Consider the following 230686-nt stretch of genomic DNA (forward strand, 5'->3'; position numbering starts at 1 on the left):
TTTCTCGAGGAACCCGCCGTCCTTGCTGCCAAAGATGACATCACCAACCGCCACGGGACGCGCCGTCCCACTGTTAGCACGCATTCTCAGCGTCCCCGCGGCAATCTCCTCCGGCGTGGACAGGACGGTGAACGACGTGTCGGACGAAATCACCGCGTCGCGGCGCTGCACCTCCATCACGGTGATCCGCGCCGTTGCCGAAACACCCTGGGCGGTGGCGACGATGATGGCGAATCCCGGTGCGATCGCCACGAACCGTCCGCTTCCCGTGCTGCTCAGGACGGTGGGATCGGAGGAGGTCCAAACGACCGGGAAGTCCTGGATGGTCGCGCCGCGGCTGTCGCTGACGGTCGCGGTGAGCGTGGTTGTGTCGTTAACGAGAAGTTGTGCGGTGTCGAGCGACAGACGCACCGCTCGCGCGAGGACTGGCGGAGTCGTCGCTGGCTTTGGAGGATCAACGAGCGTTTCGGAGCACGCGGCGACCACCAGACAGGTCAGCGTCAGCCTCGCGAGATGGCGCTGTAGTGCACGGCGAGCGGGAAGCGTCATGGCAGGGCGCACGGACGAAAGGTGAGCAGCGACCAATCAATCGCGAGGCGCCTCCGGAGCGATTCTCCGGACGCCTCTTCGATACCATGGTGCGGGCCCAGCCTTCCTGGGTGTGAGCGTGAGGGATCCCGATCTCTTATCCCGGCATCCCGTGGTACGCCGACGCAATCCTCTGGAACGGTGGCGTACGCTTCGCGACGGCGGGCATGCCGGAGGCGGTCCTATATTCTCCGCCGATGCCGCCCATGCCTTTCGTGGTTCTCGTTGCGTTGGCCGCCGGTGCCCTGACGGCGCGGCTCGGTTCGGCCCAAGAGGCACCAACCTACTCGGACCGGTATTTCACGACGCGCGACGGGCTCCCGAGCCAGGCGCTCACGGGCATTGCGCAGACGCGCGACGGATACCTCTGGGTGGTCGCCGGTGGGCTGCTCTCTCGTTTCGACGGGGTCGTGTTCCGCTCGTATTCGGCAGGCAGCAGTGCGCTGCTGCAGAGTCGCGTCCTCGCCATCGGGGCGGGGCTCGGCGATACGCTATGGATCCTGGGTCAGTCAGGGGCCGTGGTGGCCTTTGCCAGTGGGCGTTTCTCGGAAGTCGTCCCCCCGACGCCGGGACCGTTTCGGGCGATCGCACAGGATGCCCGTGGCGACCTCTACGCGATTCGAACACCGAATGTGGTGCGATTTGCGCGCGAGCGCTCAGCGTGGGTTGAGGTCAGGCCGGGCGTGGGTGTGCGCGAGATGGGGCTCCAATCGCTGGGGATCGACGGCCGCGGCGATCTGTGGTTCCTGGACTCCCTGAATGCCCTGCACCGCGTCAGCGGGCCGACGGCTGGCGTGCGGCCGACCCTGGGAAAGGCAAGCCTCGTGTCATCTGTGACCGGGAGAATACTGAGCGCCGAGTCTCGCAACGGGAGGCATCGCATCTTCGATGCAGAAGGCGAGGAGAGTTGGTCGTACCCGGCTCCCGGAAACAGGAGGCCGCAGCTGGTGGACGGGGAGGGTCGTCTCTGGGTGGCGACCGACACATCGTATGAGGTGTATGGGCGCGCCAGCGAGCGCCCGGTTGCCGTGGTCGCCAGGCAGCGCAGTCCGCTGGCACAGCTCCACCGAGGGGCAGCGGGTTGCCTGTGGGAGACGGGTATCGCGCTGCGGCAGATCTGCCGGACAGCGTTCCGCAGCGTGCGGTACGGTGGAGCGTACATCGGCCGGGGGCCAGGTGCGTCGGTCCTCCGCCGCGGCCCGGTCGGTTACCTGGTGGCTGTGACGGCCGACGGCTTTTCAAGGCCATTGAGTACCTGGGAGGGGTTGCGGTACGCGAACGCGCATACGGACGCGCGTGGTGTCCTCTGGTGGTCGGCGAATACGGGGATGAACGCGTGGCTTCGGCGCTCACCAGCTGAACACGAGGGCGCGCGGCTGTTACCGCATCCGGGTGCGTATGCGTATGCCGAGCATGACCGCTTCCCAAGTGTCTTGTGGTACGTGACCGACACGACGCTTGTACGCTACGACCATGCGGCGAGTGGCGAGTCGGTGGACTCGGTGGGATTGCCCGGACGGGTCACCGCCCTGTCGGTGGCGGCTGACGGCTCGGTTTGGCTCACGGTGATCCTGCCGGATGCCACCTCGCGACTCTTGCACGTGGAGGGACGTGCCGTCGTAAGCTACGGACCAGGCGACGGGATGCCACTCGTTGAGCTGCGCGCCGTCCGGGCGATGGACGACGGGAGCGTGTGGGTGGGCACGTATGGTGCGGGCCTCGTGCACGTGCAGGACGGCCGCGTGCGGTACGTCACCACGCGTGATGGACTGGCAGAGAACGTGGTGACGAGTGTCTTGCTCGATGATACGGGGAATCTCTGGATGGGTGGGAACCAGAGTATTCACCGCGCGCCGCTCACCCAGCTGTCGGACTTCGTCGCGGGGCGTCGTTCGCGAGTGAATGGGGTCGGCTACAGCGACGCCGACGGGATCGACACGCCCGAGACGTCCGGGGCGCCCGGGTTCCGGGATGCCATCGGGCACCTGTGGTTTCCCACCATCGATGGCACCGTGGAGGTCGATCCGGCGTTGGCGGTGGCGATGGATTCCCTCCTGCCCGAGGTGCGGATCGATGAGATCGTGAGCGTGGACGATTCGCTGCCCCGGTCGGACGCTCCCCTGCGCTTGACTCGCGGTGCTCGCCGCTTCACGGTGCGTTATGCCGGCGTTGTCATGCGCAAGGCAGATGCGGTCAGGTACCAGTACCGCATGGACGGGGTGGATGGCGACTGGGTGGATGCAGGGCATGTGCGCGAGGCGACGTATAACTCCGTTGGCCCGGGCACACACACCTTTCGGGTCCGCGCCGTGAGTGCCGCCGGAGTCCCCGCGCCGGACGAAGCAACCGTTGAGATATTGGTGCCCGCCTTCTTCGTCGAGACGCCGCTGTTCTACCTGTTGCTCGCATCCGCTGCAACCACGCTATTGTGGGGAGCCATTCGCCACCGTGAGCGACGGCACCTGGGGCACCAGGCCGCCCTCTCGCAGGCCGTGAAGGTGCGGACAGCGGAACTCTCCGACGCGCTCGAGACGGTAGGCGCCCAGGCGGCCCAGCTGCGCACGCTCGATGAGGCAAAGTCGCGCTTCTTCGCCAACGTGAGCCACGAGTTTCGCACGCCGCTGTCCCTCATTCTCGGTCCGGTCGACGACCTTCGCGAAGGGCGCTTCGGCGCCCTCGGGGCTGCGGCCGTCCGGCGCCTCGACGGCGTGCGAGCGAATGCCGAGCGATTGCTCCAACTGGTCGATCAGTTGCTCGATATCGCCCGCCTGCAAGCCGGGGCCTTGACGTTGGCGGCGAGGACGCAGGACCTGGTGCCACTCCTCCGTCGCATGGCGGATTCCTTCTCGTCTCTCGCGGAGCGGAAGGGGATCAACTTCCGACTCTCGTGCCCGGTGTCAGGGCTCACGGTATCGTGCGATGCGGACCAGATGGAGAAAGTGGTCGCCAACCTCGTGGGCAATGCACTCAAGTTCACGCCGCCCGGCGGGTCCGTGGAACTCCTGGCGACCGTTGAGTCCGCGGAAGGGGCCGTTGTTATCCAGGTGGTGGATACCGGACCCGGCATTCCCCAGGAGTACCAGGCCCGCGTTTTCGAGCGCTTCTTCCAGGTGAACGACTCGTCGACCCGGTCGCATGAGGGCACCGGCATCGGGCTGGCCCTTGTCCGCGAGATCGTCCAGTTGCATGGCGGGATGGTCGAGCTGCAGAGCACCGTTGGGGTCGGGAGTCGGTTCAGTGTGCGCCTGCCCCTGGCCCACGCGGGGCTCCGCGCCACCGGGGAACAGCGCCGCGAGACTCCCGAGGAGCTGACTGCGGTGCGGCGTGGTCCGCTACCCTTGCCTCGGCCGCGAGACGTTGCGGCAGACGCGGTGACGGTGCTCCTGGTGGAAGACAACGCCGACCTGCTGGAATACTTGCGGGAGCACCTGGCCGATCGCTTCCGTGTCTTGGTGGCTGACAATGGCGTCCGTGGGTTGGAGATGGCTCGCGCCCATCACCCGGACTTGGTCGTCAGCGACGTGATGATGCCGGAGATGGACGGCCAAACCCTCTGCGAGGCGATCAAGGGGAGCGCCGAGACGGACTTCATCCCTGTCATCCTGCTCACCGCGAGGGCGTCGCGTGACTCGCGCCTCCATGGGCTTGCCCAGGGCGCCGACGACTACCTGACCAAGCCCGTTGACCTGCAGGAGCTGGTCATTCGGATCGAGAACCTCGTGGCGTCACGGCGCCATGTGCGTGAGCGCCTCCGTGCCCTCGACCAGTCCCTGCCAACCATACAGGTCCCCCTTGCCGCCCCACCGCGTGACGCGACCGAGCGCGCGCTGGTGGAGAAACTGTCTGGCGAATTGGCAAAGCACCTCGCGGATGCGGACTTCGACGTGCACGCCCTCGCCCGCGCGATGGGGATGGGTCGCACCACGTTGTATCGCAAGCTGACGCCGCTGCTCGGGATGTCGCCCCTGGATGCCTTGCGCGAGTATCGGTTGGCGCAGGCCGCGCAGTGGCTGGCCGAGACGCCGATCACGGTCAGCGAAGTGGCCTATGGCGTCGGCTTCCGGAGCGTCCCGCACTTCAGCGTCTCGTTTCGCGAGCGATACGGTGAGTCACCTTCGGCATACCGCCAGACGCGTCGCCGAGTGCAGACCGGATGACGCCAGACCGGCGTGCCCACCCGCAGCTTTACTCGCCGGTGGCGTTCCGTCAGGCCCAGAGTTAGAGCCCCATCTTCTCCAGGTGGTACGGCAACATCTTGCGCCACCAGGGCCAGTCGTGCTTCACGTCGTGCCCCCAGATGTCTAGCCAGTGTGGGATCCCCTTGGCGTCCAGCAGGGCCGACAACTCCCGCGACCGGTCCGGCGCCTCGTACGGGCCCTGACCGGTGACAATGACGATGCGCGAGCTGCCGCGGAGCAGCTCCAGCGAGTGTCCACCCAGGTTGGGGAGGTACCAGGCCGGGTTGTTGAAGTAGACGTTGTCGTCGGTGTAGCCGTTCAGGTAGCTCCGGTCGAGGTCGTAGAACCCGCTCATGGCGATCGTCCCGCCAAAGAGGTCCGGCCGGCGGAGGAAGGTGTTCGCCGCATGGAAGGCACCGAATGAGGCCCCGGTGGTCAGCGCCCGGGCGTTCCGATCCCCGGAAACCTGCCGGATATACGGGGCCAACTCCTCTTCTATATAGCCCTGGTAAAGGGCCTGCCGACGGGCCTTCTCCGGGATCGGCACGTGCTTGTCCATCCACGCATGCGCATTGATGCTGTCGATGGAGAACAGCCGCACCTTGCCCGCCATGATGTGCTCCTCGATCGCCTTCACGAGGAAGAAGCGCTCGTTCTCGAGGAAGTCGGCGGCCGCAGTGGGGAAGAGCAGGATCGGGGTGCCCGCGTGGCCATAGGTCACCACCGGCATGTCGAGGCCGAGTCGCGGAGACCGCCACCCATCTATCACCTTGGGGAGCGCGGGGTCAATGTATTGGATGGGCATGTCGGTGCTGCTGGGCGGTGGGGCGGAAACTAGGCCCTCCACGCAGGCGGCGCGAGCGATCCACACCCGAAGACACGGAGCACGCGGATGCGAACGGAGCGGGGATTCACCCGGATGACGCTCGAGGAGTTCGAGGGCTGGCTGCCGGCGCAGCAGGTCACGCGCACGGTGCTGTCGGTGCAGCAACACCACACCTTCCTCCCCGCGTACGGGCACTTCACCGGGTCGAATCACTTCACGCTCCAGCAGAACATGAAGCACCACCACGTGTCGGCCAACGGGTGGGCCGACATCGGGCAGCACTTCACCTCGTTCCCCGACGGGACGATCGTCACCGGGCGGCCGCTCGAGTCCAATCCCGCGTGCATCTTTGGCAACAACCAGCACGCCATCTGCATCGAGCACCTCGGCAACTTCGACGCCGGGCGGGACGTGATGACGCCGGCCCACCGACAGGCGATTCTGCGCATGACGGCCGCCATCTGCGAACGGTTTGCCATCCCGGTGACGGCGGACCGGGTGGTTTACCACCACTGGTATGACCTCGCGACCGGTGCGCGCACCAATGGCAGTGGCACCACCAAGAGTTGTCCCGGCACGGCGTTCTTTGGCGGGAACTCGGTGGACCAGGCGCAGCGCAACTTCCTCCCGAAGGTGCGCGCCCTGCTCGACGGCGGCACGGTGATTGAGGCGGCGCTGCCCGCGCGTGGCTACGTCCGCGTCACCGCCGACTCGCTCAACGTGCGCCGCGGTGCCGGCCCCGGTACGCCTCGCCTCCGGGCCGTCACGGCGGGGACCGTGCTCCGGGTCTACGACGAGGCGAACGGCTGGCTGCGCGTCTCGAACGCCCAGGACGAATGGGTGTCGGCCAAGTTCACGGCGCCGGTCGAGCGCGCGACGGTGCGGGCGAGCAGCCTCAATGTGCGCAGCGCCCCGGACCGCACCGCCGACAAGGTCGCGGCGATCACCCGCGGACAGGAAGTGTTCATCCACGAACGCGACAACGGCTGGTGTCGCATCGGCGCCGAACCGCGCTGGGTCCTTGGCGACTTCCTCGTTCCCGCCTGACGCGCTAGAAGGCCTCGCCCAGCGCCACGTACAAGCCGCCCCCGTGGCGGCCGCGGGCGTAGTCCACGCGCACGGTCAGGCGGTCCGCCGGCTGAAGCGCGTACCGCACGCCAGCACCAACTGCAGGAAGCAGCTGCGCACCATCCGTGCGGCGACCGAGCGCGTGGGACGCCCCCAACCCGAGAAAGCTGGCCCACCCCACCCGATGCCAGGTCGCGCTCCGATACTCCACCTCGGCGGCGCCAACGAACCGGTCGCGGACGCGACCGCGCACGTACCCACGCAGCAGGGTATCGGCACCGGCTGAGGGCACGAGGTCGAACGGCGCGTTGCCGGCGATCGCTTCCCCGCTCACCCGCATCGCCACCACGCCACGCCCGAATGATTCGTACCGGCGCAGGTCGCCGGCCAGCCGCATCGAGGAACGCTGGCGGTGGTCCGGGGCATGATCGCGGGCCCGTGTCGCCCCAAGCGTGAATTGCCGGAACACTCCCGTCGCCGGGCCCAGGATGTGGTCACGCGTGTCATGGATGTCCACAACCTGGGCGGTGAGGGCGGCGCTTCCCACGAGGTCGGGCGCATCGGCCCTGCTCCAGCCCGCGAGGTCGATCCCGGAGACACGCAGGTCGCGCACGCGGAGCCCAATCCCCCGGTACCGTGCGGTGTCTGTGCGCCAGAGCTGGAGGAGCGAGAGCTCAGGTCCCCGCGCCGTGAACTGTGCCTCGCCGTCGGCGCCACCTTCAGCAAAAAAGGGCAATGGGAATCGCTGCCATTCACCCCGGACGCGCGTCCGCGTCGTGTTCCCCGTGCCCCAGCGGTCCAGTTGCACGAAAGCCCGCTGCTGGTCGTGCGCCGTATTGATGGCGTAGAACTGCAGCTGCGAAGGACGGGTGCTGGCAGTCGGCCCGGTGCGAAAGACGCGCAGGACCGTCGCCCCGTATTGCGCCCCTGTCTCCGGTGCGGATCCCAGGACGGGCAGGAACGCGAACTTCGCCCGCGGGACCGAATCCGCCTGGGCTGCGAGCGGGGAGGTGAGGGCGGTGAGCGAGGCCAGGGCTGCCAGGAGGCGGGTGCGCATCGAGTCGTGGTGAGGGTCACCACGAGCTTCGCGCTGGCCGGCACGTCATCCCATACGCCGCATGACGTAGTTGTCGGTGGCAGGAGGGACGCGACGTCCACCGAAGTCCTTTCGCACCAACAGGTTAGGAGGTGTCGTACTGTGCGAGCGGACGGTGACCGGCGGCGCGGTCAGGGCGCCAGGCGGCTCGCCCTACGAATCGATCAACGACATCTCAAAAGGTTGCGCGCCCTCCCAGAGCACCCGTCGCCCCAGTTCTCGCAGCTGGTCCATTCCGCTCGTCAGGGTCAGGAAGTGGCTCCCCGCGAGTTGGCCGACCTTGCTGGCGAAGACACACGCCCCGTACGGGAACAGGATCTCGCACTCGCTCGCCCCGGCTGGGTGGAACAGGATATCCCCGCGCGATGGATGTGAGGTCGGGTTTTCGAGCGGCACGTTCAGCTCGAAGTCGCCGAGGGGAATCCAGGCGGATTCTCCGCTCCAGCGGGCCTGGATCAGTTGGCTGCGGAACGGGAGGATCGAACGAAAGGCGTCGCAGGTGCGTGGAGCGGCGGCTTCCTCGAAGCGGGCCGTGAACTCGAGGTCGGCAACGCGAATGCGGACGGTGCTCATAGCGGGGATTCGAGGGTGCGCGGGAAGATACCACGCCCGCGCACCCGCGCTCCCTAACGTTCGTCATCCCGATCGTCGTCGCGTTCCGGCGAGCGCCCCTCATTGCTACTCGCGAGCGGCGCTGGTCTTCCATCGCGCGGGCCAGACGCGTCGGCGGTCGCATAGGCACCGGCTGCGCCCTCGCGATACGCCAGCGTCCCACCGGTGTGCCCGACCTGCCAGCCAGCTCCGACCAGGGCGAGGGTCCCCGCGGTGGCCACGCCACGTGCGACCATACCGAGGCGACCGTTCAGGAGGCCGGCCGCGCCGACCAGCAGGACGACGCCAGTTGCGAGGAGAAAGGCCTCAGCCGCTTCTTCGTGGCCATGGATCGCGGACTCGGAGACGACATCCTCGACCATCTCTTCTTCCCGTTCGCCGGTCTTGAGCGCCGCCCAGGAGCTGCCGACCAGGACCGCCATGAGCGCGACCGTGATTCCCCAGGCGCGACGAGGGGTTGTACCACGGCGGATGGCCACGAGGGCCCCGACGGCAAAGGCCGGGATGAGCAGGGTGAGGGCGATCGGGAGATGAACGAACAACGGGTGCAGGGGTGAGGGCAGGGTCAGCATGTGGTACCTCCGGTTGGCTGTCCTATCCAAGAGTCAGCAGAAGTCCGGTTGCGCCCTATCCGGCAAGTGACTTCCTTGGCATCCGACAAGTGACGCATCCCGATTTCCTTCGCTTCGCCACCAATGACGCAAGCTGATGAGTGGCAAGGAGTTGACGCTCCCCCGCGCGATTCGGGGCCGCCGGGCACGTTCGAGGGGCCGTTGGCCCCGGTGCTGGCCGTATTCCTTGTCATGGTCGTGATCGGTGGTACCATCGACCTGATCCTCGATCGCCCCGCTTCGTGGCGCTCGCTTCACGTGGCGTTCGAGGTCGCCATGGTGCTGGTGAGCCTCGGCTTTGCCATCGCGCTGTTCAGCGGCTGGCGAAAGACGGCCGTCGAACTCCGGAATACCAGGGCCTCGCTCGCGGTGTCGCGTCGTGACCTCGCCGCGAGGGTCGCTGAACGCGACGAGTGGCGGCAGCGGGCCGAAGCGGCGTTGGTCGGGTTTTCGGTCGCCATCGATCAGCAGTTCGACGCCTGGAAGCTCAGTCGTGCGGAGCGCGAGGTCGCGCTGATGCTCCTGAAGGGGGAGGGGCACAAGCAGGCGGCGGCGCATTTGGGGCGATCCGAGCGCACCGTGCGACAACAGGCGGTTGAGGTCTACCGCAAGTCGGGACTCCAGGGTCGGGCGGAGCTTGCGGCGTTCTTCCTGCAGGACCTCGGACTCCCCGGCCCGACTCCCTGAGCCACTGTCCCGGCTCCGTTTCCTTGCCCGGAGCCGGACGCTGGCGTAGGATCGCGCGGTGATGCGACGCGTCGTGCTCTCCCTGCTCTGTGCCAGCGTCACACCCGTGCTGGCGGCGCAGGACGTCGTGGTGGAGAAGAATCTCGAAGCGCGGATGCGCGACGGGGTTGTACTGCGCGCCGATGTCTACCGCCCACGCACCGACGGACGGCGGCCCGCCCTGCTGCAGCGCACGCCCTACTCCAAGAACCCGCAGGATCCCAACTCGCAATACCATCGCCTCGCGCGTGCGGGGTTCGTGGTGGTCGTGCAGGACACCCGCGGCCGATACATGTCCGAGGGGGTGGCCATTCCGCACGATGAAGGGGCGGACGGTTACGACACGGTAGAGTGGGTCGCGCAGTTGCCGTGGGTGGATGGGCGTGTGGGAATGTTTGGCGGCTCGTACTCCGCCACGACGCAGCTCCTCGCCGCGCCCCTACGCCCACCGCACCTCGTCGCCTTGTTCCCGTCGGCGTCGTATGCGAGCCGGTATGACATGGTCTTCCAGGGGGGCGCCTTCTACCTGATGGATGGCCTCTCGTGGAACCTCGGCCAGGCGCAGGACGTCAAGCGGCGGCAGCTCGAGCCCGGAGTGAACCGGGATGGGGAACTGGGGATGTCCGCGGCCCAGCGACGGCTGATGCAGGAGGAGTGGTTGCGCGCACTTCCGCTGCGGACTGTTGGGGGGCCGCAGGTCACCGGCGATCCCGCCGCGGAGCTGCGCCGGTACTCGCCGGGGTACTTCGACATGCTCGCCCATCCGTCGTTCGACGACTGGTGGGGCACCTTCGACGTCGCGGCGCGTCATCCGCAGTTCCAGGTACCGGCCTATCACCTGACCGGATGGTACGACGCGCTGTTGACGGGGACCCTGCGCAACTTCAGTGGACTTCGGCAGTCGGCGGGGAGCGACCGTGCCCGGAGCAACCAGCGCTTGATCGTGGGTCCGTGGACGCACGCGCGTCCGACGGCCGCGTCCACGCGGATCGGGGACGTGGCGTACGGGCCGGCTGCCGGCTTCAACTCCGAGAGCCTGATCGTGGCATGGTTCCGTCACTGGATGCCGGCGGCGGCGCGGGCCGGCGCGCGAGTCGAAGACTTTCCTGTCTCCCCCGTGCGGCTCTTCGTGATGGGAGAGAACCGGTGGCGTGACGAAGACGCGTGGCCCCTCGCCCGCGCGCGCGCGACCCCGTGGTACCTCGCCAGCGACGGCACGGCCAACTCCAGCGCAGGCAATGGACGGTTGGGGATGTCGGCCGCCGTCGGCGCGCCGATCGACACCTTTACCTATGATCCCGACGCGCCGGTGCCGACCGGGTCGTCCGGCGCGTATTCGCGGGCTCCGCATGACATGCGCGAAGTGGAACGACGCGCCGATGTCCTGGTCTACTCATCGGCGCCACTCACCGCGTCGATCGAGGTGACCGGGTACATCACCCTTCACCTGTGGATCACCTCGTCCGCCCTCGACACGGACTTCACGGCGCGTCTCGTCGACGTGCACCCGGACGGGACCGCGCGTGCACTCACCGACGGCATCCAGCGCGCGCGCTACCGGAAGAGCCGCACGACCCCAGAGCTGCTCACCCCCGGGCAGCCCACCGAGGTGACCATCGAGGTGGGGGCAACCTCCAACGTCTTCCTGCCTGGGCACCGCATCCGGCTGGAAGTGTCATCGTCCAACTTTCCTCGGTATGACCGGAACCCCAACACCGGGGAGCCGTTTGGCGCGAGCGCGAAGGTTGAGCGTGCCCGCCAGGTGATCCACCACGATGCCCGGTATCCGTCGCGCCTGGTGCTGCCGGTGATTCCACGATGAGGCGCGCCGCCCTCGCTGGCCTGATGCTCGCGGTGCCGGCGACTGCGCAGGAGTCGTTCCTCGGCTACCGCCCATCTCGTCGGGCCGAACAGCAGGCATTGGAGCAACGGTTCCACCAGTTGGTGAACGCCGACTCGATCTCGGCCATTCATCGCCCGTTGAGTGCGCGGCCGCATCCGTCGGGGAGCGACGGCTCACGTGCGGTCATCGCGCACCTCGAACGCACCCTGCGCCGCTACGGGTGGCAGGTGGAGCGGCACGACTACCAGGCATGGCTCTCGGCGCCACGAGAGGTCGCCGTCACACTGACGGCTCCCGCCGCGCGCGAGCTCTCGTTGCGCGAAGCCGCCGTTGCCGAAGATCCGACGTCCTCGCATCCGGAACTCGGCGAGGGGTACATCGCGTATTCGGCGTCGGGCGACGTGACGGGCGAGGTAGTCTATGTGAACTATGGGCTCCCGGCAGACTATGAGGCGCTCAGGCAATTGGGCGTTGAGGTGCAGGGCCGCATTGTGCTCGCGAGGTACGGACGGAGTCACCGGGCCGTGAAGGTCCACACGGCGCAGGAGGCCGGCGCGCGAGCCATCGTCCTTTACTCGGATCCCGCAGACGACGGCTTTGCGCGTGGCGCTGTATGGCCGCCCGGTTACTGGCGCGGTGAGCAGATGCTCCAACGTGGCAATGCGAAGATGTCATGGTTCTTCCACGGCGACCCCCTGACGCCCGGCGTGGCCGCCACGGCGGGAGCGATCCGTCTCGATCCCGCGAGGGCGCCGACGCTGCCGAAGATCCCGGTGGTGGCGATCAGCTGGGGTGAAGCGCGCCATGTCCTCGCGTCGTTAGGCGGCGCCGGGGCCCCCGCCTCGTTTGTGGGACGCGTGCCCGGGGTGACCTACCGGACCGGCCCGGGACCGGCCGCGTTGCGTGTGCGGGTCCGGATGGACGATGGGTTGCGGTCGATCTCCAATGTGGTGGCGACCTTGCGCGGGCGGACGCAGCCGGAGCGGGTGATCCTGTTCGGTGGGCACCACGACGCCTGGACCTTTGGTGCCGTGGATCCCGGGACCGGGAGCGCGGCGCTGCTCGAACTCACCCGCGTCCTTGGCCGGATGGCGCGGACCGGATGGCGCCCCGAGCGCACGATTCAGGTGGCGTTCTGGGACGCGGAGGAATTCGGGCTGGTCGGGTCCACGGAACACGCCGAGCACTTTCGGGAGCAGCTGAAGGAGCGGCTGATCGCGTACGTGAATATTGACATGTACATGCGCGGCCGGTTTGACCCGGGCGGTGTGCCGTCGTTGCGCGACTTCGTGGCGGATGTCGCGCGGAGCGTCGCGACCGACAGCGGGAGCGTGTATGACGGGTGGGCCGCAGAGGCCGCCCGCCGCGAGGCGGGGAGCGCGCCAGACCTCAAGGCGCTCGGCAGCGGCGCGGACTTCGTGCCGTTCCAGGACTTTCTCGGTGTGCCGACGCTGTCGATCGAGTTCATCGGGGCCAACGGCTACGGCTTTGGCACCTACCACACGAACTACGATTCGCGCGCGTATGTGGAGCGCGTGGCGGATCCGGGCTTTCGACAGGGCGTGACCATGGTGCGAACGTTAGGCGCGCTGGGATTGCGACTGGCCAACGCGGATGTCCTGCCGTTCCGCTTTTCCCACTATGCCGGCAAGCTGGAAGCGGCGGTGGCCTCCGTGGAGGAGGCGGTGCGAGCGGCGGGGCCGCGAGCCCAGACGGTTCCGGTGCCGGAGTTGCATGCGTTGGTGGCACGGGTGCGCGCAGCTGCGGTGGCACTCGAGCGCGCGACCGATGCCCATCTTGCCATGGGGAGACTCCGCGTGGCGCGGCGGGCGCAACTCAACGACCAGCTGGCGCGGTTGGAGCAGCGCCTGGCGGACGACGCTGGTGCTGGCGATCGCGCATGGTTCCGCCACGTGTTCCACGGCTGGAACATCTATTCCTTGTATGATGGCCAGCTCTTCCCCGGCATGCACGAGGCGTTGCGAGGCGACGATCGGGCCCGGATCATGGCCGAGGCGATGCGGCTGCGCGGAGCACTGGATCGCATGGCCGGGAGTCTTGAGCAGATGACCACCTTCGTCGAGGGTTCGCGGTGAGGATGCTTCGTGGAATGGCGTTTCAACCTTCCCTGCCCAGGGCGGTCCTCCTCGCCGCTTGCCTGGTCACCACGCCTGTGCATGCGCAGCGGGCCCGCGACCTTGGCATTCCGTTCGACGGCACACCGGGACCGCGCAACGCGATCACCGATGTTGCGGGTGTTGAGGTGGGCCACCAGACGCTGGTGCGGGGCACGGGGCGCGCCAGCGTCCGGACGGGAGTGACGGCGATCCTCCCGAAGGGGAAGCGATGGGAGCCGGTCTTTGCCGGGTGGTTCGCGGGGAACGGGTTCGGCGAGATGACCGGTGCGCCGTGGGTGGTGGAGGGCGGGACGTTAGGCGGCCCGGTGATGATCACCGGCACCTATTCGGTCGGCGTGGTGCGCGATGCCGTCAACAGCTGGTTCGCCGAGGTGGTGAAGCAGGATATCCCGTGGCACCAGCCGGTGGTGGGCGAGACCAGCGACGCCTTCCTGAACGACAGTCCGGGCCAGCACGTCACGAAAGCCGATGCCTTTGCCGCGCTCGACGCGGCACGGAGTGGTGCGGTGGTCGAAGGCAGCGTGGGTGGCGGGACGGGGATGGTCGCGCACGGCTTCAAGGGCGGGATCGGGACGTCGAGCCGCCGGGTGGCCGGCGGGTACACGTTAGGCGTGCTGGTCCAGGCGAACTATGGGACCCGCGAGCAGCTGACGATCGCCGGGGTGCCGGTGGGCCGGGAAATTGTCGGGAGCGAACGCTCACGGGGCGACCTTCCGCCGGCCGATCGTGAGGGATCGATCATCGTCGTGGTGGCCACCGATGCGCCATTGCTCCCACATCAACTCGAGCGCGTCGCTCGGCGAGTGCCCATGGGCATTTCGCGCCTTGGGGGCACCGCATCGAACGGGTCCGGCGACATCTTCATCGCCTTCTCGACAGCGAACCCTGGTGCAGCAGCCACGAGTGGTGTCACCCCCCTGCAGTGGCTACCCAACGGCGACCTGTCGCCCTTCTTCACGGCCACCGTCGAGGCGACGGAAGAGGCGATCGTGAATGCGCTCGTGGCGGCTACCACGATGGAAGGGGCGCATGGCACCGCGCACCGCCTGCCGCATGACCAGGTACGCGAGATCCTGCGGCGCTACAACCGGCTGGCGCGTTAGGCCGCGGTCGGGCGCGCATACACCACGGGCCAGCGCGCCGGTGCACGCTGGCCCGTGGTCTCGCGTCGTGCAGTCCTAGAACCGCACGCCCAAGCCGGCGCTGAGCAGGATCGGGTTGACCTGCACGGCCGAGATCGTCGTGCTTCCAGCCTTCACGTCACTACCGATCGTGACGTACTTCGCGTCCAGGTTGAGGAACCACCCCTTGCCGCCGAGGTCGATGTCCGCGCCGCCCTGGAGGGCGAAACCGACGCTCGCGTCGTCGAGTGTCAGGGCGCCAACCCCCGGCACGTTGAGCGCGACGTCCGAGATGAGCGTGAGGTTGCCACCTGCGCCGATGTAGGGACGGAACTTCGCGGATGGTAACAGGTGATACTGGAGGAGCAGCGACGGCGGGAGGTGCTTGAAGGTGCCGATCTTCGTGCCGGACAACTTGACGTCGTGCTGCTGCGGATAGGTGAGCACCAGCTCTACGGCCCACGACTTGTTGATGAAGTACGACAGGTCAACCTCGGGGAAGATCTTGTCCGATACCGTGATGGCATCGGCCGGTACGGCCGGGGAGGCGATGGCGTCGGACTTGTCGGCGGGGGTCAGCGACAGGGCGCGGACGCGGATCATGAACTTTCCGTCCGGGTTCTGCGCGGCAGCCGGTGCAGCAAGGGCAAGGGCCGCTAACGCGGCGAAGGCAACACGTCTCATGGAAGACTCCGTTTAGGTGGAACAGGCCCCCCATGATGAGCTGTCGTCGGGTGACCCGCTGCGGGAGTACTTCCCGAAATCGTCGTCAGGCGGCTGCCGCGGGTGCGGCGACGAATCCCCCTTGCGTTTGCGGAATGTCAGGGAGGATGCCGACGGGGGAAGCCCGACAGCCAGGGCCTCAGACAAGGCAACGGGACGCTCGCGAGTCGTGGCATGTCATTGGCCGCCGAGCGGCGGACCTCATGCGCCACCTGGGAGGTGCGCCCAGGCGTGAGGTGAGCCACCAAAGCCCAAGGGCACGTCTCTCACTGAGACCGAGCGATCAGCGGGGGCCCCGGCGACGGAGCCTGGCACGGACGCCGGTTCCGAGACGCTCCCCCTCTTGTGAGGCTCCCATGAAGATCCTGGTCCCTGCCGGTGTCGCTTTCCTTGGTGCCCTGACCGGCTGCAACGGTGCGGCGGACCTCGTGCGACCGTTTACGCCCGAGTTGACCGCCCATGCCGCCGTGGCTCCGTCCCAGCCCCGTTTCACGTCACCCCCGTTCGCTGGAAACGCTCCGCTGCGCAACTGGTTCGATCACAACACTCCGCAGGAGGGGAGCAACACCAACGGCTTCGTCACGACGACGTGGGGTGAGCGCGTATCGACCGCGAACATCGGGGTCGACGGGCACTCCGGGTACGATTGGTCGCTGCCTACAGGCACGCCGATCCGGGCGGTGGCGGCCGGGACGGTCACGTTCGTCGGGACGGACCCGCCGTTCCTTTGCTCTGGCTTGGGGCGAGTTGTGAGCGACCAGCGCCGCGTGATCCTCCGGCACGCACCCGGGCTGTTTCAGCCAGCGATCGAGAGCCACTACGTACACCTCGACAACATGCACGTCACGGTGGGTCAGCAGGTGACCGCGGGTATGCGAATCGGTGAGTCGGGAAGCACGGGCTGCGCACTCGGTCCGCATCTCCATTTTGAGGTACGCAAGGTCGTGCAAAATGGCACGATTGCGATCGATCCCTATGGCTGGACGTTGGCGACCACCACGGATCCCTGGTCAATCCACTCCAGTGGCACGGCGAGTATCAACCTCTGGGCCGCTGGCGTGGCGCCAGCGCGCTTTCGGGAGGAGCGCTTCGCGCCGAACGCGGGTGGCTTCTCGGCAGTGGTACCCATAACGGCTGTGCAGTGGATGGGGGTGGATGACCGGCACAACCCGAACAACGAGTACATCGAGCTCACGCTCGACCCCAACGTCGCATCGACCGCCTCGCTGAACGGGTTCCAGATTCGTGGCGACAAGTCCGGCTTCACGTACAACGTCCCGCCGGGCATCACGCTGACCACGGCGAGCCCCACCCTACGGATCCACAGCGGTGTCGGGGTCAACACGGCCACGCAGATCTTCATGGGGCGCACCACGCCGATGTGGAGCAATGCCTTTGACGATTGTGCGCGGCGAGTGAACACCAATACCAACCCACCGCTGCAGTACGTGATCAGGCTGGGGGCCCCAGCCTCCACGTGCAGCCCCTGACGCCCGCGGGAACTGTCATGCTCTCCACAGTCATGTCCAGGCACCACTCCAGAAGCTGGCTCCTTCTTTTAGCATGGTTGACCGGGTGCGGGGGCGGCAGTGACGGAGGTGGGACGACGCCCCCTCCGCCAGCCCCCGCAGTCGTTGCGACCGTCGATGTCGCGCCGGCCACGACTTTGCTCACGATCGGCGCCACGGCACAACTCGCTGCCACACCGCGGGACGCCGCGGGGAATGCCCTCTCAGGTCGCACCATCGCCTGGGCCAGCAGCAACACCTCGATTGCCACGGTCAACACCACGGGACTCGTAACCGCTGTGGCCGCCGGATCCACGACGGTCACGGCGACCGCTGACGGACGCACTGGGCAATCGACCATTACGGTGACGCCGCCTCCGGTGGCCTCGGTCGTGCTCGATCGCGATACGGCAAGTGTGCTCGCAGGTGGGACCGTGCAGCTTACGGCGACCGCGCGCGACGCCGCCGGCGCCGCGCTGACCGGTCGTACCATCACTTGGTCTTCCTCTGCAACGGCGGTGGCTACTGTCAACGCCGCCGGGCTGGTGACCACCCTGGCTCCGGGCACCGCCACGATCACGGCCACGAGCGACAACCGCTCCGCAACGGCCACCCTCACTGCCGTCGACCCCCTGCGGATCCCGACGTTCGTCCGGCCGTTCGCCGCCAATGTCGACTACTACACGACCAACTTCCATGACCACGACGTGCCGCGGTCGTTCCAGGACAACGGGCGCAAGGTCACCTTCTGGGGAGAGCAGATCAACGCGACCGGCTATGAAGGACACGAAGGGTACGATTGGCGGATGGACACCGGCACGCCACTGTTGGCCATCGCTGATGGCACTGTGATCTCACTGTCAAGCCCGTCCTTCTTCTGCCCGCTCCTTAACGCCACGATTCCCGCCGATGGCAACGGGCTGGTGATCCTCGAACACCTCCTCCCCGGAGGCGTGCGGGTGCGTTCGTACTACGCCCACCTCAGTCGCAAGGACGTCCAGGTCGGGGCGCGGGTGACCGCCGGGCAGCAGATCGGACTCTCTGGCGGCGTCGGCTGCTCCCTCAATCCGCATTTGCATCTTGGCATCTTCCGCATGACCCAGACGAAGAACGGCCAGGCGTCGATCATCGACCCCTACGGCTGGGAAGGCCCGGGCACCGATCCCTGGCTCAACGAGGCGGATGGGGCCACGAGCATCTACCTCTGGAAAGCAGGTGAGGCGCCCGCATTGTTTACCCGGACGGCGGTCGACTTCAACGCAGGTGGAGGGACGACCTTCTTTGGCCTGAGCCTGGTGCAGGCCATGGGGGTGAAGGATGACCAGAACCCGAACAACGAGTACATCGAGGTCTCGCGCGACCCCCGGTTTGCACCGGCCAGTGTCGCGCTGGCCGGCGCAACGATCCGGACCAAGGCGGGTACCGTCTTCACCTTCCCGGCTACCGCGACGCTCACGGCCGCTGACGCAACGATCCGCGTCTACAGTGGAGCAGGGACCAGCACGGCCTCCACGATCTACCTCGGGCGGACCACCCCGGCCTACAACAACCTCCACGAATGCGTCGAGGTGCTCAACGCGTCCGGGCAGCTGCGCGGACGCGCGGGGTGGGGCACCGGCTGTACCTGAGGCCGGCCACTTGATGGGTGCCATCTCCCTCGTCGGGATGGCACCGGACCGCCACGCGAGTGCGGCACGTCGCCCGCGTTGTCACGGGTGGGCTCGCAGAACGTCGAGCAGGGCGACACCTTGTGCTCGTCCTTCGCACGCACGGTGTTGCGCATGTCGTTCGCCAGTCCCCCACTCGCTCACCTGCACGTCGCAGGCGTCGTCCCGCACTCGTCGGACGGCGCCCGCGTGATCGATGGTCCCCGACCCGGCTCGATCACATGAGCCGGCTCGCGGCGCGCGAATCCCCGCTCGGCACCTTCACCCAGTCTTTGAGTCGGCTCCCAACGTTGCTGCGGAGCATGGACCCCACCTGGACCCTCCGATCGGTCGCCGACATCGACCCCGCCTTCGTCGCGCGGCACCGCATCACGGCGTTCATCTGGGACATCGACGGCACGCTCACCGCATATCATGCCAGGGAGCTGCTCCCGATTGCCGCGGCGCCGTTCGCGGCGCTTCGGGCGATCCCTGAGGTCCGGCACGCCATCCTCTCGAACGCCCCGGAATGGCGGGTTCGCGAACTCGCCGGGATCTTCCCGGATCTCCCGGTCATGCGCGGCTACGCCCAGGACGGGGCCATCCTCAGTCGTCGACTGTTGGGGAGCGACGATTCGTGGACCGCGGAGGACCTGGCATCGCGCCTCGCCGCGGGTGCGGTTCCCCTCCGAAAGCCGAGCGCCGACCTGGTGCACCTCACCGTCGCGGAGCTCGGTGTGGACGCGGCCGGTGCCGTGATGGTGGGCGACCAACACTTCACCGACATCGCGGGCGCGAACCTCGCAGGGATCCGCAGCATCAAGATCGCCAATCCGTCCCCGGCGAGTTTTCCGCTTTCCATCCGGATCATGCAACAGGTCGAGGCCGTGGCCTATCGTCTTCGACCGCCAGCGTGGCGACGACCACCTGCTACCCGGGATCGCTGACCCCTTTTCTGTCAAGCAGGGATTGTCCGCGATCGACCTCGGGGGACGCCGGATCGCCGCACTCGCGCTCGCGCGACACTTTCCATGGATCCTTCCCATGGAGCGCTCATGTCGCTGGCCCTCTCCCTGCCTCCCCTCATCCAGGGAGGCATGGGTGTCGGAGTCTCCAACTGGACCCTCGCCAACGCGGTGGCGCGCTGCGGACAACTAGGTGTTGTCTCGGGCACGGTGCTGGACACCTTGCTGGTCCGCCGGCTGGCCGCGGGTGACCCGTGCGGCGCGATGCGGCGCGCCATGGCCCGCTTTCCGGTGGCGGGGGTCGCCGAGGAGGTCCTGCGACGCTACTTCCGGCCCGAGGGACTCGCCCGAAGAGCCGTACCCGCTCCTCCCGATGTGGCGCCAGACGGTGAGTCGCTTTCGCCAACAGGTGGCAATGCTCGCCGCGTTCGTCGAGGTCACCCTCGCGAAGGAAGGCCACGACCGGCCGATCGGGCTCAACCTCCTGACCAAGGTGCAACTGCCGAACCTCGCCACCCTGTACGGCGCCATGCTCGCTCGGGTCGACGTGGTGCTCATGGGTGCAGGGCATTCCCCGCGAGATCCCCGGGGTCCTCGACCAGTTGGCCCGGCATGAACGCGTTGAGCTGCGGCTGGACGTTGACGGACTTCCGGCGGGGTCGACCGAGACGTTCGCGCTCGACCCGTCCGAGCACACCGTGGACCACGCGGAGCTGCCGCGGCCGATCTTCCTGCCCATCATCTCGGCGAACTCGCTGGCGACGACGCTCGCCCGCAAGTCGAATGGACGGGTAGATGGTTTCGTCGTCGAAGGGCCAACCGCGGGTGGCCACAACGCCCCGCCGCGCGGCACCCTCACCCTGGATGAGCGAGGGGAGCCCATCTATGGAGAGCGTGATGTCGTGGACCTCGCGAAGCTCGCCGAACTGGGGCTGCCCTTCTGGGTCGCGGGAGGCGCAGGGACACCCGGTGCCCTCGCCGACGCGCAAGCCGCCGGGGCGCGCGGTGTCCAGGTGGGGACGCTGTTCGCCTTCTGCGACGAATCGGGGATCGATCCCGGTCTCAAGTCGCAGGTGCTGACGGCGCTATTGCAGGATGACGTGCGGGTCGCGACGGACCCCCGCGCCTCGCCGACCGGCTACCCCTTCAAGGTGGTCCGCGTGGACGGGGATGGATCGGAGGCCGCACTGGCGACGCGTCCCCGCGAGTGCGACCTCGGCTACCTCCGCACCGCGTACGCGCAGGCGGATGGGCGGCTCGGCTATCGATGCCCGGCAGAGCCGGTGGATGACTACATCGCGAAAGGTGGCACGCTGGCCGACACCGAGGGGCGCCACTGCCTCTGCAACGGCCTGCTGGCGACGATCGGGTATGGGCAGCGCCGCGAGCACGACCGGGTGGAGCCGCCGTTCATCACCTCGGGGAGCGACCTCGAGGCGTTGCGCACGATGCTCGGCGGGCGGTCGCGCTACACCGCGGCCGATGTCGTGGCGTGGGTGACGGGGGCGCCGGCGGCCTGACGCGCGCGGCGCGCCGTCATCACTTGGGGGTAATGGCGAAGTCGATCAGGACGCCGCTCACGAAGCTGGCGGTGACCTTCATGCCGTCCATCGTGTAGCTGCGCTTCATGACGGTCATCGATCCCTGTTGTTCCTCGCCGGCGGTGTCGGCGGGGCCGAGCAGGGTCTCGACCTCGCGGATGGTGAGCCCCTTCTTGAGCTGTGAGAGGCCGCCAGTACCGGTGGGAGCCGTGGATGGCGCGACCACCGCCGCCGCCGCCTTGGCACCCGTCGCGGCAAAGTCCACGTAGTTTGCCAGCGCGGCCATGACCCCCTCGGGCGTCAGGGCTTCGGGCGGGATGCCGTCCTTGTACCGAATGTTGAACCGACTGCCGCCCTGTTCGCGCTTGACGCGCAAGTTGGCCTCGCGCGCCGCATTGGCCTGTGCCGCCTCGGCGCGCGCCTTGTCGTTCTCGCGCTCACGCGCGGTGCGGGCATTGGCCAGTTCCTTCTCCAGCTGCTTTCGGCGAGTAGGGCCAGGCGCCGTCTTGATCGAGTCCTTGAGCGCCTTCTCGCGCGTCGACTCGCTTTCGGTGTCAGCCGAGATGAACGACGATCCCGCGTCATCACCGAAGGTGCCGAAGCCGCCGCCGCCGAGTTGGAACTCGATGTGCGAGTCCTTCTTGACCACGACCTTGGTCACCATCACCTGGTCGCCGATCTTGAGGGCCGTGCCAAAGTCCTTGATGCGGTCGGCCACCTGGCGGAAGTTCACCGCGGCCTGCTGCTGCGGATTCACCTCGACGCCGCGGCTCGTGCCGGGCATGGCCATCTTGACTGACACTAGCTTGCCCTCGAAGGCCTGGCGGAGTGCTGCTTCGTTCTGGGCCGCGAGGAGGGATGGAGTGAGAAGGAGGGCGAAGACGGTGGTTCGCATGTGCGTCGAGTCTTGAGGTCCTGGTGCTACCCGGGGACAGAATGTGCGGTCCGGGGCCCGCACTCAATGGGTGATTCGACCCGGCCCGTCATCGGACACGGCGGGACGGATCGCCCGATCCTGGGCCGGGGAGTAGGTTCCGCTGACCCGCTCCCCGGAGGTGCAAAATGCGCACCGCGCCTGTCCTGATCGCCCTCGTCGCCGCCCTCGCTGACCTCGGGGCGCAACCCCGCCCGGCGCCGGGTCAATCTGTGGTCCTCATCACGGGCGCCACGAGCGGACTCGGCCGCGAGGTGGCCCAGCGACTGGCGGCTGCCGGCGCCCACGTCATTGTGCATGGTCGCGACTCCGCCCGCGCCCGCGAGGTGCTCGATGCGATCGCCCAAGGGGGGAAGGGGAGCGCCCGGTTCTACGCGGCCGACCTGGCGAGCAACGCGGACATTCGCCGCTTTGCCGGGGAGATCCTCCGCGACTACTCACGGCTCGACGTCCTCATCAACAACGCCGGCATCGGCTCCACACCAAACGAGCGGAGCGTGACCGCTGACGGGGTGGAGATGCGGATGCAGGTGAACTACCTGAGCAATGTGCTGCTCACCCGGCTCCTCCTCCCGCGGTTGCTGGCGAGCGCGCCGGCCCGCATCGTCAACGTCTCCTCGTTGTCAGCGTCGCCGATTGACTTTGATGACGTGATGATCGCGAACCGCTTCAGCGGGGGACGGGCGTACGGGCAGAGCAAGCTGGCCCAGGTGATGTTCACGATCGACCTCGCCGCGGAGCTGGAGGGGAAGGGAGTGACGGTCAATGCGCTGCATCCGGCCACGATGATGCCGACGGGGATGGTGCTGCGGGGCGGGTACACCCCCCGATCCACCATCGACGACGGCGCGCGGGCGGTGCTGCACCTGGTGCAGGACGCCGACGTCGGCACCGGGCAGTTCTTCAACGGGCTGAATCCCGGGCGCGCGCATGCCCAGGCGAGTGATGCGGCGGTCCGGGCGCGACTGCGCGAGTTGAGCGAGCGGCTGGTGGGGCTTCGGCCGTAGCGGTTCGCGCTTCCGGGAGCGGCGACGCGACTGGACGGCGGCACACGATACGCCCAGCTTTCGCCTCCCTCCGTACGGTCCAAGCGCATCATCATTCCATGATCATCATCGGGTTCACCGGGCGGAACGCCTCGGGCAAGACCACCGCGGCGGAGCTGCTCGCCCGGCGTGGATTCACCAGCCTGTCCCTGTCGGACGTCATCCGTGAGGAGGCGAAGCAGCGTGGCCTCTCCCCGGTGCGTGAGAACCTCATCGCACTGGGGAACGAGTTGCGCGAGCGCCATGGCCCGGGCGCCCTGGCACAACTCACCGTCGCCCGCATGCTGCCGGACCGCAACTACGCGGTGGACAGCATCCGGCACCCCGCAGAGGTGGAGGCGCTGCGCCGGGCCGGCGCGGGTGCCTTTTCGCTGTTCCATGTCTTCGCACCGCTCGAGGCGCGGTTCGCCCGTTCGCTCGCGCGCCAGCGCGAAGGAGACGGCGCGACCCTGGAGGCGTTCATCCAGCAGGAGGAGCGGGAGTTCGCCAGCAGCAACGCGGCGGCCCAGCAGCTCCTGGAGACCGAGCGCCTGGCCGATCGCGTCATCGACAACGACGGCACCCTGGATGAATTCACCGCGCGACTGACCGCAACGCTGCAGGTGCTGGAAGTCGCGTCCAGGCGCCCGTCCTGGGACCAGTACTTCATGGACATCGCGCGGACCGTGGCGACGCGCTCCAACTGCATGAAACGCCAGGTCGCCGCGGTGATCGTCTCCGATCGCCGGATCATCAGCACCGGGTACAACGGCACCCCGCGCGGGGTGAAGAACTGCAACGAGGGTGGCTGCCCACGCTGCAATTCGTTTGGGGAGAGCGGGAAGAACCTCGAGGAGTGCCTCTGTTCGCACGCCGAGGAGAACGCGATCGTCCAGGCGTCGTACCACGGCATCGCGATCCGGGATGCGACGCTCTACACGACGTACTCGCCGTGCCTGATGTGCAGCAAGATGATCATCAACGCCGGGATCCGGCGGGTGGTGTTCAACGACGCGTACCCGCTGAACGACACCGCGACCGGGATGCTGAAGCAGGCCGGCGTGGATCTGGTGAAGCTGAAGGTGTGACCCATCGGTGGGACGGAGTGAGCGGTCGGCGTGGCGCTCGCCATCGGGCAACCCATAACCGGTCTGCGCACCACGACTGGCGAGTCGATTGACGAGCGGGGCACCGAGCATACACGGCGCCTCCACCCGCTACCATGTGCGCGCCCGGAGGGCATCGTGACTGACAATGTCGTGGCGTTCGACTACATGGAGAACGGCTCTGGCCCCGTCATCCTCTTCCTGCCGGGGAGCTTCGGCACGGGCGCGGGCTGGAAGGCGGTTATCGCTCATCTGGGCGACGGCTTCCGCACCGTGACGACAAGCCTGCTTGGGTATGGCGCTACGCCCGACATTCGGCCGGACGGCAATGCCACCCTGGCTCAGCAAGTCGACCTCATCGACCGCATCATCGACCGCATTGGGACGTCCCCGCATATCGTGGGGCACTCGTATGGCGGTCTGGCCGCCCTCGCGCATGCGCTGACCGGGCGGTGTCCTCCCGCGAGCCTGGTGCTCGTGGAGGCGAATCCTCTGGGTGTGCTGCGATCGTCAGGCGACCTCGATCACCACGGAATGTTCGCCGCAATGACGGCGTCGTACTTTGCTGACGTCGCCAGGGGGGATGCCGAGGCGGCCCGGCGTGTCATCGACTTTTACGGCGGTGCGGGGGCGTTTGATGCAATGCCGGCAAAGGTGCGCAGCTACGTCGTTGCCACCACGGCGGTGAATGTGCGCGACTGGTCGTCGGGTACACCGTTCGAGCCAACGAAGGCGACGTTGCAGTCGATCGTTGTTCCCACGACCGTGGTGCGCGGGGGAGACAGCCATCCCGCGATGCTCAGGATCGCCGAGCTCCTGCACGATGCGATTCCCAGGGCCCAGTTGGTCACGATCGAAGGCGGGAGTCACTTTCTTCCAAGCACCCATCCAGCCGAGATCGCAGCATTGGTGCGGCGCCAGGTCGATGGAACACGGAACGCATAGGCGATAGGATGGCCAAGGCAAACTGGCCGACGTGATGCTGCTGGGCGCGCATAGTGACAAATCATGGAGAACTTCCAATGACCAAGGTGACACCGTTCCTGATGTTCAACGACCAGCTCGAGGCGGCCATGGCGTTCTATACCGCCACCTTCCCGGACTCTGAAATCCGGAACGTTGCTCGCACCGGCACAGACGGTCCCATCACCTCGGCCGAATTTGTCGTCGGTGGCCAGGTCTTCATGGGCTACAATGGCGGCCCACACTTCACGTTCTCCGAGGGGTTTTCGCTGTACGTGGACTGCCAGGACCAGGCCGAAGTCGACGCGTATTGGGACAAACTGGTCAAGGCTGGAGCGACACCCACCGCGTGCGGCTGGATCAAGGACCAGTTCGGCCTCTCCTGGCAGATCGTGCCGCGGCGATTCATGGAGCTGATCGGTGACACAGACGCCCGAAAGGTGAAGGCGGTGATGGCGGCCATGCTGACCATGGTGAAGCTCGACGTCGCGGCACTCGAGCGGGCGTACAACGAGGTGCAGTAGGTGCGAGCCTCCAGGCCTCCCTGGGCCGCACAGAGGGAGTGGACGCCGGTGCGATGTTGTGGATGTGCCGCCGAGTCTGGCCGCGTCTTGTCGCGTCCAGCGGCTGACAGCCGCCGCCCCCAACCGACGGCTATCGCTCCAGCTTGAACCCCGGATCGATACCCGGTCGCTGCGGCGCGTTGGCCACAAACCACCCGGTCAGGTACATCCACTGCGCCATGCGCGTGAGCTTGGGATAGTCGATCCGTTCCGGGGTGTCACGCGGCGTGTGGTAGTCATCGTGCAGGTTGGTCGTGTACATCAGGGCTGGCACGTTCGCTCTCGCATACGGCACGTGGTCGCTGCGGAAGTACCAGCCTTCCGGGTGTGTCGGGCGGTCCCAGAGCGAGTCGAGCGTGAACTTGCCCGTGAGCGCGTTGGCGCGGAGGGCCATCTCCACGAGCGTGGTCGAGTTCCGGTGGGGTGGCTGCGCGCCGAGCACTGATGCAGAGTCCGGGTGGTTGCGCCCGATCATGTCGCCGTTGAGCACGGCGACCATCTGCGACACCGGCACGACGGGATGCGCGATGTGATAGCGGCTGCCGAGCAAGCCACGCTCCTCGGAACCATGGTTGATGAACAACACCGATCGCTTGCCGGGCTGCCGCACAAAGGCCCGCGCGGCCGCCAAGTGGGCCACGGTCACCGATCCGTTGTCGTCGGCGCCGGCATGGACGGAATCGCCCTCGAGCGTGGCGCGCACGCCATTGGCGTCCTGGTGCGAGGAGTAGATCAGGTACTCATCCCGCAGCTTCGGATCTGTCCCGCGCACCATCCCGATCACGTTCACGCTCGGTGTCTCGAAGCGCTCCAGCTGGACCTTGATCGTGGACATCGGCGTGTCGCGGAGCATGGCGCCCATCGACGCGCGCACGAGGAAGGCCGGCGTCTGTCCCGTGCCTAACGCGGGGACGGGGCCGATGGGACGCGGCGGTCCCCCGGTCCGTGGCATGGCATTGGCGACGTCGTACCCTCCACGCGAGCGTGCGGCAACCATCGCGTCGAAGGCGCTGTCCACCCGTGCGTCCGGCACGATGATGATCGCCGCGGCGCCGCGCCGCGCCAGTCGATTCGTCGTCGCGTTGAGCGCTGCGTCGGTGTAACGCACCGCAAAGGTGTAACTCGTCGAGCGGATGTTCGCGGGCGCGGGCACCACGACCGGCGTCGCCACCACCCGGCCGCGGATGTTCACCGTGGTGTCGCTGGCGTCCGCGAGCCAGTACACCGGCCCACCGGCCTCCACGGGCACGGTGCCTAACGGGATGATGTCCTGGAACAGTCCAACGGCGCGCCCATTGAGCGCCACGCTGCTGGTGACGGTCGAGACCCGCGTGCGCGTGAGGTTGAACCACTGGTACCAGGTCCCGCCTTCCCCCGCGGGGACCAACCCGATCTTGCGATACTGCTCGGCCACCCAGGCACTCGCGGTCATCTCGTCGAGGGTGCCTCCTTCGCGCCCGCGCATCGCCGGACCGGCCATGGCATACAGGTCTCGCTTGAGGTCCGCTTCGCGGATCAGCGACATCGCGGCAGGGATCTCACGCGACCCCCGGCCCTGCGCGGACACGGCAAGGGGAAGGCAGGCGACCAGGGTGGGGAGGTACGTCAGCTGCAGGCGCATGAGCGGGCGGGGAGGAATGGTGACGACGATATGCACTCCGGGCCGCCGCGGTACAAGCCTCCCGGCCTTGACGGTCCGGTGGCGCCGAGCGTACGCTCGGCGTGGGAATGTTGCTGTTGGCGCTGGAATGATGAAGCTCTTCCGGCGGGTATCCACGATCCTCGGGCATGGCGTTCACTTGCCCCTCGCCGAGGAGTCACCCCGCATGCACATGGTTCTCGAACCGCGCCGTTGGACCCTCGAGGAGATGCACGCACTCCCCGAGGACGGCAACATTTACGAACTCATCGACGGGGAACTGTTGGTGAGCCCGGCGCCTGCGCCTCGTCACGAGGGCTCGGCGACTCGGTTGGCTCGCCTCCTCGACAAGTACGCCCAGGACGAACAGCTCGGCTTCGCCTATCGTCCCCAGGCCGTGTTCCGTATCGGCCGCCGCGTCGAAGTCGAACCCGATGTGCACGTTCGGGCCGAGCTCGACGAGGACAAGGACTGGGAAGACCAGCCACTGCCCCTGCTGGTCGTCGAGGTCCACAGTCCCCGCAGCCGAAAGGTGGACCTCACCAAGAAGCGTGACGTCTACCTCGGTGCAGGGATTCCGGAGTACTGGACGGTGGATCCCGCCGCGCGAACAGTGACGGTGCATCGGGCGGATCGCGAACCCGAGGTCAAGACCGGGGAGATGACGTGGTGGCCTGCCGGGGCGAGCCAGGCACTGGTGTTTGATGTGAGCGCCTTGTGGCCGAGGCCGCGGAAGTAGACAAGGCGATCGGTCGCGCGGCGCGGGACTGGACGAACCGCGGTCCTCGCATAGTATTTCATGCACGCTGGCCCTCAACGTCCACCCTGCATGCGAGGAGGTGATCCATTGTCTACTGGCCCTAGTACGGCGCGGATCGCTGGAGACCGCTAAGGCAGCAACGCTGCCTGACCGGCGCACCGCGCCGACCGGACAGATATCGGGGTCCCTCACGCGTTAGGGCGCGCGGGGGGCCCCGAGTTCATGTGGGAGCCTCACGCCAGCGTCGCGACGGCCTGCGCTGCTCGCGATGGGTTACTGCGGATGCTGCACCGCGGTTGTGTCGGCCGAGGTGATGCGCGCGCGTCGCTCCACGCGCTGCCGCGGGTGACAAAACCGAACAAGTCGCACGACCTGGTGGATCCTCGCTTCCATGGTCCCCTGGACCGGAAACGGCTCGTTGGCCTGCAGCAGCGCATCCACGCGCTCATGGCGATCGCGGCGCACATTGGTGTACTGCGCTTCGCCATCGAGTCGCAACGCGTCTCCGGATGCGTAGTCGAGGACCACCAGGGCAAAGCGTGGCGACTCGCGGAGGTTGCCGGTGCTCACGAACATCCCGTCGCCAAGATATTCGGTCCAGGCAATACTGCGCCCGACGGCATCGTAGCGGAGGAACCCCGGCTGCCCGCCGCGATGTGATACATCGGCCACGCCGTCGGGCGTCACGGTACAGAGGAAGGCCGTTTCGCCACGCGCGATCGTCTCGAGGACCCACGCGTGGTCAACGGCGAGCTCCTCGCGTGTTATCGGCCCCACGTGTGGTGACGCGCCGGTGGAAGCCGTCGGCGTCATGTACTTGCGACAATTCGTAAAGGCGACGGTGCAGGGGATGTCGACGAGAGCACCGTTAGGCGCTGGGCGACCGGCGACGCGCGAGCGGCGGGCCGTCGCTGGATTGATCACGATCCCGCCCCATGGTCCATCGAGGGGGAGGAAGGCTGCAAGGTCACCGGGGAGGGAGACCGTGATCTCTCCGTCTTCGGCCGTGGCGGTCGCGAGCGGCGCCGGTCCTGAGAGGGCGGCGACATGCAGCGTGTTGGCGTCGGCGCTGGCGAGGACGATCAGGTCGGCTTCGTTGGCGTAGTCCGCGACGGGGCCGACCCAGGTCGAGAGCTTGTCCGCGGCTTTGAGAGAGTTCGCTTCTCCCTGAATGTCGCGCTGGCCGTCGTGATAGTGGAACGGACGCATGGCAACTCCTCGGTTGAGGTGCTCCAATGAGGCAGTGACGCGATCGGGCCTACGCTGCAAGTGCGTGATTCGAAGCGCAAGCGGAGCGCACCCCATCCTCCCGGGGTGCGTGTCTGCGACCGTGAGATTGACGCTCGGCGCGAACGGTGCGGCGCTTCGTGGCCCGCGAGGGGACCAATCCGAGAGATGTGGTGCCCGCGGACACGCCGGGGGCACGGTGGCACCCTGCCTGCGGCCGGGGGATTCCCACTCCCTGCCGCACGAGTGGCCGGGCCATTCATCTGGCCGTAGTATTGCCGCCATGACTCCTTCCCTCTCCCTCCCCGGCCGTTCGCCCCTCCTCCGGGGCCTGCATGCACTGCGTGCCCATGCCCGGGATCGCTGGCGACTACTCGGCGCGTTGTTGCTGCTCGTGCCAGCCGGAGCGATGCGGCAAGGTGTCCCGGTCGACCTCGCGATGGTGGCGAAGATCCGCGAGGAGGGGCTCCAGCGCTCGCAGGTGATGGAGTATGAGGGTTACCTGGCCGATGTGCTCGGCGCGCGGCTCACGCTGTCGCAGGACATGAAGCGCGCGCAGGCGTGGGCGTCGGGTGAGATGACGAAGATGGGGCTGATCAATGTCGCGACCGAGCCCTTCATGGACTACGGCGTTACCTGGGATAACGAGTATGTCTCGCTGCACCTCCGCGAGCCCGACTACACGCCGATGGTCGGATATCCCATCGCGCATACGGCGGGGACCAACGGCCGCCAGGTGGTGCCGGCGGTGATCGTCGACCTCCTCGTCAAGCAGGACCTCGCGAAGTACCGTGGGACACTGAAGGGCAAGGCGGTCCTCGTCACGCCGCCTGCGACCATCGACATTGCGGCCATGACCCGTGGGGTGCCGCGCCTCACGCCGCAGGATCTCGAGGCCATCGAACGTACGACGATCGCTCCCCAGCGACCGGCGGCCGCCCGGGCGGTGCCTAACGCGGAACTGCTCACGGCGGAGGAGAAGGTCGCGTTCTACGCGAGCGAGGGTGTGGCGGCAGTGCTCCAGAGTGAGAGCGGGTGGTTGGGGGCGGTACGCGGCTTCTCGCGCCCGGGTTCGCGAACAGACCAGTGGTCGCGCGCCGGGATGCTCGCTTCGCCCGCCATGATCGCCATCACCCCGGAGCATTACAACCGGATGTACCGGATCCTCAAGCGCGGGATCCTGGTGACGGTCGAGGTGGAAGTGCGCAATCGCATCGGCGACCGCGTGGAGCAGGCGGCGAACGTGGTCGGGGAGATTGCCGGGAGCGACCTGGCCGACGAAGTCGTGATGATCGGTGCGCACCTGGATTCGTGGCACGCCAGCCCCAACGCCAGCGACAACGCATCCGGAGTGGCCGTGATGCTGGAGGCGATGCGTATCCTGAAGACGGTTGGTGCCAAGCCGCGCCGCACCATTCGCGTGGCGCTGTGGGCCGGGGAGGAGCAAGGGCTCTTTGGGTCGCGCGCGTATGTGCGACGACACTTCGGCGATCCGCGAGATCCGGCCGTTGGGCTGAAGCCGGGCTACGAGAAGCTCTCGGCCTATTTCAACCAGGACTATGGATCCGGGCAATACCTGGGCATTTACCTGCAGGGGAACGAACAGGCGCGGGAACAGTTCACCGGGTGGATGGCGCCGTTCCGCGACCTCGGCATGACGGTGGTGTCCAACCAGGGCGTGGGGAGTACCGACCACATTGCCTTCGACGAGGTCGGCCTTCCCGGCTTCCAGTTCCTGCAGGATCGCACGCCGGGGCAGGGCGGTCACACCAACCTGGACTTCTACGACACGATCCAGGCGGGCGACCTGATGAAGAACGCGGTGATCGTCGCGTCGTACGCGTACCACGCGGCAAACGCCAGCGCGCGGATTCCGCGGAAGCCGCGGCGGTAGGCCTGGCAACCGTGCGGTGAAGCCAAGGCACCGGGCGGCAGCCCTCCGGGCAGTGTCGTCCTTCCGTGCTCGTCGCGACTGACAACGTCGCGGGCGGAAGTGGCATGTGCGATTCGGGGGCCTGCGTCGGGAAGTCCTCCCCGGGCGGGTCCGGGCCGGGTAGGGACCCCAGCGGCGCGCCGCGGCGGCGCGTAGCGTTCCCAGTGTCTACACACCTCGAGGTCTCCATGGTGCTGCCCCAGCCCTTGCGCCTTGCACGCGCGGCGTTGCTGATCACCCTCGTTGGCAGCGCACAACGCGCAGCCGCACAGCCCACCGCGATCCCTGACGGCGCCCTGGTCATCCGTGGGGGGTGGCTGTTTGACGCCGTGGGTGATGCCGTCCGTCGCAACACGGGCATTGTGGTGGTGGCCGGGAAGATCTTCGCGGTTGATGCCGCCGTGGGCTCCGGCGCGCCGCCTAACGCGAGTCGCGTGGTCGACCTCGACAACGACGCCTACGTCATCCCCGGCCTCATCGACCTGCACGCCCACTACAACGTCAACCTGTTCGGGGGGCGCCGGCGGGACGAAACCACGGTGCAGCCGGTCGTCTTCCTGGCCAACGGCGTGACCACCACGTTCCCCGCTGGCGAATACGACCCGGACGACATGCAGGCGCTGCGCCTGCGCATCGAGCGCGGTGAGACCCCCGGGCCACGCCTCATGAACTCCGGTGCGTACTTCGGCAGCACGCGCGTAGGGTGGAACCCGGACATGACCGCGGCCGAGGTGTATGCGGATGTCGACAAGTGGGTCGCCCGTGGCGTGCGCGGCTTCAAGGCGAAGGGGATCGGCCCCGGCCCCCTCAAGGCGCTCATTGAACGCGCGCACTTTCACGGCGCCACGGTCACCGGGCACCTCGATTCCGGTTTTCGCGGGAGCGTGAACCCGCGCGACGCCATCCTCATGGGGATCGACCGCATCGAGCACTTCATGGGGGGCGACGCCATGCCGGCGACGCAGTCGGCCTACGCCTCGTACGTGAACCTCGACCTGTCGTCGAAGGCCGTGAAGGACGTCATGCAACTGTTCATCGATCGACGCGTGAACTTCGATGCGACGATGACGGCGTTCGGGTACGCCTCCAACCGCGACGAGATCTTCGAGAAGTGGACCGACGAACGGCGCTTTCTCGCGCCCTATGCGCGCGCCGAGTTCGACAAGAAGCCTCCGCCGCGGATCAACGAGCAGTTCGACCGCATCTACCGCGTGAAGCCGCGCGAGATCAAGCAGTTCTACCACATGGGGGGCGGCCACCTGATCACCTCTGGCACCGACTACCCGAGCACCGGCGAGTTCCTCCCCGGCTTCTCCACCCACCGCGAGATCCACGCCTTCGCGCGCGCCGGGATCCCCAACGCGGCGGCCATCAAGATCGCCACCATCAACAATGCGCGCGCTTTTGGTCTTGGCGATCGGCTCGGCAGCATCGAGGCCGGGAAGTTCGCCGACCTCGTCATTGTACGCGGCAATCCCCTGGCCGATATCCGCAACACGCGCAACGTGCGGTGGGTGATCAAGGGCGGGCAGGTCTACGATGCGGCCGCGCTGCTGAAGTCGGTGGAAGGGAAGCTGGGTCCCGCAACGGCCGCCGAGGCGGCGGTGTGGCGGTAGCGACAGCCTAACGCGGGTCCTGCTTGCAGACCGAGGCGTCGGGCTCCGTCAGGCACCGGCGCGGCCAGGTGGGGACGCGCAGTCCGTACATGTCCTCTCCCTGGAATCCCTTGCACGCCGCGTCGTTGTAGCGTCGGCCGGCATCCGGCAGGAGGGAGCGTCCGCTCTTGAGGTCGCACGCGCCTTCGATCGCCCCCTTGGGGTCGCGGGAGTCGTGCGCGACGGCGCGCGCGAGGATTCCCTTCTCGAAGTAGAGCGTCGCGAGTCGCCGCATGTTGTCGAGGTCCACGACCCACAGCGCCTTGCACCCGGTGTAGCTCTCGGTGAGCGCGTCGTTCCGCGGGTGGACCATCACGAAGCCGCCGGGCGTTGCGACGAGGCCGGCCGTGGCCGGTGGCGGCGCAACCGCGCAATTGGTCGCCGTCGCGGGGACGAAGTCGGCGAGCGACTGCGCGCGGGCCGAGGACGCGATCACGATCGACGCGCTCAGCAGGAGGCACAGGCAGCGCAACGGCAAGTGCGCGGCACGAGCAGCACGAGGTTGGTGCAGCACGCGGCACGGAGAGACGCTCAGGGCTCGTGCTGCTCGGGCTGCCCGTGCTTCTCGTACCGCATCAGTTGTCGTCATCTGGCATGAACGTGAGAAGGGTACCGCGCCGCACGAAAGTGGAGCCGCACGCGACCCACCGCGGTGTCCGTGCTCCGCGTGCCGCTCGGGCTGCCCGTGCCGCTCGTGCTTCATCTGTTCGTAGTTATCCCTTCCCTTTCACCTTCTCCCAGCTGTCCTTCAACGTCACCGTCCGATTGAACACCAGCGCCCCAGGCGCCGAATCCGGATCACTGATGAAGTAGCCCGTCCGCTCGAACTGGTACCGCGACCCGATCGGGTCCGCGCCGACCGATGGCTCAACCTTCGCCCCCTTCACCGCCACCAGCGACTGCGGATTCAGCACCGACAGGAAGTCGTCGCCCTCGGGCACGTCATCCGGATCTGGGACGGAGAACAACTTGTCGTACAGCCGGAGCTCGCAATCGAGCGCGTGCGCCACGCTCACCCAGTGGATCGTCCCCTGGACCTTGCGCCCGTCGGGAGCGTTCCCGCCCTTCGTCGCGGGGTCGTACGTGCAACGCAGCTCAACGATGTTCCCCGCCGCGTCCTTCACCACCTCCTGGCAGGTGATGAAGTACCCGTACCGCAGGCGCACCTCGCGCCCCGGGGCGAGCCGGAAGAACTTCTTCGGCGGGTCCTCCATGAAGTCGTCGCGCTCGATGTACAACTCGCGCGAAAACGGGACTATGCGGGTGCCGGTCTTCGGGACGTCGTGCGGGTAGTACGACGCCTCCAGCTCCTCCGCCTGGCCCTCGGGGTAGTTCGTCAGCACCACCTTGAGCGGGTTCACCACGCACAACACGCGCGGCACCCGCATGTTGAGGTCACTGCGGACCGCGTGTTCATACGTCGCCAGTTCGGTGCGCGCCGATGCCCGCGCGATCCCGACCACCTCGGCAAATGACCGAATGCCTTCGGGGGTCACGCCACGGCGCCGAATCCCGGCTATCGTCGGCATCCGGGGGTCGTCCCATCCGGCGACGTGCCCCTCGTTCACCAGGCGCAACAACTTGCGCTTGGACAGCAGGGTGTAGTCGAGTTGCAGGCGCGCAAACTCGGTCTGCTCCGGCGGCCGCTCGAAGCCGACCTCGCGGACCAGCCAATCGTAGATGTCCTTGTTGTCCTTGAACTCCAGGGTGCATAACGAGTGCGTGATCCCCTCGTGCGCATCACTCAACCCGTGCGCATAGTCATACAACGGATAGATGCACCAGGCGTCCCCGCGACGATAATGACTCGCCTTGCGGATCCGGAGCAGCAGCGGATCCCGCATGATCATGTTGGGATGCGCCATGTCGATCTTCGCCCGCAACACATGCGCGCCATCGGCGAACTCGCCCGCCTTCATCCGGCGCAACAGGTCGAGGTTCTCCTCCACGCTCCGCTCCCGGTACGGTGAGGGCGTGCCGGCCTGGGTGACCGTCCCACGGCCCGTGCGGATCTGCTCCTCGTCCTGCGAGTCCACGTACGCCTTCCCCTTCAGCACCAGCCGCTCGGCGAACTCATAGAGCAGCTCGAAGTAGTCGCTCGCGTAGAACTCGTTGGCGGGCGCGAAACCCAGCCACGCGAGGTCCTCGCGAATGGCATTGACGTACTTGATGTCCTCCGTGAACGGGTTCGTGTCGTCGAACCGGAGGTTGCACGACCCGTCGAACTCGCTTGCGATCCCGAAGTTGAGGCAGATCGACTTGGCGTGCCCGATGTGCAGGAATCCGTTGGGCTCGGGGGGGAAGCGGGTCTTCACCGGCCGGCCGTACTTCTGGCTGGCCACGTCGGCCGCGACCATCTCGCGCACGAAGTCACGTGGGCGCGTGGGTGAATCCGGGGACGGGGGCAGGGAGGGATCGGTCACGCGTGGGGAGTCCGGTGTGTCTGGTCTCCCCAACTTACGCAGGCCGCCCCCCCCCACCCAACTGGCCGCCGCCTAATCCCGGGACACGGGGCGTCTGGCCGCAGCGCGCCCGCGGGTCAGCACCTCGGGGAGGTCGCGGATCGAGGCTCCATACGCGGGGAGCGTGAAGGTCCACGACACCGTGCCATGGGCCGTGGTCGCGGTAATGGTGGCGACGGCGGGGCCGAACTCAGCGGCGAACGCGCGGGTGGTGGTGGCCGAAAAGGGGTTTAGCTCAATCAAGGTACTGTTGGAAGTCGAGAAGGTCGCCGCAACGATGATGCCACCTGTGGTCTTGACCCCCAGGGACACCTCGGAACCGACCGGGAATTGCGTGATGGCATCCATGCAGATTGCCGTCCCCGGCGCGGCCGAACCTGGGGTGCCAAAGTCTGCGTTGGCGTCCAGGCCCACCATGCACTGCAACGTGAGCGCTCCCGACACGGTGACGGTTGCTGTGGCTGACTTGGTCGGGTCTGTGGCGGAGCGCGCCGAAATCGCAACCGTCCCCTCGGCGACCCCGGTCACCACACCCCCGGCGCTCACCGTGGCGATGGCCGCGTTCGAGGTCGACCAGGTCACGGCCTGGCTGACTCCGGCATCACCCACCACCACGGCCGTGAGCTGGCGCGTGGCGCCGATGTCTACCGTCGTTGGGGTGGGCGACACGGTCAGGCTGGTCACTCGGGCGACCACGTGTACCGTCGCCGTGCCGGACTTCGACGGGTCTGCAACCGAACGCGCCGTGATCGTGGCGGTCCCTGTGCTCACCCCCGTCACCACACCGGTCGCTGTCACGGTCACCTTGGCGACGTCCGAGCTTGTCCATGTCACCGCCTGCGAGACGCCGGCGTCGCCGCTGACCGTGGCGGTGATGGGCAGGCTGCCACCGATGAAGAGCCCCTGGGTCACCGCAGGACCCAGGGTGACCCCGGTGACTCGCGGCGCCACCACCACCGTGGCGGTGGTCGACTTCGTGGAATCCTGGACCGAGACCGCCGTCATCGTGACCTGTCCGGCGCTCACACCCGTCACGAGCCCGGTGCCGGAGATCGTCGCGACGGCTGGGCTCGCGCTGCGCCAGGTCACCGCGCCTGACACCCCCGGGTCCCCGGTCACCGCTGCCACCAGTTGGACCGTTCCGGCGACAAAGATCGTTGAGCTGTCAGGGGCGATGGTCACCGTACTGACGCGCGGCATGATGGTGAGTGAGGCGGTTGCCTTGCGACTCGTGTCCGCCGTGGAGGTTGCGGTCACGAGGACCTGGCCAGCTGACAGGCCCGCAACCAGCCCGCTCGCACTGACGGTCGCGATGGTGGGATTCGCACTCCGCCATGTGACCGACGTGGCAACACCCGAATCGCCGGCCACCGTTGCCGAGAGCTGCCGAGTCTCCGTCACGCGAATCGCGACCGCGCTCGGTGCGACTTGCAGGCCGGTCACGCGCGGAATCACCGCGAGGGTTGCGGTCGCGCGGCGGGTGGTGTCTGCCTCGGCGATGGCCGTGATCGTTGTTGTGCCCGCGGCAACCCCGGTCACCACGCCGGTCGCGTTCACCGTGGCGCGTGAGGGGTCCGAGGAGGTCCAGCGGACGGTGGTCGGAGTTCCGGGATCGGTGGTCAGCTCCGCGACCAACGGAATCGTGCCGGTCACGGGCACACTCGGTCCGGACGGACGAATGGCGATGGTCAGCACTCGCCCGCTCACCGTCACGGTGGCCGACGTCTGGTCATTCCGTCCGACGAGCTTCGCCGTGATCGTTGTCGTCCCCACGGAGAGCGCCGTCACGCTCCCGGTCGACGTCACCGATGCCACCGCGGGCTGGGACGTTGAATACTCGAGCGCAGGCACGGTGACTCCACAATTCGCGGACGCCACGGTCGCGGGAATGTTGATCGATTCGCCGACGCGCATCTGCGCAGACAGCGGGTTCATCGTCACGCCGGAGATCGTACAGGCGGGGCCGGAGGAGTCCTTGCAGGCAAGGACGGCGAGAAGCGCGAGCGCGATCGGTCGGGAGGGGTGCATGCGTCCGGGGGTGTTGGTACCTCTGGAGGCGGAAGAACGGCGGAAATCCGGCCACATGGCTTTCATCGAGGCCGTATGGCCGACGCCAGGTCGAGGACAAATGGGCCGTGCCTGGCCATTCCCCGCAGAGTGTGCGGTCGATTGGACCGAGGCACAGCGTGAGGTCACGCGGTGCGCCTCGGGTCGTCCACGAAGAAACCGGCTGCCAAGTGCCGGCCTCGGTTGACGTGCCGGCTCCGCCTCCTCGATACTTCGCCATGGCATCCCCCGCGCACCTTCCCGCTTCACGCTGGGGAGCCGGCCTCCGTATCGTCCTCGCCGCCCTCGCATTCGGGGTCGCGACCGGGCTCCTTCACGCCGCGGTCCTTCAGGTCGAGCACTTTGGCTTCGGGCGCTTTACCTGGTTCTCGAGGGAATTCCCCTGGATGGCGCCCGTGGCGTACACGGTGGTCTTCCTGGTCGGAGCCATCCCGCTCCTGCTCGCGGCCGTCGTCCGTCCGGCGCTGGCCACCCCGCAGGTCGTCGCCTGGTGGTTTGGGGCCGCGATGACGTTCGGTCTCCTGCTGCCCTGGTCGCAGCTCGGACGGCTGGCTTCGCTTGTCCTGGCCGCCGGTGTGGCCACGCAGCTCGCGAGGAGCGCGGGTCGTCGAGCGGCCACGTGGGACCGGGGCCTCCGACGAACGGCAACCGCCGGAATCGGAGTGGTGGCCGCGATCGGGCTGCTGCAGCCGGTGGCTCGCTCCTGGCGCGAACGACGCGACATCGCCGCTCTTGGCGCCGCGCCAGAAGGCGGAGCGCCGAATGTCCTCCTCATCATCCTCGATACCGTCCGGGCCGCGTCGCTGTCGCTCTATGGTTTTCCGTGGCCGACCACGCCAACGCTGGAGCGACTCGCGGAGAGCGGAACGACCTTCGACTGGGCGATCGCCCCAGCGCCATGGACCCTCCCAACCCACGCCTCGATCTTCTCGGGCGTGTATCCCGGCGAGTTGACCGCGGACTGGACCGTGCCGATGGACAAGCACACTCCCGTCCTTGCCGAGGCGTTCCGCGAGCGCGGCTATCATACGGCGGCGGTGGTGGCGAACCTGGACTATACCGCGTGGGACTCCGGGTTGCAGCGCGGCTTTGCGCACTTTGTCGACTACCCCGTCGCCTGGCGCCAGCTCCTGTTCAGCTCGTCCTACGCACAGACCGCGACGGGCCGACGCCTCCTTGGCGCACGCTCTATGGCCGATGTCCGTCTCGCACTGTCCGACCTCGACCTCTCGATCGATCCCAAGCATGTCGGGGCGCCGCGCCGCGCCGACGCGGTCACGCACGAGTTCCTGGACTGGCAGGCCGAGCATCGGGACCGCCCGTTCTTCGCTTTCCTCAACTACTTCGACGCCCACCAGGGGTACTTCGCGCCCGAGAGCTTTCCGGAGGTTGGTGATCCCTCGCGCAAGGCCATCCGGTATACGACCGCCATTAACTGGATCGACCAGAACCTGGACACGTTGTTCACCGAGCTTCAGTCGCGCGGTGCTCTGGACAACACGATCGTCATCGTGACCTCGGACCATGGTGAGCTGTTTGATGAACATGGGCTGCGCGGGCACGCGAACAGTCTGTATCGCAACCTCCTCCGCGTGCCGCTCCTGGTCCGGTACCCGGCGGCCGTTCCCGCCGCGCGACGCATCACGCGGCAGGTGTCATTGCGTGACCTTGCGGCCACGATCGTTGACCTTGGCGCCCTCCCGGCGGGCACCTTCCCGGGCCGCTCGCTGCGGGCCGCGTGGCAACCGGCCGGCGACAGCCTCAGCGATGTCGTCGCCGAGTTGCGGCAGGCGCCTAACGTGAGTGAGACGCAGCCCAACGCAAAAGGGGGGCTCGCCGCGTGGTTTGACGACTCCACGCATTACATCCGCCACCTGCCCAACCGGCGTGAAGAGGCGTTTGACTACCGACGCGACACGACCGAGTCGCGCGACCTTGCGGGGGACCTCACTCGACTGGGACCGGTGCGCGCGGCGCTCGACGTTCACTTCGCCGGTCGCAAGGCCCCGGCGCCGAGGCGTCCTGCGCCCTGAGGCCCGGCCCCGCGGCCGTGCCGGAAATCGCGCTAAAACCGCCAGCTGAGCGACAGGTACCCCTGGCGGGAACGTCCGAGGTCGCCCCGCTCCTCGTAGACGGACGCCATCACGAACAGCGAACGCCATAACGCGGCGTCGGCACTCAGGTCGCGCCAGGTGAGGGTACGGAGACCATCGGTGACGACCTGCGCATCGACGCGGGTGCCGCCGCCAAACTCGATCCGCATCACGTTCCACGGATTCACCTCGACAGAGGCGGATTGCAGTCGACCGTTGGCGATCGCGCCGGTATACCGACTAAAGCGCCCTTGCACCCCCGCGCCGAGTCGTGTGAGGCGCACCAGCGACAGCGATCCTGTCACCGTGGTGGCGTCGCTGGAGGTCGCGCCGCGTGACTGGCGCGCGTCGGCGTTCAGTCGCACGTGACTGCCCGGTGTCACGGAGACCCCTGCCCAGCCGCCCTGGCGAAAGGTGTCGTCGAACTCGACCTCCGGATCCACGAAGTCGCGATACAAGCGCACGTTGCGTCGATTGTCGTAACCCAGGTTCACGCTGAAGGCGTCGACCGGGGCCAGCCGGAGCATCGCAAAACTGGAGGTGGGAGTGGCCGCGCCGCCCTCGAGGTCACGCTTCCACCCGCGATTCACGTCGAGTTCCTGGGTCGCGAACAGGCTGACGCGACGGGTGGTGACCATGGCCTGCGCGTAACCATACTCGCGGTCGATGTTTCCGCGGTCGTACGACCCGATCCCCGCCAGCGTCACGGACCACGAGGCCGGTTCATCAGGGGCGTTGTGCGCCTGCACCCATGCCCCGTACTCGCGCACGATGCCTGACAGCCCGAACGAGATGGCGTCGGGCTGGGCGCCGGCGACCGTGCCGCCGCTCACGTGCTTGCCCACGGCCTCGACGGTCACTCCATCAAAAATGCCCATGGTCGACAGGGCCGGCGTGAGCTGTCGGCCGACGCTCACCTGCATGGGGCGGTTGGGCTGGCTCCAGGTCAGGTGCCCCTGGTACACACGGGTGGACGCGCCGGCCCCTCGCCCCGTGGCACCTCGGCGCTCGCGATACGCCCGGATGTCCGCCACGACGCCGAGTGGCGTCCCACCGAGCTGGCTGCCATCGAGGCGCAGGTCGAGCGCTGGCTGCGACCAGGATGGACGTCCCTCACCGGGGTCAACCATCACGTACCGCAAACCGATGCGCCCACGCAGTGCGTCGCGTCGACGGCGTGTCGCGGTCGACGCGGCTGAGCCGGTGGACGCGGTCACCGCGGGTTCCGGGGTGGCCAGGAAGCGGACGGAGTCCCCCACGACCGGCGCACTGCTCGATGACGCCACGGAGCAGGCGGCGCGCGTCGACGAGAGGAAGTCGACGGTCAGCTCCGCCACGACGTTTCCGCCACGCACGACCTCCATGCGATCCCGTTCGCGGAGTCCCTGACGGCTCCCGGCGTCCACGTAGATGGTAGCACCGGAGATGTAGGTCACCTGCGCCCATTGCGGCGCCGGCTGGGCACCCGTTACGGCGGCGAGGACGGCCATGGCCCAGGCGAGTGCCCGCATCAATCGTCGCCATCCGGGTGGCAGGCCAGGCACTTCACGCTCACGTATTGGTACCCCGACTTGCCCTTGTGATCATTGTCGACCTTGGACTTGTTGCTGTGTTCGTGGCACAGGATGCACTCGAACACCTTGTAGTTGGTCGCGTTCACGTGGCAGTCGCTGCACCGTGACCACTTGCCGCGGTGCTTCCCCGAGTAGATCGGGAAATAGGCGCCGTCGTGGTTGAAGGTGGCGCCGAGCCACTGGTTGGTTGTGTGGCACGATTGGCACGTCGTCGGGAAGCTGGCCGTGGCATGGCGCGGGTTCGTGGTCGCGTTGTAGTCGGCCAGGTGGCACGACACACAGGACCCCGGGAGCCCCTTGTACACCTTGGACGCATGGCAGCTGATGCATGGCGTGGGCAGGTGTGCCCCGGTGAGCGGGAAGGCGGTCGCATTGTGGTTGTAGGTTCCGCCCTTCCATTGCGTGGTCGTGTGGCAGGTCTGGCACTGCGTGGCAAAGCCGGCGGCCGCGTGGTGCGGGTTCGTGGACGCGCTCCAGTCGCTGTTGTGGCAGGTGATGCAGGTCTGCGGCTTGCCCTTGTAGACGCCGTCTGCGTGACAGTCGAGGCAGGTGGCGGCCTGGTGCGCACCGGTCAGGGGGAACGCGGTGAGCGCATGGTTGTACGGTGCGCCCTGCCAGGCCGTGGTGGTGTGGCAGGACTGGCATTGCGTCGGGATGCTCGATGGGCCGTGGGGCGGACGGGTGGTGGTGTTGTAGTCCACCTGGTGGCACGAGACGCAGGTGGTCGGCTTGCCCTTGTAGACCCCATCCGCGTGGCAGGCGACGCAGGTGGTCGTCGCGTGAGCGCCGGTGAGCGGGAAGAGGGTCGCGCTGTGGTTGAAGGTGGCGCCGGTCCACTGCGTGGTGGTGTGGCATCCCTCGCAGGTCGCGGGGAAGCCGAGTGTCTTGTGGTTGGGGGATGTTGTACCGTTGTAGTCCGACTGGTGGCACGAGACACAGGTGGTCGGCTTGCCCTTGTAGACGCCGTCGGCATGACAGCTGGCGCAGGGCGAGGCCCGGTGTGCGCCTGTCAGGGGAAAGGCGGTCTTCGCGTGGTCAAAGACCGCACCCGGCCACTGGGACGTGGTATGACACCCTTCGCAGGAGGTCGGGAAACCCGCCGCCTTGTGGTTCGGCGTCGTTGTCCCGTTGTAGGTCGTCAGGTGGCAGGAGACGCAGGTGGTCGGCTTGCCGTCGTACACCTTGTCGGCGTGGCAGCCGTCGCAGGTGGTGGCGCGGTGGGCCCCGGTCAGCGGAAACTGCGTGTTTGCATGATCGAACGGCGCCCCGCTCCACTGGGAGGTGGTGTGGCAAGCCTCGCAGGTCGTCGGGAACCCGGCGGCCGCATGGGCCGGTGCCTTCGTCGCGTTGTACGTCGCCTGGTGGCACGAGACGCACGTGGTGGGCTTGCCGGCGAACACGTTGTCGGCGTGGCACCCCGTGCAGCTTGTGGCGCGGTGGGCACCGGTGAGCGGGAACTTCGTCACCCCGTGATCAAAGACCGCTCCCTTCCATTGCGTGGTGCTATGACACGTCTGGCACGTGACCGAGAAGCCCGATGAGCGATGGTTGGGCGTGGTCGTGCCGTCAAAGTCCCGCTGGTGGCACGAGGCGCAGGTGCTGGGCTTGCCGACGTAGACCCGATCGGCATGGCAATCGGCGCACGTTGAGGTGCGGTGGGCGCCGGTCAGCGGGAAGTTCGTGGTCGCGTGATCGAAGGTCGCTCCCTTCCATTGCGTGGTCGTGTGGCAGGATTGGCAGGTCGTGGCAAAACGGGCGGCGACGTGGGGCGGTGTGGTGGTCGCGGTGAACGCGGCCTGGTGGCACGAGGCGCACGTCGAGGGCTTGCCCCGGTAGACGCCGTCGGCATGGCAGGTCGCGCACGTCGTGGCGCGGTGGGCGCCCGTCAGGGGGAAGCGCGTCGACGCGTCATGGTCAAACGGGGCGCCCTTCCACTGGGTCGTGGTGTGGCAGGACTGGCACGTGGTGGCAAAGCCGGCGGCCGCGTGTGGCGGAGTCGCTGTCGCGTTGTAGGCGGCCTGGTGGCACGAGAGGCAGGTGGTCGGCTTGCCGCGATAGACGTCGTCCGCGTGGCAACTCGCGCAGGTGGCGGTGCGATGGGCCCCGCTCAACGGGAAACGTGTGGCCGCGTTGTGGTCGAACGGCGCGCCCTTCCACTGCGTCGTGGTATGGCAGCTTTGGCAGGTGGTGGCAAAGCCGGCCGCCGCGTGTTTGGGGGTCGTCGTGGCGTTGTACGCGGCCTGGTGGCACGATGCGCACTGCTGGGACTTGCCGCGGAAGACCTTGTCCCCATGGCAGCCGTTGCACGTGGCCGCGCGATGTGCGCCCGTCAGCGGGAACTGCGTCGACTGCGCGTGATCGAAGCGGGCGCCATTCCATTTGTCGGTCGTGTGGCACGATGCACACGTGGTCGGAAACCCCTGGGCGTGTGGTGGGTTCGTGGTTCGGGCGTAGTCCTTCTGGTGGCAGGAGCTGCACTCCATGCTGCGACCGTGGTACTGCTTGTCCGCGTGGCACTCCGCGCAACCCACCGTGCGATGTCCGCCGGACAGAGGGAACAGCGTCTGCGAGTGGTCGAACGCCGCTCCCTTCCAGCTTGATGTCTTGTGGCACGAGGTGCAGTCGCGCGAGAACGACGGCTCCAGGTGAGGTGGGGCATTCGCCGTGCGGAACGTGGCCAGATGGCAGCTCGCACATTGGGCCTGGCCGCGGACGAACTGCAACTGTCCCGATCGTGTGGGCAGGTGGCACGACTCGCAGGCAACCACGGCATGCGCCGCCCGTAGCGGGAACCGGGTCAGCTGGTGCATGCGCGTCATCGCCCCGCGGTCCGCGAACGAACGCGCCGTGTGGCACCGTACGCAGTCGGTGCCCAGCTCGCCCTTGTGCACGTCGCTGTGGCAGGACGCGCAGGTCTTGGCAGCGACCTTGAAGTCCAGGGTCTTGTGACAACTCGCGCACGGGGCGCTCGCGTGAGCCCCGGCCAGGGGGAACGTCTTCTCCGCATGCGCAAACCCACGAGCCACCTTCGCCGGCTTCCACGCGTTGGCGGTGTGGCAGGTGGCGCACGCGCGTGTCAGGCTGGCCCCATGCGGGTTGTTCATGGTGGCGCGCGCCGGCACCGCCGTGCGTGGCGCCGCCTGCGCCCCGATCCCAAGCGGGAGCAGCGCCAGCCACAGGGTCACCAAGAGCCTAACCACGAGCTGAGCCCCCATGGCAGGACTCGCACCGGGCCGACAACCCGCGCCAGGCCACGGGCCCGCCACCTGGTGTTGCCCGATGACACGAGCCACACGGCACCTTCTCATGCGCGCCCTTGAGCGAGAAGGTGGCCTCGCGTTCATGGTCGAACCGTGCTGGCACGAACGACGCCACCACGTGACACCCTTCACAGGCGCCGCGGTCGGCCCGGTGCGCAAACTGCTCGCCATGGGGTGTCGCGTGGCAGCTTGCGCAGGTGGTAGCGCGCTTGGTGGCGAACGGGAGGGCCGTGACGCCGCGCGCGGACAGGCGCAACGTCGCGGTGGCGGCGGGCTTCCCGAAGTCGGCGTGACATCCAATGCAGGAGACAGCGCGATGTGCACCCTCGAGGGCATACCCCAACGCGGCATGCTGCGCGACCGTCGTCGTGGCAGGCCGCCAACGCGCGGCATCATGACACGCCGCACAGGGTTTGCTGGCCCCCGGCGCATCGTACCGACCCGCGTGCGGATCGACGTGACAGGCGGCGCACGTCACCTCGGGCACCCGGAGGGTCGCACGCGCCTTGCGCCCGGCCGGCGTGGCCAGTGGTGGGAGCCCCGGCCGCTGCGGGCCATGGCACGCAGCTGCACGCCACCTGTCCGTGTCGCCCGTCCAGGGTGACCGCTAGGGTCGCGTGTTCCTTCACGCCGAACTGGCTCGGGACAAACGCTGCGGTGGAGTGACACGCCTCGCAGGTGCCGGGGGCCGCCGTGCGCGCGAGGTCGCGTCCGTGGGCGTCCTCATGACACCCACTGCACGTGCGGGTGCCCAACGTGAGCCGCGCCGCCGGCCGTGGCCCGCGGCGTGCCGCAGGGGCGGGCGCCTTCACGGGGGTATGGCATGCCGCGCACTTCGTCGTGACATGCTTCCCGTCCAGCGGGTAGGTCGTGCGAGCGTGCTGCGCCACCGTGAAGGTGCTGGGCGTGAACCCGCTGACCGCATGGCAGGTCGCACAGTCACTGCGTGTGGTCGACGCCTCGTGCGGGTCCTGGTGACAGGTCGCGCATGTGGCAAACCCCGGCTTGCGCGTCGCGAGGTTGGTGCCATGGCACCCCTCGCACGATACCGCTGCGTGCCGCCCACGCAGGGGGTAGTTGGTCACCTGGTGGTTGAACCCACCCCGGTTGATGGCATCAAACGCACGCGTGACATGACAGCTCGCACACTTGGCTCCCAAGGCGCCGCGATGCGGGTCCGTATGGCAGGAGGAACATTCCTTGAACGGCACCGGCTTGAAGGTCCCGACGCGTGTGCCCTGCGCGTTGCGATGCACCGGCAGTCGCGACGTCTCATGGCACGCGGCGCACTTCACCTCGACATGCGCCCCGGTGAGCGGGTAATCCGAGCTGTCGTGCTTGAACCCGGGCGCGGGAGCCCACCCCTTCGCGTCATGGCATGAGGCACAACGCGCACCCAGGGAGCCGCGATGGGCGTCGTCCGGCTCATGGCAGCTGGCGCAGGTCGTGTTCAGGCCGATCCAGCCGGCCGTGTTCTTGCGCGCCGAGAGCGCCGCGACCGGCGCCGTGCGGTACTTCGGCGCATGGCACGATGTGCACTTGGCCTCCTGGTGCTTGCCCTCCAGGGCCCAACCGGCCTTCTGGTGGTCGAACCGCGTCGACGATCCACCCGGCCATTCGATCATCTCGAACGAAGCACCGGCATGGTCCGGATGGCACTGCGCGCAGGTCTTGCGCGAGGCGCGTCCTTCCCGCCCATGGTAGCCACGCCCCTCACGCTCGAGTGCGCCGACGTCCTTGTGACACGACACGCACATCACGGACATCGGTTCGCGGTTCAGTCCGTGACACTTCGCGCAGTTAGTGGCACCTTCCAGCGACTGGTGCGCGCGCGCCAGGGGCCCGGGGGAGATCTGCGCCCCACTCCGCGCGGGCGTCATCAGCATGATGAGTCCCACCGTCGCGGTTGCGAGCCACCGAACGCACTGGGCATCGCGCGTCATCCTGCCTTGGCCGGGGCGATCGGGACATCCTTTGGCACGAGCCGCACCCCGATCTTCTCCAGGAAGGTGTACGGGGCCTCTCCACCGATGCGCACGATCACGTCGTCGTTGGGCAGGATCGTGGTCTGCCCGTCGACCTCCAGCACGACCACCTCGGGCCGGACCTCGCGGAGCTGCGACCCCAGCATCAGCCGCACGGTGCCACGTTCGACAGCTGCGCCAAGTTTGTGCCGGTTGCGATCCTTCACGCGCCCGAACTCCTGCCCCCGGTACGAGAGGATGACCTCGGTCCCTGCCTGGTTGGCCAGTCCCACTGCCGACTCGATCGCGCTGTCGCCGCCGCCGACCACGAGGACCCGACGCCCCGCGAACGCTTCCATCTCCACCACGTCGTAGAAGACCTTCGCGAGGTCCTCGCCGGGGACGCCGAGCCGTCGGGGAGTGCCCCGTCGGCCCAGGGCGAGCACTACGCGCCGCGCGCGCCACTCCCGCTCCGGCGTGCCGATCACAAAGGCCTCCCCATCGCGCGCGATCCGCTCCACCTTCTGGTAGGTCTGTACCTGCAATCCGGTGTTGGCGACGATCGTCTCCCACACCTGCAGCAACGTCTCCTTCGACGCGTCCGCCACCCAGAGGTCACCATACAGCGGGATATGGACCGGCTCGGCGAGGAGCAGCTTGTGCCGCGGGTACTTGCGCACCGTGTCGCTCAACGACCCCTGCTCCAGCACCACGTATGAGAGCCCACGACGCAGGGCTTCGAGTCCTGCGCTGAGTCCGGCGGGGCCGGAGCCGACGATGCAGACGTCGACGGTGTCCTCGCGTCCGTCGGGCCGCACCTCCCCGGGAGGCAGTTCGCGCGCGACCTGCTCGACCGCAATCTTGCCCTCGTTGATGGCGTTCTTGATCAGGCCGCGGCCACCCAGTTCGCCGACGATGAACACCCCGCGCACATTCGACTGGAACCCCCCGTCGAGATCGGGGACGACGACGCGATTCACGGCCGTCCCCGCATTGACCGAAATGCCACCGACCGGGCAGGCCGCCACGCATTCGCCGTGGCCTACGCACAGTGCATCGTCAACGACGGCCAGCTTGCCACGCATCGTGATGGCGCCGACTTCCGGGCACGCCGCCACGCAGGTGCCACACCCCACGCAAATGTCCCCGCGGACCATGGCCCGGAGGGCACCCACCGCGCCTTCCGTCGCTTCTCGCCGGGACTCCGGCGCGCTCACCAACTCGTACATCTGCTGGGGAATGCCGCAGGATGGGCAATACGTGGACCCCTCCGGGACCGACGTCTGACATCGCGCACACGGTCGGCCACGCGGGGCCACCGGCGCGGCGGCGGACGCACTCGCGTGTGACCCGCCACGTCTGAGGTGCAACCAGACAAAGACCCCCGTGAGGGCAAAGAAACCGAGGGTCGTGAGCAGGTCGCCCATCAATAGAACCAGGTCGACCCGACCGCGACGACCACGACCACATGGATGACCACTGCGACCAGCGCGGTGATCGCAAACGGTCGGTGCGCCACGTGCCAGAACCGGAACACGCGGTGCGTCGCGTCCAGCAACCGGGCCTGCTGCGTGAGCGCGATCTCGCGCCGGGCCAGGCGGACCGCCTCGCGTGCAGCATCCGCGTGCGCGGCATCCACCTGGCCGCCCATCGCGGCCCATCGCTTGGGCAGGTCGTGCGCCAGTCGCCATCGTCGCCAATCACCAACGACGAGCTGCGTGAGCGCGGACCACGCCGTGATCGGTGCCTGCGCTTCCGCATCCACCTCGAGCGTCTGTGTCACTGCGGGGGCCGGCAGTCCCGTCAAGCGGGCAATCTCATCGACGAGGGCCGTGCGCTCGCGGGTGACCTCGTCGCGGGTCAGTTCCACGCCCGCACGCGTCCTCGGGATCCGCGTGTAGAGGTAGCGCCCCACGACGCCACTCGCGCACACCACGAGCATGGCATCGAAGCCCAGCCCGATCAGCCCCTGCGAGCGCCAGGCGGCATGGAGAGTGAGCAGGAGGGGAAGGCCAATGGCCGCGAAGACGTGGACGTCGAGCCAACGCCCCACCGACCCGGTCCAGGACAGGCGCTTCCAGCGCTTGCGAAGCGGATACAGCCAGAGAAACAGGAAGACGACCAACGCCACGAGTCCCGCCGACTGCCCCACGGTGCCCGAGGGGCGCAACAACTCGTGCGAGGCATGTCGCACCTGTTCGGCACGAGGCGCCAGGTAGTACGACGCCCCCGACAGGTTCGCGGCGGCCAGCAGTGTGAGCAGGATCACCACCGGCCATGCACGTGCGCGAGCGCGCGCCGCGGGGACGGCCGTGACAGGGGCGCCGCGATGAACAGGACGCGACGCCGCCGATGGCGATGTGGGTGCTGCCGGCGCCGTGGGGGAGACGCGGACAGCGAGGTTCGATTGTGGCATATCGGTTTACTGCCAGGACGCCACGGGAGCAACGTGGCCAGGGGCGCAACGGCAGGCATGACGCTGCACCCCCGCATCAGGGTATCACGAATCGTGGCACCCCGATGTGATGCGCATCATACGCTGGCCAACGTGAACCCTCGATGAACAGCGCCTAACGCGACATCATCGCTATGGACGCGGCATGTGCACACGGAGTCACCGCGTAATGAAATGCCTGACGAGCAGGCCGAACGGTGGAGCGGCGCGGCGTCGCACCCCGGCATGCCCTTCGTTGACGCACGGATACGCCGCGAGGGCGCGGGCACGCGTGGGAGCTGGCTCTTGCGCGCACACCATCCCCGTGCGTACGCTCGGCCATGACCCGTTCACACCAGCCTGTTGTCGTCGCCCGCACTCACGCGAGGGGCCAATGACCGAGCGCCAGTCGACCCATCGCACCGGCCTCGCAGACCCGGCGCTCACCCAGGCCCTGGTCGGTGAGACTTGGCGCGCCACGGAGACCACCTTTGAGGTCCGCGACCCGTGGGACGGGTCACTGGTGGCGCGAGTCGCCGACGCGGGCGTTGAAGAAGCCCGCGAGGCGGCCGACCATGCCATGGCAGCCTTCGAACGCTGGAGCCGCACCAGCGCCTGGGAGCGCAGCGCGATCCTCCGGCGCTGGTTCGATGGCATCCTGGCGAACGAGGGCGAGCTGGCCGGGCTGATGGCGCGCGAGATGGGGAAGCCGGTGACCGAGGCGCGCGGCGAGGTGAAGTACGCCGCTGGTTTCGTGGAGTTCTACGCCGAGGAGGCCAAGCGCATCCATGGCGAGACGATCCCGAGCCAGTTCGCGCACAAGCGGTTGCACACCAACCTCAAGCCCGTCGGACCTGTCTACGCGATCACGCCGTGGAACTTCCCGGCGGCGATGGTGACGCGAAAGGTTGCGCCCGCGCTCGCCGCGGGCTGCACGGTCATCCTCAAGCCCGCGGAAGCCACCCCGCTCACGGCCCTGCGTCTGGCGGAACTCTGGCTGGCTGCCGGCGGCCCCAGTGGCACGTTGCAGGTGCTCCCCTGCCTGGACCCGGTCCCCGTGTCGCGCGTGCTGATCAACGACCCACGGATCCGGAAGCTCACCTTCACGGGGAGCACGGAGGTGGGGATGCGCCTGTATGCGCAGGCCGCCTCGACGATGAAGCGGCTCTCGCTCGAGTTGGGTGGACACGCGCCGTTCATCGTCTGCGCCGACGCCGACGTCGATGCTGCCGTGGCCCAGGTAGTGGCGTCGAAGTTTCGCAACGCTGGACAAACCTGCGTGTGCGCCAACCGGATCTATGTCCATGCGGACGTGCACGACGCCTTCGTCTCCCGTTTCGTGCTGGCGGTGCAGGGCCTGAAGGTCGGCGACCCGCTCGACCCCGCGACCCAGATCGGTCCGCTGGTGAACGCAGACGCGCTGGCCAAGGTCGAGGCCCACGTGGCGGATGCCCGCGCGGGCGGAGCGCGCCTCCTGATCGGCGGAGGGTCGACCGGAGGTTCTTCTTATACGCCGACCGTACTGACCGGCGTCCGCGACGGGATGAAGATCCTCGAGGAAGAGACCTTTGGCCCGGTGGCCCCGATCATGGCCTTCACCGATGAGGTCGAAGTCCTTCGCGCGGCGAACAGCGTCCCGGTTGGGCTTGCGGCGTATCTCTGGACGCGGGACCTCGGGCGCGCGTACCGGATGGCCGAGTCGCTCGCGTACGGCATTGTCGGGATCAACGATGGTGTGCCGGCCACGCCGCAGGCGCCCTTTGGCGGGGTGAAGAACTCCGGCCTCGGACGCGAAGGGGGACACTGGGGCCTGCACGAGTTCCTGGACGTGCAGTACGTGTCGACGGCCATCGGCTGAGCGTGCGGCTCAGCCGAGCTGTGACACCCAGGCGATCATATCGCGCTTGACCTGCTCGCCCTGTGGCTCGACGAACAGGGAATGGCCGCCCTCCGCATACTCTCGCACCGTGGCGCCGTAGCGGCGAGCGGCAGCGCGCATCTGGCCCGCCGGCACCAGGCGGTCCCTTGCTCCAATGAGCGAGAGCAAGGGCACACGCACCTTGAGCGGGTCGACCGAAACGGCGCCCAGCATGATATCCCGCAAGGCGGAACCCGACTCCGGCACAAAGGTGTCGAGGATGCGCTGCTGCAACGCGGGCTCGACCTGGCGCAGGGAAATCCCGCGCAGGTCCTCCCGCGGCGGGGCGACGGTCGCGCCCATCAGGATCCGCGGCAGCAGCTTCACGAAAACCGGGAGCGACGCCGTGGTGGGCCGCACCGCTGCCGGCGGTGCAGCCGCCACGAGGATGGCACCCCGGCAGTTCCCGGTCTCGGCCACCTTCAACACCACCAGGCCACCCATCGAGTGCCCGAGCAGGATCGGCGGGGCGCCCAACTGCCGGATCATCGCCAGTACGTCCATGACATAGTCGGCGATGCGAGCCCCATCCACCCGGTCGTCCGGACCGTGCCCGCGCAGGGGGAAGGCGTAGGCCGGGATTCCCGCGCTGCCGAACGACTCCACGAGAGGCCGAAGCTGCTCGGGACAACTGAAGGCCCCGTGGACACAGAGGACGGGCACCCGGTCCGGCGCGCCGGGGGCGTGAAGTCCCCTGAAATTTCCGAGCTGAATGGGCTGGGCGGTCACGGGCACAAGCTAATTCCTCGGGGTCGCGGTCAAACTTGGGGCCGGCTGGAGCCGTTATAGGGAGAAGGAATCCCTACGCGGCGGACCGGGGTCTAACGTCCGCTTGAAGAGCGCGTCTATAGAATGCCGTAAGTTTGGCCTCAGTCGTTCCCCCCAATCCAGAATCGTCGTGCCTGCTTTCGCACTCCGGCCATCACAGGCCGTGCAACATGTTGTCAGGAAAGTACTTACGCTTGTGTTGGCACTGGCCCTTGTGGCGCCGCAGGTCGCCGCCCAGGCCGTAGACGTCATCCGTGGTCGTGTCACCGGACCGGAGCGTCAACCGCTGGAAGGGGTCGAGGTCACCGTCACGACGCTCAGCGGTGCCGTTTCCCGCAATGGGCGCACCGACCGGAACGGGCGCTTCATGATCACCTTCCCCGGGGGCGACGGCGACTACTTCGTCTCGTTCCGGTCGCTGGGATTTGCGCCGCGACGCTTTGAGGTCAAGCGCATCGCCGATGAGGAGATCCTGATTGCCGATGCGCAGCTTTCGCGCACCACGCAGACGCTCGGTGAGGTTCGCGTCACGGGGGACCGCGGCCGGGTCAATCGCAATGAGCAGGCGCAGGACGTGGCCGGTACCGAGCGGGTGGTGAACCCGAACAACCTCGCGGCCGGCCAGCAGGGCGATCTCGCGGCCATGGCTGCTGCCACGCCCGGTGTGCTGTATGTCCCCGGGGCGGATGGCGATCCGTCCGGATTTTCCGTGCTGGGGCTCGCGGCGGACCAGAACAGCACGACCCTCAACGGCCAGAACTTTGGTGGCGCCGACCTGCCGCGTGACGCGATGGTCTCGGCGTCGTTGAATTCGTCGCCGTACGACGTCTCGCGTGGTGGCTTTTCCGGCGGGAACCTCAACCTGCGGACCCGGTCGGGGACCAACTTCATCCTGCGCACCAATTCGCTCAACCTCGATTCGCCCGCCTTGCAATGGACCGATGCGGCGGCGTCGGCCCTGGGGCAACAGTACTCCAATGCGTCGTTAGGTGGGCTGGTCTCCGGGCCACTCCGGCTCAACGCGGCCTTCTACAACCTGGCCTACCAGTTGGGGCGCCGCTCCAGCGACCTGCAGACTCTGCTCAACACCGACCCCGTCGGGTTACAGGCTTCGGGTCTGTCCACCGACTCCGTGGCGCGCCTGATGTCGATCCTGGGGAGCCTCTCGGTCCCGACGACGATGGGTGGCATCCCCTCGGATCGCCTTTCGGACCAGGGATCGCTGTTCGGGGGGCTCGACTTTTCGCCACCGTCGTCGCGGGCCGGCTCGGCCTACTCCATCGGCGGCAACGCGTCGTGGAATCGCTTCAACCCCGTGGGCGGGCAGGTGACCGAGTTGCCGGCCCACACCGGTCGTCGCACCAACGTCAATGCCGGGCTGCAGGGACGTCACTCGACCTACTTTGGCTTTGGCGCGTTGAGCGAGACGGCGGTGTCCGTCAACCTGAACCGCAGCGAGGGGAACCCGTTCCTCGACCTGCCCAGCGGCAGCGTGCGCATCAATTCGCAGCTGGGCGACGGCACCAACGGTGTGCGCACGGTCCAGTTTGGGGGAAGCGCGAACCTCGACAATGCCTCGACCACCACCGGGCTAAACTTCACGAACCTCATGTCGTGGTTCAGCAACAACAACAAGCACCGGATCAAGCTCTCGACCGAGCTGCGGCGCGACGCCTTCGAGGTCGACCAGTCGAACAACCTCCTGGGCAGCTTCTTCTTCAACTCGCTGGGTGACCTCGAGGCCGGACGCGCGGGGTCGTACTTCCGCCAGCTGGAGCGCCGCATTCGCTCCGGGAACCAGGTGACGGGCGCCCTGGCCCTCGGCGACTCCTACCGGGCGACGCAACGGTTCCAGCTGCAGTATGGCGTGCGCGTGGATGGGAACGTTTTCGGGACATCCCCGGAGCGGAACACGGCCGTCGAACAGGCATTCGGTGTGCCGAACAACGAGGTGCCTAACGGGCTCTACGTATCGCCCCGCGTCGGGTTCTCGTGGTCGTATGGCCAGGCGCCGCAGATTGGCGGGTTCGAGGGGGCGTTCCGTGGCCCCCGGGCAGTCGTGCGCGGCGGGGCGGGGATCTTCCAGGGGACGCCCGGCACACAATCGATCGCGGGGGCGCTGAACAACACGGGCCTCGCCGATGGCGTCCAGCTGCTGAACTGCGCCGGCCTCGCGGTGCCCAACCCGCAATGGTCCCGGTACCTGTCCGACCAATCGCAGATCCCCGTGGAATGCGCCGATGGGACGACGGGAACCGTCTTTGCGAGTGGGGCGCCGAACGTCTCCATGTTCGACCCCAACTTTCGTGCGCCGCGATCGGTGCGCTCGAACCTGAGTTGGAGCGGCGCGATCCTGGGCAATCGCTTCAACGGATCGTTTGAGGGTACGTATTCCCTGAACCTCAACCAGCAGGGGTTCATCGACCTCAACTTCAACCCGGTGCAGCGTTTCGCGATCGCCGGCGAAGGCGGGCGGCCGGTGTTTGTCTCGCCGAGCAGCATCGACCCCAACACCGGCCTCATCGCCGCCCGCGATGCGCGCGTTGACCAGGCGTTCAATCGCGTCACGCAGTCGCTCTCCGACCTGCGTTCGGAAAGCAAACAGCTCCGGGCAAGCATCTCACCGTTCACGTTCAACACGCGCTACAACTGGAGCCTGACGTACGTCTACTCCAACGTGCGCGAGCGGGTGCGTGGCTTCGGCAACAACACGGCCGGTGACCCGCACGCGGTAGAGTGGGCGCGCAGCAACTTCGATTCTCGTCACCAGGTGCAATACTCGCTGTACTGGAACGCCTTCGACCTGATCCGCGTCAACTGGTTCGGGAACGTGCGCGCCGGATTGCCGTTTACGCCGCTGGTCACTGGCGACGTGAACGGCGACGGATACTCCAACGACCGCGCGTTCATTCCGTCGTTGGTGAATCCGAGTTCCTCGGTGCCGGCCACCGGGGTACACTCGTTGATGGAGACCGCGAGTGACCGTGTGCGCGATTGCCTGCGGTCGCAAGCCGGGACGATTGCCCGGCGCAATTCGTGCCAGGGCCCATGGACGCACACGGCGAACCTCTCGGTCTCGTTCAACCCGATCAAGGTGCGCATGCCGCAGCGGGCGACCTTGTCGTTCAACGTCTCCAACCCACTAGGCGCCGCGGACATGATCGTGAACGGCGACAACCTCAAGGGGTGGGGCCAGAACCCGAACCCCGATCCGGCCCTCCTGGTCGTGCGCGGCTTTGACCGCACGAACAATCGCTACATCTACGACGTGAACCAGCGTTTTGGTGCCACCGACCCACGATTCACCGCCTTCCGTGCGCCGGTGACCGTGACCGCCATGCTGCGGTTTGACGTGGGCCCGACACGGGAACGTCAGTCACTGATGCAGCAGCTGAACCTCGGGCGCAACATCGAGGGGAACAAGATTCCCGAGGCGATGCTGAAGGCGATCTATGGATCCGGCGGCTTCGTGAACCCGATCGCGACGATTTTGCGCCAGGTCGATACGCTGCAGCTGACCGTGCCGCAGGCCGATTCCCTCGCCACGCTGAATCGCTGGTACCTCGTGCGCAACGACAGCATCTGGACGCCGATCGCGAAGTCGCTGGCCACGCTCCCTGATCGCTACGATTCGGACGAGGCTTATAGCACGTATCGTCAGGGTCGTCGGGCGACGGTGGACCTCCTGATGAAGGTCGCTCGCGACGTGCGCGGCCTGCTCACCGCCGACCAACGCCGCAAGCTGCCTCCGTTGGTGGCGAGTTACCTCGACACGCGGTACCTCGCGTCCATTCGCTCCGGCACGGCTGGCGCTGGCGGTGGTGGCGGCTTTCCCGGCGGCGGCCCGATCTTCATGGGAGGCGGAGGTGGTGGTGGCCAGCAGGTGATCATTCGTCAGTAGTGAAGTTGGCAGTGCTCCGGGGCCCCCGTGCCCCCCCCCCCGTGCTGCTCGTACCGCTCGTACCGCTCGTACCGCTCGTGCTGCTCGTGCTTCGCCGTCGTCGCGCTGTCACATCGCCGTCGCATTCACAACCAAGGACTCTTTATGAAGGTCGCTCTAACGTTCGCCTGCATCGCGCCGCTCATGCTCGGCGCCCAGACCGCAAAGCCTCCCGCTCCCCGCGCCATCGCCACCGCCGACGCCAAGGCCGGCGAAATCCTTGGCGCCGTCTCGCAGGCCCGCGGACTCCCTGATGGACGCGTGCTCGTGAACGACGCCATTGGACGGCGCGTCCTCCTCTTCGAGAAGGACCTGCAGAAGTTCACCGTCGTCGCGGACACCACGCCGGCAACCGGCAACGCCTACTCGGGTCGTTTCGGCGGGCTCATCCCGTATCGCGGCGACTCCACGCTGTTCGTCGATCCGCAGGCGCTCACCATGATGGTGATCGACCCCACGGGCAAGCTCGGGCGCGTGATGTCGGTTCCACGCCCCAACGAGGCGCAGGCGCTCGTCGCCGGTAACAATGGCTTTCCCGGTTTTGATGGACAGGGACGCCTGGTCTACCGCGCCCCGCCGCAGCTCCGGATGGGCGGCCCGGGCGGTCCCGGTGGCCCAGGGGCCGGCGGTGGCCAACGCGTTGAGGTGCGCACCGAAGGAGGAGCCGCCCGCGGACCAGGGGGAATGCCCGCCGGGTTCCGCATGCCCGACTTCCCAGACTCAAACGCCGTCGTGCGTGTCGAGATGGCCACGCGCAAGCTGGATACCCTGGGCTTCGTCAAGGTCCCAAAGACCAAGCTGGAGATGACCACCGACACCTCGGGCCGGATGATGGTCGCCCCGATCATCCACCCGTTGCCACAGGTGGACGACTGGGCCGTCCTCGCCGATGGGTCGGTCGCTCTGATTCGCGGGATCGACTACCACATTGACTGGACGAAGGCGGACGGCTCGAAGGAAGCCTCCGATCGCCTCCCGTTCGAGTGGCGGCACCTCAACGATTCCGCCAAGGCCGCGTTCGTCGATTCCGCTCAGGTGGTGATGAACAAGATGCGCGAGGAGGCCCAGAAGCAGATGCGAGACAATCCCGGCCAGATGCCGCGCGCCATGCAGGAAGGCGCGGCGATGGTCGGCGCCCCGATGATCACCATGCGCTTTGAAGGACGCGCTGGTGGGGGTGGACCCCCGGGCGCTGACGCCCCCCGCGGACGTAACGAGGCGGGCCCGGGCGCCGGGATGAACTTCCAGATGCCCCCGCTCAAGCTCGTGCCGCCTAACGAACTCCCGGACTACGCCCCGCCATTCAACACGGGCGCCGCCCGTGCGGACATGGACGGCAACGTATGGGTGCGGACGTCAATCATGGTGAATGGTGGCCCGATCTACGACGTCATCGACGGCAGCGGCAAACTTGTGGATCGTGTCTCGCTCCCGGCAGGTCGCGTCATTGCCGGCTTCGGCAAGGGCGGCATCGTGTACATGGGCGTGCGCGAGACGGCGGGCGTGCGGTTGGAGCAAGCGCGGCGGAATACGACGATGCTACCGTAGCGGAGGGGAAGGGGAACAGCCAGGACGAAGCACGGGCAGCACGAGCGGCACGCGCAGTACGGGGGGCACGGGGCACGGGCAGGACGTGAGGCACGGAGCGCGTGCTCCCCGTGCCCGTGCCCCCCGTGCTTCGCCCTATTTCATTGCCCGCTGCACGTCAGGCCGTCCGCAGCCGCTCGACGCCCCGCCGCAGCCGATCCCTCCATCGCACCGTGGCCGTCGTCCCCGCCGTTGGAACGCCCCGGTACGCCGCCAGCTGCTCTTCGGCGCGCGCGCACACCTCCGCAACGTCGCCCTCCGTCAACACCTGGAATGGGGCGAACGGGAAGGGGTCGCGTCGGCGTTCCTCGCGGCACGCAGCGATCTGTGCCCACTCCGCCGTTAGCTGCGGTGCGAGCTGGAGCATGGCCGAGAGCAATACCTGAAGGTTCAGTTCCGGGCCGAACGCGTAGGCCAGGTACCGCTCTTCGACCAGCTTCCAGAACGACGAAGTCTCTGCCGTGATCGTCTCGGCCTCAAACTCGAGTGCGGTGCAGATCAGCCCCCAGAGAATGTCCTTCTCTCGCCCCGCGCGGTTGCGCGTGGGAGAATCCGGGGCGCGTTCCCAGTGGCGAAGGTATGGGCCGTCCATCACGTAGCCCGTCGGGTACCCCAGTCGCCACAGCCGCAGATTCAGCTCGGTCCACTCGCCCCAGAAACGTCGGCGCTGGTTGAATCCGCCAGCGTCCAGCAGCAGGCGCCGGTATCCGGCGACGAGCATCCCCTGAACCGTCATGAAACGGACGTTGTCACGCGTGATGCCTGGCGTTGTTTCGCGGGGCTTGAACGGGACCGCGGTGTCGTTCACAAGGGAGGGGATGCCCACCAGTCCCAACGGCGCCCGCTCCATGGCGTCATCGAGGGCGTCGAGCAGGTCGCCGTGGACCGTCACGTCGTCGTCGATAAAGGCAATCCGCTCGGTGCGACAAGCGTTGAGCTGCGCCTGGCGTCCCGACGCGATAGTTGGCGAGGTCACGTTGAAGCTCACGTCGATCGGCGCGCGTCCGCACGTTCGGCGGAGGTGGCGCTCAACCTCGGCTGGGGCCTCGGGCACGTCGCGGTTGAAGACAATGTGCAGCCGAGCCCGCCGGTCAACGCGTGCGTCCATCAGGGAATCCACGAGCCGTCCCAGCCATTCCTCGCGGCCGGGGATGGTGAGGATCGAAATCGTCCACCGATGATCAAGCATGGAAGGCCTCCTGTGCGCCAAGCAGCGTTGCGATCTCATCCCACGCATCCGGGCCTCGCCCCTCCGGGACCTGCAGGTTGGGGATGCCAATCAGAGAGGGATGGACGCTGCCATCGGGACGCCGGACGGCAATGCGCACATCGGCCATTTCCAGCATCGGGCGGTCGTTGGCGTGGTCGCCCACGGCAATGACCTGCGGCCGGCACCGCTGTGCGTGCAACATGTTCCGCAGCACACTGGCCGCTATCCCCTTGTGGCTGCCGCACTGGACGACCTGCCATCGTCCCCCAGGGACCATCGACAGCGCGCTCCCCGCCAGGGTCGCGTTCAGGAGATCCCGCTGGCGCCGGGTGCCAGACACCTGGACGAGCACCGAGCGCAGGCGCGTCGACGCGTCGTCCAGAACCACGAGGCGTCCCCGCCCCTCATGGGGGCCGACGTCCAACTCCGCGTCCTGAGTGTATTCAATTTCGAGGTTGCACACGGCCGCAACCTCCCGCATCATGGCAAGGACCGGCGAGCGCCGGGACCCAAGTGCCACCACGCGCACGAGGTCGCCATCCACTTGCTCCATGCGCCCGGCCAGCACGCCAGGCCAGTCCATGCCGAGCACGACCATGGAGCCATTCTCGGTGATCAACGGCCCGTGGACTCCGAGTGATGCCTGCACGGCCAGTAGTTCCGTGGTCGTGCGGCTGGAAGCGAGGGTGAACAGGTCGGTCGTCTCAAGGGACGCAAGGAATCGCTCCCATCCACTGGGGGGATTCGAACGCTCGTCGAGCAGGGTGCCGTCGACGTCGGATAGGATCAGGCGGGAGATCATCATCTTCGTTTCGGTGAGGGAACCCGAACGCGACCACCGTGTCGCAAGGTCATGATCGTCCCGGCCACTCAGCCCGGGATCACGAAAGGATCAGGTGACGCAACTCGTTCGTATTGCAGTACTTGGAGGCTTCCGGGTCGAAACCGGAGGGCAGGCGCGGGAAGAACGACTCCCGCGCAAGCTGGCCGCGCTCGTCGGTATCCTCGCGGTAGCGGGGAGCCGCGGGGTGGCACGCGAGCGTCTGGTCGCCCTCCTGTGGGGTGATGCGGACGAGGAGAAGGCGCGGCACGCCCTCGCCCAGTCGGTCTACTCGCTTCGCCGATCTCTCGGGATAGAGGACCTGGTCCAGGGTAACGATCGCCTCACCCTCAACGAGCAGGTGGCGGCGTCAGACATCGGGGAGCTTCGCGCGGCCATCGCCGCCGGGCATGCGGATACAGTGCTGCACCTCGGGCGGGGGCAACTTCTGGATGGGATGACGGTTCCCGGCGCGGCCGGTTTTGAGCGTTGGCTGGAGGAGGAGCGCCGAGACCTTCAGCGGGTCCTCGTTCTTTCGTTGGACCGAATGGCGGAGTCCGCGACAGACGCGAGCCGTGCGGTCGAGCTTCGTCGGCGGCGGGTAGAGCTCGATCCCCTCGACGCCATGGGGGCAATGGCGCTCATGCGGGCCCTCGCGGCAGTCGGTGACCTCCCCAGTGCCATCCAGCATGCCCGAGTCTACGCCGAACTCGTGCGCCAGGAACTCGAGTTGGATCCGGACCCCAGAGTCGCGCGACTCGCAGTGGAACTGCAGGACGCGCGCGTGGAGTCGGTGGCCGTTCCGCATCGGGCCGTGACACGCGAGACGCCCACCACGTCGCCGGTCGCAATTCGCGCGACCCTCATGGCAACCCTCGGTGAAACACGTCGTCGTGTGCGCCACGCCGCCCGGCGGGTGCCGTGGCGACTCGTCAGGCAGGCAACCGCCGTCGCCGTCTCCGGGGTCGCCGTGCTCCTCGCCCTCGCGCACTACGGCACAGAACACATCGTCCCGGAAGCGCCGCCTCCTCGGGTCGCCGTCCTGCCATTCACCGCCGCTGGCGCCACGCCGGAGCTTGAGTTCCTACGATTAGGGGTCGTCGACCTGCTCGGGTTTGCCCTCGCCGAGCGTGACACGCTTCCCATGGTTGGTGTCACTGAGGTGACCGACCGCTGGCCCACCACCTCGACCGCGCCGCCCGTCGATTCCCTCAGGGCGGTCGCCTCAGCGTTAGGCGCGGACCGCCTCGTCACCGGCACGATCGTGGGCAACGCCCAGCGCCTCGTGGTGCGGGCCCATCTCCATGACGCGCGCGCCACGGCCCTCGGCACTGTCACGGTCAGCGGCCCGCTGGACTCCCTGGCCCCCATGGTGCGGCGCGCCGCGACCCAACTCGTCGCGGCAGCTCACGGGTCGCTCGCCTCGGTGGGACCCCGCGAGCTGGCGCCACGCGTCCTGCGCGCCTGGCTGGACGGTCGCGACGCCTACCGTCGTGGGCGCTGGACCGATGCACGCCGAGCCTTCGCCGCCGCACTCGCCGGCGACAGCACCTTCCACGTCGCCGCCGTACATCTCGCCCTTGCGGCCGACTGGCTCGACGATGTCGTCACGCGCGAGCAAGCGCTGCAACACCTCGCGGGACGGGTGGCCAACCTGCCAGCGACCGAACGAGCGATCACCCTCGCCCTGCGTCCCCCGCGCTACCCGGTGCCGCCAAGTGCCGAGGAGTTCTTCACCGGATGGGAGGAGGTCGCCCGGGGCGGGGACCTCGCCGAGTGGTGGGTTGAGGTCGGGCGCCGCTACCTCGCGGATGGTGCGGCGGCCGGTATCGAGGACGCGCGCGGGCGCGCCGCGAAGGCGCTCGCCCGTGCGTGGGCCATGGACTCGACGGATCCTGCGGTCGCGACGCTGTTGGCGGCCGCTCCCGGGGCCTCCGACGTGGGCACGCCAGACCCGGATCTCGCCACTCGGTGGCGAGCGGCGCTGCAGGCCGGCAATGCGGAGAGCCTCGCGCGCCTCCGCACCACCCTGGGAGGCGTCCCCGACGCCGAGGTTCGTGCCGTGACCGTCGCCCTCCTCCGTGACGGGGGGTACGCGAGTGGCCTGGAACACCTCGTCGAGCACCGCACCAATGCGGCACTCAGTAGTTGGGCGCGGCAGGATGCTGCGGCGGCGGCGCATGCCACCGCCCTCGATCGCGGGGACGGGGCGCGCGTCCGTGACGCCGTCGCGCGCGTAAATCAGCTGGCCTCCTTTGGCGCCGGCGAACGGCTCGCGGTCCTCGATGCCCTGTACGGCGGGGCAGACACCGCGGGGATCGCGACCGTGGTGGCCCTGGTCGACGCTCGCCTTCGCACGCCGTCGGTCACCGCGGACCAACGACGGGAAGCGACCGCCGACCGGTGTGTCACCGAGCAGTGGCGCGCCTGGGGGCGGCAGCCCGCTGCCTCCGGCGCCCTCGCACAACTACAGCGCGACACCCTCGGCCCGGGAACCCTCGCCGCTGCCGTAAGCGGCCCCGCCTGTGCCGCGCTTGTGGCCGCCATTCGGGATCGCACCGCGTCGCGCACCCCGCTGGTGGCCCTGCAAAGCGCGGAACAGTTCGCTCTGGCCGGCCCTGCGGCTGGGGATCTGCGGCAGTATGCCACCCTGGCCCTCGCCAGGGTGCGCCACGAACTCGGCCATTACGAGGCGGCCTGGCGTTTGGTCAAACGACGGCCAGCAGGTCGCGGCTGGCCGCGGTACCTCGCGGCGTATGACCACGTGGAGGGTACGATCGCCGCCGCACGCGCCGATTCTGCCGCCGCGCGTGCGGCCCTGCGTCGGTATCTCGCACGTCGGGCCGATGCCGATAGCGCGTTCGGTCGCGACCTCGACCTCGCGCGCCGCGAGCTGGAGCGTCTCGGACCGGAGCCCTGACCCGAGCCGTCCAAGCACCCCCCCTCGTGCTTCCCGTGCCGCCCGTGCTTCGCCCTGGCCCCGCTTTTCTTCCCTCTCGGAAGTCCCCTCTCGGAAGTCCCCTCGTCGCATGGCCTTGCGACCGCCCAGTCCCCTCGACAGCTTGGACTCCCGGCGACGATCCACGCCCAACCTCTTCGACCGCGCCCCAGCCGCGGTCCTCGCGAGGCAAAGGGGGGCACACCCTCGGATTGGCATCGCGACCCTCGCGTTGTCGCACGCCCGCTGCTGGGGAGTTGGCGCGCGACCTTACGCAGGGACACAACCGCCGATGACCAATCACAAGGACTTCAAGCGCGTTGTTCGGACGCGCATGCAGAAGACCGGCGAATCGTACACCGCCGCCCGCGCCGCCACCGTCGCACGCACGCGCGCTCCCGCCGCGCGCGTCGCCCCGGAGATCAACTACGAACAGCTGGCCGGAATGAAGGACGCCACCATCTCCGCGCGCACCGGTCGTTCGTGGAAGGAGTGGACGGAGGAACTCGACGCCAAGAAGGCGTTAGAATGGACCCACACCGAGATCGCCCGGCATGTTCACACCGCCCTGGGCGTGGGACACTGGTGGGCACAAACCGTGACCGTGGGCTACGAGCGGATCAAGGGACTGCGCGCCATCGGCCAGCGGCGCAGTGGGACGTTTGAAGTCAACAAGTCGCGCACCTTTGCCGTCGACATCGCGATGCTGTACGCGGCGTTCGAGAACGCGCGTCGCCGCGCGCGGTGGCTCACGGGCGTGAAGCTCGTCGTGCGAAAAGCCGTCACGAACAAGAGCATCCGCATCACCTGGCCCGACGGCACCAGCGTCGAGGGATGGTTCATGGGAAAGGGGCCCAACAAGTCCACCGTCTCCGTGCAACACACCAAGCTTCCCGATCGGGAGGCCGTAACACGTGCCCGCACCTTCTGGGGCGAACGGCTGGACGCACTCGCTGAGTTGTTAGGCAACAGGTAGTGGCCGCACCGACGCTCCCGGGAAGCACGCGCGGTGCCCGCAGTACCCCTCGCGTGCTCCTCCTGTCGCCCGTGCCCCCCCCCGTGGCCCCCCCGTGCCCCTCGTGCCGCTCGTGCTGCTCGTGCTGCTCGTGCTGCTCGTGCTTCGCCCTGGCTTCTTGCGGTTCCCCGACTTTAGCGCCCCTTCCGTAGCTCCTCCAGTAGCCGTTGCCCCGGTCGCCCCGTCACTTGATGCCCCAGCCGCGTCTGCTCCGCCCGCACCGCCGCGATCACCGATGACGTGAGCACCGCGGTCGGCCTCCCCACCGCGTGCCCGCGCGCACCAAGCAGCGCTTGCATCTCTCGTCGGTCGGCGCGGGAAAGACCGAGGTCGTCCGTCGGCCACGGAGTCGCGAGCGGCCCCTGGCCGCGAATGCGATCCGCGAGGTGCACGATCGCGAGCGCGTAGGACTCGGCGGCATTGTAGCGAAACACCGCACGAAAATTCTGGAAGACGAGGAAGGCCGGACCACGCACCCCCGCGGGGAGCAGGAGCGACGCGCGTGTGGTTGAGGCCAGGCGCGGCGCCGCCGTCGAGTCGACGGGTCGGATCCCTCGCGCACGCCAGGCCGCGAGGGTGGCCTGCACCTGTCGTCCGGTCCCCTGGCTGCTGAATCCCGGTGGAACGAGGACTTCGTACCCCCACGTGGCACCGGGTTGCCACTTTCCGGCTCGCTTGAGGAAGTTCGCCGTGGACCCCAATGCATCACCGATGTTGTCCATGACGTCGCGGCGGCCGTCCCCGTCATGGTCCACCGCGAGCCACTCAAAGGTGCCGGGCATGAACTGGGTGTGCCCAAAGGCGCCGGCCCATGAGCCGGTCAGGCGGTCCGGGGCGATGTCCCCGCGTTGCAGGATGCGAAGCGCGGCGAGGAGTTCTCCGCGGAAGTACCCCTGTCGCCGTCCCTCACAGCTCAACGTGGCCAACGACTGCACCACCGGGCGGCCGCCGCGGCCGCGGCCGTAGTCCGACTCGATGCCCCAGATGGCGACGACCATGGCGGGATCCACGCCATATGTGCGTTGGAGGTCGCGAAGCAACGTGGCGTGGTCGCGCAGCATCTGGCGGCCGTCCAGGATGCGTTCGTCGTCCGCCATCACGGCGAAGTAGTCCCAGATGGCCAGCTTGAACTCCGGCTGCGCGTTCAGCGACGTGAGCACGGTGGTGTCCCGCTGGACCGTGCCGAGGTGACGTTCCCAGGTCGCGGCCGTGATCGTGCGCGCGGCGCGCGTGGTCCGCAAATCGGCGAGGCATTGGGCCATGCTGCGCGACTGCGCAAGCAGGGCGGTGGCCCCGAGGGTGAGCAGGAGCGAGAGTGCGGCCTTCAGCATCGGGACGCTCCCGTCACGGCTGGTCGGGAACCGGTAGTCCCCCGCGCGGCATGGTGAGGATCGCCGCGAGCAGTTCCACGCCCTCGAACAGGTTGCGCAACTTGAGGTTCTCGTTGGGCCCGTGCTGGTTGTTGTCGTGGTTCACCAGGGAGACGCCGACTGTCGGCAGCTTGAGGTCCTCGCTGAACGCCCCATACGGCATGGAACCGCCTAACGTGGGAAGTTGCACCGGGGACACGCCATTCCGGGTGAGGGCGGCCACAACGCTCCGGGTCATTGGTTCGTCCATGCTGGTGCGCGGTGCGGTGGACCCACGCCCGCGGTCCACGCGAGCCAGCAGCGGGTGGGCCAACCGTTCGGCGTCGGTCGGGGCGCGATTCTCTACCACGAAGTAGCCTTGCTTGCGGATGTGCGCGACCACCAGGTCGGTCATCGCCGCAGGTTGGTTGCCGTGCACGAGCCGCATCGCGATCCGCGCCCGTGCGAGGGCCGGAATGGCCGTGCGGGCCGGCGCGTCCAATCCACCCGCTGCGTCCATGGCCAGCACATTGAGCGTTGGCTCGTTGAGTTTCTCCTCGAGGCGTGTCTCCGGTCGCTCGGGCCGCGCGATCCCGAAGTCCTTCGCCAGCTCGGCTTCCACGCCGGGCATGGCGGCAAGGGCCCGACGTTCCGTGGCCGTGAGCGGCGTGGTGCTCGCGTAGAAGCCGTCGATGGTCACGCGTCCGGTCGTGTCCTTCATGCTCGCCAGCAGCCTGCCGAGCCGCACCGACGGGTCCGGGGCCCAGTTGCCGTAGTTCCCGCTGTGCAGGTCCATCTTGGCGGTATAGACCGTGACGGTGACCTGCGCCCCGCCGCGTACGCCGTAGTACATCGTCGGACGCGTGCTCGGGTGGCGCGGGCCGTCGACGGTGATTGCCAGGTCGGCCGCGAGTTCCTTGCCGCGCTGCTCGACAAACTGGTCGAAGTTGGCGGAGCCGGCCTCCTCCTGGCCGTCGAGCACCACCTTCAGGTTCCAGGAAGGTCCCCCCCCGGTCGCCCTCAAGGCATCCACGGCATTGAGCAGCATCACGATCGGTCCCTTGTCGTCCGACGTCGACCGACCGTAGACGCGCCACTCGGGGTCGAGCTTCGTGTCAGGGGCCAGCGTCACCTTTCCGTTGGGGCCCTCGACACACGGCGCAAACGGGCCACAGCGCCACTCGGCCGCGTTGACCGGCTGGCCGTCATAGTGTATGTAGAGGGTGAGGGTGCCTTGCGGGTTGGCCGCGTTGAGCTGGGCAAGGATGACCGGGGCGGATGGACCGGCGGTGCGCTGGACCGTAAAGCCGCGTTGCTCGAAGAGTTTCTGCAGCAGGTCGGCGTTGGCCATCATGTCCGCGTTGTTGCGGGCCACGTTGGGGAGTGACACCACCTGCATGAGTTCGTCGAGGATGCGACGCTCATTGCGCGCGCGCCACTCGGCGACGGTACGGGGGGCACCCTGGGACAGGGCGACGGCTGGGGCCATGAGCCCCACGAGGAGCAGGGAATGGAATCGACGCATACCGAGCAACCTATGAGCGGGACGGCGGGGGGCAACGTGCCACCCTGGTTTGCCTCTGGCGAGGAGCGCGATCTCGCGGGGCGCTGGGCGCTCTCGAGTGCGGTCGCCACGCTGAATGTCTGGTGGTTCAGGGAGCAGGGCTTCGAGCTGCTGCTGCTGTTGTTCCTCTACCAGCTCTTCCTTGCCATCAGGTCCTATGCGGTCACCGGTCGACGAGGCTTTCTCGCCATCGGCGCCATTCCCCTGCTCTTCGCCCTTGCGGCGGTGGCGCCCCACGAGACGGTCCTGCTGCCTCTGTCGGTCGTGGCGGTCCTGGTCTGGCCGGTGCTCGGCCTTTGTGCGCTGGGCGCTCTCGTCAACCCGCAACGTCACGGACGGCAACAGCGGGAATTCGAGATCGCGGCATCGGTCGCCGGTGTGGTGCTGTACGCAAAGTCGGTCTTCATGCTGTCGCCCGACTCGTTCCGGACGCTCGATGGGGCGGAAGTGTCGGGGTGTTACCGGCTGGTGCGGGGGGTGTCCTTTCCTCTCATGGAGCATCCACTTCCGGTCCTGGTGAAGCTGGACACGGTGCGCTGGACCGTTGCGGATAGCGCGGCGACGCGGCGGACCGCGGTGTTTGTCGCTGGCGATCACAGGGCGAGCCCAGCGCTTCCTGGTCTCACCGGGCACTGGCGACCGGAAGCACGGGGACTGGTGCTCGTCGGCTGGACGGCACGACGCCGTTGGGGTTTCCGGGGACTGTTTCGCCGCGATGGACGCGACCTCGTCGGGCGCCTCGTTCAGTATCAGGACCACCATGGAGCGTTCCCGCTTCCGGTGTCGTCCGTGCGACTCAAGCGAGCGGAGTGTCCCGCCGGGGTATCCGGCGACCTTCCGGAGCCGCGACGCACCGTCGTCGGGCAGTCGACCAGGCGGTAGGCGGCCCCTCGCGCCGCAACGGTTCCAGCAACCGCCGCGCTACTCCCTCAGGTGTCCGGACACCGATCGGGGCACGAGACCTCTTGCCGGCGGCGGAGTCGCGGAGCAGCATCACGGCATGCGCACCCTCATCGCCTCCGTCCTCCTCGCGGCCCCCCTCGCCGCGCAGGACATCACGGCCATCGGCCGCGACCTTGACACCTACATTCCGAAGGCGTTGTCGGAATGGCGCGGTGCCGGCGTCGCCGTCGGGATCGTCAAGGACGACCGCGTGGTCTACGCCAAGGGCTTCGGCGTCCGCGAGGTTGGCAAGCCCGACCCGGTCGACGACAAGACCATCTTCGCGATTGGTTCGAACAGCAAGTTCTTCACTGCCGTGGCCGCCGCCATGCTCGCCGACGATGGCAAGCTCTCGCTGGACGACAAGGTCACGAAGCACCTCCCCTGGTTCCAGCTCTATGATCCGTGGGTCACCCGCGAGTTCACCCTGCGCGATGCCATGTCGCATCGCAGCGGCCTCGGGCGTCGCGGGGATCCCCTGTGGTATGGCACGGGACGCTCCCGCGATGACCTCGTCCGACTCGTCAGGCACCTGCCACCGAACTCCTCATTCCGCACGGAGTACGGCTACCAGAACCTGATGTTCATCACGGCGGGGCAGGCTATCGCCGCCGCGGCCGGCATGTCGTGGGACGACGTGATCGCCCGGCGGATCTTCTCGCCGCTCGGGATGACCGATTCGCGCACCGCGATGGCACAACTCAAGGCGCAGTCCAACGTCGCCATGCCGCACGAACTGTCGGGTGACATCCCCCGCCCGCAGGTGATCCCCTGGCGCGAGATCGACAACGCCGGCGCTGCCGGGTCGATCACCTCCAATGTGCAGGACATGGCGAAGTGGATGCGTTTCATCCTCGCCCGCGGCGTCCATGGCGCCGATACCCTGCTCAAGCCCCGGACACTCGCCGACATCACCGGCCCACACTCCATCCCCACCCGGGTCGTCACCGACACCCTTGGACTTGGCCGGCACTTCTCCCTTTACGGACTCGGTATCGGCCTCAACGACATGCTGGGGGTGAAGGTCCTCCAGCACACCGGCGGGATCGACGGCATGCTCTCGTTCGTCGCGATGGTCCCCGAGCGCAAGCTCGGTGTCGTGGTGCTCACCAACGTGAGTGGCCACAACGCGCTGTATACTGCACTTGGTCAGAAGATCCTCGTCGACCTGCTCGGTGGACCAAAACGCGACTGGAGTGCGATCGCACTCGCCGAGATGCGCAAGGGAGAGGCCCAGGCTGCGGAGCAGGCAAAGACGCGGCTCGATGCGCGGGTGGCGAACACGCAGCCGTCGCGGCCACTCACCGACTATGCGGGCACCTATCGCCATGAGATGTATGGGGACGTGGTGGTCACCCTGGAGGACGGCGCCCTGCGGGTGCGCCACGGCCCGGAGATCGACCTCAGGTTGCAGCACTTCCATTACGACACGTTCAACGCGCGTGCGTCCGGGCTGCTGCTGGGTGACACGGCGTGGGTGAGCTTCTCGCTGGACAGCGGTGCCAGGGTCAACACCATCACGGTCGAAGGGCTCGCGGAGTTCGATCGCGTGCGGGTACCCTGACGGGTGCTTGTGGCCTCGTGAGCCGCCGAGCGCGGCGTGGCGCGTTGCGGCGGCTCCTCGCAGCCGGTCTGCAAGGCGCCGGATTGGGAACGCTGCTGGCCATCAGGGCCTTGCCCGCACAGGGCGTGCCGTCGTCCGATCTGCTTCGCGCCGTTCCCCTGACCGACGCCGGGGCGCTCAGCGAACGCGTCACCTTTGTCGTGATGGCCGACGCGGCCGGATTCCTCTGGAGTGGGACCAACGACGGCCTGGTCCGCTTCGATGGGTACCGTACCACCACCTGGCGGCACGACCCGCGTGATTCCACCTCGCTCGCGAACAACACGGTGCGTCGCCTGCTGGAGGATCCGACAGGGAACCTCTGGATCCGGACCGAGTCGTCGCTGGACCGGTTCGATCGCACCACCGGTCGGTTTCATCACTATCCCGTGGTGGCCCGCGAACTGCTGCTCGACCACGACCGCCGCGTCATCGTCGCGGCCGCCACCGGGATCTTCGCGTACGACCCGCGAGGTGACTCGCTGGTTCGCCTGGTGCAGCTGGACAGTACGCCGGGAAGCGAGGACCCGGTCTGGGGGGTCCTGCAAACGGCCGATCGACGGTTCTGGGTCACCACCGCCTCGGGACGACTCGGGGTGACCGATGGGCGCCATCCGATGCAGTGGCAGCAGCTGCCGTGGCGCTTGCCGGTGTTAGGCTACCAGGATGCGGCCGGCGCGCTTTGGGTTGGCCATGAGCGAGGCATCGGCTCCTTCCACCCCATGCGCCGCGACGTCGTGGATCTCACGGCGAGCGCCGGCCTTGCCGTGGCACCGGTCCTCCAGGTGCGACCGGCGGCTGACGGGTCGATCTGGGTCGCGGGCGAACGGAGTGTGGTCCAGCTCCGGCTCACGCCGCAGGGGTTCGCTGGAAGAACCGTGTGGTCACCGACGGGACTGGAACAGCCGGCATGGTTTGTTGCCGAGGACCCCCGCGGGGTTACGTGGATCGCCGGGGGACGCGGACTGCTGCACGTTGATCCGTATCGCAACCCGTTTCGAGCCGAGCCGATGACGGCGGGCTCGACGACGAGGCCGGCCGCGGTCATGGCTGTCGCGCGCGATCCACGAGGACGACTGTGGGTTGGTGCCCTGGGCTCCGGCGTCGTGCGCGCCGATGGCGGCACCGGGGCGCGGGTACCCGACACGCCATGCGGGCGCGACGTGTGGTCCCTCGCGTGGCGCGCGGAGCAACTCTGGATTGGCACCTCCCGTGGTCTCTGCCTGTGGGATTCCCGGACCTCGCTTGCGCGCTCCGTGGGGCTTCGTTCGGATGGGAAGCCGCCACCGGCGGTCCATGCCCTCGTCGTCGACGCGTCCGGGACGCTGTGGGTGGGGAGCAGCGGCGGGTTGTACTCGGTGCGTGGAGCGGCCGTCACCTACCACGCCCTTGCTGCCGAGCCGCCAGCGGCGCGGGTGGAGGGGCTGGCCCTCGCCTCGGGCGGTCGACTCCTCGTGGGGACTTCCAACAGCAACGTATACGTTGTGACCCTGGCCTCCCGTGAGGTGCGTCGTGTGGCCACGGGCGACGCGCCATCCCTGCGCGGGAGCGAGGGTTTCTGGGCCCTCGCGGAGGCCGCTGATCAACGTTTCCTCGCCGGTGGGGACCGGGGCCTGTACCAGGTGGATCCCGCGACGGGTCACCTGGTCGCCCTCGGCGCGGCGCAGGGGGTGCGTGCGCGCACGGTGTACGCGCTCGCACGCGATGCGACGGGCTCGCACTGGATGACCACGGAGGCCGGGCTGGTGCGCTTGCGGCCGTCGCCCGGAGGCTACACGTCGCGCACGTTTACCGCGGCGGACGGGATCTCGATTCGCGAGTTCAACCGGCGCGCGGTGGCGATCGCCGGTGACACCGTCTCCGTCGGTGGCATGGGCGGCATCATCGAGTTTGTCGCGTCACGGCTGCGTGACAACCCGGTGCCTCCTCCGGTGCGGATCGTGGCCGCCGAGCGGCTGGGACCGGACGGCGCCACGGCGATCCCGACCCACGGGCTGGCCGCGGTGCGCCTCGCGCCGGGACAGCGCGGCCTGGCGCTGGAGTTTGCCGCCCTGGGCGCCACGGATGCGCGGCGGGTGCAGTATCGCTATCGTCTGGACAAGGTCGATGACGCATGGGTGACGGCCGACCCCGAGCGTCGCGTCCGGTATCCACGCCTCGCGCCCGGACGGTACGACTTCGAGGTGCGGGCCACAACCGATGGCCTGGCCGAGAGTGTGCTCCGGCTGCCGGTGATCGTGGCCGCGCCCTGGTGGGTGAGCTGGTGGTTTCGCCTCGCCGCAGTCGCGCTGGCGCTATGGGCGACGGTCGTCTCGGTGCGGCGCGTGGCGACCCGCCGGCTGCGCGAACGGATCCGCCACCTGGAGGTCGAGCGACGGGTACAGGGTGAGCGCGAACGGATCGCCGCCGACCTGCACGACCACGTGGGCGGGCAGCTCGCCACGCTGATGTCCGGGATCGAGCTCGCCCAGCTGTCCGAAGCGAGCGGGCAGCACGAGGTGGCGGCGCGGCACCTCCAGTCGCTGGCCGGCGATGCCCGGGAGACGTTGAACCACCTGCGCGAGGCCGTCTGGTCCCTTGGGACCTCGGGACTCACGGCCAGTGGGCTGGCGGACTACATCGCAGAAGCGGTGGAGCGCCGCCAGCGCTATCAGGCGCGTCCGGCGGTGACGGTCCGGCCGGCGATCGCCCGGGACCGCGCGCTGACGTCGGCCGAGGCGATGCACCTGTTTCGCATCGCGCAGGAGGCCGTCACCAATGCCCTGAAGCATGCACAGGCATCTCGCATTGAGGTCGTGGTTGAGGCGCGTGAAGATCACCGTCTCGCGTTGACGATCCGCGACGATGGCCAGCACGCGGTCGCGGCGTCGGCGGATGGCGGGGGATTCGGGGTCCGTGGGATGGCTGCACGCGCGGCCCACCTCGGGGCCAGCTTCACGTGGGGCCCGGGCGACGCTGGTGGGACGTGCGTCACCGTCGTCACCCCGCCGTCGCCACCGTGAATCATGCGCCACCGGGTCACCGGTTTCGGGGATGGACCCGCATGGCGTCGCGGGAGAGACTTCCACACCGGAGGTGAGCGGTGGCCATCCGCGTGCTGTTGCTTGACGATGATCCAGCCTTTCGCCATCGGCTGGCGCAACGACTCGCGTTTGCACCGTCCGTCGTGGTGGCCGGCGCCTTCGCGACCGCGCGGGCGCTGTATGCCCAACTCGACAATGCGCCCACGAGCGCCGACGTCGCCCTCATTGACATCGGACTCCGGGAGGCCACCGGCATCGAGGTCGCTCGGCACCTCACCGACACGTTCCCCGACCTGGGCATCCTCATGCTGACGGTGTTCGAGGACGACGCCCATGTGTTGCAGGCGATCCGGGCCGGCGCCTCCGGGTACCTGCTGAAGGACACGCCGGTGGACCAGCTCGCCGCCGCGATTGCGGAGGTACATGCGGGCGGCGTGCCCCTGTCCCGATCGATCGCCCGACGCCTCCTGCGGCTGGCCGTCGACGCTCCGGAGCGGCCGTCGGTTCCCCCGGAGGAGACGGTGCCGCTGTCCGCCCGGGAGCGAGAGCTGCTGGAGCACATCGTGACGGGAAAGACCGAGGCCGCGATTGCGGTGGGGCTCGGGATCAGTCCGCATACGGTCCGGACGCACGTCAAGAACATCTATCGGAAGCTCCAGGTGACCACGCGCGCGGGGGCGGTGCGCCGCGCGTTCGAACAGCGCCTCGTCGATCCTCCGGGTTGATCACCTACCCGGATCCGGCGATGGTCCCGGGTCCGCGCCCCATGGAGATTGCCGCATCCCCTTCAGGAGCGCGCGGTGGCAACGGTTGGCAGAGGAACGTGGTGGATCGTCGCCTGTCTGGCGTGTGGAGGTGCGGCGCCACAGGCCGCGAACGCGGACCGCCTGGCAGAGATCTGTCGCACGACCACCAACATGGGTGATGGCGTCTGCGCCTGTGTCGGCGACCGGGCGCGGAGCGAACTCTCGGAGCAGGCGCTGGCCTTCCTGGTTGCGTCGATGGACAAGCAGGAAGAAGCAGCTGAGGCCCTAAAGAAGGAACTCACGCTCCAGGAAATCACGACCGCCGGGATGTTCTTCGCGACAGCGCCGGCGGCCTGTGCCGGTGCGCCGAAGGGGGGCGCATGAGCCGATCCTGGTTGTGTGGCACCCTCGCCCTGCTCGTTGCTGCCCCGGCGGCGGCGCAGCGCACGCCACCCCGCCCGGCATCGGACACGGCCGCGTCCTCGATGGCGCCCGGCACCGGGGTCTGGCGCAACTACGACTTTCGGCCGGGCGACAGCGTCTGGTTCGCGACCGACTTCGCGGCGGAGCCCGTCGGGCGCTTTCCGGCCAGTCAACTCCAGTTCGTGCGCGGGAACATGCAGATCGTTGACATCGACAGCAGCAGGGCGCTCGAGGTGTCCAGTGCCAGCGTGTTCGGGATCGCGCTCCCGGCCGACCTGCCGACCGACTTCTCGCTCGAGTTCGAGATCCGCATTCCCGCCCCGAACATCTACACCCAGGTCTTCTTCGCCCCGACGGCCCGTGGCTCGATCGCGCGGTACCCCTTCGACTACTTGTATGTGGGCGGACGGCCCGGGATCTACCGGAAGGGCACGGCCGTCTCCAACCTGTACATGCCGCGCATCCAGGATCGCTGGGTGCCGGTGAAGCTCCAAGTGGATAGCGCGTACAGCATCATGTATGTAGGGCCGGACCGCGCGGCCCAGGTGCCCGTGGTGAACTTTCCGCGCGGCAAGGTGATCGAGTTCGAGTCGACGGGCAACCCACGCCTGCCCACCTACATCCGCAACATCGTCGTGGCGGTCGGGCTCAATGACCTCTACAAGGCACTGACGGCCCGCGGCGAGGTCTCCACCCTGGGCATTCTCTTCGATACCAACAGCGATCGCCTCCTGCCCGAGTCGACGCCGGTGCTCGACGAGATCCGCAAGATGCTCACCGAGCACCCTGACCTGCGATTGCAGGTCGAGGGCCATACGGACGACGTGGGCGATGATGCGTTCAATCTCGCGTTGTCCGAGCGTCGCGCGCGTTCCGTGGTCGCCTGGCTGGTGGCACAACAACTCTCATCGAGCCGACTGACCGTGGTGGGGCATGGTGAGCGGATGCCGGTCGGCGACAACCGCACCCCGGCTGGGCGACGCGCCAATCGACGCGTGGTGCTTCGGAGGCTGCCATGAAATCCTCTTGCCTGGGCGCGCTCGCCCTGGCCCTAATGGCCACGCCCGGCCGCGCCCAGATGGGGATTCCCGAGTTTGACGATCCATGTCGCGCCGAAGTCGAACTCTACCTCTCAATTCCGGCCTACAGCGATGGGCTGTGGGGAAGTACGCAGCTCCTGTCCGATTTCGCCTGGAAGATTCGCGGGGACATGCTGCGCTTCATGAACGACGAGGCCAAGCGGATTCAGGAGAAGCTGCCGGCCGCGAGCCCTGCCGAGCAGGCCGAGATGATGGGGCAGCTCCGCGCGTACCGCGATTGCCTTCCCTGGCTCCTGGCCCTCCTGGGTCGAGTGGAGGCTCGGCTGAAGGAATTGGGCGCCAACATTCTCATCAAGGCCGGACCGACACGTGAACAAATGACGCGCGACGCGCTGTTCAAGGAGGCCGGCGAGAACATTGCGACGATCCGGGCGACGTTGGATCGCATCCTGGCTCAGCGTCGAGGGCTGGGCGCGTAGGTCGTGGCCGGCCATGGGCAAGGCCAGTGCTCGGAGGGTTGACCTATCGGCCTGCTTCGCTCAGCTGCACAACCTCCAGCCCGGCGACGCGTTCAAGCAGATGATCGTTCGTGGGGAGGGCATCGGGTTCTGACGGTTTGAGGGGAAAGGTGAGGCGGGGCCGTGCTTGTGCCGAAGGGACGCAATGGTCAAACTATTTTGACCACTGCATGGAGGTCCCTTCCAGTTCACCCCCGACGCGCGGCCATCACCCGAAGTGCTGCCACCAGCTTCGCCGCATCGGCCGGTGACGAATACAGCGCTGGCGTAACCCGTACGCAGTCTCCCTTCGCCAGCCCCGATCGTGCCACGGTGAAGATCCCGAACTCGTCGAGCAGCGTCCGCGCGATCGCGACATTGCGTTCGCGCGAGCCGTCGCCGTGAAGTCGGAAGCCGGTGATCGCTCCGGCGAGTCCCGGTTCGTCCGGCGTGAGGACGTCCACCCCGGCAATGGAGCGTGCGGGACCGACCCAGGCATCGCGCAGGTAGCGCAACCGCGCCGCCTTGCGCGGAATGCCGATGCGATCCTGGAAGTCCATGGCGTCGGGCACGGTCATGATCGCGGCAAAGTCAGTCGTGCCGGTGTGTATGCGGCTGTCGATCCGGTCGAGCGGGCCGTCGTCGCCATGCGCGCGATCGATGCGGGCGAGCGCGTCCTTGCGGATGTAGAGTGCGGCGACGCCGATCGGGGCCCCCATCCATTTGTGCAGGTTCACGGCGGCGAACGGCACGCCGAGGTCGGGGAGCGAGAGCGGGAACTGGCCGAACGCATGCGCCGTGTCGACCACCACGTCAACGTTCCGTGCGCGCGCCATGTCGGCGATCTCGCGCACCGGGAGCATCAGCCCCGTCTTGTTGTTGGGGTGCGTGAGGAGCAGGAGACGCGTGCGTGGATTCGCCTCGAGGGCCTTGGCGTACACGTCGAGGATTCCCTGGCGCGATGCGGGTTCGGGAATGGTCAAAGTGGCGACAGCGGCGCCACGCCGCGCGGCGAGCGCGTTCATCGCCATCTGCATCGCGGGATAGTCGAGATCGGCGTACAGCACACTGTCACCGGCCTGCAGCTGGTTGTACTGGCCAATGATCGATTGCAGCGCTTCGGTGGCGTTGCGCGCCCAGGCGATTTCGCCCGCTTCGACGCCGAGGGCGGTGGCCACGCGCTGGCGTGCCGCCTGTGAGAGGGCAGGGAACTCACGCCGTGCGAACCAGGAGTTCTCGCGGTTCACGCGGTCCACGTGGCGGTGGTACGCGGCCAGGACCGGGTTGGCCATCATCCCCCAGTAGCCCGCCTCGAGGTTGGTCGCCTTGTCGGTGATGGCGTACTGCGCCGCGACCTCGCGCCAGTACGCCTCGTCCTGCGCGACGGCGGCGGGCGAGCCGGCGGGAGGCGTCGGGAGGCCGCGTCCCGAGCGGGCCAACTCCAGAATCTCGCGCGGCGGTACGAGTGCGGCACGCGAGGCGATCAGGGAGGCGGCGGTGGCGGTGGAGCCCACGGCGGCGCGGCGGAGGAAGTCGCGGCGGTTGGTCATGCTCGATTGTACACCCTCCCGCCGGGTCGGGCGAGTCGCTGGCCGGGGGGCCACGATGGCCATAGGTTCCGCGCCGGACCCGGAGCGGTGGACGGCGCCACGTGAACTCTCCAAATACTGCAGCCGACGCGTGTGTCTTCTGCGAGATCGTCGCCCGGAGGGCGCCCGCCGCGATCGTGCTCGAGGATGGGCACACCCTCGCCTTCGTCGACCTCCGCCAGGCCAACCCCGGCCACGTCCTCGTCATCCCGAAGGTGCACATCCCCGACGTGCGCCACCTGGACGCCGAGGTGGGCGCGGCGCTCATGCACAGCGTCGTTCGCATCACACGCGCCGTCGGCGTCGCCTTTCCCAACGACGGCCTCTCCCTCTGGCACTCGATTGGTCCCGCCGCCTTCCAGGAAGTGCCACACCTGCACATCCACGTCCACCCGCGCCTGCTCAGTGACGGCCTCCTCCAGGTGTATCCCACGTTGCCGGAGAACACCGACCGTCCCACGCTGCACCTCATTGCCGAACGACTAAAGAGCGCGTTGCAGTCCCTCACCTAAGCATCCCATGCGTACGTTCGGCTGGCTCCTCGTCGTCGCCAACCTCATCGGCGCGGCGGCCCTCTACTTCGGCCGTAACGGTGGCGACGCCGCCACGCGCGGGCTCGGCCGCGGCATCGGCGGGCTGCTCGCGGTCCTCGCCATCGTCGCGGCGGTGCTGCTCTGGTGGGGCGGTCGCGCGAGCGGGCGAGGGATCGCCTTCATCATCGCGGGCGCCATCGTCGCAGTCCCGCTCGTCGTGCTCATGCTCTTCATGAGCGAATCGGGGCTCGCCCTGCTGTTTCCCTCACGGCGCGGCATCCCGAAGCCGGGGCCCGTGGTCCGCTACGATTTTCCGGATGCGGCAACGAAGGAGGTCGCGCTGGCGATCGTCATGGGAGACCACGACCGCGTCGACAGCCTGATCCAAACCACAAAGCCGGACCTCGCCGCCCGCGACGAACGCGGCCAGTCATTGCTCGGCATCGCCACCCATCACGCGATGGTGTACGGCGCCACGATGGACTACCTCGGGCCACTCCGGCAGCTGTTGGTGGCAGGCGCCGTCCCGCGACCCGACGACGCGGGACCGGAGGAGCTGATGATCACCAAGCTGGCTCGCGTGACGGGCGAACCAGCCGCGGCTGCATTCGCGATGTTGCTCGAGGCCGGGCTCTCGCCGGACGAGCGCGACAGCGACGGGCGCTCGGTGCTGTTCGACAACTACCTCACCCCCGAAGCAGCGCGCGTGCTCCTGGCCCATGGCGTGACACGCACCCCACGAGACACCGGCAGCGCGCGACAGGAGTGGTCACCCCTCGCGCACCAGGCAGAGCGTGAGAACTGGGCGACGGCGCACGTGTTGCTCGAAGCGGGGGTGCCGCTCGATTACGCCACGCCGCCGGGGTCGAGATTCGCGCAGGTCATGGCCAGCGCCCAGGAGATCGCCACCGAAGCCGACAGCGCCGACGTCGGCTTTCGCGCGTTGGTTGCCGCCGCTGCCGCTGCCCCGCCCCCCGCGCGTCGCTGACCCGCACGGGCGCAACAGCCGCGGAGTGCAGGTCAGACGAGTGTCGCCAGGAACCTCGCGGCAGGCCAGAGCTTGATCCCCTCGTCCGTCACCCGGGCGTCGGCGCCGCGCAGGTGTACCTGATAGGCGTCCACGTTGGGGAAGCGCGCCTTGAGGTACCGGAGCGACGGCGAGACGGCGGTCTGGGCGAGCTTGGCCTCGATCATCAGGACCGGTCGGCGACGTTCGACGACCACGAAGTCGACCTCGCGCGCATCCACATCGCGAAAGTAGCGGAGTTCGAGTTCGCGCCCTTCGGTATCAAACTGGTGATGGACCCACTTGAGCAGGTGTGACGCCACGAGATTCTCGAATCGCGGCCCCTCATCGACGACGAGGCTCCAGTCGTAGTGGTAGTGCTTCTGCTCCTGCTTCACCGCGCGCAGCCGTGCCGCGCCGAAGGGCGGCAGGCGGAAAATCGCGTAGAGGCGTTCGAGGATGTCCAGCCAGCGCGAGACGGTCTGGTGATTGATCTGCAGGTCTTCGCGGAGGGCATTGCGCGAGAGCGGACTCCCGACGCGTTCCGGCAGGGCCAGCATCAGCTGCTCCAGCGCCCCGAGGTCCCGCACCGCTTCCAGGGAGGTGACCTCCTCCCGGAGCAGGCGATTGCGGTATTCCACCGACCATCGCCGCGCCCGCGCGGCCGAGCCTCGGAGAAAGGGCTCTGGAAATCCGCCGAGCGTCAGGAGTGACTCGACGTCCGCGGCCGAGGTCATGCCGAGCTCGGCGACGCTTAGTGGATGCAAGCGCAGGAAGTGGTAGCGACCCTGGAGGGAGTCACCACCAAATCGGTAGAGGTCGAGCCGCGCGCTGCCCGTCACCAGGATGCGGCGTTCGCGCCGGAACTCGTCGTAGAGGCCCTTGAGGTAGTTGCGCCACCGGCGGTTCTTGTGCAGTTCGTCGAACACCCACGTGTCGGTGTCCGGCAGTTCGCGCCGCAGGATACGCTCGCGGTGCGCGGGGATGTCCCAATTGAGGTACCCCGCATCGTCGCGCAGCAGTGTACGCGCCAGGGTGGTCTTCCCGACCTGACGGGGCCCCCCGAGAAAGACCATCTTCTCCGCAAGGTCGGCCTCGAGCTGGGCCTGGAGGTAGCGGCGCATAGGCTGACTATATTACGGCCTATCGTGAATTACAAGCGTGTGTTTCACGATCCACTGCGAACAACCACCGGGCGATCACGCCGGAAGGATCGGCACTGGTCATGCCGAGCGACTGCGTTCGGGGGCCGAGGGCGCCCTGCCTCCGGCGCCTGACGGCTTGCCAGTTCACGCCACTGGTGGCGGACGAGCCCGGGGTCCTTGGCGCGACCCCGCGAGCTGTCCTCTCCCTGGACGGCGATACGCTGCTCCTCATTGGCCTCACCCGGGCCACCAGCACTTCGCTTCTCTCACGGTTTCCGGGGTCGCTGGCACCACACCTCTTTTCCGCCACACCGCCGGCCTCGACGTGATCTCCTCCCCGGGATAGACCGCCATGGGACCCGACGGTCGGGCCGCTGGGGTGCGGAAACGCCAGGTGGAGTCGCTACGTAGGTCCCCACCTCGGGCGGCACTTCCCGGGAACCTGCCACACATCAGGGGATCAGTCATGGAAGGACTTCGACAGGACCTCCGCGTCGCGATGCGACGCCTGCTCAAGCGCCCCGGCTTCACGATCATCGCGATCGTCTCCGTCGGCATCGGCATTGGCGCGAACACCGCGATCTTCTCGCTCGTCAACGCGATCGCTGTGCGCAAGGTCCCCCTCGATCGCCCGGGGGAACTCGTGGACGTCTACAAGTCCATGGCCGGCTTCACGCACGGGCCGGTCTCGTTCCCCGACCTGCGCGACCTGGAGCAGCAAACCGGTGATGCCTTCAGCGCCGTCGCCGCTTACCGCCTCGCGATTGCCCAGGTGGATCGGGACGGGACGTTCGAGCCGATCACCGGTGAGTTGGTGACGGGCAACTACTTCACCATGCTGGGCCTCCGGCCGACCCTGGGGCGCACCCTGCTTCCCTCGGATGATGTAGCGCCTGGGGCGCACCCCGTCGTGGTGATCTCGCACGAGTACTGGCAGCGGAGCTATGGCAGCGACCCCCGAGTGGTGGGCCAGACCATTCGCCTCAACGCGCAACCGTACACCATTGTCGGCGTCGGCCCGCGCGAGTACCGCGGTGGCCTTCGCGTGATGTCCCCGGGGTTCTACGCCTCCCGCATGATGGTGGACCAGTTGAATCCGGCGGTCCGGAACGACCTGGAGCGGCGCGGCAACAACTCGGTCTTCGTCAAGGCGCGCCTCAAGCCGGGTGTTTCGCTGGTGCAGGCGACGAATGTCCTGGACCGCCTGGCGCGCTCGCTCCGGGCCAGTTACCCCGACCAGTGGGGGAGCGAGAACAGTCTTCCCCTGGTGGCCTCGGCGGACGTCATCATGAATCCCATGATCGACCGCGTCCTCGTGCCAGCCGCGGCCCTCATGATGGTCGTGGTCGGGCTCGTGCTGCTGATCGCGTGCGCCAACCTCGCGAGCTTCCTCCTGGCGCAGGCCGCCGATCGCCGACGGGAAGTCGCCGTGCGGTTGGCACTTGGCGCCGGGCGTGGTCGCCTCGTGCGCCAGTTCTTGACCGAGACCGTTCTGCTCTCCGCACTTGGCGGTGCCACAGGCCTCGCGCTCGCGGTCGTGCTCCTCAAGGCGTTGGTCAACGCCGACCTGCCGCTGCCGCTCCCCATCTCGCTGGACCTGTCGCTCGACCCACTGGTCCTCGGGTTCAGCCTCGCCCTCACCGGCATTGCCGGGTTTGCCTTCGGGCTGGCACCCGCGCTGCAGGCGACGCGCCCGGATGTGGCCTCGACCATCAAGGACGAAAGCGTGGGCGCCGGGCGTGGGCGTGCCGTCTCGCTGCGGGGCTCACTGGTGGTCGTGCAGGTGGCCGTGTCCCTCGTGCTGCTCGTCGGCTCCGCGCTCTTCCTGCGGAGCTTCCGGGCTCGCCTCGACATCGATCCCGGCTTCGGGTCCGCGCCAGCGGTGGTGGCGCAGTTGCAGGTGCCGACCACGAGTCGCACCCTCGAGCAGGCGCGCATCTTCTTCGAGCAGCTGAGCACACAGCTAGCCGCGATTCCGGGGGTGGTTTCGGTGGGCCTGACAGACGACCTCCAGCTGAGTGCGCTGAACAACCAGACAGCGGTTGTGACCGTGCCGGGAATCGATCCGCCGCCCGGCCGGCCCGGCCACGGGGTCGACCATGCGCGGGTCACTCCGGGGTTCTTCGATGCGGCCGCGGTGCGGGTAGTCGAGGGGCGTGCCATCGATGAATCGGACCGGAGCGACGGCAACCCCGTGGCCATCGTGAGCGAGGCCTTTGTGCGCAAGTTCATGCCGGGGGGGAGCGCGATCGGCCGGACCTTTCGCACCGGGGAACGGGAGCTGACGATCGTTGGTGTGGCGGCGGACTCGAAGATCCGGGCGCTGGGCGAGGACCCCGTACCATTCCTGTACCTGGCCTTCGCGCAGTCGTCGATTAGCGGGATGACGATCGTGGCCCGCACGCAGGGACGCGCCGAAGCGATGATACCGGCGGTGCTGGAGGTGGCGCGAAAGCTCGACCCCGACGTGATCGTGATGGAGGCAAAGACCATGGAGCGGCACCTGGCGGGCTCACTGCTGCCGCACCGGCTCGGCGCCTGGGTGATCTCCGCGTTCGGCACCCTGGCGTTGCTGCTGGCATCGATCGGACTGTTCGGCGTCGTGAGCTACGCGGTGTCCACGCGATCCCGTGAGGTTGGCATTCGCATGGCGCTCGGGGCGAATGCGGAACAGGTCGTGCGGCTGATGATGGGCGGGGGGATGCGCCTGGTGGGGATCGGCGCGGTGCTCGGCCTGGCCCTGTCAGCAGCGGCAGCCCGGCTGCTGAGCGGTGTGCTGTATGGCGTCAATGCGAGCGACCCGCTCGCGTTCGTCGTCGCGCCGGCCGTCCTGATCGGCGTGGCGATCGCGGCCGCGTGGATTCCGGCGCGTCGGGTGACGCGCATCAATCCCGTGCGCGCGATCAGGGCAGACTAGCGGGGCGCAGCCTCGAAGTCGGGCGCTACCGCCGCAAGAGCCACCGCGCAAAGAACGCCGCCGCACGCTTCGACTGGTCGTATCGCCCGACCTCAGTCTCGATCACGTGCGGCTCCATCGGGTAGTACATCACCTCGAACTCCTTCTCCAGCTCGAGCAACCGCTGCACCAGGCGCGCCGTGTCCTGGAAGTGCACGTTGTCATCCACGAGCCCGTGTTCGATCAGCAGGTGATCCTTCAGCCCCTCGGCGAAGTAGATCGGGCTCGACTTGCGGTATGCGACCGAGTCGACCTGCGGTTGTCCCAGGATGCGCGACGTCCAGCCGTCGGAGTAGTGCGCCCAGTCCGTCACCGGCGCGCGTGAGACTCCGGCGGCAAAGATCCCCGGATAGCGGAACTGCGACATCAACGTCATGAAGCCGCCATACGAGACGCCGTAGATCCCGATGCGCGTCGAATCGATCCCTTGCGTCTTCACCAGCCACTTCGCCGCCGCGACCGCGCCGTCGACGTCCTTCTCGCCCATGGAGTACGCGATGTCCGTGCGATAGTCGCGGCCGAAGCCGGCACTTCCCCGATAGTCGAAGTCCAGCACCGTATACCCCTGCTCCAGGAAGTGGTGCAGAAGCCCCAGGTGTCCGCTCCAGCCATACACCGACCACCCCAGGTGGGCAAACTGCCGATAGCCTCCGCCATGGATGTGGAGCAGCGCCGCCCGCTCGCGATTGGGGCGCGCGGGCTTGTACAGGGCGGCGTACACCGGCTTGCCGTCCGGGTGGGTGATCGAGACGATTTGCGGAGTCACCAGCCGCCGGGACAGCAGCGCCTCTGTGCCGCTGGTGGTGATGCGGCGATCGAGCCCCCCGCCCGCTGGCATGAGGAAGAGGTCCGGGAGTTCCGTTGAGCTGCTGCGCAAGACGGCCAACTGCGAACCGCTCGGCGACCAGGTTCCGGCGTTGCGGCCACCACCCGGCGTGATGCGCGTGAGGGTGCCTCCGGCCGCCGGGAGGGTGTAGAGATGGTCCGTCGCTGCGTCCTGCTCGCTGGCCTGCAGGAGCCAGGTGCGGCGATCCGGCGACAGCGTGGCCCCGCGCACTTCCCACGGCCCCGTCGTGAGCTGCCGGATCACCCCGTTGGGCTCCATCCGATGCAGGTGGCTCCAGCCCCCGCGCTCGCTCGCAAAGACAAACGATCCATCGTCCAACCACTCCAACAGTGTGGGGCCGGTGTTATTGGACTGGATCGGCGGTCCGCCAATCCAGGCGTCGTCGTGGTCGTGGGTCAGTACACGCATGGTACCCGCGGCCGCGTCCAGTTCGGTGATCCACAGGTCCTTGTCATGCTCGCCGACAAACTGCACGAGCGCGCGCGACCCGTCGGGACTCCAGTACGGCCCGTGGGGGATGGTCGACTCAACAGGCGTTGCTGGGCCCCGCGTCGTGCCAGCGGTACTCGCGCTCGGGCCGTCCACCCAACGCACCATCACGCTCTCCGGGGCGACCCCTGGGGTCATCGCCACGACGCCTAACCGGAAACGATCGCGCGGCTCACCCGCCTTCTCCCGTGCCTCCAGCGCGCGCGAGTAGCCGCTGGGGTCCACATAGTCCATGTACCGCGTCGGCGGGCGATTGCTGGCGATCGTCCGCAACCGGAACGTCACCATACTCCCATCAGGAGTCAGCTGGATGTTCTCCACCCGTGTGCCACTCGGCGCAGGGATCGGCATCGGACGACCCGCGCGCGCCAGGGCCGCGCGGACCCCGCCCTGGCGCATCTTCTCGCGCAGTTGTGCCGACAGCGCCTGCGCCTCCGCGGACAAATGCTCCGCAGCTGCCGTGCGAATGGGGCGATCCACCGTCACCCGCGCTGCCACCACCTGCAGCGCCCCGTCCTCGATGTCGTAGCGGTAGAGTGACTCCCCCACCATGAAGTCGAGCGCGGTGCCACTGGCCCAGCGGAGTTGGCTCACCGTGCCGTCGAGCGACGCCACGCGACGCGTCGATGGGCCCCAGAGAAAGACGTTCCCACCGAGAGACCACGCCGCCCGTGTGCGCGCGCCATTCCATGTGATGTTGTCTCCGGGGATTACTTCCCCCGCCGCCGCGGGAATGGACTCCGCGAACTGCCCCTCGCGATCGGTCCGGAACCAGGGATCCTGTTCCGGCACATCGTTCGACGCTGGTTTGGCGTTCCAGCGGAAGTACAGCCAAGCCCCATCCGGGGACCAACGGACATCGCGGGGCCCGAGCCCGAGCCAGCGGTCGTTGCGTGAGGCATCGCGGAGCGTGATGGGCTGCCGCACCGCGGGTGCACCTTCGGAGGTCGCTTGGCGCAGCGGGGTAGGTAGGCGCTGCGCATGGGCGGCGCTGGCCGCGAGACACAGGGCGATGGTGAGGGAACGCGACATGTATGGGGGAGGGGTCACGCCCAATCTGCGCGCCCTCGCGGAGCGGCGCACGCCATTCCCATCCGTGAAATTCCGATTGGTCCGGGCCCCGTTGCTCGCCCAACGCCCCAACATCCGGCCGGGCGACGTCACACGGCGCCCCATCGCGGGGCCCGATGTCGGCTTCCGCCCTCGTTTTCCGTTCTCAATGGACCGGGGGCGCGCCATTCGGCGGCCCCAGCGACTCGAAACGGAGAAGCCACAATGCGGATCGTGATGCGGGCCCTGGGAATCGCCCTGGCTGGGGCGGGAATGGTGGGATGTGTGGACGACGGCGGCGCTCGGATTCCGCTCGGCCCCGCGAGCGCCAGTGCCGACGTCTCGGTGAATGGGGCAACACCAGACCAGGTGAGACAGCTGGCTGTGGCACGCGGCATCGGCCCCCTCCCGGCGTCGCCACGGGTCCGGCCAGCGCTCTCACACCTCGGCCGCATGCTGGCCTTTGACAAGATCTTGAGCGGGAATCGCGATATCTCCTGCGCCACCTGTCACCTTCCGGCGTTCGGCACGCGTGACGGCCTCAGCCTCTCAGTGGGGCAAGGCGGATTCGGCCTCGGACCGGGGCGCCAACACCCCGGCGGCGTCTTCATTCCGCGCAATGCGCCCCCGCTCTTCAACCTCGGCGCCATGCGTTCCCTGTTTTGGGATGGCCGCATCGAGACCGCACCCGATGGCGCGATTCGCACACCGGCAGGTGCGGCGATCACCCCCGAGATGAGGAGCGCGTTCGAGTTCGGGCCCATCTCCGCGCTGGCCATGTTCCCCGTCACCAACCGGGCGGAGATGCGCGCGGCACAGGGGAACGAACTGGCGCAGGTACCAGACAACGATCCGCAGCAAATCTGGTCGCTCCTGATGGTGCGCCTGGGGCGATTCCCGAGTACCGTCGCCTCTTTGCCGAGGCGTATCCCGGGAAGCCGTTTGGGCAACTCACCTTCGCGCATGCATCGAATGCGATCGCCGGGTTCTTTGTGGATCGGCTCACCTTTACCGGGGCTCCCTGGGATCGTTTCCTCGCCGGCGACGACCAGGCGTTGTCCGGTCGACAGCTCGCGGCGGCACGCACCTTTCTCACCCTCAAGTGTTCGATCTGCCACAACGGTCCCACCTTCAGCGACGGGGAGTCGCACAACGTGGCGGTGGCGCAGTTCGGCCCGGGGCAGGGGAACGGACCTTCCGGTCGCGATGACTTCGGGCGGATGAATGTGACGGGGGATCCGCGGGACCAGTATCGCTTCCGGACCACGCCGCTGCGCAATGTCGAGCTCACCGGCCCCTGGGGGCACGATGGCGCCATCCTCTCGTTGCGTGGGTTCATCGACCACTACAGCGAGTCCGATCGCAAGTTGCGGGAGTTCGATCCCTCGTCTCTCCATCCCGCACTCCGTGGCACCCTGCTGCCTAACGCCGATGCCATCCTCGCGACGCGTGACACCCTGCTGAACGGCGTGGTGCTCACGGCGGACCTGGTCGACCAGTTGACCGAGTTCATGCGAACGCTCACCGATCCGGCGGCGCGTCGGCTGGGTATCCTCACGCCCGGGCGGGTGCCGAGCGGGCTGCCGGTGGACGGTGCAGTATCTCGTTAGCGCGGTGTGAGCGGGATGGGGGGTGCGGGAGGCCGGCCTCCTGCGCACCCCCTGCGAGCCGCGGCACCGCCTCATTCATGCGTCCGCAGGGGGGGATCCCCCTCAGGTGACAAACCCCAACGTGCGAGCCACTTCGCCCTGCGCCGCGTCCAGGGTGAGGAATGTCAGCGCGGACGGGTCCGGCGACACGTATAACGCCGTGGCCAGGTGCCAGGCATCGGCACCGCGAACATACCCCGCGGTGTAGACCCGGAGCAGTTCGCTCGTCAGCGCCCGCACTGGGGTGACCAGCTCGACTATTCCCTTGTTCAGGGCGGAGAGGGCCACGCGCTGGCGTGTCAGGGTGGCGAACAGCTCGGCCTCGATCAATGCGGACGACACGAGGGCGTCGAACATCCCAAGGCGCTGCCTCATGACATCCGCGCCAGGTTCATCGAGTAAGGTCGCGACGACGATGGACGTGTCGACATACGCGGTCGTCAATCGCGTTCCTCCAGAAACTGCTGCAGCGCTCCGGGTCGGTGCGCGACAGGCGCGAAAGTCGCGGGATCCGATGGCTTCATCGCCGCCGGCTGGATCAACCCGAGTGCCCGCAGTTCCGCCAATCGCTCGTCGAGCGACTGCGGCTTCCGCTCAGGGTCGATCGGGCGCAGCTCGGCGGCGGGCACCCCGTGGACCGTGATCACGATGGTATGACCCTCCCGGACCTGGCGGACCAGGGCCGAGAGGCGGGCCTTGGCTTCGTACAGCGAGTACTCCTCGGGCATCCGCCCCCTGGTAGCGTGCCAGAGAAATATGGTCAGACTAGTCAGAATTGTCGACGACCATCTCTAGGCAGCGAGCGCCAAGCCCGCAGTTCTGTACCAAACGCTACAAGAATTGCTCTTGGTTGTACCAAACGCTAAACTATCGGCGTGTTCAAGCGACCATTCTGGGAGAAGAAGGTCTCGGAGGCCTGGGGAACACGTTCCCTGGTCTGGCTCACCGGTGTGCGGCGTGTGGGCAAGACGACACTCGCGCGGTCGCTTGAGGATGGCACAGGCGCTGGTGCGCTCTACCTCGATTGTGAGCTCCCATCAGCGCGCCGCGAAATCGATGACCCGGAGGCCTTCCTGAGGTCCGTTCGGGGTAGGACGGTTGTCCTCGATGAAGTACATCGGCTATCGGATCCGGCAGCGCTCCTCAAGATCGCGGCGGATCACTTCCCTGACGTCCGCATCCTGGCCGCGGGTTCATCGACGCTCGGCGCATCATCGAAGTTCAAGGACACCCTCACTGGTCGAAAAGTCGAGGTCTGGCTCACCCCCCTGGTGCAGGCTGACGCAGAGCCGTTCGGCAGCCGCGGGCTCGAGCATCGGCTGCTGCGCGGCGGCCTTCCGCCGTTTCACGAGGCGGCTGTCTTCCCGGAGCGCGACTTTCAGGAATGGACCGACGCCTACTGGGCGCGCGACATCCAGGAGTTGTTCCGATTGGAGCGCCGGCACGCGTTCCAGCGCCTCTTCGAGCTGGTGCTTGCGTCGAGCGGCGGGATCTTCGAGGCGACGCGCTTTGCCCGGGCGTGCGAGGTGAGTCGCCAGACCATCCACAACTATCTCGGCGTTCTCGAAGCGACCTTTGTCGCCCATCTGGTGCGGCCCTGGTCCCGCAACGCAAACGTTGAGCTGGTGAGCGCCCCGCGGGTCTACGGATTCGACACCGGGTTCGTGGCGTACCACAAGGGATGGACGTCACTGCGTCCGGAGGATCGTGGCGTGTTGTGGGAACACCTCGTGCTGAATGAACTGCACGCGCACCGTCAATCACGGGATATCTACTACTGGCGCACCAAGCAAGGCCACGAGGTGGACTTCGTACTTGGGGGTCGTGGGGATCGGCCACCGGTTGCCATCGAATGCAAATGGTCCGCCGCCGATTTCGACGCTCGCAATCTGGCCACTTTCCGGAAGCTGCACCCGGGTGGCCTCAACTATGTGGTTGTGCCCGAGCCAGTCACGGTCGACACGCGCGTGCATGGTGAACTCGAGGTGCGCTACGTGACGCTGAAGGATCTGGCGAACATCGCTCGGGTCCCCGATCAGGGGCGTGTCGTGAGCGAGACCTGGCTCTCGTGGGCGAGGTGAGCCGGACGCCGCAGCGGCTCCTACGTCAACACCTCGACCGTCACGCGCACTCCCGGGGCGCGACCGAGCCGCGCGTCGCACGTGATCAGAACGGCTCCCAGTGCCTCCGCCAGGGCGACGTAGGTCGCGTCATACGCGGTGAGGTTCGCGCGCAGGGACCAAATGCGTGCCATGAGCGGCGCATGAGGATGCCGGCGCATCGGCAGCACGTCCAGTAGACTCAGCGCCGACGCGGCGCGCACGGTGGACAACTCGTTCCGTGCCTCGAAGCGCCGGAGCACCTGGCCGACTTCCACGTCCACGAGGTGGGGTGCGTGCAGCGCCGTCGGCCGCTCGAAGATCCGATCCACCACGCGATCACCCAGGGGCGAGCGGAGCAGCAGTTCAATTACTGCCGAGGCGTCGAGAACGATCACCGAGCGTCGCGCTCAGCTCGTACGGCGTCGGCGGCTGTTTCGGAGGTAGCCACGGGCTCAAGCCTGGCGAGCGCCTGCCGCAACTCTGCGGGAGTCAGCTGGTCGCCCACCCGTTCCAGCTCGCCGCGGAGGTAGTCGGAGAGCGGGAGCCCATGGGCCGCCGCCCGCGCCTTGAGGCGCCGATGGAGTTGGTCCGGGACATGCCGAATCTGAATCATCTTGGACATGTGGAGAACATGCGTGCATGTGGAGCACATGTCAACGAAACACCTCACGGCAGCGAGGTTCATACCCACTGAGGGACGGGAGCGCGCCTGCGTTCCCAGGCGCAGCCCTGTGGGTCGCTTATGCTCGTCGGAAGGGCTGGACATCGAGTAAGCGAAGCTCCGGGATTCGCGAGAACTCACGCACGTTGAGCGTCGCGAGGGTGTATTCGTGTGCGACGGCAGTTGCGGCGATCAGCATGTCGTACGCCCCAACGACGATACCGCGACTCGACAGTCGTCCCCACAACCGCGCATGCACTCGCGCGACGGCGGCGTCGTACGGCAGGATATCGGTGGCTTCACAAAGTGAGGCGACCCATGCCTCCCGGCGATCGCGCACCGGCTCCTGCACCGCGCGCTCAACCCCCTGCCACAGTTCCGCGACTGTCACCGCGGCGAGATGGACTTCACCAACCCAGGCGTTCATCAGATCAGGCAGGTGCAGTCGATCGCGCTCAGCCTCGATAAGGACCGAGGTCTCGAGGATCAGGCCCACGGATCACGTGGTGGGAGAAGCTCGGCACGCGCCGCTTCGATCGCCCGCGCGAACGAGTCGGCGTCGTCCGACGAGAGCCGCGGTCGACGTTCCCACGCCGCCAGGAAGTCGGCTTTCGACTTTCCCTCCGCGCCCGCGGGAGGAGTGATTTGGGCGACCGGTGTCCCGTTCTTGAGGAGCACGATGGTCTCGCCCTTGTAATAGGCTCGGTTGACGAGGTCCGCGAAGTTCCTCGCGGCCTCGGTGACGGAAACGGATCGCGGTTTACGCATGCGTAAAATCATACTTTACGCATAGTCCTCTGTAAATGGTTTTCTGACATGCTTTTATGTTGTTCGCCTGCTTCGAAAAGCTGGCCCAGTGGCGAAGGCTACGGCGGGAGGTGGTGTCCCCCTGACCAACTCGCGCTCGTCGATCCAGGGTTCGGCCACCCGACTTGAGCCACCGGATGGGTCGCAGCGAAGTGGGTGTCGGTGGTGGAGCAGCTCGCCGCACCAGAAGTGGTCCTCAGTGAACTGGCATGGGGTGACGCTGTGAGGGCCCACGGTACGAGGCACTGTCACGCCGACATCAAGCCTCCGGTGAACTCCCGCTTGCGCTCGACTGAACGACAGCGAACTTCTCGACCTGCCGTCTGCAAGCTGCTGTCTGCCGTCTCCCAAATCCGTCATGCGCAAACTCGTCGTCCTCGCCCTTCTCCCCGCCGCCGCCTTCGCCCAGGCTCGGCCCGTCGCCTCCGCGCGACCCATCGCGACGCTGCCCGCCCCGAGCTCGCTCGATTCGGCGAACCTCGCCGCGTTCCGCTGGCGCGAGGTCGGCCCCGCCCGCGGTGGCCGTTCGGTCGCCGTCGCCGGCTCCGTCAAGCGACCCAACGAGTACTGGATGGGGACCACCGGCGGTGGCGTCTTCAAGACCACCGACGGCGGCCTCAACTGGAACCCGGCGAGTGATCGCTACTTCGGCGGCACCATCGGCGCGGTCGCGGTGGACGAACAGAATCCGGACATCGTCTGGGTGGGTGGTGGCGAGACCGACATCCGCGGCAACACGTCGTATGGCGACGGCCTCTGGAAGACCTCGAACGGCGGTCGCACCTGGGAGATGCTTGGCTTCAAGGACGAGTTCATCTCGACCATCCGCATCCACCCCACGCAGAGCAACACCGCGTACATCGGCGTCTTCGGCGACGTCTTCAAGAGCGGGCCGCGCGGACTCTACAAGACCACAGACGGTGGCAAGAGTTTCTCGCGCGTGTTGTATGTCAACGACTCGACCGGGGTGATCGACATCGGCGTGGATGCGCAGAACCCGGACGTGATGTATGTGGCGTTCTGGCAGGCTTGGCGCGCGCCCTGGGGGATGTCATCGGGCGGCGTGCACAGCGCGATCTACAAGACCACAGACGGGGGCGCGACCTGGCAGAACCTGATGAAGACCGCGAAGGGGCTACCGACCGGGCTGGTTGGCAAGATCGGCCTCGCCGTCTCGCCGGTGAAGAGCAGCATCATCTGGGCCCAGATCGAGCACGACTCGGGCGGCGTGTATCGCAGCGGTGATGGCGGGATGAACTGGGAGTACATCAACCGGGAGCGCAAGCTGCGGCAGCGGGCATGGTATTACTCCCAGCTGACCGCGGACACTAAAGACACGAACATCGTCTACGCGCAGAACGTTGGCTTCTTCCGTTCGCGCGACGGGGGCAAGACCTTCCCGCAGAGCATCCAGGTGCCGCACGGCGACAACCACGACCTGTGGATCGCGCCGGACAACAACCAGCGGATGGTGCAGGGGAACGACGGCGGCGCGAACGTGTCGACCAATGCCGGCGCGACGTGGACCGACCAGGAGTTTGCCACGGCGCAGTTCTACCATGTGACGACGACCAACGAGTACCCCTACAAGATCTGCGGCGCCCAGCAGGACAACTCAACGCTCTGCGGTCCCAGCCGAAAGCAGGGCACTATTGAAATCAGCGACTGGTACGATGCCGGTGGCTGCGAGAGCGGCTACATCGCCGCGCATCCCTTGAAGCCGAACGTGACCTTTGCCGGCTGCTACGGCGGCAACCTCGACCGTCGCGATCGCGAGACCGGGTTCACGCGCGACGTGACGGTCTATCCGCGCAACCCGATGGGGCATTCATCGGAGGACATCAAGGTTCGGTTCAACTGGACTTTCCCGATCGTTTTCTCCCGCCACAACCCGAACGTGTTGTACACGGCGGGTTCGCAGCTCTTCCGATCGAACAACGAAGGAGAGTCGTGGACTGCGGTGTCGCCGGAGCTGGCGCGTCGCGATCCGAAGACGATGGGCCCCAGCGGTGGGCCCATCACGAAGGACCAGACCGGCGTCGAGACGTATGGGATCATCTTCGCCTTTGACGAGAGCCCGATCACCCCGGGGTTGTTGTGGGCGGGGACCGACGACGGCTACATCTGGATCTCGCGCAATAACGGCGCGACCTGGCAGAACGTGACTCCGCCGGACATCGGCGACTTCACCCGTGTGTCGATCATCGAGCCGTCGCGCTACGCGGCCGGCACCGCCTATGTCGCCGCGAATCGTTATGCACTCGGCGATCGCAAGCCGATCTTCTACAAGACAACCGACTACGGCAAGACCTGGACATCGATCAACAACGGCATCGCGAGCGATCACTTCGCACGTGTGATCCGCGAGGACCCCGTACGGCGCGGCCTGTTGTTCGCCGGGACGGAGCGGGGGGTATACATGTCGTTCGACGATGGCGCCAACTGGCAGCCGTTCCAGCGGAACCTCCCGCCGGTCCCCGTGCACGACATCACGCTCAAGGACAACGACCTGATCGCGGCGACCCATGGTCGCTCGTTCTGGGTGATGGACGACATCTCGAGCTTGCGGCAGGTGACGCCGACGATCCTGGCGAAGGACGCGCATCTATATAAGCCGGTCGATGCGTACCGCACGCAGTGGCAGGGCGGGTTCGGTGGCGGCGGGGGTGGTGGTGGCGGCGGCAACCAGGTCGGCGCCAATCCGCGGAGCGGGGCGATTGTGTACTACACGCTCAAGTCGCCGAACCAGAAGGTGACGTTGGACTTTTTGGACGCGCGTGGTGAGGTGATCCAGGGTTACACGAGCGAGCAGAGCACCGAGCAGGCCGCCGATTCGGTTGCCCGCGATCGCGCGCGGGCCGCGGCCATTGATTCTCTTGTGCAGCGTGGAGCGAGCCGTGACAGCGCGACGCGCGTCGTCACTGCTCGGCCCCAGGGCGGCCCGGGCGGTGGAGGTGGCGGCGGTGGTTTTGGAGGCGGCGCTCCCCCGCGTCCGCGCGTCCCCAACCGTGCCGGGTTGAACACCTTCTCGTGGAACCTGCGTTATCCCGACGCCGTGACCTTCCAGGGGATCATCATGTGGGCCGCCAACACGACCGGCCCCGTGGCGCCCCCGGGGACGTATTCGGTCCGCATGCGCGTGAACGATGGGGAGCCGCAGGTGCAGACCTTCCGCGTGCGGAAGGATCCTCGGTCAACCGCGACCGAGGCCGACCTGCTGGCCCAGTTCAACCTGTTGATTGCGATCCGGGACAAGACGACCGAAGCCAACAACGCCGTCCGCATGGTTCGCAACATGCGCTGGAACGTTGGGGATCGGACCGGCAAGCTGACGGCCGCGCAGCAGGCCGAGTTCAAGTCGATTGCTGACGGGATGATGGGTCAGCTGACGAAGGCCGAGCAGGAGGCCTACCAGACGAAGAATGAGAGCAACCAGGATCCGCTGAACTTCCCGATCAAGCTGAACAACGAGATCGCGGGGGTTGCGAGCTACGTGTCCCAGGGCGAATATCGGCCCACGAAGCAGGCGCTTGAGGTCTTTGGGGTGTTGTCCAAGGAGCTGGACGCGCAGACGAAGGCGATCAAGGCGGCGATGGACAAGGACCTGCCGCGGCTGAACGCGATCCTAAGGGCGGCGGGGCTGCAGGAGCTGGTGCCGAGTACGGAGGAGATCAAGCCGCGGAACAACGTGGCGATGTAGGGATGGAGATGGTGCGTGAAATGGCGCACGCGGGAATTGAGCGAGCGCCAATCCGCCAGCGCGGAGGGTTGCGTACGCCACTGAAACGGGGCGTCGTAGGAGCGCCCAAGGCAACGCCACTGCGAGCTGACTCCTCTCATTGGCGCGATCTGCGGTCACCCGAGGCAGAGAATGTTCGACCAGGAATTCTCGTCAGGAGCCTAACGACTCCATCGATTGACGATGAAGCAGGCAACAGGTGGCAGTACCACCCGCAGAGTGACCGACACTCCAAGATCGCGTGTTGGGCCTTCCTGTTTGACCTTTTGGTCCGTTGTCCGCTTCTGAGGAGACACGTCGAGTTGGGGAAGGTCGGTTTCGGCATCAATCACACGATGACCGATTTCTCGGCCGACCGGCAGAAAGACCTGGATCTTGTCATCTCGATTCCAAGAACAGAGGCCGCTTCGACGACTGGGCCCTCGTTCTTTTCGTCGCTCGTTGGTGCGTACGGCATCGTACTGAGTCGTGAGGAGATGGCGATACTCGCCACGCTGCCCGAGTTCAACAGGGCGCCGGTGGGCGATGTGCTTCTGGCCGTCGAGGCAAAGGCGGTGATGACCGCGCACGTGCGAGCGGGCCCAAGACTCCATGACGAGCTGACAGCTGCGTGGCAGTGCATAAACGGTGGCGCTCCGCAGGCGATCGCTGCAGCCCTCGGGATGATCAATGCGTCCTCAGAGTTCGTGAGTCCGAAGATGAACAAGGCTCGCTCTCCGGGAAAGCACTGGTCATCGGACGGAGAAGCAACCGAACGGTGTTGAGCACGCATTGCGACGCTTCCGGGCTGTACGGGTTCGAGGCCATGTGACAGAACGCGGCTATGACGCGATTGGGGTGGTCACCGTTGTTGCCCGGAAACGATGGTTCCCCCGTTACCCTCGCGTCGTCTCCGCCTTCGCTCCCCTCGTCGGATTCGTTGCACTACGAACGGATGGTTCTGCGCGTGGCGGGACTTTACGATGGGAGATTCGCCAGCCGATAGGCCCGTTTAAGAGCGTTGCCGAACAAAGGCCGAAACGTTAAACTCATCCTCTCTTACTTGAAGCGGCATAGCTGTGCCCCTGTCGTCAGCCGGTCTATTCGCGGGAATCGGTGGTATCGAATACGGCCTTGAGCGGGCCGGATTTCGTCCACACCTGCTCTCTGAGGTCGAGCCTGCAGCGCAGTCTGTGCTGAAGGCTCAGTTCCCTGGCGTTCCCCTGGCGGCAGACGTGAGAGCGCTGGCCGAGCTTCCCAGAGTGGACGTGCTTTCCGCCGGATTTCCTTGTCAGGACCTGAGTCAGGCCGGCAAGACGGCTGGGATCCATGGCGAGCAGTCTGGGCTTGTTCAACACGTTTTTCGACTTGTTCGCGACCGAGCCACCGCACCGAACTGGTTGTTGCTTGAAAACGTTTCGTTCATGCTTCGGCTCAACCGCGGCGCGGCCATGGACCACCTTGCCGGCGCATTGGAAGAACTGGGGTAACGTTGAGCGTACCGAGTGCTCGACTCCCGGGCATTCGGTGTGCCCTGCGCCGACAGCGGGTTCTTCTACTTGCATCCAGGACTGAGGATCCGCGCTCCGTTCTACTTAGTGAGGACGCGGGCGAGCCGGAGCGTGATCCAGACACCGCAACGACGTTTGGCTTCTTCTGGACCGAAGGACTGCGGGGTGTGGGCTGGGCGGTCGACGCCATTCCCACGCTAAAAGGGGGTTCAACGATCGGTATCGCATCCCCGCCGGCAATATGGCGGGTAGCAGACGACGCCGTGTTCACGCCTGACCTTCGAGACGCAGAACGCCTCCAGGGTTCCCAGTTGGATGGACTGCCGCGGTGGGTCAGGCGAGGCAGGCCAACGGTAAGCGATGGAAGCTGGTGGAAATGCCGTGACGACCGGAGTAGCAGAGTGGGTGGGGCATAGACTGATACGAGGGGGACACGCTCCGTTCGAAACGGCGGCGAAGTTGGAGCGAGGTGCTCCGTGGCCGCACGCAGCATGGGGCGACAAGGCCGGCCGCTGGTCAGTCCGCGCGTCTGCATTTCCTGTGGGTGCAGGTCATCCGGCGCTTTCAGACTTTCTTGAGTTTCCAGGGGTGCCACTGTCGGAGCGCGCAACGGCGGGTTTCCTGTCCCGTGCGCGGGCGGGTTCCTTGCGCTTCCGCGCGGGGTTTCTTGAGGCACTCGATCGACATCTTGCCTGGCACCGCGACGCAAGGTTGGAAGCAGCGTCGGTTTGAAGGTACGGCTCGCTACGAGCCCCGAACGTTCGGCTTTCTAGTGAAGCGCGAACGGCGGAAACGAACAGCGCCGAAGATGTGGCAGTGACTTGCGAGCCGATGAATTGCGGCGGGCGCAGTCTCACACGCATGTTCGGTCTGCTAAAGATTCACACCGCTCGCACCTACCTCTCCTCGCACTTGCGGACGCCGTTCGTGGGGCGCCACGCTGAGCGGTCAGTGCCGGGCGATCGCTCGGCCACTGGCTATCGGCAGCGCTGACCCCACGGCAGGTGCGGGATCCCAAGATCCCCGAAGTTCCTTTGACGTCACTGTGAGCGTGCTTCGAACACCACGGGGTCGAGCCGGAAGTGCTCCTGACCGACCCGGGCAACGCGTACAGTTTCGGCTCCTTCCGGAATCCGAAGACGCGGTAGAGCGCGTAGTGGTCGCGGCGGGAATCCGACACACGAACTTCGTTCCGCGTGATCAGAAACGGTGTGTGGATCCCGAACTTGGTGGTCTTGACCTCTATCAGGCGCTCCTTGCCCGATTCCTCGAATGACAGGACATCGTAGCCGAGCCCATCGCCGCGGGTGTCCGCAACGTGCTCCACGCGATCTGCAAGGCGCGGCTTGCGAGCCGCAGACAGGCGGGCCCGCTCGAAATTCACGACGAACTCCTCGCCAGCGTGACCAAGAGCGCGATTGGCTGACTCCAGCGCGACGTAGTCGCGACCAGGCTGGGAGAGCGGCTCCGCTTCGCTCGCACGCCGCGTGCGAGTTGGGCGCTCCTCCGGGAGTGGGTGCGGCGACGAGACATCCGAGGATATCGCCAACCGCCGATGTTGGGGCCGGCGTACTCGCGATCGTCGAAATGAGGTCCCCCAGGCCAGAGCGGGATGCTAGCTGGCGCTGGGCCTCGTGTCGGACCTGGAGCTGGTAGTTGGGGTACGGCTTGTACCCGTCGATGTAGAAGCACCCGAGGTCTCGCAGGGCTGCGCTGACGTTCCCCCACTTGAACTCGATGGCCTGCTTCGAGCGATTGCGCAGAACCCGCTGAAGAGCGCGATTGTGCTCCGCCTTTGAATAGGGCTCCCCCGAAGCTCCAGCTCAAACATGTCGAGATACGCCGCTATAGTCGCGGCGACCTCTTCGTCTGTCCAAGCTGTAGGCGCGCTACCGTTGGCCAAGATCGGCAACCAGGTTTAGGGGGACCGTTCGCCACAATCTCGGCCGTGAAACCGACACTCGCCAGCACCCCTCGTCTATGCGCACCATCCCTGTCCCGGACTGGCTGGTCCGGGAGATCCTCATCGCGTTGAACGAGGTGCGAAACACGACGTATCCGGGCGAACGGTTTCGGGACACCTACGCGCTTGCGGCAGAGGGGACGAGGACCCTGGCAGCACAGCGACAGGGGCTGCCGGACGCGACCCCCATCACACCACCGAGGGCGGACCCATGATCTCCCAAGCCCTGAGCTTCATCTGCGCCGAACTCCGCCCCCACCTCGGCCTCGAATCGCACGCCGTCCGACCCTCCAGTCGCCCCGCCGTGGCCACCGGCCCCCGACACGCGACCGCAACCCTCATCGCCGTCCGCGAATCACCCTCGCTCCGCCAAACACAGCCGCCCCGCCAACGCGCAGCGAGCCCGCGCCCGCGACGATCCCACTCCTCGAACTGGACCTGCTCCTCTCCTTCGGCGGCAGTGACTACGGCGAATCGCTCGACCTCCTGGCGAAGACCATCGACTTCCTCCACGCACACCCGATCTGGTCCGCCGACACACAGTTGGGCACCGGCGCCGCGCCGCTCCCGACCTCGCTCGACAGGATCACCCTGCACCCGGTCGCGCTCTCCCACGAGGACCAACACCATGTGTGGAGCGCCCTCGGGGCGCCTTACGTGGCATCGGTGGTCTACCACGTCGCACTCGTACCAGCCGGCGAGCGCTGACCCATGACCCACACACCGGGGATCTACATCGCAGAGCAGGACGCGTTCCCGAACAGTATCGTCGGTGTCCCTACGGCCGTCCCCGCCTTCATTGGCTACACCGAAAAGGCCACCAGCCCCAACGGAACCGACGTCACGCGCACTCTCGTGCGCATCACATCTCTGACGGAGTACGAACAGCACTTCGGCGCCGCGCCGCCGCAACAGGTCTCCATCGACGTCGAACACCACGTCGACCAGGCCGGCGCCACCAGGGACGTTCACGTGACGTGGACCACACCACATGGCGCGCCGAGCTGCATTCTGCCGTATGCGCTCCAGCTCTTCTTTGGCAATGGCGGCGGGACCTGTCTCATCTACTCCCTTGGTGCCCCAACTACGCCGACGCTGCACGACTTCACCAGCGCCGTCACTGCGCTGGAAGCCAGCCCGGAACCCACCCTGCTGCTCTTCCCGGACGCGGTGCACCTCGCGCCTGCGGACTACGCGGCACTGGTAACGGCCGCACTCGCGAGCGCGGGGCGGACGCAAGACCGGTTCGTCATCGCCGACGTGCCCGAGACGTCAAGCGACCTCGCAACGCTCGCCTCCGACTTCCGCGCGTCCCTTGCGACGGTCAACCCCAACGATCGAAAGTACGGGGCGGCCTACCTGCCATACCTGGAAACCACGATCCCGCTGCACACCACAGCGGAGAGCGTCACGATCAACGCGTTCACCACGGTGGTGCTGGACGGGAAGGGAGCGATCTCCGCTCGCACTCCAGTTCCGCAAATGTCAAACCGGCGGCTCGCCGACATTCCTGCACATACCCCATCGTACGGCGCCAACATTCAGCTGGCCATCACCAACTTCCTCGCCCAGGCCACGGTCACCCTGCCACCCAGTGCAGCGATCGCTGGCGTCTACTCGATGATGGACGGAACCCGCGGTGTGTGGAAGGCCCCCGCGAATGTGTCGCTCTCTGCGGTGCGCAAGCCGACCATTGCGATGACCACGGATCAGCAAGGCGAACTCAACGTCGACGGGACACACGGGTTGTCCCTCAACGCCATCCGGGAGTTCATTGGACAGGGCACCCTGGTCTGGGGGGCGCGAACGCTCGGTGGAAACTCCAGCGACTGGCGCTACGTCTCCGTGCGCCGGTTCGTCACGTTCGTCGAACAGTCGATCATGCTGGGACTGCAGGCCCTGGTCTTCGAGCGCAACGATGCGCGGACGTGGACGAGCGTCGACCTGATGATCAGCAACTTCCTCACCGGCCTCTGGCGGAGTGGCGCGCTCGCCGGCTCGACCGCCCGCGACGCCTTTGCCGTGCAGGTGGGACTCGGGAGCACCATGACGGCGCAGGACGTGGCCGAGGGGCGCATGCGCGTTACGGTGTTGCTGGCGGTGGTGCGTCCGGCCGAGTTCCATGTCATCACCCTGGAGCAAATGATGGTCGGGGGACGTAGGGCGCTCTCCGCCGCTTTCGTGACAAGTGGCTGCGTTGGTAGCGACTCAATTGCGTTGGAGCGGTACCGATGTGGCCGCTGGTGCCCATTACCCTCCGCCGCATGTCAGGCACCAAACGGTGGAAGCGCTGTGGGACTCGGTGCGCAGGGGCCGACTACCAACGGCGAAGCCTACTTCGCTCTCGGCCTGTTCCCGCGGGGCGAGCGCGCGTCGGTGCTCGCGCCCACGGCGTGGCGGCGTTTCAGCCCCCGGAGCTCTCGGAACGTGAGGCTGCCCGCCGCCGACGCAGCCATTGTCGTGCCTGCCAAGGTCCGCGACTACTTGCTTGCGCCGGAGCACCCGCTCGGGCGCAGCAAGGCACGCTTCTTCGAGAGCCTGGGCTTTGAACGTCGCCACTGGGCGCTCCTCCGAGACGCCCTGCTGGCTGCGGCCCAGACCGGGAGTGTGTCCCTTGGACCCACCAGCCCCCTATGGGCAGAAGTACCTCGTCGATGCTATGCTTCAAGGCCCGAACGGGCGGCACGCTTCGATTCGGACCGTGTGGGTGGTCCTTCGGGGCGAACAGCGGCCTCGGTTGGTTACGGCCTTTCCGACGTGGTGACCCATGACGACTCTGCCTGTTTTCCGCGAGCTCGACACGGTGGTGATGGTCCATGACCTGCCGGAGGCAGGACTCCGAGCCGGCGATCTGGGTGCGTTGGTGCATCTCTATGCTCCCGATGCATTCGAGGTGGAGTTTGTGACGGCCTCGGGGCGCACCCAGGCGGTGGTGACGCTGACCTCGGCGGATGTGCGCCCGGTGCAAGACGACGATCTCCTGGCCGTGCGTTCGGCATCGGCCGTGCGCGGTGCTGCCTGACTGTCATCTGATTCGGGTGCAGTAACCCCCGTCGACGCCGTGCACGACGGCCGCGCCCCTGCTTGACGAGCAAGCTATAACTTGCCAGCTTCATGCCGTGCAAAGGCACGCGCGGCTTGAAGGAGAGTGACGGCCGTGCCACGGAGGAGAACCCATGGTTTATCTCGCGCTCCTGACTCGCGAGGGGAAACATCACCTGGCGTCGTTTCCTGATTGCCCGGGGTGTCAAACCTTTGGCGCTACCCGGGCCGATGCCCTGGGCATGGCGGCTGACGCGCTGCAAGGGTGGCTTGAAGCTCACCTTGCCGCAGGGGACGCTCCACCCAAACCATCGGGGCGGCGAAAAGTACGCACGCGGTCGACGCTCGCGCCGATCACCGTTCCCGTGGTCCTTGCCGTGCGCCTTCAGCTGCGGTGGGCGCGGCAGGAACTCGGCTTGACGCAGGCCGAGTTGGCCAAGCGGGTTGGCGTGAGCCGGCAACAGATCGCGTTGCTGGAGTCACCAGATGCCAATGTGACGCTCAAGACGCTCGAGCGCGTGGCCCACGCCATGGATCTGCGACTGGAGATCCAACTCCAGCCGGTGAGACAAGCCGCTTGACCGACGCCGGAATGGGCTGATCCAGTCGAGCGAAGTCGCGAAAGGGTCTTGCGCTACCCCTCCGGCGACACCACGCGCACGGTCGTCGCGGCTCGCAGGAGCCGCACCCCGTCCTGCTGGGTGACCACGATCTCCACGTCGGCGCCGAGCGCGCCGTTGATCGGGAGCTCCCTGGTGAAGGTGCCGTCGCGACGGATCTCGAGGCGATCGACCACGAGGACCCCGTCCACCAGCAGCTGCGCCACACCGCCGGCCGGCGGCGCTGCGAATGCGCTGCCAACGATCCGGACAGTGGTTCCGCGCGCCACGGTGCCGTTGGTCGACACCCCAACGACCTGCAGCGTCGGTATCGCGCGATCGGGAAGGGCGACGAGGTCGCGGTCGCCGATCACGAGGACGCGAATCCTTCCTCCCTCCACGCCGATGGCCCGCAGCCGCCCGGTCCGCGGCATGGCGCGCGCCACGGCGGCGACCGGGCTCCGCCATTCTCCAAGGCCGTAGGTGTTCGCCACCCGCGCGGGGCGTTCACGCCCGGCGGTATCCACCGGGACGAGGATACCGCTCGAAATCGCCACCGAGGTGATCGTGTCGCCCACGGTCGTCGTGCCGGTGAACCAGCCGCCGCGCACGGTGAGGAACTCGCAGGTGGGGCACGCATCACCCAACGAACGGAAGGGGCGCCGGGCACCGGTCACCGCGTCGAGGACCAGGGTGGAATCGATGCGCACCGGCCGGTCGGGCGGGAAGAACGCGCAGCGTCCATCGGTGGCGCGCCGCGTCACCTTGAGCTGCCAAAGCCCGCGACCGTACGAGGAGACCCACGGCCGACCCGTGCGTGGAAAATACACGGAGGTCGGGTAGGTCACGCGCTGCGACCCGCGGATGAAGCTCCAGGTGCCGCCGCCGTCGGTGGTGCGGATCAGTCCGCGTTGGTGGGTGCCGATGATGATGTGGCAGGAATCATAGGGATCGAAGGCGATGACACTGGCGAGGGGTTCGTCCGTCGAGCGGAAGATGAACTTGCCGTTGTCGGTCACGGCCGCCGTCAGGGCGGCATCGGGAGTCCAGCTCTGGCCGCCGTCGCGAGAGAACTTCATCTGGTTGTCGACGAGGTCCGGCGCGATCAGTCGGTTGGGATCGTTGGGGTCGCTGCCAAACACGGTGTAGAAAGCGAACATCGTCTTGAGCACTCCCATCCCGCCCACGCCGTTGTCGGCGCGCGCGATCTGCGCCGTGGTGGCAATGGATCGCACGCGCGTGAGCGCATACTGGAAACCGCCGTTAGGAAGAAACACATCCAATCGATGTCCCTGGAAGGCGGTCGGATTGGCGAGGGAGCCCGTGAACCGCGGCGGACCTCGTGGCTTGACGTTGAGCGCATAGGCCCGCGACCAGGCCGCGCCGGCCGACAAGGTCATCCAGTAGTCGATGCGTGAAGGCTGCGCGGAATCAATCGTGGACTGCAGGTACGCATCATTCACGATGAGGAACGGCGTGCCCTCGAACTCCAGGGCTGTCGGGCGAGGCGTCGCCATCATCCGGGTTGCGCCACCTCGCCTGTCCGGAAAGGTGCTCGCGCGACTGGAAGGTCCCACACGCGCCGCACGCCGCGCCGGTGAACAGCGACGCCTTGTGGTCGGTGGCCTGAGGCGAGATCCGGAGGAAGAAGCCTTCGCAGCAACGTGACCCCGGCCAGGTGGAGCCGCCGTCCGGCGAGGCCTTGATGTCGTTATCCTGCGTGCCGAAGTAGAGGTCGAGGTGGGGACTCCGCCCGTCGATCTCCTGGCCGAGCACTTCGGTGATCTGGAGCGCGTTGTACCCGCCCGTCCCGCCACCGGTAAACTTCCAGCTCTTCCCCTGGTCGGTAGTGCGGTGCAGGCCGCCATCGGTCGCGAGCAGGATGGGCAGGCGTCGGTCGATGTCGAACGCCACGTCGGCGGGATCGGCATGATCCACCTGCAGCTTCACGAACGGTGAAGGCACGGGACCGCTGGCGCTGTGGGTCAACACGCGACGAAACAGGTTGACGCCATTGCCGAGGTAGAGGTCGAAGGTGCGATCGTCACTGGAGACCGGGCGGGCGACGCGAATGAATGACTCGCGTCCCCCCTGGCTCGGTGCGTCCAGTTCGGTCCAGTTGGCGCCGCGATCGACCGACATCCAGAGCGCGCGACCACCGGGGCGGCCTGCGCATCGCGGCCGACGTGGAACCAGTGATCGGCGCTCCACGGTGAGACGGCGAACGCGTGCATGGCCCGTGGAAACCCGCCGAACGGCCCCGTGGCCGCGCGTTGCCAGGTCCGTTCCCGTCGAGGAAGAAGAGGCCGCGATTGCCGTCTGCGGCAGCGACGCCAGACGTGCGCGTGAGCACGCTGACGCTCCAGACGCGATGTTGGAGGGAGTCGCTCTTGAAGGTGGCCGCAGGGTCTAGCTGTTCATTGGTCCAGGTCACGCCGTTGTCGGTGCTCTTGGACAGTCCGCAGTCGGTGGCGACGTAGACCGTGCGCGTGAGCGGCAGGAAGGAGATGGCATAGGCGCTTGGCCGTGCGGGACAATTGCGGCTGGGTGGTGGCAGTGCCCCCGCGGGCTGCGTCCAGGAGGCGCCGCCGTCGGTGCTGCGCCAGATGCCACCGTCGTTCACCGCGCGAAAGCGCGAGCGTGTGGTGGCGATGAGGATTTCCGGACCTAACGCGGCAAAGGTGACATCATGAAGGAAGTGGCTCGGGAACCCCGGCACCTGCAACCAGCTGGCGCCGGCATCGAATGACCGGAAGAGCCCGCCGGTTTCCGAGGCGACGACGAGTCGTTGGTCGTCATCGGGCTTGACCGCGATGGCGACGGCGCGGCCGCCGGCGGCAAGGTTGGGCTGTCGGGAGACGACGTCACTCCGCGCGCAGGCCAGCGTTGTGAACAAGGCAAAGGCCACCAGGTGCTGGTGTCTGCGGCTCATGCGGGACTCCGGGTCGAAAGAATCTTCCTGCGGACCATAGCGGAAAGTCCGTGCCACACACGACAACATGGGTCGCCACGGTTGGGTCCGCTTGGGCGGTCACCGCTCCGTTGGCGATCACCTTAAGTTCGCCGCGCGAGCTGCCGCCGGAATGGGCTGATCAGCCCATCATGTCGCGCACGTACTGAGGCCGCAGCCGCGGGCTACCCTCGGCGTATGTTCGCTTGTCCGCCCACGCGTCGCCCCCACAGACTATGGCCATGCCTGCGCCCACGACCGAGTGGACCCTCGAGATGCTGCACGCCCTTCCCGACGATGGGAAGCGCTACGAGCTGGTCGACGGGGAACTGCTCGTGAGCCCGAGTCCGTCGGCCGCGCACCAGCGCGTCGTGCTCCAGCTCGCCCTGCTCCTCCCCCCGTGGGCGCGCCAATATGGGTTCGAGGTGTATCGCGCCGTTCGCCATCACCTTCTCACCGCGACGAGAACTCCAGCCAGACCTCTTCGTCGCTCCCTTGGTGGACGGCCAGCGTGCGCAAACGCCCGCTGAGTTTGCCCGACTCGTCCTTGCCGTCGAAGTACAATCGCCCTCGACGGCGCGGTACGACCGCGTGGTCAAGCGTCCGGTCTACCTGGATCAAGGCGTGGCCGAATACTGGATCGTGGATCCGGACAGCCGCACGGTGGAGCGATGGTCGCAGGGGCAGGAGCGGCCGGAGGTGCTCGATACGACATTGAGCTGGACGCCGCCGGCCACCCCGGCGACGCTCGACATTGACCTGGTCGAACTGTTCGGCCTCGCGCTCGACTGACCCCAGATGTGCAGGTGAGCGTCAGGTATGGGAGGGTAGGCTCTCCATCTCAGCTCGGCGGGGGTGCCGCTCCCCGCGCAGGAGCGTGATCACCTCGGCCGCCCCCTCCGCGTCGCTACCCGCCAGTTCACGCTCCACATAGTCGCGGAACGGCACCCCAACCGCCCCCTGCTGGTCCTGCCAGGGCGCGCCGCGCTGCAGCAACAGGGCCAACACCGGCCAATTCCTCGTTCGGGCGGCCAGGACCACGGCACTTGCGCCGTCGCGGTCACGCAGCTGCACGTTGGCGCCACGATCCAGCAGCAGCTGGAGCGCGTCGACGGAGACACCGGCGGCACCCGCCATGAAGAAGGCCGGCTCGCCGTCCTCGTCGGGAGCGTTCGGGTTGGCCCCCGCGTCCAGGAAGATCCGGACCAGCTCAACGCCGGAACGTGAGCTTGCACTGATCGCGAGTTGCAGTGGGGACTCGGACGCGACGAAGTTGGGGTCCGCCCCCGCAGCCAGGAGGGCGCGGATCACGTCGAGTTGGTCGGGGGTCGTGCGAAGCTGGCGCAAGGCGAGCACGAGGACGCTCGCGCCCGAGATCCCACGCGTATTCAGCTCGGCGCGGCGAGCGGCGGCCGCGACAGCCGCCGCGTCGTTGCGCGCGACGGCGTCCTCGATCTCGACCAGCGCGCCGCTCTTGTATTCGCGAATCTGCCCGGACGCATCGCGGTAACCGCTCAGCTCAAACCACGATGTGCCCATCGCCACCGCGATCACGATCACTGGTAGCGCGGCGACGCCGAGGGCGAGCGCGCGGGCCCCGGCGGACTGCATGTTGAGGAAGACCCACACGGCGCCGAGCAAGAGCGTCCCGGGGATTATGACCGGGATGACAATCGCCGCGAGCGGGTTGGAGCGTGACGGGCCGGCGGCGGCGAGCCCAAGGAGCCCGCCGATCACGATGGCGACCACGTCAATGGCGACAAACAACCAGAAGAGAATCTTCATGCGACTCCCGTGACGTCGTCACGCCCGCGATGCGCGCCGGGCGTCGGTTCCCAATGACGGCGGAGCCAAAACGCGGCGATGATGGCACAGAGTCCCAGAACCCCGGCGGCCGGAAGCACGAGGGCATCGAGCCCGGGCACCGGCGCGCGGCCGCGGACCCAGATGCGCAGCCGAGCGAAGAGAATGATCATGGACGTGGCAACCACCATCCCCCAGATCAACACACCGTATCGTGTGGCGCGCGAGGGGCCGACGTAGCCTGCGGGGCCGGGTTGCAGCAGGCGCAGGATGAGGCGCCACGCCGTTTCCTCGGGCACGGTGTCCGGGGCCACGTTGCGCGTGACCTCGGTGTGAAAGAACTCCCGCAGGAAGGCGAGGAACTTCCGTTCGTCGCGATACTCGTTGGCGGTGTTCCAGTCGCCGTAGTCCGCGCGCGACCATCGGCCGTTGGTGTAGGTGATGGTCGTGCCTCCTTCCTTATGCGCCGTGCGAAAACAGGCCCCGGCACGCATGCGCCGCAGGACTTCCTGCTGCAGGTCGTGCACGGTCACCAGGTGCGCCTCGGCTTTCCGCGCCGCCTGCACGATGGCCTGATACTGCGCATTGTTTGGTTCGCTCGACGCCCCCGGCTCGGCGGCTTCCCAATCCCGCGCCCAGAAGCTCATCCAGGACGCGAGCTGCCGCTGCAGCTCTGCCACGGGCGTGGGCTGTGCGGATGGGTCGGTCAGCGTCGCGGTGAGTACATACGCGTGGCCGGCCGACAGCGCCGCCTCAAAGCGGAGCAGGAAGCCGTAACGCAGGGTGCCGAATTTCATCGTGGCCTGCAGCGTGTACTGCGGGGCACCGGGCACGGGGGTGAACAGCACCATGAGATCGCGTTCCAGCTGCCACTGGATCTCCTGGGGTGGCCGGCGATCGCGAAAAGGGGGGGGCTGCGGGGCGGTGGGAGGGCCCGGGCTGGGGGAGGGTCCGGTCATCGGGGGGGCAACGATGGGGGCGGGATCTTACCCGTTCATGGCACGAATGGGAACGCCGATCCGCTCGTCGGGTAGGGCCGCGGGGAAGGGGTCGTCCGACCGACTCCGGACCGCCGCGTCGGCGTCGCGTTCGCGACTACGGCTCGGCACCCCAGGGTGCGGGGGGCGCGGCGACGGTGCGGGTCAGGTCGAAGACCGCGCGAAATCGGCGGTCCGTTCCCTCGCGGCGCAGTGCATAGCTGAACCGTTCACCCGGAACGAGTTCGATGGTCCAGACATTCGCGGCAGCTGCGGGGATGAGCTGCGCAGTGAAGGCGTCGGCAGCAAACGCCTGCTGCTGCGGTGTGCCGGCGTCCCGCGTGTCGCCGCCGTATTGGGTGACGGAGTCCGCCGCGCCGTCCTCATGCCGGTGGTCGTGCGTGAGCCGCAGTCCGGTGGCGCTCCGTGTTATCACCCAGGTGCGGGAGCGATTCTCGCCGATGTGGAAGGGAATGCGAACCGAGTCGGGCGAGCACGACCGCACGTGCATCACCAGCCGCGCGTTAGACATGGCGGTGTCAGGCGGCACCGATTCGTCCACGCGCCCTTCGTAGGCGTTGCCGCACAAGGGTGGCGAGCTGGTCCCAGAAGGCATGTGCGGGCGGCGTTTCCGCCGGTGCGCTGTCGCGTGCGGCGCAGGCCGCGAAGGCGAAACAGGTCGAAGCGAGGAGCAAGCGCACGTGAGGGAGGCAAGGGAAGGAGCGAAGTTGGGCGGCGGCGGTGGCCGGCGCCAGCTCCTTGCGGTTCGACCACGGATGACGGGCGCCCGAGCGAAAGCCGCACCCCGCGAAAGGTCTCGCGCGTCAGCGCGCGGACGACGACGTGAGCAGTGCCTCGCCGCGGGGCGACAGTCGATACCCCACCTCCAGGCTCTCCGTGAGGCCGAGTGCCTTGAGCTTGCGGATCTGGGCCTTGAGCCAGAGACGTTCGAAGCCAAGTTGGTCGGCGAGGTCTCCCGAGTACATGCCCGGGTTCGCGCGGATCAACTCGAGCGTTGGGCGGACCCACGGACCGTGCCGCGAACTGGCGTCGAGCCGCGCGAGCTTGGCCTGGAGGGTGGTGCGTTCGTCATCCGTGAGGTCCGCCTGTGCCCGCAGCGCGATCCGGGGGTCCGCGCCGGCGAAGGCGAGGGACACGCGATAGACCTGCCCTTCGTCCTTGGCCGCGAGGTGGGCGCGTAGCTCGTCCAGCGAGCCGTAACCGGCCGCCATGGCGTCATCGCGGGTGATCGTCGCGAGCGCGACGACGTCGACCGCGCAAATGGACAACACACCAACAGCAGTCGTGAGGGTGCCGCCGGCCTTGACCGTGGGGCGCTTCCACCGGCGGAACTGCAAGGTCACGCGACCCTCGCGGATGGCGTCGAGTTGTGGGCGTCGGATCAACATGGGAACGCAAGGGAGGGGTGGCGAACGGTACCGGTACGCGCGGGAACACTACGTCGTCGTTGGCGTCCGGGGCCATCCCCGGCGTGCGCTCAAAGGCGTTCGGGGCCATCCCCGGCGTGCGCTCAAATGCCAGCCTCTGCGGCGAGCGCCAAGGGTTGCCGGCTTGCACTGGATGCCTTGGGGCGGGCGGCGCTGCGGTGCCGGCGTTCGCTGGTGGACACAAAGCGTCACGCGGGGCGCACGCGTACCGGATCGGTGACGCAAACGGCGCGCGTTTCGTGACGCAGTCGTCGGTGCCGCGCGACGCGCCGACGCCATGATCCTGACGTGGCCGTCTGATAGCCTTCACCGGGGGTACCCGTCCTCTCAATCGCCAGCATCCTCCTGATGGTCGCCGCAGCCGTCGACACCGGCAGCGGAACTCGACGCATCGCCGTCACCCCGGGCGACTCCGTGTCGGTGGAGGTGTCAGGTGCCGGCGCCCCGATCGTCCTCCTGGCGGGGCCGGTGGGGGGCACTTACAGCTATCGGCATGTTGTCCCGGAGCTGGTGGCCGCCGGGTACCAGGTCGTGGCGATTGACCCGTTCGATCCTGCAAACGGGGGGCACACGCCACCAACGCTGGGGACCCTTGCTCATCGCTGGGGCGCCGCACTCACCGCGTTGGGGTTGCGGCAGGCGGTCATCGTCTCGCACTCGGTGTCGAACGCGATTGCGCTGCGGCTGGCGCTCGAGCATCCGGAGATGGTTCGGGGGATCGTCTCCATGGAAGGGGGAGCCGCCGAGCACGTCGGGCAACACGGGACGCGAACCGCGGCCGCAATTGCGCACCTGGTCAAGCTGCCGGGTGGTGGCCGGCTCGTACGACACAAGATTCGTGGGGCGCTTCGCGAACGATCGGCGCAACACGCGTGGATCACTGAGGAGGTCGTGCGCGCCTATGCCGCACCCTACCTGCGGGACCCATCACGCGTCGCCTCACTGATGCGATCCCTGGGAGACACGCGAGACGACACCCCACTCGGCCCGCGTCTCGCGGCGCTCCGGATTCCGATCCTCCTCCTGATGGGCGACACGCCGCACCCGTCGCGCCCCGGAGATGACGAACGCGCCATGATCGTGGCCGCCATCCCGCACCTCCAGGTGGAGACCCTGGCGGCGGCTGGCCACTTTCTCCATGAGGAGCAACCCGCGCGAGTGGTGCAGTGGGTGTTGCGCCGCGCGCGCAGCGCCCAGGTGCTGGCCAACTCGCCGCCGGAGTAGCTCGCCCAGGCGCTCGCCATCGGGCCGCGCGCGACGCACCTTGATGGAATGCCCGCCCTGTGGATCATCCGGCGAACGTCGGGAACACGCTTCCCCTTCCATGTGAAGGTCGAGGAGGATGGCCGAACGCTCCTGGCCGTTCGCGCGGCGTCACCGTGGCCCGGTCCGGGCCAGCAGGTGTTTTGTCTTCGCGATGATGGGAGCGACGTCGCGGATCTGCTCGACGTGGTCGAACAGGTTCCCATTCTCCAGGTCACGCGGCTCGGCCGCAAGCTCGCTGTGGTGCTGGATCGGCCGCTCCGCAAGCGTTGCGAATTCCTGTTCATCGACAAGCCGTACAAGGACCGGCCGGGATCGTACGAGCAGGTGTTCTTTCGCACCGAGTCGGGGATTCGGTCGCATCGGTCGCGGTCGCGTCTTGAGGTCCGGCCTGACGCTGATGCGCCCCTGACGGTGATTGTGGACACCGCGGAACGATATCCGTGGCGGTTTCCCGCTGCGACGGTGTTGCGGCGCAAGTTGGCCGCCGGTGACTACGCCTTGCTTGCGGCCGACCAGGTCGTCGCAACGGTTGAGCGCAAGAGTTTCGACAACCTGCTCGCTGACCTCGGCGCAATGCAGGCCCTGCACCACGCCCTCGCGCATCTGGCGCGACAGGCGCATGCGGCGCTGGTGGTCGAGGCGCAATACGCCGACTTTCTCGACGAGAAACGGCTCACCGGTCGATGGCCGCCGTCGTTCACGGCGCGCGCCCTCGCCGAGTTGCAGGTGATGCACCCGACGTTAAGTGTCGTGTACGCCGGGAATCGTGCCCTCGCCAACCAATGGACGCATCGCTTCTTTCAGGGCTGCCTGGCGCGGCGCGATAGTGCGCAACTGGAGTTGGCGGGCCCGTCGTCGGCGGTGTGGGAGCGGCCCGTGCCACTCGATGACCAGGTGCGGGCGATGATCCTCGGGCGCGAGCGGTTCACACTTGCCGAAGTGGTCGCCGCGGTGAGTGGTGCGGAACTCGCGCGGGTCCGGCGCGTGGCCCAGGAGTTGGTGCGTGAGGGCCGGGTGGTGAGTCCGGGACGCGGGCGCCGGGGCGAGTGGGTGGTTGTCAGGACGCCGGGGTAAAGGCGGCGTCTCGCCTCGATGTGTGGTGCCAACGACTGCGCGCGCATCGACGGCACCGTGAAAATCGAGAAGTATGATTTAGGATTTCAAGGTGGCTCCCCTCAGCGGAATGGCGACTACGCGCTCTCGGCCTCGCGGGCATCCTGGCTCGCACCGGCCCGTTCGACGCCGAGGTGTCGCGCGAAGAATGCCGGAACCGTCGCCAGGTACTCCGCTGACCGCCCGCTGAACGAGGAGAGGTGCCCGCGGGTTGGGGTGATCCACAGCGCGGCACCACTCGCCGCGGCCAGCTGCTCGGCGTGGGCCACGGGGACCATCGGGTCCTCGACCGCATGGATGACCAGGACCGGACGGCCGTTAAGCTTCGACGCATCTTCGGCCATCGGGTGCGCGAGCTGTTCGCCGGTGAGCAGGTTGCCCAGGGCCATGGCAGCCGGGCGAACGATGCCCGGCAAGCGGGTGAAGCGTCGGAAGCGCAACCGCATCAGGTCGCCGAAGTCGACGAAGGCCGAGTCGGTGACGATGGCCCCGATCGCAGGTTCCGCCGCCGCCGCCCCGATGACGCTCACGCCACCCATCGAGCCACCTAGCAGTCCGATGCAGCTGGCGACATACCCGCGGGCGAGGAGAAAGTCCACGGCGCCGAGCACGTCGTTGCGTTCACGCCGACCAAAGGTGACGCGGGCGTCGCCGCTCTCGCCGTGGCCGCGCAGGTCGAGCATGAGCACGCTCAGCCCCGAGGCGAGGAAGGCGTCGGCCAGCGGGAAGGTCGGGCCGCGCAGCTCGTCGCCGCGACAGGCGTTCCGCCCATGGACCAGGACCACCGCACCCCGCGCCTCATGGGCCGGGCGGTACCATGCAGTCAGGGGGAGGGCATCGGCCCGGGAGGGGAAGTTCACCCGCTCGAACAGCTGGCCGAGGGGCTGGACCGGGATTCGGCGTTCGGCGCGGGTGAACAGGTGCGCGACCACGAGGGCCGTCACTCCATAGACGAGGGCCAGGGCGGTCACGACGGCCAGGGTGATAGCGACACCACTCATTTCCCGAACTCCGAAGGGGTACACACCCTTCTCGGAATTCCGGGGACGCCGGGTGACACGGGTGGGGGACTGTCCGGATGGCGCCTGGAGGTACTAACCTCCCGCCATCCCCACGGCGAGGCCGATGAAGCTCCTTCCGATCACCGCGACCGTGCTGGTCCTCGCCTGCCGCGCGTCCGCTCCGCCGCCGGAAGTCGTTGCGGAGCCGGAGGTTACGCCCGTACGTGTTGCCCCGCCGGATACGGTCGTGAGTTGCGCGGAGTGGGTGCAGCGCGCGCTGGCGAACCCGGACATCGATGTCACCCGCGTGGCGGAGCCCAAGGCATATGAGCCGCCCCCGATCCCGCGACGCGTCCCGAACTCGGTCTACGACAAGTCGGGCAAGGCGGAGATCAGCATCACGGTGCTGGTCGACACCCTGGGGAAGGCCGATATGGCGTCGTTCACGGTGGTGAAGACGACGAGTCCGCGGCTGACCACGAGCGTGCGCGCGGCGGTGGCGAAGTGGGTGTTCACGCCGGCCGAGGTGATGGGGTGCAAGGTGCCGCGTCGCTACAAGTGGAGTGCGACGGCGATGCGTCCGAAGCGCACGACGGCCTGATTCGGCGGGTGCATGCCATGTCGAGGGCGGCCGTCGGGCCCGGACGTTCCACGCGGGGGCGGGTTGGGATGGGCCACTCCGCTAGCACCGCACGCGCAACACCGCCCCAGGCTCCAACGCCGTCCACTGGTCACCGATCACGGCTTCCACGCGCTCCCGCAGGCGATTGCCATCGATCCCACGGATGCGTTTCCACGACTTCTCGGGCGAGCGAAAGAACTCTTCCCAGTGACCGATGAGGACATGGCCCGGCTTCACCAGGGAGAGCAGCGTATCCGGATAGGCATCTGCGCGATCGTAGTTCCCCGCGGAGACAATCGCCGCCGTGCCGCGCGCAGGCGCCTCGCGACGCCAGACCTCGTTGGTCCGCGCGACCACTCGCGATGACGCCGCGGCGTCACCAATGATGAAGCGACAGGCCGGCGCCCCATCGTCTCCCATGAAGTCCAACGTGTACCCATGCACGCGGCCCGTCTTCCACCCGGCGGCCGTTCGCGGAAGGCGGTTGAGCGGGGTGAGTACATCACCCGGCGCCCATGTCATGCCCGGGAAATTGCGCGCGTGTTGCCAGGCAAACGGCTTGAAGCGCCACGGGCCACTCGTCACCCACGTACCGAGGCGGGTGGAATCGTACGCGGCCAGGTGCTCGACCGAGTCGAGCCGCGTGCGGAGGGCGGGATCCCCATGCAAGAGGTTCACCACGGTCCGGCTGCCATAAAAGCGCGCTGCCGGCATTCGCGTGGCCAGGGGAGGCACGTCCAGCAGGTGATCGTAGTGGCCATGACCCACGAGCACCTCCCGCACGCGACGCAGTCGATCCAGCGAAGCGGCTGGCATCGCCGCGAGGCGTCGCGTGATGCGGGCAGTGTCCGGCTTCGTACCACGGAAGAAATCCCAGAACAACACCCGGCCGATGGACGGATGTCGAAACGCCGGGGGAGTCACCACAAGGTGCGTCGTGTCGCGCCAGCCCATGAACAGGTAACCGGCCACGCCTAACGCAATCACATCCACCGAGTCACGGCAGGGCCGCTGCGCGCACAGGTCGACGTATTTCACGCCTGGGGCGACCACCGGGCGCAACTCGGAGGCATCGCCGGGGGTGAGGTAGCGGCAGGACGCGAGGAGCAATAGCAGCGCGGAACGCCACCCTGGCACCAGGGACGCCAGACCCCGGACCGTCACTTGCGGTCGCTCGCCCGCGCGAGGAACACCGTCACGCGCGGCCGACGCGCGCGGGAGCGACGTCATGCGCGCGCACTGGTGATCAGGCGATCCAGTTCCTCACCGATCGTGCCGGCGGTGGCATCCCAATACCGCGTATGGGCCCCACTCCCGATGCACATCTCGCGACGCACTCCTTGACGATCCTCAGACACCACTCCCGGCGTGTACGTCATCGCGCCGTGTACCTTCGGGTCTCGCCAGATCTCCCGGCCGACATAGTCTCCCGATCGGTAGGCATTCACCCACCGCCAAAGCCCGAAGTGATGTGGGTGCGGTGCGACGTCGTCGTCGAGCTGCGGACCGGCACTGGCCTCCCCGGCGAGCCGCAATGCCCCATGGCGCTGGGAGTCGCCCCAGCTGCGGACCGAGTTCATCCACTCGAACAACATGGGGAACGCCCGGGCATAGACCTGGCGCAGGGGACTGCCCATGGTGAACAACGACAGCTGCCGGTGCTCCTCCCGGTCAGTTGGTCCGGCAATGAGCGGCCGGAGGTCGGCGTTGGCCTCACGTTCCATGCGGAGAAATCCCAGCAGGTCCACGGTGATCGCCGTGCCTTGCGAGTGGGCGATGATCACCACGCGATCATACGGCCGCCCGTGTTCGTCCCGCCATGCATTGAGGTACCGCAGCGTCGACGCGTACCGCTCGACAATGCGTGCGCGTGGCGTCTGCGTGTGCGGCTCGTCGCGCATGTAGTTGTCCACGTCCAGCGCGGTGTCCACGACAGGGCCAATCCGGCCGCGAAAGGCCAACAAGCCGACGCCAAAACCGCCGAGCAGACCTCCGGACCACGCAATCCACGTCGCGCCGCGTTCGTGCAGCCACTCGAGGGGAACGTCCAGCGAGGCCAACGCACCCGTGAACTCGTGCACCCAGTGCAGGAGCGAGAAGAGCGGATGCACCCCGTAACCCACGATGAACAGCCAGACGGCCGTGGTGGCGACGACGCGAAGTCCGGCGCCGAGGTCGCGGCCCATGCGCGTGGCAGCGTCGGCCGTGTCCTGCGACGACGGCGCCAACTCCGACCGCAGTGACGGGAAGAGGATGATCGCCGCGGTCAACAAGGCGGCCACCATCGCGAGGAGCATCACGGCGTATCCCGCGCCCGCGGAGCCTTCCAGCAGCTGCGCGAGATAATACGCCAGTCGGCTCCCGTTCGGCGGGGTGTCAAGCTGGTGCATCCACGGGAGCGGCAGTCGGAACCAGGCGAGATCGAGGTCGCGCAGGAACGGCCCCGAGGTGGCGAGGATCCCGGACCACAACACATAGGTGAAGACCAGCACGGTACAGGTGGCGATGCCTAACGTTGCTGCGGCGGTCCAGTGCGTGAGGCGCAGGCGACGGCGCACCGCGCGGTCCGTCACCTGTCGCCGGGACCAGAGTCCGATGAGTGCGGCGACGGAGCCACACAGGTACATCACGTACCAGGTGCCCACGGTCAGCCCGGTCTCCGTGACGAAGACCTCAAGGGCACGGGCGAGGACCTCGTCCGGTGAGCGCGAGGGGAGCAACCACGCCGTGGTCCCCACGAACACGGCCGCGGCGCCCACCTGTCCGATCCGTTTCACTCCCGGTCGCACCTGGTCGTAGCGCCCGAAGATGGCGCACACCAGGGTGCACATGATCACGGTCCAGGTGAGCGAGATGGCAAGGTCCACCGACGTGGGGCTCCACGTGCGAATCGCTGGGGTGACAACATATGAGACCACAATCGGCACGATCGCGGCGACCCAGGCCCAGCGAAGGGAGAGCCACGGTGGCGCCGTCGCTCGCCCCCGGCGGAGCAAGAACCACAACCCCAGAAAGGTCGCCGCGCCCGCGAGCAGGGACATCGAGAGCACCTTCACCTCCCGCGGCAGCTCCACGAGCAGCAGGGTCAGCGCGGTTCCCAGCATCAGCAGCCAGGTCAGCGGGACCAGCACGGTGAACAGGAAGACGGTGAAGGCGTGAGCCCGCCAGTAGGCCCCCCACCCGGGCACGTCCTTGAACTGGAGCGCGGCGTGGTCGACGGCGACCTTGCCGAGGTTCGCGGCGTCGAATAGCAGCTGGTAAATGGTGCCTAACAAGTGCAACGATCCCTCGCCCAGTCGCGACAGGTCTTCCCAGTAGACCTCATACAGGTGGACGCGGCTTGTGGCCGGATCGGCCGCCGTGCCGCGGAGCCCTTCGACCCGGGTGGTGACGTAGGGATCCTCCGAGCTTTCATAGGCCGCGAGCTGCGCGCGCATGAACTCGTAGTCGGTCGCGAAATGGCCCGCGTGTCGCGTCCCGCCGCTCAGCTCGCGCACAAACGCATCGGAGCGCGCGTGCCACCACGGCCGGTCCGGCGTCGGATCCTCATCGCGCTCCTTCACTCCCACCTTGCGCACCGGCACCTGGAGCGGGACCTCGCGGAAGCCGGTGAAGCGAGCTGAGCCGTCGGCGTGTCGCAGCCGCAACAGCAGCCCGGCAATCGCCCGCACCGAGTCGCCCGGCTTTTGCTGGCCAATCCCATGCACGGCGACGACGGCGATGCGCTCGCCGCCATCGCCGATGTGCTCCCCGTTGCCGTTGTCAGACGCCACGCATCACCCTCCTCACCCGGTACTCCCCAAAAGGCAGCCCGCCAACAGACTCTGCAAGGGCAATCGCATTTGCAAAGACGGGGCCGTTGGCCGCATCCGTCCGGCCGGAGCTATCGTGGAGCGAACCTTGCACCAACGCGCATCGGGTGGGAGCATTGAGGAGAACCTCAGGGAGGAGGACGGGATGGCACGCACTGCACCGAAGCGCCGTCGCGCAGCGCAGCCGAAAGCTCGCGTGGCACGCCCCAAGGCACCCCCTCGCGACCCGGATGGCGTGTTCCTGGTGGTCCCGGGACGCCCACAGCCGATTCCGCTCACGCTGCCCGATACGCCCTCGGCCATCGAGGAGTTGGCGATGCGCTGGTCGTACAGCCTGCGCAACCGCGAACGGTGGGTCTCGCGCTCGGATCTCCTGGAGAGTCACCGGCGGGAGATCAAGGACGTCGCACGCTTCGTCGGGTTGGTGGGCGACGTCCTCACCGCGGTCGCCAGCGCGGACCTCATCGAGGTGTCGATTCCTTACCGCAGCGAAGAGCAAGACTGGGCGCTGCGGATCATGCCGTGGGAATACCTCATCGCCACGGCCACGCGTGACTTGCGGCGCGGCAGCCTCACGGTCGTCAGGCACCTGCGGACCGACCGCGCCCTGGGCAAGCTGTCACCGCCGCGTGGCTGGTGGCAGATCGAGAGCGTGACCAATGGGTTGCGTGACGAATACGACTTCACGGCCGAGCGGGAGCTGGTGCGTCAGGCGGCCAAGGTGGCAGGCGCGGAATTGGCCCCGCGATTGCGCGATCCGTCGCGCGAGACGCTGCTCCGATTCCTCGGCGATATCCAAACCAACGATGTGCTGCATGTCACCGGTTTTGATTCCCACCAGGGATTGCAGCTCCTCGATTCACCCGATGCGGAGCGTGTGTCCGACGGGCTGCTCGTGCGCGACGGCAAGGCGGTGGTCCCCTCCTGGGAGGCCGCCCAGGCGTTGACGCGCGGCAAGCGCCGTCCGCGCCTGGTAGGGCTCAACATCTACTACTCGGCCGCGCGAACGGCGGCGGCGTGTGTCGCGCTGGGGGCCGAGGCCGCGATTGGGTTCCAGGATTCCTTTGACGACGCGCTCGCGGAACTGTTCTACGCGACGTTCTATCGGGCCTGGCAGCTCTCGGACTACAACACGGTCGCCGCCTTTCGCCACGCCTGGCAATTCGTGAAGGGGCAGCAGCGGTCCCTGCACGGAAGCGGCGTGGTGTTGTGGAGCGCCCGATCGATCCGCGAGACGTTGCCGGGCTATTGGACTGCGGGGGAGACCTGGGACGCCGAGCGGATCGATACCCAATGGAGCGCGCAGCTGGCACAGGCGAAGGCGAAGCTGACGCCCGAGACGATCGGGGCCCATGTGGCCGTGGACGTGATGCCCCTGAAGGAGTTGAATTACTCGATCCTGCATAACGACGGATCGCTTTTCGAGAAGTTCACGATTCGCAAGATCGGGCATGATGTGGGGCGCGTGACCAACCTCCACGTGAATGTCCAGCTGCATGTGGGCACGGACGCCTACCCGTTCCGACTGTCGCTCGAACTGGGCGAGCGCGAGCCGCAGGTCGACTTGCACGATCGGATCCGGGTCTCGTTGGCCACGGCGCTCACCCGCGCCTTGCGCGAGAGTGTGCGCACGACCCTGTATGTCGATGTCTCCTGGGGGGATCATGCCCTCAAGCGGGAGACCTACCCCATCACGTTGCTCCCGATTGACGAGTGGGTGGACACCGATGCCAATCGCATCTGGCTGCCGTCGTTTGTGCAACCACGTGATCCGGCCGTGCTGCGGGTGATCGATCGCGCGCAGCGGTACCTGATGGCGATCAGCGACGACCCCACGATGGGGTTCAGCGGGTACCAGGCCATCGACACCGACCTGCCGGCGGACGCGACGCCGGCGCAGCGGTGCCGGTACGTAGACGCCCAGGTGCGGGCCATTTGGTCGGCGCTGCTCTACGAATTGCCGCTGGCGTACATCAATCCGCCCCCCGTCTTCAGTGATTACTCGCAGCGGCTGCGTCTGCCAAGCGATGTCGTGGATGGGGGACGTGGCACGTGCATCGACCTGGCACTGCTGTTGGCCAGTTGCCTGGAGTACGTCGAGATCTACCCGGTGGTGTTCCTGCTGCAGGACCATGCGTTCCCCGGGTATTGGCGGGACGAGGGATACTATCAGGACTTTGTCGACGCGTTTGTCTCGGCCGGGGTGGCCGACGGGAATGCCGCTACGCAGCGCGCCGGACAGCGGCACAGCTGGTACCTGGAGCGCGCGCACTTCAGTGAGCTGCTCGCGGAGGTGCATGCCGGCCGGCTCGTGCCGCTGGAGACCGTGGGGCTGACCGAGCGCATCGGCTACGAAGCGGCGGTCGCGGGGGGTACGGGGAACCTCACGTCACGCCGGCGGTTTCAGGCGATGTTGGATGTGATTAGTGCCCGATGGGACGAGAAGAACCGCGTGACGCCGTTGCCGGTGCTCCGCGGGACACGGGAGGACGGACGATGAGCTCGAGGCCGGAGGTGGAGGCGCTGCGCGCCATGTTGCGCGATCCCGTGGTGCAGGAAGCCGCGCGGGTGTCGGGGGTGTATGCGTCGAGTTATGAGGGGAACGACGACCCAGCGCCCATGATTGCCCAGCGGCGGCGGGCGCGGCGGTCGATGGGGGCCGATCCGGTGGGGGTGGCGTCGTTGATGGTGGACGACGAGGGCGTGCTGTTCTGGACCCTCGATGGTGCCTCGCGGCCGCCTGGCGGGCGGCGTCGTATGCGCCGCGGTGTGCCCGAGGGACAGGACGGTGAGGTGCTGGAGCTGTACCACTACGACAAGCTGGACCCGAACGAGGTCAATGACCTGCTGATCCGCAAGGACCAGGAGTTGACGCCGCAACAGGGACTCTGGCGACTGGGGTTGCACGGCGCGGGGGCGTCACAGCAGGTGGTGCGCGACGCGGCCGTGCAGGAGGTGAAGGGGAAGAAGAAGCGCCTTCTGTTCATCCACGGGACGTTCAGCAAGAGTGAAGCGTTCTTCGCCGGGATGGAGCAGGCGGCCGAGGGGCCGAAAGCGATCAAGAAGTTGTTTGACCGGTATGACGAGGTGCTCGCGTTCGATCACCCCACCTTGTCGGCAAGCCCCGTGATGAATGCGTTTGACCTCGCGCGGTTGCTGGCGAAGGCGGATGGTCCCCTGGACATCATCACGCATAGTCGCGGCGGGGTGGTGACGCGTTGGCTGCTGGAGGGATACGGGTTGAACGGGACGGGGCCGTACCGGGCGATGGTCGTGGGGTCGCCACTGGCGGGCACGTCATTGGCGTCGCCGCCGCGGCTTAAGGGAGCGCTGGACGTGTTCTCGAACATCGGGACCGCGCTCAAGTTGGCCGGTGGGTTGTCGGTGATGTTCGCGCCGTTCCTGATCGTCCCGCTGGCGCTGGTGCGCATTGCGTCGTCGGTGGTCAGTGTGGCGTCCAAGACCCCGCTGGTGGACGCGGCGGTGTCGATGATCCCCGGGTTGCATGGGCAGAGTCGCGTGGCCAACCATCCGGAGCTGATGCGGCTGCGCGCGGTCAAGCTGGCGAAGCCGCCGCAGTACTTTGTGGTGCAGTCCAACTTCGAGACCGAGAGTCCCGGGTGGAAGTTCTGGAAGTACTTCCGGAAGGACAAACTCGCTGATACCGGCGCGGACCTGATCTTCGATGGGCCGAACGACCTCGTGGTGGACACGGCGTCGATGTCGGACCTGGCGGGGCGGGTGTTACCGAAGGCGGACGTGTTGGACTATGGGACGAACGACGAGGTGCATCACACCAACTACTTTGCCCAGCCGAAGACGCTGGAGTTCATGCTGGATCGGCTGAAGTAGGGCGTGGGGCACCACGGCGCGTCGCCGGGGTATTGGTCCACGCGACACACACGGGGTCCTTGAATGAGTGCAGGACAAGAGTGGTTCGACGTCCGAGGCTTCACCGTCTGCGTGGAAAACAGCCGCGCCGATATCCAGACGCACGACGTCCTGGAGCGGCTCGACGACGCGTTGTCGCTCATTGAACAGACGCAACCGTGGCGGTTTCGACACCTGCAGCGGGACCTGCGTGGCTTCCTCGTCACGCGCTACGCCTGCCGCGGGGCGTACTTCCCGGACCAGCGCATCTGCATGACCGAGTTGACCTTCCTCAACCGGCGCGACATCACGGCGGCCCCGGTGGCGTCGTCCATTGTGCATGAGGGGATCCACGCGCGCGTCGACGTGATGGGGGTCCGCCGCGAGGGACGCGACCGCGCGCGTGAGGAACGTTTGTGCCGTCGTGCCGAGCTGGACTTCGGGATGGCGTTGGGCCCCGACCTGGGGACGCCGGTGGTGGAGCGGGCCCTGGCGTCGCTGGCGATGACGGATGAGGAGGTCGCGCCCGTGGTGGATTGGCGCGAGGCGCAGCAACGGGTGGACGAGCTGGACCGCGGGGAGTGATCTTGGGGACTGGTCCCCAAGGAGTGTCCCGTGCACCGCGTGCTCACCTCGATTCCGTTCGTCGCGTGTCTGCTCGGTGCCCACCTGTGGCCCGCCTCCGCGCCCGCCCAGAGCGACGTCGCTTTCCCCCCGGCAGCGTACGCCGCGCGACGGACAACACTGTCGCAGCGACTCCCCGGGACCGTCATCGCCCTGTCGGGCGCGTACCTCATCAACCTCGGCGATCACCTGCCTCGTCAGGAGCCGGACTTCTGGTACCTCACCGGCGTGGAGTCACCGTACGCGATCCTGCTGATGGTGCCGCGTCCGAACGGAGGGCACCAGGCCCAGTTGTACCTCCCCGATTCGCTCCAGTTTGCCGGCGGCCAGTTTCCCATGGACGAACCCCGATTTCGGAGTGCGGTCTGGAATCGCCCTCGACGTCGGCTGGCTCCCGGTGCCCGTGCCGTACAGGCCACCGGCATGGATGCGGTGAAGTCCCTCGCGGAGTTCGCCGATGACTTCCGTCAGGCGACGCGCACGGCCGGGCGTGTTGCCGTTCCCGTTGGTGACACGCTGTACGCGCCACCAGGGGTCGCGCCGGCGTTAAGCTTCGACGGGCAGTTCGCACAGTCCCTGCGCGTGCTCGGCGCGGGCGCGACGTTCAGTGACCTGCGGCCCCATGTCGAGCGGCTGCGCCTCGTGAAGGACCGGTACGAGATCGATGCCCTGCGTCAGGCGGCGCTGATCAGCGGCAAGGGGATGTTGGCCGGGCTGCGTGCCCTCCGGCCGGGGATGAACGATCGCGAACTGGCTGGCGTGATGGAGTATCACTGGAAGAAGGAAGGGTCACCCCGCGCGGCATTTCCGCCCATTGTGTCGTCCGGCGAAAACTCGCTCACCTTCTTCTCGTTGCTCCGCGAGAACTACAACGCCGTCGATCGCGTGATGAAACGCGGGGACATGGTCTTTGTGGACTACGGGGCCGCCGAGTGGATGACGTATGCGACCGACATCTGCCGGACGTGGCCGGTGAGTGGGCGGTTCACGGCAGAGCAGCGGAAGTACTATGACATCGTGCTCGAGGCCCAGGAGGCGGCGATTGCCGCGGTGCGTCCCGGGGTGATGATGATCGACGTCATCAAGGCGGCGGCGCGGGTGTTCCAGCGGCACGGCCTGGAGGCGAACGAGGACATCGCGCGGATGGGAGTCGACAAGGTGTGGGGGATCATGCCGTCGCCGACGCACTACCTGACGCGCGATGCCGGGATCGTACGCTACAACTCGTTTGGGCGCGGGGTGCGCGACCTCGGGCACCATATCGGCCTGGAGGTGCAGGATTCGCGAGACTATTCGATGCCCCTCGAACCCGGGATGGTCTTCACGATCGAGCCGAAGATCTACATCCCCGATCGCAATATCGCGATCATGATCGAGGACATGATTCTCGTGACCCCCACGGGCCACGAGAACCTGTCGGCGTCGGTGCCGAAGCGGGCCGCGGAGATCGAGCGGATCATGCGCCGCTGAGGGGCCGCCTCGCGCGTTACGGCTGTTTGATCCGCGCCATCATCTCATCCAGCATCTTCACGAGAGAATCGCGCGGGATGCTGAACTGGTGGCCATGGTTGAGCTGTACCGTCTCCTCCATCGCCTTGCGCACCGTCACTAACGCCTGGTTCGCTGCCGGGACCACCATATAACGCCCCTGCGGCTTCGGGCTCGTGAACGCATGCAACGCCGCGCGCGCGACGGCGTCGGGCTCGGGGTAGTTGTGGTAGTTCCCCATAGCGCGCACCAAGTTTAGGCTCGGCTGCTCAAAGGGGGTCCCCTTCGCCCGGTCGGCGGCCGCCTGGATCGTCGCCATCGTGTTCAGACCGATGTCCGACTTGTAGTTGCCGGGTTCGATGAGGCTGGAGGTCACGCCGAGCGGCGCCATCTCCGCGCCTAACGCGTCGCTGAACGCCTCGATCGCGTGCTTGCTCATCGAGTACACGCCGAACAACGGACCGGACAGGATCCCGGAGATCGACGACACCGTCACGACGCGCCCCTTCGACGCGACCAGCATCGGGCCGAACGCCTTCGTCACCCGCCAGGGCCCCATGACGTTCACGTCCATGACCGACTGGAGCTCCTTTTCCTCGGTCAGGATCAGCGCGCCGCCGGTGGCGATGCCGGCGTTGTTCACCACGCCGTAGAGCCCGCGGCCGTCGCGTTCAATAGAAGCGACCGCGGCCGCGACCTCTGCAGGCGACGTCACGTCGAGCCGGATCCCCTTCATGTTCGCGATCTTCGAGAGTTCGGCGATGTCCTCCGCCTTCCTCGCCCCCGCGTACACATAGAACCCCTCGCTCGCCAGCAGCTCGGCGATCTTGCGGCCGATGCCGGAGCTGGCACCGGTCACCAGCACTGCCCGTTGCGGTGCCTGGGCAGGCAGGACGGAGGCGATCAGGACGAAGAGAAGGGTGAGCGGGCGGACGAGCATTCGCATCGGGGGTTGGGAGAAGGGACGCGCCAAGTAGCGCCTCGACCGACGCCAAACGCAAGGGCCGTGGGACCTGATGTCCAATTTGTGGTCCGGGCGTGGCATCCCGGCCATCGATTGAGCGTTCGCCGCGGCTGCCGGGGGTGCACGGGGGAGGGCAGGGGTCGGGGTGGATGGGAAACCCTGCCGCGGTGGTGGGGTAACAGCCGCGCGGTGTATCGTTCCCCCTCACCAACCGACACCGTGCGCCGACTTCTCCCGATCCTCGCAACCCTCCTGCTCGGCGCAGTGTCATCCGCCGCCCAGGGGCGGGTCGCCGGTACGGTCACCGACTCCACCCGCATGCGGCCGTTGGCTGGCGCCCGGGTCTACGCGATCCCCGCGGCGACGGGTGGCCGGCTGCAGGCAGTCACTGACAGTGCGGGCCGGTACCGCTTCGACAACCTCGCGCTCGGCACCTGGGTCCTCGACGTGCGCCATGAGCGTCGGGACTCCCTGGGGGTCGAGGTCCCGCTCGTTGCGGTCGAGCTACGTGAGCCCGGCGAGGTCAAGGCGGACCTCGGGCTGCCCAGCGTGAAGCAGCTGGTCACCACCCGTTGTGGCCTCGATGTCGAGGCCATCGGCGGTGGACTCATCACCGGGACGGTCCGGAGCGCTCGCGACGGCAGCCCGCTGGCGGAGGCGAGCGTGCTTGCCAGGTGGAAGACTTTCCTGGTGGAAGGTGGCAAGCTGCAGCGGGATAGCGGCCGCGCCGAGGTGCTGACGGGATCGCTGGGGCAGTATGTGTTTTGTGGCGTCCCGGCCGGGGCCGGGATCGCGATCACTGGCGTGCAGGGGGCCGATTCGAGCGGCACCCTCGATATCACGATGCCCGGCGACCGCGTGGTCGTCCGTGATCTTTACCTGGCACCACGCAACTGGCGGACGATCACCCTCCGTGACTCCGTGGGTGACGCGGCGAACGTGGCGGCGCTGGGCGGGAGCGCGCGCGTGGAAGGGCGGGTGGTCAACGATCGGGGGCAGCCGTTGGACGGTGCCCAGGTCAACCTCTCGATTGCCGGGCGCGCGGCGCGGACCGGGTCGAGCGGCGCGTTTGCGCTGGATTCCCTGCCTGAGGGCACCCATGTGCTGGACCTGCGCGCCATCGGGTATGCGCCGATTCGCGTTCCGGTGAACCTCGCGGCAGATGCTCCCGTCCGTGAGACCTTCGGGCTCACGCGAATCACGACGATCATGGACACGGTGAAGGTGACCGCCGTTCGCGTCTACTCCGGGGCACAGTTCGCGGGATTCGAGCGGCGTCAGCGGATGGGGACCGGCTGGTTCATGGGCGTCGAAGAGCTCGAGAAACATGCCTACACCTACCCCACCGACCTGGTGACGATGGCCCCCGGCGTCTTTGTGCGCGGGGTGGGACCGGACGCATTGATTCTGATGCGCGGCAACGGGGGCGACCTGTGCATCCCGACGATCTCGGTCGATGGGGTGCGCCACGTGGGGGACGCCATGGACCTGTTGGCGCTCGCACCCGATCAACCGTCTGGTCGGCGTCGAGGTGTACTCGCGGAACGCGATGATTCCCGTTGAGCTGCCGATGGCGATGAACTCGTGCGGGGTGATCGCCTTCTGGACGGGGAGTCGCGCGGCGCCGGGAGCGAAGAAGCCCTGACCGGCGTCAGAGGCGCGCGAGGTAGGTCACCTTCAGGCGCATCGCCCGGTTGCGCGGATCCCATGTGGAGGTCTCGGATCCGCGCTCTTCGTTGAGCACGATGAAGATGTCGCTTCCCGGGCGGTGGATGATGTTGAGCCGCAGGTTGGCCGACACGTTCTTCGCGAGCGAGTTGTACTGCACCAGCGAATTCAGGGCGATGCGGGTGGTGAAGGTGTACGCGGCGCGCAGCGAGACGAGGTGGACGTCGAAGCCGCCGTTGGGCAGTTCCGCCTGACTGTAGGTGTACCCGGTCCGCAGGGACAGGTGTTTGCCCGGCGTCGCGGTGATCCCCCCGCGCACGTTGTGGATCGTCCCGCCAAAGGTGTTCTGCAGGTCGATGTTGACGTCGCCGATGACCGGGCGCGCCCGGCCGCTGCTCAGGAAGATTGAGCGCGATTCATAGAGGTAATCGCCTGCCGGAACGTCCACCCGATCCGTGAGCGTGAACGGGGTGACGATGCGGTTGCGGCCCCTCGTATAGAACAGCCCGATCCCGTCCTCGGTGTTCCAGATCGGGCGCACGCCGACCGTGACCGAGTAGTCCAGCCGCTGCCAGTCCATGTCGGCCACGTGATCGGTCCACAACAGCGTATTCACCCGACGCAGGTTCATGAACGATGACGGGCGCCACGTCGCGCGCGAATTGCTCTGGCTCCGACGAATGTTGGTGCGCGTCACGAACCCCGCCGCGGGATTTGCCTCGTCGCCAACGACGAGATGGGAGGCGGAAAACCCGAAAAGGTTGGTCTGGTAGTCGGTGCCAAGTCTCCAGGCGATGTCGTCGCCACCTGCGCCCTGCGTGGCGGTGGATGCCACAAAGCCCTGAAGGTTGAGCGCACCCTTTGGCCACCACGAGAAGTCGGCGCCGCTCGCCGTGTTCCACGTTGAATCACTCCGACGGTCAACCACCATCGCGCCGATGTAATTCGCACTGCCGAAGTCGCGCTTGACCCGCCCGACATTGAACAGGGTCGCGGGTTCGCCGTACTTCGCGCCGTTCACCGCCGTGAGGAGGCCGATGGTCTGGTTGCCGACGCGACCGCTGAGTCGGCCCCCACCGATCATGGGGACTTCGCCAAAACTCGGGTTGATCCCGATGTTGCGTGAGAAGAAGAGCTGGAAGGGCGGTGGCTCAAAGGTGCCACGCGCCCCAAAGTCGAAAATGCCCGAGTTCTCGAGGAAGAAGTCGCGCTTCTCGGGAAAGAACAGGTTGAACCGCGTGAGGTTCACCTGCTGGTCGTCCACCTCGACCTGCGCAAAGTCGGTGTTGTACGTCAGGTCGAGGACGAGTCCGGGGCGCACCTCGCTCTTGAGTTCCACACCCACGTCGCCGAGTCCCTTGTTGGTGAGGACCCCATCTGGTCGCGTGCGATCGTGGCCGGCGAGGACGTAAGGCCGGATGTCGGCGTTACGCCCGGGCTCGCGCAATCCCTCCAGCCCCTCGAGGTGCCCGGCACGGCTCACCCGGGCGAACCCTTCATTGTTGCGTGACCAGCTCGTCCAGAGCACTTCCTCGTTCTTGCGGCGAATCACGCGATAGGCGTTGAACCCCCAGGTGGCCGGGTTGGCCGGGTACCGCAACGTGCGAAAAGGAATCGCAAACTCGGCGGACCATCCCTCGCGCACCCGCTTGGCCGCCACGTACCAGACCCCACGCCAGTCCACGTTGAACGTGCGCCCCTCGTCGGTGATCAGCGCGTCGAATTCGGCGCCATTCGGGTTCGTGGCGAAGACGAAGGCGTTGCGGTGGTCATGGAATGGATCGAGGAGGATGGCAATGCCGTCGTCTCCACCAAACCGTGGCTTGCCGTCGAACTCGGGCTCCATGACCTTGTCGCGCGCGAGGATCCGGGCGACGATCGCGTCCGGGTCACGATCGCGCGCGAAGACGCCGACGTACATGGTGTTGGCGTCGTACAGGATGCGGATCTCGGTGGCCTCCGTGGCGGGAACGCCTTCCAGCGGCTCGCGCTGCTTGAAGTCCGCGATCACCGGGGCAGCCTGCCACTCGGGCTCGGTGAGGAGCCCGTCGACCTTCATCGCCGCGGGCCGGTCGCTGGGGAGCTTGTGGGCGCGGAGCGTGTCGGACGCAACGGCGGCGACCGCGGGCTGGGCGGCCACCGGCGTGATCCCAGCGCCGATCGCCCATGCCACGCCACAGGTCAGGAGCGCCCTGGGTGGCGCGACGCAGGAAAACACGTTGATCAGGCGGAAATGGGGGACTGGGTCTGCTCCGAACGATGAAATGGTGTCACAGGCTGGGGCAAGGTGAGGGACTTGCGCATTCCCCAATCTCGGCGAACCTTGGACCATCGTGACACGGAGGGACGCATGCCGTATCGTGCCGTTCATTGGGTCACCCTGCTGCTCCCTGCGTTTACGCTTGGGGCCCAGCGGCTGCCGATCACTGCGCTGCCACCCGCGAACGCATCTTTTCCGCAGAGTTTCAGTGACCTGACCGGACTCCGCGAACTGCGCGATCGACGCCTCCTGGTGGTGGATCAGCGCGAGTTGACCGTCCTGCTCCTCGACATGGTGACCGGCCGCGCGGAGCCCATTGGGCGGCGCGGTCCGGGGCCCGGGGAATATCAATGGCCGACCAACCTCCACGCGCTCCCCGGCGATTCGAGCGCGCTGCAGGACAACGCCGCGCGACTGCTGTTGATCATTGGTCCCGATGGTCGCACGGGGGACAGGCTCGACGCGCGCGAGCAGGGGACCGATGCGGGAGCGGCCTTGCGGCTCGGGGCACGCTTCTTTGATGATCGCGCGCGCCGGTATACGCAGGCGCAACCCATTCGATTCAACGCGGACGGGACACGCAGCGTGACCGACAGCGTGGCGCTTGAGCGCTGGAGCTCGGGGGGCGTGAGGCGGGATACGATCGGCTATCTGCCATTGGAGACGGACCCAAGTCGTCGCGTGATGGCGTCGGGGGGCGTCGTCTCCACGCCCCGGACGGAGGCGTTTCGCACGGCCGCGCAGTGGGCCGTCGCGAACGATGGGAGAGTCTACATCGTTCACCCATCTCCGTATCGGGTCGATGTCATCCATCCGGATGGTCGGCGGGTGACGGGGGCTCCGGTGGCGTATGAGCGGATCCGGGTCACCGAGCAGCACAAGACGGCGTTCATGACGGAGGTGAATCGCCCGCGCATGGTGATGCGCCGTACCCGGGATGGCCAAACCAGCATCGGGCTGGGCACGATGGGACCGAGCACCGAGACCTGGTCGTATCCGGAGTTCTTGCCTCCCTTTCTCTATGGTGCAGCACGCACCGCGAGTGATGGAACCCTATGGGTCCTTCGCACGTCGCCGGTCGAGGCTCCGCACCAGTACGACGTGTTCGAGAACGATCGCCTCGTCCGACGGGTCTCGCTCCCCGCCCGCGCACGCCTCGTCGGGTTTGGAGCGAACGCCGTCTATCTCGTGGTCCTCGACGAGGACGACCTGCAGACACTCCAGCGCCACAACCTGCGCTAGCGCTGGGGCGAGACGGTGAATCCCTTGAACGCCGTCACCACGTCGCGCTTGGCCCAGAGGCCAACGCGCCCCTGCACCGGTGCCTCGAGCGCGAAGCGGGCGTCGAGTTCCGTGTGGCCGGTGACCGAGGCGAGGACGTCGCGCCCCTGCACGCGCACCACCAGTTCATGCCATTGGTTGAGGGGCAGCTGCTTGAGCCCCGTGCCCTTCGCCAGCACCGCGCGATCCCCGTCGCGAAACGCCCAGAGGGCGAGGTTGCCGTCCTTGGTGTTGTAGCGGACGTAGCGGTACTCGCCCGTTGGACCGAGGCCGAAGACGATCCCGCCGCTGCGGTCGTCGCTGCCGGAGATGAGCCGGAACTGCACCCGCAGCGTGCCCTCGCCAAAACTCCGCGTCTCACGATCTACCGCGAGCGGGAAGGCCGTCGGTGAGGTGGTGTTCGCCAAAAAGGCGGAAGTGGCGTCGCCAAACAGGGCCTTCCCCGCGGCCGTCAACGCCGCGCGATCGACGGCGCCGTTCCACCGTGCCCCGTCGACCACGATCGCGGCCGGGTCGCCGTCAAACACGCTCCACTGGCCAATCACGCCCTGCAGCGGTGTGCGGGCCGGCTGAGCGGGGAGCACCGAGGCGCAGGCCAGAGCGCCGAGGACGACGGTACGCCAGGACATGATCAGGACTCCGGTGAGGATCGCAAGGCGCCGAGGAACGCGCCCGCCAGGGGGAACACCACGAGACTCCAAAGACCCAGTGCACCCCTGACGGTGTCGGCGGGGAGCCACCCGGTGGGGGGGCTGAGGCTGGCATAGAGGGCGAGGAGGGCCGCGGCGACGTGGCCGTACACGGCGCCCCAGAAGGCGCGCTGCCGCGCGGGCGATTCGCGCTTGATCCGGTGACCGACGACCAGAAGCGCGATGGGAACGCCGAACAGACCAACGAGGAGCAGCAGTTGGTGGATGACGCTCATGTCTCTCTCCCTGGGCGATGACGGATCAGGCGAGGGGCGAGCCAGAGCCAGTAGCCCGTGACCAGGGTGACCATCAGGGCAATCGCCCCGGCGTCCGAGAGGAGGATGAAGCCGTCACCGAAGATCTCCCCGGAGTGCAGCTTCTCGAGGAAGACATCATTCCGGGCGCCGATGTGGAGCACACGCCCGGTCGCGAGGTCGACGGTCGCTTCGGTGTTGTCGCGGTCACGAAAACGAACCTTCACGAATCCATTGCGAGGGCGCACGTCCATTCGGTCGATCACGGCGGGGTCGACGGCAGCTCCCGGGGTCCAGCCTCCACGCGCATCGACAGGTACGGCGTGTAGCGCGGAAAGGGCCAGGGAATCGACCGAGACGGCGGCCCGCAGCGGGGCCTCCGTCTGGTGCTCCACCTCGGGCATGAGGCCCAGGCCGCGCTTGTGATTGAGCAGGACCCCCGTGATGGAAATCGATGCGAGCGTCAGCGTGGCTACGACCCCCAGCCACAGGTGGAGGTAGAAGGCGGTCCGCGTCCAGCGACGGCGGGGTGCGGGTTCGGTAGGTGGCATCCAGGCGGGGCGGGGTGGAGCTGCGGCCCGGACGGTAGCACTGGGACACCGGGTTCGGGAGACACAACGACCAATCGCCCGATCCTGGGGGATACTGGGACTCGTCTCAGGGCGGGCGTGGGGCCCCCTTCTAATCCGAACCGAGACGCCCGTTTCGCCGCGGGCACAGATCCCCCAAGTTTCCCCGGTCACCATTGACGGAAGCATTCATGCTCGCTCGTGCACTCTTCGTTGGCCTTGCCCTCCTTCCGGGGGCGCTCCACGGCCAGGGCCAGGTCTTCAAGTCCGCCCTCCATGATTACCGGCTCACCACGGTCGCCGACGGCCTCGTGAACCCCTGGTCGATGGCGTTCCTGCCCAATGGAGACATGCTGGTCACCGAGCGGCCGGGGCGCCTCCGGCTGGTACGCGGCGGCAAGCTCGTTGAGCAGCCGATCAGCGGAACCCCCAAGGTCGCCGCCCGTGGGCAGGGCGGCCTGCTGGAAGTGGCGCTGCATCCTGCCTTCGCCTCCAACCGGTATGTCTACCTGAGCTACTCCAAGGCGCTCGCCGACACCGGGACGCTCACGACCACCGCCATTGGTCGCGGTCGCCTGGAGGGGGACAAGCTGGTCGACTTCACCGACATCTTCGTGGCGGAGACGCGCGGTACAAGCGGACATTTCGGGTCGCGGCTCGCCTTCGATCGCGCGGGGTTCCTGTTCATCACGGTCGGCGATCGCATGGCGCCGCCGTCGGGCAACCTCGAGGCGCATCCGGCACAGGACCTGTCGAACCACCACGGCAAGGTGATCCGGCTCCATGATGATGGCCGGGTGCCGAGCGACAATCCGTTTGTAGGTCGGGCCGGCGCGCGCGGTGAGATCTGGAGCTACGGGCACCGGAACATGCAGGCGCTGGTGATCCACCCGGTGACGGGCGACGTCTGGATCACCGAGCACGGCCCCCAGGGCGGCGATGAACTCAACCTGATCAAGAAGGGGGCCAACTACGGATGGCCGGTGATCGGTTTCGGTGTGAACTACGGCTCCGGATCAGCGATCCACGGCGGGACGCGCAAGGACGGGATGGAAAACGCCGTCCACGTCTGGGTGCCATCCATCGGGGTCTCGGGGATGACCTACTACACTGGCGACAAGTTCCCCGAGTGGAAGGGGAACCTGTTGGCCGGCGGGATGTCAGGCGAGCAACTCGGGCGCTTCTCCATGAACGGGCAAACGGCGGAGTTGGCCGAGACGATCGTTCGCCGGCAAGGACGCATCCGGGATGTGCGGACGGGTCCGGACGGCTACGTCTACCTCGCCATCGAAGATCGGAGTGGCAAGCCGACGCCGATCATGCGACTGGAGCCGGTCAAGCGCTGAACGCGTCGCGCGTCAGTCGCTGGTGATCGCGCGGCGGGCGATGGTCGCGCGGGAGCGGACGAGGGCCGCCACGTTGACCAGAACGTCAATGTGTGCGGCCTCGGCACCCGTCCGGAGGAAGACAAAGCTCCCGTTGGTCGCTGCGTCGTAGGCGGAGAGCCCGGCGCGGTCGTAGGTGTCCGCAAACAATGACGTGCGCCGAGTGACCGTGGGGACGGCCCCTGGCGCCAGCACCGTCTCGACGAGATGCGTCGAATCGCGATAGAACAAGGTGTTGCCCGGCGGTCCCCAGTGTGGCTGCTCGCCCCCGTGCTCGGAGATCCGGACCACCGGCCCCGCGGTCATCGACGGTCGCACGAAGACCTGGGTGACGCCGTCTTCTGCCGCCGTGTAGGCCACCCGCGCGCCGCTCGGCGACACACTCGCGGACCGTTCGCCTTCCTCGGAGTGGTAGTGCCCCAAGCCGCCCGTGGCCAGGTCAATGGCCACCAGGTCGGGGCGCGCCCGAGGCGCGAGGATCACGCCGCGCAGCGAGTCGCCGGTCGCGGTGAACGCATGCAGGCGGATCATGCCCCGGCCGCTGAACACCGTGCGTGCGCTGTCCGGGCGATCGAGTCGCTGCGCCACCACGTGGCTCTCGCCCTCGTCACCACTGCGGACCCAGGCGAGCGTCCGTCCGTCTGGGCTGAAGACCGGGGATTGGTTCCGGCCGCTCCGGGTGATGCGCCGCGCGCCGCCGGCCAACCCGAAGACCTGGATGTCGCTGGTCCCGTCGGCGTTGATCACTTCGGCGGCGATGTCGCCGTTGACTGGTGAGGCAACCGGGGTCCCATAGTCGCGAAGTGCCCCGGTGACCGCGCGGGCGGTTCCGGCGCGGTCCACGACGACGATATCCGAGGCGCGTGGTGCCGCCTCGAGGAAGGCGAAGACCCCGGAGTGCGACGCGGCGAATGCCTGGCGCCGCGGGCCGCGGGTCGCCGTCGTCATCGTGACCACGGCGAGCGGGGTACCCTCCGGCTGCCAGTCGGCATTCAGGGTGACCGCGTGGACGGTGCCGTCCTCGGAGCCGAAGAACAGGTATCCGCTAACAAACTGCGGCGTGCTTCCCTTCAGGTCGCCCAGGGGTCGCTCGCGAGCGCCCACCCGGCCGATCATGAGGGTGGCAGGTGTCCCCTGGGGTCCACGGCGACGCTCGAACAGGAAGTGCTCGCCGTCGGGGAGGAACGAGACGGCGGTGTCGTGGGACCCCGAGTCCGGCGAGGTCAGACGTTGGGGCGCGCCGCCGGCAAGGGAGATCGCCCAGAGTCCCGCGTCGCGCGGGCCGGCGTAGGCCACCAACCCGCGGCTCCCCCAACTGGGGGCGTCGGACATCGGGCGCATGTCGGCCTCGCCGATGGTGGCGACTGTGCCACCGCCGCTCGGCATGGTCCGGATGCGCCCCTCCGAGACAAAACCGATACTGCTCCCATCGGGTGAGAGAAAGAGCGACTGGGCCGTGCTCAGGCCGGGGACTTCGGCCATGTCGTCGTCACCCAGGCGGCGGAGCCAGACGCGCCGTGAGCCGGTGGAGCCTTCGCCGATCAGCATGCGTCGTCCATCGGCCGACAGAGCCAGCTCGACGAAGTCGGAGCGCAGCCCGTTTGGTGGGGCGACGGAGAAACGGACGAGGGGCGGGAGCTCGGGCGTTGGGGGAGGCTTGAGGGCGAGCCACGCGGCCGCGAGGCTCGCGATGCCGGCCACGCCCCAACCCAGCCACGACACACGGGTGGTGCGAGGGGCGACGGCTCGCGGTCCCGATGTGGTGACCGGGTGGGCTTCACCTGCCTTGAGCGCGTCACCGAGGGCTCGCGCCGTCGGGTACCGGTCGGCAGGGAGCTTGGCCAGGGCGCGAAGCACGGTATCCTCGAGCCAGGGCGGAATGGTGTGCCGCTGCTCGGTGAGGCTACGGGGGCGCTCCGTGAGGACGCGCGAGATCACCTGCTGCACATTCGCCCCGGTGTGCGGGGGCTCGCCGATGAGCATCTCGTACAACACGGCCGCGAGCGAGTAGACGTCGCTGCGCGCGTCCACGACCCGGTCCCCACTCGCCTGCTCGGGGGACATGTACGCCGGCGTGCCTAACGACAACCCGGTCTGCGTGATCCGCGCCCCGCCGGCGTTGGAAACGGCGAGGGCGATGCCGAAGTCGCTCACCAAAGGCTCGCCGTCCTGCATCAGGATGTTCTCGGGCTTCAGGTCCCGGTGCACCACCTGGTGGCGGTGGGCGTAGTCGAGGGCGCTGGCGACGGCGCTGGCGATGCGCACCGACTCGGCGATCGACAGTTGTTGGTCACGCTCGAGCCGCTGCCGCAGGGATTCGCCGGCGACGAACGGCATCACATAGAAGAGGAGCCCCTGGGCCTCACCTGAGTCGAACAGGGGCAGGAGGTGCGGGTGTTGCAGGTTGGCCGTGACCCGGATCTCGGCCAGGAATCGTTCGACCCCGAGGACGGCCCCGAGTTCGGGCTTGAGGACCTTGAGGGCGACCTGTCGGTCGTGGCGGAGGTCGCGGGCGAGGTAGACCGTGGCCATTCCGCCCACCCCGATCTCCCGCTCGATCGAGTAGCGATCGGCGAGCGACTCCTGGAGGGTCTGGCGGACGTCCATGGTGGTGAGTGGGTGGCGACCAGCGACTGTTAATAGAGCGCGCGTTGGGACTCGCCGGCAGGTCCCACGAACCTGACCCGTGCGTCGGCCGAGACCCTACGAGGCGTCAGGGTCGGAGCCTCAGGTGAGCGCATCGAGCAGGCGATCGACGTCCGCCATGTCGTTGAACACCGACGGTGCGATGCGCACCCAGTAATCCGCGACCCGCACGCTGACCCGCGCCGCGTCGAGCTTGCGGCCCACCTCGCGCGTGTCCTTCACGGCAAACGTCACGATCGGTGAGGTGCTGTCGAGTGGTGTCTGGGGGATCCAGCCCAGGCGCGGCAGTTCGGCCTGCAGCTTGCGCAGCAGGGGTTGGCGATGCGCCTGGATGTTGGCGACACCGAGCTGTTCCAGGTACGGTACCGACACCGCGAGGGCTGCCGCCACGGAGAGGGCCGTGGTTCCCAGCTGGACATGGCTGGCCGCATCAGCTCCCGGCGTGTAGGTCACCGGCGTCGGGTACTGCGGGTCGAGCGGCGACAAGTGGATCGCCGCGTCTGGCGCCGAGTTGTAGGACCAGTGCGGCCGGCCGAGCACGCGCTCGATCAGCGATTCGCGCACGTAGAAGAAGGCGAGCCCGAAGTCACCCATCATCCACTTGTAGGTGGCCGTCGCGCCAAAGTCGAGCCCGGTCGCCCGGACGTCCAATGGTACCGCGCCGACCCCCTGGATGAGGTCCGCGTACACGTAGGCCCCATGCGCATGCGCGAGGTCGCAGACCTGCTTCAGGTCGTGCTGGAACCCATTGTACATCGAGACGAACGACACCTCGACCAGCTTCGTCTTGCGGTCCACGAGGCGCTCGAGGTCGCGGAGGTCCACCGCGCCGTTCTTCGACTTCGCGACGCGGATGTCGGCGCCGCGTGTCTTCAACTCCATCAGGTGAATGAGCGCGCCCTCGAAGTGGAGGTCGTCGGTGACGATGTTGCCGTCAAACGGGCGGTTGAGCCCCAGCGCCTCGATGACCAGGTTCTCGCCACTGCTCGTGTTCTGGATCCACGCGATCTCGCTCGGTTTCGCGTTGATCAACCGCGCGAAGGCGCCGCGCGCATCCGGGAGCGGCGCCGGCGCCGGGAACCCCAGGGAGCCGCGGCGCTGGACGGCGGCGCGATACGCCTCCGCGGCCGCGATGGGCATGGGATGCGTATAGGCACCATTGATGTAGGTGTAGCCCTCGGCAATGGCGAAGTCCTGCTTACGTGGGATCCCGGGGACGAGGGGGCCCGTCGCTCGTGGTTGCGCCGTCTGTCCTCCGGCGGACGTTCCCATCGCCGCGGACACCGCGGTGGCCCCAAGCCCGGAAAGCAGCTCCCTGCGGGTCAGTTCCATCGACATCTCCTCGATTGCGTCAGGGCGGGCGGCGGCGTACCGGCCGTGCCCGCGGGTACGACCGCGTCAGCGCGACCGCTGCTTCCACGCCGCGAGCACCTCGGCCTCGCGGGCCCGCGTGATTCCCGCCGCGCGCTTCTCACGCTCCGCCGCCGGCCGGGCCTTGTCCCACGCAATCAGGTCCATCGCCGTCGTCGCCAGCGGGCGATAGGTGAGCCCGGCGGCCACGGCGCGAGCCACACTGACGTACATCAGGGGATCACCGGGTGCCCACGCCGGGATGTCGCTCCAGATGCGCAGCTTCTGCTCAGCCAGGAACGACTCAGGCACCCAGGTAAAGCTGACCGCCGACGTGGTGGAGGCACGGCACCCGGCGAGCATCTCGGCGAACGTCATCCGCGTGGCCGGACCGGTTCCGTTGAACGCGCCGGTCACGCGTCCCTCGGCCAGGCGCACCGACCACTCCATCAGGTCGCGCTGGTCGATCACTTGCGACGAATGGTTGGGGTTTCCGGGCGCCATCACTTCGCCGCCCGCATCCACCCGCATCACCCAGTAGGTCCAGCGATCCGTCGGGTCGCCGGGCCCGACGATCAGGCCCGGCCGCACGATCGTGTTGCGGCCGGGGAACGCGGTGTTGACGATGTCTTCGGAGAGCGCCTTGGTGAGCCCGTAGGGGGCGACGTCGCCGTCCTTCCAGTTGGCCGGGGGCGTAAAGCGCTGGTAGTCCTCCATGACCGGGGTCATCCGCACGTCGCCCGCACTCGCGTACGACATGTCGGCGGTGCGATAGGCCGAGATGGACGAGATGAACAAGTAGTGATCGGTGGAGTCCTTGAGGGCGCGCGTGCTGCGCTGGACCCAGCGATAGTCGCGGGCGTTGTTGTCGAGGACAGCGTCCCACTTTCGACGCGACAGGACGCTGAGGTCGCCTTCGCGGTCGGCAATGAGGTGCTCGACGCCATCGACCTTCGTCGCGCTGCGTCCGCGGGTCAGGATGGTGACTTCGTGGCCGCGCTCGAGCGCGTACTTGACCGTGTGCGGCCCGATGAAGCCGGTGCCGCCGAGGATGAGGAGCTTTTGTGCCCGCGTCGGTGCGGCGGTCGGCCGGGGTGACGTGGCGGCTGCGGTCGCGGCACGTGGGCCCAGAGCCATCGCGGCGCTCGCAAGGGTGGCACGTTGGACGAAGTCGCGGCGGGACGACATGAGTGGGCCTATTGGCGGGAGACGCTCCAACTTGGGCCTCGATCGAACTCGCCGCCACCGGTCACGCCTCCCTCATCAGCGGTCGGGGCCAGTCGGGGACCACGTTTGACGCTGGACGGCGCGGTGGGCATCTTCGCCGTGCCTCACGCGTCGACCACTCTTTCGCACTGCCCATGCCCCGCCGCCTCACGGTCCTGTCCCTGTGGTCCCTGGCGTCCGCCGCCGCTGCCATCGCCCAACCTGCTCCCCACGCGCGCATCCAGGAGGTGATGAACCGCCCGGAGTTCACCCACGCGCATTGGGGGATGGAGTTCTACGACATCGCCAGCGGCAAGGTGTTGATGTCGCACAATGGCGATCGTCTCTTTGTCCCGGGGTCCACCACGAAGGTGGTGACGATGGCGACGGCGATGCAGACGTTAGGCGCGGACCATCGGTTCCGGACGCGCGTGTATCGCACCGGGCCAGTGCGCAACGGGATCGTCCAGGGCGACCTCGTGCTCGTGGCCTCCGGGGATCCGAATATCTCCCACCGGGTGCGCGAGGGTGATCGGTATGCCTTCATCGACCAGGACCATTCGTATGGCGGCCAGCCCCTGCCTGGTGATCCGTTGCAGACGCTCCGCCAGATGGCGCAGCAGGTCGCGGCAAAGGGGATCCGCGGGGTCACCGGCCAGGTGATCGTGGACGCGTCCCTCTTTCGCGAGGGAGCGCGCGAATTGGGCACGCGCGTGGTGTTGTCACCGATGGTCGTGAACGACAACGTGATCGACCTCGTGGTGACGCCTGGGCGGCGCGCAGGAGAGCCGGCGACCGTGACGGTCTCTCCGAAGACGTCGTTGCTGACGGTGCAGGCCTATCTCACGACGACCGACTCGGGGACAGCGCCGGCGGTGCGGACGGTGGAAGACAGCAGCAACAAGGACCGCCGCTACCTGGTGATCACCGGCTCCGTTCCCGTAGGGCCGCCGAGCAATCCGCGCTGGGTCGTTCCCTCGCCGTCGCGTTTTGGCGAAATCACCTTCACCGAGGTGCTAAACGAGGCGGGCGTCGCGGCGATCCCGCGCCTGGGGGCGCGCATGGTCGACGCGTCCGTACTTGCCGCTCGTTATGCAGATTCGCTGCTGGTGGCCGAGCATGTGTCGCTCCCACTGTCGAAGGAGGCGGTCGTGCTGCTCAAGACATCGCAGAACCTGCATGCCAGCAACTTCCCGTTGGTGCTGGGTGCGCTGAAGGGTGGGGCGTCCCGCAATGGGTTCGACATTGCGCGGGAATGGCTGGTCAGCGAGGGGCTTGACCTGAACGGGGCGGTGCAGGGCGATGGGGCCGGCGGCGACGCCTATTTTGCGCCCCGCTTTATGTCGCGGCTGCTGGCGAAGGTGTGGACCAAGCCGTGGGCGCAGGAGTTCAAGGCGGCGATGCCAACGCTCGGCAAGGACGGCACCCTCGCGGCGATCCAGGTGAACAGCCCGGGGGCAGGGAAGGTGTTTGCCAAGACGGGGACCTATGGCTCGTACGATCCCCTGAATCGGCGACAGCTCATCCACGGCAAGGGTCTGGCCGGGTACTTCACTTCAAGAGGCGGGCGGGAGATTGCCTTTGCGATCTACGTGAACAACCTGTCCGTGGCACAAGGCGATCCGGCGATCGTGGCGGGGCAGGCGTTAGGCGAGATCGCGTCGATCGCGTGGGAGGTGGTGAAGTAACCGCGGCATGACGGACTTCGGGAGCCGCCCGCGCCCGCCGGTCACCCGCGCCTAGGCATGGAGCAGGCTTCGCTCATGCTCGCCCGCATCCGGACGCAGGCGGCGTCCGTACGCATACATGAAGTGGAATACGACGTTCAATGCGAGTACCGCGCCAACGGTCACCCCGAGGATCTCGGGGGTCGGGTCGATGCGCGATAACGTCCACACCAGTTGCAGCACGCAGAGGGCGGAGACAAAGACCAGGGTCGGGCCGCGCCGCACCTTGGACACCACCCACGCTCCAAGGGGCGCGCCAAAGAGCACGATCGGCGATGCGGCGAGCCAGTTGCCAACGACCTCCGCCTCCACCGCACCATCCCACACGGTCAACCCCGTCCCGAGGAGTGAGTTCCAGGCCATGAGGATCACGCTTGTGGCGATGGCCGGCTTCAGGTCGGAACGGAAAATCAGGACAAGCACGGTGTAGACGACCATGTCCACGCCGACCCCGGTGAGCCCTGAAGCGACTCCCCCGATCAGCCCGCCCACCAGGCCGAAGCGCATGTCCGCCTGCGGGCCGAGGGTCGGCGCGTGATGGTGCGAGAGCAGCTGTTTCAGCTTCACCAGGGTGACAATGCCGAAGCCGCCCCAGATGCATGCAAAGGCCAGTTTGACAACGGTCCCGGAGAGCTGCGGGAAGATCACATAATGGGTGATCACCATCGAGATCGCGGACCCAACCATGGCCCAGGGGATGACGGTTCGGGCGATGGGCATCCGCGCGCACAGGATGAAGATCGACGCGCTGGTCATCCCGATGGACTGGATGAAGAAGCTGAACTGCCGACCAAAATCCGCCGGTTGGTCAAACAGCAGCACCAGCACGGGGAATCCCACCGTCCCCCCACCCATCGGGGTAGAGCCGGCGACATACGATCCCAGCGCCATGGCCACCGAGATCGGCCAGTGATCGGCGACACGACCCCACCAGCCGTTCCCGATCACCAGGAAGAGCCAGGTGCCGAGGAACCCGGCAACCCAGACCAACCACAACCACAGATGCGTCTGGTGATTTGCCACGTGGATGGCGGAATGACGCGGTGACGGGCGGACCATGCAAGCGAAAGTTGGTTGGAGTTTGGTGCGTTTCGTCAGCACCTGACGTGCGTGGCCGCCACACCGCCCCGGGAACCTGGACGTCCTGTGGTGCGAAGAAGTCAGAATGTCCGGAGTGACAATCCAAACAGCGCCATGGGCCGGCCACCCCGCGGCGGGATGCGAATCAGTTGGGGCTGCGGCGGCCGCGGAGAAAGTCTCGTGCTCGTATGCCGGATGCTGAACAGTGGTGCGAAGGTGAGGTGCCGGTCCGGCCGGCGCCGATCGGAAGCCGGTATGACCCCTTGAGCAAGGCGTGGGCCATGGCCGCCCACGGTCACGCGGAGTCGTCCGACGCCGCTTCGTCACGCCAGACGTCAGGTGGCCGGTGACGCTGGGTCTGGTGAAAAGAGGGCCCTACTGGGCCGGCCCAAACAGGCGCGGCGCCGGAATACGTCCGGGAGGGCTGGCAGTGGACCGAGCTCAGCGCGCCACGCCGGCCTCCCGGAGTAGGGCGAGGACCCTGGGGTTGTTGAGGCGCCGTGCGGTGGCCACCGGCGCGACTCCGCGTGCGGGGATCGACACGTCAGCCTTCGCCATCAGCAGGACCGCCAGAGCGTCCACCGCGCCGCCCTCGATCGCGTGGTGCACGGGGGTGAATCCCGTGTTGTTTGGCAGGTTGATGTTCGCCCCGCGTGCCAGCAGGACGCGCACGGCCGCCGCGTGATTGCCCCCGGCCGCGTAGTTGAGCGGGCGCCGATTGCCGACAAAGTCGATCGAGTCGATGCGCGCCCCGTTCGCGAGTGCGCGCACGATGGCCGCGGTGTCGCCGGAGACCGACGCGATCCAGAGTGCGTTCTGTGCGTCGATCTTGATGGTCGACTCCACGCTCGCCAGCATGGAATCGAGCGCCGCGCGTTCGAATACGCGTCCCCCGCGGATGACAGTCCGGATCCTGCGCGTGTTGGTGATGTCGGCGAGCGGGTTGGCGTCCAGGAGCACCAGGTCCGCGGCGCGCCCGGCCTGCACGCTCCCAAATTCCGCCGTGCGGCCCAGGAAGGTTGCACCGCTCAGCGTCGCGGCTCGCAGGGCTTCGGCCGGCGAGAGCCCGGCCTTCACCAGTTCGCCAAGTTCGTCGTGCACACTCGCCCCGGGGATGACGAAGGAATCGCCGGCATCCGTGCCGAGCATGATGGGGACGCCGGCGCGGTGTGCCGCGGCGGTGAGGGTGAGGCCCTTCTGGTAGAAGTCCATGAACCCCTTGCGCCCCGCTGGTGAGGGATCCGCGGCGACCATGCCATTGGCATCGGTGTACCATCCCATTTGCTGGCGCACCGGGATGAAGCGCATGCGCGGATCCGCGCGGAACATCCCGTCATCCGCAAACGCATCCATCTTCCGCGTCACGTGGGTCGGCGTGATGTACGTACCGTTCTTCGCAAACGTGCGAAACACCTCGGCGCAGGTCGTAGGGGAGTACTCGTCCACCATGCGCTGGCGGATGACCGTGTGGTGTGCCGTCTGCAGGCGCTGGCGCATCGAGTCCGCCCCAGGCCAGCAGTTGAGGAGGAAGATGCGGGAGTGCTCGATGCTGCGCTGTCCGGCGTTGGACAGCTCGATAGCACTCATCGGCGCCGGTTCGTGGCCGGCGAACGGGATGCCGAGGCGTCGGGCTTCGTCCGTAAGGCCAACGTACCCTTCGCGCGGGATGCCGTTGTAGATCTTGATGAAGTCGTAGCCGAGGTCCTTGATGCGGCGGGCCAGCTGGCGTCCTTCCTCCTCCGTGCGTGTCTTGTAGTACGCGGGCATGGCGTCGGGGACGCCCGCGGCCCCGTTCACGCTCCAACTGCCGACAGCCAGGACGCGCGGTCCCACCAGGGTGCCGTTGGCGATCTGCGCTTGTACCTCGCGGTAACGCGCCAAAGCGCCAGTCAGCATCGGGGTATTCATGACGCGAATGCCTGTCACCCCATGTGCGGTGAAGAGCGGCAACTGCTGACGGACCGGGTCGAGCTGGAAGAACAGGTGGGCGTGCATGTCCCACAGCCCCGGGATCACGAAGCGCCCACGGCCGTCAAGAACTCGTGCGCTCCCGGGGACGGCCACTCGTCCGCTGGGGACCACGTCGACGATGCGGTCGCCTTTCAGGAGCACGTCGCGGTTCACGATCGTGCGGCCGGCGACGACGTCCACCACGGTGGTGCCCCGCACGACGAGGTCGGCGTCGCTGCTGCTCGCTGGGGGGACGGATGCGCACGCGCCGGCTGCGAGGGAAAGTGCCAGGACAACCGCGGGACGGGACATGGGCCGTGGACCGATGGGGGATTGAGGAGGTACGGCGCGCGCGCGCAGCAGGATTCGAGATCCCGAATCGGTCGCCGTGCTGCCCGAAGCTTCGCCCCTGGTCGCGTTGTCGGAACAGCCGGTCAGGGCGCGCTGGGACTCCTCGTGGCGGATCGCACCGCGCGACCAGGCCGCGCCGTCTCCACCAGGCGGCCATCCCGAACCACGAAGGTCCCGTTCACAAGCACGTGCGGGATCCCCTCGGACGTGAGCATCGGTTCGGCAAAGGTCGAGCGGTCGCGCACGGTCGCGGCGTCGAACATCGTGAGGTCGGCGAAGGCGCCCGGCGCAATCCGGCCGCGTTTCGCCATGTCGGGGACGAATGACTCGAGCCGGCGCGCGGGAAGGATGGTCATCTTCGCAAGGGCGTCCATCAGCGGGAGCGCCCTTCGGTCGCGCACATAGTGACCGAGGATCCGTGCGTAGGTGCCGGCGCCGCGCGGATGTCCGGTTCCATTGATGAACGGCACGCCATCGCTCGCAACGATCACGCCGGGATGCGTGATGGCCCGGTCGACGTTCTCCTCCTTCATCATGTGGATGACCACCCATCCCCCCTGCTTGCGGTACCGCGCAAAACTCTCGGCCGTGAGTCGCTCCCCGGTTAGCGGCCAGGCGATGTCGCCGTAGTCGACCCGCAGGTTGGCCTGCCATCCCGGGTTGAACATGGCGGACTCGAGTCGCGTTGAACCCGCGGTGTAGGGGTACGCTTCGGTCGTGACGTCGAGACCGGCGGCACGGGCCGAGTCGAGGAGGGCAAGGGAGAGCGGCAGGTCGCCTAACGATGAGCTGTTCACGTGGACCACGTGCAGTGGTGCCCCGACCTTCGTCGCGATCTCCACTACCTCGCGAATCGGCGCGACGCCAAAGGCGCGGGTGTGCACGAAGGCGGGGACGCGGTGCCGGGCGGCGACGGCAAAGAGGCGCTCGATCTCCTCGCGGGTCGCACCCGGGGAATAGTTGATCCCGAAGCCGAGTCCCAGCCCGCCTTCGGCGAGGCCCTGCGTGAGCACGGCCTCGAGCTGCGTGAGTTGTTCTGGCGAGGCGGGTTGATTGGCGCCAGCCGGCTGAGGGCCGAGTGCGACGATCGGCGCGGGGTTGGTGGACCCGTGCCCGATGGCCACGCCGGGGTGGAAAACACCAAATCGCGCCGGGCGATGTCCGGCGGATGCCCCGAAGTTGAGCGGCGCCTTGCCTTCCATGGACTGGTACCACGAGGCCACGGGTGATGCACCCGCTTCCATGTCGAGGGCCGTGGTGACGCCGTCGCGCGCCTGCACCTGCATGTCGCCGGTGGTCTGGCCATGCGCGTGGAGGTCGATGAACCCCGGGGCGACGACGAGCCCGGTGCCGTCCACGGTGTCGCGCCCGGTCAGTGGCGCGTCGGAGATGACGCTGATTGTGTCGCCGATGATCCCGATGTGGCGCACCGCGTCGGTGGATGTCGCCGGGTCCATCACCCGTCCGCCCGCGACGACGAGGTCGTAGGTCACGGGTTCCGTGCAGCCGGCCAGGGCGAAGGCCGCGACGATGGCGAGTTGTTGGCTTCGGGTCATGGGCTGCTTGCCGGTGGCCGGTCGTTGGTCGTCGAGGTGTGATCCGGAGTGTTGTCACCTCGGGGCGGCCCGGAAACAGCGCGCTCTACTTGCTCCTTTCGCCGGGTAGCCGGAAGTTGGCGAATATCGCGACGTCGCACGGGTGCCAACAGAGGGCGCCGTACGTCGCCCACCTCACCTCCCATGCGCCGGTCCTTCCACCTGCCGTTCCTGGCCCTGATTGGCGCCGCCACCGGTTGCGCGGGAGGAACGCCAGCCGATGCGCCGGACGGTCGGGCGGTCGAGCGAGCGGATTCCCTGATGATGGCTTTCGTAGATGGGGAGGGGCCCGGCTGCGCCCTCGCGGTGGCCCACGGGGGGGGCATACGTTACGAACGCGGGTATGGAATGGCCGTCCTCGAGCACGCGATCCGCATCGATGAACGGACGACCTTCGATATCGGGTCGGTGGGCAAGCAATTCACGGCCGCCGCGGTGCTTCGGCTGGCGGCGGACAAGCGGCTCTCGCTCGAGGATTCCCTCGCGCGATGGATCCCCGGCCTCGCGCCCGCATTGAGGGCGGTGCGCGTCAGGGACCTGCTCCACCACACCAGCGGGGTCCGGGACTACGGAGCCCTGGGTATGATGGCGGGAACGCACCCGCGGAGCATGCCGGCCTTCCTTGCCCTGATGCGGCGCCAGCGCGGACTCAACTTTGGTGTTGGCTCGCGGCATGACTACAGCCACAGTGACTATACCCTTCTTGCAGCCGTCGTCGAGGCCGCCGTCGGGATGTCGTATGGACGCTGGATGGAGGACTCGCTGTTCGCTCCCGCCGGGATGCACCGGACGCGGGTGCTGGACGCCGCCGGCGAGCCGGTGGTGGGTCAGGCGTTGGCGTACGAGCGGGATGGTACCGGCCTGCGGACACGTTTCCCGGGCAGCATGCTGGTGGGCGGCGACAATACCTATACGAGTGCAGCGGACCTCTTGCGATGGGACTTGGCGCTCGACGGGGGAAGGGTGGTCCCGGGTGCGATCGCCGTCACGCTGCGCGCTCCCTTGCACTGGACCTTCCGCACGTGGCCCCGTACGCGTACGGTCGCTGGTCGACCCGGCACCGCGGGCACCGGATGCTCTACCGCAACGGGGGAGGTGGGTTTTCGACGAGCCACCTGTACTTCCCGGATGCTGGGGTCGGCGTTGCCCTGCTGTGTAACGGGGCGAACATGCATCCGTTCGAGGTCGCGCGCGCCATCGCGGACGGCTTCCTCCCGGCCGGCACGGTCGTCGCGGATTCGGCCGCGGACATCGTCGAGATCCCGACGGGGGAAGTCACTCGCCTGGTTGGCCGCTACCGCTCCTGGCCGTTGTCGTGGGATCCATTTCGGTTCGTCACCCATGCGGGGCACCTGTACGAGTTGTGGGGTTCCGATTCGACGCAGCTCATGCGTCGACGCGATGGGCGATGGCAGGGCGACGGCGCGATCTACACGTTTTCCGGCGATTCGCTCGGCCGCGCTGTCACGATCATCATGGAGCGGGACGAGGGGTACGAGGTGGGAAGTCGGATCAGTGATTCGGTTCCACCGGCCCCCCGTGGGCCGGAGCTCGCGCGTTATGTGGGTGCGTGGTTCAGCGACGAGTTGCTGACGCGGTGGAACACGGTCGTTCGAGGCGATACGCTGTGGCTGGAGCGTCCCGGGGAGGAGATGGCACCGATGGAGTTTCTCGGAGGCGGCACATTCCGCGCCCCAGTCTTGAACGGTGCCGGGTTTCCGACGTGGGTCGAGGTAGCGTTTTCCGATGGCGATGGTCGCCCTGCACGGCTGGTTGTTGGCACACGCCCAGCTGACTTCGAGCTGTCGCTCGGCGTGGTGTTCGAGCGCCTCCCGTGACCGGGAGGGACAGGGTACGGCGTTGCCGACACCCGTCGAGTGGCCGCGGCCTACTCGACCACCCGTGGCAACGCCCTAGTTTTCCTCACTTCTCCGAACCAACGGCCATGCGCACGCTCCTCCCGCTTCTCGTCCTTTCGGCGTCCGCGCTTGCGGCGCAATCGCCCCGGCAGTTCACCGATGCCGACTATGCACGCGCCGAACGTTTCCTTGCGCCTGGTACTGGGACGCTGGTCTCCGGGGTCGCCGGTCGAGCCACCTGGCTGCCGGATGGGCGCTTCTACTATCGCGTGTCGACCCCGCAGGGGAACGCCTTCCAGCTCGTCGACGCTGCCCGGAAGACGAAGGCGCCCGCATTCGACCATGCGCGCCTCGGGGCCGCACTGGCCGCGGCGTCGGGAGGCCAGGTCGACGGCAACCGACTCCCGTTCAATGCCTTTGATCTCTCGGCCGACGGCAAGGTGCTGACGACAACGCTGCAGCGCACGCGATACCGCTGCGACCTGACGGCCTACAGCTGCCAGAAGGCCGGCGACCTGCCATCACCGCCGCCGAACAGCAGCGTCTCGCCGGATGGGAACACCGCCGTGTTCATTCGCAACTACAACCTCGTGGCGAAGGACATGGCGTCGGGGCGCGAAACACAGCTGACGACCGATGGGATCAAGGAGTTTGGCTACGCGACCAACAACGCCGGGTGGACCCACGGCCCGAATCCCATCGCGACCTGGTCGGGTGACTCGAAGCAGCTGGCGACCTTCCAGCACGACGAGCGCGGGACGCGCGACATGTTCCTGGTCTCGACGAACGTGGGACCGCCTCAGCTCCAGGCGTGGAAATACCCGATGCCGGGGGACTCGGTGATCTTCCGCATCAGCCGCGTGATCCTCTCCTGGGCGAATGGGCAGCCGAAGATGGTCCGCCTGCAGATGCCCCCCGACGCGCATCGCTCGACCGTATCGGACCATGTGGCCTGCGGAGGCGGGATCTGCGACGTGCAGTGGTACCCCGACGGGTCGCAGCTCGCCTTCATCTCCAGCTCACGCGACCACAAGACCGCCTGGCTGCGCATTGCCAATGCGACGACCGGTGAGGTGAAGACGCTCATCACCGAGACCAGCGCGACGCAGGTGGGTGACGCCTCGCATCCGGAAGACCTCTGGCGCGTCCTTCCCGCGACCAATGAGTTGATCTGGTGGTCGCAGCGCGACAACTGGACCCACCTGTACTTGTACGACCTCACGACGGGGCAGCTGAAGAACCGGATCACGACGGGTGACGGCAATGTCACCGAGCTGGTGCGGGTGGACGAGAAGACGCGCACGATCTGGTTCACCGCCAACGGACGCGAGGCGGGGCGCGATCCGTACTACCAGCACTTCTACAAGGTGGGCTTTGACGGGAAGGGGCTCACGCTCCTCACGCCCGAGGTGGCCCACCACACGATCACGATGGCGCCAGATGGCAAGTCGTTTGTCGACACGTACTCGCATTTCACCGCCCCGCCGTCGACGGTCGCGCGCGACATGAACGGTAAGCTCCTCATGGACCTGGAGAAGGCCGATATCTCGCGCCTCGTCGCGTCGGGATGGAAGCCGGTGACGCCGTTCACGGTGAAGGGGCGCGATGGCAGCACCGACATCTACGGCGTCATGCACACGCCAACGAATCTCGATTCGACGAAAAAGTACCCGATCATCAACTACATCTACCCCGGCCCGCAGTCCGGCTCCGTGGGGCCGCGCATGTGGAGCGCGTCGCGCGGTGACAACCAGGCGCTCGCGGAGCTGGGCTTCATTGTCGTGAGCATCGACGGCATGGGGACGCCGGGTCGCTCCAAGGCGTTCCATGATGCCTACTACGGCAAGATGGGAGACAACACCCTCCCTGATCAGGTCGCCGGCATGAAGCAGTTAGCCGAACGGTATCGCTTCATCGACATCGACAAGGTGGGAATCTGGGGGCACTCGGGCGGGGGCTTCGCGACCGCGGGGGCCATGTTCCGCTTTTCCGACTTCTTCGACGTCGGCATCTCGGAAAGCGGCAACCACGACAACCGCAACTACGAGGACGATTGGGGGGAGCGCTACCAGGGGCTGCTGGTCAAACAGGGTGCCACGGACAACTACGCCGAGGAAGCCAACCAGACCCACGCGAAGAACCTCAAGGGGAAGCTCTTCCTGATTCACGGGCAGATGGACGACAACGTGCCGCCGTACAACACGCAACTGGTGGCCGATGCCCTGATGAAGGCGGGGAAGGACTTCGACATGTTGCTCCTACCGCACGCGCGGCACGGCTTCGGCCAGGACGGCCCGTACATCATGCGGCGTCGCTGGGACTACTTCGTGCAGCACCTGCAGAACGGGATTCCGCCGAAGGAATACCAGATCGGCAAGCCGCGCGTGGTGCCTTGAGTCGAGCGTGACGCCGGGGCCCCGGGGGCACGCCCGGGGCCGTGGTCAGTCGGCGTCGCGAATCCAGCGAAGCGTTTCCTGCATGCTCGGCTCCTTGCCGTAGAGCAGCACCCCTGCGGCGAAGATCTTCCCCGCCACCCGCCGTAACGACCACGCGGTCACGGCCAGCAGCGTCAACGCCACGATCGGCTCCCACCAGGGCACGGTCGTCGACATCAGCCGGATGGGAAGGACTGCCATCGAGGTCAGCGGGACCATCGAAAGCACCTGGGCCACGACGCTGTCCGCGCGCGACACGAGCGCGAAGGCAAAGCCCATCGGCAGCATCGGCAACATCAGCAGCGAGGTGCGCGGCGACGCGTTGGGGTCGTCGATCGTCGCGGCAATGGCGGCCATGAAGGCAAACCACATGGCCGTGCCTAACGCGACGGCGATCACGACGATGAGGAGCGCGCCCGCGTCGGCCGGGAGGGGCGGCAACGCGGGGATCGCCCGACCCGTGGCCAACGGGACCAGCTTCAGGGCCAGCATCCCCGTTCCGGCCAGGAACGCGGTCCCCACGAACGCAACGCCTGCGAGGCCAAGAATCTTCCCGTCCATCCACGCCTGCGGGGTGACCATCGCGAGCATCTGCTCGGTGATCCGTTGCTGCTTTTCCCCGGTGATCCCGGTGAAGAGGAAGGCAAATCCGTTGAACAGGACCAGCAGCCCGATGCCCACGATGGCCATCGCATACACGCGGGCGGCCCCGCGATCACCGGTCCGGCCGTCCGCGACGTGAACCGCGACGTCGATCGACGTGGCGAGGGCCACGCGATCGGCGTCAGTCAGGGGGAGCGCCGCATAGGTGGCGTTGCGGCGCGCCGCGTTGAAGGCCGGGGCGACACGCTCGGTCCATGCCGCACGACGCCGGCTCGTCACTGCGACGCTGTCACGCGTCGTCACCACTAGCGAGCCCGCGACCGAGTCCACGCGCACGGCGTCATCTGCGGCCACCGCACTGGCGTAGCGGGTGCTGTCCCAGCTCACGCCGTCGACTGCCGGTAATGGGAAGCCCAATCGGTCAGTGCCCACGACGGCCACCGTGACCGGACGGGATCGCGAGCCGGAGACCCACTTGCCCACCCCGGCCGAGAGTCCGCCAACGCCCAGCATGACCAGCACCCCAATGATCTGCTGCCGCCACCGCACGAAACGAGAGAACTCCCATCGCGCGATAGTCCAGACCTGCCGCCAGTGAGTCATGCCGCCTCCGTTGTCGCGCCGGTGGAGCCGACCGCAGCCACATACATCTCATGTAACGACGGTTCTTCGGTGGACACCCGCACAATCGACAGTCGCTCGGCGCAGCTCCCCAGCAGGTCGCCCACATGATGGCCCCGGACGAGCGTGATGGTCACGGTGGTGGGGGTGTGGGTCAGGCCCGACACGGCTGAATGCGCCCGCAGGCCCTCCACAGCCGCCGTCGGGTCCCGATCGACCTCAAGCACCAGGCGCATCCCCTCGCCCCACCGTTCACGGATCGATGCGACGGTGCCCGCCAACACTTCGCGGCCGCCCTGCATCACGAAGACCCGGTCCGCGAGTCGTTCGACCAGGGACATCTGGTGGGCACTGAACAGCACGGTCGTCCCCGCGTCGCGCAGCTCGCGCACCAGGGTGAGGAAGATCTCCTGGTTGAGCGGGTCCAGGCCGCTGAACGGTTCGTCGAGGATGGCGCAGCGGGGCTGGTGCAGCACCGCGGCGGCGAACTGCACCTTCTGCTGGTTCCCCTTGGAGAGGGCGCTCACCTTGTCCGCCTGTCGGGGGAGCAACTCCAGTCGGTCCAACCACCGCGTGCCTGCCGCCTGGGCCGCGTCACGCGTCATGCCGCGCAATTCGCCGAAGTAAGTCAGCACCTTGAGGACGGGCATGTCCTGGTAGAGGCCGCGATCCTCGGGGAGGTAGCCCAGCTGTGCGGCGGGGAGGCGCGCCGCGCCTCCCTCCCAGGTGACGCGCCCTTCATCCGGGCGCGTGATCCCGATCAGCATGCGCAGGAGGGTCGACTTGCCGGCGCCGTTGGGTCCGAGCAGGGCGAAGATTTCCTGGGGCGCCACGTCGAGCGAGACGCCGGCGACCGCGTGGACCCTGGCAAAGCGCTTGTGGACGCCCTGTACGGAGAGGAACGGAGTCGGTGAGGCCATGAGCGTCTGGGGGTGTCTTGCACCTCGGACGGACAGGAACCCTGTCACGTGTCGGGGAAACTTACGCGGCTCCGGCAGCCGGGTTTCCTCGGGGCGACCTCCAAGGGTGGCCGGCCGGTGCGTGGGCCGGATGACACGATTTGCCGCGCGCCGGCGTATGATCAACCCAGAGCCCCGGCCGGTGCCGCGGTGCCGCCCTCTCAACCTTCGCCGACCCCGTGGCGCTCAATCGCGTTGCCCTCAGCGCCAATCTTCGGGTTGGATTCGATGCGCTGTTCATCCATCCCCTGCGGACGATGCTCTCCGTCCTGGGGATCATCATCGGGTCCGCGTCATTGGTCGCGGTGATGTCGGTGAGCGATGGGATGATGGCGTTCATCCGTGCGCAGATCGAGCGCCGGACCTCGATCCAGACGATTTCCGTGAGTTCGCGGACGATCGACTTTCGTGACGGGCAATGGGTGCGCATCTCCGACTATCCGGTCTTCACGGATCGGGACATGCAGGCGGCCGAGCGGGAGATCGATGGCGCCGCGGAGGTGACGCTGGTTGCCGGAGGCGCGACGACGGCGAGTGCCCGCGGGCGGGAGCGGAGGATCAACGTGACGATGGGTGGCTCGTCGTTGCCCGAGTTCAGCGAGGTGAAGCTCGCCGCGGGCCGGTTCTTTTCGCCGATGGAGGTGACGCACGGGACCGAGGTCGCCGTCATCAGCCATGCTCTGGCGCAGGATCTCTTTCCCGGGCGCATACCGGAACGATTGCTGGAGGAGGAGGTCCGGCTGGGGCGCGGCGTGTTTCGTGTGATTGGCGTGCAGGAACGCAGCGAGTTCGAGAATCCCCGCAACCCCGACTTCAGTGCGTTCGTCCCATTCGGCGTGGGCGAGCGCGTCCTTTCACCCGCCCCCGCCGAGCGCCTGACCCCGACGTTGCAGCTCAAGGCGGCGACCGTGGAGGCCGTCCCGGCGCTCCGCGATGCGGCCGCCGATTGGCTGGCCCAGCGGTATGCGCGATGGCAGGATCGGGTGAACCTGTCGGTCGCGATGGAGCAGTTGGTTGAGGTGGAGCGCGGGATCCTGCTGGGCAAGCTCTTCCTCGGCACCCTGGTCGGCATTTCGTTGTTGGTGGGCGGGATCGGGATCATGAACGTCCTGCTCGCGTCCATCGTCGAACGGACCCGGGAGATCGGCATCCGCAAGGCGATCGGGGCGAGCAGTCGCGACATCCGCACGCAGTTCCTCGCGGAGTCGGTGGCGATCGCGGCGGCCGGTACCTTCCTCGGCGCGGTCATGGGGATCGGCCTGTCCACCCTGGTCACGTTCGGGTTTCGCGTGGTCACCAAGGCGCCGATCTACCCGTCGCTGACGTTGAGCACCCTGCTGGTTGCCGTCGGGACCTCGGCGGGGGTGGGGCTGGCATTCGGTACCTACCCGGCGCGCCGGGCGGCGCGGCTTCCTCCCATCGTGGCGATCGCCCACGAGTAGGGCGCCTCGCGTGGTGGGGGCGCCTAACCCTTCGTGTGACGCGCGGCGTGTTCGCGCACGCGTCGGACGGATTCCCACACGTTGGCGAGGAGCAACCCGCCGGGCAGCCACCAGACCGCACCGACCCACGTGAAGATGCCCCACGCGGCGACGCCCGTCAGGGCCCCGAACCAGAGCTGCTGTCGAGGCTTGGGTGGCGAGGTCGGGGGGTCGCTCACCATGAACAGGGCGAAGTATAGGGCGGCGTGCAGGTCCGGCGACCGGAACAGCTCGGCCACGCGGGATGCATCGCCGAGGTAGGCCGAGCCGGTCGCGAGGAGGTAGTAGGTGCCAAGGAAGGCGAGCACCACCGGGACCTTGTTGAGCCGGTCGCAGATGAACACCCCAATGCCGACGAGCAGGAGGAGCCAGGCGGGATGGGCATCCGGCAGGGCGCCCCACCAGCCCTGGCCACTTCCGAAGGCGTAGTACGCGACGACCAGGGCGAGGGCGGCCGGGTTGAAGGTGTTGGCGTGGCGGGCGCGGACGACGTACTTGCTGGCGACGCCGATCGCGCCGCTGAGGGCGCCGACGTGCCATGGGGTGTGGGGGGCCAGCACCATCGCGATGATCAGCCCGGTGAGGATGGCGCCGTCGGGGAAGGTCCAGCGGCCGCGCCGCCAGCGGAGCACCGGAACATCCATGGCGGCCGCGCCCAGGACGGCGCCGCCGACGAGGGGAGCGACCAGCGCCACCCCGGTCACCGCCATCGCGACCGCGAGGAGCGGCACGAAGAGCACCAGCAACAGCCCCTTGGGGGTACGGAGGATTCGGGGGAGGGTCAACACGTGCCTAACGCGGCCAGTCGCCCACGGGAACGGCCGTGCCGTCGCGGTGGACCACCAGCGCCGCCAGTCCTTCCTCGGCCAGGAAGGCCGGTCCGTCCGCCGGGCCCAGGACAAACGCGGCCGTGCTGGCGGCGTCCGCGGCCATCGCGGTCGGGGCGAGGACGCTCACGCTGGCCAGGTCGAGGGTGGGCTGGCGGGTCCGGGCATCGAGGAGGTGGGCTCCGCGCTCGTACGTCGCCGTGGTGCACACCGCGCGGCCGTCGAGCGGGATCACCCCGATGACGGCCGTGGGCTCCAGGGGGTGCTGGACGCCGACGCGCCATGGTACCCCGCGAGGGTTGAGCCCGGCAGCGAAGACGTCACCCCCGGCATCAACAAAGAAGTGCTTGCACGGGGCGAGGGCCTGCGCCGCGAGGTCGATCGCCATCCCCTTGGCCACGGCCCCGAGGTCGAGCTGCAGCGGCTGCCGCAGGCGGATGCGTCCGGTGGCCGCGTCACAGTCGACATCGAGCCAGCTTCCACCCGCCGCGTCGCCTGCTCGCGGAGCTCGGGCGCCCGTGGCGTGGTGCCGATCGTAGCCGGCCTGATGCAAGGCGGTGCCCACGCACGGGTCAAAGGCACCGCCGGTGCGCCCGGCCACGCCGATCGCGAATCGCACCGCCTGGAATAGCAGCGGGCTGACCGACACCCACTCACCGGGCTGGGCGCAGAGGCGCTGTATTTCACTAGTCGAGTCAAAACGAGTACAGCAGCGCTCCACCTCGGCGAACCACCCCAGCGCCTCCTCGATCGCGGCGGTCGCGTCGCCTTCGCCGACGACGCTGGCCGTCACGGTCGTCCCCATCGCGACGATGGTGCGCGTGGCGGCGGCGCGCGTCGCCACGGGGGTGCCGCGGCTCACGTGCCGCGCGAGGTCGAAAAGGCGTCGAGCACGGCCATGTAGAACGCGTCACTGCTCGCCGTCGCTCCGGTGATGATGTCGACGTCGGCGGTCTGCCGGTCGATCACCTGCGCGGGAAGTCGTTCCACGATGGTGCAGGGCCATCGCGTGAGGCACCGCGAGATCTCGGCGTACACGACCTTTTGCCCCACCACCTCAATGCGCACCTCGATGTCGCCGTGTCGTGAGGAGCCATAGCCGTGGAAGACCCCGTCCCGCAGCGGCTTCACCACCTTGGGCGCCGGTGAGGCCATCGCGCTATCGGGCGGCGCCGCGGTCGTGCCGGTCGGCGCCGGTGGCGGCGGGGCGTACTCCGGAATCGCCGGGACGCTGGCCTTCGTGGACGAGTCGGCCGGCAGCGAGGTGGTTGGCGTCGCGGGCGGTGGCGAGGGTTCGACGGCGGCCACGACCGGGGCCAGCGGAGCGGCTTCGGGTCGTTTGGTGGAATCGACGGCGGCAGCCACCACGCGGGCGGGCGGTGCCGAGTCCTGCAGGGCGGCCACCGTGTCGCGAAGCGCCTGGAGCGGAGCACTGTCGACCGGCGTGGCCGGCATCTCGCGGCGGCCAGCGGCGCGCGATGCCGCCGTCTCGAGGTCCAGCGCTTCTGCCGCAGACTGCGTGCGCAAATATCCCGCGCTGTACACGGCAAACACCGCAGCAGAGCTCAGCGCCACCAGGGGGCGTCGTCCCACATTCCCTTGCGAACCAGACACCTGGACCCGATCCCTTTCGAAGGTCGCAGCAACCTACCCCACGTCGCAGCACCCAGACAGTAGAGCTCGCCGGCGTCAGCTGCGTGAAAGGTGACGTGGGCCACCGCGCCAGTGCGCTTGTGGTGACATCTGGGAGCTCACCCAGGGAGGTCACCCATGGCACTGTGGAAGGACGCCGCACCCGCGCGCCGCGATTCGGCGCTTGCTGTCTCGGAACCGCTGGCCGCGCGAGAGGATCTCGCCCCAACGCCGCAGCCCACGTGGGATACATCGCGTCGCACGGTCGAGGCCAAGGAGTCGTTGATCGGCGCGCAGCTCGCGATCGAGGGGAAGATCCAGGGCGCCGGTCATGTGCGCATCGCCGGACGTTTCACCGGCGACGTGCAGGTGGATGGCAACCTCACCATCGAGGTGGGGGCCACCGTACATGGGGGCGTCACGGCGAACACCGTGATCATCGCGGGCGAGCTTCAGGGGAATGTGCTGCAGGCCGCCTCCGTGGAGTTGCTCTCGACCGGGGTAATGGTCGGTGACCTGCGCGCCGGGTCGTTGGTTGTGGCCGCGGGTTCGCGGATGCGCGGCCATGTGGAGTTCGGGTGGCGCCACGAGGATGGGGTCGAAGAGCGCAACGGTTCATCCTCGTTATGACCGGTGTGCGTGCGGCAGCCCCGGGGGCGACCCGGAGCTGCCCACACTGTCGCACGACGATCCTCGAAAGCGCGGTTGTTTGTCCCGCGTGTCGTCACCACGTGCGGTTTGGCGCGGGGGGCAAGCTGGGCACTGTGCGCGAGCCGGACCTGGTTCCGCTGCGCGTCGAGGGAACAGTACGGCACGGCGGCGGACCGCATGCGTGGGAGTACTCCGTCGTCGTGACGGTTCGCAACGCGCGGGGGGAGGAAGTCTCGCGCCAGGTCGTCGGGGTCGGGCCACTGCCCCCCGGCGAGGAGCGGACGTTTACGCTCGCGGTCGAGGCGTTTACGGGCGGTCCGAGCGTTCCTTTGCCAGACGCCACCGCCGGTATTGCAGTCCCCCGCGTGCGATGAAGAACACCGCAAACGCGAGGTCCAGTCCCAGGGTCCCGGTGAGCGGCGCTCCACCAAACATCAGGGCTCGCAAGGCGATGTAAACGCCGAGCGCGGCCATGATGGCGCCGATGCCGAGGCCGATGGTTCCGGCGAGTGGTGATGAACTCATGGCCGGACGCTACGACCGAATCTGCGAGAGGGGAACCCCGGGACCAACGGTCAAACGCGACCGAGCGTAAGGGAAACGCGGCCAACACCTCGATCCCTCGCTCCGCCGATCATGCTTCCTCGGTTTTCCCGTTGGCTCCTGGGTATGTGCGCGCCGACGGCGCTCCTTGCACAGGGCTCCCAGCCCGGCGCGAGTCGGTTCGTGCTTGATACGGCGACCGTCGAGGCGCGGTATCGCGTGATCGAACGGTTTGCGGCAAACACCATCGACAACGAGGTGGTCGGTGTCACCCGGGCGGTCTCGGGACAGGTGGTCCTGGATGTCGCCGGCCGACCGCTACCGAGCGAGTCGAGACTCACGATCCAGTTGAGCGGCCTCAAGACCGATCGTACCCGCCGCGACAGCTATGTTCAGAAGAACACCCTCGAGACGGCCAAGTGGCCATCCGCGGAACTCGCCGTGCGCGAACTGCGTGGGTTGCCGGCTCCCCTGCCGCTGTCGGGCGCATTTGACGTGGTCGTCGTTGGGGACCTTACGCTACACGGCGTCACGCGGTCCACCAACTGGACGGCCAAGGTGGCCGTCTCGGCAGCGGCCGTGCGAGGGACGGCGCGCGCCACCGTGCGCTTCGCCGAGTTTGGGATGGCCGTGCCGAAGGTCCCACTGATCGCGCGCGTTGACGACCCGATTGCGCTGGAGCTGGACTTCGTGTTCGTGCGCCCGGTCGACCCGAACAACCAGTAGTCGCGCTCAGCCGGACGCCACTTCGGGTGTTTGCACCGAGGCACGGCAGGCACGACGCGCGTGATTGTGCGCCGGCGTGCCGCTGGACCGCGGTCGCAGCGGGGCCGAGCCGGGGCTAGCTTGGGTCGCATGTTTGACCCTGTCCACGACTGTCCCTGCCTGGGTGGCTCCGAAGAGCGCGTGACACGGCGCGTTTTCCTTGGTGCCAGCGCCGTGGCCCTGCCCACGCTGGGTTGGCAGGTGCCTCCGCGGGAGGTGCCGCGCCAGCCCGCACGCGACTTCGTGATCGAGGCGTCGTGGGCGCTGGTGCAGCGCGGCGACGATCAGGTCCTCGTTCCGGATGCGTCGGTGCGCGTGCGGGGGAACGCGATCGTTGAGGTGCGCGAGGGGCGGGTGCCCGGGTCGGTGCGCCGGATCGACGCGCGCGGACAGCTGTTGCTTCCCGGCTTCATTTCCGGCCATACCCATGCCGCGTCCGGGAGCCCGACGCGCGGGATCATCGAGGCCGGGCGTTCGTACCAGCGCCCGCTGGAGATCGTCGAGACGTTAGGCGATGATGACCTCGATGCCCTCACGGCCTACAATGTGGCCGAGCTGCTGCGCTCCGGGTGCACGTCACACCTGGAGATGAGCCTCTCGTTGCGGCAGGCGCAAAGTTATGTGCGGGTGGCCCGCCGGTGGCATGTGCGGGGTTTTCCAGGCGGGATGGTGCCTGGGACGGCACGGTTGTTCCCCATCTGGCGTCGCACCAACGACCAGGTGCTGCACGACTCGGCGGCGGGAACCCTCGTCGAGATCGAGGAGAACCGGCGGTTCGCGCTGTCGGTGAACGGGGCGGAGGAAGGGCTGATCCGCCCGATGATGACGCCGCACGCGACCGACACGCACACCCCCGAGACCATGCGGTCCGTCTTGGCGGCGGCGCGCGAGTTGGGGAACGGACTCCACATCCATCTCGCGCAGGGCACCGGCGAGACGCGCACCGTGCAGCGGTTGTGGGGAAGGACGCCGGCGCAGTGGCTGGAGGACCTGGGCGCGTTCGGCATGCCCGTGTTTGGGGCGCACATGTCGGGGGCGACGCCCGAGGACTGGCCGGTGATGAAGCGACATGGTGCGGTCTACGCGCATTGCCCATCGGGCGGTGGCGCGGGTGCGTCGAGTGGGACGCAACCGTATCCCGAGGCCCTGACGGCGGGGGTCCGCACCAACGTCGGGATCGACACGCACTCCAACGACTACGTCGAGAACCTCAAGCTGGCGGTGATCTGCGGCCGGGCACGGGCCCGCGTGCTCAATGCGGCGACCCGCTCCACGCTCAAGTTGCCGACCATACAGGACGCCGTGCACGGGGCCACGTTAGGCGCGGCGCAGGGACTGCGGCGAGACGACCTCGGGCGCATCGCCGTCGGCGCCCGGGCGGACCTCGTGAGCATCGACGTCAGCAGCCTGTTGGTCGGCAGCGGCGCCCCGGGTCCCGAGCCGTTGAGCAACCTGCTCTATGCGAACGGCCTCAGCGTGCGGCACGTCGTGACCGACGGGTATGCCCAGGTGCTCGACGGCCGCCTGGTGGTGGACGACGAGTCGGCCGTCGTCCGACGGGGTGCCGCGGTGGTGCAGAAGGTCTGGGCACAACTGCAGCAGGAGGGCTGGTTCCGCGGCTGACAGGAGCCCGCACGCCGTCTCCTCCGTAGGCGAGGACCTACGGAGTGCCGGAACGTCGCCGAATCCGGGCGCTGCACTTGATCTCGACCAACGCGGCCGGGCGCGGCAGGGCCGTCACCGCCAGCGTGGCGCGCGCTGGCGGGTCGACGCGAAAGAACTCGATATAGACGGCGTTCATGGCGGCGTAGTCGGCCATGTCCTTCAGGAAGACGGTGCACTCATCGACGTCGGCCATCGTCGCGCCGCCGGCTTGCACCGAGGCGCGAATGTTTTCTAGAGTTTGCCGAGTCTGGGCCCCCACGCCTCCGGGGACGATATCCTGCGTGCCCGGCTTGATCCCGGTCATCCCGGAGACAAAGACCTGATCACCCGAGCGGATCGCGACGGAGTAGGCGGGAACGAGTGGGGCGAGCCCTGGTGGATTGAGGACCTGGCGATCGCCGGCGGGTGACGCCGCGAGCTGGGGCGCCGGGGTTTGCGCGCAGGCGGCGAACCAGAGCGCGGTGCTCGATGCGAGCAGGACGGTATTCAGCTTCATTTGCGAGCTCCCACGACGATGGGTTCGAACCACTTGGGAAAGAGGTAGCGACTCGCGGGCGACGCCGCGGCCACCTCCTGCTGGAATTTCTGACGGTCGGCGAGCGCGGCGGTCGAGGGCTTGGGGTCGCCATAGGCGTCGGCGTGCGTGGGGATGACCAGTGCCGGATGGCCCAGTGCGCGCATGAGACGACCCGTAAAGTCGTGAATCTCAAGGCGCTGGCTGTTGGCCCCGACCAGCGCAATGTCCGGGCGCAAACCCTGCATTTCCCGCTCGAGGTAGTTCATCGACCCCATGATCAGGATCTCGTGCCCGGCGATGCGCAGGAGGTAGGCGAGGTTCCCGCCTTCGACGTAATCCTTGCGTCGGAGCGGCGCGCGCAGGCCGCGAGGTGCCGTGCCGACCAGGCCACGCGTGTTGTTGTAGTAGTGCTTCTTGTCGAGCGCACTATGGATGTTGGGGATGACACGCAGCGAGAAGTCACCGAAGGCATAGTCCTCGCCGCCGATCACGGTGATGAGGGCGCTGTCCGTCACCCCGTAGGCGCGGGCCAGGTTGGCGGCCGTCTCGTGGCCGATGATCGTCGCCCCGGTCTTGCGCGAGATGTATCCCGCGTCGAGCGCGTGATCCGAGTGACCGTGCGTGATCAGGATATAGTCCGCCCGAGAGACGTGGCGGTTGATCAGCGCGGTGTCCGCGGGGTAGAGCGACTCCGGGTTGGGACCGGCGGCATCAGCCGGGTTGCCCGTCCACCGGGCGAATTGCGTGAGGAACGGATCGACCAGGATCACACGGCGACCGTCCGTGATCTCCCAGCCGGCGTTCCCAAGGTAGGTGAGTCGTACCTCGCCGGCCTTCAGGGTGGCCGCCTGCGCATGGGCGTCCGAGCCGGACAGGACGCCAAGAATGAAGACGAACGACAGCATGCTGCGGCGGGACATGTCACCTCTCCGAGGAACGCACGGGCGCGTGCTGCCCAATCTACCCCGACCCCATGAGCCGGCTACCCTGTGCGAGACTGGTCAGGGATCCGATTGCCTCTCATGCGCGAGTATTCCGCGTTCGATTACAGTGATCACGGTGGGAACCGCGCGAGGACTCGGACGGCAGGCATCGGCATCATTCACATGATCGTCTTCTCTCCCAGGCCGCTCGCTGTCGAGATGCCGGCGCGGTTTCCGAGCCCGTTCGACCGAAGCGCGATACCCCCGATCGCGCGTCGCGCGGTGGAGGAGCTGGTCGGGTGGCTCCGGTCGGAGGAGCGACACCTCCGCTTCGACGCGCCAGGTGGCGGCAAGATGCTCGGCGTCCTCGTCGTTGAAGCGCCCGACGGGACGGTTGGCTACCTCCGCGCCTTCTCCGGGATGCTGCAGGGCAGGTGGGAGATCGCAGGGTGGGCGCCGCCGGCCTTCGACCCCGCGGCCTGGGACGCGAAGGCCTTTGATGGCCGGGCAGGTCACCAGAACGAGGATGCCCACACGCGAGCCGCGCGTTCTCGGACGTTGCTCCCGCTCGTGCAGGAGGCGTATCACTTCAGCAATGCGCGTGGCGAGCTGCGGGCCCTTCGCGACCTGTTTGCGCCCGCGGAGCCACCGGGAGGCGCTGGAGATTGTGCCGGCCCCAAGCTCCTCGCCCAGGCGTACCGGCTCGGACTCCGACCCGTCGCGCTCGCCGAGTTCTGGTGGGGTGCGCCGCCACGCTCTGCTGATCGCCACGCGGGGTCGTTCTATCCGGCCTGTCGCGGCAAGTGCGCCCCGATCCTGGCCCACATGCTCCTCGGCTTGCCCGCCGACCCGATGCCGGAGTTCGGCGCGAACCCGTTCGATGCCAACACACCCGAGGTCGTATACGAAGACGCCGACATTCTCGTCGTCGACAAACCCGCGGGGATGCTGTCGGTGCCCGGACGAAGCCCGAAACTCCGCGACTCAGTGGAAACTCGCCTCCTCGCGCGTTATCCCGGACCGACAGCCCAGATGGTGGTGCATCGCCTCGACCTCGACACCTCGGGGCTCCTCTTGGCGGCCAGGGATTCAACGACATTCTCTGCACTCCAGCGACTCTTCTCACTGCGACAGATCACGAAGCGTTATGTCGCCTGGCTCGACGGTGAGGTCGGCGGCGATGCGGGCTCCATTGACCTGCCGCTGCGCGTCGATGTCGATGACCGACCGCGGCAGATCCACGACTCGGAGCACGGCAAGCCGGCATTGACGGAGTGGCGCGTCCTGCGCCGCGAACGTGGCCGGACGCGAGTCGCGCTGTTTCCCCTGACTGGTCGGACGCACCAACTTCGTGTGCATACTTCACATCCGCTCGGCCTCAACGCACCGATTTGCGGGGACCGTCTGTACGCGCGGAGTGCCCCCGAGGCTGGAGCGCGACTGATGCTGCACGCGGAATTTCTTTCCTTCGTCCACCCGCGCACTGGTGCACTGGTGCACGTGGAGCGAGCAGCACCCTTCTGACGTTTCCGGGTACCGGCCTGTACCGTTGGGCAACCGTCGAGCGCCCTTGCCCGCCCGCGGTCCGTGGGCACAACTTCGACGCGTCCCCTTCCCGGAACCCATGCGCCGACTCTCGTTTGCTCTTGCCGCCCTCGTCGTCCTTCCGGCCGCCGCCGCGGCCCAGAAGATGTCGTTCTTCATTACCAGTGCCGGCCCCGGCAAGGGGGCTGAACTCGGCGGGCTCGAAGGTGCCGACCGCCACTGCAAGGAGCTGGCGGAGGCCGCAGGGGTGACGGGGATGACCTGGCACGCCTACCTGAGTGCGGTCGCCATGGACGGCAAGCCGGCCGTGAATGCCCGGGACCGCATCGGCAAGGGCCCCTGGTACAACGCCAAGGGAGTCATGGTCGCCGCGAACCTCGAGGAACTGCACGGCGCCAGTTCCAAGCTCGGCAAGGAGACGTCACTGACCGAGAAGGGGATGCCGGTGAATGGGCGCGGGGACACGCCGAACACGCACGACATCCTCACGGGGTCGCGCATGGATGGCACGGTGGCCACGGACACCCTGGACACGACCTGCCGTAACTGGACCAGCAGCGCGACCGGCAGCGCGTGGGTAGGTCACCACGATCGCCAGGGCGGCGGCGTCAACCCGACGTCGTGGGGCTCGGCGCACCCCTCCCGCGGGTGCAGCCAGGACAACCTCCGCGCGAGTGGGGGGGCGGGGCTGTTTTATTGCTTCGCTTTCTAGTTGGCGGCGGCGAATAGCTGGTACTCGCGTCGCGAGGTGATGATCAAGGGCGTCGACGAACCCGACCGTGGTGGGAACGACAGGGCCGCCGTCGGGAACGCATGGCGGCCCACCTCGCCGACGAACACGCTGTAGGGTGACGGGCGGCCGCTGACTGCTTCGGGTAGTATCCCGGGTTATGATTCGGTCGTCCCACGGACGCGTGCAACTGCTTGCCGCACAAGCAGATGGCGACGGAAATCCTGCCCTGTCCTGACCTACATGTCCGCTCTTTGGTGGATCCTCGGTGCCGCTGGCGCCGCCTTTGTCGGCTACATCGCCTACGGCACCTACCTGGCGTACGTGCTCAAGTGGGAAGATGAGCAGTCCGTCGGCTTGGCCTATTACGGCCGCACGCCGGAGGGACGCGCCGCGTTCAAGGAGGAACTGCGCGGCCACGCGAAGCGGTTGGGGCCGATCCTGCGCCTGAATGCGAAGCTCGCGAAGATGGACTTTGCCCGGGCGCGGATCCAGCACCAGGGGGTCTCCGGGCCCAGTGGCAGCTGCAGCGTCGAGTCGTTTGAGCAGGCCGCCGCCTATACGCCGAAGGCAGACGACGTGTTCGTCGTGACGCAAATGAAGTGCGGGACCACGTGGATGCAGCACGTGGTGTACGAGGTGCTGCATCGCGGGCAGGGGGATCTCGTGGCGACCGGGCGCGCGATGTACGCGCTGTCCCCGTGGATCGAAGGCCGCAAGAGCATCCCGCTCGCCGAGGCCAGGCCGTTAGGCACCGACCACCCCTCCCGGATCATCAAGACGCACCTGCCCGCCGCGTTGTGCCCGTACAACGAGGTGGCGAAGTACATCTACGTCGCGCGGCACCCGGTCTCCTGCTTTGCCTCGTGCATCGACTTCATCGACACGAACGTGGGCGGGATGGCCCCTGATCTGCCGGCCTTTGTCACGTGGTATACGTCGAAGGATCTGATGTGGTGGGGGACCTGGACCGACCATGTGAAGGGATGGTGGGCCCGTCGCCAGGCGCCCAACGTGCTCTTCGTTTTCTTTGAGGACATGAAGAAGGACCTCGGCGCGGTCGTGCGGCAGGTGGCGACGTTCCTTGGGGTTCGGGACCTGACGGAGAGCGAGGTGGCGAACATCGTGCACAAAACCTCGTTCGCGTACATGCAGGAACACCAGGACAACTTCGAGATGCACCCGCCCCACATCCTGCAGACGAACGCCGAGCTGTTCGTGGCGGGGACGGCGGACCGGTACAAGAACGTGCCAGCCGAGATCCGGTCGCAGGTGGCGGCGTGGGTCGTGAGCGAGATGGCGGACAGCGACTTTCCGCTTCGCGAGCGCTACCCGGACGTCGTGGCGTCGCCCGCGTAGGCGCGGGGTGCTCGCGAACGAAGGCTTGTCACGCGGGGGGAGTTGAGGGAATTTGGCCGGCGCGCTCACCGGAGATCCCGTGTTCCCCTCGCTGCTGCTTGCCCTCGCCGTCACGGTCCCCGTTCGGGACACGTACCCGCGCCAGCCACTCGACGCCGAGCACTACCGCTTCGCGCTCACCCTGAGCGATTCGGTGGACCGGCTCGAAGGCGAGGCACGCGTGCGGTTGCGCATGACGGCCGCCGGGGTGACGTCCGTCTTCCTGGACCTGGCCAACACGACGCCTGCACGGTCGGGGAAGGGGATGACCGTGGCCGGAGTCACCCTCGGGGAAACGAGCCTCGCATTCCGGCACGCGGACGACCGCCTGACGATGACACTCCCGGCGCCATCGACGGTGGGACAGCTCCTCGAGCTGACCGTACGCTACCGCGGGATTCCCGCCGACGGCCTGCAGATCAAGCCCACGCGGCACGGGGACCGTGCCTTCTTCTCCGACGACTGGCCCGTCAATGCACGCCAGTGGTTGCCTACGATCGACCATGTCGGCGACAAGGCCACCATGGAGATGGCGGTCACGGCACCCGCGCACTACCAGGTGATCTCCAACGGGCGGCGAATCGAGGAGACCGACCTTCCCGGTGCCATGCGGCGCACGGTGTGGCTCCAGGCGGTTCCCATCTCACCATGGCTGTACGTGCTTGGGGTCGCGCGGTTCGCCGTGCAGTCACTGGGTGACTACCGCGGGATCCCGCTGGAGACCTGGGTCTTCGCGAAGGACCGCGACGCTGGCTTTCATGATTTCGCCGTGCCGGTGAAGGACGCGATGGCCTTCTACTCGGAGTTTGTCGGACCGTACGCCTACGAGAAGCTCGCCAACGTGCAGTCCACCGCGACCGGGGGCGGGATGGAAGCGGCCACGGCGATCATGTACGACCAGCGCAGCGTGGACGGGACGCGATCGCTGCGATGGCGCAACGTCATCATCCACGAGATCGCCCACCAGTGGTTCGGCAATGCGGTCACCGAGGCGGACTGGAACGACGTGTGGCTGAGCGAGGGGTTTGCGACGTACTTCACCTCGCTGTTCATCGAGCACGCGTACGGGCGCGACGAGTTTGCCCAGGTGCTGCGGGACTCCCGAAAGACCGTCGTCGATTTCTACGCGAAGCAGCCGGACTACCGGGTCGTCCATGAGAACCTGTCCGACATGGCGCAGGTCACGACGGGAATGACCTACCAGAAGGGCGCCTGGGTGCTGCACATGCTGAGGCAGCGTATTGGCGATGACCGCTTCTGGTCGGGAATCAGGGACTACTACGCGCGCCACATGAACCGCACGGCAACGACCGCAGACTTCCGGATGACCATGGAGCGCGCCTCGGGCCAGGATCTCGCCGCGTTCTTCGAGCAGTGGCTCTATCGCGGCCAGATCCCCCGCATCGAGGGGAGCTGGCGGTGGGACGCCGCCGCACGCGAGGTGGTCGTGGAGATGCGCCAGGTGCAGCCGGGGCCCGCGTTCGCCATCGAGCTGGACGTGGCGCTGGAGGGGGCGGGGGACACACCGGGCGTGCAACGGGCGAGTGTTGGCGGCGAACTCACGCGGGTTCGACTCAAGGCCGCGGAGCGTCCGCGGACCGTGACCCTCGACCCGATGGTCCGGACGCTCTTTACCGGCACCCTGCAGGCGCGCCCCGACTGAGGCGCGCGTGCCCGGCGCTCACAGCGTGAGGTTTCGCAGCTCTCGCGCCCGGGTGCGGCTCGCCGCGATGCGGGAACCATCCTGCATCTCAACCTCGAGGCGGCCACCGTCGCCGGGAACCAGGTGGCGGACGAAGTCGAGGTTCACGATGTGGCTGCGGTGGATGCGGAGGAACCGCTGCGGATCCAGCCGCTGCTCGAAGTCGTTCAGCGTGAGATACACCAGCCACTGACGCCCCTTCGCCACCACCCGGACGTAGTCGTCGTCGGCCTCGAGGCGCTCCACGTCGCGCGCGTCCAGGGGCAGGAGCTTGCCGCGCTCCCGGACGAAGAAGCGGCCGAGCGGGGTGTTGGTCCCCTGGGGCAGGACCTGGTCCAGGCGCTCGCTGGTCGCCGGTGATTCAACCGCGCTCACCCGCTCGATCCGCCGCATGGCGGTCTCGAGTCGCTCGGGGCCAAAAGGCTTGAGCAGGTAGTCCACTGCCGCCAGCTCGAACGCGGTCACGGCGTAACGCTCGAACGCCGTGGTGAAGACGACGAGGGGTTGGTGCTGCGCCTGGCGCATCACCTCCAGCCCCGTGCCACCGGGCATCTCGATGTCGAGAAAGGCGACGTCGGGGCGCTGGTCGTCGATCAGCGCGACGCCGCCCGGGCCGTCCGAGGCCTCACCGACGACGTCGACATCGCCGCGCTGCTCCAGCAGGTCACGCAACCGCTGGCGAGCCAGGGCCTCGTCGTCGACAATCACGGCCCGGAGCGTCAATGCAGCACCAGTGGTTGTCTCGTGCGGGCGAGCGGCATGTTGAGCTGCACCCGGAATCCTTCGCCCGGAGCCGTGGTCACCTGGACGGTGCCAGCGCCGGCGTGATGCGCCTGGAGTCGCTGGCGCACCGCCCGCAGGCCAATCCCACCGTCCCGCACGGCTCCCTGGCTGCCGGCGCCGTCGTCCGCCACCTCGACCGAGAGCTGGTCATCGGTCGCCCGGGCACTGATGCGAATCGTCACCGCGCGGGTGACGGGCCCCATGCCGTGCTTGATGGCGTTCTCCACGAGGGGCTGCAGGAGAAAGGGCAGGATGGGGGCGTCCAGCAGGTCGGGGGCAACCTCCTCGATGACCCGCAGGCGGTCGCCATGTCGGAGTCGTTCGAGCGCGAGGTAGTCGCGCACGAAGGCGAGTTCGTCTCCAAGGGCGACCTGGTCGTTGGCTTCCTGATGCACCTCCAGCACGCGTCGCAGGCATGAGGCGAGCCGCTCCAGCGCGCCTTCGGCTCGCGACGGATCGGCGCGCACGAGGGCCGTGATCGAGTGCAAGGTGTTGAAGAGGAAGTGTGGATTGAGCTGGGCGCGCAGGGACTGCAGCTCGGCGCGCACCCGGTCGGCCTCGGCGCGTGCGGCGCGCTGCTCCTGCGCCCGCAGGGCGGCCAGCCGGTCCAGGCTGGTGAACGCCACCACCAGCAGCACATAGAGGATCAACCCGGTGACAAACTGCCAACGGATGGCGTTGGCGAGGAACCCCTCCCAGCGGTCCGGCGGCGCACCCCACGCGATCTCCGCCGCGATGAATCCTGTCCACAGTCCCGCATACGCCGCGCCCAGCAGCATGTGACGCACGAGGGCGCCCGGGGCCCATCCCGCCGGCCGCCAGCGCGCGACCCCCAGCCCGAGGGCTGCGGCGATGCCCACCGTGCTCACCGCCGAGAGTGCACTGTCCAGCCACGAGGCCCCGCTGAGGTGGACGGCCAGGGCGTACACCAGGACGAACGGGAACCAGGCGAGGAGGTATGGCCGGAGGGGGACGCGCGCGACGGTCACCGCTTCACCTTTTCGAGCGCGGGCAGGAGCTGGTACTTCACCCATCCGTAGTTCGGGTCGAGTGCAAGGGCCCTGGTGTAGGCCGCGCGCGCCGCGTCGACCTGCTTCTCGGCCGCATGCGCTTGCCCGAGCCAGGCCCACGCTTCCACGGCTCCCCAGCGAGGGGCGCCCGCTGCGGGTGCCTGCTTCTCGAACAGCGCCACCGCGCGCGTGAAGTCGGCCAGCGCCTTGTCGCTGCCGCCGCCAAACATCTTCGGCTTGTACAGCGCGCTGATCCCCCGGAGCAGCAGGACACGCGGGTTGTCCGGCCCCAGGCGGACGGCGTCGGCGAAGAGGTCGTCGGCCTTTCCCCCGTAGCGCATGCCGGCCATCATGCCGCCTAACGCGATCTGTTGGCCCAGCACGCTGGCGTGCACGGCGGGGGTTTCCGGCCACGGGAGGACGGCGGCCGACCGGGTCAGCAGCGCAGCGGCTTCTTCGAGGACCGGCTTGGCGTCGTCCGGTCGGTTGGCCGTGTTGATGAGCAGCGTGGCCTTGCGATACAACGCATACCCCTTGTAGTGCAGGATGGCGCCATCGCTGGGGGCGACGGTCAGCACGCGATCCGCCAGCGCGATCGCGTGGTCAAAGGCGGTGGCCTCGCCACTGGCCATCGCGGCCTCGATGAGGGTGCCGAGGGAATCCGCCCAACGGGTGGTCCCGGGGGCCTGGGCCCCAAGGGGGAGGGCCAGGGTGGCGCTGGTCAACAGGAGGAGATGACGCATCGGGAACCTCACTGCCAGATCAGGCTGGCGCCGAAGTATAGGGAACGGTTGAAGATCGAGGGGAGGGGGGTGCGCGTGCGGTAATCGCGGCTGTATCGCCATCCCTGCACGTTGGCTGCGTTCAGGACGTTGCTCACGGAGACGTAGAGGACCGACTGCGCGTGGGCACCCAGCGGACGGTACCGGCTGGCCGACAGGTCGAGGCGCCGGATCCCGCCGAAGCGCTCGGCGTTAGGCGGCCCGTAAGCGGGCACGAACAGGTCGCGGGCGGCATCGAAGGTCGCCGCCACCACCTCGGTGTACGGGCGTCCTGTGGCCGAGCGCCAGTTGCCGCCCAGCCGGAGCCCGTTGGCGAACGCCTTCTCGACGATGATGGCGCTGGAACGCCGGACGTCGTAGGCCGCCGGCGCGAGTGCGCCAGTCGCGGGATCGGTGCGCTCCGCGCGCAACAGGGAGAGGGTGGTCCGACTGGTCATGCCACCCGGCAGGCGGCCCTTGAAGAAGAGGTCGATGCCGCGCGACCTGCCCGTGGCTGGGGCGAAGACGCGGTAGGTGCGGTCGAGGACCGCGAGGTCGCGGTACTGCTTCTCGTAGAGCTCCAGTCGCAGCATCGTGGGGCCGTCACTGCCGACCTGCACGCCTACGATCGATTGCGTGGCGCGCATCGGGGCGAGGTCCCCGCGGCCGAATGCGTCGTCGTAGTAGAGCGGATCGGCGACCTGGTGGTAGACCCCCCAGGCGGCCGTCGCGGTGACACCGCCCACGGGCTCCCAGGCGAGCGAGAGGCGCGGGTCCACGGTGCGACGGCCCGTCAGGGTCGAACGGTCGCTGCGAACCCCGGGAACCAGCTTCACCCGAGGGCGCGGTTGCCACTCCAGCTCAACGAAACTGCCGAAGCGTGTGGCGGGACGCACAAAGGCGTACAGGGAGCGACGGGCCGTATCTCCCGGGGCGTTCGCCGCCGCCAACGAACCGCGGATGGTCGAGCGCTGGCTCTCCAGTTCGCCACCAAGGCGCAGGGTCGTCCCCGGGACCAGTTCGCGGGTCAGCTGGGCGAAGAGCTGCCGCTGCCGCTGGTCCGCGTGCAAGCCGAACGCCCCATAGTCCTCCCGTCGATCCAGGGTGCCCTCGCTCGCGCTCGCGAGCACGCCGAATGTCCCAAAGACCTCCTTCCAGGTGACGACGGCAAGCCGGGACCCCACACGACTATTGAAGGTGCCGGAGAACGCCGGATCGTCGATGGGCACCCCAACGAGGTTCGATTGGTCGAGGACGAGCGCCTTCACTTCTCCGGTCGGCCGATACCCAAGGGTCGCGCTGACAGTGCCGTCGTGTCCGCTCGGTGGTGGGGCGAAGCCCCTCTGGTTCTGGTTGACGCGAAAGAACGGGGCGAGGTTCGTCCGGTTCCCCGCCGCTCGAAGCGTAAGCCGGGGGTGGACCCGGAGCGCGAGGTCCACTGAGGTGGCTGCCAGCCCCGCGCCGATGGACCCCGCATGTCGCGGCGCCTCCCCCCGCGTCCGCAGGCCGACCACGCCAGAGAGCGCGTTCCCGTAGCGGGCTCCGAATCCGCCTGACGAGAAGTAGATCCCCTCGAGTTGGAAAGGGTCGACGGTCCCGACGAAGGTCCCGGTTGGGGTCAGCAGCTGCTGTGGGTTCAGCAGCTGCGCCTCGTTCATGAAGACCTTGGTCTCCGTGTAGTCGCCGCCGCGGACGAAGAGCGCTGTGCCGTCGTCGACCGCCTGGACTCCTGGCAACAGCTGGATGGCGCGGTTGATGTCCGCGGAGGTTCCCGGGGTGGTGACGACCTCGAGCGCGGTGAGCGTGGCGCCCCGCTCTTCACCCGCCGTGTACGCCCCGGCTCGCACCGTGATCGGGGTGAGGGAGGCGGAAGCCCGGTCCAGGGTGATCGAGAGGAGTGCGGTGTCGGCATCGGTCACGATCCGCCGCGATTCCACGAAGCCGAGGCGCTTCACCAGGAGGGTCAGCGGCCGGGGCGCCGTCGGAGTGAAGGAGAACTGTCCGGACGAATCGGTGAGCGCGCCCTCCAGCGTCTCGAGGACGAACACGTTGGCGCCTGGGATCGCGGCGCCCTCAGTGGTGCGGACCAGGCCATGCAGTGGCTGTGCCCCGAGGGGGAGAGCGGTGATCAGGAAGAGGAAGATCGCCTTCATGCCGAGACGGTACGCCACGGGTCGCCGGGGGTGTCGCCCGATTCGGTGAGTGGCGATTTCGCTCGGTGAACAGCTGTCGGGGTGAATCGTCGCCGGCGGTTGCCCCGTTGGAGCGTGCCAACGCAGTGGTCGGGGATCGGCCGTCGGTCACTTCTTTCTTGACAGCGCCTGTGCCGCACCCTAGCCTCGACTGGTCAGGAAACCCCCCGGCTCCGGGGCCGTATCGTCGTTATGTGCGCCGAATTTGTATACACTCGGCGACACGCGTCGGTGTGGGCCGGCGCCAGATCCTCCCATCCAGCACTCCCAGGAGGCAGCATGCAAACGAGTCGTTCACCAGGTCGATGGCGGTGGTTGGTGCCCGTCTTCACGCTCGCGGTCAGCGTGCAGGCCGCAGCACAGACCGGCGGCATCTCCGGCACGGTCACTGACCGGAGCACGGGCCAGCCGATCAGCGCCGCGCGCGTCCAGATCGTCGGGCAGCAAAACCTCGGCGCGAACACCGACGCGACCGGCAAGTACCTCATCCGAGGGATCCCCGCCGGCGCCCAGTCGGTTCGCGTGACGCGCATCGGGTATCGCCCCGAGGCGCAGGCCGTCACGATCCCTGCCAATGACACGGTGGTCGTCAACTTCACGATCGGTCAAAGCGCCGTTGAGCTCCAGCAGGTCGTCGTCACCGGGACCGGTGGCGCCACCGAGAAGCGAAAGGTTGGTGCGTCGATCGGCTCCGTGGACGTCGCCGCCCAGCAGGAGCTGATGCCGAGCGTCAACTTCTCGCAGGTGCTCGCCAACAAGGTGACCGGTGTGCGTTCGGTCGGCGTTGGTGGTGGCGTGGGCAGCGGACAGGACCTGCGCATTCGTGGCATCGCGTCGTTCTCGCTCAGCCAGCGGCCCGTCATCTATATCGATGGCGTGCGCGTGGACTCGCGCGGGACGGAGTGGGCGATCGGGACCATCGCCTGCTGCTCCTTCACCGGCGGTAACTCGACGGATCGTCTCTCGGACCTGAATCCGAACGACATCGAGCGTGTCGAGGTGCTTAAGGGTGCGGCCGCGGCGACGCTGTACGGGTCGGAAGCGACCAACGGCGTCATCCAGATCTTCACCAAGAAGGGCCGCGGCGAGGGCCGCACCGAGTGGAATGTTGAACTCGGCACCGGCTACAACCGCCTGCGCGAGAACCTGCCAACGACGGAATTCCCGAAGTTCACAGGTCCGGATGGCACGCGCGCGAAGGATGCCAACGACCTGATCGAGAACGGGTTGTTCAACTCGGGGTCGATCACGGCGACGGGCGGGACCCAGCGCAGCACCTACTTCGCCTCGGGCCTGTTCTCTCAGGAAGAAGGTTCGATCAAGCCGAACGACCAGACCAAGGGCAACCTGCGCCTGAACGTCAACTTCGTCCCGACCGACAAGTGGACGGTGAACCTGAACACGGCGTTCACGCGCAACCTGGTCGAAGAGCTGCAGGCCGGAAACAACTGGACCGCGCTGCTCGGCAATGCCATGAACGGGAATCCGCGTTCGGCGACCAAGGCGCGCCCGTATGGTGAGGCCTGGGTGCCGGTTTCGGACATCCAGCGGATGTCCACGCTCTCCGATGCGGATCGCTGGAACGGTGGCTTGACGCTGCAGCATGTGATCACGTCGGACCTGACGCATCGCTTGACGGCCGGGCTGGACGCGGTCTCGGACCAGAAGAGCCGCTTCTTTCCGTATGTAGGTGCCTACGGCCCTGCCGGCGTGACCGACGGACAGCGCAACATCGGCACGCGTCAGTTCCGCTCGTACACGCTTGACTACCTGGCGACCTACAACTTCAAGCTGCCGTTCAATATCGAGTCGAACCTCTCGGCCGGTGCCCAGGGCTTCTGGGAGCAGGAGCGCCTCAACATGTCCACCGGGAATCGCTTCCCGGGCCCGGGCGTAAACACGGTGTCGTCGGCCGCGGTGACGAACGGCGCCGAGAACTTCAATGAAGTCATCAACTTCGGCATCCTGGCGCAGAACCGCTTCTCGTGGAATGACCGCGCGTTCCTCACCGTTGGTATCCGCGCTGACGGCAACTCCGCGTTCGGCAAGAACTACGGGCTGCAGAAGTACCCCAAGGCCGACTTCTCGTACGATCTCTCGAAGCACGAGGGGCTCCTGCCCTCGATGTTCAGCGCCTTCCGTGTTCGCTCGGCCATCGGCCGTGCGGGTCGTTTCCCGGGCGCGTTCGACTCCTTCACGAGCTACGGCGCGGCGCCGGTGTTCGAGGACATCTCGGGCATTGTGCCGCTCAACCCCGGCAACTCGGACCTGAAGCCGGAAGTCACGACCGAGACGGAGTTCGGCTTCGAGGCCGGGTTGTTCAACGACCGTGTCGGGCTCGAGGCCTCGATCTACCGCGCCGAAACGGTGGACGCGATCGTCAACAAGCCGAACCCGCCGTCGCTCGGTTTCTCGACCGCCAAGCGCGTGAACATCGGCGCGATCGAAAACCGCGGCTGGGAAACCAGCATCAATTACCTGGTCTACTCCAGCTCCAAGATGGAGTGGTCCACGAACGTCAAGCTGGACGGCAACAAGAATGAAGTGACCGACCTTGGTGGTGTGACCCTGGCGTGCTGCACCGTGCGAGAGGGCTACCCGGTCCAGGGCGTCTGGGGCCGCCGGCCAACCGGCTACTCGGTCGTCAACGGTCGCCCGGTCACCACGCGGTCGGACACGAACACCTACTTCGGCGCGCCGCTCCCGACCGTCAACGCTTCGTGGGCGAACACGCTCCGCTGGAAGGGGCTGCAGCTGTACGGGATGCTCTCGATGGAGCGTGGGGCGTACTTCGGTAACGGCGATCGCGCGTACCGCATTCGCCAGGGTGGGGCCGATGAATACCTGAGCACCTTCGTGAACGGCGCTCCGTCGTTTGCGTCGGACTCCATCGCCCAGTATGCCAGCATCCTGGACTACTTCGACAAGCGCGACAACGTGCGCCTGCGCGAGATCTCGCTCACCTACCAGGTGCCGGAGCGACTGAGCCGGTTCTTCAAGGCGGGCCGTTCGACCGTGACGGCGTCCGGCTTCAACCTGATGTGGTGGGATGACTGCAATTGCGTGGATCCGAACATGAACTGGGCGGGCGCGAGCTCGTTCACGATCGGCAACGGGTTCCTCGCCCAACCGTCCCCGCGGCAATACCGGCTGCAGGTACGCACGAGGTTCTAGGTGCAGGTCCGGGGGCGCCCGCTGGTGGCGCCCCCGGTTCACGAGTTCGGACACTCACCTTTGACGATACCTATCATGCATTCCTCTACCTGGCGTTCGATCGGCGCACGCACGGCGCGTATAGCGACCGTGACGCTGCTCGGCGCAGCCATGGCGTGCGGCGACATCTTTGAAGTGGAAGACCCGCAGGCCTTTGGTGATGAAGACCTGAACAACACGGCGATCCTGGCGAACGTGGTGAACGGCGCCGAAGGAACGCTGCACCAGAACTTTGACGACTTCGTGGTCGTGACCGAGCTGCTCGGTGATGCCATGGAGTCCACCAGCACCTGGATCGACTGGGAAGACATCTCGGAAGGTCGCGTGCGGGGTGACTGGCCGTCGGCCGGCTCGTTCTCGGGGCCGCAGAACGGCATCCTGCAGGCGCGGTTTGCGGCGCAGAGCGCGGAGGCGCGCGTTGCCAACGTTCTCGGTGCCGGGGCGGCCGCGAGTCCGCTGATCGCGCAGGCGCGTTGGGTCGACGGTGTGGCGGACCTGCTCCTCGGCATGGGATGGTGCGAAGGGCCGCTGGCCAACGGCGGCGTGCGTTCCCCGAACACCGCGTTCTTCCCGCAGGCGATCACCAAGCTGAATTCGGCGCTCACGGCAACCTCCGGGATTCCGGCGGCCGACAAGACCAAGTGGGAGTCGGCGATTCGCGCAGCGCGTGCGCGGGCCAACTTGCTCGCCGGCAACTACGACGCCGCGTTGGCTGATGCTGATGCCGTACCGGCCGGTTACACCAAGATGGCGGTGTACGCGGAAGGCTCCGGTGGACAGCAGAGCACCACGGGAAACCAGTTCCACCAGAACCGCAATCGTTCGGGTGGCTTGCGCCGCAAGTGGCACGGGGCGGTCATGGGCGTGAACGCTGGCAGCACTGCCTACCAGACGGTCTACCTCCCGGATTGGTTCGACAACACGAAGATTGATCCGCGCATGGCCCTCAACCGCAAGGTGGGTGAGCTGGGCGTGAACAATCGCTTTGCCTTCTTCGGCATCACGAAGTACTCGGATCGTGGGGCGGACCAGGTCATGTTCAGCAAGCGCGAAATGAACCTGATCGCGGCCGAGGTCTACATGCGGCGCGGCGACTACGCCAACATGACCTCACGGTTGAACATGGATCGTGCGGCGCAGGGTCTGGCGGCACTCCCGACGCTGACGGCGGCCAACGCGCAGAACGCACTGCTCAACGAGCGGTTGGCGGTGATGTTCATCGAAGGACAGCGGATGTACGACCTGCATCGCTTCAACCTGGTCGGTGCGACCCTGGGGACCGGGCGTGCGACGATGCTGCCGCTGTCGACGACGGAAGTGCTGAATAACACGAGCATGAAGTTGGGTGGGGCGACCTGCCCGAAGCTGAGCTAAGCTTGCGGTGAGTAGTGGCGGGGGCGGCCCGGAGGATTGGGTGCGCCCCCGTTTCAGTCCACGGGCAAACAGATGAAGCACGAGAGGCACGAGCGGTACGAGGAGCACGAGCGGCACGAGAGGGTGCGCCCCGGACTTGAGCCGGGGCCCGGTGTCGTGGGCTCACTCACCCCCGCCTGCCGGTGGACGCGACGCGGGTTCGTGTATGCGCTCGGCGCCGGTGGAGCAGCGGGGATTCTCTCAGCCTGTGGCGGAGAGAACGGCGGTGGCCTGGAGCCAACGAAGACCGGCGCCGTAAATGGTGTGGTGCTCGACCTGCAGGGCGCCCCGCAAGCCAACTTCGGCCAGGCGATCCTGATGTTCCCCAGTGGGCGCCATGTCGGAGTGCGCGTGACGCCGGACGCGCAGGGGCGGTTCCGCTTCGACGACCTTCCCGAGGGAGACTACCAAGTACGGTTCCACTCGTTCGGGCAGGCGATCATCCCCGAGCCATACCAGCACCCGCTCAAGTTCAGCGTGGTAGGGGGCAAGACGACGGACGTCACCGTCCGGGTGGTTCGCGGCAACTTCGCCGACTACCAGGTCGAGATCTACATCGGGGACGACTTCTACCAGCTGCAACCTGATGGCGCGGAGAACGCCGAAACGGTGGTAAAGCTCGGGACGCCGGTGTGTTGGTACAACGTGGGTGTGAAGGTTCACACCGTGACCGGGGGGCCGTGGAACGACTCCGGCGACCTGCAGAAGACCCAGTCCTACATCTGGGTGGCGAACCAGGTCGGCACGTTCGGATACCGGGACAAGTATCACCAGCCGCAGATGCAGGCGACGCTGCGCGTGGTGCCGTAGTCGCCATCGTACGAGGGGAATAACGAGAGCGAGGGGTGGCGCGTAGAATTACGGCGGCCTGCCATCCACCCTGAGGTGCACATGATCCCCCGCGTTGTCCCCCTGATTGGCACGTTGGCCCTCGCGGCCTCCGTCCTTCCCGCGCAGCAGGTGTCCTATTCGCGCGCCGAGCAACTCCTTGACTGGAACACCCGCACCCTCGTCGCAGGCGATGAAGTGCGGCCCGCCTGGCTCAAGGACGGGAACCGGTTCTGGTATCGCAACAAGACCAACACTGGCGCCGAGTTCATCGTCGTCGATCCCGTGGCCGCCACCCGTGCGCCGCTGTTCGATCACGTCCGCCTGGCCCGCGCGATGACGATCGCGGGCGACACCGCCTTCGAGGCACACAAGCTCCCGTTTCAGGCGTTCGAGTTCACGAACGACGGCGACAACGAGAGCGAGATCGAGTTCACCACGAACCGCAAGCGCTTCACGTGCAACATCTCGACCTATCGCTGCACGGTGGGCGACACGGTGGCCAACAAGCAGCGGTTTGTGCTGTCACCGGACAAGCGCATGGAAGCGTTTGTCTCTGGCAACAACCTCTGGGTGCGCTCGCGGAATGGCGCGGACTCGACGCAGCTCACCACCGACGGCGTGGAATACTGGCAATACGGCTTGACGATGCCGCGGCCGAGCGAGATCCAGTTCAATCGCGTGGGGCAGCGTCGCCCCAACCTGCGGTGGTCGCCCGACTCGAAGAAGATCGCCGTCGTCCGACAGGACGAGCGCTACGTCGCGCACCACTACTACGTGCAGTCCACGGGCCAGCGGACCAAGATGTACTCCCAGCCCTACGCCCTGCCCGGCGATACGGCCGTGCCGCGCCCCTACCTGTATATCGTGGATGTCGGGAGCAAGCAGAGCGTGCAGGCCAAGATCGCCCCGCGCCCGAACCAGCTTTCCATCGGCGGCTCCGTGCGTGACTCGGCGTGGGCGGACAATGGCCAGACGCTGAACATCTCGATGTATACGCGCGGCTCGAAGAGCGCCTACCTCGCGGCGATCGACGCGACCACCGGCGACATGCGGGTCATCGCGCGCGACACCGGCAAGACGTATGTGGAGATCTCCAACCCGCAGGACCCCGGGTCGTTCTACACGACCAAGGACCAGAAGGACGCCTTCTGGTGGTCGGAGCGCGACGGCTGGGGGCACCTGTACCGGTTCAATGGTGCTGGCGTCTCGAGCATGACGTCGAGCGATGCAGACGGCGGGTTGGTCCTGGCCCCGGATCCGGTGGCACAGCTCACGACCGGCGCCTTCCAGGTGGGACAGATCTCGTACGTGGACGAGGTCGCGAAGCAGGTCTACTTCACCGCACGCGGGAAGGACGGCTTCCTCTACTATCCCAAGCTGTATCGCACGAGCTACGACGGCGTCGGGATGACCCTGCTCACGCCGGAAGACGCACACCACACCATCACCTTCAGCCCGAGCGGGAAGTATTTCGTCGACACCTACTCGACGCTGCAATCGCCACCGGTGACGGTCGTGCGCTCGGCGGTCGACGGGCGGGTGGTCAAGAAATTCGAGGACGCCGACATCTCGCGGCTCAAGGAGATCGGCTGGAAGCCGGTGCAGCTCTTCTCGGTGAAGGCGCGGGACAACGTCACCGATATCTATGGATTGCTCTACCTGCCGTCGAACATGGATTCGACGAAGAAGTACCCAATCATCTCGCACATCTACCCGGGACCGCAGGTCGGCTCGGTCCGCGGCTGGAATTTCACCAATGGCGGTGAACCCTACGCCCTCGCCGAACTCGGCTTCATCGTCATCCAGCTCGACCACCTGGGGACGCCGCTGCGCTCCAAGGCGTTCCACGACAACTACTACGGCTTCTTTGGCGACAACGGCCTGCCGGACCACATCACGGCGATCAAGCAACTCGGCGCGAAGCACAAGTTCATCGACACGGACAAAGTCGGGATCTTCGGGCACTCCGGCGGTGGGTTCGCCTCGACCGACGCGATCCTGCGCTACCCGGACTTCTTCAAGGTCGCGGTGAGCGGCGCGGGCAACCACGACAACCGCTCGTACAACATCTACTGGGCCGAGAAGTACCAGGGGCTCATGGTCAAGGATTCGGCGCGTCGCACCGACAACTTCGAGACGTCGGCCAACAAGACGATGACGAAGAACCTGCAGGGCAAGCTGATGCTCATGCACGGCGATATGGACGACAACGTGCATCCGTCCATGACGGTCCAGGTGATCGATGAGCTGATCAAGGCGAACAAGTCGTTCGACATGGTCTGGGCGCCCAACCGGAACCACGGGCTCAACGAGCCGTACTTCATCCGTCGTCGGTGGGACTACTTCGTTGAGCACCTGATGGGTGGCACGCCGCCGGTGAACTACGAGATCAAGCAGCCGGTCACGGGCGCCCCGGGGCGGCCCGGCGCTCCGGACCCCGACAGCTGGGACGACGAGGGGTTCCCGTACTGGAAGCCGTTCAAGGCGCCGCAGTAGGTTCGAAGACGGCAGACGGCAGATAGCAGGCGGCCGCCTGCCGAAGAGATGAAACGCGAGAGCGGGGCGAACGGGGGCGACCCTGGGCGTCCCGCTCTTTCCGTGCGGCGACCTTGCCGGGCCGCGCTCCGGGGGCCCACATTCCCGCCCTCGTCTCCCCTTCACCAGGCCCGCAGTGACTGCACACGCCGCAACCGCTGACTCTGCCCCCGCCCCCAAAAAGGGGGGGATCTCGCTGACCCAGTGGATCATGATCTCCATGGTCGTGGGGATCGCCATAGGGACCTTCCTCCCGGACGTGGGGAAGGAGCTCAAGCCCATCAGCAACATCTTCTTGCGGATGATCAAGTCGCTGATCGTCCCGCTCCTGTTCAGCACGCTGGTCATTGGCATCGCGGGCCACGGCGACGACATGAAGAAGGTGGGGCGGTTGGCGCTGCGCTCGATCATCTACTTCGAGGTCGTCACGACGCTTGCGCTGGCGATCGGATTGATCGCGGTCAACCTGGTCAAGCCGGGACAGGGGATCGTGCTGCCGCCGGAAGCCGGCTCGGACGTACAGCAATACGCACAGACCGAGATCTCGCTGGGCGGGGTGCTGGAGCACACGGTGCCGCAAAGCTTTTTTGAGGCAGCCGCGAAGAACGAAGTGTTGCAGATCGTCTTCTTTGCCATCCTCTTTGCCGTGGCCCTGGCTCGCGTTCCCGGCGAACCGCGGCAGGTGATGCTGCGCCTTCTGGAGAGCCTGGCCGAGGTGATGTTCAAGTTCGTGGGGCTGGTGATGGCCTTCGCCCCATTCGGCATTGGGGCGGCGATTGCGGTCACGGTGGCGCAGAGCGGGCTTGGGGTGCTCAAGAACCTCGGGTTGATGGTCCTCACGCTCTACGGGGCGCTCGTGGTCTTTGTCCTGTTCGTGCTCGTGCCCGTGATGCTCCTGTTCCGCATCCCGGTGAAGAAGTTCCTCATGACAGTCAAGGAGCCGTTCCTGATCGCGTTCAGTACGGCCTCGTCCGAGGCGGCCCTACCGCAGGCGATGCAGGCGATGGAGAAGTTCGGCGTGCCGCGGCGCATCGTGTCGTTTGTCATGCCGACCGGGTACTCGTTCAACCTCGACGGCACGACGTTGTACCTCGCGCTCGCCTCGATCTTCGTGGCCCAGGCGGCGGGGATCGACATGCCCCTGTCCCAGCAGCTGCTGATGATGCTCACCCTGATGCTGACGTCCAAGGGCGTCGCGGCCGTGCCGCGGGCTGGGTTGGTGATCCTGTCCGGCACCTTGGCGTCGTTCGGGCTGCCGCTGCAGGGGGTGGCCGTGATCCTCGGTGTAGACGCGGTGATGGACATGGCGCGGACGTCGATCAACCTTTTGGGCAACTGCTTGGCGACGGCGGCGATGGCGCGATGGGAAGGGGAGTTGGACGCCTGACGACTCAGGCGTGATGGCAGACGGCAGACGGCAGACGGCAGACGGCAGACGGGCACAACCCGCGCAAGAGCGCATGTGCGCCTTGCGCGATGACATGAGTCACACACCATGACAAAAACTCTTGATGTGATCACCGCCGGCACGATCCTCGTGTCGGCGTTCGTCGTCTCCGCCCAGGGGACCCGCACCGACTATGCACGCGCCGAGCAGTTGTTGAGCTGGAACGCGGGCGAGCTGGTGACCGATGACGCGGTGCGTCCACGCTGGATGTCCGGCGATCGCTTCTGGTTCCGCAATCGCGGCTCGAACGGCTATGAATTTGTCATCATGGACCTTGCGACCGGCGCCCGTCGCCCGGCCTTTGACCATGCGCGGCTCGCCGCGGCGCTCTCCGTGGCCGCTGATACGGCCTACGATGCGGGGAAGCTCCCGTTCCGCGACCTCGCGTGGGTGCAGAATGAACAGGCGATCCGGTTTTCGGTCGGCCGGAAGAAGACGTGGACCTGCCACGTGGCCACCTACGCCTGCGTCGGGCCCGACACCATGCCAGTCGAGAAGCCGAGCGAGGTGCGCTCGCCGGATGGGCAATGGGTCGCGTTTGAGCGCGCTGGCAACCTCTACATGCGACCTGCTGCTGGCGGGGCGGAGGTGCGCCTGACGAGTGATGGGACGCCGGAGTATGGGTATGGCCTGAACAATATCGGCTGCTGCCAGCAGGTGACCAACGCGCGCAACAACACCGAGGTGCGGCCTTTCGTGTTGTGGTCGCCGGACTCGAAGAAGCTCGTGACCCACAAGTGGGACCAGCGGAACGTGCGCTGGATGCACCTGCTGGAGACGAAGAACCCGGGGCCGGTGCTCCATTCGTATCGCTACGCGTTGCCCGGCGACAGCGTGATCCCGCGCTGGGAGTTGTACGTGGTGGATGTCGCGGCCAGGCAGGCCGCGCGCGTCAACCGCGGTCCGGCCGATGCGATCAACACGAGCTGCTGCTGGCTGATGTCGGACACGGTGTGGAAGGACGTGCGCTGGTCCGGGAACGACCAGCTCTTCTTTACGGCGGGCAAGCGGTCGTTCGACGAACTGGAGCTGGTCGTCGCGAATCCTGGTGATGGGTCGGCGCGCACGGTCCTCAAGGAAGCGAACAAGACCTTCGTCGAGACCAACCAGAACTCCGGTGGGATCCCGAACTGGCGCCCGCTCACGGGTGGAAAGGAGGTTGTGTGGTGGTCGGAACGCGACGGGTGGGGGCACCTCTACCTCGTGGACGCCGCGACGGGGAACGTCAAGAACCGCATCACGAGCGGCTCCTGGATGGTGAGCGACCTGCTGTGGATCGACGAGACGCTGCGCTACGCGTACTTCACGGCCCGTGGGCGCGAGGCGGGGCGCGACCCCTATAACCGGCACTTCTATCGGGCGAAGCTCGATGGCACCGCCGTGGAGTTGCTAACGCCGGAGGACGCGGACCATGAAGTGAACGTGGCCCCGTCGGGAAAGTTCGTCGTCGACGTGTACTCCACGCCGGCGCGTCCGCCGAGCTCGACCATCCGGCGGATGGACGGCACGGTGGTCAAGGAGATCCAGCAGGCCGACGTCGCCCGGTTGACGGCGGCGGGCTTCCGGGCGCCGCGTTCGTTCAAGGTCAAGGCGCGCGATGGGGTGACGGAGTTGTACGGCATCCTGTGGTATCCGGCGCACTTCGATTCGACCAAGCGGTACCCGATCATCGATTACATCTACCCGGGGCCACAGGTCGGGTCGTTAGGCGGTCGCCAGTTCCGGGCCAGTGCCAACGGCAGCGCCAACGCACTCGCCGAGCTGGGCTTCTTTGTCGTGCAGGTCGATGCGATGGGGACGCCAGGACGATCGAAGTCGTTCCATGACGCCTACTACGGCAACATGACGGACAACGGCCTCCCCGACCAGGTCGCGACGATCAAGCAGCTCGCCGCCCGGATCCCGCAGATCGACATCGATCGGGTCGGGATCTACGGGCACTCTGGTGGCGGTTTCTCCTCGACCGACGCGATCCTCACCTACCCCGACTTCTTCAAGGTCGCCGTGTCGAGCGCCGGCAATCACGACAACCGGAGCTACGACTTCACGTGGGGGGAGAAGTATCACGGTCTGTTACGCCGCCTCTCGGACACCACAGATTCCTTCGACTCGCAGTCCAACTGGCGCAAGGCGCGCAACCTGAAGGGAAAACTCCTCCTGACCTACGGCACGCTCGACGACAACGTCCACCCCGTGGCGACCCAGCTGGTCATAGATGAGTTGATCAAGGCCAACAAGGACTTTGACATGTTCATCATGCCGAACCGGAACCACGGGTTCGCCGGCGAGCCGTACATGGTCCGTCGGACGTGGGATTACTTCGTGCAGCACCTGCTCGGCGTGACCCCGCCGGCGGGGTACGAGATCAAGGGGCCGACGCCGTAAGGGGCGACCAGGCGCGTTCACCGGTCTCTTACCGGCCGTGCTTCGGAGTTTGGCCGTTCATCCCGTGCGTAAAGAGCAACTGCGCGGTACGAGCAGCACGCGACACGGCTCGTCGGGAAGGTGCCCCCGCACTCTTACGCGTGTCGGGTGACGGTCCGGAACCGGCCAGAGCAATAGATTGGCAGGGGAGGCGCGGCAGCTTCCGTACCCCCCGTACCGCCCGTGCTGCCCGTGCTGCCCGTGCTGCCCGTACTGCCCGTACTGCCCGTACTTCGCCGTGGGGCAGGTGCCCTCGAAACCCTCGGCCCCCCACTTCGGTAGAAGGTGGACTGACGCATCACATGTTCACTCGCTCCCTAGCCCCTCTTCTCCTCGCCCTCGCCGCCTGCGCGCGCGGGAGCGCGGTCCTCGACCTGAGCCCGATTCCGGTCGCGGCGGTCGTCTCGAGCCCCGAGGCGATCGCCAGGGCGCGGGCGGACAGCATGCAACTTCCGTGGACCAGGGCGGACGCCGAGTTCATGGCCGGGATGATCGGGCACCACGCCCAGGCGATTGCCATGGCGCGCCTCGCCCCGCGGAACGGGGCCAGTCCGTCGGTCCGGACGCTGGCGGCGCGGATCATCAATGCCCAGACCGACGAGATCCAACTGATGCGCCAGTGGCTGAGCGACCGGGGGCAACCCGTGCCCGCGGCAGACCCCAAGGGCATGAAGCACGAGATGGGCGGCCAGTCCATGATGATGCTGATGCCCGGGATGCTCAGCGAGGCGCAGATGCTGGCGTTGAGCCAGGCGCGCAAGCGCGACTTCGACCGGCTCTTCCTGCAGTACATGATCCAGCACCACCAGGGGGCGGTGTCCATGGTGCAGGCGCTGTTTGCGGCGGACGGTGCGGGCCAGAACCAGACGGTCTTCAAGTTCGCGTCGGACGTCAACGTGGACCAGACCACGGAAATCGCCCGCATGCAGCGGATGTTGGCAGAGGTAGTTCTCGGTAGGTAGGTCCCTCGGTCGCAGGACGCGGGCCACGGGTCGAAGGTCGCCCCCAGGTATGCCGGGGTGGACGCGGCCGTGAGGTTCGTAGGCGCGGTTCGCAGTCTCCATTGGTGGTGACGCTCACTCCAGGACAACAATGACACGCAGACGCTTGGCCCATCGCACGCTCCTCCTTGCATCGCTTGCCGTGATGGCGTGCGCGCGCGGGACGACGATCAACAACGCCCCGTCGCGCATGCGCGATCCGCGGGTCGGCCTCAAGGCCGGCATGAATGACGCGGGCGAAGCCATCAGCGGGATGGCCCGGCTCGCCACGGCGCAGCCGACGGGGAAGTTCGTCGGCAGCACCAATTCCGACCTGGCGTTCACGGGCAACTACGCCATCCAGGGGAACTACAACGGCTTCCAGGTCTGGGATATCTCCAACCCGCGACAGCCGCAGCTGGTCAATGGCTACTACTGCCCGGCGTCGCAGAGCGACGTCTCGGTCTACAAGAACCTGCTCTTTGTCTCGGGCGAGGGGATGGCCGGGCGTGTCGACTGCGGCGGGCAGGGTATACAAACTGCGGTGAGCAAGGACCGCCTCCGTGGCATCCGCATCTTCGATATCACCGATATCCGGAACCCGAAGTACCTGCACAACGTGCAGACCTGCCGTGGGTCGCATACACACACGGTGCTGGTGGACCCGAAGGACCGGGACAACGTGTACGTCTACATCTCAGGCTCGGCGAACATTCGTCCTGACGCCGAGCTGCCCGGGTGCAGCTCGGGGTTGCCCGAGCAGAACGCGAACACCGCGCTGTTCCGGATCGAGGTGATCAAGGTCCCGCTCGCCGATCCGACCAAGGCCGCGATCGTGTCGTCGCCGCGCATCTTCAATGACCTGGTGGCACCGCCCGAGCATGGCACCTCGCCCGAGGACAAGGCGATGGTCGAGAAGGCGAGGGCGGCCGGGCAGTTCGTCGTGGAGTTCGGGGGGGAGGCGCAGGTGCTCCCACCGCAGTTCGCGGCGATGCTACTTGATAGTGTGGTTACGCAGCGCGTAGTCGCTGAAGTGGCCAGGTCGACGGGCAGTGCGCCGGCGCCCACGGACAGCGCGGTCCGGCGCCGGGTGCGCGCTTCGCCGCCGACCGCGGCTGACTCAGCGAAGCTCCGCCAGGACCTTCCGGCAATCATCCAGCGCATGTTCGGTGGCGCTCCGGCGGCGGGCAATGGCCCGCGACCGGGACCGACGCAGTGCCACGATATCACGGTGTATCCGGAGATCGGGCTCGCGGGTGGCGCCTGCGAGGGCTACGGGCTCCTGCTCGACATCTCCGATCCGGTGAACCCCAAGCGCATCGCTGCGGTGGCGGACTCCAACTTCTCCTACTGGCACTCGGCCACGTTCAACAACGACGGGACGAAGATGCTGTTCTCGGATGAGTGGGGCGGTGGTGGTGGTCCGAAGTGCCGCGCCGGCGACCCGAAGGAGTGGGGCGCGGACGCGATCTTCACGATCCAGAACCGCCAGCTGCAGTTCAAGTCGTACTACAAGATGCTGGCGCCGCAGACCGACAAGGAAAACTGCGTGGCGCACAATGGCTCACTGATCCCGATCCCGGGGCGCGACGTCATGGTGCAGTCGTGGTACCAGGGCGGCGTGTCGATCTTCGACTTCACCGACGCGGCCAAGCCGATGGAGATCGGCTTCCACGATCGGGGACCGTCGGACACGACGCAGGTTGGTGGCGCCGGCACCTGGTCGGTCTACTGGTACAACGGCGCCATCGTCTCGTCGGAGATGGAGCGTGGCCTCGACGTCTTTGAGCTGGTGCCGACGCAGCACATCTCGCAGAACGAGATCGACGCCGCGAAGACGGTGAAGCTGGAGTACCTCAACGCGCAGGGACAGCCGAAGATGAGCTGGCCACCGAGCTTCGCGATGGCGCGTGCGTTTGTCGATCAGCTGGAGCGGAACAAGTGCCTGTCAGCGGCACGGATCGCGTCGGTTCGCACGTCGCTCCAGGGCGCCGAGTCGGCCGCTGGCCAGTCTCGCCGGGACATGCTGTCGACGCTCGTCACGCAGCTGGGGAACGACCGCAACGGATCGTGTGACGCCCCGAAGGTGGGGATGTTGCAGCAGGCCGTGCGCGATCTGATGGGGGGAATCGCGTAGGAAGAGCAACTGCCACTGCGAAGCACGGGCAGTACGAGTCCAGGGCAGCACGGGGAGCACAGGTGCCCCTCGTGCTGCCCGTACTGCTCGTGCCCCTCGTGCCGCGCGTACTGCTCGTGCCCCTCGTGCTGCGCCCTGGCGGTTTGTTAGCATCGTTGAACAGCCACTGCGCAGCACGTGCAGTACGAGTCTTGAGCAGTACGCGTGCCCCCCGTGCTGCTCGGGCTGCCCGTACCGCTCGTGCTTCGCAGTGGCAGTTGCCCTAGCCGGACCTCGCAATCGCTGAGGCCGTCCGCAAACCCACCGCCGCGAACGTCAGCGTCCCATTGGTGCAGGACGCCGTCGGAAACGTGGGCGCCCCCGCAATCCACAGGTTCTCGTGGTCGTGGGCGCGTCCCCAGCCGTCGACGACGCTGGTCGCCGGATCGCTGCCCATGCGGCACCCGCCGGTCGGGTGTTCCTGACCGATGTCGTTCGCGTTGCTCGACAAGCTGATCACTTCTCCGCCGCCAGCCTTCGCCATCGAGCGGAAGAGGTTGCGCAGCTCTTCCTCCTGCCATTCGCGAAGGGCTGCGCTTTCCGGCGCATCCTTCCACGTCAGGAAGGGCATCGGGTCACCAAACCGATTCTTGCGGGCCGCGTCGAAGGTGATGCGGCTCTCACGATCGGGAAGGACGTCGTAGTAGGCGCGCACCCGCGCAGTGGCTCCCTTGGCGCGTTGCCGCCAGTCGGCGAGCAGCGCGTCCCCGAGCTGCAGGCTCCCGTCCGACGCGCGCAACCGCGGATCCCGCCCGACGCTCGATTCCCAGATCCGCAGGTCGTGCCGGAGGTACTTCCCCTTTCGGCCCTCACGCATGAACTGCTTGGAGACCAGCGAGTGCTGGACGTTGATCCCGGGGTAGAGTTCCAGCGGCAACGAGACCTGGCCGCCGATGTTCCGGTGCCCGGCGAGGTAGCGCCCGACGTTCCCACTGCGGTTTGCCAGCCCCTCGGGGTGGGCGTCGTCGCGGGAGAGCATCAGCAAGTGCGCCGACCACACAAATCCGGCGGCGAGCACGAATGACTTCGCGGTGATCGTGACCTCCTCACCCGACGCATCGGTGCGATTGCCCGTCGCGCGCACGATACGGCCGTGTTGTCCCTCGGCGACCAGCCGGCGAACGAGGGTCTCGGTGACCAGGGTGATCTTTCCCGCCTTCACCAGTGCGTCCCAGGAAAAGTCGGGGGAGTACTTGGCACCGGTCGGGCAGACGGGATAGCAGGTGTCACATCGTTGGCAGACGGCGCGACCCTGGTATGGCTGCGAGTTCTTGGCGGATGGCGTGCTCCATGCGGCGATCCCGGCCTTCGACGCCCAGTCGCGCAGTTGCGCCAGGTTGTAGTTGACCGGTAGTGCAGGGAGCGGATACGACTTGCCTCGCGGGTCGAAGGCCGTGGGCCCTTGTTCGCCGGCGATCCCCATCCGCTCCTCCGCCTCCTGGTAGAACGGATCGAGGTCGTCGTAGCTGAACGCCCAGTCGTCACCGAGGCCGGTGAGGGACTTCACGCGAAAGTCTTCCGGCGCGTACCGCGGCGCAACGCCGCCCCAGTGCATGGCGAGCCCGCCCACGTGCATGCTCGGCGAGAAGCCATACGTCACGCCGTAGGCGTTCTGGTCGTCGAGGTGATCCTGCTTCCACGGGCTCTCCCCGTAGTCCTTGTAGCGTTCGCGCGCGCGGGCGCGCTCGCTGAACGGGGTCGACGGCTTGCCGGCCTCGATGACCGTGATGGCCCGCGACGTCTTCTCCGCCAGATGCTCGGCCATCATCGCGGCCGTGATGCCGCTGCCGATGATGCAGATGTCTGCCTCGATGGTCTTCATGTGTTGGGCCTCCGCATCGTCGGGGGACGCATGCTGGCGGCCTCGAGTGGACGGCAGGCGCCCGGTGAGACGTCGACGCCCATGGCGAGGTTCCAGGCCGCCGGGGTCGACGCCCAATGCGCGAGGAGGGCCACGGCCACGTGGCGCGCATCGAGCGGAGCCGGGAGTCGCTGACCGCGTTCGCTGCCTAACGCCATCGCCACCACCTCGGTGCGCCCCGCGAGGTCCAGCGAGGCGAAGGACGACCGGCGGACCTTCTGGGCCAGGAGATCCAGCGCGTCAAGCTGCGCGCGCCAGGCCGGGGCAGGGTCCGGGGGGAGGTACCGGATGTCGGAATAGCCGTACCCTACCATCTCCTGGGCCACGGGCTCGTATTCGTTGACCCAGCGGACGAACGCATCCACGGCCGCCGTGCGGCCTGTGGGCCCAAGCTCGCCCGGCAGGAGCACCTCGGCGAGGGGTTCGAGTGCGGCGCGGTCGATCGTCGTGGTTCGAGCCAGCGCCGGCGGTCCCGCGTCCGGCGCGCAGGCGACCGTGGACGCGGCGACACCGGTCGCGATCGCGCTGGCCGTCTTGAAGAACGTCCGGCGCGAGGCGCCGTCGGGCGGTGTGGAGCTGGTCATGTCGGGACATAACCCCCGGTTTTCGGGGGCGGCAAGACCCGATGTGCGTTGTCCGCGCCCGCGCGCCCAGCCGACGCGCGGCCCACGGCCGGCCGGAGTGCGCGCCGGTTACCGCCTGGTGAAGCGGACGTTGCGGACACGACCCGCCTCGATGGTGAACGAGGTGCGGCGCGCCGGAGGACCCGAGAACTGGAGCACGAGGTTGCCCGCCCGGAACGTGCCGTCCGCGAGCGCCTCCAGGGTATCGGTGCGGAGCGGCCGCACCAGTTCGAGCGTGCCACCGGCTGCACGAATCGTGTAGGTGGCGTTGGCCTCCTCGCCAAAGTAGCTGCCCACCAGACCGGCGTCGGTGGCTGTCGTTCCCCGGCGGCGCATTTGGCGCGGCGCGGGCGGGCGCGGCGCGGGACGTGGACCCATGCGGTCGCCCAGGTAGACGTCGGCGACCGCGAAGGCCAGGGCGGTAGGGTCGATCGGCCCGTAGTTGCATTGCAGGAGTACCGAGAAGCGCTGGTCCGGAAAGCGAAGGAGCTCGGCCTTGTAGCCCATCAGCGACCCGCTGTGTTCCGTGATGCGCAACCCCCGATAGGACGAGACGTTGTTGCCAAAGGCGTAGGCGAGGGTGTCTCCCCGGTTCAACACGGCGCGGGTGTGGATGAGTCGCTGGAAAGGCTCGCCGCCGACCTGGTGCGAGTAGTAGTTCGCATCCCACTTCCGGAGGTCGTCGAGCGTTGTGTACAAGCCGCCGGCGCCGATCTTGTCGAAGTTCTGGATGTACGAGAGGCGATACCCGCGGCCCCCGGGCCCTGGCTCATAGCTCATGGCCCGGCGCTTCATGATGTGCCCGGGTTCGTCGTGGAAGTGGGTGTCCATCATGCCCAGTGGCCGGAAGATCCGCTCGTCGGCGAATTCCCGGAGCGACATCCCGGTCACCTGCTTCACCAGTTGCCCCAGCAGGAAGTAGCCGGAGTTGCTGTACAGGTAGTCGTCGTTTGGTGCGAAGTTGGTTTCCTTCTGCCGCGCGATGAGGGCGAGCGCCTCCGCGTCGGTGAAGACGTCCTCGAGTCGCTTGCCGGCGAGGTCCATGATGCCGTAGATGTCGCGCAGGCCGCTCGTGTGGTGCACCATCTGGCGAATGGTGACGGGGCGCCCGTAGGCGGGCATCGCCGGGAAGTACTTCCGGATATCGTCATCGAGGGCGATGCGTCCGTCGAGCACGAGGAGCGCGATGGCGGCGGCGGTGAACTGCTTCGAGACCGAGCCGACGTAGTAGACCATCCCCGGTGTGTTGGCGATGTCGTAGTCCAGGTTCGCCATCCCGTAGCCGCGCTGGTAGACGAAGCGACCGTCTTGGACGACCCCGAGCACACATCCGGGCGAGTCGGGTCGGTCGTACGCGGCGAAAATGCGGTCGATGCGGGGATCGGATGTCCCCTGTTGTGCCGCAGATGCAGCAGGAACAAGCCAAGCCACGCCCAGCAGGGCGAGCACGATCTCGGGAGAACGCATGGACGACCTTCGACGACACGGGGAGCCGCGAACATACGGAAGGGTCGCGACTCGGCAAGGATCGGGCGAACTCCTGCGGCGACGTGCTGACTCGAGGCCGCGCCAGAGCGCGGAGGCCTGGTAACTCCCGCGGCCCTCAGGGCGTGGTAACGAGCCGTCGCGTGGTGCTGTGTCGAAAGTCGAACATTCGTTCCAGTTGCCGCCTGACGAGCCGACCGGCCAGGACTTGCCCGACGACTCCGAACGGGAGCTGGTACTCCACTTCATCTCGGAGGATGGTCCCGCCTTCGCCGTCGTCGAGAAACCGGTGCCGGTGCTCCCAGAACGCGAAGGGGCCACTGCGCTGCACGTCGACGAACTCATGTGGCGGTTCGTACGTGGTGTGCTCAGCGACCCACCGCATGGGGAATGGCCCGACGCGGCCGGCGAGAACCACACGAGCACCCGGCCTGAGAGAGTTGGCGCTTTCGATGACGCGCATGTTCTCCCATGGGGGGATCAAGGCGGTGAGTGCACCGGGCGATTCGTGAAAGGCAAAGACCACCTGGGGCGGGGCCGGAATCCGGGACTGCCTGACGAATCGCATGAGGGAACGAGTGCGGCGGAAGGGGCGCGACGCTCGGAGCGGCGTCGGCCCCCGCCGCATGCATTACTTGGGAAGGACGACGGTGTCGATGACGTGGATAACGCCGTTGGTCGTCACGATGTCTGCCTTCACGACCTTCGCGTTGTTGATCATGACGCTGCCATCCTTGACGGCGATGCCGAGGGACTGGCCATTGACGGTCTTGGCTGTCGAGAGCTTCATCGCCTGGGCGGCGCGCACATCGCCGGAGACGACATGGTAGGTGAGGATGGAGGCGAGCTTGGCCTTGTCCTTGAGAAGGGCCTCGACCGTGCCGGCCGGGAGCTTGGCGAACGCTTCATCGGTCGGGGCAAAGACCGTGAACGGCCCCTTGCCGGAGAGGGTCTCGACGAGGCCAGCGGCCTGGACGGCGGCGACCAGCGTCTTGAACGAGCCGGCGGCAACCGCGGTCTCGACGATGTTCTTGGTGGCGTGATTCGCGCCCGCGTGGTCCTGGGCGCTGGCCGCCGGGGCGGCGACAACAAAGACCAAGGCGGCGGTAGCCATGTAGCGGGTCGGCATGAGCTGAAGCACTGGAAGGACTCCTGATTGAGAGCGATAGGATGAGGCCAACGGCATGAGGATACCCGAACGTCCCGTTGTTGTCAAGCTATTTATCTGGACATTACATTGACGTGTCCTTGACAGGACCGTATCTTGTTGTGCCGCAAAGACCTCCATCAAACCCGATGAACAAGCTCCACCACCCGCTGAGGGTCGTGATACAGAGAACCGGCCTCAGTGCGGACCTCGTCCGGGCGTGGGAGCGCCGGTACTCGGTCGTGGAGCCGCGGCGATCGCCGGGTGGTCAGCGCCTGTACAGTGATGCGGACATCGAGCATCTCTCGCACCTCCACCGGGCGGTGCTGGCCGGGAGATCCATCGGGCAGGTCGCTGTCCTGGACCGGACGGCATTGGCCGAGCTCGTCGCGGCGGACACCGGTCGTGAGGCCACCAACGCCGGCGTCGCTGCCGCTGGACAGGCCGTGGCATTGGCGGCGGCGTTCCGCGAAGTCATGGCGGCGACGGAGCGACTTGATAGTGAGTCATTGGAGGGAACCCTGCGGCGAGCGGCGCTGCAGTTCAACGTCCCCGTACTGTTGGACCACCTCGTGGCGCCGTTGCTCCGCGAACTCGGCGAACGCTGGGAGAACGGTACGCTGCAGCCGATTCACGAACACGTGGCCTCGGTGGAGGTGCAGCGGCTCCTCACCTGGCTGGTGCAGAGTGCGCGCGTCGATGGCGATGCGCCGTTGCTCGCCGTGACTACCCCGCGCGGTCAGCAGATCGAACTGGGCGCACTCATGGTCGCTGCGTCCGCCGCCGCTGAGGGGTGGCGTGTGATGTGGTTTGGGCCCAACCTGCCCGCTGCGGACATCCTGCTTGGCGTTGCGTCGACCAAGCCAGCGGCGCTCGCAATCAGCCTGGTTCACCAGTCGAGGGATGCGGAGTTGCATCGCGAGCTGGAGACCGTGGCGCGCGGCACGTCGGGCAAGGTGCATTTGTTGGTAGGGGGGCGGGCCGCGTCCACTCACGCCCTCATGCTGGCGCGCCACGGAGCGACCACGCTCGCCGATCTGGAGTCACTTCGGCAGTGGCTCCGAGAGCACGGCGGCGCCGCAGGGCGTCCCTGGTCGTCCGCGTGAAGTGCGACGTGATAGCGGCGGCGCCGGGACTCGGTGCCGCCGCTATCACGGGTCATCAGGGCCAGGGCAGCGGGATGACGCGGAAGCGCGACCGTGCCTGCGGATCATCGTCGCCGGCGAAGTAGCGCGCGATCTCGCGGCGAGCGGCGGCGCGGAGGGCGGCATCGGCGGGTGTGCCACCGCTCATGCCAGCGATCCGCTCATCCAGCTTCTGCAGGTGCAACTCAGCCGCCTGTCGCACCTCGGCAAGCGCCTGCCGGTCTCCTGCGCGATCGAGCAGGGTGTTCAGCACCACGCGCTGCACTGTGCGCCGCAGCGTTTGTGAGCCGGCGTCGGCGGTCGGAGCGGCCCCCCAGGTGCGGTCGACGATCGTGCCGATCACCTCGTCGAGGGTGGGGAGGGAGGCATCGCGTGCGCTGAATTGGACGACCCGGGCGGCCCGTTCTCGATGCAGGAGCCCTTCGATGACCTCGGTGGCGAGCCCACCGGCGAGCGACACCTGGTCGAAGGAGCTCCCGCCGGCCGTGCCGATCCAGGCGAACGACTCATCCCCGCCATAGGGCACGGGCGGGATCATCGCCATGACGCGTTCCGGCACCGCCAGTTCACGGGGTTCAAGGGCGTCGAGGGTCATGCCTAACGCACGCCGCTGGGAGGCCGCCGGCAGGATGGTCGTCGGGACCTGGCCGTCACCGCGGATCGCGTAGCGGTAGTCCATGCCCCCGACGTACTTCACCAGGCCCTCCAGGGAGTAGCGGTGGTGCAGGTACACGTGGGCGAAGCGCATGTTGAGCAGGTACATCGGCTCACCCGGCTTGATCGCGCGGTCGTCGAACTTGTCGATCGCCAGGCGACGTACGGCGCTCGTGCGCTCGACGGCGTCGAACATCGTCTTCCCTTCCACCCAGCGCGTGACTTCGGGGATCGAGCCGGAGGCGTCGGCGTCCTGGTCCGCGACGAACCGCACGTCGCGGTCGAGCATCTCCTTGATGATCTTTGCGAGGCCGGCCTTCTCGCTGGCCGCATCCGGGTACCAGGTGTGGCCGTAGCGGATGGCGAGCGAGTCCCAGGCGCCGGCAAATGGCGCGTAGGCCTTGGAGAGATCCAGCTGGCCGCGGGCGTCGACCGAGATGAGCGGGAAGGGATAGTCCATCACGCTGGTCCGACCCTGGGCGTGCGCGATGTAGTTGTGGGACATGCCGAGGGTGTGCCCGATCTCGTGGGCCACATGCTGGCGACGGCGCATGGCCACGAACTGGTCGGCGGGGACGTTCAGTCCCGTCGGCCCGGCTGCCGGGAGCAGCCCTGCATAGATGTTGTAGTCGATCATCGACCGCCAGGAGTCCATCCGCACGACGGTGCGCAGGATTTCCCCCGTGCGCGGGTCCTGCAGGCTCGGCCCCACCGACGGGCCGGGCTGATTGCGGTGCACCCAGTAGATCATGGGATACCGGGCGTCCATCGGGTCGGCCCCGGCCGGCAGGTCACGGACCAGGAAGCCGTTTTTCCACCCCGCGCCCTCGAAGACCTTGTTCCACCACATCCCGCCCTCGCGGAACATCGTGCGATAGGGCTCGGGAATGGCGGGGTCGAGGTAGTAGACGATCGGGGTCACCGGCTCCGTCAGTTGCCCGCGGAGGTAGGCCGCGGGGTCCTTCGGCACGAGGCGCCAGCGCGAGGTCTGCCCGCCGCGATAGAGCTGGTCGTATCCCTGCGCGTAGTCGCCATACGCACCACCAAACAATCCAGAGCGTGGATCGGCCGGGCGCGGGCGGAACCCGGTCGAGTCCGGCAGCGCCACAAGGGAATGATGCACTTCGAAGGTTGGTGCCGCGGCGTCCGGCGCGGCGCGGCGCAACGCGGGCCCGGGGTTGTCGACGGCAAACGTCAGCACGGAATGAATCTCGGTGTTCTTGGGGAACGCCTTGGTGCGCGCCGCGTCGAACCAGGAGCGATTCGCGTCCACGCGTGCATTGCCCTGCTGGCCGCGCCGCACCGACTCCGCGATCCCGTAGGTGTCCGACAGGAAGAGCGACGTCGCGTCTACCACGACCTGCCCGTTTGCTTCCGATTCGATCGGGAAGGACGCGACGACCGAGGTGGCGAACGACTCCACCGCCCCGCGCTGTCCCGCCGCGTCCGCCCCGTTGGCGCGGACGCCCCAGTTGTCGCGCACCAACACCAGTCGCTTGCCACGACGCTCGAGCCGGACGACGGAGCTGCCGCCGGTCTGTCCGCGGTCGAGGCCGAGCGCGGGCACCCCCGCGCCTGTCGCGAGGACGCTCTGGTGCAGGAAGTCGCGACCGATGCGGTCTGGTGTGACCTCGAGGAGGACCTTGTTGCGATCCTGGTCGACGCGAACCCCGATGAAGGGGGCCTCGGTGGCTTGGGCGAGCAGGGAGGACGCCGCGAGCGTGGACGCGGCTACGATAGTCAGGACGCGCATGGTTCCGGTGGGGGAGGGGTCCGGCCGTGACTTACACGCGGGCACGTGCGCGGGGAAGGGAGGGCGCGAGTGCCAGCAAAGAAAACCGCCGCGGCGCAGTACGGGCAGCACGGGGCTGGGGCAGCTGGGGACGGGAAGATCTCGTGCTACCCGCCCTGCGACGCGACGCACCGACGATGCGCTCGGTCAGGGTGGCTACCCTCGACGCGCTGCAGCACGAGGGGATATTTGTCAGCCATGCCCACCCCACACGTTTCCTCGATGTTTCGGCCGTCCCTGCTTCTGGGCGGACTGCTTCTGGCCGCAGCGGGAGCGCACGCCCAAACGCCATGGGCAGACCGCCTCGCCCTGATCGATCAGCATCGTGTTGCCGCGATCGCCGAACGACGGTTTACGCATGCACAGTTCTGGCGGGCGATCGACCCCTCGCTTAGGTCAGGGGCCTTCGTGGTGGACGACGTCGGTCGATCGATGCAGGGCCGCGAACTGCGGACCCTCACCTTCGGGCGCGGCGAGGTGAAAGTGTTCCTCTGGTCGCAAATGCACGGGGACGAGGCCACCGCGACCATGGCGCTCGCGGACATCTTCGCCGTTTTGTCCAGTTCCTCCCCAGCACCTCTGCGGGACCTCCTCGCACGGGAACTGACTGTCACCTTCCTGCCGATGTTGAACCCGGACGGTGCGGAGATATTCCAACGCGAGAATGCGGCGGGGATCGACATCAACCGCGATGTGCGGCGGATGGCTTCCCCGGAGGCGCGGACGCTGAAGGCGGTGCGGGACAAGGTCGTGCCCGACTTCGGCTTCAACCTCCACGACCAGGGGGCCCGCACGCGGGTCGGGAATGGTGAACAGGCAGCGATTGCCCTGCTCCCACCGGCGTCGGACTCCGCGCGGAGCTATGGACCTGTTCGGAGCCGTGCCCGCCTCGTCGCGGCATGGCTGGCACGTGACTTCGGGAACGTCATCGATGGTCGGATCGCGAAATACGACGACACGTTCAACCCACGCGCGTTCGGCGACATGATGCAGACGTGGGGGGCGAGCACGGTCCTGATCGAGAGCGGTGCGCTGCCCGGTGACCCGCAAAAGCAACAACTCCGTCGGTACAACGGCGCGGCCATCCTCGGAGTGCTCGAGGCGATCGCGACGAAAGGGTACGCCACTGCGGACCCGCTGGCGTACGAGCGACTGCCGTTCAATCGCGGCGGGGCATACGACCTCCTCGTCATGGGAGGAACGATCGTTCTTCCACGCCTCGGCGCCTCACGCAGCGACGTCGCGATCAACTTCGATGACTCCGTGGCGCGACGTGGTGGACGGATCCGGGAGGTCGGCGACCTCGAGGGCGCGGTGGCGCTCGACACCTTGCGGCTTGATGGCCTGTACCTGCACCCCGACCCGGAGTCCCTGCTGGTGACTGGCGGGACATCCTGGCTTTCGCTGGGCGCGCCGGCACGCTTCATCGTACGGGAGGGACTTGACCCGACATCTCGTGAGGTGCGTCGCACCCCGTGAGCGCCCTTATGGGTTGTCCATTCCAGCTGAAGGCTCATTGGGGGTCGTGCCGATACTGGGGAGAAATACCCCCGAATCGGGGGTGACGTCCCCCTCGAATACACGCCGTGTCCCTGTCTCACGAACATCGACGTTCTTTCTCGGATGCGGCGATGGCCGCGGTTGCGGCGGTGGGTGTGATGGCGGTGTCGGTCCTCGGTCTGTGGAGTACAGCTGAACGCACCTTCCAGACGCAGCTCCGCGAGGAACTGGAACGGTTGGCCGTGGCCCTGGCCACCACGGTCGATCCGGTCGCGCACGCCGCGATCCGGGACTCGAGCGCGATCGACTCGCCGGCTTACCAGGCGGCGATCGCGGACCTTCGCCGGGCGTATCGGGCCATGCCGGGCGTTGCGTACGTCTATACGGTTGTGCGCGACGGCTCCGAGGTGCGTTTCATCCTCGACACGGCCACCCCCGGCGATGCCGACGGCGATGGGCGCGAAGACCGCTCGCAGGTCTGGGAGAGATACGACGATCCCGACCCGGCCCTGCTGGCGGCACTTGGCGATAGCACGCCAGGCGTGGTCGCCAGCACGGATGGGATCTACTCGGACGAGTGGGGCAGTTTCGTCAGTGTGTATGCCCCGATCCTGCGCGCCGACGGGACGCAGGAGGGTGCGATCGGCGTGGATATTCGGGCCGGGGAATACCTCGCGGCCCAGGGTCGGCGCCAACGGGCGGCACTGTTCGGGCTCATCCCGAGTTTCCTGCTTGCGATCGCGATCAGTGTCGCTGTGTTCCGGATCCGTCGGCGCCAGTTTCGCGAGGCCCGAGACCTCACCGAAGCGCGGTCAGTCGCCGAGGCAGCGAGCCGCGCCAAGAGCGACTTTCTTGCGCACATGAGTCACGAAATCCGCACGCCCTTGACCGCGATCATGGGGTACGCGGACCTGTTGCCGGGGGCGCCGCCCTCGAGACAATCGGAATACGTGGGGACGATTCGCACCGCCGGGGAACATCTCCTGGCCGTCGTCAACGACATTCTCGATGTGTCGAAGGTCGAATCCGGCCGACTACAGGTTGAGGAGATTGCGGTCGAATTGCCCGTCTTACTGCATGATACTGTCTCGTTAATGGCGCTAAACACTCGTTCGCGAGGAATCGGTCTTGATCTGGAGTTGTTGTCGCCGATACCGCGCCAGATCATGACGGATCCCACGCGGCTCCGGCAGATTCTCGTCAACCTCATCAGCAACGCCTCGAAATTCACGGATCGCGGTCGCGTGACGGTTCGCGTTCGCTGGAGTGAGGGAGCCACTCCGAGCCTGGACGTCGACGTCGCGGACACCGGGATCGGCATGACGGAGGAGCAGGCGGCGAGGCTGTTTCAGCCATTCACGCAGGCCGACTCGTCGATTACGCGCAGTCATGGCGGAACGGGATTGGGGCTCGTGCTCTCCCGTCGGCTTGCCGAACAGCTCGGCGGGGGGCTCAACCTGGGACGGACGGCACCAGGCGCGGGCACGACCTTTTGTCTGACCGTGTTGGCGCCCCCGGTTCTGGGAACGAGGATGATCCAGCCGTCGGAGGTCGAGCTCCGGAGCGACGCGGTTTCCGACCTCTTTCGAGACATTTCTCTCGACGCGCGGATTCTTGTGGCCGAGGACAATCCCGTAAACCAGGTCCTCGTCCAACACCTCCTCGAGAAGGCTGGAGCCGTGGTTGTAGTGGCGGAGAACGGGGTGCTGGCCCTGGCCATGCTGGTGGCCGCGGAGGATCGCGGCGCGCCGTTCGACCTGCTCGTGACGGACGTCCAGATGCCGGAAATGGACGGCTACGAGTTGGCTCGCACCCTGCGGGACCGAGGCAGTCGGATCCCGATTATCGCCTTGACCGCTCACGGGGCGAGTGATGAGGGGGGGCGGAGCGAGGCGGCCGGGTGCTGTGCCATCGCGGCGAAGCCGATCAACGTGCCGGTCTTTCTTGCCCTCTGTGCGGAACAGCTGCGGCGTGTGGGGGCGCCAGCTGGCGCCGAGCTGTGAGGCGAGTTGGGGGCCCTCGCGAACCCTGAGCCAGGCCCCCCCCCCGGGGAGGCGGCCGTTACGGCGTCGCGGGTCGCAGGTGTTTGTCGTACCAACCGAGGTATCGCTGCAGCCGGTCCTTCTGGAACGACGGCAGGACGATCCCGTGGTTCTGACCCGGGTAGACCACGAGTTGCGTCTCCACACCTAACGACTTGAGCGCCTGGTACATCTGCTCGCCCCCGGTGATCGGGACGTTGTCGTCGTCGCTGCCGCCCATGTAGAGGGTCGGGGTCTTGATCTTCGGGACCTGGTAGAACGGATACGAGACCTTTTCCCAGAGCTTCGGGTTCTCCCAGGGGCGACCCAACTCGGTCTCGTACTGGTAGATGTACTGGTCGGTGCCGTACATGGTGGACCATAAGGCCCCACCTGCGCCGCTGATGGCCGCCTTGAAACGGGCGTCCTGGGCGATGGCGTAGTTGGTGAGGATCCCGCCGTAGCTCCAGCCGCCGATACCGAGCCGCGCCGGATCAGCGATTCCCCTCGCGATGGCCGCGTCCACGGCGGCATGGAGGTCCTTGACCTCCTTGTTCCCCCAATCGGCGAAGATCGCCTGCTGATGCGCCTCACCTCGTCCGGTGGAACCCCGATAGTTGACCTGCAACACGGCATATCCGTTGGCGGCGAAGTACTCGCGCTCGAACTGGAACGCGTGCTGATCCTGGGCGCCCGGTCCGCCGTGGATGCGCAGGAGGAGCGGCATCGGGCCCGGGCCGGCGTTGGCGGGGCGTGTGAGGAGGGCATTCACGACCGTCCCGTCCTTGCCGGTCGCGGTGAAGTCCTCCACGCGCGCGAGCTGGACCTCGCGGAGCCACGCTTCGTTCACTCGCGTGAGCGGCCGCAGCGTCCCGTTCTCGAAGGCGTAGAGCTCATTCGGGGAGTTCGCCATCCCCGCCAGTAGCGCGACGCGACCACCCGGGCCCTCTTCGATTTCCTGGACCACGCGGCGTCCCTCGAGCAAGCGCTCGACGCGTCCGGTGGTGACATTCACCCGCGCGAGGTGCACTGCACGATCATCCTCGAGCAGGGCGGTGATGGAGGCGCCGTCGGCACTCCAGACCATGTCGCCTAACGACCGATCGAGCGCCGGGGTGACGAGGCGTGCGGCGCCACCTACCACGGGAACCACGGCGAGTCGGTCTTGCGAGTACAGCGCGTACTTCGCCTCGCTGCCCTGCGTGTAGGCGATCCACCTTCCGTCCGGACTGAAGACCGGGGGTCCACCGTCCGGCCCGGTCCAGGTCGTGAGCTGGCGCACGGTGCCGTTGGCCCGGGCCTCCACGACAAAGAGGTCGCTGTTGTTCTCGCGGTCCGGGTCCTTGCCCCGCTCGGCGATGAAGGCGAGGAGCGTCCCATCGGGTGACCACTCCGGTGCGCCGTCGTCGTACGGTCCGCTCGTCACCTGCACCGTGGAGTCGGTGGTGAGGTCGAACACGTAGATGTGGCGTCGGCGCTCGCCAAGGTATCCCTGACCGTCGCGCTTGAAGGCGTAGCGATCCACCACCACCGGCCGTGGCTTCGTGGACGCACTATCGGGTCCCTTGAGGGCCGGGTCGGGGTCCATCGCGGTGAACGCGATGCGCTTGCCGTCGGGCGACCAGGCGTACGCGCCGACGCCTTCCTTGTGCCTTGTAAGCTGTCGTGCTTCGCCGCCGAGTCGATCCAGCACCCAGACCTGGGACTTCGCCTTCTCACCTCGCGCGGCAACAAACGACAGGTAGCGGTTGTCCGGACTCCACTGTGGGGCTCCCTCTCCTTCGGGCGAGTGGGTGAGCTGCACGGTGCGCGTGCCGTCCCACGACGTCATGTACACGTCGGAATGGGCGCGGTCCTTGGCCGAGTCGAGTTGGGAGACCACGTAGGCCACCCACTGACCGTCCGGCGAGACCTTCGGTTCGCGGACGGTCTTGATCCGGAAGAGGTCGTCGAGGCGCAGGGGACGGGGGGCGCCCTGCGCCAAGGCAAGTGCGGGGGCGAAGGCGAGGAGGAGTGCGTGGCGTGTCATCCACGAAAGTTGCCCTGCCATGCTCGGCGCGGGGAGGGTGGGTCGACCGGCGCCGGTGATCCCCGGAAAGCAAGAGCGCCCCAGCCGGTGGGCTCGGGGCGCTCCTGACACCACGGGAATTCGATCAGCTGACCGTAGAGAGGTCCTTGATCGCGTTGGACAGCAAGCGCATGCGGTTGGCGTCGCAGGAGCCCGCCGCCTCGCCGGACAGTTCACTCGACAGCTGGTTGAGCGTGCCCTGACGCGACGACGGGTTGGCGCGCTCGGCGTTAGCCAGTGCGCTTCGCACGGCGACGATACGCAGTGCGGAGAGGCACTTGTTCCGCTCGAGCTGGTCCACGTACGCCCGAGCGAGTGCGAAACTCGGAGGCCATGAGATTTTCGGCTGGCCCTGCGCGTTGAACTCGGTGTAGCGCACCGTCTTCGCCGCGTCGATCTCGTTCTGCGTCACGAACTGGCTCGGCTTCATATCGAACATGTCGAGTCCGCGGGCGATTTCCGACGACACGATCGTGCCGTTGTACCAGTAGACCGACCACGAGCCGCCGCTGATCAACGTCGAGTCGCTCACCGGGCCGCGATCGTGGTACGCAATCTCGACCGGCTTGTCGGGGTTGGACCAATCGAAGATCGAGATCCCGCCCTGGTACCAACCCTGCACCATGATGTCGCGCCCGGGGATCGGGATGAGTGAGCCGTTGTGGGCCACGCAGTTCTCGACGTTGGTCTGGGGTGCAGGGATCTTGTAGTACGAGTGGAACTTCAGCTTGCGGTTCACGATCGAGAAGATCGCGTTGGCGCCCCATTCCGGCTTGTCGGTCGCGCGGCAACGCGGCGCGCTGCCACCGCCCCACTCATCGGTGAAGAGGATCTTGGAGCCGTCATTGCTGAACGTTGCCGAGTGCCAGAAGGCAAAGTTGGAGTCGGCCGCGGCGTCGATGCGGATTGGGTTCTTCACGTCGCTGATGTCGAGCAGCAGGCCATACCCACCACATGCGCCGCCGGCCAATCCGATGGACGGGTACACCGTGATGTCGTGGCATTGGGTTGGGCCACCGCCACGCATCGGGGCGGGACGCGGGGCGCGCGCCGGTTGGGTGCGCGCACGCGCTGCCATGCGGGCGGAATCCTCCGCGGTCATGATGTCGGCGTGCCGCTCCGGGGCGGTGAGTCCCTCGAAGATGCGCGCCGAGTTGACCATGCGGGCGTCCTGCGGCCGGGCGAGCGGAACCTGGATCACCTCGATGCGGAAGAGCGAGGAGTTCGGGTCGTTGTCCGGGTTGGCGTTGACGCAGCCGGGCAGTTCGCGTGGCGACCGCACCCCTGAGGAGCCCGAGATGTAGATGTAGACGTTGTCCTTGTCCTTCGGATCCTCAACGACGGTGTGCGTGTGCGAGCCACGGCAGGTCTGGACATTGCCGATGTACTTCGGGTTGGCGATGTCCGTCGCGTCAAAAATGCGCAGGCCGCGAATGCGCTCACTGCTCACGGTGTCACGTACTCCCTGCGTGCCACAGTCCAGGCGCCCGCCCAGACCCTCGGCCGAGACGAACAGGAGGTTCTTGTAGACCGACACGTCGCTCTGCGACGCTGGGCAGAGGTACGACTTCACCAGCGTGGGGCGGCGTGGGTTGGACATGTCCCACACATTGAAGCCGTTGTAATTCCCCTGGATCGCGTACTTGCCACTGAAGGCGAGGTCGGAGTTGGTGACCCCCTCGAAGCCCGGCGGCGACTTGGTGGTCGCCATCAGCTCGAGGTTGGAGATGGCCTCGCCGGCGTTGTAGAGGCCGGCCTTGAGGCCGACGCGCGCGTCGCGCTGGAGCGATGGGGTCGACACCACCGTGGCGCTGCGCGCGCAGGCGGCCAGGAGGAGCGCGGCACCGGCCGCGCGCGTGAACGGGAGGAGCGAGAGGGACATGGGACCTCGGGGGAGGGGACTTACTGTGGAACGGCGTGGCCGCGTGCCGCCAGCATCTGCTTCATCACGCGGATCTCGGTCGTCTGGTCGGCGACCACATCAGAGGAAAATCGAAAGACGGTCTCGTCCTGGGCGGCACCTGGTGCGCCCAGAAGCTCCTCGACCATGGTGATGGCCCCTTCGTGGTGCTTGATCATGCCCAGGAGGAAGAGCCGGTCGAATTCGGGGCCACGCGCGGCGTCGAGGGTCTTCACCTCGTCGTCATTGAGCATGCCGGGCATCATGACGTCGTGTTGCATCCCGCCGGCCATCGTCATCTTCATCGGTCCGGCTGTGGCGGCGGGCACCGGCGCGCCCTTCGAGCGCAGCCAGTTCTGCATCAGGTCGATCTCATCCGTCTGCCCGACGACGATCCGCTCGCAGAGCCGCTGCAGCTCGGCGCTCGCGCCATGGGACGGAGCCCACCCGGCGATGAGGACGGCCTGGGCATGGTGGTGGATCATCCCGGTCATGAAGTGCACGTCGGCCTCGGTGTGCTTGAGGGCCGGGATACCGATCACCGCGGGGCGCGCGGTGGCGCAGGCCGTGGCCGCGAACAGGACGGCGGGGGCGAGCAGCCGGAAACGGAGGTGGAATGGCATGGCGACGGTCGTGCGGGCGGGTAACGTACCGTCTACGGATGGACGCGGTAAGTCGCTGGAGGCACCTTCCCCCCATGCCTCGTCACACGCCCCTGTTCTACCGCATTACCGGGCCGATCCGGATTACCGCCCGACCGATGTGGCTTCCGGATGAGTCTGATCTACCGGCGCGCCAGTATGTGTTCGGATACCGGATCCGGATCGAGAACACCGGAGCGCAGGGGACGCAGCTCCTCTCTCGTCGCTGGCTGATCCACGACGATGCTGGTCGTGACGAGGTGGTGGAGGGCCCGGGGGTCGTGGGGCAGCAGCCGCACCTGGAGCCAGGTGCCGTGCACGAGTACGCGTCGTACTGTGTGTTGACGTCGCCGAGCGGATGGATGGAGGGGAGCTACCACTTCGTTCATGACGATGGGTCGGTCTTCGACGCGGCGATCCCACGGTTTGCGCTGTCGGCCGATCAGCGCGCGGGGCCCTGACCCGGCCGACGGCGGGGCGTGGGCTGCAGATGCGCCGCAGCTATCGGGTGGATGCGCCAGCCGCGCCGTCGTATGCTTCCGCACACTTCAATCATATCCCCATGGCCCGCGTCGTCATCGTTGCCCTGCTGCTGTGCGTCGGCGGGTTCGTCTACCTGCAGTCGCGGGATCCTGAATCCGCTGAACTCGACGCGGCGGCCCGCGCCGTCGGAGGCGGGTCGTTTGTGCAGCTTCCGGATGGGATGACGCACTACGACGTCAGCGGCCCCGAGGCGGGCCCTCGCGTCCTGCTCGTCCATGGGTTCTCGGTGCCCGCGTACATCTGGGACTCGACCGTGGTCGCGCTCACCGCGGCCGGGTATCGCGTGGCCCGGTATGACACGTATGGCCGGGGCTTCTCGGACCGACCGGACGTCGCCTACGACCTCGACCTCTTTGCGCGCCAGCTGGGCGGTGTGCTCGACTCGTTAGGGTGGCGTGAGCCTGTCCACCTCGTGGGACTGTCATTCGGCGGCCCCATCACCGCCACCTTCACGCGCCGGTCGCCCGAGCGGGTGCGGACGCTCACGCTCGTCGACCCTGCCGCCGGGCCGACCGGCTTGATGCCCTGGTACCTGCGACTCCCGTGGCTGGGGGAGCGCCTCTGGCAGGCGATGGTCGTGCCGACGCTCGCCGACGGGCAGCTCAGCGACTTCGTCGAGCCGGCGAAGTGGCCGGACTGGCCGGACCGGTACCGGGTGCAGATGCAGTACCGTGGCTTCGGCCGGTCGTTGTTGCGCACGCGACTCGCGTTAGGCGGGAGCAACACCGATACGCTGTACGCGGCGGTTGGCGCAACCCAGCGTCCGGTGCACCTCATTTGGGGGACGCTGGACCAGACGGTCGCCGTCACGTGGGCCGACAGTATCCGGCGCGTGATACCCCAGGCGCAGTACCTCCCGGTCGAGGGGGCTGGGCACCTCCCGCATATGGAACGGTCGGTCCTCGTGCACGGCGCGATGCAGACGTTCTTTCGCGCGCACACGCCGGCGGACACGTTGCGGGCCGCTCCACTCGCAGTCGTAAGGTAGAGGCGCCCCCCACGTCGTCGCGTCTGGCCCTGCTCGGTGACCGTCGTTCGTCAGGCCTTGATACGCGTCATCGCCGGGTCATACATCGGCGAGAGCGAGACCCGGGCCGGATAGCGCGCGCCATTCACCTCGACATCCCAGCCGCCGGCGTCGAGCCAGTCCTGGTCGATGGTGTGATTGGCCCGCTCGATGAACGCGAGCCCGACCGCACCACCCAGCGTGTGTCCGTACGACGCCGCGCGGACATACCCCATGGCCACCCCATTCCGCCGCACGACCTCGGCGTGGTACAGCAGTGGTTCGGGGTCCTGCAGCAGGACCTGCACGAGTTGCTTGGCTATGCCGGCCTCGCGCTTGGCGAGGACCGCATCCTTCCCGAGAAACCCGCCGGGCTTCTTGAGGTCGACCGCGAAGCCCAGGCCAACCTCGAGCGGTGAATCGGTGTTGTCGATGTCGTGTCCGTAGTCGCGGTAGCCCTTCTCCATCCGCAGGCTCGCGAGAGCCTTGAGGCCCGCGTGGCGGAGCCCGAGGTCGCGGCCGGCCTCCACGAGCAGGTCATACACATGCACCGCCTGCTCCGTCGGGATGTACAGTTCGTACCCGAGTTCGCCGAGGTAGGTGATGCGTACGATGAGCACCCGAGCGAAGCCCAGGTCGACCTCGCGCGCCGTGCGGAACGGGAAGGCGGCGTTGGACAGGTCCGTGGCGACCAGTCGCTGGAGCAACTCGCGCGAGCGCGGACCCTGGATGTTGACCTGTGCGTACGCGCTGGTGACGTCGGTCGCGACGCAGTGCGCGTCGTCGGGGGTGTGGCGACGCAACCAGGTGAGGGCGTGCCGGTGGGCGGTATCGGACGCGACCACGAGGTACGCCTGGTCACCGGCGACCCCGGTGAAGCCGAGCTCGAGCTTGGTGACGGTGAGGTCGGCTTCCAGCGTGCCGCCTTCGTTGAGCCACTGGGTGTACGTCGTGCGCCCGGCGGCGCCGTCCACATTGTTGGCGGAGATCCAGTTGAGGACCCGGCCGGCGTCGCGGCCCTGCACGAGGAACTTCGCCATGAACGACATGTCCATGAGGATCACGCCGGTGCGGCAGGCCTCGTGCTCGTCCTTCCAGTTGTTCCACGAGCGTGGGCGTCCGAACGTGAACGGTTCCTGCTCTGGCGGCGTGCCATCCGCGGTGTACCAGTCGGCCCCCTCCCATCCACTCACGTCCTTGAACCAGGCCCCGCGCGCGGCGAGCCGTTCATGAATGGGGCTCCGCTTGGCGCCCCGCGCGGTGGTCATCGCGCGGTTGGGGTAGTGCGTCTGGTAGACCAGGCCTAACGATTCGACGGTGCGGGTGCGGCGGTAGTCCGGCGTCGCCTGGTAGCGATGCAACCGGTCGAGGTGAAACGCGGTCATGTCGCAATCCGGCCGGCCGGTGAGCATCCAGTGCGCCATCGCGCGGCCGACGCCGCCCCCGGTGAGGATCCCGATCGAGTTCAGGCCGGCCGCCACGAAGTAGCCGCGCAGTTCGGGGGCCTCGCCGAGGCAGGGCTTGAGGTCCGGGGTGAACGATTCCGGGCCGCAGAAGAGCTTGCGCACGCCGGTCGTCATGGAGACCGGGACGCGCTTCATCGCCTGTTCGAGGTAGGGCCCGACGCGGTCCCAGTCGGGTGGGATCTCGCCGAAGGCGAAGTCGGTCGGCATTCCGTCAATGCGCCACGGGGCACAAATCGGCTCGAACAGTCCGATCATCAATCCGCCGCCTTCTTCGCGGATGTACCCGTACGAGGCCGGGTCTTCCAGCACAGGCCACGTCTTCGAGATCCCGGGGATCTCCTCGGTGAGGAGGTAGTAGTGCTCCGCGGCTTGCAGCGGGATGTTGACCCCGGCCTGGAGCCCCAGCTCACGCCCCCAGGCGCCGGCGCAGTTGATCACCATCTCGCAGGTGATGTCACCGGCCGTGGTGCGGACCCCCTGCACAGAACCGTTTGCCGAGATGATCCCGGTGACGGCCACGCCTTCCAGGATGGTGGCCCCGTGTTTCCGCGCCCCCGCCGCCAGGGCCATCGTGACGTCGACCGGGTTCACCCGGCCGTCTTCCTTCACGTAGAAGCCGGCGAGCAGGTCGTCGGTGCGGGCGAGCGGAAACAACTCCTGCACCTCGGCGGGCGAGATCTCGTGCACGTCCACCCCGCAGTAGCGGTTGAACGTGGAGACCCGGCGGTACTCTTCCAGGCGATCGGTGTCGCTGGCTACCTCGATGAACCCGACTGGACGGAATCCCGTGGAGAGGCCCGTCTCGGCCTCGAGTCGCGCGTAGAGGTCGCGGGTGTACTTCCGGAATTCGGTCGAGGTCTCGGAGGTCGACCCGAAGGTGACCATGAGGCCGGCGCTGTGCCATGTGGTGCCGGCGGTGAGCTGGTGTCGCTCCAGGAGTACGACGTCGCGGCACCCCATCTGGGCGAGGTGGTAGGCGGTCGAGCAGCCGATAACGCCGCCGCCGATGACGACGGCGCGCGCGTGAGAAGGTACAGGTGGCATTTGTGCGACGGGTAACGCGAGAGAACGGTAGCTAGCGAGCGGTCACGGCTGCGGACCGGCGGAGCATCCAGCCGTAGAGCCACGTGATGGCTGCGATGAAACCGGCGATCCCGAGCCAGGGGGCGAGGCCGAAGTCGTGGCTGACGAGGGCAATGGGTGCGTCGCTGGCGAGGGCGACGATCAACCCGGCGTTCAGGACGCCCCACAAGCTCTCCCCCACGATCAGTCCCGACGCCACCAGCGTCCCCAGCCGCTCGGCGCGATCCGGGTTCGGCATGGCCTTCGCGCGCCCCTCGTACCAGCGCGAGATCACCGCCCCGACGACGACCGCAAAGGTCGCGGACATCGGCAGGTAGATCCCGAGGCCAACGGCCAACGGCGGGATGCGCAGCTTCTTCATCGCACCCATGGTCGCATCAAACGCGATCAAACCGACGCCGAGCAGCGCCCCGATCCCGATCATGTTCCATTGCAGGGTGCCGCCGATCACCCCCTGCGCCAGCGCCGAGATGAGCGTGGCCTGAGGCGCGGGAAGGGGATTCGGTGCCACCACGCCGATGTTCGCCGCACCCGCGAAGCCGTACGCCTTGGCCAGCAGGTTCAGCACCGACGGGATCACGGCGGCGCCCGCGGCGACGCCCACGATGAGCGCGATCTGCTGCCGCATCGGCGAGGCGCCCACCAGCTGCCCGGTCTTGAGGTCCTGCAGGTTGTCGTTGGAGATTGTCGCACATGCGAACACGATCGACGTGACAAACAACGCAAAGGCGACCAGCGCCGGCGAGGACTCCGGGGTGGCCGGTACGACCATGGCGACCAGCGAGGCACACGCAACAATCGACAGGATGCCCACGCCGGAAATCGGGGAGTTGGACGCGCCGATCAGTCCGGCCATGTAGCCGCAGATCCCGGCGATCAGGAACCCGATGATGAGCACAAAGGGCGCGGCCACCAGGGTGAGCGATACCGCGCTGGACGCGAGGACGGTAGAACTCGCGAAGCTCCACGCCAGCCACGCCGCAATCGCAATGCACGCTGCCGTGAGCGCGATGATCCACGGGGGTGAGATGTCGCGTTCGGTGTCGGGCACGGACGACACGGCCCGAGACGGGGACAGCGTGGCGATGAGGCCGCCAAGCACCGGGCGGGAAAGCCGTGCCAACGTATAGATGGCCGCGACCGCAATCGCGCCCGCACCAATGAACCGCACCTGGGTCCGCCAGATCGTGCTCGTGTGCGCCGCCAGCTCAACACCATCGGCGATCGGCGTGATCGACGTGAGCCAGGGAACCGCGATTCCCCAGGCGATCACCAGCCCAGTGAGCATCGCCATCCCGACCGAGATCCCCACCAGGTGGCCGGCCCCGAGCAGGGCGAGAGACCACGCCACGCTGTACCCGCTCGACGCGGCGGCGCCCACGCCGAAATACCCCGCCAACTCAGTGGCCGCGATCCTGGTCGCCCCAATGATGGCGAGCCCCGCAGACGCGACGGACCCGAGCACCACGGCGCGAAGTCCTTCCTTCGCCTCGCCCGCATCGGTCCCCGCCTCACCGCGCGCGCCCGAACCGACCTTGAGCACCTCAGCCGCCGCGACCCCTTCCGGGTACGGCAGGTCGGACGTGGTCACGAGCGCGCGACGCAGCGGGATCGTGAACAACACGCCCAACACACCGCCGCTCAGGCAGATCAGGAACGACTCCCAGAACGGGAACCCGGTCCACCAGCCCACGATCACCAGGCCGGGCAAGACAAAGATGATCGCCGACAGGGTGCCCGCCGCCGAGGCGACGGTCTGCACGATGTTGTTCTCGAGGATCGACGAGTCCTTCACGGCGCTCAGGATCGCCATCGAGATCACCGCGGCGGGAATAGACGAGGCGAACGTGAGCCCGACCTTGAGGCCGAGGTAGACGTTGGCTGCCGTGAAGACGAACGTCAGGAGTGCGCCGAGAACCAGGGCGCGCAGGGTGAGTTCTTTGGGAGGCATGGGGGCCTAAGGTACCCCCCCGAGGCGGATGGGGGAGGGGAGCGGGGCCGCCCCGGGGCGTGGGCCCATAGATTTTCTTGACCGACGCGCCCGCCCGGCGCTACTCTCCGCACGACTCGTCACGCCGGAGCCACCCATGAGACCCGCCCCACAGGTCGCTACTCCCCGCCTTCGCTTCTGGCTGGCGACCGCCTGGGTCCCCGCGGCCGCAGTGGTCCTCGGTGCCGCGGTGAGGCCCGCCGACGCGCACGTCCCCGACGGCAAGCGCACCCTCGGAGCTTCACCGGACTCCTCGGCCGTCACTTTCACCCGCGACGTCGCCTCGATCATCCAGAAGAACTGCCAGCTCTGCCACTCGCCCGGCGGGATTGGCCCGATGCCCCTGCTCACCTTCGAGCACGTGCGACGCAACGGGCCGCTGATCAAGCAGATGGTCCAGGCCCGCGAGATGCCGCCGTACCAGTACGACACGCATGTCGGCATCCAGAAGCTGCAGCACGATTGGCGCCTCTCCGACGGCGACATTGCCACGGTGGTGCGATGGGTCGACGCGGGGATGCCGATGGGCGACCCGGCCGACATGCCGCCGGCAACCAAACTTCCCGCAGCTGGCGAGTACCGGCTCGCCGCCGAGTACGGTCCGCCGGACCTCATCGTGAAGGCCAAGAAGTACACCGTGCCGGCGATGGGCCAGGATCGCTGGTGGCGGCCCTCCGTGCCCTCAGGCGTCACGAGCGACCGTTGCATCAAGGCGATCGAGACCCTGCCGAGCGTGGCCGGTCGCTCGGTGACCCACCATGCGAACTCGATCTTCGTCCCCGGCAACTCCAACGTGCAGCCCGACGAGGCCGGCGGTGGGGGACCTGGGAGCGTCCGCCTGTCCGAGTACGCCCTGGGGAAGATCGGGGAAGTCGTGCCACCGGATGCATGTCGCATCGCCCCGGCGGGCTCCAACGTGCTGTTCGACATCCACTACTACCCGAACGGCAAGGAGGTCGTGGACGACCAGGTGGAGGTTGGCATCTGGTTCCACCCGCCGGAGGTCACACCAAAGACGCACTATCGGCAGACCCTCGGGCTCTACGCGCTCCAGAGCGGCTCCGGGGATTTTGAGATCGAGCCGCGTGGCACCCTCATGACCCAGGGGTTCCATCGCTTCAACACCCCGGTGCGCATCGATTCCTGGCAGCCGCATGGACACCTGCACCTCGTCGCGAAACGTCTTGAGGTGCTGTATCCCGACGGGCGTCGCGAGACCCTCAGCATGGTGTCCAACTGGAACCCGGGCTGGCACCACAGCCACGTGTACGCCGAGGATGTGGCGCCGCTGCTGCCCGCGGGAACGGTGATGATCAACACGGCGTGGTACGACAACACGGACAAGAATCCGTTCAACCCGGACCCGGATCAGTGGGTCGGGATTGGGGACCGCACGGCCGACGAGATGAGCCACGCCTGGATTGCGGTGACGCAACTCGATGAGGCGGGCTATCAGAAGCTCCTCGCCAAGCGGCCGAAGAAGTGAGCGCGATGACGTTTCTCGAAGTGAGGATGGGCTCCGCGTTTCGACAGTTTGCGATGGCGGGACTGGGCGCGGTGTGCCTGGTGGGCGTGCCCGAGGTCGCGTCAGCGCAGACCTTGCCGAGATATCCCCTCGGCCCGAGCGCGGCGGGCGGGGCAGGGGTTGCACCGTTCTTCGACGGTTGGTACGCGAACCCCGATGGCAGCGTCACCCTTTCCTTCGGGTTCCTCAATCGCAACGCACGCGGCGTGGTGGAAATCCCGATCGGACCGGACAACAAGGTCGAGCCCGCGTCGTACGATGGCTTGCAGCCCACCCACTTCCCGGTGATGAACTACCGGGCGTTCGGCGGGCGCCGCGAGCGGGGCGTCTTCGCGGTGCGGGTACCGAAGGGGTTCAAGGGTGACGTGACCTGGACGCTGCGCTACAACGGCTTCACGTACTCCGTCCCGGGTCGCGCGACGAGCGACTACTACAAGCTCTCCTACACGCCACAAGCCGCCGGGTCGATGATGCCCGTCGTCCGGTTCGCTCCCGATGGCCCCGAGTCGAAGGGCCGCGAGGGAGTGACCACCGGACCATTGACCGCGACGGTGGGGACGCCGCTCGCCATCAAGGTATGGATGGAGGATCGCGGGGAGCGGGCACCGATCCCGGTGGCCATGACCTGGTTCAAGCACCAGGGGCCGGGCGAGGTCACCTTCGAGCCTAACACCGCGAAGACGGCACCAGGCGGCGGCGAAGCCACGACCAACGTGCGGTTCGGCGCGCCGGGCGATTACCTGCTGCGGGTGCGCGTCGACAACTTCGGCATCACCGACAGCACGCCGGGACAGCAGTGTTGCTGGACGAACGGTTATGTCCGGGTGCGCGTGCGCGCGAGTTAGGCCACGCGTCAGCGCGGCGGCGGGATGACGATATGCATCGTGGGGCCGTGTAGCGCCTCGCAGTAGGGCAGGAGGGTCGTCTCGCCGACCACCATCCCGGGGACACGGATCGGGATCTGCATCCCCGGGTGACCGCGCTGGCCGGGTCGCGTCGCCTCGTCGATCATCGCGGTGGTCTCGCGGGCCCAGTGGTCGCGCAGGGCAACCAGCTGCGCGCGCTGCGGCGGGGTCAAGATGGCGATTGCATCCCGGCGTGATTGCACCAGGGTGGCCAGCCACTGGGACTCGGCGGCGGCGACGTCGTTGAGCGCCGCGCGGAGTGTGGTTGCGGTGCGTGCTGGGCCCGTGGTGTCCGCCACGGCCGTCCCGACACGCGCACGCCCCTCATCGCGCTGGCGCACAAACTCCACCTCGGCGCTGCAGAGCGACCGACGCAGTCGCTGCAATCCCACCTGCTGCGGCTCGGTCAACTGGAGTAGCCCCCGGTGATACAGGACCAGGTGCGGCCCCTCGAGCAGCAGGCGGGTCATGGCATTGGGCGCTGCCGGGGCCTCGTGGACATGCTCCTGCGTTTCCCCGATCCGGGGAAGGAGCAGCAGGAGGACGAAGCCCATGGCGCGGGACACCGCGCCCATGGTGCGATCGATGGTTGAGACGCGGGAACGCATCAGCGAGGGGCTCGAGTGCCCGAAGGTTGGGCCTCGCGAGGGTTCCACACAACCCGGCGCGACACGCCATCCCCGCCTCTTGTTACGGTGTCCAGCCGGCCAGCCGGAGGCCGCCTGTCGGGATTCGCACCGTCTTTCCGCTTGCCGTAACAGCCCGCCACATCGAGGGGCAAGACATCCAACCACAGGAGCACAATTCCATGACGTTCAAGATGGCGGGGCTTGTGACAGGACTGCTGGCGCTTGCATTCACCGCCTGCGCCGAGCAGGTCTCGGCGCCCGACCGCGCCGCGAGCGAGCGAGCGGAGCTGGTACAACGTGTCCGCGACCTCCACGCGAGTGTGGCCGCCGCCGGTGGCATGACGGCAGATCACCTGCGTGCGCTGGAGGGACTGAAGAAGGACGTGGCGGACTGGCAGCTGGCGACCGGCCGCACCGACATGGGATTTCTCGCCCCGAGCCCGGTGAGTGCTACCGATGGCCAGCCGACGAATGCAGAAACCCTCGCCGCCCCCACCCAGCCTGGTGGAGGCTCATGCGGACCCTGTGTTCCCGTTGTGGTGATGGGCGACCTGATCTGCTTCATCGAGGTGGTGCCGCCCTGCATCAACGGGAAGCGAACGGGGAAGTGCCTGTACGCGTGCTTCTTCAACCTGGATCAAGAGGAGTCCTGGCCCATTCGTCGCTAACCGGCGCCGAAGCGCTCTCGGGGTACGGTCACGAGAGCGCTTCGGCCTCAGACCTGCTGGACCTCGCGTTCGACCGCCGCGCGCAGGATGCTCATGAAGTCCTGCGCGTTCGTCACGACGCCAACGGCCTGGTGGGTCCCGCGGTCCTTGAGCTTGCTGACGAGGAACTCGCTGGCGTCGACGCAGATCGTCGGCAGTTCCCGCAGCTCGCCCTGCGGGTCCTCGTAGTACGCGGGGAGCATGTTCCCCACGGCGATCGAGTGGAGGGCCGTGGCGATCATCACCGCCATCGTGGCCTTGACGGTGTGGGCGCGTGTGGCGTCCTGCGCCGCGACCATATCAGTGATCACCCCGGGGAGTGGGCCATCGTCGCGCAACGAGCCGGCCAGGACGAACGGCACGTCCTCCACGACGCATGCGTGCATGATGCCGCCGGTGACGACCCCGTCCTTCACCGCGGCCGGGATCGACCCGGCGCGTCGCACGGCGTTGATCGCTCGCATGTGGGCGGCATGGCCGTTCTCGGTGGGCATCCCCTCGCTGGTCATGCCTAACGTGGTGCCCACCACATTCGCCTCGATGTCGTGCACCGCGACCGCGTTGCCCGCGAGCAGCGCCTGCACGAAGCCATTGCGGATGAACCAGACGAGGTTGTCGCGCGCGCGGGAGTGCACGAGCGCCGGGCCGGTGACCCAGAGGGTATACCCGCCGCGCCGCTTCTCCTCCACCAGCATGCGGGCAATCTGCTTGTAGTCGATCGGCTTCTCGCGCGACACCTGGCTCGACATGAAGTGAAAGTCGCCGTGCGCGCCACCTTCGGCCTGGAAGCCGTTGGCGTGGACCAGGACCCCTTCGCTCCCGTCCTCGGCGCGCCCCACGACGATCTCGTCGCCCGCCTTCACCCGCCGCCCCTCGCGCACCCACCACGTGCCCTCGACGTCACGCACCAACACGCCGTCCATCCGCGGCTCCCGCGGCATCGTCCAGCGGCCGTCTGCGCCCTTGACGTAGGTCGGCAGGTTGGTCGTGGCAAAGAACGCGTCGGGCAGCACGCCGTCCCGCGACGCACGCTCGGTGCGGGCGGCCGGCGCGCTGGCCAGCGTCGCGGTGGTGAAATCCGGGGGGACGTACCGTGGGAGGCTCACAGGATGCGCTTGCCGAGGGCACTGAGGATGAGTTCGCGGGCAATCTCTGCCGTGCGGTTGCGTTCGTCGAGGACGGGGTTCACCTCAACGATGTCCAAACCGACGAGCTTGCCGGTGTCAGCCGCCATTTCCATGAACAGATGCGCCTCGCGATAGGTGATACCACCCGGGACCGGTGTGCCGACCCCCGGGGCCTCGTCGGGATCGATCACGTCGAGGTCGAAGGACACCCAGATCCCGGCCGTGGAGCGCGCGGCGACGGCGATGGCTTCTTCCATCACGGTGCGAGCGCCACGCTCGTCGATCGCCCGCATGGAGAAGACGGAGAGGTCCCACTTGCGCACGTGGGCTTGTTCCGACTGGTCCAGGTCGCGCTGGCCCACCAGCGCGAGGTCCGATGAGCGGATCGCCCCGGTGCGTCCGGCAATGCTGGTCATGGCCTTGTCGCCGTGGCCGAGCAGCGCGGCCAGTGGCATCCCATGCACGTTGCCGGATCGCGAGGAGGCTGGCGTGTTCAGGTCGCCATGTGCATCGATCCAGAGAACGCCAAGGTGCTCGTTCTTCGCGGCGAGATGCGCTGAGGCGCCGGCAATGGATCCCGCCGCCAACGCATGGTCGCCACCGAGGACGAGGGGGAATGCGCCCGCGTCGAGGGCCGAACGCACGCGAGTGGCGACATCGGTGCAGACGTCGGTGATCGCGCCGAGGTATCGCGCGCCACGCTGGGCACCCTTCGCGGCATCCTCGCGGAACGGGACGGGGACGTTCCCCGCGTCCTCGACGGTATGGCCGAGGGCTTCGAGGCGTTCACGAACATCAGTGTATCGGACGGCGGACGGGCCCATGTCAACGCCACGGCGCGAGGCGCCGAGGTCCATGGGGACGCCGATGATGCGGACAGTAGTCATGGCTGTACCCTAAGGACGACCGGCCTAACGCGGAAGTGACTCGCATGGACATGCGCGACATGCGGCCGGGGCGCACCGACTTCTGCATAACTATCCCCTTGTCGCCGGGGACCGAGGTGCACGGGCGGGTCGCCGGGACTAGATTCCCTTCATGGCCAAGTCGACTGGACAGGAAATGGTCGTGCGCGTCTTTCGTCTGGGCGAGGAGCCCGGCGACGACCTGAGCGCAACCACCACGCCTGAGGAGCGCATCGAGATGGTCGTGACGCTGACCCGACGCATGGTCGAGCTCGGGGCGTTTACGCCGGTTGCATACACGCGCTCTCAGATGCCGATCAAGGTCATCCGCCGAGCATGACGGACGACTGGCTGGAGCTGATCGACCTGCTGCTCAATGCTGGTGCGCAATTCGTCGTCGTGGGCGCGCATGCGCTGGCGGTCCACGGCGTGCCCCGCGCGACCCAGGACATCGACCTCCTGATCGACATCGATCCCGCCAACGTCGCTCGCGTCTGGTGGGCGCTCGGGAAGTTTGGCGCTCCGCTCGACGACCTGAAGGTGACCCGATCGGATCTCGAGACCCCGGGAATGGTTGTACAACTCGGCCTGCCGCCAAACCGGATAGATCTTCTGACAGCGATCAGTGGAGTGACCAGCTTCGCGGCGGCGTGGGAGAGTCGGGTTGTTCACGAGGTGCGAGGTCGTCAGGTGCCCTTCCTCGGTCGCGACCTGTTAATTCGTAATTAATAAGGAAGCCGCGGGCCGGCGGAAGGACCTGGCCGACGTCGAAGCGCTGACCGCCGCACGTCCGTCAGCTCGCAAGCGGGGGCGTGGGAAAACTTGAGGGACAACGGACAGGCCGGATCGTGGCATCCGTGCCTTGGCGATCGCGATCGAGTGCCGCACGCGCAAGCGGCACAGCCATGATCCGATCGGCGAAGCGCAACGTCTCCGCCCCACCATGAATCACGTACAGCCTCTCGAGGCCCAGGTCAGCCAGGGCCGTTCGCATGGATGGCGTCACGCTCGGCGCCGTGGTTCGCTTGAACTCGACCCCGACCCGCGTCCGGCCTCGTACCACCAAAAGGTCAAGCTCGGCGCCCCCGTGCGTCGCCCAGAAGTACGCCTCGCCAGATCGAGCGCCAAGCCGCTCCAGCACCACATCCAGCGCGAACCCCTCCCACGACGCGCCGACCTTGGGGTGCCGCTCCAGTGACGCGCGCGACTCCGCCCCAATGAGCGTATGCAAGAGCCCCGTATCGCGCAGGTACACCTTGGGGGCGCGTACCTGTCGCTTGGAAATGTTGGCGTGCCACGGAGGCAGCTGCCGCACCATGAACGCCTCGGTCAGCACATCGAGATACCGCTGCACCGTGGTGTGCGCGACCCCCAAGGCGCGCGCGAGCCCAGAGCTGTTCCACGTCTGTGCATGGTAGTGCGCAATCATCGACCAGAACCGCCGCAACGCTGGTGCAGGGATGCGCAATCCAACTGCGGGATGTCTCGCTCAAAAAGGGTCCGGATGAACGCGTCACGCCAGATGCCACTCGCGGCATGTCGCAATATGAGCGCCTGTCGCTCAATTCTCACGGAGCCTGTGCACCCCTACGTCTCGTACACCCAGCGCCCGTCCACCATCGTCCGCTCGATCGGCACGTGCACGATCTCCGACGGCGGCACGCGGCGCGGATCACGGCCGAGCACCGCGAGGTCGGCGAACTTGCCCACCCGCAGTGACCCCTTCACCCCTTCGTCGTACGAGGCATACGCGCCGTTCACCGTGAGCACGCGCAACGCTTCATCGAAGGTGATGCGCTGGCTCGCCCCCCACGTGGTCCCGCGGATGTCCGTCCGCGTGAGCATCGAGGTCAGCGCCATCATCGGCTCGAACGGACCCGGCGGGTAGTCGCTCCCCATCGCCGCCGGGATTCCTGCATCGAGGAACCACCGCATGGGGAACATGCGCTCGGTGCGCGTGGCCCCGTATTCGGTCATCTTCTCGCCGTGAAAATAGACGTAGCTCGCAAACGGCGTGGGAATGGCACCTAACGCCTTGATGCGGCGGATCAGCGCGGGGGTCAGCACCGTGCAGTGCTCGAACCGGAACCGCGGGTCGGGCCGTGGGTGTTCACGCTGGAGACGCTCGTAGAGCGCACACACCATGTCGATCGCCACGTCGCCATTGGCGTGCGTCGCCAGCTGCCAACCGTTGGTGTGTGCCTTTACGAACTGCGGCCAGAGGACGTCAGCGTCGTTGACCATGATCCCGCGGTCATCCGGCCGACCGACATACGGCTCGGCGAGGCGCGCGGTGCGTTCCGAGATGGAGCCGTCGGAGACGAACTTCACCCCACCCAGCTTGACCCATGCGTCCCCCATCCCGGTGCGCGCCCCGGTCGAGATCATCGCGTCGAGGAAGACATCGCCGATGTGGCAGTAGACCCGTGTGTGGAGGTGGCCGGCCGACTGGGCGTCCTGGTAGGCGCGCAGGTCGTCGGTGCTCCCGAACGCGTCCGTGACCGAGGTGATCCCGGCGGCGGCAAGTCGCTTGCTGATCTCCGCGACCCCGGCCTGGCGATCGGCGCGCGAGTACGGTCGGGCGGCTTTCGCGCTCAGCGCGTTCATCCCGCTCTCGGCCACGCGGCCCGTGAGCGCCCCACGCGCATCGCGCTCGTAGCGACCGCCAACCGGATCCGGAGTCGTCGCCGTGATCCCCGCGGCGGCGAACGCGAGTGAGTTTACATACGCCGTGTGGCCCCCGCGATGGACGATCAGGATGGGGTGTTGAGTGGACACCGCATCCAGGTCGGCCACCGTGAGGAAGCGCCGTTCCGCGGTCTTGGTGTCGTCGTACTTGAAGCCGAGGATCCACTCGCCGGGGGCGGTCGTGCGTGCGCGCTCGCGCAATGCCGATTGAATGGCGCCGACGGAGCGGAGGTCGCAGTCCACCTCGCGCAGGTGACTCAGCCCCGCGCCGGCCGGATGATTATGGGCGTCGATGACCCCCGGGATCACGACGCGCCCCCCGAGGTCGACCCGGCGGGTGGTCGGGCCTGCCAGCGCCTGCATCTCCGAGTTGGAACCAATCGCGACAATGCGTCCGCGGCTGATCGCCAGGGCCTGGGCGCTCGGCGACGCGGTCTCCATCGTAAGGATGTCGCCGTTCCAGAGCAGGAGGTCCGGGCCTTGTCGGTGCCGCGGCAGGGCGGCGAGGGCAGCGAGCCCGGTGACGAATTGACGTCGCGAGGTCATGGCAGGAGTGAGGGTGGCCTGACTTCGCCCAGGCAAGGCACGGCGTCAAGGGGCCGCCACGGAGCGCCGGGGGTTCCCCGTCGTCGCGTTGGGAACGCCGAGGACAGACCGGGGTGCAGTACAGTGCGAAGATGATGATGCGACAGATCCGGGTGCGCCCGGGAGGAGGAGTTCAGATGAAACGCTACGAGAAGGCGGCGGAAGCCACGGGCGAGGCGCTGCATCGCCTGGTCGACGCGGTCGAGACCAAGGTGCTCGTTGCCGAAGGACGTCGGTCGGTGAAGGCGAAGGTGCGCACCACGGCGAAGGTCGCTCGCAAGGCGGCAAGAGCGGGCGCCGTGATGGGTGCGTTGACGGCGGTGGCCGTGGTCGCACGCGAGGTACAGAAGCGGCGGAAACTCAACGCCTGACGAGGCCGCGTCGCGGGATTGCCCGGTGTGATCGGCGCGCGGTGTCAGCCGGGCAGTCGATGCCGTTCCAGCGCGCCGTGAATCACGGTGCCGCCGACGTCGAAGTACAACTCGCCCCCCGCCACGGAGAGCGTCAGCGTGACGCGTCGATCGAGGTGGGGGGTGAGCGCGTCGAGCAGCTCACGCGGCACGGCGAGGACGTCGATGGTGTCGGCGCGGTGAATCGTTGCACCTTCGTAGCCACGCAGCAGGATGCGCGATTCCTTGTGCGTGTACAACACCACACGCGAGCAGGCCTTGCTCGCCTTGTGCAACCGCTCGGCGCTCGGCGCCCCGATCTCGATCCAGGAGCGCAACGTGCCCGTGAGGTCGCGTACCGCGACGGGTGGGTCCTCGGGGTCCGAGAGCCCGCCTTTCGAGAAGGCGATCCCTTCCGCATACTCGAGGCAGTACGCGATGACACGCGTCCAGAGGTAATCTTCGGTTTCCGAGGGATGCCGGGCGACCTTGAGCGTGAACGACTCGTAGACGTGGCGATCCGAGTCGTTCAGCGAAATCTCGAAGGTGGAAATCGTCGCGGTGAGGGCCATGTGGTGAGTGGGCGGTGAGGGAATGTAGCGGCGAGGCCACGTTCGCCCGTGCCTCAGTCCTCTGGATGGAAGGCGGATCGTCCGCTCAACGTGCTCGAGGTGCTCCGGCTGGCGCCCCGGGCTTGACCGAGGGTCCAGTGTCGCATGCAAGGCCTTGTCGCGCCTCAGCGCTGGTGCCGCGCCTCGTGGCGACATCCTCCTCGTGCCGTTCCAGCCGCTGGTAGATTCTTGCCGACCCTCATCAAGGCTCCTCGTGAACGCTTGCAATTGTACCGCGCTGCACGACGGTCGTCGCGTCGTGCTGACCGGCGGGCCCGGCGCAGGCAAGTCTGCCGTGCTCGAGCTGATCCGGCTTTTCTTCTGTGGTCACGTGCGCCTCGTGCGCGAGTCCGCGAGCATCGTGTTTGGCGGCGGCTTTCCCCGCAACGAGGGGGTGCACGGGCGACGCGCGGCTCAACGCGCGATCTTCCAGGTGCAGCGCGAGCTTGAATCCATCCAGGCCCACACCAACGCGGCGGTGGTGCTCTGTGATCGCGGCACGGTGGACGGGTCGGCGTACTGGCTGGGGGAAGGCGACCTCTGGTCTTCCCTCGGCGTGAGTCGCGAGGAGGAGCTGGCGCGGTATCACACCGTTATCCACCTGCGGACGCCATCCGAGCCGGCCGCTTACGAACACGAGAACCCATTGCGCGTGGAGACGCAGGTGGAAGCGCGGGCGATCGACGCGCGTATTGCCGCTGCGTGGGCGGGGCATCCCAGGCTGTTCGAGGTGCCGGCGTCGCCGGATTTCCTGTCCAAGGCGGCGCGGGCGCTCGAGCTCCTGCGGGATGTGGTGCCGCCCTGCTGTCGCGCGGGGGTGCAGCCGTTTCTCTGGCGCGCCTCGGACGGAACGCCGGCGTAGGGCAAGCGCGGGTTGCACCCACCCCTCGTTCGGCTGTACCCATGCCTTGTCACGCTGCGCCCAGAGCTCTGCAGGCCGCACCTACGCCCAACCACGTTGCACAGAGGACCAAACACGTCGCACCGTCAACCAACCACGCTGCACACTCGACCAACCACGCCGCATCGTCGACCCAACACGTCGCACCCGCGCCCAGCCACGCTGTACCCGGACCTTGACGGGCCGCACCCTCGGCCAAACATGCCGCACTGGCAACCGGGCATGTGGCACTCGAGACCAACCACGCTGTGCCGACGACCGCCCACGTCGCACGCTCGACCAACCACGCTGTAGCAGGACCTTGACGGGCCGCACGATCGATCCAATCGTCAACCAACCGCGTTGCACCCACGACCAACCACGCGGCATCGAGACCTCGCCGGGGCGCACCCTCGACCAACCGCGATGCATCATTGCCCAACCGCGTCGCGCCCACGACCAACCACGCGGCACCCATCACTGGATGGGCGCCCAACACGCCTCGACGCCCTGCAAGGGGCGTGATGCGCGGCGTCCCACGGCGCCTACAGCCGTCGCCACCTCGCCGAACGGCTATCCCTCGAGGATCTTCCCGGGGTTCATCAGGTTGTCGGGGTCGAACGCGGCCTTGATCGACCGCATCAGCGGCAGGAGGTCGCCGTGCTGCTTCGCGAGCGATGCGATCTTGCCCATCCCGATCCCGTGCTCGCCGGTGCACGTGCCGCCGCAGTCAATCGCGCGTTGCACAAGGCGGTCATTCACCGCCTTCGCTCGGGCGAGGCCGTCGGCATCCGCCGGATCCACCAGCAACAACATGTGGAAGTTGCCGTCGCCGACATGACCGACGAGTGGCGCCAGCACGCCGTGCGCGGCACAGTCCGCGCGGGCCTCGCGAATGCAGGTCGCCAGATGCGTGATCGGCACACACACGTCCGTCGTCCACGATCGCGCGCCGGGCTTCATCGCCAACCCGGCATAGTACACCCTGTGTCGCGCCTCCCAGAGCCGCGCGCGTTCTTCCTCGGTGGCGGCGGTCGCATGGACGGTGCCACCATGCTCACCCACGATGGACTGCACCATATCCAGCTGCTCGACCAGCGCCTCGCGGCTGAACGCATGCAGTTCCGTGAAGATCATCGGCTGCTCCGGCAGGCCGAGCCCGGAGAAGGCGTTCACCGCACCGACCGTGAGGTCATCGAGCAATTCGATGCGCGCCAACGGGACGCCGCACTGCAGCAATGCGACCACCGTATCGACGGCGGCGTCCACCGAGGGAAAGGCACAAGCCGCGGCAGCGATGGCGTCGGGCACCGGGTGTAAGCGCACCGTGACCTCCGTGACGATGCCTAACGTCCCCTCGGCGCCGATGAACAAGCGCGTGAGGTCGTACCCGGCCGACGACTTGCGCGCTCGCGACCCCGTGCGAATGACACGCCCGTCCGCGAGCACGGCCGTGAGACCGAGAACGTTCTCCCGCATGGTGCCGTAGCGCACCGAGGTCGTGCCGGATGCTCCCGTGCTCACCATGCCGCCCAGGGTGGCGTCGGCGCCGGGGTCGATGAAGAAGGTCGCCCCGGAGTTGGCGAGTGCGCGCATCAACTGCTGCCGCGTGACGCCGGCCTGCACGGTCGCGTCGAAATCCTCGACGCTGGTGCGCAGGATGCGATGCATGCGCGTCATGTCGAGCGAGACGCCGCCTTGCACGGCCGCGATGTGCCCCTCGAGCGAACTGCCTGCGCCAAACGGGATCATCGGTGCGCCGTGGGCGGTGCAGATCCGGGCGACGCCTTGCACTTCCTCGGTAGACTCCGGGTAGACGACGAGGTCCGGTGGCGCCGCACCGAGATGCGTCTCGCCGCGACCGTGTTGCTCGCGGTCACTGGACGAGCGTGAACAGCGGTCGCCGAGGAGGGCGGCGAGTGCCTGGTGCAGGGCGTCGACGTCGGCGATGCGAGAGCGTGGAGTCATGCGGGCAACCTTGCGGCGACGGGTCGGTGTCGCAAGGTCCCGCCGCCGCTGCGACTGTTCGCCCCCCCCGGGCCTGCGCCAACTACCCGGTAGCCGCGAGCATTCATACACCTCCCGTTGCGGCCGCGACCCGTCTTTACCATCATGAGACCATGAAGGAACCACGAGAGAAGCGCGGCCTAGTTGGTGCCCTCAAGGCCCGCCTCGGCGAGTACATCCGCGCAGCGAGGCGGGGATGTCCGGTGGTGGTCTGCAATCGCGATGCCCCCGTCAAGCGGCTCATCCCCTACGAGGCGAGACGGGATGCCCTCAGGGTGCGGCGACCGATACGCCACTTGCGGGACGTCGCGTTTGGTCCGCCGTTGCGCGCGGTCGAGAGCCTGAGCCATCTGCTGGACGAGCGTCAGCCCGGCAGGTGACCGGATACGTGCGCGGCCCCAAGTCACCTCGCAAAGAGGGTGCCGGGTCAGCTTCTCTGCTCCGATGGGTCCGTCTCAAGCCGCTCGTAGTCGGGGTGTGAGAAGATGGCGCCGCCCACGGTGCGACTGTCTCCGCCGGCGTCGCGCACTGCGTCCGTGAAGGCTCCCGCGAATCCTGCCACCATCCGATTCATTTCCGCCACGTTCGCGATGAGCTGTGCCTCGTCGCGCATCGGCCAATATCCCGCTTCGTCCCGCACCTCCATCCCGAACCCGAGCGCTGCCGCGGCGTCGAGCACCGCCACAAGCCCCGTGTGACAGCGGACCAGGTGTGCATTGCTGACCACCGACGCGTACTGCGTCTTGCAGCACCAGTGCCACCACCATCGGGTGCGGCCTGACGAAGCATTCAGCCTGACGAGTCCAAAGCCCGCCGGCTCCGAGCCGCGGCCAGGGTCGATCGCGAAGCCGATCGCGGTGACCGGCACGTTGTTCGGCGTGGCGACCCATGCGTCGACTCGGCCTTGCCCGCCCTCGCCCATGGATCCGTCTTGTGCGAGGTCGCGAAGCATCTCGCCGTACAGTGCGTCCCTCACCAGACGGGCCGAAACGTCCACGACGTCCTCGATTCGGTCGAAGCGCAGCCCGCGCAACGGCGATGGTGCGGCCAACGCCTGCTCGTCCCGCTCGACCAGGGCCGAGACTTCGTCAAACGGAAGCTCAAGGGCCCCTGCACGCAGCTGCTCCATGGCCGCATGCGCCTCCGCCTCGGTGGCTTCGGCCGGGAGGGACAGTTCGTAGCAGAGGTGCAGTCCCACGATGATTCAACGCTGCAGGTGGACAGTGGTCAGCCCGTGGCTCGGCCGGCTCGGCAGCTTACTGCTTGAACCGATCCGCCACAACACCTCGACGACAGCCCTCGGCGATCCCGGGTGCGCCACTACCGCGCCGCTGGAAGCACCGGGAGCACGACGTGGCTCGGGTACGCACGCGTATGGTGGATCCCCATGCGCCCCGGGATCGTGGTCGTCGCCCGCGCCTCGTCCCCGCCGGTGTTGGAGTTGGGGAAGGTGTAGTTCGCCATCGCATTCATGATCGCGATGCGGATGCGATGACCGCGACGAAAGGTGTTGGCGATCCCCTTGATCCCAATGCGATACGGCACCACGTCGGCCGGGTTGCCGGAGAGCAACACCTCACGCGCAAAGTCCCCGTCGCCGGTGCGGTACTGCGGGTCGCGCAGCTCACGGAATCTCGCCCGCAGCCCGCCGAGGGTGAGCCGTTGCGACTTTCCCGCTTCGTCCACGTCGGACACGTGCACCCACCAGTCGGTGTCCTTCACGTCCGTGGACGCGTGCAGCTCGACAAGGATCTCGCCCGCGATGGTGAGGTCCTGCTCCAGCGGCGCGCTGGTGAAGGTGACGACGTCGTGCCGCGCCTCGATGTCCTTCATATCCCACTGGAAGGTCTGCACATCCTCCCAGCGCTGCATCTGCTCGAAGCTCATCCAGTTGGGCACCGGATCGGCCGGATCGTAGGTGTAGCGATCCACCGGCTCGTCCGCGACCGGCGCCTCGCGGGCGAGGCGCCCGGAGGTGAACAGCCGATTGGCCTGCCCGTCGGAGTGGAAGTACCAGCGCTGGAGCTCGGCCTCGCGCGGGGGCCACGCGGAGGCGGTACGCCACGCGTTCTCGCCTAACGTGAAGTACTCGACGCGCGTTGAGGTCGACGCGTTCGGCATTCCCTTAAGGTGTGCGTCATACCACTGCTGCTTGAGGAGCCAGAGATCGTCGCGCACGGCGCCCAGCCCATAGCTGTAGCCGTTGAGCCGCCGATCCGCATTGTACCCGTGTTTCCACGGACCCAGGACCAGGCGCTGGGGCGCGGTGCCGGTCCGCTGCATCAGCGCCCAGTTGCTGAGGGTGCCGGGCAGGTCGTCGTCGAACCAGCCGCTCAGCTGGAAGGTCGCAAGGTCGGGGCGCACCCCGCCACGGTGCCAGTCCTGGCGCTGCCAGTAGGCGTTGTTGGATGCGTTAAGCAGTTGAGCATCCCACGCCGCGATGTTCGCCCCCGTCCCGAAGGTGTCGAGGTCGATGAGGGGTCGATGGGTGAGCACCTCCGTCCAGGTGCGTCCGGGGACGAGGGGGCGGTTGTTCATCCAGAAGGCATAGTACGCCATGCCGACGAGGAGCCCGCCACCCACATACGGCTGGTCGGCGAAGGCGGTCCCCATCGACACCTCGGGGATCAGGCACTTGAGCGCGGGATGCCCGCTCATCGCCGCGGTCCACTGCGTGTAGCCGAGGTACGAGCCGCCTTGCATGCAGACCCCGCCGGTGCTCCACGGTTGCTGCGCGATCCAGTCGAGTGTTGCCTTGCCGTCGGCGGGTTCGTGCACCATCAACTCGAGGTCACCCTCCGAGCGATTCTCCGGATCGCCGTAGCTCGTCCCGCGCGTCGCCTGAAAGACCACCGCGTACCCGCGCGCCGCGTAGTGCCAGAAGCCGTTGATCGATCCCGAGATGCCATAGGGCGAACGGACCAGGATCGTCGGATACGGGCCGGGGGCGTCCTCGGACGGCAGGTAGACGAGGGTGGCCAGGCGCACGCCGTCGGGCATGGGCACCATCTGCTTGCCTAACGCGCGATACCCATGCCGCGCAGGCGACAGCCCCGGCTTGCGCCACTCGGCGACCGTCGTATATCCCTCGTCGCCGCGATGCACGAGGACGACATCGCGGAAGGGGTCGATCGCTGCCACGAGCCGGTTGCGCCCGTCGAGGACGAGGTCCATCGGGAACGACGCGTCGCGGCGATGCCAGCGCGCGGCCGTGGGCGTGCGAGCGCCGGCCGGGCGCAGGTCGCGCCATCGCTCGTACAGCGACGCCCGATCCGGCCACGCCACGACCTCGTGCCCGGACCAGCCGAGCCGCTCGATGCCGGCGATGCGGCCGGCGACGTCCCGCAACGAACCCCAGAGGAGGAATGCCGTATCCGTCGCTACGCCGGCCGCGGGCGCGGCGTGCAGCGTCCCCCAACGATTCGAGGCAAAGCCCTTCTTGCGGATGGCATAGGAGGTGGGCGCCACCCGCAGCTCGGCGACATGCACCCCGGCGATGTAGGCGTCGAAGGTGCGCGCCTGCGCGTTGAGGGGTGTGGTGGCGGGAACGCTCAGCACCGTGACGCCGGCGCACGGGAGCACGCGCGCGAGTCGGCGCAAACATCGGAGAGCCATCATGCCGTGACACTGTAGCGCAAACGATCCATCGTCAACCGCACGGCGCCCCGGCCCCGACCTCCGGGTGGCGCGTGCGGACCCACCGGGGGCCGCCGGGGCAGGCGCCCCCGGGGCCTAACGAACGGTGCGGGCGGCTGGAGGGCGCGTCGTCGGTGGGGGCGTCACGCGAGCGAACAGCATCCGCCGGACCCGCCCCGATCCCACGGTGATGCCCGAGACGCGCCCGCGGGGGTCGCGAACGACCTGCACGACGAAACCCAGCCCTTCCGACGCTTCAAACCGATCCTTGAAGAGCGGCATCAGGCTCGTCGGTGGAAACTTGAGGCGATGCAGTACCAGGGAATCGCCGACAACGCGCAGCTCCCAGGTCACCGCCAGCTCGTCGCTCTGGTAGCGCCCGGCCAGTGCCGCGAGGTCGGCGGGCGTCGGCGTTCCCTCCGGTACGCGGCGGTATATGGAGGCCTCGCCGTTCCCGGTGCGATATCGCAGCGTCTCGTTGGTCAGTGGGGTCAGCGTCGCCGCGCCGGCGCCAATGCTCCAACGTCGGTCACCCGCATCGCGCAGCAGTGTGGTACCACCGCCGACGCGCCAGCCGGCAAACCCCGAGTCGGTGACGAGCCGGCCGAGTACTTCCAGGGAATCGTTCCAATACAGCCCCGCGTGTGCCGTAGCCGCGGACGCACTGACGCGGGGGGCGAGCGCGGGCTCAGGCCCCAGCTGGTCGGCGAGGTAGATCTCCGCCGTTTGTTCGGCGAGCCGCGTCGTGTTGACCACGCCGGAGGTGTTGCACAACACCGCAACTCCCGACCCCGAGGTAGGGAGGTGCAGCAGGTAGGAGTTGTAGCCAGGATCTCCGCCACTGTGTCCCCAGGTTATCACGCCGCGCCAGGGTCGCACGATGATGCCTAACGCGTACTGCAGCGTGTCACCGGTGACCAGGACGCCTCGTCGCGTCAGCGCGGCGATCGCCTCGCGGCCGCCCACGCGCCCTTCGGCCAGCTGCCCGTGCCAGCGCGCCAGGTCTTCCACCGTAGTGAAGAGGCTCGTGGCCCCGACGGTGGAATAGTTCGGGACGGTTTCCATCCACGCGCCCACCTGCCGGGTGTATCCGCGTGTGCGCCCCGGCACGATCATGTGGTTGTCGTCGTGGAAGTGCGTGTCGCGCATCCCCAGCGGCCGAAAGAGCGCGGAATCCGCGAACTCACGCAGGGACTGCCCAGTGACACGCTTCACGATCACCGCCCCGAGCGTGAACCCCGAGTTGCTGTAGAGCCAGTCCGTGCCCGGGGCAAAGTTGAGCCCGTGCTGACGTGGCAGGATGTCCATCACGTCCTGTTCGCTCACCAGGTCGTCACCGAGTCGCCAGCCCGCGGTGATCAACAGGTTCCACTGGTCGCGAAGCCCCGACGTGTGGTTGAGCAGGTGGCGGATGGTGATAGGCGACCCATACGACGGTAGCTCGGGCACGAACTTCCGGATGTCATCCTCCAGCGACAGGCGACCCGCCCGCTCCAGCAGGACGAGACTCATCGCGGTGAACTGCTTGGAGACCGACGCGACATGGAAGATCGAACGCGGACCGATCGCGAGACCGGAGCCGAGGTCCGACATCCCGTACCCACGCGCGACGACCACGCGACCACGATCCACGACGGAGACAGCGCAACCCGGCCGGTCGGTGCCTGCTTGTGCGGCGAACACGGCGTCCAGGCGCGCCGACGGGCTTGGTCCCTGCGCCGCGACCTGCGCGGCTGCGCTCAGGAGGAGCAGGACAACTGATGCGCGCATCAGCCTTTCTTCCCGAGCATACGCGCGATCACTCCGCCAAGCGCTCCGGTCACCAATGTGCTCCCCCCCGCAATCGTGAGGTTCGCCAGCGGTACGTCGCCGAGCGCGGTGGACACGAGGCTACCGAGCGCTCCGGCCACGCCGCCGGCCACACCGCCGTTGCGGGCAAAGGTCCCCATGGTGTCGCTCGCAGGGGCCCCTCTGCCGGAGAGCCACCCGGTGACGAGCCCGATCAGTGTGCCGGCGATCGGAAAGAGCCCGGCCGCTTGCAGCGACGGCTGGTAGTGCCCGATGACGACCATGATCACCTGCATGATCGTGCCGGTCCCGATCGCCTTGCCCAGTGGACCATTCATTGGAATCCTCCCGTTGTGAGGGTGGCCCATGCTCCCATCCGCGGCCGGGGTCGTCAAGACGTGACGGCTCGCAAGGCCTGGGTCCGCTGACCCCTCCGTGGTTCGGCCGGAGGGGGGCGACGACGCTCACCGAGAGCGGCACCGCGACCAGGGCCTGAGCCTCTCCGGTATGCGTCAATCTGTCCGCCCCAGGCGCACGAGCCACCGCTTTCGAACGCCGTGACGATTTCGCCACGCAAATGGCGCGATGAGCAGTGGGCGGGATTCCGCCCGCGCTCGCTCGGTCCATCGCCAACGCTCACGCCGGAGTCCCACACATGTTGTCCCGACCACGCCCCATTCTACTGGCCCTATCGCTCACCGTCCTCGCGGGCTGCGCAGCGGATGAGGCGACCACCGGACCGGCACGCCTCCTCGAGGAGTCATCGGTCAACCTCGCCCTGATTCCGGGTCAGGTTCTCCCACTGCCGCCAGGGTACACCTCCGGCTATGCGCTCGACATCGCGAACAACGGCGACGTGGTGGGGGGTGCCACCTATCTCGGGAGCCGCGTCGACGGCTATCACTACAACGGGTCCACGGGCGCCGTCACCGCACTTTCGCCAAGCTTTGGGTGGGACTCATGGGCCGAGGCGGTGTTTGGTGGCAACGTCGCACTGAATTCGTATACGGGAAGCAAATATCTTCCCTACCGGTGGTCGAATGTTGGTGGCTACGTCCCCGTGGTGCTTCCCCCGTCGGCGGTGCACGGATACCTGGCCGGGATTGGATCCGGCGGCGTGGTCGGCGGATGGGTCGCGCGAGCTGACTTGAAGCCGAGGGCTTTCAAGAATGACGCCAACGGTTCGACCTTGCTAAATCCTGCCGGCGCGGACTCGAGCAAGGTCATATCCGTCGCCTCCAACGGGTACATGGCGGGGTGGGCGGCCTATGGAGGCCAGCTGCGTGCCGCGGCGTGGATCGCCGGCGTCACCTACGTGCGGCTTCCGCAAGGCTCGGACGACGCAGCGGCCCGCGGCATCAATAACAAGGGGGAAATCGTTGTGGTGGAGTTTTCGCTGCCCGGGACTCACAGCGGGAAGGTCTTTCGCTGGGTGCCTGCGAAAGGCACGTACACCCGACTGGCACCGCTGGGAGACCACATGACGCCGTATGACGTTTCCAACAAGGGGCGGATTGCCGGGTTCCAGAACGTCTCCGGTGTCATCAGCCCGGTAAGCTTCCGCAATGGGGTGCTCCAATTGCTGACGACTCCATTCGGGACCGGATTCGCCCTGGCCGTGAACGCCTGTGGGGACCAGGCGGGATACGTCTCCAACGGTGGCCTGACCCAGCCCGTGCTGTGGCGGTCCTTTCCCTGCGATCCGTAAGCTGCGCCGGGCGCCGTCACCGCGAGTTACCGCGGTCGACGGCGCGCACCAGGTCCGCCGGTACGCCGGCGCGCGGCATGGTGAGCACCCCAAGGTGCATCCCCCACTGGCGATAGCGCTCACACACGGCAGGCAACGCGACACCAGCACTGTCCACCGGGGTGGTCGCCAACGCCAAACCACAGGCGGCACCGGCGATCCGCGCATGACCCTCTGGCAACGCCGTGACGAGAATGGCGTGGCTTCGCTCGAACTGCTGCCGCGCCGAGTCGGCGGCACCACGGACCAACGATCCAATGCCGACCCAGAACTCCACGTCCGCCGACTGCAGGGCGTTCGCGGCCGTCTCCCGCCGCAACGTGGGCGCCAGGCGTTGCAGCTCCCGGGCGCCCTCCGTGGCGCTGGCGGTCGAGAGTTGCTGCACGGCGCGCAGCGCACGAACGATACTGGTCCCCGGCGCCCCATCGGGCTGATGGGCGAGCGCGGAATCAAAGCGCGCCACGGCCAAGAGCGGTTGCCCACGGGCCGCGGCAATCTGCCCCAGGTTACGCCAGGTCAGCAAAAGTGCCGGGTGTTCCGGTGATAGCGCACCGCGCTCAAGAGATAGCGCTTCCTGTGTGACCTCCTCGGCCTCGTCGTGAAAGCCGCGGTAGGCGAGCGCGCTCCCGAGGTTCTTCAGGGAGGTCGCGAGCTTGACGCTGTCAGGAGGGGTCACCCGCCGCCGCTGCTCCACCACCTCGCGAGCGAGGCCCTCGGCCTGGACGTACCGCCCGAGTGCTCCGAGCGTCGCCGAGAGGTTGCTCGCCACGACGAGGCGATTGGTGTGGTCGGGGCCCACCTGCGTGTCCAGCAGGCGCAGCACTTCCTGGTACAGCACGCTGGAGTTGGACAACTCCCCGTCGGCGAACTGGCGGGACGCGAGGCTGTTCAGCGCCCCGGCGTACTCCATGGTGTCCGCCGACGAGGCCGTGGCGAGCGATGCCACGAGCCCCTGGAGCAATGCGCGCCCCGCGGCGGCGTCAGGCTGCAGGACACCTAACTCCCGAAGGCCAAGGCGCACCTCGGTCGTCGAATCGCCGGCGACACGCAGGAGTCGCTGCACTGCGGCATCGAGGGCGCCGATCGAGGATGCCGATCCCTCATGCCGTGCGGTGACGATGGCCAGCGCATGCGCCGTGCGGGCGACTTCCAGCGACTCGGAGCCGGCGGCACCCATGAGTTGGGCATACGACCGCTGAAGGACGTCGCGCCCGCGAGCGTACTGCCCCCGGGTGAAGTACAGGTCGGCGATCACGCGTCGCAATCGGGCCTGGACGGCTGGCTGCGCGCCAAGCAGGTCGACCGCGCGTTCACCGTCCTGCACGAGTGCGGCGACCCGCAGCGAGTCCCCGCCCGGGTGGATCGTGGGGTTGGAGCGTTCGAAGAGGGACGTGAGGACACTAACCACGGCCTCGGTGGTCACCGCCTCGCGCGTCGCGTTGTCCCGTTCCACCGCCGCCGATCGCCATTGCACCAGGGCGACCGCGGCGGTCGTCACCAGCAACGCTAGCGCACCGGCCGCCACTGCGACGGCCCCGCGGTGTCGCGCGACAAACTTGCGCGTGATGTAGCCGAGGGAGTTGCCGGTCGCCTCAACCGGCAGTCCCGCGAGGTATCGGCGGACGTCGGCCGCGAGCTGGGCGGCCGAACCGTAGCGTCGTTCCGGCTCCTTGCGGAGCGCCAGCAAGATGATGCGATCGAGGTCGCCGCGGAGTTGCGGTGCCCACGGTTGCTGCGCCGTCCGACTGGGGAGTGGTGGGGACTCCTCGAGGACCCGTCGCTCGAGGTCCCCGGTCGTCGGGCCGTCGACAAATGGGCGAGTGCCGGTCGTCAACTCGAACAGCAGGACGCCGAGGCTGTAGATGTCGGCGGCGGTCCCGACGCGCTCACCCCGGACTTGCTCCGGTGCCGCGTAGCCTGGGGTGTGGAAGCGCATCGCGGTGCGCACCGCTGTGTCCCCGGCTTCCTCTCCTTCAGCGAGGACGCGGGCGATCCCGAAATCGAGCAGGTGCACCGCGCCATCGGCCGAGACCAGGATGTTGGACGGCTTGATGTCGCGATGCACCACGAGGCGACTGTGCGCGAAGTGGACCGCATCCGCGACGCGCAGGAAAAGCTCCAGTCGTTGCTCAAGCGTCGCGGCGCGCGCATCGCACCACGCCGTGATCACGTCCCCTTCGACGAAGGGCATGGCCAACCAGGGTCGGCCGTCGCCCAACGCACCGCCGTCGAAGACCGTGACAATAGATGGATGGTCGAGGTTGGCCTGGATCTGGCGCTCCGACTGGAAGCGCGCGACGTGCGACGCGGCGAACCATGCGCCCCCCAGCACCTTGATCGCTACGTCCTGCTGAAAGGTCCCGTCGTCGCGTGACGCCTGATAGACCTCGGCCATGCCACCGCGACCGGCGAGTCGTCCCAGTCGATACCGTCCTACCTGGGTGCCTAACGGGAGGGAGGTGGCAATCTCCGGAGGGGTCAAGCGTTGTTCGAGCGGTGTCGCCGTCGCCCCGGCGTGTACCAACAGGGCGGAAACTTCCGCGCAGAGTGCGGGTTCATCCGCCAGCGTACGGGCAATGAACGCCTCGCGGGCGTCGGGCGAGAGGGCGAGCGCGTCCGCGAAGACGGCCGCTACCCGATCCCACGCGTCGCCGCCGAGATCCGACTGTGCGGTCATACCGCGAGGTCGGCCGCTACCTCGCGCCGCAGCCAGGCGCGGGCCAGCAGCCAGTCGCGACGCACGGTGGCGGGGGAGATATCCAGCGCTCGCGCCGTCTCCGCTTCCGTCAAGCCGCCGAAGTATCGCGCGACCACCACCTGCATCGCCCGCGCATTGGTCTGCTCGAGCCGTGTGATGGCGTCATCGAGGACCATTAGCTCCTCAGCCTCGGGAACCGAGAGGAATGCCTCCACCTCGTCGATGTCGACATGCACCACCGCCGACCCTCGCTTGCCACGCGCGCGGCGTCGCGCGTGGTCGACGAGGACGCGGCGCATGGTCTCAGCCGCAATCGCCCAGAAGTGTGCCTGCGAGTCCGCCGCGAGGGAGTGTTGATCCGCGATGCGAAGCCAGACCTCGTGCACGAGTCCCGTGGTCCCCAGCGTGTGCCCGGCGCGTTCACTCCGCAGGTGCTTGTGCGCCAGGGACTTGAGGCCATCGTACAGCTCGCTGACCAACGCATCGGACCAGCGTTCGGTGGCGTCTCGCATACGGTGGGTTGGCGTGAAGTTCGTCCCCGCCTTGGGGGAGCGGGGCCGTGAATCACCCTCATCCGGCGCCGGTCGGCAAGAGGAGAGCACGTTTCGTGCCCCAGTAGCACATGGCAGGAGGCGGATCGGGCGTATCGATCGCGCCGCTCAACGAAAATGGGCGCGTCAGGTCATTCTGCCCTGCGAAGGATCCCGGAATCGGCCGTTCGGACGGTACGGAGCGCACGCGAGGCGATTCAATCCTGGTGCACGGGCGGCTTCCGCACACGAATGCATGCCCGCAGCTTGCAGCGTCCATGTGTACCTCCAGAGCGCTCCTCCTTTACGGATTGGTTCCGGTCGCCCTCGGCGGTGCCGCCCTGGCTTGGCCCGGCGGCAGTGATGCGGCTCCCGGGCTATGCCAAATCGGTGAGGGCACCATGCGCCCGAGCCAGGACCTGTACTGCATGGAGCTGCTGCCGCGGCCCGAGGTCGGCGCGGCCGGGGGGTCTGTCGAGCTGGGTCGTGCGAGCTCCCCGTTCGATGTGGCGCTGACCTCTGGCGGTGCGCAGCGCTACACCGTCACCCTCGACCTCATCGGCTTGCCGCCGCCGGAGTCGTTAGGCGCGTTCACCACTTACGTCGCGTGGGTCGCCGCGCCTTCGCTCGATCCTGTGCGCAAGCTCGGCGAGGTCCGCAACGGTCGGACGGTCCTGGGTGAGGTGAGCTGGGACAAGTTCCTCATCTTCGTGACGGCCGAAGCCAGTGCGGGGGTGACGGAGCAGCGGGGGCGGATGGTGCTGCGCGGATTGTCGCCGAGCATCCGGCTGCAGCAACACGGGATGGACGTGCCGGCCGGTGCCGCTGCCCCTGATCACGCGGGGCACAACATGGGGGACATGTCGGCGGGACGGCCCCAGTGGTTCATGCCGCCACATCGCCCGCAACAGCGCATGGTGCCGATGCCCGGCATCGACGAGTTGGTCCCCTCGGAGACGCCGTTCCTGCCTCTGGCGGGCACCGACGTGTCGTTGTTGCCGGAGGCAAAGCCGCGGTCAGTGGTGCGACTGGCGGATGGCGACACACTGGACCTGACGGCATCGCTCGTCCGCCGCACGATCAATGGCCGCCAGCTCGTCATGTACGCGTACAACGGGCAACAGCCGGGGCCGCTGCTCCATGTGCGCGAAGGGGCAACGATCATCGTGCGGTTCCACAACGCGATCGACCTACCAAGTGCGGTGCACTGGCACGGGGTGCGGCTGGAGAATGCGAGCGATGGCGCGGTGGGGGTGACCCAGGACGAGGTGCCGGTTGGCGGGTCATTCACCTATCGGGTGATGTTCAAGGATGCGGGCATCTATTGGTATCACCCGCATGTGCGCGAGGACATCCAGCAGGACCTGGGGCTCACGGGCAACATGCTGGTGGCGCCGCGGCGGCCGGGGGCGTTCGGTCCGGCGCACCGCGAGGAAGTGTTGATGCTGGACGACATCCTGCTGGGGGAGGGCGGACTGCTCCCCTTCGGCAAGGAGGCCCCGACCCACGCCCTGATGGGTCGCTTCGGCAACGTGTTGCTCGTCAACGGTGACCCCAGGTACGCGTTGCCAGCGCGCCCGGGCGAGGTCGTGCGGTTCTTCCTGACCAATGTCTCGAACACCCGCACCTTCAACCTGGGTTTTCCCGGGGCGCGGATGAAGCTGGTCGGGGCCGACATCGGCCGCTACGAACGTGAGGAGTGGGTGACCCATGTGAGCATCGCGCCGGCGCAGCGCTACATCGTCGACGTGCGGTTCGGGGCGCGCGGGCGCTATCCGCTGGTGAACCACGTGCAGGCGATCGACCACATGGTGGGGAACTTCTTCCCTGAGGTGGACACGTTAGGCACGGTCACCGTGGGCGGCGCGCCCGCGGCCCCCGACCATGGAGCCGCCTTCGCGCGCTTGCGCATCAACCGCGACGTGGTCGACGATA

176 protein-coding genes and 6 pseudogenes (2 of these 182 only partly in view) are annotated in these 230686 nt (G+C 67.5%); 93 read left to right on the plus strand and 89 right to left on the minus strand.

Annotated features, from left to right (window positions below; all coding sequences use genetic code 11):
* Positions 1-549, minus strand: the start of a protein-coding gene (locus tag IPK85_22060; GenBank protein ID MBK8250051.1) for a hypothetical protein. The gene continues 1995 nt to the left of window position 1, outside the view; the window shows 549 of its 2544 coding nt (coding positions 1-549); its start codon is at positions 547-549; its stop codon lies off the left edge, out of view.
* Between the two features lie 245 nt (positions 550-794).
* Here IPK85_22060 and IPK85_22065 point away from each other — a divergent pair, with 245 nt between their 5' ends.
* A complete protein-coding gene (locus IPK85_22065) occupies positions 795-4745 on the plus strand; it encodes a response regulator (protein ID MBK8250052.1) in 3951 nt (1316 codons plus the stop codon).
* Between the two features lie 61 nt (positions 4746-4806).
* On the opposite strand, the gene IPK85_22070 is transcribed toward IPK85_22065, so the two are convergent.
* Complete coding sequence (locus IPK85_22070; protein ID MBK8250053.1) at positions 4807-5496, minus strand: esterase; 690 nt, start codon at positions 5494-5496, stop codon at positions 4807-4809.
* Positions 5497-5658: 162 nt separating this feature from the next.
* Between IPK85_22070 and IPK85_22075 the strand changes: the two genes are divergently transcribed.
* A complete protein-coding gene (locus IPK85_22075) occupies positions 5659-6639 on the plus strand; it encodes an amidase (GenBank protein ID MBK8250054.1) in 981 nt (326 codons plus the stop codon).
* Positions 6640-6643: 4 nt separating this feature from the next.
* Here the strand turns inward: IPK85_22075 and IPK85_22080 are convergent, their stop codons facing one another.
* The 3 genes from IPK85_22080 to IPK85_22090 all read right to left on the minus strand — a co-directional run bounded on the left by IPK85_22080 (position 6644) and on the right by IPK85_22090 (position 8940).
* Entirely contained in the window at positions 6644-7717 is a 1074-nt protein-coding gene (locus tag IPK85_22080) for a hypothetical protein (GenBank protein ID MBK8250055.1), read from the minus strand.
* Between the two features lie 192 nt (positions 7718-7909).
* On the minus strand, positions 7910-8329 hold the full coding sequence (locus IPK85_22085) for a DUF3830 family protein (GenBank protein ID MBK8250056.1): 420 nt from the start codon (positions 8327-8329) through the stop codon (positions 7910-7912).
* 53 nt (positions 8330-8382) lie between these two features.
* Positions 8383-8940 carry a hypothetical protein gene (locus IPK85_22090; GenBank protein MBK8250057.1) on the minus strand — a complete coding sequence of 186 codons (558 nt, stop codon included), beginning with the start codon at positions 8938-8940 and terminating at the stop codon, positions 8383-8385.
* A 231-nt stretch (positions 8941-9171) separates the two neighbouring features.
* Between IPK85_22090 and IPK85_22095 the strand changes: the two genes are divergently transcribed.
* The 4 genes from IPK85_22095 (at position 9172) to IPK85_22110 (ending at position 14789) form a co-directional block, all read left to right on the plus strand.
* Entirely contained in the window at positions 9172-9666 is a 495-nt protein-coding gene (locus tag IPK85_22095) for a helix-turn-helix transcriptional regulator (GenBank protein ID MBK8250058.1), read from the plus strand.
* Positions 9667-9727: 61 nt separating this feature from the next.
* Positions 9728-11527 (plus strand): CocE/NonD family hydrolase, encoded by a 1800-nt coding sequence (locus IPK85_22100; protein ID MBK8250059.1) that lies wholly within the window; start codon positions 9728-9730, stop codon positions 11525-11527.
* Entirely contained in the window at positions 11524-13644 is a 2121-nt protein-coding gene (locus IPK85_22105) for a M28 family peptidase (protein MBK8250060.1), read from the plus strand. The genes IPK85_22100 and IPK85_22105 overlap by 4 nt, the downstream gene beginning before the upstream one ends.
* A gap of 14 nt (positions 13645-13658) precedes the next feature.
* The gene (locus tag IPK85_22110) at positions 13659-14789 is read left to right on the plus strand and encodes a P1 family peptidase (GenBank protein MBK8250061.1); all 1131 of its coding nucleotides are present in this window, start codon (positions 13659-13661) and stop codon (positions 14787-14789) included.
* Positions 14790-14864: 75 nt separating this feature from the next.
* Here the strand turns inward: IPK85_22110 and IPK85_22115 are convergent, their stop codons facing one another.
* A complete protein-coding gene (locus IPK85_22115; protein ID MBK8250062.1) occupies positions 14865-15491 on the minus strand; it encodes an OmpW family protein in 627 nt (208 codons plus the stop codon).
* A gap of 395 nt (positions 15492-15886) precedes the next feature.
* Here IPK85_22115 and IPK85_22120 point away from each other — a divergent pair, with 395 nt between their 5' ends.
* From IPK85_22120 to IPK85_22135, 4 genes and pseudogenes are all read left to right on the plus strand, one after another.
* The gene (locus IPK85_22120) at positions 15887-17020 is read left to right on the plus strand and encodes a peptidoglycan DD-metalloendopeptidase family protein (protein ID MBK8250063.1); all 1134 of its coding nucleotides are present in this window, start codon (positions 15887-15889) and stop codon (positions 17018-17020) included.
* A gap of 176 nt (positions 17021-17196) precedes the next feature.
* Positions 17197-18666 (plus strand): Ig-like domain-containing protein, encoded by a 1470-nt coding sequence (locus IPK85_22125; protein MBK8250064.1) that lies wholly within the window; start codon positions 17197-17199, stop codon positions 18664-18666.
* A gap of 593 nt (positions 18667-19259) precedes the next feature.
* Positions 19260-19631, plus strand: a complete 372-nt coding sequence (locus IPK85_22130) for an HAD hydrolase-like protein (protein MBK8250065.1) — start codon at positions 19260-19262, stop codon at positions 19629-19631.
* A 150-nt stretch (positions 19632-19781) separates the two neighbouring features.
* Positions 19782-21169: pseudogene (locus tag IPK85_22135) on the plus strand (nitronate monooxygenase).
* A 19-nt stretch (positions 21170-21188) separates the two neighbouring features.
* Here the strand turns inward: IPK85_22135 and IPK85_22140 are convergent.
* Positions 21189-22085, minus strand: a complete 897-nt coding sequence (locus IPK85_22140; GenBank protein ID MBK8250066.1) for a hypothetical protein — start codon at positions 22083-22085, stop codon at positions 21189-21191.
* 167 nt (positions 22086-22252) lie between these two features.
* Here IPK85_22140 and IPK85_22145 point away from each other — a divergent pair, with 167 nt between their 5' ends.
* The 4 genes from IPK85_22145 to IPK85_22160 all read left to right on the plus strand — a co-directional run bounded on the left by IPK85_22145 (position 22253) and on the right by IPK85_22160 (position 25742).
* The gene (locus tag IPK85_22145; GenBank protein ID MBK8250067.1) at positions 22253-23131 is read left to right on the plus strand and encodes an SDR family NAD(P)-dependent oxidoreductase; all 879 of its coding nucleotides are present in this window, start codon (positions 22253-22255) and stop codon (positions 23129-23131) included.
* A 98-nt stretch (positions 23132-23229) separates the two neighbouring features.
* Complete coding sequence (locus IPK85_22150; GenBank protein MBK8250068.1) at positions 23230-24237, plus strand: AAA family ATPase; 1008 nt, start codon at positions 23230-23232, stop codon at positions 24235-24237.
* A gap of 156 nt (positions 24238-24393) precedes the next feature.
* Positions 24394-25200, plus strand: a complete 807-nt coding sequence (locus IPK85_22155) for an alpha/beta hydrolase (protein ID MBK8250069.1) — start codon at positions 24394-24396, stop codon at positions 25198-25200.
* 77 nt (positions 25201-25277) lie between these two features.
* On the plus strand, positions 25278-25742 hold the full coding sequence (locus IPK85_22160; GenBank protein ID MBK8250070.1) for a VOC family protein: 465 nt from the start codon (positions 25278-25280) through the stop codon (positions 25740-25742).
* A 130-nt stretch (positions 25743-25872) separates the two neighbouring features.
* Here IPK85_22160 and IPK85_22165 read toward each other — a convergent pair whose 3' ends face one another.
* Positions 25873-27402: a M28 family peptidase gene (locus IPK85_22165; GenBank protein ID MBK8250071.1), complete on the minus strand. Its 1530-nt coding sequence runs from the start codon at positions 27400-27402 to the stop codon at positions 25873-25875.
* Positions 27403-27529: 127 nt separating this feature from the next.
* Here IPK85_22165 and IPK85_22170 point away from each other — a divergent pair, with 127 nt between their 5' ends.
* On the plus strand, positions 27530-28159 hold the full coding sequence (locus tag IPK85_22170) for a Uma2 family endonuclease (GenBank protein ID MBK8250072.1): 630 nt from the start codon (positions 27530-27532) through the stop codon (positions 28157-28159).
* Positions 28160-28453: 294 nt separating this feature from the next.
* Here the strand turns inward: IPK85_22170 and IPK85_22175 are convergent, their stop codons facing one another.
* Positions 28454-29389 carry a pyridoxamine 5'-phosphate oxidase family protein gene (locus IPK85_22175; GenBank protein MBK8250073.1) on the minus strand — a complete coding sequence of 312 codons (936 nt, stop codon included), beginning with the start codon at positions 29387-29389 and terminating at the stop codon, positions 28454-28456.
* A gap of 301 nt (positions 29390-29690) precedes the next feature.
* On the opposite strand from IPK85_22175, the gene IPK85_22180 reads away from it, so the two are divergent.
* A complete protein-coding gene (locus tag IPK85_22180) occupies positions 29691-31301 on the plus strand; it encodes a M20/M25/M40 family metallo-hydrolase (GenBank protein MBK8250074.1) in 1611 nt (536 codons plus the stop codon).
* Between the two features lie 203 nt (positions 31302-31504).
* Entirely contained in the window at positions 31505-32956 is a 1452-nt protein-coding gene (locus tag IPK85_22185) for an amidohydrolase family protein (GenBank protein ID MBK8250075.1), read from the plus strand.
* 7 nt (positions 32957-32963) lie between these two features.
* On the opposite strand, the gene IPK85_22190 is transcribed toward IPK85_22185, so the two are convergent.
* From IPK85_22190 to IPK85_22200, 3 genes are all read right to left on the minus strand, one after another.
* A complete protein-coding gene (locus IPK85_22190; protein MBK8250076.1) occupies positions 32964-33509 on the minus strand; it encodes a hypothetical protein in 546 nt (181 codons plus the stop codon).
* Between the two features lie 199 nt (positions 33510-33708).
* The gene (locus IPK85_22195; GenBank protein ID MBK8250077.1) at positions 33709-35352 is read right to left on the minus strand and encodes a glutamine--tRNA ligase/YqeY domain fusion protein; all 1644 of its coding nucleotides are present in this window, start codon (positions 35350-35352) and stop codon (positions 33709-33711) included.
* 138 nt (positions 35353-35490) lie between these two features.
* Positions 35491-37485 carry an Ig-like domain-containing protein gene (locus IPK85_22200; protein ID MBK8250078.1) on the minus strand — a complete coding sequence of 665 codons (1995 nt, stop codon included), beginning with the start codon at positions 37483-37485 and terminating at the stop codon, positions 35491-35493.
* Positions 37486-37742: 257 nt separating this feature from the next.
* On the opposite strand from IPK85_22200, the gene IPK85_22205 reads away from it, so the two are divergent.
* Complete coding sequence (locus tag IPK85_22205) at positions 37743-39557, plus strand: sulfatase-like hydrolase/transferase (protein ID MBK8250079.1); 1815 nt, start codon at positions 37743-37745, stop codon at positions 39555-39557.
* 32 nt (positions 39558-39589) lie between these two features.
* Here the strand turns inward: IPK85_22205 and IPK85_22210 are convergent, their stop codons facing one another.
* The 5 genes from IPK85_22210 to IPK85_22230 all read right to left on the minus strand — a co-directional run bounded on the left by IPK85_22210 (position 39590) and on the right by IPK85_22230 (position 48684).
* Positions 39590-41128, minus strand: a complete 1539-nt coding sequence (locus IPK85_22210) for a hypothetical protein (protein ID MBK8250080.1) — start codon at positions 41126-41128, stop codon at positions 39590-39592.
* A complete protein-coding gene (locus IPK85_22215; protein MBK8250081.1) occupies positions 41128-44406 on the minus strand; it encodes a hypothetical protein in 3279 nt (1092 codons plus the stop codon). Before IPK85_22215 ends, IPK85_22210 begins: the two co-directional genes overlap by 1 nt.
* Positions 44407-44843: 437 nt before the next feature.
* Positions 44844-46394, minus strand: coding sequence for a hypothetical protein (locus IPK85_22220; protein ID MBK8250082.1), 1551 nt, complete (start codon positions 46392-46394; stop codon positions 44844-44846).
* Positions 46391-47842 carry an NAD(P)-binding domain-containing protein gene (locus tag IPK85_22225; protein ID MBK8250083.1) on the minus strand — a complete coding sequence of 484 codons (1452 nt, stop codon included), beginning with the start codon at positions 47840-47842 and terminating at the stop codon, positions 46391-46393. Before IPK85_22225 ends, IPK85_22220 begins: the two co-directional genes overlap by 4 nt.
* Positions 47842-48684 (minus strand): hypothetical protein, encoded by an 843-nt coding sequence (locus tag IPK85_22230; protein MBK8250084.1) that lies wholly within the window; start codon positions 48682-48684, stop codon positions 47842-47844. Before IPK85_22230 ends, IPK85_22225 begins: the two co-directional genes overlap by 1 nt.
* Positions 48685-49243: 559 nt before the next feature.
* On the opposite strand from IPK85_22230, the gene IPK85_22235 reads away from it, so the two are divergent.
* Entirely contained in the window at positions 49244-50707 is a 1464-nt protein-coding gene (locus IPK85_22235) for an NAD-dependent succinate-semialdehyde dehydrogenase (protein MBK8250085.1), read from the plus strand.
* Positions 50708-50716: 9 nt separating this feature from the next.
* On the opposite strand, the gene IPK85_22240 is transcribed toward IPK85_22235, so the two are convergent.
* Positions 50717-51502 carry an alpha/beta hydrolase gene (locus IPK85_22240; protein ID MBK8250086.1) on the minus strand — a complete coding sequence of 262 codons (786 nt, stop codon included), beginning with the start codon at positions 51500-51502 and terminating at the stop codon, positions 50717-50719.
* A 232-nt stretch (positions 51503-51734) separates the two neighbouring features.
* Between IPK85_22240 and IPK85_22245 the strand changes: the two genes are divergently transcribed.
* Together IPK85_22245 and IPK85_22250 are read left to right on the plus strand one after the other, a co-directional pair.
* Positions 51735-55436, plus strand: coding sequence for a carboxypeptidase regulatory-like domain-containing protein (locus IPK85_22245; protein MBK8250087.1), 3702 nt, complete (start codon positions 51735-51737; stop codon positions 55434-55436).
* 144 nt (positions 55437-55580) lie between these two features.
* On the plus strand, positions 55581-57023 hold the full coding sequence (locus IPK85_22250; GenBank protein ID MBK8250088.1) for a hypothetical protein: 1443 nt from the start codon (positions 55581-55583) through the stop codon (positions 57021-57023).
* A 157-nt stretch (positions 57024-57180) separates the two neighbouring features.
* On the opposite strand, the gene IPK85_22255 is transcribed toward IPK85_22250, so the two are convergent.
* A complete protein-coding gene (locus IPK85_22255) occupies positions 57181-58251 on the minus strand; it encodes a glycosyltransferase (protein ID MBK8250089.1) in 1071 nt (356 codons plus the stop codon).
* The gene (locus IPK85_22260) at positions 58244-59077 is read right to left on the minus strand and encodes an HAD hydrolase family protein (protein MBK8250090.1); all 834 of its coding nucleotides are present in this window, start codon (positions 59075-59077) and stop codon (positions 58244-58246) included. Before IPK85_22260 ends, IPK85_22255 begins: the two co-directional genes overlap by 8 nt.
* Before the next feature lie 91 nt (positions 59078-59168).
* On the opposite strand from IPK85_22260, the gene IPK85_22265 reads away from it, so the two are divergent.
* Both IPK85_22265 and IPK85_22270 read left to right on the plus strand, forming a co-directional pair.
* Positions 59169-62012, plus strand: a complete 2844-nt coding sequence (locus IPK85_22265) for a hypothetical protein (protein MBK8250091.1) — start codon at positions 59169-59171, stop codon at positions 62010-62012.
* Between the two features lie 310 nt (positions 62013-62322).
* Positions 62323-63006, plus strand: a complete 684-nt coding sequence (locus tag IPK85_22270; protein MBK8250092.1) for a hypothetical protein — start codon at positions 62323-62325, stop codon at positions 63004-63006.
* Positions 63007-63179: 173 nt separating this feature from the next.
* On the opposite strand, the gene IPK85_22275 is transcribed toward IPK85_22270, so the two are convergent.
* Positions 63180-64376 (minus strand): lytic murein transglycosylase, encoded by a 1197-nt coding sequence (locus tag IPK85_22275; protein MBK8250093.1) that lies wholly within the window; start codon positions 64374-64376, stop codon positions 63180-63182.
* Positions 64377-64389: 13 nt separating this feature from the next.
* Positions 64390-65919, minus strand: coding sequence for a M20/M25/M40 family metallo-hydrolase (locus IPK85_22280; GenBank protein ID MBK8250094.1), 1530 nt, complete (start codon positions 65917-65919; stop codon positions 64390-64392).
* Here IPK85_22280 and IPK85_22285 point away from each other — a divergent pair.
* The 7 genes from IPK85_22285 to IPK85_22315 all read left to right on the plus strand — a co-directional run bounded on the left by IPK85_22285 (position 65905) and on the right by IPK85_22315 (position 74214).
* Positions 65905-66840, plus strand: a complete 936-nt coding sequence (locus IPK85_22285; protein ID MBK8250095.1) for a hypothetical protein — start codon at positions 65905-65907, stop codon at positions 66838-66840. The genes IPK85_22280 and IPK85_22285 overlap by 15 nt on opposite strands.
* A 118-nt stretch (positions 66841-66958) precedes the next feature.
* A complete protein-coding gene (locus IPK85_22290; protein ID MBK8250096.1) occupies positions 66959-68464 on the plus strand; it encodes a serine hydrolase in 1506 nt (501 codons plus the stop codon).
* 17 nt (positions 68465-68481) lie between these two features.
* Positions 68482-71505 (plus strand): hypothetical protein, encoded by a 3024-nt coding sequence (locus tag IPK85_22295; GenBank protein ID MBK8250097.1) that lies wholly within the window; start codon positions 68482-68484, stop codon positions 71503-71505.
* A gap of 80 nt (positions 71506-71585) precedes the next feature.
* On the plus strand, positions 71586-72251 hold the full coding sequence (locus tag IPK85_22300) for a response regulator transcription factor (GenBank protein ID MBK8250098.1): 666 nt from the start codon (positions 71586-71588) through the stop codon (positions 72249-72251).
* Between the two features lie 75 nt (positions 72252-72326).
* Complete coding sequence (locus IPK85_22305; protein MBK8250099.1) at positions 72327-72656, plus strand: hypothetical protein; 330 nt, start codon at positions 72327-72329, stop codon at positions 72654-72656.
* A complete protein-coding gene (locus IPK85_22310; protein ID MBK8250100.1) occupies positions 72653-73714 on the plus strand; it encodes an OmpA family protein in 1062 nt (353 codons plus the stop codon). Before IPK85_22305 ends, IPK85_22310 begins: the two co-directional genes overlap by 4 nt.
* On the plus strand, positions 73711-74214 hold the full coding sequence (locus IPK85_22315) for a hypothetical protein (GenBank protein MBK8250101.1): 504 nt from the start codon (positions 73711-73713) through the stop codon (positions 74212-74214). Before IPK85_22310 ends, IPK85_22315 begins: the two co-directional genes overlap by 4 nt.
* A 227-nt stretch (positions 74215-74441) precedes the next feature.
* Here IPK85_22315 and IPK85_22320 read toward each other — a convergent pair whose 3' ends face one another.
* Positions 74442-75845 (minus strand): aminotransferase class V-fold PLP-dependent enzyme, encoded by a 1404-nt coding sequence (locus IPK85_22320; protein MBK8250102.1) that lies wholly within the window; start codon positions 75843-75845, stop codon positions 74442-74444.
* A gap of 38 nt (positions 75846-75883) precedes the next feature.
* On the opposite strand from IPK85_22320, the gene IPK85_22325 reads away from it, so the two are divergent.
* Together IPK85_22325 and IPK85_22330 are read left to right on the plus strand one after the other, a co-directional pair.
* Positions 75884-76333, plus strand: a complete 450-nt coding sequence (locus tag IPK85_22325) for an HIT domain-containing protein (protein MBK8250103.1) — start codon at positions 75884-75886, stop codon at positions 76331-76333.
* Between the two features lie 7 nt (positions 76334-76340).
* Entirely contained in the window at positions 76341-77342 is a 1002-nt protein-coding gene (locus IPK85_22330; protein ID MBK8250104.1) for a hypothetical protein, read from the plus strand.
* Positions 77343-77374: 32 nt separating this feature from the next.
* Here the strand turns inward: IPK85_22330 and IPK85_22335 are convergent, their stop codons facing one another.
* Positions 77375-78484 (minus strand): ATP-binding protein, encoded by a 1110-nt coding sequence (locus tag IPK85_22335; protein MBK8250105.1) that lies wholly within the window; start codon positions 78482-78484, stop codon positions 77375-77377.
* A 101-nt stretch (positions 78485-78585) separates the two neighbouring features.
* Here IPK85_22335 and IPK85_22340 point away from each other — a divergent pair, with 101 nt between their 5' ends.
* Together IPK85_22340 and IPK85_22345 are read left to right on the plus strand one after the other, a co-directional pair.
* The gene (locus IPK85_22340; GenBank protein MBK8250106.1) at positions 78586-78834 is read left to right on the plus strand and encodes a hypothetical protein; all 249 of its coding nucleotides are present in this window, start codon (positions 78586-78588) and stop codon (positions 78832-78834) included.
* 137 nt (positions 78835-78971) lie between these two features.
* A complete protein-coding gene (locus IPK85_22345; GenBank protein ID MBK8250107.1) occupies positions 78972-81422 on the plus strand; it encodes an ABC transporter permease in 2451 nt (816 codons plus the stop codon).
* Between the two features lie 25 nt (positions 81423-81447).
* Here IPK85_22345 and IPK85_22350 read toward each other — a convergent pair whose 3' ends face one another.
* Positions 81448-83829 carry a S9 family peptidase gene (locus IPK85_22350; protein MBK8250108.1) on the minus strand — a complete coding sequence of 794 codons (2382 nt, stop codon included), beginning with the start codon at positions 83827-83829 and terminating at the stop codon, positions 81448-81450.
* A 243-nt stretch (positions 83830-84072) separates the two neighbouring features.
* On the opposite strand from IPK85_22350, the gene IPK85_22355 reads away from it, so the two are divergent.
* Positions 84073-85071, plus strand: a complete 999-nt coding sequence (locus tag IPK85_22355; protein ID MBK8250109.1) for a cytochrome-c peroxidase — start codon at positions 84073-84075, stop codon at positions 85069-85071.
* A 2-nt stretch (positions 85072-85073) separates the two neighbouring features.
* Entirely contained in the window at positions 85074-85457 is a 384-nt protein-coding gene (locus tag IPK85_22360; GenBank protein ID MBK8250110.1) for a hypothetical protein, read from the plus strand.
* 102 nt (positions 85458-85559) lie between these two features.
* Here IPK85_22360 and IPK85_22365 read toward each other — a convergent pair whose 3' ends face one another.
* The gene (locus IPK85_22365; protein MBK8250111.1) at positions 85560-85940 is read right to left on the minus strand and encodes a type II toxin-antitoxin system VapC family toxin; all 381 of its coding nucleotides are present in this window, start codon (positions 85938-85940) and stop codon (positions 85560-85562) included.
* Complete coding sequence (locus IPK85_22370) at positions 85937-86224, minus strand: type II toxin-antitoxin system prevent-host-death family antitoxin (GenBank protein MBK8250112.1); 288 nt, start codon at positions 86222-86224, stop codon at positions 85937-85939. Before IPK85_22370 ends, IPK85_22365 begins: the two co-directional genes overlap by 4 nt.
* Positions 86225-86371: 147 nt before the next feature.
* On the opposite strand from IPK85_22370, the gene IPK85_22375 reads away from it, so the two are divergent.
* The gene (locus IPK85_22375; GenBank protein ID MBK8250113.1) at positions 86372-87577 is read left to right on the plus strand and encodes an ATP-binding protein; all 1206 of its coding nucleotides are present in this window, start codon (positions 86372-86374) and stop codon (positions 87575-87577) included.
* A 20-nt stretch (positions 87578-87597) separates the two neighbouring features.
* On the opposite strand, the gene IPK85_22380 is transcribed toward IPK85_22375, so the two are convergent.
* From IPK85_22380 to IPK85_22395, 4 genes are all read right to left on the minus strand, one after another.
* Positions 87598-87993 (minus strand): type II toxin-antitoxin system VapC family toxin, encoded by a 396-nt coding sequence (locus IPK85_22380; protein MBK8250114.1) that lies wholly within the window; start codon positions 87991-87993, stop codon positions 87598-87600.
* Positions 87990-88220 carry a hypothetical protein gene (locus IPK85_22385; GenBank protein MBK8250115.1) on the minus strand — a complete coding sequence of 77 codons (231 nt, stop codon included), beginning with the start codon at positions 88218-88220 and terminating at the stop codon, positions 87990-87992. The genes IPK85_22380 and IPK85_22385 overlap by 4 nt, the downstream gene beginning before the upstream one ends.
* 118 nt (positions 88221-88338) lie before the next feature.
* Positions 88339-88755, minus strand: coding sequence for a PIN domain-containing protein (locus IPK85_22390; GenBank protein MBK8250116.1), 417 nt, complete (start codon positions 88753-88755; stop codon positions 88339-88341).
* Positions 88746-89027: a type II toxin-antitoxin system prevent-host-death family antitoxin gene (locus IPK85_22395; protein MBK8250117.1), complete on the minus strand. Its 282-nt coding sequence runs from the start codon at positions 89025-89027 to the stop codon at positions 88746-88748. The genes IPK85_22390 and IPK85_22395 overlap by 10 nt, the downstream gene beginning before the upstream one ends.
* 397 nt (positions 89028-89424) lie before the next feature.
* On the opposite strand from IPK85_22395, the gene IPK85_22400 reads away from it, so the two are divergent.
* The 3 genes and pseudogenes from IPK85_22400 to dcm all read left to right on the plus strand — a co-directional run bounded on the left by IPK85_22400 (position 89425) and on the right by dcm (position 95027).
* Positions 89425-92766 (plus strand): glycosyl hydrolase, encoded by a 3342-nt coding sequence (locus IPK85_22400; GenBank protein MBK8250118.1) that lies wholly within the window; start codon positions 89425-89427, stop codon positions 92764-92766.
* A 374-nt stretch (positions 92767-93140) separates the two neighbouring features.
* The gene (locus IPK85_22405) at positions 93141-93569 is read left to right on the plus strand and encodes a hypothetical protein (protein MBK8250119.1); all 429 of its coding nucleotides are present in this window, start codon (positions 93141-93143) and stop codon (positions 93567-93569) included.
* 294 nt (positions 93570-93863) lie between these two features.
* A pseudogene (dcm, locus tag IPK85_22410) lies at positions 93864-95027 on the plus strand (DNA (cytosine-5-)-methyltransferase).
* Positions 95028-95148: 121 nt separating this feature from the next.
* Here the strand turns inward: dcm and IPK85_22415 are convergent.
* Positions 95149-95679 carry a DUF3883 domain-containing protein gene (locus IPK85_22415; GenBank protein ID MBK8250120.1) on the minus strand — a complete coding sequence of 177 codons (531 nt, stop codon included), beginning with the start codon at positions 95677-95679 and terminating at the stop codon, positions 95149-95151.
* A gap of 596 nt (positions 95680-96275) precedes the next feature.
* Here IPK85_22415 and IPK85_22420 point away from each other — a divergent pair.
* From IPK85_22420 to IPK85_22445, 6 genes and pseudogenes are all read left to right on the plus strand, one after another.
* Entirely contained in the window at positions 96276-96473 is a 198-nt protein-coding gene (locus tag IPK85_22420) for a hypothetical protein (GenBank protein ID MBK8250121.1), read from the plus strand.
* Positions 96385-96966: a DUF4255 domain-containing protein gene (locus IPK85_22425; protein MBK8250122.1), complete on the plus strand. Its 582-nt coding sequence runs from the start codon at positions 96385-96387 to the stop codon at positions 96964-96966. Before IPK85_22420 ends, IPK85_22425 begins: the two co-directional genes overlap by 89 nt.
* 3 nt (positions 96967-96969) lie before the next feature.
* Positions 96970-98394 (plus strand): annotated as a pseudogene (locus tag IPK85_22430) (phage tail sheath family protein).
* Positions 98395-98691: 297 nt separating this feature from the next.
* Positions 98692-99022 (plus strand): annotated as a pseudogene (locus IPK85_22435) (adhesin).
* Between the two features lie 3 nt (positions 99023-99025).
* Positions 99026-99280 carry a DUF4926 domain-containing protein gene (locus IPK85_22440; GenBank protein ID MBK8250123.1) on the plus strand — a complete coding sequence of 85 codons (255 nt, stop codon included), beginning with the start codon at positions 99026-99028 and terminating at the stop codon, positions 99278-99280.
* A gap of 154 nt (positions 99281-99434) precedes the next feature.
* Positions 99435-99881, plus strand: coding sequence for a type II toxin-antitoxin system HicB family antitoxin (locus tag IPK85_22445; GenBank protein MBK8250124.1), 447 nt, complete (start codon positions 99435-99437; stop codon positions 99879-99881).
* Positions 99882-99934: 53 nt separating this feature from the next.
* On the opposite strand, the gene IPK85_22450 is transcribed toward IPK85_22445, so the two are convergent.
* Genes IPK85_22450 through IPK85_22460 form a run of 3 tightly spaced genes read right to left on the minus strand, consistent with a single transcriptional unit; the run spans position 99935 to position 102831 of the window.
* Entirely contained in the window at positions 99935-101419 is a 1485-nt protein-coding gene (locus tag IPK85_22450) for a hypothetical protein (protein ID MBK8250125.1), read from the minus strand.
* Positions 101355-102041, minus strand: coding sequence for a hypothetical protein (locus IPK85_22455; GenBank protein MBK8250126.1), 687 nt, complete (start codon positions 102039-102041; stop codon positions 101355-101357). The genes IPK85_22450 and IPK85_22455 overlap by 65 nt, the downstream gene beginning before the upstream one ends.
* Positions 101944-102831: a hypothetical protein gene (locus tag IPK85_22460; GenBank protein ID MBK8250127.1), complete on the minus strand. Its 888-nt coding sequence runs from the start codon at positions 102829-102831 to the stop codon at positions 101944-101946. The genes IPK85_22455 and IPK85_22460 overlap by 98 nt, the downstream gene beginning before the upstream one ends.
* A gap of 254 nt (positions 102832-103085) precedes the next feature.
* Here IPK85_22460 and IPK85_22465 point away from each other — a divergent pair, with 254 nt between their 5' ends.
* Complete coding sequence (locus IPK85_22465) at positions 103086-103379, plus strand: Uma2 family endonuclease (protein MBK8250128.1); 294 nt, start codon at positions 103086-103088, stop codon at positions 103377-103379.
* On the plus strand, positions 103264-103641 hold the full coding sequence (locus tag IPK85_22470; protein MBK8250129.1) for a Uma2 family endonuclease: 378 nt from the start codon (positions 103264-103266) through the stop codon (positions 103639-103641). The genes IPK85_22465 and IPK85_22470 overlap by 116 nt, the downstream gene beginning before the upstream one ends.
* A 21-nt stretch (positions 103642-103662) precedes the next feature.
* Here the strand turns inward: IPK85_22470 and IPK85_22475 are convergent, their stop codons facing one another.
* From IPK85_22475 to IPK85_22490, 4 genes and pseudogenes are all read right to left on the minus strand, one after another.
* The gene (locus IPK85_22475; GenBank protein MBK8250130.1) at positions 103663-104634 is read right to left on the minus strand and encodes an ankyrin repeat domain-containing protein; all 972 of its coding nucleotides are present in this window, start codon (positions 104632-104634) and stop codon (positions 103663-103665) included.
* Positions 104631-105611, minus strand: a complete 981-nt coding sequence (locus tag IPK85_22480) for a hypothetical protein (protein MBK8250131.1) — start codon at positions 105609-105611, stop codon at positions 104631-104633. The genes IPK85_22475 and IPK85_22480 overlap by 4 nt, the downstream gene beginning before the upstream one ends.
* A gap of 136 nt (positions 105612-105747) precedes the next feature.
* Positions 105748-106330: pseudogene (locus IPK85_22485) on the minus strand (hypothetical protein).
* 123 nt (positions 106331-106453) lie between these two features.
* Positions 106454-107038, minus strand: coding sequence for an ASCH domain-containing protein (locus IPK85_22490; GenBank protein MBK8250132.1), 585 nt, complete (start codon positions 107036-107038; stop codon positions 106454-106456).
* A 387-nt stretch (positions 107039-107425) separates the two neighbouring features.
* Here IPK85_22490 and IPK85_22495 point away from each other — a divergent pair, with 387 nt between their 5' ends.
* Both IPK85_22495 and IPK85_22500 read left to right on the plus strand, forming a co-directional pair.
* Positions 107426-108301, plus strand: a complete 876-nt coding sequence (locus IPK85_22495; protein ID MBK8250133.1) for an alpha/beta fold hydrolase — start codon at positions 107426-107428, stop codon at positions 108299-108301.
* Positions 108302-108349: 48 nt separating this feature from the next.
* Positions 108350-109417, plus strand: coding sequence for a hypothetical protein (locus IPK85_22500; protein MBK8250134.1), 1068 nt, complete (start codon positions 108350-108352; stop codon positions 109415-109417).
* A 116-nt stretch (positions 109418-109533) separates the two neighbouring features.
* Here the strand turns inward: IPK85_22500 and IPK85_22505 are convergent, their stop codons facing one another.
* A complete protein-coding gene (locus IPK85_22505) occupies positions 109534-110457 on the minus strand; it encodes an alpha/beta fold hydrolase (GenBank protein ID MBK8250135.1) in 924 nt (307 codons plus the stop codon).
* 124 nt (positions 110458-110581) lie between these two features.
* Here IPK85_22505 and IPK85_22510 point away from each other — a divergent pair, with 124 nt between their 5' ends.
* A complete protein-coding gene (locus IPK85_22510; GenBank protein ID MBK8250136.1) occupies positions 110582-111058 on the plus strand; it encodes a hypothetical protein in 477 nt (158 codons plus the stop codon).
* 81 nt (positions 111059-111139) lie between these two features.
* Here the strand turns inward: IPK85_22510 and IPK85_22515 are convergent, their stop codons facing one another.
* Together IPK85_22515 and IPK85_22520 are read right to left on the minus strand one after the other, a co-directional pair.
* Positions 111140-112033, minus strand: a complete 894-nt coding sequence (locus IPK85_22515; protein ID MBK8250137.1) for a hypothetical protein — start codon at positions 112031-112033, stop codon at positions 111140-111142.
* A 272-nt stretch (positions 112034-112305) separates the two neighbouring features.
* Positions 112306-114852 (minus strand): hypothetical protein, encoded by a 2547-nt coding sequence (locus IPK85_22520; protein MBK8250138.1) that lies wholly within the window; start codon positions 114850-114852, stop codon positions 112306-112308.
* A gap of 184 nt (positions 114853-115036) precedes the next feature.
* Here IPK85_22520 and IPK85_22525 point away from each other — a divergent pair, with 184 nt between their 5' ends.
* From IPK85_22525 to IPK85_22540, 4 genes are all read left to right on the plus strand, one after another.
* The gene (locus IPK85_22525; protein ID MBK8250139.1) at positions 115037-117391 is read left to right on the plus strand and encodes a hypothetical protein; all 2355 of its coding nucleotides are present in this window, start codon (positions 115037-115039) and stop codon (positions 117389-117391) included.
* Positions 117388-118743, plus strand: a complete 1356-nt coding sequence (locus IPK85_22530; GenBank protein ID MBK8250140.1) for a hypothetical protein — start codon at positions 117388-117390, stop codon at positions 118741-118743. Before IPK85_22525 ends, IPK85_22530 begins: the two co-directional genes overlap by 4 nt.
* A 63-nt stretch (positions 118744-118806) precedes the next feature.
* Positions 118807-119346 (plus strand): hypothetical protein, encoded by a 540-nt coding sequence (locus tag IPK85_22535; protein MBK8250141.1) that lies wholly within the window; start codon positions 118807-118809, stop codon positions 119344-119346.
* A 30-nt stretch (positions 119347-119376) separates the two neighbouring features.
* Positions 119377-120855 carry an aminopeptidase P family protein gene (locus IPK85_22540; protein MBK8250142.1) on the plus strand — a complete coding sequence of 493 codons (1479 nt, stop codon included), beginning with the start codon at positions 119377-119379 and terminating at the stop codon, positions 120853-120855.
* A 16-nt stretch (positions 120856-120871) separates the two neighbouring features.
* On the opposite strand, the gene IPK85_22545 is transcribed toward IPK85_22540, so the two are convergent.
* On the minus strand, positions 120872-121819 hold the full coding sequence (locus tag IPK85_22545; protein MBK8250143.1) for an SDR family oxidoreductase: 948 nt from the start codon (positions 121817-121819) through the stop codon (positions 120872-120874).
* 237 nt (positions 121820-122056) lie between these two features.
* Between IPK85_22545 and IPK85_22550 the strand changes: the two genes are divergently transcribed.
* The gene (locus IPK85_22550) at positions 122057-123400 is read left to right on the plus strand and encodes a carboxypeptidase regulatory-like domain-containing protein (protein MBK8250144.1); all 1344 of its coding nucleotides are present in this window, start codon (positions 122057-122059) and stop codon (positions 123398-123400) included.
* An 88-nt stretch (positions 123401-123488) separates the two neighbouring features.
* Here the strand turns inward: IPK85_22550 and IPK85_22555 are convergent, their stop codons facing one another.
* Positions 123489-125723: a carbohydrate binding family 9 domain-containing protein gene (locus IPK85_22555; protein MBK8250145.1), complete on the minus strand. Its 2235-nt coding sequence runs from the start codon at positions 125721-125723 to the stop codon at positions 123489-123491.
* A 132-nt stretch (positions 125724-125855) separates the two neighbouring features.
* On the opposite strand from IPK85_22555, the gene IPK85_22560 reads away from it, so the two are divergent.
* Positions 125856-127007, plus strand: a complete 1152-nt coding sequence (locus IPK85_22560) for a hypothetical protein (protein MBK8250146.1) — start codon at positions 125856-125858, stop codon at positions 127005-127007.
* Here IPK85_22560 and IPK85_22565 read toward each other — a convergent pair.
* Genes IPK85_22565 through IPK85_22575 form a run of 3 tightly spaced genes read right to left on the minus strand, consistent with a single transcriptional unit; the run spans position 127004 to position 128540 of the window.
* Positions 127004-127675 (minus strand): hypothetical protein, encoded by a 672-nt coding sequence (locus IPK85_22565; protein MBK8250147.1) that lies wholly within the window; start codon positions 127673-127675, stop codon positions 127004-127006. The two genes, IPK85_22560 and IPK85_22565, sit on opposite strands and share 4 nt — an antisense overlap.
* A 2-nt stretch (positions 127676-127677) precedes the next feature.
* The gene (locus tag IPK85_22570; protein MBK8250148.1) at positions 127678-127971 is read right to left on the minus strand and encodes a hypothetical protein; all 294 of its coding nucleotides are present in this window, start codon (positions 127969-127971) and stop codon (positions 127678-127680) included.
* A complete protein-coding gene (locus IPK85_22575) occupies positions 127968-128540 on the minus strand; it encodes a PepSY domain-containing protein (GenBank protein MBK8250149.1) in 573 nt (190 codons plus the stop codon). Before IPK85_22575 ends, IPK85_22570 begins: the two co-directional genes overlap by 4 nt.
* A 209-nt stretch (positions 128541-128749) precedes the next feature.
* Between IPK85_22575 and IPK85_22580 the strand changes: the two genes are divergently transcribed.
* Positions 128750-129904 (plus strand): PQQ-dependent sugar dehydrogenase, encoded by a 1155-nt coding sequence (locus IPK85_22580; protein ID MBK8250150.1) that lies wholly within the window; start codon positions 128750-128752, stop codon positions 129902-129904.
* A gap of 12 nt (positions 129905-129916) precedes the next feature.
* On the opposite strand, the gene IPK85_22585 is transcribed toward IPK85_22580, so the two are convergent.
* The 3 genes from IPK85_22585 to IPK85_22595 form a co-directional block, all read right to left on the minus strand.
* Positions 129917-132550 (minus strand): serine/threonine-protein kinase, encoded by a 2634-nt coding sequence (locus IPK85_22585; protein MBK8250151.1) that lies wholly within the window; start codon positions 132548-132550, stop codon positions 129917-129919.
* Positions 132551-132670: 120 nt separating this feature from the next.
* The gene (locus IPK85_22590; protein ID MBK8250152.1) at positions 132671-133921 is read right to left on the minus strand and encodes an aminotransferase class V-fold PLP-dependent enzyme; all 1251 of its coding nucleotides are present in this window, start codon (positions 133919-133921) and stop codon (positions 132671-132673) included.
* A 66-nt stretch (positions 133922-133987) separates the two neighbouring features.
* Positions 133988-135127, minus strand: a complete 1140-nt coding sequence (locus tag IPK85_22595; GenBank protein ID MBK8250153.1) for an NAD-dependent epimerase/dehydratase family protein — start codon at positions 135125-135127, stop codon at positions 133988-133990.
* Positions 135128-135300: 173 nt separating this feature from the next.
* On the opposite strand from IPK85_22595, the gene dacB reads away from it, so the two are divergent.
* Positions 135301-136833 carry a D-alanyl-D-alanine carboxypeptidase/D-alanyl-D-alanine-endopeptidase gene (dacB, locus tag IPK85_22600; protein ID MBK8250154.1) on the plus strand — a complete coding sequence of 511 codons (1533 nt, stop codon included), beginning with the start codon at positions 135301-135303 and terminating at the stop codon, positions 136831-136833.
* 51 nt (positions 136834-136884) lie between these two features.
* Here dacB and IPK85_22605 read toward each other — a convergent pair whose 3' ends face one another.
* From IPK85_22605 to IPK85_22615, 3 genes are all read right to left on the minus strand, one after another.
* Positions 136885-137895: a sulfite exporter TauE/SafE family protein gene (locus IPK85_22605; protein ID MBK8250155.1), complete on the minus strand. Its 1011-nt coding sequence runs from the start codon at positions 137893-137895 to the stop codon at positions 136885-136887.
* A 498-nt stretch (positions 137896-138393) separates the two neighbouring features.
* Positions 138394-140214 (minus strand): amidohydrolase family protein, encoded by a 1821-nt coding sequence (locus tag IPK85_22610; protein MBK8250156.1) that lies wholly within the window; start codon positions 140212-140214, stop codon positions 138394-138396.
* A gap of 122 nt (positions 140215-140336) precedes the next feature.
* Entirely contained in the window at positions 140337-141809 is a 1473-nt protein-coding gene (locus tag IPK85_22615) for an amidohydrolase family protein (protein MBK8250157.1), read from the minus strand.
* 183 nt (positions 141810-141992) lie between these two features.
* Between IPK85_22615 and IPK85_22620 the strand changes: the two genes are divergently transcribed.
* The 3 genes from IPK85_22620 to IPK85_22630 all read left to right on the plus strand — a co-directional run bounded on the left by IPK85_22620 (position 141993) and on the right by IPK85_22630 (position 146103).
* Complete coding sequence (locus IPK85_22620) at positions 141993-143441, plus strand: beta-lactamase family protein (GenBank protein ID MBK8250158.1); 1449 nt, start codon at positions 141993-141995, stop codon at positions 143439-143441.
* On the plus strand, positions 143435-143686 hold the full coding sequence (locus IPK85_22625; GenBank protein ID MBK8250159.1) for a hypothetical protein: 252 nt from the start codon (positions 143435-143437) through the stop codon (positions 143684-143686). The genes IPK85_22620 and IPK85_22625 overlap by 7 nt, the downstream gene beginning before the upstream one ends.
* 107 nt (positions 143687-143793) lie before the next feature.
* The gene (locus IPK85_22630; protein MBK8250160.1) at positions 143794-146103 is read left to right on the plus strand and encodes a DPP IV N-terminal domain-containing protein; all 2310 of its coding nucleotides are present in this window, start codon (positions 143794-143796) and stop codon (positions 146101-146103) included.
* A 45-nt stretch (positions 146104-146148) separates the two neighbouring features.
* On the opposite strand, the gene IPK85_22635 is transcribed toward IPK85_22630, so the two are convergent.
* Both IPK85_22635 and IPK85_22640 read right to left on the minus strand, forming a co-directional pair.
* Positions 146149-147348 carry an ABC transporter permease gene (locus tag IPK85_22635; GenBank protein MBK8250161.1) on the minus strand — a complete coding sequence of 400 codons (1200 nt, stop codon included), beginning with the start codon at positions 147346-147348 and terminating at the stop codon, positions 146149-146151.
* Positions 147345-148286 (minus strand): ATP-binding cassette domain-containing protein, encoded by a 942-nt coding sequence (locus tag IPK85_22640; GenBank protein MBK8250162.1) that lies wholly within the window; start codon positions 148284-148286, stop codon positions 147345-147347. The genes IPK85_22635 and IPK85_22640 overlap by 4 nt, the downstream gene beginning before the upstream one ends.
* 218 nt (positions 148287-148504) lie before the next feature.
* Between IPK85_22640 and IPK85_22645 the strand changes: the two genes are divergently transcribed.
* Positions 148505-149767: an ABC transporter permease gene (locus IPK85_22645; GenBank protein MBK8250163.1), complete on the plus strand. Its 1263-nt coding sequence runs from the start codon at positions 148505-148507 to the stop codon at positions 149765-149767.
* A gap of 23 nt (positions 149768-149790) precedes the next feature.
* Here IPK85_22645 and IPK85_22650 read toward each other — a convergent pair whose 3' ends face one another.
* The 3 genes from IPK85_22650 to IPK85_22660 are packed head-to-tail and all read right to left on the minus strand — an operon-like array spanning position 149791 to position 152226.
* On the minus strand, positions 149791-150594 hold the full coding sequence (locus IPK85_22650) for an RnfABCDGE type electron transport complex subunit D (protein MBK8250164.1): 804 nt from the start codon (positions 150592-150594) through the stop codon (positions 149791-149793).
* Between the two features lie 4 nt (positions 150595-150598).
* Positions 150599-151495 (minus strand): FAD:protein FMN transferase, encoded by an 897-nt coding sequence (locus tag IPK85_22655; protein MBK8250165.1) that lies wholly within the window; start codon positions 151493-151495, stop codon positions 150599-150601.
* The gene (locus IPK85_22660; GenBank protein ID MBK8250166.1) at positions 151492-152226 is read right to left on the minus strand and encodes an FMN-binding protein; all 735 of its coding nucleotides are present in this window, start codon (positions 152224-152226) and stop codon (positions 151492-151494) included. Before IPK85_22660 ends, IPK85_22655 begins: the two co-directional genes overlap by 4 nt.
* Positions 152227-152403: 177 nt before the next feature.
* On the opposite strand from IPK85_22660, the gene IPK85_22665 reads away from it, so the two are divergent.
* Positions 152404-152895, plus strand: coding sequence for a polymer-forming cytoskeletal protein (locus tag IPK85_22665; protein MBK8250167.1), 492 nt, complete (start codon positions 152404-152406; stop codon positions 152893-152895).
* A gap of 327 nt (positions 152896-153222) precedes the next feature.
* On the opposite strand, the gene IPK85_22670 is transcribed toward IPK85_22665, so the two are convergent.
* A complete protein-coding gene (locus IPK85_22670; protein ID MBK8250168.1) occupies positions 153223-153441 on the minus strand; it encodes a hypothetical protein in 219 nt (72 codons plus the stop codon).
* A 201-nt stretch (positions 153442-153642) separates the two neighbouring features.
* On the opposite strand from IPK85_22670, the gene IPK85_22675 reads away from it, so the two are divergent.
* Together IPK85_22675 and IPK85_22680 are read left to right on the plus strand one after the other, a co-directional pair.
* A complete protein-coding gene (locus IPK85_22675) occupies positions 153643-154185 on the plus strand; it encodes a YceI family protein (protein MBK8250169.1) in 543 nt (180 codons plus the stop codon).
* A gap of 129 nt (positions 154186-154314) precedes the next feature.
* The gene (locus tag IPK85_22680) at positions 154315-155847 is read left to right on the plus strand and encodes an amidohydrolase family protein (protein ID MBK8250170.1); all 1533 of its coding nucleotides are present in this window, start codon (positions 154315-154317) and stop codon (positions 155845-155847) included.
* A 37-nt stretch (positions 155848-155884) separates the two neighbouring features.
* Here IPK85_22680 and IPK85_22685 read toward each other — a convergent pair whose 3' ends face one another.
* Positions 155885-156385 carry a RidA family protein gene (locus tag IPK85_22685; protein MBK8250171.1) on the minus strand — a complete coding sequence of 167 codons (501 nt, stop codon included), beginning with the start codon at positions 156383-156385 and terminating at the stop codon, positions 155885-155887.
* Positions 156382-157326, minus strand: coding sequence for an MBL fold metallo-hydrolase (locus IPK85_22690; protein ID MBK8250172.1), 945 nt, complete (start codon positions 157324-157326; stop codon positions 156382-156384). The genes IPK85_22685 and IPK85_22690 overlap by 4 nt, the downstream gene beginning before the upstream one ends.
* 186 nt (positions 157327-157512) lie before the next feature.
* On the opposite strand from IPK85_22690, the gene IPK85_22695 reads away from it, so the two are divergent.
* From IPK85_22695 to IPK85_22710, 4 genes are all read left to right on the plus strand, one after another.
* A complete protein-coding gene (locus IPK85_22695) occupies positions 157513-158853 on the plus strand; it encodes an RluA family pseudouridine synthase (GenBank protein MBK8250173.1) in 1341 nt (446 codons plus the stop codon).
* A 100-nt stretch (positions 158854-158953) separates the two neighbouring features.
* Complete coding sequence (locus IPK85_22700) at positions 158954-159586, plus strand: hypothetical protein (GenBank protein ID MBK8250174.1); 633 nt, start codon at positions 158954-158956, stop codon at positions 159584-159586.
* 261 nt (positions 159587-159847) lie between these two features.
* Positions 159848-160963 (plus strand): sulfotransferase domain-containing protein, encoded by a 1116-nt coding sequence (locus IPK85_22705; protein ID MBK8250175.1) that lies wholly within the window; start codon positions 159848-159850, stop codon positions 160961-160963.
* Between the two features lie 79 nt (positions 160964-161042).
* Positions 161043-162665: a M1 family metallopeptidase gene (locus IPK85_22710; GenBank protein ID MBK8250176.1), complete on the plus strand. Its 1623-nt coding sequence runs from the start codon at positions 161043-161045 to the stop codon at positions 162663-162665.
* An 18-nt stretch (positions 162666-162683) separates the two neighbouring features.
* Here IPK85_22710 and IPK85_22715 read toward each other — a convergent pair whose 3' ends face one another.
* The 4 genes from IPK85_22715 to IPK85_22730 are packed head-to-tail and all read right to left on the minus strand — an operon-like array spanning position 162684 to position 167429.
* Complete coding sequence (locus tag IPK85_22715) at positions 162684-163427, minus strand: response regulator transcription factor (protein MBK8250177.1); 744 nt, start codon at positions 163425-163427, stop codon at positions 162684-162686.
* On the minus strand, positions 163424-164476 hold the full coding sequence (locus tag IPK85_22720; protein MBK8250178.1) for a histidine kinase: 1053 nt from the start codon (positions 164474-164476) through the stop codon (positions 163424-163426). Before IPK85_22720 ends, IPK85_22715 begins: the two co-directional genes overlap by 4 nt.
* Positions 164473-165240, minus strand: a complete 768-nt coding sequence (locus IPK85_22725; protein MBK8250179.1) for a tetratricopeptide repeat protein — start codon at positions 165238-165240, stop codon at positions 164473-164475. The genes IPK85_22720 and IPK85_22725 overlap by 4 nt, the downstream gene beginning before the upstream one ends.
* An 8-nt stretch (positions 165241-165248) precedes the next feature.
* Positions 165249-167429 carry a TonB-dependent receptor gene (locus IPK85_22730; protein ID MBK8250180.1) on the minus strand — a complete coding sequence of 727 codons (2181 nt, stop codon included), beginning with the start codon at positions 167427-167429 and terminating at the stop codon, positions 165249-165251.
* A 300-nt stretch (positions 167430-167729) separates the two neighbouring features.
* Here IPK85_22730 and IPK85_22735 point away from each other — a divergent pair, with 300 nt between their 5' ends.
* The 8 genes from IPK85_22735 (at position 167730) to IPK85_22770 (ending at position 182430) form a co-directional block, all read left to right on the plus strand.
* Complete coding sequence (locus IPK85_22735; protein MBK8250181.1) at positions 167730-170624, plus strand: TonB-dependent receptor; 2895 nt, start codon at positions 167730-167732, stop codon at positions 170622-170624.
* Positions 170625-170699: 75 nt separating this feature from the next.
* On the plus strand, positions 170700-172037 hold the full coding sequence (locus tag IPK85_22740; GenBank protein ID MBK8250182.1) for a RagB/SusD family nutrient uptake outer membrane protein: 1338 nt from the start codon (positions 170700-170702) through the stop codon (positions 172035-172037).
* Positions 172038-172109: 72 nt separating this feature from the next.
* On the plus strand, positions 172110-172886 hold the full coding sequence (locus IPK85_22745) for a twin-arginine translocation signal domain-containing protein (protein MBK8250183.1): 777 nt from the start codon (positions 172110-172112) through the stop codon (positions 172884-172886).
* A gap of 81 nt (positions 172887-172967) precedes the next feature.
* Positions 172968-175403 (plus strand): DPP IV N-terminal domain-containing protein, encoded by a 2436-nt coding sequence (locus IPK85_22750; GenBank protein ID MBK8250184.1) that lies wholly within the window; start codon positions 172968-172970, stop codon positions 175401-175403.
* A gap of 250 nt (positions 175404-175653) precedes the next feature.
* Positions 175654-176829, plus strand: a complete 1176-nt coding sequence (locus tag IPK85_22755) for a cation:dicarboxylase symporter family transporter (GenBank protein ID MBK8250185.1) — start codon at positions 175654-175656, stop codon at positions 176827-176829.
* Positions 176830-176937: 108 nt separating this feature from the next.
* Positions 176938-179274 carry a DPP IV N-terminal domain-containing protein gene (locus tag IPK85_22760; protein MBK8250186.1) on the plus strand — a complete coding sequence of 779 codons (2337 nt, stop codon included), beginning with the start codon at positions 176938-176940 and terminating at the stop codon, positions 179272-179274.
* Positions 179275-179615: 341 nt separating this feature from the next.
* Positions 179616-180275 carry a DUF305 domain-containing protein gene (locus tag IPK85_22765; protein ID MBK8250187.1) on the plus strand — a complete coding sequence of 220 codons (660 nt, stop codon included), beginning with the start codon at positions 179616-179618 and terminating at the stop codon, positions 180273-180275.
* 184 nt (positions 180276-180459) lie between these two features.
* A complete protein-coding gene (locus IPK85_22770) occupies positions 180460-182430 on the plus strand; it encodes a hypothetical protein (GenBank protein ID MBK8250188.1) in 1971 nt (656 codons plus the stop codon).
* A 262-nt stretch (positions 182431-182692) separates the two neighbouring features.
* Here the strand turns inward: IPK85_22770 and IPK85_22775 are convergent, their stop codons facing one another.
* From IPK85_22775 to IPK85_22795, 5 genes are all read right to left on the minus strand, one after another.
* Positions 182693-184291 carry a GMC family oxidoreductase gene (locus IPK85_22775; GenBank protein ID MBK8250189.1) on the minus strand — a complete coding sequence of 533 codons (1599 nt, stop codon included), beginning with the start codon at positions 184289-184291 and terminating at the stop codon, positions 182693-182695.
* On the minus strand, positions 184288-184914 hold the full coding sequence (locus tag IPK85_22780; protein MBK8250190.1) for a gluconate 2-dehydrogenase subunit 3 family protein: 627 nt from the start codon (positions 184912-184914) through the stop codon (positions 184288-184290). Before IPK85_22780 ends, IPK85_22775 begins: the two co-directional genes overlap by 4 nt.
* A 108-nt stretch (positions 184915-185022) precedes the next feature.
* Positions 185023-186420, minus strand: coding sequence for a serine hydrolase (locus IPK85_22785; protein ID MBK8250191.1), 1398 nt, complete (start codon positions 186418-186420; stop codon positions 185023-185025).
* Between the two features lie 136 nt (positions 186421-186556).
* A complete protein-coding gene (locus tag IPK85_22790; protein MBK8250192.1) occupies positions 186557-187006 on the minus strand; it encodes an SRPBCC family protein in 450 nt (149 codons plus the stop codon).
* Positions 187007-187069: 63 nt separating this feature from the next.
* A complete protein-coding gene (locus tag IPK85_22795) occupies positions 187070-187552 on the minus strand; it encodes a fasciclin domain-containing protein (protein MBK8250193.1) in 483 nt (160 codons plus the stop codon).
* 212 nt (positions 187553-187764) lie between these two features.
* On the opposite strand from IPK85_22795, the gene IPK85_22800 reads away from it, so the two are divergent.
* Complete coding sequence (locus IPK85_22800; protein MBK8250194.1) at positions 187765-188691, plus strand: cobalamin-dependent protein; 927 nt, start codon at positions 187765-187767, stop codon at positions 188689-188691.
* A gap of 55 nt (positions 188692-188746) precedes the next feature.
* On the opposite strand, the gene IPK85_22805 is transcribed toward IPK85_22800, so the two are convergent.
* A complete protein-coding gene (locus tag IPK85_22805; GenBank protein MBK8250195.1) occupies positions 188747-191137 on the minus strand; it encodes a zinc-dependent metalloprotease in 2391 nt (796 codons plus the stop codon).
* A gap of 261 nt (positions 191138-191398) precedes the next feature.
* On the opposite strand from IPK85_22805, the gene IPK85_22810 reads away from it, so the two are divergent.
* Positions 191399-192655 carry a peptidase M14 gene (locus IPK85_22810; GenBank protein MBK8250196.1) on the plus strand — a complete coding sequence of 419 codons (1257 nt, stop codon included), beginning with the start codon at positions 191399-191401 and terminating at the stop codon, positions 192653-192655.
* 107 nt (positions 192656-192762) lie between these two features.
* Complete coding sequence (locus IPK85_22815; protein MBK8250197.1) at positions 192763-194679, plus strand: response regulator; 1917 nt, start codon at positions 192763-192765, stop codon at positions 194677-194679.
* Between the two features lie 58 nt (positions 194680-194737).
* Here the strand turns inward: IPK85_22815 and IPK85_22820 are convergent, their stop codons facing one another.
* From IPK85_22820 to IPK85_22830, 3 genes are all read right to left on the minus strand, one after another.
* Positions 194738-196747 (minus strand): S9 family peptidase, encoded by a 2010-nt coding sequence (locus tag IPK85_22820; GenBank protein MBK8250198.1) that lies wholly within the window; start codon positions 196745-196747, stop codon positions 194738-194740.
* A gap of 103 nt (positions 196748-196850) precedes the next feature.
* A complete protein-coding gene (locus IPK85_22825; protein ID MBK8250199.1) occupies positions 196851-198647 on the minus strand; it encodes a hypothetical protein in 1797 nt (598 codons plus the stop codon).
* 20 nt (positions 198648-198667) lie between these two features.
* Complete coding sequence (locus IPK85_22830; protein MBK8250200.1) at positions 198668-199288, minus strand: DUF305 domain-containing protein; 621 nt, start codon at positions 199286-199288, stop codon at positions 198668-198670.
* 74 nt (positions 199289-199362) lie between these two features.
* Here IPK85_22830 and apaG point away from each other — a divergent pair, with 74 nt between their 5' ends.
* Positions 199363-199767 carry a Co2+/Mg2+ efflux protein ApaG gene (gene apaG / locus IPK85_22835; GenBank protein ID MBK8250201.1) on the plus strand — a complete coding sequence of 135 codons (405 nt, stop codon included), beginning with the start codon at positions 199363-199365 and terminating at the stop codon, positions 199765-199767.
* Between the two features lie 101 nt (positions 199768-199868).
* Positions 199869-200837, plus strand: coding sequence for an alpha/beta fold hydrolase (locus tag IPK85_22840; GenBank protein ID MBK8250202.1), 969 nt, complete (start codon positions 199869-199871; stop codon positions 200835-200837).
* A gap of 50 nt (positions 200838-200887) precedes the next feature.
* On the opposite strand, the gene IPK85_22845 is transcribed toward IPK85_22840, so the two are convergent.
* Positions 200888-203365, minus strand: a complete 2478-nt coding sequence (locus tag IPK85_22845; protein ID MBK8250203.1) for a GcvT family protein — start codon at positions 203363-203365, stop codon at positions 200888-200890.
* A 31-nt stretch (positions 203366-203396) separates the two neighbouring features.
* Positions 203397-205355 (minus strand): oligopeptide transporter, OPT family, encoded by a 1959-nt coding sequence (locus IPK85_22850; protein ID MBK8250204.1) that lies wholly within the window; start codon positions 205353-205355, stop codon positions 203397-203399.
* 136 nt (positions 205356-205491) lie between these two features.
* On the opposite strand from IPK85_22850, the gene IPK85_22855 reads away from it, so the two are divergent.
* A complete protein-coding gene (locus IPK85_22855) occupies positions 205492-206880 on the plus strand; it encodes a cytochrome c (protein ID MBK8250205.1) in 1389 nt (462 codons plus the stop codon).
* A gap of 5 nt (positions 206881-206885) precedes the next feature.
* Positions 206886-207764: a hypothetical protein gene (locus tag IPK85_22860; protein ID MBK8250206.1), complete on the plus strand. Its 879-nt coding sequence runs from the start codon at positions 206886-206888 to the stop codon at positions 207762-207764.
* Between the two features lie 8 nt (positions 207765-207772).
* Here IPK85_22860 and IPK85_22865 read toward each other — a convergent pair whose 3' ends face one another.
* Positions 207773-208432 carry a hypothetical protein gene (locus IPK85_22865; protein MBK8250207.1) on the minus strand — a complete coding sequence of 220 codons (660 nt, stop codon included), beginning with the start codon at positions 208430-208432 and terminating at the stop codon, positions 207773-207775.
* A gap of 200 nt (positions 208433-208632) precedes the next feature.
* On the opposite strand from IPK85_22865, the gene IPK85_22870 reads away from it, so the two are divergent.
* A complete protein-coding gene (locus IPK85_22870; protein ID MBK8250208.1) occupies positions 208633-209121 on the plus strand; it encodes a hypothetical protein in 489 nt (162 codons plus the stop codon).
* Positions 209122-209168: 47 nt separating this feature from the next.
* On the opposite strand, the gene IPK85_22875 is transcribed toward IPK85_22870, so the two are convergent.
* Together IPK85_22875 and rocF are read right to left on the minus strand one after the other, a co-directional pair.
* Positions 209169-210266 (minus strand): hypothetical protein, encoded by a 1098-nt coding sequence (locus tag IPK85_22875; GenBank protein ID MBK8250209.1) that lies wholly within the window; start codon positions 210264-210266, stop codon positions 209169-209171.
* Positions 210263-211174: an arginase gene (rocF, locus tag IPK85_22880; protein MBK8250210.1), complete on the minus strand. Its 912-nt coding sequence runs from the start codon at positions 211172-211174 to the stop codon at positions 210263-210265. Before rocF ends, IPK85_22875 begins: the two co-directional genes overlap by 4 nt.
* Before the next feature lie 151 nt (positions 211175-211325).
* On the opposite strand from rocF, the gene IPK85_22885 reads away from it, so the two are divergent.
* On the plus strand, positions 211326-211532 hold the full coding sequence (locus IPK85_22885) for a hypothetical protein (protein ID MBK8250211.1): 207 nt from the start codon (positions 211326-211328) through the stop codon (positions 211530-211532).
* Positions 211529-212018, plus strand: a pseudogene (locus IPK85_22890) (hypothetical protein). Before IPK85_22885 ends, IPK85_22890 begins: the two are co-directional and overlap by 4 nt.
* Here the strand turns inward: IPK85_22890 and IPK85_22895 are convergent.
* Positions 211986-212660, minus strand: a complete 675-nt coding sequence (locus IPK85_22895; protein MBK8250212.1) for a DUF4143 domain-containing protein — start codon at positions 212658-212660, stop codon at positions 211986-211988. The pseudogene IPK85_22890 and the gene IPK85_22895 overlap by 33 nt on opposite strands.
* 119 nt (positions 212661-212779) lie before the next feature.
* The gene (locus IPK85_22900) at positions 212780-214426 is read right to left on the minus strand and encodes an amidohydrolase (GenBank protein MBK8250213.1); all 1647 of its coding nucleotides are present in this window, start codon (positions 214424-214426) and stop codon (positions 212780-212782) included.
* Positions 214427-214602: 176 nt separating this feature from the next.
* On the opposite strand from IPK85_22900, the gene IPK85_22905 reads away from it, so the two are divergent.
* Positions 214603-214836: a hypothetical protein gene (locus tag IPK85_22905; GenBank protein MBK8250214.1), complete on the plus strand. Its 234-nt coding sequence runs from the start codon at positions 214603-214605 to the stop codon at positions 214834-214836.
* Between the two features lie 44 nt (positions 214837-214880).
* Here the strand turns inward: IPK85_22905 and IPK85_22910 are convergent, their stop codons facing one another.
* Complete coding sequence (locus IPK85_22910) at positions 214881-215426, minus strand: YaeQ family protein (GenBank protein MBK8250215.1); 546 nt, start codon at positions 215424-215426, stop codon at positions 214881-214883.
* A 193-nt stretch (positions 215427-215619) separates the two neighbouring features.
* Between IPK85_22910 and IPK85_22915 the strand changes: the two genes are divergently transcribed.
* Entirely contained in the window at positions 215620-216327 is a 708-nt protein-coding gene (locus tag IPK85_22915) for an ATP-binding protein (protein ID MBK8250216.1), read from the plus strand.
* Positions 216328-216918: 591 nt separating this feature from the next.
* Here IPK85_22915 and IPK85_22920 read toward each other — a convergent pair.
* Positions 216919-218313: an FAD-binding protein gene (locus IPK85_22920; protein ID MBK8250217.1), complete on the minus strand. Its 1395-nt coding sequence runs from the start codon at positions 218311-218313 to the stop codon at positions 216919-216921.
* Positions 218314-218465: 152 nt separating this feature from the next.
* Here IPK85_22920 and IPK85_22925 point away from each other — a divergent pair, with 152 nt between their 5' ends.
* Positions 218466-218732 carry a type II toxin-antitoxin system prevent-host-death family antitoxin gene (locus IPK85_22925; protein ID MBK8250218.1) on the plus strand — a complete coding sequence of 89 codons (267 nt, stop codon included), beginning with the start codon at positions 218466-218468 and terminating at the stop codon, positions 218730-218732.
* 47 nt (positions 218733-218779) lie between these two features.
* Here the strand turns inward: IPK85_22925 and IPK85_22930 are convergent, their stop codons facing one another.
* The 4 genes from IPK85_22930 to IPK85_22945 all read right to left on the minus strand — a co-directional run bounded on the left by IPK85_22930 (position 218780) and on the right by IPK85_22945 (position 224114).
* A complete protein-coding gene (locus tag IPK85_22930) occupies positions 218780-219550 on the minus strand; it encodes a hypothetical protein (protein MBK8250219.1) in 771 nt (256 codons plus the stop codon).
* Positions 219551-219672: 122 nt separating this feature from the next.
* Entirely contained in the window at positions 219673-221970 is a 2298-nt protein-coding gene (locus tag IPK85_22935) for a CocE/NonD family hydrolase (GenBank protein ID MBK8250220.1), read from the minus strand.
* A gap of 114 nt (positions 221971-222084) precedes the next feature.
* Positions 222085-223758 carry a beta-lactamase family protein gene (locus tag IPK85_22940; GenBank protein MBK8250221.1) on the minus strand — a complete coding sequence of 558 codons (1674 nt, stop codon included), beginning with the start codon at positions 223756-223758 and terminating at the stop codon, positions 222085-222087.
* Positions 223758-224114: a hypothetical protein gene (locus IPK85_22945; protein MBK8250222.1), complete on the minus strand. Its 357-nt coding sequence runs from the start codon at positions 224112-224114 to the stop codon at positions 223758-223760. The genes IPK85_22940 and IPK85_22945 overlap by 1 nt, the downstream gene beginning before the upstream one ends.
* A 317-nt stretch (positions 224115-224431) precedes the next feature.
* Between IPK85_22945 and IPK85_22950 the strand changes: the two genes are divergently transcribed.
* Positions 224432-225484 (plus strand): hypothetical protein, encoded by a 1053-nt coding sequence (locus IPK85_22950; protein ID MBK8250223.1) that lies wholly within the window; start codon positions 224432-224434, stop codon positions 225482-225484.
* Between the two features lie 16 nt (positions 225485-225500).
* On the opposite strand, the gene IPK85_22955 is transcribed toward IPK85_22950, so the two are convergent.
* On the minus strand, positions 225501-228200 hold the full coding sequence (locus IPK85_22955) for a serine/threonine protein kinase (GenBank protein MBK8250224.1): 2700 nt from the start codon (positions 228198-228200) through the stop codon (positions 225501-225503).
* Positions 228197-228733, minus strand: coding sequence for a sigma-70 family RNA polymerase sigma factor (locus IPK85_22960; GenBank protein MBK8250225.1), 537 nt, complete (start codon positions 228731-228733; stop codon positions 228197-228199). Before IPK85_22960 ends, IPK85_22955 begins: the two co-directional genes overlap by 4 nt.
* 419 nt (positions 228734-229152) lie before the next feature.
* Here IPK85_22960 and IPK85_22965 point away from each other — a divergent pair, with 419 nt between their 5' ends.
* Positions 229153-230686, plus strand: the 5' portion of a protein-coding gene (locus IPK85_22965) for a multicopper oxidase family protein (protein MBK8250226.1). Its footprint extends 518 nt past the window's final position; only the first 1534 of its 2052 coding nucleotides appear in the window; the start codon lies at positions 229153-229155; its stop codon lies off the right edge, out of view.

Source organism: Gemmatimonadota bacterium (genome assembly GCA_016712265.1).
Lineage (GTDB): Bacteria > Gemmatimonadota > Gemmatimonadetes > Gemmatimonadales > Gemmatimonadaceae > RBC101.

Coding starts and splice junctions, on each gene's coding strand:
- IPK85_22065 (MBK8250052.1), top strand. CDS start 795: ATGCCTTTCGTGGTTCTCGTTGCGTTGGCCGCCGGTGCCCTGACGGCG.
- IPK85_22070 (MBK8250053.1), bottom strand. CDS start 5,496: ATGCCGGTGGTGACCTATGGCCACGCGGGCACCCCGATCCTGCTCTTC.
- IPK85_22075 (MBK8250054.1), top strand. CDS start 5,659: ATGCGAACGGAGCGGGGATTCACCCGGATGACGCTCGAGGAGTTCGAG.
- IPK85_22080 (MBK8250055.1), bottom strand. CDS start 7,717: ATGCGCACCCGCCTCCTGGCAGCCCTGGCCTCGCTCACCGCCCTCACC.
- IPK85_22085 (MBK8250056.1), bottom strand. CDS start 8,329: ATGAGCACCGTCCGCATTCGCGTTGCCGACCTCGAGTTCACGGCCCGC.
- IPK85_22090 (MBK8250057.1), bottom strand. CDS start 8,940: ATGCTGACCCTGCCCTCACCCCTGCACCCGTTGTTCGTTCATCTCCCG.
- IPK85_22095 (MBK8250058.1), top strand. CDS start 9,172: ATGGTCGTGATCGGTGGTACCATCGACCTGATCCTCGATCGCCCCGCT.
- IPK85_22100 (MBK8250059.1), top strand. CDS start 9,728: ATGCGACGCGTCGTGCTCTCCCTGCTCTGTGCCAGCGTCACACCCGTG.
- IPK85_22105 (MBK8250060.1), top strand. CDS start 11,524: ATGAGGCGCGCCGCCCTCGCTGGCCTGATGCTCGCGGTGCCGGCGACT.
- IPK85_22110 (MBK8250061.1), top strand. CDS start 13,659: ATGGCGTTTCAACCTTCCCTGCCCAGGGCGGTCCTCCTCGCCGCTTGC.
- IPK85_22115 (MBK8250062.1), bottom strand. CDS start 15,491: ATGAGACGTGTTGCCTTCGCCGCGTTAGCGGCCCTTGCCCTTGCTGCA.
- IPK85_22120 (MBK8250063.1), top strand. CDS start 15,887: ATGAAGATCCTGGTCCCTGCCGGTGTCGCTTTCCTTGGTGCCCTGACC.
- IPK85_22130 (MBK8250065.1), top strand. CDS start 19,260: ATGCGCGGCTACGCCCAGGACGGGGCCATCCTCAGTCGTCGACTGTTG.
- IPK85_22140 (MBK8250066.1), bottom strand. CDS start 22,085: ATGCGAACCACCGTCTTCGCCCTCCTTCTCACTCCATCCCTCCTCGCG.
- IPK85_22145 (MBK8250067.1), top strand. CDS start 22,253: ATGCGCACCGCGCCTGTCCTGATCGCCCTCGTCGCCGCCCTCGCTGAC.
- IPK85_22150 (MBK8250068.1), top strand. CDS start 23,230: ATGATCATCATCGGGTTCACCGGGCGGAACGCCTCGGGCAAGACCACC.
- IPK85_22160 (MBK8250070.1), top strand. CDS start 25,278: ATGACCAAGGTGACACCGTTCCTGATGTTCAACGACCAGCTCGAGGCG.
- IPK85_22165 (MBK8250071.1), bottom strand. CDS start 27,402: ATGCGCCTGCAGCTGACGTACCTCCCCACCCTGGTCGCCTGCCTTCCC.
- IPK85_22170 (MBK8250072.1), top strand. CDS start 27,530: ATGATGAAGCTCTTCCGGCGGGTATCCACGATCCTCGGGCATGGCGTT.
- IPK85_22175 (MBK8250073.1), bottom strand. CDS start 29,389: ATGCGTCCGTTCCACTATCACGACGGCCAGCGCGACATTCAGGGAGAA.
- IPK85_22180 (MBK8250074.1), top strand. CDS start 29,691: ATGACTCCTTCCCTCTCCCTCCCCGGCCGTTCGCCCCTCCTCCGGGGC.
- IPK85_22195 (MBK8250077.1), bottom strand. CDS start 35,352: ATGGTCGCGGCCGACGTGGCCAGCCAGAAGTACGGCCGGCCGGTGAAG.
- IPK85_22200 (MBK8250078.1), bottom strand. CDS start 37,485: ATGCACCCCTCCCGACCGATCGCGCTCGCGCTTCTCGCCGTCCTTGCC.
- IPK85_22205 (MBK8250079.1), top strand. CDS start 37,743: ATGGCATCCCCCGCGCACCTTCCCGCTTCACGCTGGGGAGCCGGCCTC.
- IPK85_22210 (MBK8250080.1), bottom strand. CDS start 41,128: ATGCGGGCACTCGCCTGGGCCATGGCCGTCCTCGCCGCCGTAACGGGT.
- IPK85_22215 (MBK8250081.1), bottom strand. CDS start 44,406: ATGGGGGCTCAGCTCGTGGTTAGGCTCTTGGTGACCCTGTGGCTGGCG.
- IPK85_22220 (MBK8250082.1), bottom strand. CDS start 46,394: ATGACGCGCGATGCCCAGTGCGTTCGGTGGCTCGCAACCGCGACGGTG.
- IPK85_22225 (MBK8250083.1), bottom strand. CDS start 47,842: ATGGGCGACCTGCTCACGACCCTCGGTTTCTTTGCCCTCACGGGGGTC.
- IPK85_22235 (MBK8250085.1), top strand. CDS start 49,244: ATGACCGAGCGCCAGTCGACCCATCGCACCGGCCTCGCAGACCCGGCG.
- IPK85_22250 (MBK8250088.1), top strand. CDS start 55,581: ATGAAGGTCGCTCTAACGTTCGCCTGCATCGCGCCGCTCATGCTCGGC.
- IPK85_22255 (MBK8250089.1), bottom strand. CDS start 58,251: ATGCTTGATCATCGGTGGACGATTTCGATCCTCACCATCCCCGGCCGC.
- IPK85_22260 (MBK8250090.1), bottom strand. CDS start 59,077: ATGATGATCTCCCGCCTGATCCTATCCGACGTCGACGGCACCCTGCTC.
- IPK85_22270 (MBK8250092.1), top strand. CDS start 62,323: ATGACCAATCACAAGGACTTCAAGCGCGTTGTTCGGACGCGCATGCAG.
- IPK85_22275 (MBK8250093.1), bottom strand. CDS start 64,376: ATGCTGAAGGCCGCACTCTCGCTCCTGCTCACCCTCGGGGCCACCGCC.
- IPK85_22285 (MBK8250095.1), top strand. CDS start 65,905: ATGGAATCGACGCATACCGAGCAACCTATGAGCGGGACGGCGGGGGGC.
- IPK85_22280 (MBK8250094.1), bottom strand. CDS start 65,919: ATGCGTCGATTCCATTCCCTGCTCCTCGTGGGGCTCATGGCCCCAGCC.
- IPK85_22290 (MBK8250096.1), top strand. CDS start 66,959: ATGCGCACCCTCATCGCCTCCGTCCTCCTCGCGGCCCCCCTCGCCGCG.
- IPK85_22310 (MBK8250100.1), top strand. CDS start 72,653: ATGAGCCGATCCTGGTTGTGTGGCACCCTCGCCCTGCTCGTTGCTGCC.
- IPK85_22315 (MBK8250101.1), top strand. CDS start 73,711: ATGAAATCCTCTTGCCTGGGCGCGCTCGCCCTGGCCCTAATGGCCACG.
- IPK85_22320 (MBK8250102.1), bottom strand. CDS start 75,845: ATGGCCATCGTGGCCCCCCGGCCAGCGACTCGCCCGACCCGGCGGGAG.
- IPK85_22330 (MBK8250104.1), top strand. CDS start 76,341: ATGCGTACGTTCGGCTGGCTCCTCGTCGTCGCCAACCTCATCGGCGCG.
- IPK85_22335 (MBK8250105.1), bottom strand. CDS start 78,484: ATGCGCCGCTACCTCCAGGCCCAGCTCGAGGCCGACCTTGCGGAGAAG.
- IPK85_22340 (MBK8250106.1), top strand. CDS start 78,586: ATGCCGAGCGACTGCGTTCGGGGGCCGAGGGCGCCCTGCCTCCGGCGC.
- IPK85_22345 (MBK8250107.1), top strand. CDS start 78,972: ATGGAAGGACTTCGACAGGACCTCCGCGTCGCGATGCGACGCCTGCTC.
- IPK85_22350 (MBK8250108.1), bottom strand. CDS start 83,829: ATGTCGCGTTCCCTCACCATCGCCCTGTGTCTCGCGGCCAGCGCCGCC.
- IPK85_22355 (MBK8250109.1), top strand. CDS start 84,073: ATGCGGATCGTGATGCGGGCCCTGGGAATCGCCCTGGCTGGGGCGGGA.
- IPK85_22370 (MBK8250112.1), bottom strand. CDS start 86,224: ATGCCCGAGGAGTACTCGCTGTACGAAGCCAAGGCCCGCCTCTCGGCC.
- IPK85_22385 (MBK8250115.1), bottom strand. CDS start 88,220: ATGTCCAAGATGATTCAGATTCGGCATGTCCCGGACCAACTCCATCGG.
- IPK85_22395 (MBK8250117.1), bottom strand. CDS start 89,027: ATGCGTAAACCGCGATCCGTTTCCGTCACCGAGGCCGCGAGGAACTTC.
- IPK85_22400 (MBK8250118.1), top strand. CDS start 89,425: ATGCGCAAACTCGTCGTCCTCGCCCTTCTCCCCGCCGCCGCCTTCGCC.
- IPK85_22405 (MBK8250119.1), top strand. CDS start 93,141: ATGACCGATTTCTCGGCCGACCGGCAGAAAGACCTGGATCTTGTCATC.
- IPK85_22420 (MBK8250121.1), top strand. CDS start 96,276: ATGCGCACCATCCCTGTCCCGGACTGGCTGGTCCGGGAGATCCTCATC.
- IPK85_22440 (MBK8250123.1), top strand. CDS start 99,026: ATGACGACTCTGCCTGTTTTCCGCGAGCTCGACACGGTGGTGATGGTC.
- IPK85_22445 (MBK8250124.1), top strand. CDS start 99,435: ATGGTTTATCTCGCGCTCCTGACTCGCGAGGGGAAACATCACCTGGCG.
- IPK85_22450 (MBK8250125.1), bottom strand. CDS start 101,419: ATGATGGCGACGCCTCGCCCGACAGCCCTGGAGTTCGAGGGCACGCCG.
- IPK85_22455 (MBK8250126.1), bottom strand. CDS start 102,041: ATGTCGGTCGATCGCGGCGCCAACTGGACCGAACTGGACGCACCGAGC.
- IPK85_22460 (MBK8250127.1), bottom strand. CDS start 102,831: ATGAGCCGCAGACACCAGCACCTGGTGGCCTTTGCCTTGTTCACAACG.
- IPK85_22465 (MBK8250128.1), top strand. CDS start 103,086: ATGGCCATGCCTGCGCCCACGACCGAGTGGACCCTCGAGATGCTGCAC.
- IPK85_22470 (MBK8250129.1), top strand. CDS start 103,264: ATGGGTTCGAGGTGTATCGCGCCGTTCGCCATCACCTTCTCACCGCGA.
- IPK85_22475 (MBK8250130.1), bottom strand. CDS start 104,634: ATGAAGATTCTCTTCTGGTTGTTTGTCGCCATTGACGTGGTCGCCATC.
- IPK85_22480 (MBK8250131.1), bottom strand. CDS start 105,611: ATGACCGGACCCTCCCCCAGCCCGGGCCCTCCCACCGCCCCGCAGCCC.
- IPK85_22490 (MBK8250132.1), bottom strand. CDS start 107,038: ATGTTGATCCGACGCCCACAACTCGACGCCATCCGCGAGGGTCGCGTG.
- IPK85_22495 (MBK8250133.1), top strand. CDS start 107,426: ATGGTCGCCGCAGCCGTCGACACCGGCAGCGGAACTCGACGCATCGCC.
- IPK85_22500 (MBK8250134.1), top strand. CDS start 108,350: ATGCCCGCCCTGTGGATCATCCGGCGAACGTCGGGAACACGCTTCCCC.
- IPK85_22505 (MBK8250135.1), bottom strand. CDS start 110,457: ATGAGTGGTGTCGCTATCACCCTGGCCGTCGTGACCGCCCTGGCCCTC.
- IPK85_22510 (MBK8250136.1), top strand. CDS start 110,582: ATGAAGCTCCTTCCGATCACCGCGACCGTGCTGGTCCTCGCCTGCCGC.
- IPK85_22515 (MBK8250137.1), bottom strand. CDS start 112,033: ATGGGCTGGCGCGACACGACGCACCTTGTGGTGACTCCCCCGGCGTTT.
- IPK85_22525 (MBK8250139.1), top strand. CDS start 115,037: ATGGCACGCACTGCACCGAAGCGCCGTCGCGCAGCGCAGCCGAAAGCT.
- IPK85_22530 (MBK8250140.1), top strand. CDS start 117,388: ATGAGCTCGAGGCCGGAGGTGGAGGCGCTGCGCGCCATGTTGCGCGAT.
- IPK85_22535 (MBK8250141.1), top strand. CDS start 118,807: ATGAGTGCAGGACAAGAGTGGTTCGACGTCCGAGGCTTCACCGTCTGC.
- IPK85_22545 (MBK8250143.1), bottom strand. CDS start 121,819: ATGCGAATGCTCGTCCGCCCGCTCACCCTTCTCTTCGTCCTGATCGCC.
- IPK85_22560 (MBK8250146.1), top strand. CDS start 125,856: ATGCCGTATCGTGCCGTTCATTGGGTCACCCTGCTGCTCCCTGCGTTT.
- IPK85_22565 (MBK8250147.1), bottom strand. CDS start 127,675: ATGTCCTGGCGTACCGTCGTCCTCGGCGCTCTGGCCTGCGCCTCGGTG.
- IPK85_22570 (MBK8250148.1), bottom strand. CDS start 127,971: ATGAGCGTCATCCACCAACTGCTGCTCCTCGTTGGTCTGTTCGGCGTT.
- IPK85_22575 (MBK8250149.1), bottom strand. CDS start 128,540: ATGCCACCTACCGAACCCGCACCCCGCCGTCGCTGGACGCGGACCGCC.
- IPK85_22580 (MBK8250150.1), top strand. CDS start 128,750: ATGCTCGCTCGTGCACTCTTCGTTGGCCTTGCCCTCCTTCCGGGGGCG.
- IPK85_22585 (MBK8250151.1), bottom strand. CDS start 132,550: ATGGACGTCCGCCAGACCCTCCAGGAGTCGCTCGCCGATCGCTACTCG.
- IPK85_22590 (MBK8250152.1), bottom strand. CDS start 133,921: ATGGAACTGACCCGCAGGGAGCTGCTTTCCGGGCTTGGGGCCACCGCG.
- IPK85_22595 (MBK8250153.1), bottom strand. CDS start 135,127: ATGTCGTCCCGCCGCGACTTCGTCCAACGTGCCACCCTTGCGAGCGCC.
- dacB (MBK8250154.1), top strand. CDS start 135,301: ATGCCCCGCCGCCTCACGGTCCTGTCCCTGTGGTCCCTGGCGTCCGCC.
- IPK85_22610 (MBK8250156.1), bottom strand. CDS start 140,214: ATGTCCCGTCCCGCGGTTGTCCTGGCACTTTCCCTCGCAGCCGGCGCG.
- IPK85_22615 (MBK8250157.1), bottom strand. CDS start 141,809: ATGACCCGAAGCCAACAACTCGCCATCGTCGCGGCCTTCGCCCTGGCC.
- IPK85_22620 (MBK8250158.1), top strand. CDS start 141,993: ATGCGCCGGTCCTTCCACCTGCCGTTCCTGGCCCTGATTGGCGCCGCC.
- IPK85_22630 (MBK8250160.1), top strand. CDS start 143,794: ATGCGCACGCTCCTCCCGCTTCTCGTCCTTTCGGCGTCCGCGCTTGCG.
- IPK85_22635 (MBK8250161.1), bottom strand. CDS start 147,348: ATGACTCACTGGCGGCAGGTCTGGACTATCGCGCGATGGGAGTTCTCT.
- IPK85_22640 (MBK8250162.1), bottom strand. CDS start 148,286: ATGGCCTCACCGACTCCGTTCCTCTCCGTACAGGGCGTCCACAAGCGC.
- IPK85_22665 (MBK8250167.1), top strand. CDS start 152,404: ATGGCACTGTGGAAGGACGCCGCACCCGCGCGCCGCGATTCGGCGCTT.
- IPK85_22670 (MBK8250168.1), bottom strand. CDS start 153,441: ATGAGTTCATCACCACTCGCCGGAACCATCGGCCTCGGCATCGGCGCC.
- IPK85_22680 (MBK8250170.1), top strand. CDS start 154,315: ATGTTTGACCCTGTCCACGACTGTCCCTGCCTGGGTGGCTCCGAAGAG.
- IPK85_22685 (MBK8250171.1), bottom strand. CDS start 156,385: ATGAAGCTGAATACCGTCCTGCTCGCATCGAGCACCGCGCTCTGGTTC.
- IPK85_22690 (MBK8250172.1), bottom strand. CDS start 157,326: ATGTCCCGCCGCAGCATGCTGTCGTTCGTCTTCATTCTTGGCGTCCTG.
- IPK85_22695 (MBK8250173.1), top strand. CDS start 157,513: ATGATCGTCTTCTCTCCCAGGCCGCTCGCTGTCGAGATGCCGGCGCGG.
- IPK85_22700 (MBK8250174.1), top strand. CDS start 158,954: ATGCGCCGACTCTCGTTTGCTCTTGCCGCCCTCGTCGTCCTTCCGGCC.
- IPK85_22705 (MBK8250175.1), top strand. CDS start 159,848: ATGTCCGCTCTTTGGTGGATCCTCGGTGCCGCTGGCGCCGCCTTTGTC.
- IPK85_22725 (MBK8250179.1), bottom strand. CDS start 165,240: ATGCGTCATCTCCTCCTGTTGACCAGCGCCACCCTGGCCCTCCCCCTT.
- IPK85_22735 (MBK8250181.1), top strand. CDS start 167,730: ATGCAAACGAGTCGTTCACCAGGTCGATGGCGGTGGTTGGTGCCCGTC.
- IPK85_22740 (MBK8250182.1), top strand. CDS start 170,700: ATGCATTCCTCTACCTGGCGTTCGATCGGCGCACGCACGGCGCGTATA.
- IPK85_22745 (MBK8250183.1), top strand. CDS start 172,110: ATGAAGCACGAGAGGCACGAGCGGTACGAGGAGCACGAGCGGCACGAG.
- IPK85_22750 (MBK8250184.1), top strand. CDS start 172,968: ATGATCCCCCGCGTTGTCCCCCTGATTGGCACGTTGGCCCTCGCGGCC.
- IPK85_22755 (MBK8250185.1), top strand. CDS start 175,654: ATGATCTCCATGGTCGTGGGGATCGCCATAGGGACCTTCCTCCCGGAC.
- IPK85_22760 (MBK8250186.1), top strand. CDS start 176,938: ATGACAAAAACTCTTGATGTGATCACCGCCGGCACGATCCTCGTGTCG.
- IPK85_22765 (MBK8250187.1), top strand. CDS start 179,616: ATGTTCACTCGCTCCCTAGCCCCTCTTCTCCTCGCCCTCGCCGCCTGC.
- IPK85_22770 (MBK8250188.1), top strand. CDS start 180,460: ATGGCGTGCGCGCGCGGGACGACGATCAACAACGCCCCGTCGCGCATG.
- IPK85_22775 (MBK8250189.1), bottom strand. CDS start 184,291: ATGAAGACCATCGAGGCAGACATCTGCATCATCGGCAGCGGCATCACG.
- IPK85_22780 (MBK8250190.1), bottom strand. CDS start 184,914: ATGACCAGCTCCACACCGCCCGACGGCGCCTCGCGCCGGACGTTCTTC.
- IPK85_22785 (MBK8250191.1), bottom strand. CDS start 186,420: ATGCGTTCTCCCGAGATCGTGCTCGCCCTGCTGGGCGTGGCTTGGCTT.
- IPK85_22790 (MBK8250192.1), bottom strand. CDS start 187,006: ATGCGATTCGTCAGGCAGTCCCGGATTCCGGCCCCGCCCCAGGTGGTC.
- IPK85_22795 (MBK8250193.1), bottom strand. CDS start 187,552: ATGGCTACCGCCGCCTTGGTCTTTGTTGTCGCCGCCCCGGCGGCCAGC.
- IPK85_22805 (MBK8250195.1), bottom strand. CDS start 191,137: ATGCGCGTCCTGACTATCGTAGCCGCGTCCACGCTCGCGGCGTCCTCC.
- IPK85_22810 (MBK8250196.1), top strand. CDS start 191,399: ATGTTTCGGCCGTCCCTGCTTCTGGGCGGACTGCTTCTGGCCGCAGCG.
- IPK85_22820 (MBK8250198.1), bottom strand. CDS start 196,747: ATGGCAGGGCAACTTTCGTGGATGACACGCCACGCACTCCTCCTCGCC.
- IPK85_22825 (MBK8250199.1), bottom strand. CDS start 198,647: ATGTCCCTCTCGCTCCTCCCGTTCACGCGCGCGGCCGGTGCCGCGCTC.
- IPK85_22830 (MBK8250200.1), bottom strand. CDS start 199,288: ATGCCATTCCACCTCCGTTTCCGGCTGCTCGCCCCCGCCGTCCTGTTC.
- apaG (MBK8250201.1), top strand. CDS start 199,363: ATGCCTCGTCACACGCCCCTGTTCTACCGCATTACCGGGCCGATCCGG.
- IPK85_22840 (MBK8250202.1), top strand. CDS start 199,869: ATGGCCCGCGTCGTCATCGTTGCCCTGCTGCTGTGCGTCGGCGGGTTC.
- IPK85_22845 (MBK8250203.1), bottom strand. CDS start 203,365: ATGCCACCTGTACCTTCTCACGCGCGCGCCGTCGTCATCGGCGGCGGC.
- IPK85_22850 (MBK8250204.1), bottom strand. CDS start 205,355: ATGCCTCCCAAAGAACTCACCCTGCGCGCCCTGGTTCTCGGCGCACTC.
- IPK85_22855 (MBK8250205.1), top strand. CDS start 205,492: ATGAGACCCGCCCCACAGGTCGCTACTCCCCGCCTTCGCTTCTGGCTG.
- IPK85_22860 (MBK8250206.1), top strand. CDS start 206,886: ATGACGTTTCTCGAAGTGAGGATGGGCTCCGCGTTTCGACAGTTTGCG.
- IPK85_22865 (MBK8250207.1), bottom strand. CDS start 208,432: ATGCGTTCCCGCGTCTCAACCATCGATCGCACCATGGGCGCGGTGTCC.
- IPK85_22870 (MBK8250208.1), top strand. CDS start 208,633: ATGACGTTCAAGATGGCGGGGCTTGTGACAGGACTGCTGGCGCTTGCA.
- rocF (MBK8250210.1), bottom strand. CDS start 211,174: ATGACTACTGTCCGCATCATCGGCGTCCCCATGGACCTCGGCGCCTCG.
- IPK85_22885 (MBK8250211.1), top strand. CDS start 211,326: ATGGCCAAGTCGACTGGACAGGAAATGGTCGTGCGCGTCTTTCGTCTG.
- IPK85_22900 (MBK8250213.1), bottom strand. CDS start 214,426: ATGACCTCGCGACGTCAATTCGTCACCGGGCTCGCTGCCCTCGCCGCC.
- IPK85_22905 (MBK8250214.1), top strand. CDS start 214,603: ATGAAACGCTACGAGAAGGCGGCGGAAGCCACGGGCGAGGCGCTGCAT.
- IPK85_22910 (MBK8250215.1), bottom strand. CDS start 215,426: ATGGCCCTCACCGCGACGATTTCCACCTTCGAGATTTCGCTGAACGAC.
- IPK85_22920 (MBK8250217.1), bottom strand. CDS start 218,313: ATGACTCCACGCTCTCGCATCGCCGACGTCGACGCCCTGCACCAGGCA.
- IPK85_22925 (MBK8250218.1), top strand. CDS start 218,466: ATGAAGGAACCACGAGAGAAGCGCGGCCTAGTTGGTGCCCTCAAGGCC.
- IPK85_22935 (MBK8250220.1), bottom strand. CDS start 221,970: ATGATGGCTCTCCGATGTTTGCGCCGACTCGCGCGCGTGCTCCCGTGC.
- IPK85_22940 (MBK8250221.1), bottom strand. CDS start 223,758: ATGCGCGCATCAGTTGTCCTGCTCCTCCTGAGCGCAGCCGCGCAGGTC.
- IPK85_22945 (MBK8250222.1), bottom strand. CDS start 224,114: ATGAATGGTCCACTGGGCAAGGCGATCGGGACCGGCACGATCATGCAG.
- IPK85_22950 (MBK8250223.1), top strand. CDS start 224,432: ATGTTGTCCCGACCACGCCCCATTCTACTGGCCCTATCGCTCACCGTC.
- IPK85_22955 (MBK8250224.1), bottom strand. CDS start 228,200: ATGACCGCACAGTCGGATCTCGGCGGCGACGCGTGGGATCGGGTAGCG.
- IPK85_22960 (MBK8250225.1), bottom strand. CDS start 228,733: ATGCGAGACGCCACCGAACGCTGGTCCGATGCGTTGGTCAGCGAGCTG.